The organism is Duganella margarita (genome assembly GCF_009857535.1).
Lineage (GTDB): Bacteria > Pseudomonadota > Gammaproteobacteria > Burkholderiales > Burkholderiaceae_D > Rugamonas > Rugamonas margarita.
This window is the reverse complement of sequence record NZ_WWCS01000001.1, coordinates 57099-280793: the sequence shown is the minus strand read 5'-3', so window position 1 is coordinate 280793 and position 223695 is coordinate 57099. Positions and strand designations below refer to the sequence as shown.

The following is a 223695-nucleotide window of genomic DNA, read 5'->3' as shown; positions in this document are numbered from 1 at the left end:
CAGGTCATCCCGGAAGTGCTGGAATGCCACATGGTTGCCGGCGGCTTCGACTACCTGGTCAAAGCCCGCGTCAAGGACATGGCTGCCTACCGCGAATTCCTGGGTAAAACCCTGCTCCAGAAAGGCGTTCGTGAAACCCACACCTACGCCGTGATGGAAGAAGTCAAGAATACCACCAAGTTACCCATAAAATAGCATCAAAGAAATAAAATTTGGAGCCGACCAAGGCGCCTGTTGAACAACGGGGGACAGATGAAGCTTTTGCAGCAGAAGTTGGTGCAGCGTGGATTGTGGATTTTGGGGGCGACGGCAGGCGGTACCTGCCTCGCTTATTTGTTCAACCTGGCGGGCGCCGGCCCCATCGCCGCGGCCATTCCCGCCGCGCTGGGCGGGGCCGCCGTGGCGTGGTGGGCTTCACGCCAGAATAGCGACGAGGGCGGCGTGCGGCATTTTGCCCACACCGTCGGCGAGGAAATCGACGCCATCATGATCGGCGCGGCGGAAACCTCGTATTTCGTCGACTCGGTCAAGAAGAAGATCGAGCTGGACGTCCGCACCGCAGGCGGCATCGTTCAAAGCTCCAGCCTGAACGCCGACACCACCGAGCGCATCGCCGCCAATGCCGAGCGCGCCGCCAAGATCGCCGCCCAGGTGCGCGGCGAGACCGTGGCCGGACGCGCCGAGGCCGACCATGGCCTGCAACGGATCCGCACTGCCCGCGAAGACGCGCAAACCGCCGCCGCCGTGATGACGGCGCTGCAATCCAATTCCCGCAAGATCTACGGCTTTACCGAGGCCATCAGCGAAATCTCCGCCCGCACCAACCTGCTGGCGCTGAATGCCGCCATCGAGGCCGCGCGCGCCGGCGAACAGGGACGCGGTTTTGCCGTGGTCGCCAGCGAAGTGCGCCAGCTGGCGCTGCGCACCAAGGAAGCCACCGATGAAATCAGCGCCATGGTGCGCGAGATCAACCAGCAGGCAGAAAAAGCCGCCACCGGCATGAATTCGCTGGCCGTCAAGGTCAGCGAGGCGGCCGGTAATGTGGAAACCGTGCACGGGCTGCTGGGCAATATCGAGCAGTCGTCGGGCGTGTCGGAGGATGAGATCGGCCAGATCGCGCGGGCGTCGCGCGAGCACGTGGTCACCACCGAGGAAATCGCTCACGCGATCGCCAGCATCCGCGACAGCCTGTTGTCCACCGAGAAGGAATTGCCGCGCGCGGCCAGCTCGGCCATGGCGCTGGCGGAACGGGCCGAAATCATTACCGGCGCGCTGGGCGAGTCGTCGATTGAAACCTCGCACGATGCGATCCGCGAGGCGGCGCAGCGGGCGGCGCTGGAAGTGGGCCGCCTCTTCGAGCGCGCCATCGCCAGCGGCCAGATCACGCGCGAAGCGCTGTGGGACCGCCACTACACGCCGATCCCGAATACCGATCCGCCCAAGCACAAGACCAGGTTCGACGATTTCACCGACCGCGTGCTGCCGCCGCTACAGGAAGGCTTGCTGCAAGCCATGCCGCAGCTGGCCTACGCCGGCACTGTGGATAACAACGGCTATTTCCCCACGCATAACAAGAAGTTTTCGCAGCCGCTCACCGGCAACTACGATATCGACATCGTCAATAACCGCACCAAGCGCATCTTCAGCGACCGCACGGGCAAGCGCTGCGGCTCGAATACCAAGCCGTTCCTGCTACAGACGTACAAACGCGATACCGGCGAGGTCATGCACGACCTGTCGGCGCCGATCTATGTGGATGGCAAGCACTGGGGCGGTTTCCGCATCGGCTACAGGTCAAGCCACTGAGCAGCCACTGAACGTGGCGTCATTCCGGCGAATGCCGGAATCCATGCTGAGTTGGCTTAGCCGGGGTTCTATGGATTCCGGCTTGCGCCGGAATGACGATGGTGGGGTTAGCGGCTGGAAGCCGGCGCCTGGGTCGGCGTCGGCAGGGTGTTGACCGTGCGCTGGGTCTGGGTATTCATCTTTTCCAGATGGGTGCGCAGCCATTTGTGCGCCGGGCTGCGCGCATCGCGTTCGTGCCACAGCATGTCCAGGTGGACCGCCGGCAGCTGGAACGGCAACTCCTTGTGCGCCAGCGCATCGGTCATGCCGGTGGCGGCGATCAGGTGGCGCGGCAGCACGGTGATCAAATCGGAGTTGGCCACCACGCGGCCGGCGGTAAAGAACTGGTTCACCGTCAGCAGAATGCGGCGTTCGCGCTGAATCTGCGCCAGGGCTTCATCGACCAGGCCGTGCGCGCGGCCGGAGAAACTCACCAGCAAGTGATTGGCGGCGCAATAGTTGTCCAGGTTCAGTTCGACCTTGGCCAGCGGATGGTCGCGCCGCATCACGCACACATATTTGCCCGAATACAGACGCTCGTGACGGATCGGCGAACCGGTTTCGTACGACAGCTGCGCCGCCACGCCGGGGAAGAAGCCGACCGCCAGGTCGATATCGCCGCGCAGCAGCATCGGCCGCGGCTCGCGCGTGGTCAGCGGCACCATGCGCACATTGATGCCGGGCGCTTCGCTCTCGATCGAGCGCATCAACGACGGCAGCCACATGGCGGCGGTCGCATCGGCCATCGCCATGCGGAAGGTGGCGTGGGCGGCCGAGACGTCAAAGGTTTCCGGCGCCACTGCCGCTTCCAGGCTGGCCAGCGCACCGCGCACGGACGGCCACAGCGCTTCGGCGCGCGGGGTCGGCTTGACGCCGTAGGCGGTGCGGATCAGCAATTCATCGCCCAGGCTTTCGCGCAGGCGCTTGATGGCGTTGGAGACCGCCGGCTGGGTCATGGCCAGATGGCCGGCGGCGCGTGTCAGATTTTGCTCTGTCATCACGGCGTCGAAAACACGCAGCAGGTTCAGGTCCAGCGTCAGAAAGCTCATGGCGGCTCAGGGGAGTAGATGTTGGAGAAATAACGATAGCACAGTCCATTCACCAATCGAATAATTGTTATCGCGAAAGGAAATTGGATAACTATGTTGCGGCGCACTATAGTTACATCAGATTCTAAAGCTACCGCCAAACTGTGTCCATCATGATTTCCGCAATACAAGATTTTTCTCTGTTCGCCGCGCTGTTTGCTGTCATGAAGCTGGCGCTGCTGGTCGCCGTCAGTGGCGGCCTGGTGGTGCTGTTCAAGCCGCTGCTGCTGGGTTGCGCGCGCGCCGCCGTGCTGGTGGTCAAGCCGAAGCTGACGCGCGAACAGCGCCTGCAGCGCCGCCAGCTGGCGACGCGTGCCTGATACTGCGTCGCAGCATTACTTTTCGCCGAGCAGCGCCGGTTTCAACGAACTGTCGACTGGCTTATCACCCAGCCAGATACGCAGCACGGCGTTGTAGAACGCCAGGTCCGGCATCAATTCCCCGATTTTCTTGCCATTCAAATAGCACTGGGTGCCCTCGTTCGGGGTCCAGTCCAGCGACAGCTGGTCGCCCTTCTTCAGCACCGGCGTCTGCGCGAACACTTCACCAAACTTCATGATTTGCGGCAGCAGCTTGGTGCGCTCGTCCTTGCCGGTATTGGCGTTGAGGCCGTCCGTGAAGGCCTTGCCGAACTCTTCCGAGCTGACTTCGCGCAGCATGGTGATGGCCACCCGGCGCGGGCCGGGTACCGCCAGCACCTCCGGCACGGTGGATTTCTTGTCCGTCAGGTATAAACCGGCCGCATACACCTTGAAGATGACCTTGGTGCGCAGGCCGGCGCCGTTCAGCTTGAGCGGCTGGCCGGCCACGGTGACGCTATCGTCGAATTTGACGCCTGCCACATCGACGGCGGCAAAGGCGAAGGAAGGCAGCGCCGCAGCGATCGCAACGGCCATCAGGGTATGCAGAATGGTTCTACGGTTCATGAATGTCTCCGTGATAGGTGTGATCGGACTATACCACCACGGAGACGCAGCGGCGTGAGTGGCCGCACGGTCATGCTTTTTTGCCGATGTTTGGCTCGTCAGGCCTTGGCGATCTGCAGCAGCTCGAACTTGGCGAACAGCTGGTCCTTGGTTTCGCGCACGTCCGGATTGAACGGGATGCAGCTGACCGGGCACACTTGCTGGCATTGCGGCTCATCGAAGTGGCCGACGCATTCGGTGCATTTATCCGGATTGATTTCGTAAATTTCCGCGCCCATGTAAATGGCGTCGTTCGGGCACTCGGGCTCGCACACGTCGCAATTAATACAGTCGTCGGTGATCATTAGTGCCATGACAGAACTCGCTTACGTTGCCTGGTCAGTGGGGTGGGCGGCGATTTTCTTCTTCAGCCAACGGTCCACCGATGGGAATACAAACTTGGAGACATCTCCGCCCAGCATGGCGATTTCGCGCACGATGGTGCCGGAGATGAATTGATACTGGTCGGACGGCGTCAGGAACATGGTCTCGACGTCCGGCAGCAGGTAGCGGTTCATGCCCGCCATTTGAAACTCGTACTCAAAGTCGGACACGGCGCGCAGGCCGCGCACGATCACGCGGGCATCGTGGTCGCGCACGAAATCCTTCAGCAGGCCGGAGAAACTCTCCACCCGCACGTTCGGATAATGGCCCAGCACCTCATTGGCAATTTCCAGGCGTTCATCCAGCGAGAAGAACGGCTTCTTGTTCTTGCTGTCGGCCACGCCAACCACCAGCGTGTCGAACAGACCGGATGCGCGACGCACCAGATCTTCGTGACCACGGGTCAGCGGATCGAAAGTTCCTGGATAAACAGCTACTACCATTGCGGCTCCTTGCAGTGCACCAATATAGAACGCGCATTATGCCTGAAATTCGGCTTTTGCTTAAAATTGCCTTAATTTGGGGCGGTTTTAGCAGGAAATACAGCCGCTTAGGATTTGTATTTTAATAAATGATAGAACACCATGCCGGCTTTGTCAGCCCGGATGATTTCCCAGTCCGCCAGCCACGCCGGCGCCTCGCCTTCGGCGAACTCCAGCGCCAGCCCGGACTCGGCGTACACCAGGCCGCCCTCTTTCAACAGTTTGCTGCACAGCGGCAGGGTTTTTTCGAGCAAGCTCTGCTGATACGGCGGATCGAGGAAAATCAGGTCGTAACGCTGGCCGCGTGCGGCGGCCGATTGCGCCACCGACAGCGCGTCGCCGCGCATGATCTGCACATTCTCGGCCTTCAGCTTCAGCTTGATTTCTTCCAGCTGGCGCGTGACTTGCGCGTTGCTGTCGATCATGGTCACCGACTGCGCGCCACGGCTGGCCGCTTCAAAGCCCAAAGCGCCGCTGCCGGCGAACAGGTCCAGCACCTGCGCGCTGGCCCAGTTGGCGTCGCGCTGGTGGTTGATCCAGTTGAACGCGGTTTCGCGCACGCGGTCAGGCGTCGGCCGCAGGCCCAGCGCGCTGAGCACGGGCAGCGGCGTGCGTTTCCACTGGCCAGCGATGATGCGCACCTGGTTGGCGTGTTGCGGACCGTGGACCGGCACCTTGGCTGGTTTGGCGGGCTTGCTGGAGGGCTTCTTTGGCATGTGACGCTGTTCTAAGTCATTGATTCAACAGGCCATGATACCACAGCGGCGTTTATCGCTGATCGGCCGCCAGGGTCCGGAAGTCGTCAATCCAGCCTTGCATGCGACGCTGCGCGTGGGCCTTCTGGGCAGGCGTCGCCAGCTTGATCACCGTCAGCACCAGTTGCAGGTTGGCCGCCTCGTAGCTGTCAAAGAAGGCTTTGCGCTCCGACGTTTCCAGCCGCTGGAAGCCATCCTTGATCAGGCCGCGGATCAGCGTCTCGGTGGCTTCCTGGCTCAGCTTCTCGCTCTGCACCTTGCGCACCGCCGCCAGGATATTGTTCTGGCGGCGCGTGCGTTCGTCCAGCCAGATTTCATTGTTGAGCGGACGCGCATCGGAGGCCTGGCGGATCGCCGCTTCCTGCTCGGAGCTGAAGTTGCCGAACCACAGTTCAAATTGCTCCATCGATTTTTTATAGCGGAAGCGTTGCTGCGCCTCGCGGTCGCCGCGCATGTTTTTCTTGCGGAAGTCGGCGTTGTTGGCGGCGAACTTGCGTTCCAGCGTGGCGATCTGGTCCGGTTGCAGCGAGCGCGCCAGCTCGGCCAGTTGCGGCGTGGCCTTGAGCAGCAGCGCCTCGGTGCGTGTCTTGATGTCGTCGAAATCGGTTTGCAGGTCGGCCTGGGTGGCGCCGGCTGCCAGCTGGCGCTGCGCGGTTTGCAGGATCTGCGCGTAGTCGTTCAGCTGGGTCTTGCGATGCCAGTGGAACAGCTTGTCGATATCTTCCTTGACCACGCTCTTCTGCTCGGACGTCAGGTCGACGTAGCCGTCGATCCACCAGTACAGCAGTGTATCGCCGTTGTTATAGGCCAGCCGCAGCGAACTGCAGGCGGCCAGCGCGGCCATGAGCACGATCAGGAACAGGCTGTAAAGCGTCCGGCGGGCTGGCAGGGGCATGTTAGACTTTTGCATTTGACACTCTCTCGATTTGGCACCTCTATGAACGTCGTTATCCTCGCCGCCGGCATGGGCAAGCGCATGCAATCCGCGCTGCCGAAAGTTTTGCACCCTCTGGCGGGCAAGCCGCTGTTGCAGCACGTGCTGGATACGGCACGCAGCCTGTCCGCCGGCCGATTATGCGTGATCTACGGTCACGGCGGCGCAGCCGTGCAGGCGCTGCTGGCAAAGCAGCCGGAGCCGGTTGCCACCGCGCTGCAGGAGCAACAACTGGGCACCGGCCACGCCGTGATCCAGGCGCTGCCGGAGCTGGACGACCAGGTCCCGACCCTGATCCTGTACGGCGACGTGCCGCTGACCACCACCGCCTCGTTGCAGGCGCTGGTGACCGCCGCCGGTAACGACAAGCTTGGTATTCTGACGGTTGAACAAGCTGATCCTACAGGTTTGGGCAGAATCGTCCGTGTGGATGGACACATAGTGCGCATCGTCGAGCAAAAAGACGCCAACGAAGCCGAACGCGCCATCAAAGAGATCAACAGCGGCATCATGGTCGCGCCCACCCCGCTGCTGAAAAAATGGCTGGGTGCGATCAAGAACGACAACGCCCAGGGCGAGTATTACCTGACCGATATCGTCGCGCTGGCCGTGGCGGACGGCGTGCCGGTGGTGTCGGCCCAGCCGTCGGCGCAGTGGGAAGTTGCCGGCGTCAACAGCAAGCTGCAGCTGGCCGAGCTGGAACGCATCCACCAGCGCAACATCGCCAACCGCCTGCTGGAACAGGGCGTGACGCTGATGGACCCGGCGCGCATCGATGTACGTGGCGAACTGATCTGCGGCCGCGATGTCACCATCGACGTCGGTTGCGTATTCGAAGGCAAGGTTGAGCTGGGCGACGGCGTGCATATCGCCGCCCACAGTGTGCTGGTCAACGCCCGCATCCTGGCCGGCGCGCAGATCAAGCCGTTCTGCCACATCGAGGAAGCGGTGGTCGGCGAAGCCTCGCTGATCGGTCCGTATGCGCGCCTGCGTCCCGGCACCGTGCTGGCCGAGGACGTACATGTGGGTAACTTCGTCGAAATCAAAAACGGCCAGGTGGCCGCGCACAGCAAGGCCAATCACCTGGCCTACATCGGCGACGCCACCATCGGCTCGCGCGTCAACATCGGCGCCGGCGTCATCACCTGCAACTACGACGGCGCCAACAAATTCCGCACCGTCATCGAAGACGACTGCTTCATCGGCAGCGACAGCCAGTTGGTGGCCCCGGTCACCGTCGGCAAAGGCGCGACGCTTGGCGCCGGCACCACGCTGACCAAGGATGCGCCAGCCGGCAAGCTGACCGTCTCGCGTCCGCGCCAGGTCACCATCGAAAACTGGATGCGTCCGGTCAAGATCAAAAAATAAGCGGGCCCAACATAACTGTGCCAAGCGGCGCCTGCGGGCGCCGTTTCTTATTGTGGATAACGTTGTGAGTAAGGCCTGATTAAGCGCGGGAAAACAGGTGAGCAAGTACGCCATTTATTCGCAAGCGAGGTATACCCTGCATGCATATCGCTGCGTGCTGCGCCATCACGGGCAATTTCTGATCAATGTGCATAACTCTGTGTGTAAACCCCTGAGCAAGTGCTGGATAAGACCCGGATAAGTACAGGATAACTCGGCTGGTGTCCAAGCGCCTGTGTATAAAGCTGGGGAAAAGCCATGGAATATCATGCTAACAACCACAGGATAACTTGCGCTTGCCTCGATCCGGCCTCAAGCGTTAAGGGGGCAATTGAAGTGGTTGTGCATAAACCTGTGACTATCCATGTGGATTGTGCATGCATAAGCTGAGGAAAAGCCTTGTATAAGCCTCTGAATAAGCTGTGCCCAGTTCTGGGATAACTCTGTATAACCTTGTTCACAACGCCACGCGCGTCTCGAACTTGCTGCGGAAAGTGGAGAAATACGCCTTCACATTCCGCACATTGGCGTGGCTGGCGAACAGGCGGTGTGCCAGCGCGTGATAGGCCGGCATATCCGCCACTTGCACCACCAGCACAAAATCCGGTCCCGGCGCCACGCGGTAGCATTGCAGCACCGCCGCCTCGCCCGCGACCAGCGCCTCAAACTCCGCCATGCGCTCCGCCGCCTGTATATCTAACGAGATTTCCACAAGCGCCGTCAGGCTGGGGCCGACTTTTTCCGGCGCCACAATCGCCACCTGACGCTGGATCACGCCCGACTCGCGCAATTGCTTGACCCTGCGCAAGCAAGTCGGTGGCGAGACGTGCACGGCCGCCGCCAATTCGGCGTTGGTTTGAGAAGCATCAACTTGCAGCGCATTCAGAATGCGACGATCTATTTCATCTATCATGGTTTATTGAAAGAATATTTCACTCACTGTGGATGATGAAATTTTATGCCAAATATGGCGTTAATTAGAAAGCTTATTTCATCACCGCTGTTCTACGATGGTTTCCTGACTTAATTGAAGAGGTTTCCCATGTGCGGCATCGTCGGCGCGGTAGCGCAACGCAATATCACTCCCATCCTGCTGGAAGGCCTCAAGCGCCTGGAATACCGTGGTTACGATTCTTGCGGCGTCGCCCTGCACGTGGATGGCCAGCTGCAACGTTCGCGCAGCACCTCGCGCGTGACCGACCTCGAACAGCAAATCGAAGAAGCGCACCTGAAGGGCTTCACCGGCATCGCCCACACCCGCTGGGCCACGCACGGCGCGCCGGCGTCGCACAATGCCCACCCGCACTTTTCGCCGTCGGCCGACCTGGCGCGCATCGCCCTGGTCCACAACGGCATTATTGAAAACCACGATGAACTGCGCGCCGAACTGACCGCGCTCGGCTACGTATTCCAGAGCCAGACCGACACCGAAGTCATCGCCCACCTGGTCGACGACATGTACAACGGCGACCTGTTCGACACCGTGCAGCAAGCCGTCAAACGCCTGACCGGCGCCTATGCGATCGCCGTGTTCCACCGCGAAGAACCGCACCGCGTGGTGGCGGCGCGCCAAGGCTCGCCGCTGATCGTCGGCGTCGGCCAGGGCGAGAACTTTGTCGCCTCGGACGCCATGGCGCTGGCCGGCACCACCGACCAGATCATTTACCTCGAAGAAGGCGACGTGGTCGACCTGCAACTGGGCCGCGTGTGGATCGTCGACAGCAACGGCAAGCCGGCGCAGCGCGACGTCAAAACCGTGCAGGCGCACACCGGCGCGGCCGAGCTGGGCCCGTACCGCCACTACATGCAGAAAGAAATCTTCGAGCAGCCACGCGTCATCGGCGACACGCTGGAAGGCGTCACCGGCATCATGCCCGAGCTGTTCGGCGACGGCGCCTACAACGTCTTCAAGCAAATCGACCGCGTGCTGATCCTGGCCTGCGGCACCAGCTATTACTCGGGCCTGACCGCCAAATACTGGATCGAATCGGTGGCCAAGATCCCGGTCAACGTCGAAATCGCCTCGGAATATCGCTACCGTGACAGCGTGCCGCACCCGAATACGCTGGTGGTCACCATCTCGCAAAGCGGCGAAACCGCCGACACCTTGGCCGCACTCAAGCACGCGCGCAGCCTCGGCATGGAACACACGCTGACCATCTGCAACGTCGCCACCAGCGCCATGGTGCGCGAATGCAAACTGGCCTACATCACCCGCGCCGGCGTCGAAGTGGGCGTGGCCTCGACCAAAGCCTTCACCACGCAGCTGGCCGGGCTCTTCCTGCTGACGCTGGCGCTGGCGCAAATCAACCGCCGCCTGACCGACGCCGAAGAAGCCGAACATCTGAAATCGATGCGTCACCTGCCGGTGGCGATCGCCTCGGTACTGGCGCTGGAACCGCAGATCATCGCCTGGGCCGAAGATTTTGCGCGCAAGGAAAACGCCCTGTTCCTCGGCCGCGGCATGCACTACCCGATCGCGCTGGAAGGCGCGCTCAAGCTGAAAGAGATTTCCTACATCCACGCCGAAGCCTATCCGGCGGGCGAACTGAAGCACGGCCCGCTGGCGCTGGTGACGGAAGAAATGCCGGTGGTGACGGTGGCGCCGAACGATGCGCTGATCGAAAAGCTCAAGTCCAACATGCAGGAAGTGCGTGCGCGCGGCGGCCAGCTGTACGTCTTCGCCGACGTCGACTCCCGCATCACCTCGGGCGAAGGCGTCCACGTGATCCGCCTGCCGGAACACTACGGCCTGCTGTCACCGATCCTGCACGTGGTGTCGCTGCAATTGCTGGCTTATCACACTGCCGTTGCCCGTGGCACCGATGTGGATAAGCCGCGTAACCTGGCGAAATCGGTGACGGTGGAGTAATTCTTTAAGACCCCGCTTCTTCGCTGTTCGTTGCCAATAATGTCGGAGACATGACATTAGACTCTGAGACATGACAAAAAAGTTTGAGACACAACGAGGTTAAATAAACTGTCCATCGCTTATTTTTGCGCAAGCAAGAGCTATGTCTTGCTAAGTTAGTAAAGTGATGTGGTAGGAGGGGTCCTCCGACCCGAGGATTGAAAATCCTTGTGTCGGTGCTTCGATTCCGCCCCGGGGCCACCAAAAACATACTTGACGAAACGCCGATCCATGCAGATCGGCGTTTTTGTTTCTGGAACAGGAAGTCCTCGTGTCCGGTTTATTTCCGGATTCGTATACACCGCACAACCGGTCCGATCAAATCGTCCAATCCTCCAATGCTGTCTATTTCTGCAGACGTCAGATAGCTTTGAGGTGGAGCCTATCCTAAAACGTACACCCCTCGTAAATCCTTGCAGTTTAGCAATCACTAAGGCACAATCGCCTAGTCAATTACGCGAACGGTAGCAGTTGGTTATAGCTATCAATGTCGGGCGCTTCGCCAGACTGAGAACAGGTGGGAAACCAATCACGACACGAAAGCGGCTCGCGCCAAATCCGTGTCCGGTAGGTCCCGATTCGGCGCGAGCCGCTTTCGTGTCTATTTTAGGTAATTGAGCACTTTTTCTACACTCCTTGCGGAATTTGTCGGGCAAGTAGACTCTGCTCGCGCGCAGGTCATCAACTTACCGGCCATAGTCTTCGTATTCGGGCGTCACCTCCGTGATGACCCGAGCGAGGAACCATCAGGTATGCGCGACATGTTTGTTTCATGGGCGCATGAAACAAAACACAAAATTGCTCCAAGTCTAAAGCTGCCAGAAGACTATCCAGAATGGAATCAGTTCGATGGCTACGATGATTTAACGGCGTTTGAGTCTGACGTAGGCTGCATTTCTAGAACGGTCCTATTGTTTGTGGAAAGCGAAGGCGCATTCGCGGAGTTAGGCGCATTTTGTACACAAGAGGTACTTGCTGAGCGCTTATATGTTGTCCTATACAGCAAATACTATAGGGTGAACTCATATATCGCACTTGGTCCACTACGCGTCCTCAAACGCGTACAAGGGGATGAACCTTCTATTTGCCCCGTTGATGGCGACACATTAGAAGACTTCAAAAAAGTATTGTCAGAACTGGCTGACGAGGTTCTTAACAAGACTCAACAGGCCCTAAAAGTACATTCATTTAACTCACAACAAGTTCGGGACCAGTTTCTTTTTATCGCCGATGTAGTAGAACTATTTGGCGCATTAAACCTCAAGGAAATTACAGAGCTGCTGAACGCCTTCGGCTTGATTTTAACAAAACAACGAATAGGCCAGATGCTGAACTTGCTTTGCCTGCTTAAGGTAATTCAGCCCTCTGAGCATTTGTCACGCCATTTCTATGTCCCTCCCAAAGGCAAACGCGAAGCATTTATCGGGTACAAACTCCCGGATTCCAATGCTCGGCTGGACCGTGTCCAGATCAAGCTTCGCGCTATAGAAGTCCTAAAGCAGGACTCACCACGCCGTCAAGCCTACGAAAAGGTCCATGGACGCCACTAATTCACAGTTACTTGAGTTGCTGTGCGAAGAGCACCCGTTTACGCGTGCAGAAGCATGGGAGCTTATCCGTAGCGCCCCTAAGCGATATAAGGTTCACTTTATAGAAAAGCGGAATGGGCGTGGCCGACGGCTTATTGCGCAACCTACCGCAGAACTCAAGACTATTCAGCGCTGGATTGTAAATAAATTTATTGCTCCCCTTCCGGTTCATGATGTAGCCATGGCTTACCGCCCAGGAAAGAATATTGCAGACCATGCTCGCTCGCATGCAGGAAATAAATATTTGCTAAAAATTGACTTCAAGGACTTCTTCCCATCAATACGCGCCCGTGATTTTACTCGACATATTGTTAAACATCTTGGAGTGAATACTAGGTTAGCTTCAGAGCTGGCCCTCCTATTATTCAGAAAAGATGAAAACAAAAGGCTTTCCTTATCGATTGGAGCGCCGAGCTCGCCTTCGATCTCAAATACTCTAATGTACGAATTCGATTGCAAATTATCGGAATATTGCAAGGAAAATGAGATCACCTATACAAGATATGCTGATGATTTAGCACTGTCTACGAACAAACCACATCAGTTAGATAAAGCAAATGAATATATTCGCGAATTACTAAATTGCGTCAAGTATCCGCGCATAATGATAAATCCAGAAAAAACTGTTTTCACATCCAAAAAATTCCAACGACAGTTAACCGGTTTAATTTTGTCTAGTGAGGGGAAAGTTTCTCTTGGAAGAGAACGAAAACGATTAATTCGTGTGATGGCGGATCACTATCGAAAAGAAAAACTTGATCCAAACTTGCATACGCAGCTGAAAGGATGGCTGGCGTTCTCACTCTCCGTTGAGCCGGATTTTGTAAGAAATATCAGAGCACTGATGGGTGAAGAGTACTATTCAAAATTAATTTCGATAGACGTAAAGGTGGCAACAGAGCAGTTGATTCCAGCTGACGATGAGACTTAAAGGCCGAGGTTTTATATACTTTAACCCCGTATTATGACCTGCTAAATCGAAAATATATTTAATAATATAATTTTTCCGAATAATCAATCTGTTCGCTAATATGCACCCCTGCTAGTTAACAGCGCCCGGACGACTCGCCGTGGATCTTCCCAGGCAAAGATCCGATGAAACGGCTCAATAACCCAACCAAGGCTTGGCACCGCATCGTCGGCGCAGGTAGCCCGTTGCCGACTCCATGCGGGACGCATTCGCCAGCATGTTGGTCAACGACGGCGCTTGCTTGGATCAGGCGCAGGTACTTTTAGGACCTGCTTCTAGCGTGATGACCCAGCGCTATGCAAATCTAACGGCCAGCGCGCTGCGCAACACTTCGCAGTTGGTGTCGAATCTCGTCAACAAGGCTTAAGAAGCAAGCCACTCAGCGGGCTGTGACATTCTGGTCTCATGGCTCATTTTTTTATCGTAAACTCGCTTCAGATTTTTTGTGCAGCAATCAATGCATAGCAAAATGACGTGGTTTTTCACGTACATTGATGATCTGCAATAAGGTATAGTGGAAAAGATCGTAGACGCCATGACAACTTTTAAATCCACTGCGTTTGCGTCAGGCCTGCGCGCATTGTTAGTAAAAAATTCTGTGCGCCAGCATCCAACGAAACCACCACGAGGGATTTATGGGCTATAGAAACAAGACTTACGTAGCATTTGCAAGCGAAGACATTCGCCACTACCGCATGATGGAGGCATGGAAGGCTAACGAGCATATTGATTTCGACTTCTTCGACGCGCATGACCTCTTCGTCTCTCGGGACACCAGCAAGCCAGAGACGATTAAAAAAAACCTCCGAGAACGGCTCAAAAGTGCAAAACAGGTCGTCTTCTTGGGAAGCAAGGATGGGAAGAAAAAAGGCGGCGACAGCGTATCATTCCTAGCCCATGAAATCGAAGTAATCATTGAGTTCAATTTGCCAGTGGTCGTGGTTAATCTCGATCAAGATCGAACGGTGGAAAAGAAATATATCCCCGATCCGCTGTTGAGTGCGGACTACTACATGGTGTCGGTCTCGTACCAGCCGAAAATCATCATGCACGCGCTGGACAACTACGCCGTCACTTTCGCTTCAAGTGACAAAAAGGGGCCGCACCAGTATCCGGCTAAAGTCTATAGCGACCTCGGGCTCTAAATGGAAATTCTTCAGGACCTTCGGACCTGGCGCTTCTGGCGCCACTTCTTGACTATGTCGTTCGCATGCTTAGGTGGGTTATCGACAGTTTTGCAAACGAGCAGCGTAATAAATCCTGAAGTGAAAATCTTCCAAGGCACGCCCGTCTTAATCGCGGTCATTGTCATTTCACTCGTTTTTGGTCTCAAACTCTCATGGCCACGACCGATTTCACAAGACTACAGCGCACCTAAAACGAAGATAACGATCGTCGAAGGTAACATGCTCGCCGAAACAACGCACCTCGTAATAGGAACGAATGATACCTTCGATACTGAGACGCCAAATATCATTGCGCAGAGCAGTCTCCAGGGACAAGCCCTACAAGTACTCTTCGGTGGTGATTTAAGAGAGCTTGACGCGCAATTGACCAACGCGCTAACGGGCAAGCCGACCGTGGGTACTATTGCAAAAGCAGGGAAGCAGACACGCTTCGGTGTCGGGACCGTCGCTACGGTCAGACATGCGGCTAGGCTGATCTTCTTTCTCGCCTACGCTGAAATGGATGCCCAAAACACCGCCCACTCGACACCAGATAAAGTTTGGACAAGCCTCCGCTTACTGTGGGACGAGATATCAAAAAGAGGAAATGGTGGTACCGTATCGGTACCAGTAATCGGTGGGGGGCAAGCGCGGCTATCGAGCGTACTACCAGCTCAGGATGCAATTCGCCTCACCATTCTCTCGTTCATGTTCGCATCGCGCAATGAGAAGGTTTGTGACGAACTTCGAATCGTCGTGAGGCCGGAAGACTACAAAAAATTAGATCGGCTCGAACTGCAATCTTTCTTGTCATCGCTAAGATCATCATGAGTACCGAATCGAACATCGACCTTCCAGAAAATAATAGTTGTGCGTTTTGCGCCTACCTCAGGGGCGAGCGTCGCTACACGGTCCTATCTCTTACTGAAAACACGGCCACATTCGTCACCCGAGAGCAAAGAGGGCATCCCCACCTACTTGTTTTGCCCCTTCGACATGTCCCAAGCATTCTGGAACTTACAAATGCAGAAGCTGCCGCGCTTGGTGTCGAAGTGAGAAATGCAGCCGAGTTGATTGACCGTGCTTACTCAAAGCCCGGGATTGCCGTGTGGCAGAACAATGGAGTTCCTGCGGGGCAAGCGATCAGCCACGTTCATTTTCATGTCGCTGGCACCCTAGAGGGGGGCGGAACTGAATTCGGGCCGGTGAAAGAAATATCGATCGCTGAAACGGACGAAATTGCAAAACGGCTTCTTGGGAAGCCGTGACAGCTTGTCAAAATGGTGATGGCGTCGGACTGCGCATCCCCCAAAAATCAGACCGACTGTCCCACGCCTGTCACTGGACTAGCACAGCAACGACAGGAAAATCAGTTCCGCACGGTTTCCCGAACGACTTCCGCGACGCGACGGTTCCGCTGTCTCCAGCTTCGCCTGTCTGTGCCCGGTTCGTAGGTCCGAAAATCCTGCTCCAATCACACCGTATAATGGTGGATCATATTGATGTCCAAATCAGTGACGCAACACTAACGTGGTTTAGAAGGATGTCGAATATTTTGATGAAGTATACGTACAGATGGGGGCGATAGCGCTCGGCTGAGTACGCTAACGCTATGATAGGGATCACTGTTAATAGCTAGAGCATAGGGCGACAATAATGGGTGACGAATTCCTTGAAAAAATCAAGGGTTTCAATCGGACGTTGGTAGTCCATTCTAAAAACGGCCCTCATGCGGCTGCGGCTGCGATGGGTATGATGGCAGCGCAAAGTAAAGAGGCCGGCCCCTATTTTCGTGTCTCGGACTTTTTCATTCCAAATGTAGCCAACCTCGCTATTGATGAACACAATATCGATTCTGAACCCATTCAAATCGACGCGGACTTTAAACGTGATTGGTTGACGTACCTTCGATTTACTGCTCTTCCTGCCTGCGGCCTTAAGTACAAGGACTCCTGTACACCGCAAAAAAACACTATACGGTTTCTTAATGCGCACTTCCGTCGTATCCCGGCAACCAGAGCCCGAAATCTTCAAGAGTCTCGGGCACTTTTGATACCCTCGGAATATTGGCAGGATTACGAAAAACTTGTAACTCTCATTAAGACCGGCGGTGATCTTAAGCCTTACCTCAGCCGCGATGTCCTCAAAAAAAAATGCCCAGATAAAAATGATAGATTGCTGAATTCCTGGGGAATACAACATCTGCACTTTCGTCCAGAACGCACTGACCAGCTTTTGTTCTGCGTGATAACTGAATCCGACGTATTCATAATTCAGGCGTTATCTCATAGGGCGGAGCATCTATGGGTGAATGTTGAGCTTTTTCAAATTTTGCATGATAACTGGCCCGCAATCATAGCTCGTGGCAAGCAAATAGGATTACGCCCAGAAGAGTTTTCGGCTGCCAGGCGTTTTTCATTACGCGGCTACAACGCCAACTTCCCGGTCACTGTGAGTGATGGCACCGTCTATCTTCCGCCCACCGGCGGAACGGTTGCGTCGGGAGATGCGCTAGAGGACATGATCAACTGTGACAAGATTTTTTGGGAGCTCCATTATTGGCAAAGCATTATTACTAGGGAGTCTCTGGCGATTCGTACAGCACTTAATATGTCCACTTCGAAAAAATTGGTTGTGCGTATGGCTTACGACAATCGCGATTGTTGCTTCTATGAGGCCACGCGTGCAATCCGGCTGGGCGGATTTGCCTCTTGACGGTCAAGAGCAGGCTCGCGGACAGTGAATTCTTGAAGGACAATGCTGACCGAAACCAAGTCGCAGTGCTGAAAAGCCGGGGCAGTGATGGTATTTTTGAATTTCAACAATCCGCGATGGTGACGGGCATCAGCACTAGTGGGACTGTACTTTTTGGTGCAACTTGGCCCAAGACTGACCGGTGTCAGCAGTGGCAGCAGATTCCGGGCGAGATGATTGACTTAAGCCCATTCCATCGCGATGAGCAGGACTGTGCAAGAGTGCTACGACACGTCCAAGGGGAACTATGAAAATGCACAAGACTTTAATTGGAACCGCACTGGTCGCGCCAGCCTTTTTTTGTGGGTACGTCGCTAGCGGCTTCGTTCACAACCCACCTGTTAGCAGCGCCGACTTGGCCGCCTGGACTGCTGCGGTAGGAGCCTTGGCAGCGTTTGCCGGAACTTTGTGGATCGCCACGAACCAGAATAGGCAGAAGAGGCATGAAGAGCTACAACGAGCGATTCTGACCGGTGCTGGATTGCATCCAAGATTGGTCGATGCGGGCATAGTTGCACGCGAGATAGCCGACAAGCTCGACATTGAAGCGAATGGGGGACCTCAGTTGGCGCAATATGGCTTCCGCGTGGCGAAGCTAGTGGAGCTCTGCAGTTGGACCCGCGAGGAGATACTGCCACTTGCGGTGCTACCGCGAGACGTAGCGTATCACCTGGAGTTCGCGCGCACCCGTGTTCTCTTTGCCGCGACTCTCCTCAAGAGAGAAGGTATGAACGAAAGCAATGTCGCGGGCTTGCCGTCCAGGCGAATGACAGCGGAATTTTCAAGCGTCACCCTGCGGGAGGCTGACGCGGCTATGCGATTGGCTCGCGACGAGTGCGCAAAGATTTTACCCCCACGCATCGAGGCCAGATCAGACTCAACTGGCGTGGATCAGCCGGCTTAATCTCACCAGTCGTTTTGAGTATTAGCCATATCGTGCGCTCGTTGTCAACAGCGATTGAAAACTGATACAGTTTTGGCGCTCGCAGCGATTTAAAACTGATACACCTCCGTCACCAGCACGCGCTGGATTTTTCCTCTTTTCGTAGCCCGGTCAAGCAGCCTGGTCGCCCCTGATACTCTGCACAATTCCCGCCTGTCGCTGATGCTTCAGCCGGTAACTTTCGCCAGCTATGGGCACGATATGGGCGTGGTGCAGCAAGCGGTCCAGCAGCGCCGCCGTCAGCGTTGCGTCCTGCGCAAACGTCGCGTCCATTGCCCGAACGGCAGATTGCTAGTCACGATCAGGCTGCCTTTTTCGTACAGCGCCGCGATCACCTGGAAGAACAGGTTGGCCTGTTCGCGGTTCATCGGCAGGTAGCCGATTTCGTCGATGATGAGCAGCCTGTACGCCTTGATGGCCCGGTGCATTACCGTCTTCAAACTGTTTTGCGCGTGCGCCGTCGTTAGCGTCAGCAGCAAATCGGACGCCGTCATGAAGCGCGTCTTGATGCCGGCCTGCGTGGCCTTGTACCCCAACGCCATCGCCAGGTGGGTCTTGCCAACGCCGCTGGGGCCGACGAGCACCACGTTTTCGTTGCGCTCGATGAAGCCCAACCCGGCCAGTTCCTCGACCTGGCTGCGCTTGACGCCCTTGGCGAAGTCGTAGTTGAACTGCTCCAGCGTTTTGATCGCCGGGAAGCCGGCCAAGCGCGTCATCATGCTCTGCTTGCGCACCGTCCGTCCCGCCACTTCCTCGCGCAGCAGTCCCTCCAGGAAGTCGCTGTAGGCTATTTCATCCTTGGCCGCCTGCTGGGCCGCCGCGCCGTAGCCCTGTGCCACAAAGGGCAGCTTGAGCGCTTCGCACATCTGGGCGATCCGTTCATATTGCAGGTTCATGCCGCCACCCCTTGCTTGACGTTCATCAGCAACTGCTCATAGACCGCCAACGGGTGCTGCGCCGGCGCCGCTTCGGCGATCCGCTCGGCCACGATGGCAGGTCGCGGCAGCGGCGTCTCCGGTTCGGCCAACTGCGGCCGCGCGGCGGCCACGTCGCCGCGCCACGGCGGCGCCAGTTGCTGCAAGTGCGGCACTTCCAACGCCATCCGCACCGCCGGCTGCTCCTGCGTCGTGCCGTGCACCCGCTCGTTGGCCACCTCGCGCAGCCACCGCGCCACCTCGGCGTTCGCCGTCACGACGTCGAGCTGCAAACCGCTCTGGGCAAGGCGGCTCGCCAACGGCACGTAAAACGAACGGCGCAGATAGCCGTTGAAGCGCTCGACCTTGCCCTTGGTTTTGGCCCGGTACGGCTGGCACAGCTTGATGATGAAGCCGCTGTGCTTGGCGAAGTCCAGGAAGCCGGCATGGTAGCGGTGCTGGCCGTCGCCCTACACGTCGCGCTCGATCACCACTGTTTTCATGTTGTCGTACAGGACCTTGCGCGGCACGCCGCCGAACGCGGCGAAGGCGCGCTCGTGGCAACCGATCAGCGTGGCCACCTTCATGTCGCTGACGAATTCGACGTAGCTGGCGCGGCTGTAGCCCATCGTGGCGCAGAACGCGTGCAGCGGCGCGCTGCCTTTGCGGAACTCGACCCAGTCGACCTGCAACTGCTCGCCCATCGCTGTCTCGAAGCGCACCTCGGGCTCGACCGGCAGCGCCGGACGCAATGAGCGCATGAACGCACGCAACTGGCTGAGACCACCTTGGTAGCCACGCTCGACAATCTCGCGGTGCAAGACGCTGGCCGGTATCCAATTCGGCTGCGCCGCCGCCTGCCGCTCGCGCAGATAACTTTCGTGCGCCGCCAGCTTCGTAGGGCGCTTGACCTTGCGTTCGTACTTCGGTACCCCCTCCAGTGCCAAGTGCCGCCGCACCGTGTTCACCGCGCAGCCCACCTCGGCGGCGATGCGCCGCAGACTCAACCCATGCTTGCTCAATAACTGAATTTCCACGTACACCTCGTTGGGTTTCAAGGCCGCTCCGCAAAGCAGCCATCATCTCAAAACGGTGTATCAGTTTTCAATCGCTGCGTGTATCAGTTTACAACCGCTGCTGACACCTTCTTGCCATGCGCGCTGCGCCTCTCGTTGGTTGTCGCGGTAATCGGGATCGGATTGCAGCTTACTCTGCTGCCATCTGCGCTTCCTCATGCGCTGGCATTCCACCGCTGGGCAGTAAGCTTGATTTGGAGCTTGTGGACGCGCACTAAAGGCCTGACCGCAGCCAGCGCAATGCTTGATCGTCATTGAACTCTCCATGTCAACAGATATGAAGACCTTGCTTTACTACGGAATTTTTTTGCGCCACATACGCGTCTGGTCAAATCGACACAGATGACACAAGGAAATTGTGCAAATTTCACTTAAAATATAAGTGATAATTAAGTGTGGAGATCAGCCCATGAAACTTCGAAAAAGCCTCCGCGCGTAAACGTGGATCTGTCACCGCAACAGAACTCTCGGCTGGAGCAGATATGTTGGGCATTCGAAAAGCTATGCTCACGATGAGTAATCTCCACACCACACCAGCTGCTCAGAATTCCTGTTTTTGCTACCAAAGTGCACGTCTTGAGGAGAAAACTTAATGGTGGTTCATCCAGTTGAGTTCCCAAGTCACGTAAAGTCGAGCATAAAGAAGAGTTGCGAGTCGCTGTATTTTTGTTCGCCGTATTAACAGAAGATGCCAACAACTCACAATTAAGCACAAAATTAGTAAAAAAAAAGCCCCCATGAAAAATGGGGGCCAAATATAAACATAACTTAGATTAGGCAATCACACCAAATCCAAGTATACGTTGAGCAGTTAGACGCAAATATAACAAAGGAGAACTATAAATTTAGTTGATTATCTGTTCTTTCTAAGATTGGCTGGGCTACTAGCTTTAACCCAAAAGCATTTAGAACTTTCATTATTGTGTCTAGTCTTGGCTGACTATTTCCACGTAGAGCTTTATATAAAGACTCTCTATTGATTCCCGTTCTATTTGCAATTTCTGTCATTCCTTTAGCTCTAGCTGCAATGCCAAGAGCCTCTGCAATCATTGCAGGATCACCCTCAGCAAAAAAGTCATTAACGAAAGCTAGGAATGTCTCTTCGGTCTTAATATAGTCTGCCGCATCAAACTCCGGCAGAGAATTAATCGCATCAAGATCAAACTCGCTATCCGTTGCGATGATTTCGTTTGCTGTGCTCATGATTACCTCGTTTTTACCTTACATAATTTTATAGCAAGCAAGGTTCTTATAGTTGACCTGTTTTGCTGCTAATGCCCACTTGGGCGTATAAGTAGCCGGGGTTCCCACCCCGGCCACTGCTGTTACTTCTTCTTGAGTGTTCGAACTCGATCTTTGGCAGCGTCAATATCTTTCTGCTGCCCGTTCTTCGATCCGCCGCCGAGAAGGACGATCATCGTTTCCGCAACCTTGATGTAATACACCCGCCATCCTGGTCCAAAATCGATTTTCAGCTCCTGCACACCCTCGCCGACTGATTCGGAATTTCCAAATGCTCCCAACGAAAGTCGTGCAATCCGTGCTGCGATCACACCTTTCGTCTTCTCATCCTTGATTCCTTCGAAGAACTCGATGAACTTGTGATCTTTCACAATTTTCATTGCCATCCTTCAATTGTTATTAAGATTTGCCTCGCGATTCTGCTCAACGCTTACAACGATTGTATTCGATCGAATACATGCTGTCAAGTTTTCGTATTCGATCGAATACAGTCTCGCTAAGCAAAATTTGGCAAAAGAAGCGCTGCTATACCTAGGGCAGCGACGCTAGTAAGTATTTTATTGGCAACAAAATTACTTCTGGGTGTGGCTGTACGCAGCGCCAGGAGAGCGAGGAGGTCTAGCTCAAAAGCGCTGATACATGCTGGCTACACCCGCGTCTCTGAACTAGTTAGCAGCCATTAGTTGCAAAAATATCAGCAAGATGTGTACTCAGGCAAAACAAATTGAGAAGCGTAGACATGCTCATTATCATGACCTCGCCGGCGTTTTTGATGGTTAGCGGCAAACCTGACAAAGACATTGTCGCCATATTAGTGCAGGCAAAAAAAGCAGGGCATCCTGTAGCCTTAGTTTCGAATCATGAACAGCCGACATGATTTGATAACCGCTCCGCCGTTTTCCCCCATCTGAACGTCTTCGTCCTTTGCTGCGAGAACGAGGACGTCATAGGGCGCTAAACCTTGCTTTACTACGGAATTTTGTTGCGCCACATAAGCGTATCTTCGCATTGACATAAATGGGGTAAGCCTATTACATAAATTTCGCTTAGAATATAAGTGATAATTGAGCAAGGAGAGCAACACATGGAAACTTCGAAAAAGCCTCCTCGCGTAAGCGTGGATCTGTCACCGCAACTGAACGCTCGGCTGGAGCAGATATGCGCAAACCATCATTTGGGGAAAGTCGACATCATGCGCAGAGCATTCGCGCTGTTTGAGGTTGCCGTTCGGGCCAATGAGAGGTCTGAGCGTCTCGGCATTTTTGACAAAGATGGCAAGCTAGTGAGGGAAATTGTTGGTCTTTTGTGACTAAGTAAATCTCCGGGCAATCAAGCAGAGTGGGTGCCGAACGGATGGCCGAAACGCATCGAAGCACGGGCGCCGCCGCTGGCCTCTAGGTTCACAACTGTTCCCGGAGTCGCTGCGGCGGTACATGGCAACGGCGGCGTTCTCTGTCATGGCGTGGTGCAATTTGCCCATCGAGAGCGTATGCACCAGCAAATCGATGTCGCTTTGCGCCACCTGCTTGCCACTGGACGACCGGTAACGGCAATCGGATATTCGAGTCCCATCGTTTTCATCACAGCATACTTGGCAGCGACTTCCTTCTTGGTGCTGTTAATCGTAAAGCTTGGCAAGGATGCGGGACTTATTGGTTCCGCTCACGCCTTTCGTCGGAATCATGGTGTTATCCGTGCCTCGTTGACGGCTGAGCAGGGAGCTGCCATCCAGGAGGAAGGGCTGTATTTTCACTGGGCCCTATCCGAGCGCTTCGGCGATTTTGTGCATTATATACGGCTTGGCTCCGAAGAGACTTCAGCGCAAAGTCGGCGCTGGCAGTGTTTAGATACCGTCGCGCTTGGCAGGGTGTCGTCGCACCGTCTCACTCTAAAAAAGTTGCCATTAATCACTTGAGTAACTGGTTATTTGCGTTTTTGTTTTTCCGGGAAATACTAATGGTGCTGACGCGATAGTGCTAAGCAATAAACCTTACAGGAACGACAATGTCACGACCTCCACCCCAATTCGGCAATCCCTATGCCAGTTCGATGGACGCAGCGCTAGACCATTATCACGCGGTTTGCTCACTAAACAAACATGGTGCCATTATGCATACCAGCGCGCTGGCCAAGCAGATCCTCGCGTCAGATAGCAGCTTGGACGAGTTCCAGGCGCTAGACATCGCGCGTGCCCAAGTTCGCGCTGTGCGCCAAGTCGTTGATGGCCAATGTTTGCATCGACAAGCACGCAGCGTGCTGGAGTCAGAACAAGCCGCGCGTCACCCTTCAATGGCGGTGAAAGGAGCTGCTTGATCATGTCGAATATGTCTAACACCCTTCGCAACACGGCGTCATCGATTGAAAAGCTAGCGGACATGGAAGAAAGTCAGCGTATCAATTTGACGCAAACGCTGGCTGATATCCTGACGCTGGAGTTGCACGATGCCGACGTGCTGATCAGCGACTACCCCGAAGACGCCTTGGACCTGTATGTTGCCTTCGCAGAAACAGTTCAGGCGTATGGCGAGCACGCGCGTGAATGGCGCCAGAATACGATGACCTTGCTACCTTTCCAGTACTGGAAGCCGCTTGAGGCTGAATCAGGTCCTTATCTAGTAAGCGAGAATCCCTATACTTCGCTGAAGTACCTGTCGCATCGCGAATTCAGCGACACCAAAGCGCAGCAGCAGTTGAATAATCGCAAGGCCTTGCATACGGCGCTGAGTGAACTACTTCGCGTGAATGTGCATGCAAAATATGCGCCCTTGTTGTCGTGGGATGCTGACGAACTAGTCGATGTTAGCGGCGTGGCACGTTACCCGCATTTGAAGGACATCGTTCTTTGGCAGCTCACCCATGCAGTCGAAGACATGTTCAACCACGAGTATCGCTTGCTTGAGGATGAATACCGCACGCGCCACGGTTCACCCGATACGGATGCTACGCCATCCAGTGCAATCAGAAAATTAGCCAAGGATGCTGTGGAACGCGTTCATCTTCATCTTGCATCCTGGACCATCACTGGACTTTTTTCCTGGGCGCCATTCGACATGGGCGAGTACGTTGTGGGTGAGCCGCTTCCCGAGGTGGCGGATACTGGACAGCGAGGCCATCTGATTCTCCGCGTCATGTGCAACATGGCGGCGAACCGGGTATTGCTGGAGCGCGCCAGGCTCGACGGTCTCGGTGCCATAGGGGCTGAGGCCAATCAAGCATTGCTTCAGGCATTGAACCGAAACGGCATCTTTCAGGCCCCACACTACAACGACTACGACTACGATGAGGACGGTATACGTAAGCTTTTGGATGCCTGGTTCGGGCCTGACGGCATAGTGGCAAAGGACAAAACGTATCCGTGCAGCCTGAGGGGACAAGACCTTGAAGTAGTGCTCGCTCAAGCCCGCCATATCCGGCACCAGTACACACATACTCGTGGTCATTACGCAGGTGGACAGCACGCAACCGAATATAGCTCTTTCCTGTTTGCGCTGGCGGTTGCTGCCTGCCACTTCGGCAAGATAAAGTTGCCGGATGAGTTTTCCCTCGGCCGAACCAAGCCTGTGATACCTGCCCGTAACTTGGGCGAGCGTCGGATGGATCTTGTGGGGCCGGAAGCGATCGAATTATTAAAAGCAATGTACGGCCAGCTTTTTTATGGCAATAGTGGTTACCAGCTGAGCGCGGAAGGAACGCGGCGCTATGCTGATGATTATCGCTGGCGTCATGCATATCTGCAGGACCTACTTTTTAATATGTTCAAGCGCCTGTCGCCATCGCAGCTACTGTACTTTGATGGCGTCATGATGAAGTTGGCTCGGAGGAATGAAAAAGGTCTTGGATCGCTGGACCGCGAAGCCACCGCGAATGCGCATCGCCTCGTCCGATTCGGTCTGGCACTTCAGCATTTTTATCAGGCTTGATGCGCTGCGCATGTCGGCGGTGTCGCTGTCCGTCATGAACGGGAACGGCCGACTGCGCGCCGCGTCCTTTAGGAACCTCGATAGCGACTCGCTGCGCACGTGCGTCGATACGATCGAGCATGCCAGCAGCGCCGACCAGGAATCGTTCCGGTTCGCTTGATCGAGTTTGGCTAGATATGAAAGCCAGTCTCAAACTATTCTGCGAATTGAATTGGAAGTGGCTATTTGAACTGCGATTTGTCTCACACTTTATTCGGTAAGGCGGATTCGTCGTTCTATAGTAGAGCCTGTCTCAAACTCTAATGGCAACGAACATTCGCGGCGGGGTCTTAAAAATAAATAAATATAAACTTAGGTGATTCAGCTAAACCCATGTATATTGATTCCTGTACTTGCATCAAGTCGTAATTTTGTTGGTCTCAAATCCGCATGGCTGTCCTCTAGTCGTTCTGTTTTCTCTCCCACGGTTTTAATTCTTGGTTTCAAGTGCCTTTATGGCGTTCTTGCCTATATTTATCACTAAAGGAAAAATTCATGAGCACTCAACAAACAGGTACGGTCAAATGGTTCAACGATGCCAAGGGCTTCGGCTTCATTACCCCTGATGCAGGCGGCGACGATTTGTTCGCGCACTTCCAGGACATTCAGTCCAACGGCTTCAAAAGCCTGGCTGAAAACCAGCGCGTCTCGTTTGAGCGCAGCACTGGTCCAAAAGGCGAAAAAGCCGGCAATATTCAAGTGATTAGCTAAAAGTTTGTCATGGCCCGATTCCAACCGGCCGTAGACACCTGGCAGATAGCCTTGGTCTAGGGAAGATGGTTTAATCGCCGGCCATTTATTTCAATGAGATCGATAGAATTTTCTGAATAATATAGACATGCTTATTTAAAGCCCGCGATGACGCGGGCTTTTTTTTTGCCTTGACGCCGTGTGAGCCTCCCCCACACAAGCTCAAAATGCCCGACAATATGGCGGTAAATTTGAACTTACCGAGGAAGAAGCGCGATATGTCCAGCAGGGCCACATCCGAACAACGTCACGAATTTGGCAGCTTCCTGTCCAGCCGGCGCGCGCGCTTGCAGCCGGCAGAGTTCGGCCTTCCCGCCCGGCCGCGCCGCACGCCGGGCTTGCGGCGCGAAGAGGTGGCGGTGCTGGCTGGCGTCAGCGTCAGTTGGTACACCTGGCTGGAACAGGGCCGCGATATCCAGCCTTCGGCCGACGCGCTGCGCCGCATCAGCAAGGTGCTCAAGCTGGACCGGGTGGAGTCGGCCCATTTGTATGCGCTGTGCGGTTTGGAAATGCCTGCCGCCGCCCCTGCGGCTGGCATCAGTCCCGGCCTGGAGATGCTGGTGCGCGCCATCAATCCGATTCCGGCCTACGTCCGCAACGCCCAGCTCGACATCCTGGCCTGGAATGATGCGATCGCCGAGTTGTTTGTCGATTACGGTTCCTTGCAGCCGCACGAGCGCAATACGCTGCGGCTGCTGTTTCTCTACATCCCCTACCGCACCCTGATCCTCGACTGGGAGCAGATGGCGCGCGGCATGATCCACACCTTCCGTGCTTCGCGTGCGCAAGCGCAGGACAAGGCGCCGTTCGACCATCTGATCGAAGAGTTGTCGGAGTTGAGTCCGGAATTCCGCGCCTGGTGGCCGGATACCGAGGTCAAGGGCTTCGACGAGGGCAGCAAGCGCCTCAAGCACCCCACCAGCGGCCACATCGATTTCACCTATGTGGCGCTGACGCCAGAGGGCCGGCCCGACCTGTCGCTGGTGACGTACATCCCCCGTCACGCTGCCAGTGACCCGCAGTCATAGGATAACAACACGCCTTCTTGCCGCCGTCGGACCTGCCTACACTGACTGTTATCGCAGCAATTGTGCTGCCCTAACCGTCAGGAGTAGTCACGATGTCCAACCCACAAATCCCCGCCGTCGCCACCTCGCGCAACCCGGCCACCGGCGAACTGATCGCCACCTACGCGTACCAGACCGCCAGCGAGGTCGAGCGCCTGCTGAGCGTCAACGCCGCCGCTTTCCGCCTGTGGCGCGCCACGCCGATGCGCGAGCGCGTCGCCGCTTACCGCCGCCTGGCCACCACGCTGCGCGAGCGCAAGGAAGGGTTGGCCGCCATCATCACCGCCGAAATGGGCAAGACCATCGGCGCCGCGCGCGGTGAAGTGGAGAAATGCGCCGCCACCATTGACTGGATTGCCGATAACGGCCCGGCCATCCTGGCCGACGAACCAGTCGCGGTCGAGGGTGACGATCAGGTGCATGTGTCGTATCTGCCGATCGGCACCGTGCTGGCCGTGATGCCGTGGAATTTCCCTCTGTGGCAGGTGGTGCGCGCCTCCGGCCCGATCATGTTGTCCGGTAACGGCTTCCTGCTCAAGCATGCGCCGAACGTCATGGGCTCGGCTTACGCGCTGCAGCAGGCGTACGACGATGCCGGCTTCCCGCCGGGCCTGTTCGCGAATCTGGTTGCCGACAACGACACGGTGGCGCGCGTGATTGAAGATCCGCGCATCGCCGGCGTCACGCTGACCGGCAGCATGCGCGCCGGTTCCGCTGTCGCCGCCACCGCCGGCAAGGCGCTCAAGCGCAGCCTGCTGGAACTGGGCGGCGCCGACGCCTTTATCGTGCTGGCCGACGCCAATATCGATCTGGCCGTCAAAGCCGGTATCGAGGCGCGCTTCCAGAACGCCGGCCAGGTGTGCCTGGCGGCCAAGCGCTTCATCCTCGAACAGCCGATTGCGGAAGAGTTCACCCGCAAATTCATCGCCGCCGCCAAGCTGATCAAAGCCGGCGATCCGCTCGATCCGGCCAGCACCATCGGTCCGATGGCGCGCAACGATCTGCGCGCCGAGTTGCACCACCAAGTCGAACGCACGATCGCGGCCGGCGCCACGCTGGCGCTGGGCGGCAACATCATTGACGGTCCCGGCAATTTCTACCAGCCGACCGTGCTCACTGACGTACAGCCCGGCATGGCCGCGTTTGACGAGGAAACCTTCGGCCCGGTCGCCGCCATCACCGTCGCCGCCAACGCCGAACACGCGATCGAATTGGCCAACACCAGCGACTACGGCCTCGGCGGCAGTCTGTGGACCGGCGATGTGGCGCGCGCGCAGCGCATCGCCCGTCGTCTGGAAACCGGTGGCGTGTTCATCAACGGCTATCCCGCCACCAACGCCCGCATTCCCGTCGGCGGCGTGAAGAAAAGCGGTTATGGACGCGAGCTGTCGCATTTCGGCCTGCGTGAATTCACCAACGCCCAGGCCGTGTGGGCCAAGATCGTCGACTGAACGGGAGCAGACATCATGAACCCCATCAGCCCTATTCTGCAGCCGGTCACCCTTGGCGGCCTGCGCCTGAAAAACCGCTTCGTCATGGCGCCGATGACGCGCAGCCGCGCCGACGAGGCCGGCGTACCGCCCGACTATGCAGCCGACTACTACGCGCAGCGCGCCGGCGCCGGCTTGATCGTCACCGAGGCCAGCTGGCCGGCGCGCTGCCGGTGGCGCCGTCGGCGATCCGGCCGGATGGCCAGATCCGCGTGCACGACGGCATGAAGGATTTCGTCACGCCACGTGCGCTGGAAACGGCCGAGATCGCCGGCATCGTGGACGATTATCGTCAAGCCGCTCGCAATGCCAGGGCGGCCGGTTTCGACGGCGTTGAGATCCATTCGGCCAACAACTATCTGCTGGAGCAATTCGTTCGCGACAGCACCAACCACCGCACCGATCAATACGGCGGTTCGCTGGAAAACCGCCTGCGCTTGCCGCTGGAGGTAGTCCGCGCCGTGGTTGAGGTGTGGGGGGCGGAGCGGGTCGGCATCCGCATCTCGCCGGTGACCACCACGCCCGGCAACACGCCGCTCGACAGCGACACCATGGCCACATTTGGCGCCTATGTCGATGCGCTGTCCGGGCCAGCATGCAGCCGCACCATCCGCACTGCCATCAACCCGACACCGGCCCGCGCGCGCTGGTTGCCGAGCTGTGGCGTGACTTTACGCCATGGCCTGCGGTGAGCCTGCGCCTGGCCGACGAAATCATCTGTCTGGTGTCGGTGTTGCTGGCGATCTTCTGGTCGCATCTGCTGGGCGTTGGTAATGTCGGCTGGGCCGCGTTCAGCGCCTACATGGTGATCCGGACCTCGTTCGCAGACAGCCTGTGGCGCGGCGGCCTGCGCGTGCTGGGTACGGCGGCCGGCGTGGCGCTGGCCTGGCTGCTGGCGCCGCACCTGATGCGCGCCACCGCCTTGCTCAGCATCGCCCTGGCGCTGGGCGGCGCCATCACGCTGTATCGGGCGCTGCTGGACCGGCGCGGCTATGGCTGGCTGATCGCCGGGCTGTCGTTTGCCATGGTGCTGGTGGACGGCATGCAGCGCCCGGACCAGCCGCTGGGCCAGTTTGCGCAAGCGCGCTTGCTGGAAGTGTGCGTCGGCACCGGTGCGGCGGTGCTGGTCAGCGCATTGGCGGTGCTGGCGCTGCCGCGCGGCATGTTACCGTTGGCGCCGCCGGCGTCGGCCCCTGCCGCACCGGCGTGCCGGCGCGCGGCATGGCGGCATGCGCTGCAAGGCGGTATCGCCCTGGCGCTGATTCCATGGGTGTGGCGGGTTTTTCCCTTGCAAGCACTGAGCCAGAGCAGCATCACCATTATGGCCGTGATGATGGTGCCGATGGCGGATCTGGCTGCGCTGGCACAGCCGGCGGCAACCAGGCTGCGGCATCGCTTGGTGGGCGCCAGTCTCGGTGGCTTGCTGGCCACCGCTGTTTTGCTGCTCAGCCACGCGTCGCCGCTGGTCATGATGCTGGCCGCTTGCATCGGCGTGGTGATTGGCCGCCATATCGAAAACGGCAAGCTGCCGATCACCTACGCCGGCACCCAGTTCGCGCTGGCTTTTCTGGTGGTGTTGGTGCCGGACGGCGGACCCGACGCGGCGCTGGGCATCGAGCGCCTGGCCGGCGTCTTCCTCGGCATGGCGTTGCTGGAACCGGTGCGGCTGTTGTTCCAGCGAGTTGCGCGCTAGCCCCCCTAAACGGGTATGTCGGGTACTCATCCTAAGTGGGTATGACGAGGTCGCGGAACTGGTTAGCATGAATGCTTTCCCTTCTACTTCCCGGAGCAAGCGATGAGCAACAATGAGAGTGCGGCCAAATGCCCGTTCACCCAGGCCAACGGCGCCGGCACCACCAACCGTGACTGGTGGCCCGATCAACTTCGCCTGGACCTGCTGCATCAGCACTCCGACAAATCCGATCCGATGGGAACGGCATTCGATTACGCCAAGGAATTCAACAGCCTCGACCTGGCCGCCGTCAAACGCGACCTGACGGCGTTGATGACCGATTCGCAGGACTGGTGGCCGGCCGATTTCGGCCACTACGGCGGGCTGTTCGTGCGCATGGCGTGGCACAGCGCCGGCACCTACCGCAGCGGTGACGGCCGTGGCGGCGCGCGCCGTGGCCAGCAACGCTTCGCCCCGCTCAACAGTTGGCCCGATAACGTCAACCTCGACAAGGCCCGCCGCCTGATCTGGCCGATCAAGCAAAAATACGGCCGCAAGATCTCGTGGGCCGATCTGATCATTTTGACCGGCACGGTCGCACTGGACAGCATGGGCTTCAAGACGCTGGGTTTCGGCGGCGGCCGCGTCGATACCTGGGAACCGGACCAGGACGTCTACTGGGGCCGTGAGAAAACCTGGCTTGGCGGCGACCTGCGCTATGCCCACGGCAGCCCCGGCGTGGAGAAGGACGGCGCCGTGCTGGTGTCCGATGACAAGGCCGACGGCGATATCCACAGTCGCGTTCTGGAAAATCCACTGGCCGCAGTGCAGATGGGCCTGATCTACGTGAATCCAGAAGGTCCGGACGGCAATCCCGATCCGTTGAAGGCCGCGTACGACATCCGCGACGTCTTCGGCCGCATGGGCATGGACGACGAGGAAACCGTGGCGCTGATCGCCGGCGGTCACAGCTTCGGCAAAACCCACGGCGCCGCGCCGACCGACAACGTCGGCCCGGAGCCGGAAGCGGCGGGCATCGACGGCCTGGGTTTGGGCTGGCACAACAAGTTCGGCAGCGGCCACGGCAACGACACCATCAGCAGCGGGCTGGAAGTGACCTGGACCAAGACGCCGGTGCAGTTCAGCCATGATTTCTTCGAGCATTTGTTTGGCTACGAATGGGAGCTCGGCAAGAGCCCGGCCGGCGCGCACCAGTGGTTCGCCAAGGATGCGGGCGACGTCATCCCGCACGCGCAAGGCACGGGCAAACAGCGGCCGAGCATGCTGACCACCGACCTGGCCTTGCGTGTCGATCCCGTCTACGAAGGCATTTCGCGTGACTTCCTGGCCAATCCGGACAAGTTCACCAAAGCCTTCGCGCGCGCCTGGTTCAAGCTGACCCACCGCGACATGGGACCGAAAACGCGTTATCTGGGACCGGATGTACCGGCCGAAGATTTCATCTGGCAAGACCCGGTGCCGCCGCTAGCCCATCCCGTGATCGACGCAGCGGACGTCGCGGCGCTGAAGGCCAGCATCCAGGCTACCGGCCTGAGTGTGGCGGAACTGGTGTCCACCGCCTGGGCGTCCGCCGCGACCTATCGCGGTTCCGACCTGCGCGGCGGCGCCAACGGCGCGCGCATTCGCCTGGCGCCGCAGAAGGACTGGGCCGCCAATCAGCCGCAGCAGTTGAGCAAGGTGCTGGCCGCGCTGGAGGAAGTGCAAAGCGCCTTCAACCAGGGCGGCAAGCACGTCTCGCTGGCGGACCTGATCGTGCTGGGCGGCGCAGTCGGCATTGAAACGGCGGCCGGCCATACGCTGACGGTGCCGTTCACGCCCGGCCGCACGGACGCCACCCAGGAGCAAACCGACGTGGCGTCGTTTGAGTTCCTGGAGCCGTACGCCGATGGCTTCCGCAACTTCCAGAAAACCCGCTACGCCGTGCCGGCTGAAGCGTTGCTGGTGGAGCGCGCACAACTGTTGACGCTGACCGCGCCGGAAATGACGGTGCTGGTGGGCGGCCTGCGCGTACTCGGCGCCAACGCGCCGGCATCTGCGGCCGGCGTGTTCACCGCCAAGCCCGGCGTGCTGAGCAACGATTTCTTCGTCAACCTGCTCGACATGGGCACGGTCTGGAATGCGACCTCGGCGGCGGCGGACAGCTTTGAAGGCCGCGACCGTAAAACCGGCGCCGTCAAATGGCAAGCGACCCGCGTCGATCTGGTGTTCGGCGCCAACGCCCACCTGCGGGCGCTGGCCGAAGTCTATGCCAGCGCCGATGGCGAGCAGAAGTTCGTCGCCGATTTCGTCGCTGCCTGGGCCAAGGTGATGGAACTGGGCCGTTAAGGCTGCGTTGCCCCGGCGTATGCGGGGTAATCGGTAAAACCCTGCGCGCCGCCGCCGTATAGCGACGCTGCTGCGAGTTCATTCAGCGGCCAGCCGTTGGCGATGCGCGCCGGCAGGTCGGGGTTGGCGATGAACGGGCGGCCGAAGGCAATCAGATCGGCCAGCTGGGCTTCGATCAGGCGCACGCCGCGTTCGGCGGTGTAGCGGCCGGCGTACAGGATGTGTCCGCTAAAAGTGCTGCGCACGGCGCGGCGGAAGGCGTCCGGCAGATCGGGCGCGTTGTCCCAGTCCGCTTCCGCGATCGACAGATAGCCGACGCCGGCCTGCTCGAGGATCTTGATGGCTTCGATGTAGGTCGTGTGCGGATCTTCTTCGACCAGGCCGATGTAGACGCGGTCTTGATCGGTACCGGTGAACAGCGGCGTAAAGCGCACGCCCAGCCGTTCAGGGCCGACCACAGCCGCCACGGCCTGCACGATCTCGCGCAGAAAGCGCAGCCGCTTCTGCAACGAGCCGCCATACTCGTCGGTGCGCTGATTGGCGTGCGCCGAAATAAACTGGTTGACCAGGTAGCCATTGGCGGCATGGATTTCAACACCGTCAAAGCCGGCATCGAGCGCGTTCTGCGCGGCCTGCGCATACAGCGCGACTAGCTGCTGGATATCGTCGCGGCTCAGTTCGCGCGGCATCGATGGTTCGACCAAGGTGCCGGCGCCGTCCGAGGTTTCGATAAAGGCCTTCACTTTTTGCGCCTGGATGGCGGACGGCGCAATCGGCGCCTGGCCATCCGGTTGCAAGGCTGTGTGCGACACGCGGCCCACATGCCACAGTTGCGCGAAGATGATGCCGCCTTCCGAGTGCACGGCGTCGGTGACCTTGCGCCAGCCGGCGATCTGCTCCTGGCTGTAGATGCCCGGCGTCCAGGCGTAGCCTTGGCCGCGCGGTTCGATCTGCGCGCCTTCGCTGACCATGAAGCCGGCGCTGGCCCGTTGCCGGTAGTACAGCGCCATCAGGTCGGTCGGCACATCGCCGGGCTGGGCGGCCCGCTGGCGCGTGAGCGGCGGCAGGACGATGCGATTTTTCAGGATATGCCGTCCCAGGGTGGTCGGCGTCAGCAGTGCTTGATGGTTCATCATTTACCTCAGTAGTAGGCGGGCTTGCCGGCGCGATTGATCACCGCGCCGGCACAGCGGGTCAGGCGATTTGCTTGAGCAGCAGCGCTGCGGCGGCCGACGACGAGGCCGGGTTCTGGCCGGTGATCAGCAAGCCGTCGCTGACCACATACGAGCCCCAGTCCGGACCTTGCGAATACACGCCGCCGTTGGCTTTCAGGACGTCCTCCACCAGGAACGGCACCACGTTGGTCAGGCCGACAGCTTCCTCTTCGGTGTTGGTGAAACCGGTCACTTTCTTGCCTTCGACCAGCGGACGGCCAGCCGGCGTTTGGACGTGGCGCAGTACGCCCGGCGCATGGCAGACCAATGCCACCGGCTTGTTGGCGGCCAGGAAGGACTCGATCAGCTGGATGGAGTGCTTGTCTTCCGCCAGATCCCACAGCGGGCCGTGGCCGCCTGGGTAAAACACGGTGTCGAAATCGGCCTGATTGACCGAGTCCAGGCGCACGGTGGCGGCCAGTTGCGCGGTGGCGGCGGCATCCTGCTCGAAGCGGCGCGTCAGATCGGTCTGGAACGACGGCTCATTGCTTTTCGGGTCCAGCGGCGGCTGGCCGCCGAGTGGCGAAGCCAGCACAACCTCGACGCCGGCGTCCTTGAAGGTGTAGTACGGCGCGGCCAGCTCTTCCAGCCAGAAGCCGGTTTTACGGCCGGTGTTGCCCAATTGATCGTGCGAGGTCAGAACCATCAAAACTTTTTTCATGATATTTCTCCAGAGGTAAGTAAAGCAAATAAACTGCAACTATTAGACCAGTCGTCTATAACTGGGGCAAAAAAAAAGCATTTCGTGTGAAATGCGTGTCATCGTTCCCTTAGTGCTGGGACAGATGAAGAATTTGGTGCGTGGTGTTCATTGCGGTCGTGAATGGCGCAACGTCACGTTCAATCTTGACCATGACGCTGGTGCCCAGCCACAACTGGTACAGGCTGTGCGCGGTGCTGTCGGCATCGGCGTCGATGCTCAGCGAGCCTTCGGCCACACCTGCTTCGATGGCGGCTGCCAGCCGGCGCACAATGCCGCTGGTGCCGCGCTTGATCGACAGGCGCATCGCTTCCGACAAGTCCGCCACTTCGGCCGCCATTTTCACGGCCAGGCATTTGCCCTGGCAATCGAAAAACGACTGCGTCTGGCGCCAGACTTCAAAGTAGCTGATCAGGCGCTGGGCCATGTTCAGGCCCGGCTGTGCCAGCGTCACGTCCAGCTCCGCCAGATAGTCCTCAAAATAGGTGTCGAGCAGCGCTTCGCCGAACGCGTCCTTCGAACCAAAGTAATGGTAGAACGATCCCTTGGGCACACCGGCGCCGGTCAGGATTTCATTCAACCCGACCGCCGAGAAGCCTTTTCCAGCCATCAGGCGTTGGCCCGTGGCGAGAATGGTCGCTCGTACGTCGTTGGTTTCGGAGGTGGCTGTCGTGTTCATGGACTTCACTATAAACACAATTAGACTAGTCGTCTAGTAAAATCTCAGAAATATTTTCAGCAGTTGATTTGACCGTCGATGATGGTGACGGACTGGCCGTAGATCCATGGCTCGTCGTTTTCGTAGACTACGGTGACCCGGCCATCGCGGCCGAGCGCCGTACCCTGCCGCACGCGGTAGCCCTCGCCGGGCTGCAAGCGGGCGATGCAGGCGTTGGCGCTGCCGGTTACGGGGTCTTCCAGCAACAGGCCGTTTTCCAGCAGGAAGGCGCGTACCTCGTAATCGGCGGGGCCACCGGCGGCGTGCGGGGCGTACAGGGCGACGCCGTTGCAGCGGGTTAGCTGCATCAATTCATCCAGCGCCGACGCATCCGGCGCGACCGATAGGCACTCGGCCACCGTTTCCAGGGGAACGATCAGCCAGCAGATGCCCATGTCGGCCGCCACCGGCGCGTGCCCAGGATTGACGCCCAAGGCGCGGTGCAGCAGCGGCAACTGGGCAGCGTTCATCTCCTCAAACGTCGCTGGTGGCGCGCGGAATCCCAACGCGCCGTCGTCGGCAATACGCACCGGCATCAGTCCGACGCCACACTCCTGAATCAGCACGCCTGGGTTCTTCGGTTGCCGCCCTGCCTGCAACAGCGCATAGGCCGTGCCCAAGGTGGGATGGCCGGCAAACGGAAATTCTTCCTGCGTGGTGAAAATGCGCACCCGGTAATCGGCGGCGGGATCGGTGGGCGGCAGCACAAAGGTGGTTTCGGACAGATTGGTCCAGCGTGCAATCGCCTGCATTTGATCGCCGCTGAGTCCGTCGGCATCGAGGATGACGGCCAGCGGATTGCCTTGAAACGGGACGGCGGAGAAAACGTCTACCTGTTTGAAACCACGGGGCATACCAGTTCCTTAAGTCGTTACAACACGCTGAGGTAGCCACGCACGGCGCCACCAATTCGTTCCACCAGCTGTGCCGGTTCAACGTTGCCGCGGCGTCCGGCGGCATCGGTGAGCGCGCTAATCAGCTCCATCAGGTCCTCCGCCGCCAGTTCTGGCGCGGGCGCGTCGCGGCCGAGAAATTCAACCAGCGCCGCGCGCATCGTCATCCGGTTGCCGGACGGCGGCATTATTGCAGACAAACGATGCTGCTCAAAATCGAGCAAGACCGCCAGCGCTGGCCGGCGTAATTGATGGCGCACCGCGACTTCGATCAGCTGCCGCAAGGCCGCCTGCCGGTCAGCGAGCTTGAGCGCCTGCGTCGCCTCATCGACCACCTGCGCCATCTCGCGCTCGATCAGCGCGACCGTCACCGCATCCTTGGTTGGGAAGTATTGGTACAGCGAGCCGATGCTGACGCCGGCCTTGGCAGCGATGGCGTTCGTTGTGTATCCCTCAAGCCCATGGCGCTCCAGAATGTGAGCCGCCCCCGTCAAGATGGCTTCAACGGTTTGCGCGGAACGGGGCTGGGACGGGGCTTTGCGTGGCTGCAAGCGGGCCGGTGTGGAATGCGAGTTGTTCATGTGAGCTAATGCTCATATCATTTTTACTCCCCGTCAAGCGAAATCGAGACCCCAAATGAACCCCTTGAATCATCCGGACTTTGACCTGCTCCAGCAGGTAGTCCAGGCAGTGCAGTCGGCTGGCCAGGCCGTGTTGGCGCGTTTTAGCGTCAACGCCCGTCCGTGCGACAGAAACGACATCGGCAATATGATCGCCGCCAACGACACCATCTCCCGCGATATCTTGCGGCCCGCGTTATCAGCCGCCTGCGCTGACGCGCGATGGGACGACGATGAGGCCGGTGCAGGCGCCTTGCCGCCCGGCACCTGGTGGGTCGCCGACCCGGTCGAGGGCGCCATCAACCACATCCACGGCCTGCCCGACTGGGGCGTCACAGCGACGCTGGTGCGCGACAACCTGCCGGTGCTGACAGCAGTGCATCTGCCCTTGAGCGGCGACACCTATACCGCCCTGCGTGGTGGTGGCGCCTGGTTGAACGGCACACGTCTGCACGTCTCCGGCAAAACCGAACTGAACGCCGCCATGGTGGGCACCGGCCAGGCGGTGCCGGATGAAGGCACCGCTGTCTATCAGCGCATGGGCAGCTCGGTGACCGCCATGCTGGCGGCGGCGCTGGTGGTGCGCGTGTCGGTTCCCGCCACCTTGCAACTGGTGCAGATTGCGGCCGGTCGTCAGGACTTGTTCTGGCAATACAGCCAGGTGCGTTCCGGTCTGGTGGCCGGCGCGCTGCTGGTGGCAGAAGCGGGCGGCAGCGTAACCGATCTGGACGGCACACCGTGGCATTTGGGCAGCAGCGGCTTTCTCGCCGGCGCGCCGGCGTTGGTGGCCCAAGCCGTTGCCATCCTCGCAGGAGAGGATGCACGATGAAGCTTGCTATTTTTGGCGCCTCGGGCGCGACCGGACGGCTGCTGGTCCAACAGGCGTTGGCTGCCGGACACGACGTCACCGTGCTATTGCGCAGCGCCGGCAGCTTGTCGCTGGATAGCGTCCGCCTGCAACGGATCGTTGGCCAGCTGGATCAGCCTGATGCGATAGCCGCCGTGGTGCAAGGCGCCGATGCGGTGATCAGCGTGCTGGGCGTCCGCAAGGGCGGCGCGCAGACGGTTTGCACCGACGGCATCCGCAGTATTTTGCAAGCCATGCAGCACACCGGCACACAACGCCTGATAGCGCTCAGCGCCTACGGTGCATCGGAAACGCAGCACGATTCCTGGTTCATCCGCCTGGTGCGCAAGATCATCCGTGAAAAGATGCGCGACAAGGATGGCATGGAAAACCTGGTACGGGCCAGCACCACCGACTGGACCCTGGTCCGCCCTCCCGCGCTGACCAACGGCGCAGCGATGGACGACTATCGCGCCAGCACCAGCTTGAAGCCGGGCGTTGCCGGCAGACTGTCGAGAGCCGATCTGGCTGGCTTTATGTTGAGCGTGGCGGAAAGCGGCGACTATCTCCACCAGGCCCCTGTGGTTTCCCTTTGAGGCGGCACTGAAGACGCAGCAAATTCACCGAACAGCTCAGTGCCGCGCCTGTTCATCCGGCCGCAGCGTCAGCACTTGCACGCCGGTGCGCGTGACCGCGACTGTGTGCTCAAACTGGGCCGATAGTTTGCCGTCGTCCGTGACCACGGTCCAGCCGTCGTCCTCGGTGTGCACGGCGCGGCCGCCCTGGTTAAGCATCGGCTCGATGGTGAAGGTCATGCCTTCGCGCAGCACCAGTCCGGTCTTCGGTTTGCCCCAGTGCAGTACCTGCGGCGCTTCGTGCATTTCGCGGCCGATGCCGTGACCGCAGTATTCGCGCACCACGCTGTAGCCATTGCGGCTGGCATGGCGGGCGATGGCGTGGCCGATGTCGCCCAGTTGCGCGCCCGGCCGCACGGTGTGTATGCCCATCCACAGCGCTTCATAGGTCACCTGCACCAGCTTGCGGGCGGCCGACGAGACCGCGCCGACCAGGTAGGTTTTGCTGGAATCTGCGATGTAGCCGTTCTTCTCCAGCGTGATGTCGAAGTTGACGATGTCGCCGTCCTGCAAGATCTCGCTGGCCGAGGGCACGCCGTGGCACACCACGCTGTTGCGCGAGGCGTTCAGCGCATAGGCGTAGCCGTACTGGCCCTTGCTGGCCGGCCGCGCCTGCAAATCGTCGATGATGTAGCGGTCGACCAGGTCGTTCACTGCCATGGTCGACATGCCGATCAGGTTCAGCTGGTCGAGACGGCTGAACACACCGGCCAGCAGCCGGCCAGATTCCGCCATCAGCGCGATTTCTTCCGGCCGCTTGGTCATGATGAAACTGCCCTCAGCACTTGCGCATCGACGCCGGCGGCGCGCAGTTCGCGGCCGACGATGTCGTTGAACGACTGCGTCGGATTCATTTCGCACAGCATGCCGATCTTGATCCAGAACGCCGCCTGCGCGTTGATCGAGCGACACGCCACCGCGCTGGCCTTGCGCAGCTGGTCGTGCAGCTCGTCGTCGATGTTCACAATCCCCATAGCTTACCCCGATATATGAAACGTATACGAAGTATATATTCACTCTGATGCGCCACGCAAGCGCCGGGCCGGCGCCTCTCTTTCGGAAGTAGCGGTTGAGACGGTCGAGCAAAAACTCTATCCTCCGGAGCATCGCCAGCAGCGGCGGGCGGCTCGACAATGGTGGCTACTCTGTCACCGGTTGTCCATCATGCAAAACCAATCCACTCCCCTCTCCTACCTGCCGGTTGGCATCTTCGGCGGCGTCATGGGCCTGACCGGGCTGTCGGTCGCCTGGAAGGCGGCGCACCACCACTTTGGCGCACCAGTCTGGATCAGCCAGGCCATCGGGCTGGCGGCCGTCGCCGCCTTTGTCGCGCTGGTGATCGCCTACGGCGTCAAGGCCTGGTCCGGCTGGGATACGGTGCGCGCCGAGTTCAGCCACCCGATCGCTTCCAACCTGTTCGGCACGCCGATGATCAGCCTGCTCCTGCTGCCGTTCGTGCTGGTCGATTACAGCCTGGCGCTGGCGCGCCTGTCGTGGGTGCTGGGTGCGATTGGCATGACGGCGCTGGCCTGGGTCATTGTGATGCGCTGGATGACGCTGCGGCTGGTGGCGTCCCATGTGTCGCCGCCGTGGATCGTGCCGGTGGTCGGCATGCTGGACGTGCCGCTGGCGGTGCCGGTGCTGCAATGGGATGGCCTGCATGGCGTGATGGTGTTCGGGCTGGCGGTTGGTCTGTTCTTCGCGGTGCCGCTGTTTACGCTGATCTTCCAGCGGCTGGTGCTGGAAGAACCGTTGCCGGCGCCGCTGCAACCGTCGCTGCTGGTGCTGGTGGCGCCGTTCGCGGTCGGCTTTACCGCCTACGTCACCACCACCGGCGGCATCGACCTGTTGGCGCAAGTGCTGTACATGCTGACGCTGTTCCTGCTGGCAGTGCTGCTGGGCCGCCTGCGTCACCTGCCGCACTGCTCGCCGTTCCGGGTCTCGTGGTGGGCGGCCAGCTTCCCGTTGGCGGCCTCGGCCGGCGCGGCGATCCGCTATGCCGCGTGGGCCGCCGATCCGGTCACCGACGCCATCGCCATGGTGGTGCTGGCCATCGCCAGCCTGACCATCGTGATCTTCCTGTTCCAGACGCTGGCAAGCGTGTTCAAAGGCCAGTTGAAGTCGCTGGCGTGACTGCTGACAAAAAGTGACAGGAGGGCTGGCTATAGTGGCGTCAGCGATTTTGCTAATGCCACTTAGAAAGCGAGTTACCCATGTCTGTCACTACTGTTCCCCACATCAACCTGCGCGGCCAGGCGCGCGCTGCGCTGGCCTTTTACCAAGCTGTCTTCGGCGGCGAGCTGACGCAGGTGACCTATGCGCAGATGGGCAATGTGCAAGATCCTGCCGATGCCGACCACATCATCTGGGGCCAGGTGGTGGCCGCCAATGGCTTCCGCATCATGGCGTGCGATGTGGCGGCCGCCACGGCGTGGCATCAAGGCGAGAATGCGTTCTTCGTCTCGCTGCGGGGCAACGATGCGGACGAAATCGCCGCGCAGTGGCATCCGCTAAGCGAAGGCGGCGTCATCCAGCAGCCGCTGGCGCCGGCGCCATGGACGCCGCTGTACGGCAGGCTGAAGGACCGCTTCGGCGTGGTGTGGGTGGTCGACGTGGCCAGCGCGGCGGCCTGAATCAGACCTCGCTCCACTGCCGCAGCAGGTTGTGGTAGTGGCCGGTGAGGCCGACCAGTTCCGGGCAGTCGCCCAGGCGCGCGCGCAGGCTCTGGATGTTCTGGTCCAGTTCCAGCAGCAGGCTGCGGCGCATGTCGTCGCGCACCATGCTCTGGGTCCAGAAGAACGAGCAGACGCGGGCGCCGCGCGTGACCGGCTCGACCCGGTGGATGCTGGTCGACGGGTAGACGATGGCGTCGCCGGCCGGCAGTTTGACTTCATGCTCGCCATAGGCGTCGGTAACGATCAGCTCACCGCCGTCATACTCGTCCGGATCGCACAAAAATACCGTGGTCGAGACGTCGGTGCGCACCCAGTCGCCGCTGCCGGGAATGCGGCGCATGGCGCCGTCCACGTGCGCACCGTAGTGCTCGCCGCCGGCGTAGCGGTTGAACAGCGGCGGAATGGTGCGCAGCGGCAGCGCCGCCGAGAAGTACAGCGGCTGCCGGGCCAGCGCCGCCAGGATGGTCTGGCCCAGCTCCAGCGCCAGCGGCGAGGTCTCGGGCAACTGGCGGTTCTGCTTGACCTTGGCGCCCTGCTCGCCGACGGTGGCGCGGCCGTCGATCCAGTCCGAGGCGTCCAGCTGGGCGCGCATGGCGGCGACCTGCTCGCGGGTCAGCACGCCGGGAATATGCAACATCATGATGAAGCTCCTCTCAATGCAAAAACCCCGCCGCTACGGGTAGCGACGGGGCCAGCAACACGGAATCGGGACCGCGTGCTTAGAACTTGAAGTTGGCCGTCAGGCTGGCCGAACGCGGCGCGCCCGGGGTGTAGCGGTAGCCCGACTTGTTGATCGCCTGTACGTAGTCCTTGTCGCCCAGATTGTAGACGTTCAGGCGCAGGTCGATGTTCTTGTTGATCGGGTAAGCCGCCATGGCGTCGAACACCCAGTACGAATCGGCGTAGGCCGGGGTGCCGACGGCACCGTCGGTGCCGCGCAGCAGCTTGTCGCTGAAGCGCGCGCCGCCGCCGATTTGCAGGCCGAACGGCAGCGTGTACGAGGTCCACAGCGTGAACGCCTGCTTCGGCGTGTAGCTCAGCTGGTTTTCGCCGTTGGCGGTCACCACCTTGCCGGATTCAACGCTGGTCGACTGGTGGGTGTAGCCGGCGCTGACCAGCCATTTCGGCAGGATTTCGCCGGTCACGCCCAGCTCGATACCTTGCACGCGTTTTTTACCGTTCTGGTAGTACACGGCCGGATTGGTCGGATCGACTTCGATCTCGTTTTTCACTTCGGTGCGGAAGGCCGCCGCGGTGAACGACAGTTTTTGCTGCAGCAGATCCCACTTGGTGCCGACTTCGTAGTTGGTGGTGGTTTGCGGATCGTAGTTCGGGTTGGCGGCGCTGTTGGCGCTGCTGCTCAGGGTGAAGGTGGTGCCGCCCGGCGGCGATTTCGAACTGGCCACCAGCGCGTAGACGCTGCTGTCGGCGGTCGGCTTGTAGGCCACCGACAGTTTGCCGTTGACCAGGGTGTCGCCGGCGTCGATCGAGCTGCCCAGCAGTGTGCCGACCGGGATCACCTGCTGGGCAGGCGCGGTGACCGCGCCCTGCACGGTGACGGCGTTGTAGGTGGTGTTGTAGTGGTCAACGCGTACGCCGGCGTTGATGATCCAGTCGGCGCCGATCTTGGCGGTGTCGAACAGGTAGACGCTCTCGGTGTTGGTGCTGCCGTTGCCGCGCGCGCCGTTACGGGCGTAGGTCACGTTGACCGCCGCGTCCGGGTTCGGGTTGTAGATGCTGGTCGGCGGCAGGCTGGTGCCGCCGGTGGCCGCCCAGGTGTAGTTGGTCTGCTTCTCGTTGGTGAACTCCAGGCCGCCGACCAGCGTGTGCTTGACGGCGCCGGTGGTGACGTCGGCTGTCAGCGTGGTCTGGTTGGCGATGATTTCGTTGACCTGATCCTTGAAGGTCAGGTTGGTGCGCTTCATGGTCCAGGTGGATGGATCGGCGGCGTTCGGCGTGACCAGATTGGCGGTGGTCGCCATGAACGAAGTCAGCAGGTAGTTCTCGGTGGTCTTGCCGTAGCGCGCGGTGTTGACCAGCTTGGCGCCGTTGGCGAAGTCGTGCTCGATTTTCAGCGTGACCATGTCGGCTTTGACATCGTCATGGTCCAGGCTGGAGCCGTAGAAGTTCTTCGGATCGACCGGGCGGGCGTTGGTCAGGAACGGACGGGTGGCGTCCGGCGAGGTGTAGCCGGGCAGGCCGATGGTCAGCACGCCGCCGTCCGGGATGTTGTTTTGCTTGACGTGCAGCAGGTCCAGGTAGACGCGGGTCGGGCTGTTCAGGCCGTACGCCAGCGATGGCGCGATGGCCCAGCGCTTGTTCTTGACGACGTCGCGCGCCGGATTGCCGCTGTCCTGGTCCAGCACGTTCAGGCGGAAGGCGGTGCCGCTGTCGGCATCGATCACGGTGTTGAGGTCGGCCGTGCCGCGCTTCTGCTTGCCGCTGCCGCCGGTGACCGAGGCCTGGTAGGCGTTTTCCAGCAGCGGCTGCTTGGTGACCAGGTTGATCGAACCGGTTGGCGACGAACGGCCGTTGTCGGTGCCGGCCGGGCCTTTGAGCACGTCGATCTGCTCGATGTTGAAGGTGTCGCGGGCGATCGAGCCGACGTCGCGCACGCCGTCCACGTAGATGCTGCCGGAAGCGTCGAAACCGCGCATGTAGATGGCGTCGCCGGTGTTGGTCGAGCCGTTTTCGCCGAGGAAGAAGGCGCCGACGCCCGGGGTGTTGCGCAGCGCTTCGGTCAGCGTGGTGGCGCCTTGCTGTTCGATCAGCTCTTTCTTGATGACGGTCAGGGTCTGGGCGGTGTCGACCAGTTTTTCGGTGTACTTGGCGGACGAGGCACGTTCGGCCTTGTAGTCGTTTTCACGCGCGGCGTTGACTTGCACTTCCTGCATGGTTTGCGGCTTGGCCTGGGCGTCGGTATCGGACGGGGCGGCGGCTTCGGCGGCGTGGGCGGCCACTGGCAGCAGCATCGCAGCCAGCGCTGCGCTCATGTGTTGATTAAAGCGCGTCTGCGCGTGTTTGCGACTCTTGATCATTGCCATGTGCTTCTTTCGTCAAAAAGAGAGGGCTGGCTGCGCGCTGAAACGGTGTTCATGCGGCGTCTGGCTTGCCGGTTTGGAATAAATTAGTGGGAAAGATTGTAACAATAAAATACCGTAACGTAAATGCGAATTATTATCAATATGATTCATGGAAGCGCCGGGGACGGGGGAAACTGTGGTGTAAACGCCAAACATTGCCCATAAATCAGGCAGCCGGATCGGTCATCCGGCCGACGTTTGCTTACATCTGTGAGGGGATCAGGACTGTTCGCGTTCCAGCCAGGCGCGGGCCTGGGCCAGGGTGTGCGCCAGCTCGGCGCGGACTTGCTGGTAGCGCTCGGCGAGTTCGTCGTCGCGCTGGTTATCAATGGCGTCTTCGGCGGCGATGGTGGCCTGGATCAGGCGCTTGGCGCCCAGGATGCCGACTGCGCCGCGCAGGCTATGGAAGTGCTTGGCAGCATCGCGCAGGCGGCCTTCCTGCAACGCCAGGCCGGCCTGGTCAGCCGGCTCCATGCCAGTGTCGAGGGCGCCGCGCACCATCTTGTACATGGCGGCGCGGCCCTTGGCGTCCTTGCCCATCACGCGCATCAGGCTGTCCATGTTGAAGATGGCGGTTTCGCCGGTTGGCGGCGTGTTGGTCATCAGCTTGGGCGGCGGCGCCAAGGATTGCGTTGCGTTGGCCAGCGGGCCGCCGAGCGGTACCGCCAGCAGCGGCGCGAACACGGGCGCCGGGGCGGTGTCCCGTGCTGCGGTGGCAGCCGGCGGCGCCGATGTTGGCACGCCGGCGGCGGCGGCCATGGAGGCCAGCAGATCGTCTTCGGCCAGCGATGCTGTCGGCATCACGGCGGCGACAGGCGCCGGGTCGGGCGCTGGCGCTGGCGGCGCGGGCATGGGTGGCAGCGGTGGCAACACTGGCGCAGGGGGCGGCGCGGCGCGCTTGGGTAGATGGCGTTGCAGCACCGCCAGCATTTCGTCCACCTCGATCGGCTTGGGAATGAAGTCGGTGATGCCGGCCTCGCGGCTGCGGTCGCGCTCGGACTCCAGCACGCCGGCCGTCATCGCAATGATCGGCAGGTCCAGCTGCAGTTCCTGGCGCAGGATGCGGGTGGCGGTGAAGCCGTCCATCACCGGCATCTGCATGTCCATCAGCACCAGGTCGTACTCGGCGGCATGGCTGCGCATCATTTCCACCGCCTGGCGGCCGTCGCCGGCGATGTCCAGCGTGGCGCCGGCGTGCTCCAGGATGCCGCGCGCCACCGCCTGGTTCAGCAGGTTGTCTTCCACCAGCAGGAAGTGGATGTCGGCCAGCGTGCCGACGATGCCGGTGTCGGGCACGCCCTGCTGCTCGGCTTCGCCCTGCGTGGCCAGCGCCTGGTGCAGCGCGTCGAACAGGTTGGAGCTGGTGATTGGCTTGACCAGCACCACGTCGGCTTCCGGCGCGTGCGAGATTTCCTCGATGCGGTCGCGGGCAAAAGCGTTCAGCATCACCACCATCGGCTGCGGCTTGCCGTGGGCCGATGCGCGGATGCTCTTGGCGGTGGCCAGTCCGTCCATGCCGGGCATGTGCCAGTCGGCCAGCACCACGTCGTACGGCTGCTGGTGGTCGATGCTCTGGCGGTAGCGGCGCAGCGCGGCCTCGCCCGAATCGACCTCGTCCGCCTGCCAGCCCCAGGCGCGGATCAGGCGCGCCACCAGTTCGCGGCTGGTGCGGTTGTCGTCCGCCACCAGCAGGCGCAGCTGGCCAAGCGCCGGCTTGCGCCGCTCGTCGGTCTGGTCGGCCTGGATCTCGAATGGCAGGCTGAACCAGAAGGCCGAGCCCTGCCCCGGCCGGCTGTTGACGGCCACCTGTCCGCCCATCAGCTCGATCAGGCGCTTGGTGATGGCCAGTCCCAGGCCGGTGCCGCCGAAGCGCCGCGTAATGCTCTGGTCGCCCTGCGTGAAGGCGTTGAACAGCTGGCCCAGCTGGGCCTCGGTCATGCCCATGCCGGTGTCGCGCACCTCGAAGCGCAGCAGCGCGCTGTGGTCGTCGCGCGCGCTCAGCTGCACGCTGACCACCACCTCGCCCTGCTCGGTGAACTTGATGGCGTTGCCGGCCAGGTTGACCAGGATCTGCTGCAGGCGCATGGCGTCGCCGCGCAGGCGGTTGGGGATCGCCACGTCGACGCTGATGGCCAGCTCCAGCTCCTTGTCGCCGGCGTTCATGGTCATCATGGTGGCCAGCGCGTTCATGGTCTCGTCGAGCGCAAAATCGACCGGCGACAGGTCCAGCTTGCGCGCCTCGATCTTGGAAAAATCCAGCACGTCGTTGAGGATGCCCAGCAGCGACTGGCCCGAGACCCGCACCATGTTCAGGTACTTGCGCTGCTGCGAGGTCAGCTGCGTATTGCCAAGCAGGTAGACCATGCCCAGCACCGCGTTCATCGGCGTGCGGATCTCGTGGCTCATGTTGGCGACGAAATCGCTCTTGGCGCGGTTGGCCGCCTGCGCGCGGTCGCGTTCGCGTTCCAGTTCCAGCGCGCGGGTTTCCACCTCGTGCTGCAGACGCTGGCGCTCGGTGGTGTCGGAAATCACCGCCAGCACCTTGGTGCCCTGGTCGGTGCGCACCGCGCTCAGGTTGACCTCGACCGGGAATTCGCTGCCGTCGCGGCGGCGGCCGTAGATGACGGCGCCGTTGCCCATGCGCACCGGCTCGGCACTGAGGCGGTCGGCAAAGAAGCGGTTGCGGTGGACCACGTGCTGCTGGCGCAGCCGTTCCGGCACCAGCACCTCCAGCGGCTGGCCCAGTACCTCGTCGCGCGCGTAGCCGAAGCAGCGCTCGCCTTCGCGATTAAAAGTCTCGATGCGGCCGTCGACGCCGACCACGACGATGGTGTTCGGCGCGAACTCCACCAGGCTTTGCAGGCGCGCGTCGGCCGCCAGCCGTTCGTGCATCAGCTCGTTGAAGGCGGTGGTCAGCTGGCCGACCTCGTCGTGCGTGTGCACCGGCAGCGGCGTGAAGCGGGCCGGTTCGGCGCGCAGGCCGACGATGGCGTTGCGCAGCCGCGCCAGCGGCGCCAGCAGCCGCAAGGTCAGCGTGCTGATCAGCAAGGCGGTCAGCACCGCCGCCACGCCGCTCCAGATCAGCACGCGCTTGATGACGCCGTCGAAGGGTTCGAATGCTTCCTCGGCCGGCAGCGAGGTGGCCAGCAGCCAGTCGACCGACTTCAGCTGTTTGTAGCTGTTGAGGGTCGGCAGGCCATCGCCCAGGCCCATGACCGTGCCCTCAAAACCGTCCTGCAGCGCACGCGTGGTGGCCGGGTTGGCGTTCGGATCGCGCGGCTTGAGCAGGCGCGCAATATCGGGATGCAGCACGTACACCGGGTTGTCGTTGCGGGTCAGCGCGAAGTAGTAGCCGCTGTTGCCGACCTTCGCGGTGCGCAGGTGGCCCAGCAGATTGTCCTTGTACAGCCGCAGCACGCCCACCAGCAGGCACACCACTTCGCCTTTATTGTTGAGCACCGGCGCCACCATCTGCACCACCGGCTGCTTGTTGGCGCGGCCGATAATGGGCTCGGTAATCATCGGCTTGCGGGTGCGCATCACGGCCTTGAAGTAGGCGCGGTCGGAGGCGTCGATGCCGACCCGGCCCGGCACCAGCGGCAGGTCGGAGATCACCTTGCCTTGCGGGTTCAGCACCAGCAAATCGTCGAACAGGGCCAGCACGGCGCGGTCCTGGTAATACTCGCGCAACTGGTCGCCGGAGCCGGCCAGCGCCGGCGGCTGGTTGCGGGCCGACAGCGCGATGATATCGAGCAGCATGGTCAGCTTGTCGTCCAGCTCCTGCGCGGTGCGGTTGACCAGCGCCGTCTGCTGGGTGAACAACACCCGGGTATAGTCCTCCTTCATGCGCTGGGTCTGCACCAGCGTGACGAGGCCGATCATCAGGACCGAAGTGATGCTGGTAACGAGCGCGACTTTGGCCTTGATGCCGAGTGGCTTCATATCAACCTTGATGAGTGCAGGGGCTGATTGGATTCTCCTATCAAAGACTGGCGTTGGCAAGAAAGAAAAAGGCGTGCCGTGGCACGCCTGTCGGCTTTCAAACTGCAAGCAGATTAACGCTGGGCGGCGGCGATAATTACTTCAGCGACCTTGGCCGGTTGCGACACCATCGGCACGTGGCTGGTTGGCAGCGTGGTCACGGTGGCGTTGATTTTCCTGGCGAAGGCCTGTTCCAGTTCCGGCGCAATCATGCGGTCCTTGCTGGCCACGATGTAGTAGTTGGCCTTGTTCTTCCAGGCGGCCACGGTGGTGGTGTCGCCGAAGGCTTTGGCGGCGATCGGGCCTTGCGTGGCGGCGATCAGTTTTTTCTCGGCCGGGGTGACGTCCTGCGCGAAGTTCAGCGCCACCGATTCGGTTGGCAGCCACAGGTAGCCGCCGGCGTCGGCTTTCAGCGTGGCGATGCCAGGTGGCACGGCGTAGTCCTTGCCCAGGTTGGCGGTGGCTTCCCCTTCCGACGGCGCGAACGCGGCCACATACACCAGCGCCTTGATCTTGTCGCTGGTGCCGGCCTGGGTGATCACGGTGCCGCCCCACGAGTGGCCGACCAGCACCACGTTGCCGGTTTGCGCATCGACCACGCGCTGGGTGGCGGCGACGTCGTCGGCCAGCGAGCTCAGCGGGTTTTGCACGGCGACCACCTTGTAGCCTTTGGCTTCCAGGATCGGGATGACTTTGCTCCAGCTGGAACCGTCGGCGAAGGCGCCGTGCACCAGCACGATGGTGGTGTCGTTGGCTGGTGCGGCAGCGTGGGCGAAAGCGGTAGCGGCCAGCAGGGCGGAAGCGATGAAGGTACGTTTCATGATATTTCCTTTCAAGTGTATGCGCTAACTGTTAGCGCGCTAAGTATTGTGGTTTTAAAAACGCGCTGCTTGACTAGCGCGTTTCCTTGAGATGAAATATAGCGCACTAAAAAATCGTACGCAAGTTAAATCTTGATTTATTTTCTCAATCGCCGAGATGACGGTTCAATTTGCCCAGGGTGGCCATCAGCGTCGCCACCTCCTCGTGGCTGACCTGGCATTCGGCGGCGAAGTCCTGGCTGACCTTGAGCGCAGCGGCGCGCAGCGCCTGGCCGGCGGCGGTGAGCTTCAGCACGCGATTGCGTTCGTCGCGGGGATCGCGGTCGCGCGTCAGGTAGCCTTCCGCTTCCAGCCGCTTGACCACCGGCGTTACCGAGCCGGAGTCCTGTTGCAGGCGCTCGGCCACGTCCTTGAGGCCGAGTCCGTCTTTTTCCCACAGCACCACCATCACCAGATACTGGGGATAGGTCAGATTGAGGGCAGTCAGCAGCGGCTTGTAGGTCTGGGTCATCTTCAGCGATGTGTTGTAGACTAAAAAACACAAATGCTGGTCGAGGGTGGGCGGCTTGGGCAGGGTCATGCCGCTAGCCTAACAAAATATGGTCCCGCGCGCGAATACCTGATTGGATGACTGCGGTATAGCGGTGCAAATCAAGTGGAATGGGCTACACTAGCTGCATGATACGAGAACTTCCTTCGCTGGTCATTCCCGGCGCGACAATTGAGGTGCTGAAGGCAAGCTGCGCATCGTGCAGCATGCACCAGCTGTGCCTGCCTATGGGGCTGGACAACAACGACATGGAGCGGCTCGACCAGATCATCGGCCGCCGCCGCAAGGTGCCGCGGGGCGGCACGCTGTTCCGCATCGGCGATCCATTCCAGAACCTGTACGCGATCCGGCTCGGCCATTTCAAGACCTACCAGGTCAACCGCGAGGGAGCGGAACAGATCACCGGTTTCCAGATGGCCGGCGAGCTGCTGGGCATGGACGCCATCAGCGCCGACGAGCACCATTGCACCGCCATCGCGCTGGAAGACAGTGAGGTGTGCGAGATTCCATTCGCTACGCTGCAATTGCTGCTGGCGGAAATGCCGACCCTGCTGCGTCATTTCCACCGCATGATGAGCCAGGAAATCACGCGGGAGCAGAGCGTGATGCTGTTGCTGGGGAATATGCAGGCGACCCAGCGCTTTGCCGCATTTCTCGTCAACCTGTCGTCGCGCTATGAGGCGCGCGGGTATTCGCCCAACACCTTCCAGCTGCGCATGTCGCGCGAGGAAATCGGCAATTACCTCGGCCTGACGATCGAGAGCATCTCGCGCCTGCTGTCCAAGTTCAAGAAAGAAGGCCTGCTGCGCGTCAGCAACCGCGAAATCGAACTGCTCGACCAGCGCCTGCTGAAGGCCATTACCGCCGGCACCGCAACCTGCGGCTAGACCGCCTTAGTCCGGCAGCAGCGTGATGCCGTGGTTGGCCGGCCACACCCAGGCGCCGGCCAGGCGCCATTCGCGTTTTCCCCCCTCCACCAGCACCACCCAGCGGCTGCGTTCCAGCATCGGCAGCGCCACGCTGAAGTGGCCGTCGGCGTCCGGCACCAGCATCAGCTTGAGATCTTTCTCCGGCTGCGTGGCGTGCGCCAGGTGCAGCATCAGCGGCCCGGTGTCGTTGCGGTTGATGCGGCCGCTCAGCGCGCCGGTGGCGGCGTCATACCCCAGCGTCATCGACAAGCCCAGCTGCGCGGCCACACGGTCGCGCCGCAGGTCCTGGTTGATGGCCTTGCCCTGCTTGTAGTAGTCGCCCACCACCTCGGCGTCCGGGGTCTTGATCGCCAGCCAGGCGGTGTAGCTGGTGGCCACCATCACCGAGGCCGGGCCCAGCATCAGCAGCCACGGCCAGCGCTGTTTCCACCACGGCGTGACCGGCATATTGAGAATCGCGTTGGACATGTTGTTTCTCCTTAGTGCGGCACAATGAAGACCGCAGATTCTTTCACCTGCAGCGACGGCTGGTCGACTGCGGTCAGGGTGACGTTGATCTTGTTCGAGCCGCTGTGCCCGGCGCCGTGCGCCACCCGCAGGCGTACCGGATAGGCGCGCGTTTCGGTGGCCGCGACCCGCACGGTGTCAGCATCGGCCACGCTCAGCGTGTCGAGGCCGCCCACGGTGATCTTGTACACATGCGCTTGCTCGGAGGTGTTCATGATCTGCAGGCGATAAACGTTTTCGATCATGCCGTCCTCCACCTCGCGGCCCATCGAGCCGCGGTCGCGGATCACGTCCAGCTTGAGCGGCGTGCGCAGGTACAGCGAGGTGCCGGCGGCCAGCACGATCAGGCCCAGCACGGCGGTGTAGATCTGCACCCGCGGGCGCGTGGTGCGGCGGCGGATTTCGGTCGGCGTCAGGTGCTCGTCCATCGCCCGCTCGGTGCTGTAGCGGATCAGGCCGCGCGCCTGGCCGGTCTTGTCCATCACCGTGTTGCAGGCATCGATGCAGGAGGCGCAGCCGATGCACTCATACTGCAGGCCGTTGCGGATGTCGATGCCGGTCGGGCACACCTGCACGCACAGCGAACAGTCGATGCACGAGCCGCCGTCGCCGTTGCCGTTTTTCGACAGCGGGCTGCGCGGCTCGCCGCGCGCGCTGTCGTAGGTGATGATCAGGGTGTCGCGGTCGAACATCGAACTCTGGAAGCGGGCGTACGGGCACATGTATTTGCACACCTGTTCGCGCATCCAGCCGGCGTTGCCGTAGGTGGCGAAGCTGTAGAACACCACCCAGAACCATTCCCACGGGCCAAAGCTCAGCGTCACCACTTCGCCCATCAGCGACTTGATCGGCGTGAAGTAGCCGACAAAGGTAAAGCCGGTCCACAGCGCCACCGCCAGCCAGGCGGCGTGCTTGGCGCTCTTCTTGCCGAACTTGCGCAGCGACGCCGGCTGGCGGTCCAGCGCGATACGGGCGCTGCGCTTGCCTTCAATCTTGCGTTCTATCCACAGGAAGATTTCGGTGTACACCGTTTGCGGGCAGGCGAAGCCGCACCACACCCGCCCTGCGATCGCTGTCGCCAGGAATAGCAGGTAGGCGCAGATGATCAGCAGCAGCGCGAGGTAAATGAAATCCTGCGGCCAAAGGACCAGGCCAAAGATGTAGAACTTGCGCGTGCCCAGGTCAAACAGCAGGGCCTGGCGGCCGTTCCACTGCAGCCATGGGGTGCAGTAGAAGGCCAGCTGCGTCAGCCAGACAAACAGCCAGCGCAGGCGGGCGTAGCGGCCGGCAATCTCGCGCGGATAGATCTCCTCGCGGGCCGCATACATCTTGATGACTTGTTCCTTTGGGGCGTTCATTTTTCAGCTGCTACCGGTGGATCAGCAGGGGCTGCTGCGGGAGCGGCAGCCTCGGCAGGGTTGTTCGACAGGCTCCAGACGTATGCCGCCAGCACATGCACCTTGGCTTCGCCGAGGAAGTCGGCAAACGCCGGCATGGTGGTGGTGCGGCCCTTGTTGATGGTCTCCTTGATGGTTTCCACACTGCCGCCAAACAGCCAGATCTTGTCGGTCAGGTTAGGCGCGCCGAGCGTCTGGTTGCCCTTGGCGTCCGCACCGTGGCAGGCCATGCAGGCGCCGAACTTGTCCTTGCCGAACACCGACTTGATCGGATCGTGGGTCGAGCCGGACAGGCTCAGCACGTAATGCGCGACCGCTTCCACTTCCTTGTCGCCACCGACGGCGGCGCCCATCGGCGGCATGGCGCCAACGCGGCCGTGCAGGATGGTTTCCTGGATGGTTTCCGGCGCGCCGCCGAACAGCCAGTCCTTGTCGGTCAGGTTCGGGAAGCCTTTATTGCCGCGTGCATCCGAGCCGTGGCACTGCGCGCAGTAGGTCAGGAACAGGCGCTCGCCGATGGCGTGCGCTTGCGGATCGGCCGCCACGGTTTTCAGGTCCTGCTGCTGGTACTTGGCGAACAGCGGACCGTATTCGGCGTCGGCCTTGGCCAGCTCGGTCTGGTACTGGCCGCTGGATTTCCAGCCCAGCTTGCCCGCGTAGCTGCCCAGGCCCGGATACAGGAACAAATAGGCCAGCGCGAACACGATGGTGATGTAGAACAGCCACATCCACCAGCGCGGCATCGGCGTGTTCAGCTCGGTCAGGTCTTCGTCCCAGACGTGGCCTGTCGTGTCCACTTTTTCGGTCTGGCCGGCGTCGCTCTTGGCGACCTTGACCTTCGATTGCGAGTACAGCAGGATGCCGCAGCCGATGATGCCCAGCAGGGTCAGCGCGGCGATGTAGATATCCCAGAAGCCGTTGGTGAAATCAGCCATGGTGCACCTCCTCGTCGTCGGCAAACGGCAGGTTGGCGGCCGCCGCGAAGTCGTCCGCCTTGCGGTGCACATACACCCACCACAGGATACCGCCAAAGGTGATGAACGAGATCACCGTCATGATGCTGCTGGCGTGGTCAAACAATGTATCGATAGCCATGCTAGTTCCTCGTTTTGATCAGGGTGCCCAGGCCTTGCAGATAGGCGATCAGGGCGTCTTGTTCCGTCTTGTCCTTGAGCTCTTCCGGCGCGGCGGCGATCTCGGCGTCGGTGTACGGCACACCGGTGCGGCGCAGCGCGCGCATCTTCGGCTGGATCTCGGCCGGCACCAGCGTGTTTTTCGACAACCACGGGTAGTTCGGCATATTCGATTCCGGCACCACGTCGCGCGGATTGTTCAGGTGATCGCGGTGCCATTCGTCGGAGTAGCGGCCCCCCACGCGCGCCAGGTCGGGCCCGGTGCGCTTGGAACCCCACTGGAACGGGTGGTCGTAGACGAACTCGCCGGCCACCGAGTAGTGGCCATAGCGCTCGGTCTCGGCGCGCAGCGGCCGCACCATCTGCGAGTGGCAGTTGTAGCAGCCTTCGCGGATGTAGATGTCGCGGCCGGCCAGGCGCAGCGGCGAGTACGGCTTGAGGCCCGCCACCGGTTCCGTGGTCGACTTCTGGAAGAAAAGCGGCACGATCTCGACGGCGCCGCCGACGCTGATCACCAGCGTCACCAGCGCGATCAGCAGCCAGGGATTTTTCTCGATCCATTCATGGGAAAATTTCATACTGTGCTCCGATATCAGGCGTGGGCTGCGTTGACCGCCGGAATTGGCGCGACCGCAGTCTTGGTGTTACGCAAGGTCATCCACGTGTTGTAGGCCATCACGCACATGCCGCCCAGGTACAGCAGGCCGCCGGTAAAGCGCACCACGTAGTACGGATAGGTGGCCTTGACGCTTTCCGCAAAGGTGTAGGTCAGCGTGCCGTCCGGATTGACCGCGCGCCACATCAGGCCCTGCATCACGCCGGCAATCCACATGGCGGCGATGTACAGCACCACGCCGATGGTGGCGACCCAGAAGTGCAGGTCGATCAGCTTGGTCGAATACATCTTCTGCTCGCCGGCGATGCGCGGGATGATGTAGTAGATCGAACCCATGGTGATGAAGCCGACCCAACCGAGTGCGCCGCCGTGCACGTGGGCGATGGTCCAGTCGGTGTAGTGCGACAGCGAGTTGATGGTCTTGATCGACATCATCGGACCTTCGAAGGTGGCGATGCCGTAGAACGACAGCGAAACGATCATGAACTTCAGGATCGGGTCGGTGCGCAGCTTGTGCCAGGCGCCCGACAAGGTCATCATGCCGTTGATCATGCCGCCCCAGCTTGGCGCCAGCAGCACCAGCGAGAACACCATGCCGACCGATTGCGTCCAGTCCGGCAGCGCGGTGTAGTGCAGGTGGTGCGGACCGGCCCACATGTAGGTGAAGATCAGCGCCCAGAAGTGGACGATCGACAGGCGATACGAGTACACCGGACGCTCGGCCTGCTTCGGAATGAAGTAGTAGACCATGCCCAGGTAGCCGGCGGTGAGGATGAAGCCGACCGCATTGTGGCCGTACCACCACTGGATCATCGCGTCCTGCACGCCGGCGTAGACCGAATACGATTTGAACAGCGAGGCCGGCATCGACATGCCGTTGACCACGTGGAGGATCGTCACGGCGATGATGTAGGCGGCGAAGAACCAGTTGGCCACGTAGATGTGCTTGACCTTGCGCTTGATCAGGGTGCCGAAGAACACCACGGCGTACGACACCCACACCAGCGCGATCAGGATGGAAATCGGCCATTCCAGCTCGGCGTATTCCTTGCCGCGGGTCAGGCCCATCGGCAGCGTCACGACCGCGCTCAGGATCACGGCCTGCCAGCCCCAGAAGGTGAAGGCGGCCAGTTTGTCGGAAAACAGGCGCACCTGGCAGGTGCGTTGTACCACGTAATACGAGGTAGCAAACAGGCCGCAGATACCGAACGCAAAAATCACCGCGTTGGTATGCAGCGGACGCAGACGGCCATAAGTCAGCCATGGAATGTCCAGATTCAGCGCCGGCCAGGCCAGCTGCGCGGCGATGATCACGCCGACCAGCATGCCCACGACGCCCCAGACTACGGTCGCAATCGTGAACTGCTTCACGACCTTGTAGTTATAGTGTTGATCCAATTGATTCTCCCCGGAACACTTTGATGATGTAGGTCAAAGGTTACTTAGGAGAGGCTTAAAAATCCTTGATATAAGTCAAAATTCGCCGGATCACTTGTGATCGATGGGCGGCTTGTCGTCGTCTTGCAGGATGCGCAGCGCCGGGCCGACCAGGTCGTCGAACTGGCCGTCGTCGGAAGCGCGGAAGAAGATCCATAGCGCCACGAACACCAGCACCACGCTGAGCGGAATGAGCAGGTAAAGGGCTTCCATCAGTCGGTCCCTTTCCTCAGGCGCAGCGCATTGAGCACCACCACGGCCGAGCTGAGCGCCATGCCGACGCCCGACAGCCACGGATTGAGCCAGCCCATGGCGGCGGCTGGAATCGCCACCACGTTGTAGACCGTTGCCCAGCCGAGATTCTGGCGGATAATGCACATGGTACGCTCGGCCACGCGGGCGCTGTCGGCCACCGCACCCAGGCGGCCGTTGAGCAGCACCGCATCGGCATGCGCCTGCGCCAGCGCGGCGCCGCTGCCCATGGCGAACGAGACGTCGGCGGCGCCCAGCACGGCGGCGTCGTTGATGCCGTCGCCGATCATGGTCACCACGCAGCCGCGCCGCTGCATCTGCTGCACGAAATTGAGTTTGTCGGCCGGCAGGTAGCCGCCGACCGTGGTTTCGATGCCCAGCTGGTCGCCGACGCGGCGCGCCAGCACGTCATCGTCGCCGCTGACCAGCACCACGGTCTTGCCGCGCCGGCGGAAGTAGTCGACGGTTTCCTGCGCATCGGGTCGCAGGCCGTCATGCAGTTGGAGACAGGCCAGCCACTGGCCCTCGACGCCGAGGTAGACCGGCGTCACGCCATCGGCCACCGCACGTTCCGGCGCCAGACCGGCGATGCCGGCGACGAACTGCGCGCTGCCCAGGCGGTAGCGGCGATTGTGCACCGTGCCTTCCAGGCCGCAGCCGGCGGTTTCGGTCAGCGCCACGGCGCTCCAGTGGTGCCGCCCAGCTTCGTCGGCGGCGCTGATGATGGCGCGCGCCAGCGGATGGGCGCTGCCGGTTTCCAGCGCGGCCGCCACCTGCAGGCAGAAGTCGGCGCGCATCGCGCCCAGTTCCTGTATCCCCTGCAGCACCGGCCGGCCCCAGGTCAGCGTGCCGGTCTTGTCCAGCACCACGTGGGTGGTGCGGTGCAGGGTCTCCAGGGTTTGCGGGCCGGTCACCAGCACGCCTTGCCTCAGCAGGTTGTCGGTGGCGGCGGCCAGCGCGGTGGGCGTGGCCAGCGACAGCGCGCACGGGCAGGACACCACCAGCACCGCGATCGCGATCGGCCAGGCGCGCGCGATGCTGCCGTCGTGCCAGAACCAGAAGCTGAAGGCGGCCAGCGCAAACAAGAGCAGGCCGGCGACGAAATACGCGGCCACGCGGTCGGCCCACAGCGCGATGCGCGGCTTGTCGCCGCCGGCGCGGTTGATCAGTTTCACCAGATCGGACAAGGTGCTGTCCTGCGCCTTGCGCGTGACGCGCGCCAGCACCACGCTGCTGGCGTTGATGGCGCCGCCGGGAATGGCGTCGCCGGTGGATTTCGGCACCGGTACGCTCTCGCCGCTCAGCAGCGACAGGTCGAGCGAGGTGCGGCCTTCGATGATGATGCTGTCGGCGGCCACCGCTTCGCCGGGTTTGATAACAATGATGTTATCCACAGCCAGCGACGCCGCGCGCACGATGGTGGCGGCGCGGCTGGCCGGATAGTTCTCCAGCAGCGAGGCCGATGCCGGCAGCGCGTGCTGCAAGCGCTCCAGTGCGGCGCCGGCCTTGCGGCGCGCGCGCAGTTCCAGGTAGCGGCTGCACAGCAGCAGGAAGATGAACATGGTCACCGAGTCGAACCACACCTCGCCCTTGCCGGTGAAGGTGGCGATGACGCTGGCGCCAAATGCGGCGGCGATGCCCAGTGCGACCGGCACGTCCATGCCCAGCGCCCGCGCACGCAGGCTGGTGATGGCGCCGCGCCAGAACGGCAGCGCCGAGTAGCTGATGGCGGGCAGCGTCAGCAGCAGGCTGGCCCAGCGCATCAGCGAGGCCATGCTGTCGTCCAGCGTGCCGTCGTCGTGCGCCAGGTAGGACGGGGCGACGTACATCATCACCTGCATCATCGACAGCCCGGCGACGAACAGCTGGCGGCCCAGCGTCTTTGCGGCGCGCTGCTGCTGGCCGGCGTGGCGGTCGGCTTCGTACGGATAGGCGGCGTAGCCGATGGTGTGCAGCGCGCCGAGGATGTCGCCTGGCTGGCAGGCATCGCGGCGCCAGCGCACGTAGAGCTTCTCAGTGGCGACGTTGAGCTGCGCGCTGTCGACGCCGGGTAGACGGGCCAGCCGGTTTTCGATCAGCCATACGCAGGCGGCGCAGCGGATGCCCTCCACCGTGAAGGTCGATTCGCGGCTGTCTTCATCGAGCGCGAAGCGCGGGTCGGCGTTGTCGTACAGTTGCAGTTCCGGCGGCAGCTGCTGGGCGCCTTCTGCGCTGGCGGCATAGGCGGTGCGGTCGCGGTAGTAGCTTTCCTGGCCCAGGTCGACGATGGTCTGCGCCACGGCAGCGCAGCCGGGGCAGCACATGGTGTGCGGTTCGCCGGCGATGGTGATGGTCCAGGCGTGATCCACCACATCGGGCAGCGTCTGGCCGCAGTGGTAGCACGGTGCGGGCGCCAGGACGTTCAAGGGTGTGGTGTGAGGCATAGCATTTCCATCCATTCGGGCGTGACGCCTCCCGCTGCGCGGGCAAGCCCGAGGACGCCGAAGGCCAGCACCAGCAGGCCGCAGGCGATGCGGACCTGGCGGCGCTGCATGGCTTGTTGCAGCCGTGCGCCGAGCATGCCAAGGCCGGTCAGCATCGGCAGCGTGCCGAGGCCGAAGGCCAGCATCAGCGCGGCGCCGTCGGCGGCCGAGCCGCTCAGCAGCGCGGTGGTCAGCACGCTGTAGACCATGCCGCACGGGAGCCAGCCCCACAGCGCGCCGAGGGCGTAGGATTTAGGCCCGGTATCGGCCGGCATCAGGGTTTTCATGGCTGGGGCGATGAGCGGTTGCGCGCGTTGCCAAAGTACGCGCCCGCCCTGCTCCAATACGGCCAGGCCGCGCCAGGCGTTCATCAGGTACAGGCCGAGGGCGACAAGCATCAGGTTGGCCAGCCAGTAGAAGCCGAGCTGGATGCCGGCCAGCGCCGCCATGTTGCGGGCGCCGCTGGCCAGGCCGCCAGCCAGGGCGCCAGCCAGCATGTAGCTGCTGATGCGGCCGGCGTTGTAGGACAGTACATGCGCCACGTCGTTCCCGCGCACGCGGGAACCCATGGAACGCCTGAGCGGATACTCAGCATGGATTCCCGCGTGCGCGGGAATGACGGTGCTGCGTGTGGTGGTGGACATCGCGGTGACGATGCCGCCGCACATGCCAACGCAGTGGATGCTGCCGGCCAGGCCGACCACAAACACTGGCAGTAGCTGGGCGGCATTCATGACATCCTCAGATGGTCTTCGAGTAGCGCAGCGGTTGCGGCGCGACATCCTGCGCCACGCCCAGATAACGGTCGAACACCATGCAGATATTGCGGATCAGCAGACGGCCTTTCGGCGTTACCGAAATCCATTCGTCATCGACGGTCAGCAGGCCGTCGTCCTCGAACGCCTTCAGCTTGTCCAGCTCCGCCGCAAAATACTGGCGGAAATTGATCGGGAAGCCCTGCTCGATCGACGACAGCGACAGCTCGAAATTGCACATCAACTTGCTGATCACCATGCGGCGCAGCAGGTCGTCGTTGTCCATCTTGATGCCGCGCGTGATCGGCAGCACGCCGTCATCCAGCCGGGCGTAATACGCGTCCAGCGTTTTCTCATTCTGGCTGTAGGTGGCGCCGACCGCGCTGATGGCCGACACGCCGCAGGCGATCAGCTCCGACTCGGCGCGCGTGGAATAGCCCTGAAAGTTGCGCTGCAAACGCCCCTGGCGCTGGGCCACGGCCAGCTCGTCGTCCGGCTTGGCGAAATGGTCCATGCCGATGTAGATGTAGCCGGCGTCGCACAAACGCTGGATGCACATCGCCAGCAGCTCCAGCTTGACCGCCGGCGTCGGCATGTCGGCATCGGCGATGCGGCGCTGCGGCTTGAAAATATGCGGCAGGTGCGCGTAGTTGTACAGCGCGATGCGGTCGGGCGAGGCGGCGATCACCTTGTCCAGCGTTTGCGTCATGCTGGTCATGGTCTGCTTCGGCAGGCCGTAAATCAGGTCGATGCTGATCGAACGGTAACCGGCGGCGCGGGCGGCATCCATCACGGCGCGGGTCTCGGCTTCCGGCTGGATGCGGTTGACGGCTTTCTGCACGTCCGGGTCAAAATCCTGCACGCCCAGGCTGATGCGGTTGAAACCCTGCGCGCGCAGGCTGTGCACGCGTTCCACGCTGACCGTGCGCGGATCGATCTCGATCGAATACTCGCCATGCGCATCGTCGGCGAAATCGAAGTTGGCGTGCAGGTGCGCCATCAGGTCGCCCATCTGCTTGTCGCTCAAATAGGTCGGCGTGCCGCCGCCGAAGTGCAGCTGTTCGATCTGGCCCATGCCGTCGAACAGGCGGCCCTGCATGTCGATTTCCTGCTTCAGGTAGCCGAGGTAGACGGCCGCCTTGCTGTGATCCTTGGTGACGATCTTGTTGCAGCCGCAGTAGTAGCACACCGTGTCGCAGAACGGAATGTGGACATACAGCGACAAGGGCCGGCGACTGCGGCGCATGCGCAGGCCGGCCACCGCTTCCAGGAACTGGCTGTAGCCAAAGTCGCTGTGGAAGCGGTCCGCGGTCGGATAAGAGGTGTAGCGTGGTCCCGACTGACTGAGCTTGGTGATGATGGCGGCGTCAAATTCAACGGGTGGGAAAGGCGTATTCATGATTTATGCGGCAAGGCGTTTCACGGTGGATGACTGTGACGCGGCTGCGCGGACGCTGCGCGCGCCACGGGCCGGACCAAACTTGAACAGGCTGACCGCTTGCGTCAGGCCGCCCGCTTCCAGCGCCAGGCTGGCGGTGGCGGCGGCTGCCTCTTCGACCAGCGCGGCGTTCTGCTGCGTGACCTGGTCCATGTGGGCGATGGCCGAGTTGACCTGGTCGACGCCGATGCTTTGCTCGTGCGAGGCGACCGAGATTTCGCGCATGATGGCGGTGACCTGCTGCACCGAGGCCACCACTTGCTTCATGGTGGCGCCGGCGCGGTCGACCTGCACCATGCCGGCGCTGACCTTGCCGACCGAGACGTCGATCAGGTTCTTGATGTCCTTGGCGGCGGTGGCGCTGCGCTGGGCCAGGTTGCGCACCTCGCCGGCGACCACCGCGAAGCCGCGGCCTTGTTCGCCGGCGCGGGCCGCTTCCACGGCGGCGTTCAGCGCCAGGATGTTGGTCTGGAAGGCGATGCCTTCGATCAGGCCGATGATGTCGACGATCTTGCGCGACGAGTTGTTGATTTCATCCATGGTGGCGATGACGTCGGCCACGATCACGCCGCCCTGCACCGCCACGTCGGAGGCGTTTTGCGCCAGCTTGTTGGCTTGCTCCGAGTTGTCGGCGTTCTGCTTGACGGTGGACGAGAACTGCTCGACGCTCGATGCGGTTTCTTCCAGGCTGGCGGCCTGCGCTTCGGTGCGGCCGGACAGGTCGGCGTTGCCGGCGGCGATCTGGCGGGTGGCCACGGCCATGGTCTCGACGTTGACGCGGACGTCGCGGATGGTGGCGATCAGGTTGCTGTTCATTTGCTGCAAGGCGCGCAGCAGCTGGCCCACTTCATCGGTGGCTTCGGTGTCGAAGCTGCCGGACAGGTCGCCGGCGGCGATCTGGCGGGCGCCGTGCAGCGCGCGGTCCAGCGGTTGCAGCACCGAGACGCGCAGCGTGTACCACAGGAAGACGTTGATCAGCAGGCCGAGGAAGGTGGCGGCGAAGATGCCGTAGCTGTTGGCGGCGTGGCCGTTCATCAGCGCGGCGGCGCACACCAGCACCTGCAGCACGTTGACTACGCTGGTGGCGGCCCAGATGCGGAAGCCGAGCGACACGTGGCTCAGGCGCGACAGCAGGTTGGCGAAGCCGGGATGGATCACCTGGCCGTTCTTGATGCGGATGTTGTGATTGGCTTCGGTGCGGATCGTACGGTAGGCCTGTTCGGCCTTGGCGATCTGGTGGCGCTCGGCCTTGACGCGCACCGACATGTAGCCGATGGTCTTGCCGCTTTCGCGGATCGGCGTGATGTTGGCGCGCACCCAGTAATGGTCGCCGTTCTTGCAGCGGTTCTTGACGATGCCGGTCCACGGCGTGCCGTCCTTGATCGACGCCCACAGGTCGGCAAAGGCTTCAGCCGGCATGTCGGGATGGCGCACGATGTTTTGCGGAGCGCCCAACAGTTCTTCCTCGTCAAAGCCGCTGATCTGGGTGAAGTAAGGATTCACATAAGTGATGTTGCCGTTCAGGTCCGTTTTCGACACGATGGCCTGGTCGTCCAACACTTCGACTTCGCGATTGGTGACTGGTTGGTTGTTGCGCATAGCTCTCTCCGCCGGTGTTTTATTGCTTTATCGCAATGAATATGATCAGTTTACGTAGTCCACCCGTCGAATTTATTGATTTAGATCAAATTTCCCCGGATTGGAGCGTGTACTGATCCCGCCGGGGAGAGAGCCGGACTGGTCAGCGGTTAGGGATGGACGCCAGGTCGCGCACGTTCTTCTGGACGGTGACCGCCGCGAACAAGCTGATCAAGAAGGCCATGCCGTAAAAACCCTTCTCGCTCAGGGCCAGCTGGGCGTTCCATAGGCCGGCCATATAGGTCAGGGCGCCGGCGATCAGGGCCAGCCACGATGCGCCGATGAAGGCGCTGGAAGGGGTAGTCATGCGTGCTCCTTGTCGATAGGGAAAGCGAGGCCGGCTGGCGCTCGCTTCCGTATCAGAGCAGAAGACTTAGGGGTGCTTTTTGACCGGACGCAGGATCTTGCTGGCGGCCACCGCCGAGGCAGTCCCTCCGTTGACGTGCAGGGCCGCAGCGTCCAGTTTTTGTTTGACGATGTCGCAGACTTGCTCAAAAGTTGGGTGGTAAGAGAGTGTTTCTATCGCGTCGAATTGCAATCGGAGGTGGGTGAGATCGCCAGCGAGCGCTTTCTTGATTGGAGTTATGTAACGGACAAGGAATTTGCTGGCATTTAACAGGTCATCCGGCTCCTTTTCAGCCACCAAGGCAAAATCGAACAGGTCACGAGCGAGTAGACGATTACCACGATGGAAGAATTTTTTTGCAACAATTTCAGCTCCGGTCTCGACATGTACTTTGCGACCGAATATTTCCTCGTCGACGTAAGGGTTCTCGGTCAAATTCGGCGACGCGACGAAATCAATCTCACCCTCGGGCAGGAATAGTTTAATGAAGTCGTTTGCTTCTTCATAGTGAACGGCCATATCCTCTGCGACCTGACTCAGGCGAGGGTTCACATGGTTGAGTGCCTGGGGATCGGGTACGAAAATATCGATGTCTTTGCTAAGACGGTGGTGATATTTGCGCATCAGCGCTGTCCCGCCACCGAAGGTCCAGTAGAGGTGTCTTGTACCGCGAGCTTGGATTTCATCCACCAAGCGCATGGCGTTTTGAAAGAGGCCTTCCCAGGTCTTTTCGTTTGTCATTACCAGACAGTTCTATGTGTGTGAAGAGCCTTCGCAATTGCGGAGACGTGCTTCATGACTGTCTTGGTCGGCGTTTGTGTTTGGATTGAAGCTTCGTGAATAGCACCGACCACTAACTGCACAGGTGTTTCGTCCAATAGCGCTATGACATGGGGTTTGAACTCGTCCGGAACCACACCTGACTGCAAAATATGCTTCAGCACATCGGAAGTGAGAATCTTCTTGTAGCTCGTGCTGGCAGTTTGTGCCGCCATTTTGAGCGCAGGCGACTTCGTCAATCTTTCTTTGGCGTCAAAGCTCAGACCGAGAATGCCTAGTAGCTGGTTTAGCTTTACATACCCTAAATCCTCAAGAACGCCACTTTCCAGTTGATTGACGGTGGTGCGTGATAGCCCAGCCAACTTTGCTAGCTGGGCTTGACTGATCCCGAACTCTTTCCGTTTGCCACGGACGTGCATGCCTACTTCGCGAAGTTGCATGATATCAAGCCCTAAAAATGTTCAATAAACTGAACACATTATCGTTGATACGTCCGAGTTTTCAAGGTTGTCAGGATTCCTTTTTGACTAGACGGATGATTTGACCGACAGCCGACACCACGACCAGGGCAATGCCACCGGCGATCAGGCCGGCGACGGCGTCCAGCAGGCTCGGGACGATCACGGCCAGCAGCCCGCCGACCGCCGGGGTGGTGGCCACGGCTTCGGTGGCGTGGTGGATGAGGTCGTGGGCGAACGGCAGGCCGTGGGTCAGGATGCCGCCGCCGACCATGAACATGGCCACGGTGCCGACGATGCCCAGCAATTTCATCAGCACCGGCGCCGCCGACAGCAGTACGCGGCCCAGCGCGCGCACCGCCGCGCCGCCGCTCTGGCTCAGGTACAGGCCGGCGTCGTCCATCTTGACGATGGCGGCCACTAGGCCGTACACGCCGACTGTCATCACCAGCGCGATGCCGACCACCACCGTCACCTGTTGCAGGAACGGCGCCGTCGCCACCGTGCCCAGCGCGATGACGATGATTTCCGCCGACAGGATGAAGTCAGTGCGCACCGCGCCTTTGATCTTTTCCTTTTCCAGCGCCACCAGATCCACATCGGGATTGGCCAGCGCCTCGCGCAGCTCGGCCTTGTGTTCGTCGTCGCCGCTGTGGAACAGGCTGTGGGCGATTTTCTCGAAGCCTTCAAAGCACAGGTACAGGCCGCCCACCATCAGCAGCGGCGTGATGGCCCACGGCGCAAACGCGCTGATCGCCAGCGCCGCCGGCACCAGGATGGCCTTGTTCTTCAGCGAGCCGACGCCGACTGCCCACACCACCGGCAATTCGCGCTCGGCGCGCACGCCGGACACCTGCTGGGCGTTCAGCGCCAGGTCGTCGCCCAGCACGCCGGCGGTTTTTTTGGCCGCCACCTTGCTCATCAGGGCGACGTCGTCGAGGATGGAGGCGATATCGTCGATCAGGGCTAACAGGCTGGAACCGGCCATCGGGGGTACTCCTTGTATGGTTTGACAGGCAATATTAACCCAAGCAAGCCGCGCCACGATACCGCTACAATGATGATTGCTTAAGTTAAATAATTAAACGGAATCGCCATGAGCTTCGCCACCTGGATTACCTTCTTTGTTGCCGCCTGCATTATTGCCGTGTCGCCGGGCTCGGGCGCGGTGTTGTCGATGTCGCACGGCCTGTCGTATGGCGTGCGGCGTGCCAGCGCCACCATCCTCGGCTTGCAGACCGGCTTGCTGCTGGTGTTCTTCATCGCCGGCGCCGGCGTCGGTTCGCTGCTGATGGCGTCGGAAGTGGCGTTCAACATCGTCAAGACGGTGGGGGCGCTGTACCTGATCTACCTCGGCCTGAGCCAGTGGCGCGCCAAGGTCCACATCAGCGAACAGCAGCAGGCGGCGGTGGTGGTGCCAACCGTCAAAAAGCGCTTCCTGACCGGTTTCCTGACCAACGCCACCAATCCGAAAGGCATCATCTTCATGGTGGCGGTGCTGCCGCAGTTCATTACCGACAAGGCGCCGCTGCTGCCGCAACTGCTGATCCTGGCTGTGACCATGTGCTGCATCGACCTGGTGGTGATGCACAGCTACGCTTTCCTGGCTTCTTCGATGCAGCGCTTTTTCCGCGACGCCCGTGCCGTCAAGAAGCAGAACCGGGTATTCGGCGGCCTGTTGATGGCGGTCGGCGCGGCACTGTTCTTCGTCAAGCGTGGCAGCGCCGCAACTTAGAAATTTTGCAAGTATTTGTAACCGCTGTCGTCGGATCGGACCGTGCGGCGTTATTCAGGCATTACCCACAGGAGACGCTGCCATGAGCCGCAAGATTATCCACACCGTCGTGCTGGCCGCAATGGCCGGCTTTTCCGCGTTGGCCCAGGCCGAAGACCCGCCCGCGATCGTCGGCCGCATCTCCAGCGTCGAAGGGCAAGTGACGCTGGTGGGGGATGGCGATCCGGTCGGCGCCGCGCTGAATTGGCCGGTGACGGCAGCCAACCACATCAACACGGCCAACGGTGCCCGCACCGAATTCCGCGTCGGCTCGACCGCCGTGCGGGTGGATGGCGATTCCGACCTGGAAATCACGGCCATGGACGACGACCTGCTGCGCCTGCGCCTGAACTACGGCAGCGTCAGCATCCGCGTGCGCAATCCGGATCTGCTGCGCGACTTTGAACTGACCACACCGCAAGCCCGCATCACCCTGCTGGAGCAGGGCATTCTGCGGGTCGACGTCGACCGCCAGCCAGATACCAGCCAGGTCAGCCTGCTGGCCGGCAGCGCGCGCGTGGACGGCGCCGGTTCGTCGGTGGTGGTCAGCAACGGCCGTCATGTGGACGTGACCGGCGAAGACGTGCGCACCAGCGTGGCGCGGCGCGACGGTTTCGACATCTGGGCCGAGGACCGCGACCGCTACGACAACAGTACCACTACCCGTTTCGTTTCCAGCGGCATGACCGGCTACGAAGAGCTGGACCGCAACGGCACCTGGATCGACAATCCCGAATACGGCCCGTTGTGGACGCCGCGCAATGTGGCGCTGGACTGGGCGCCGTACCGCGACGGTCGCTGGATCTGGCTGGCGCCGTGGGGCTGGACCTGGGTCGACAACGCGCCGTGGGGCTATGCGCCGTCGCACTATGGGCGCTGGGTGATGGTGGGGCGCCGCTGGTCGTGGGCGCCGGGCCGTCCTGCCGGGCGGCCGGTGTGGGCGCCGGCGCTGGTCGGCTGGGTTGGCGGCAATGGTGGCGGACCGCGTCCGGGGCCGGGACTGGGCTGGTATCCGCTGTCGCCGCGCGACCGGTTTGTGCCGGGCTACCGGGTGTCGGCGGATTACGACCGCCGCGTGACGTGGACGCACAACGGCAAGCCGTTCACGCCGCGCAATGACTGGAATGGCCGTCGCGATGGCCTGACGGTGCTGCCGCGCGATCAGTTTGAAGGCCGCCGCAATGTGGTGGTGAACCGGGGCGCGCAGGTGATTCCGCCAGCGAGTTTCGTCAACAATGTGTCGCCAGTGGCGCCGCCGCAGCCGCCGGGGCGCACGCTGACCACCAACCGTGGCGGCGGTGACCGCGATCATGATGGCATACCGGACCGGTTTGACCGCAATGACGGACGTAACGACGGCCGCAATGACCGGCCGGGACGGGTGCTGACGGCGCCATCGCAGCCGGTACCGGTGCCGCCGCAACAGCCGCGCGGGCAGCTCAGCACGCTGGCGCCGAATCAGTTCGGTCATCCGGATGCGCCGGCGCAGACGATTAATCCGAATGATGTGCGGATTGAATTGCGGCCCAGGTTTAATCAGCCTGTGCAGCCAGGTCAACCTGGTCAGCAGCCGGGACAGCCGCCGCGCTGGCAGGCGCCGACGATGCCGCAGCCGGCGCAGGTGTCGCCGCAACAGCCACAACAACCTCAGCAGCCGCAACAGCCGCAACAGCCGCAGTGGCAACAGCCGCGCGACCGCACGGACCGGGGGGGCGATGACAATGGACGCCGTTTCCGTCCGCGTGATGAGCAGCAGCGTCCGCCTCAGCAGGCGCAGCCGGTGCAGCAACCGCAAGTGCAACCGCAGCAGCCACAACCGGCGCAGCAGCCGCCACGCCAGTTCACGCCGCCGCCACAGCAGCAGCAACCGCAACAACAACCTCAGCGCGCCGAACCACGCCGCGAAGCCGAAAAACCGCGCGACGAGAAAAAAGACCCAAACCGCGACCGCCGCGACAACCGCCAGTAAACTACGGTAAACTACGGGGTCAGGTCTCACATTTCTACACGGCCCCAACCGTAGCAACCGCTACGGTTGGGGCCGTGTAGAAATGTGAGACCTGACCCCGGATTATTGTTGGGCTTTGAGGCGCAGGCGGGCGCGCCACTCGCCCAGCGCCGACAGCGCGCCCTGAAACTCGCGCTCGATCAAATCCGCTTCCGCCGCCGTGACCTTGCCATCCAGCAGCGCGGTGGAGACGGCTTCCGCCACCGCTCCCACCTGGCTCATCACCTTGCACACCGTCTGCGACAGGTCGTCTTCGCCGATGGCTTCCGGCATCGGCACCACAAACGCTGCCATGCCGTGCCGCACCAGCAGCGCGTGCAGCGGCAGATGCGCGTCCGCCACGCCCGCCTTGTGGCACAGGTCCACCACCGTCGACACCTCCTCAAACGACGGATAGTGCGACGCAATCGTCGGCGCCAGCTTGTTGCGCAAGACGTTGACCGAGATCCCCATCGCCTGCGCCAGGGCGTCGATGCCGCCGGGATACGCGCGCGCCACCTTGTAGAGCGCGTCGTGCTGATTCATGTCCAGGTATTTACGTGTCATGGTGAAGCGTGCCTTTTATTACCGATGCACCCGCCGACGCGCGGCGCTATGCTGTTTTTCATTCAACTCTTTGTGAAAACACATCATGAAGTCATTTCGCTCTGCGCTGCTGTTGACGGTTTGCCTGGCCGTGGCCGGCAATGTGCCCGTGTATGCCGGCGCAACTTCTCATTCTGGCACATCGTCCTCGTTTAAAAGTGGATTTTCTTCACAAAAGAGCAACGCCGCCAGGCATAGCAGACCGTCAGCGCCGCCCGCCAGCCGCCAGAGCGGTCCGGGTGCCTTCGGCCAGCAGGCCGGTTCGCCGGCCCAGCCGCAACGCAATACCTCGGCCATGTCGCGCGATGTCGACCAGAGCGCGTCGCGCGCCAATGCGCTGAGGACGCTGGATGAACGGCGCGCCGCCGCCAATAACCAGCCGCCGCCGCTGAACGATACCTTGCGCCAGCCGCAGCAACCGTCACCCGTGTACCGCGCGCCGGCCTACCCGGCGCCGGGGCCGGGTTATCAACAGCAGCCGTCCGGCAGTGGTAATGGCCTGATGGCCGGCGTGATGGGCTTCATGCTGGGGCGGGCGATGAGCCAGAGCCATCAACCGGTGGCCTACCCGACCACCAGCAGCAACCCGCCGGCAACGCAGTCCACCGCGACGACGGCGGGCACCGATAGCGACGGCAGGGTGACCGGCATGCCGGGTCTGGGCGCCCCGGCGCCGGCAGCCGCGCCGCAGCCGTCGTTCTTCATGAGCGTGCTGCGCTGGTTTGCCTGGTTGTCCGTGTTGAGTTTGCTGATGTGGGCGGCGGTGTATTCGGTACGCAAGTTCCGCCGCCTGCGCGCCGCGCCGAATTATTCGTTTGAAAGGAATTGATGATGGGCTGGACCGATGCATACAACTATCTGCGCAATGGCGCGGCCAGGCTGGCCGGCAACCAGGCGCCGCGCACCGATGGCGATCTCCCGCTCGGCGCGCGCATCGGCAGCGTGGTCGGCATCCAGCAGTCGCCGCTGCTGCGCGCGGTCGCCAATGGTTCGCTGATCACGCTGCCGGACGCGGACGACACCCGCATCCTGGCCGTGTCGCAGATCCGCCTCCAGCAGTCTGGCGGGCTGTACCGCTATTACCTGGAAACCGGCGACCGCGACGACAAGGAGAAGTTCCTGCAGGTCTACCAGAACGCCAGCGGCGAGGTCAGCGAGATCATGTACTGCACCCAGCTGGCGCGCGTGATTCCGGAGACGGCGGCCGATCAGGACGCCTACACGGGCCAGGCCGGCGCCGGCCTCGGCGACCGCAGCTACACGCTGTGGCGCCAGCAGCTGGACGATCTGGGCCTGGATCTGGAACTGGTGTTCGGCAGCAGCGAAGGCCTCGACTACTGGCGCGACGCCGGCGATCCGGAAACGCCGTACATGCCGCCGTTCACCGGCACCGAGGTGCGGCTGGACGACGCCAGCGGCCGCACCGGCCTGCGCCAGGAAATGTATTTCATGCCGTATGTGCGCACCTTGCGCGGCGGCGGCAACGAGTATTTGCTGATCACGACGGAAATTATCCGCAGCGTGAACGGCGATTCATCCCAACGCGGGATCCATGTCGACTTTGTGATTGGCATCCCGGTGGAGCAGCAACGCATCGTTATCCAATGATGCGCAACTTTGACAACGAAGGAAGACTGACATGAGCAACTTGAATGGCTGGGGTTTGACCGCGCGCCTGATCACCAAGCATTTCGGCGCACTGGGCAATCGCGTTTCCGAAGCGATCGCCAATTTTGATCCGGAAACCGCCACCGAGGCTGACCGCGACCGTCTGGCGGACAGTCTGCGCGGCGCAGCCCAGAAGCTGGCCGCCGCCCGCGCCGCGTTCAACAAGGAGGCCGATGACGTCGTCAAGCTGCGCCAGCTGATCGCCACCGACGAGCAGGCGGCCGGCACGCTGGCCGAGCGTCTGGCCAGCGGCAAGATTTCGGAATCGACGATTACGCTGTTCTGCGACGAGCTGGAGTCGAACAAGGCGCGCATGCCGCAGGAACTGCAGGAGGAAGCCGACGCCCGCCAGTACATGGACGAGCTGCAAACCATCGTTGACGCGCTGTCGAAACATCTGGCCGAGTTCGATTCGCAGGCGAAGAAGGCGATGCAGGCGCTGGCGTCGGCCCGGGCCCAGCAGGATCTGCAGCAGCTGCGCGCCGAGCGCCAGGCCCAGCTGACGGGGTTGCAGGGTATGCAAGGCCAGTCGAGCGCGCTGAGCGCCCTGACTCGTCGCGCCGAGACCATCCGTACCAATGCCGAAGGCTTGCGCATCGTTACCGATATCGGCCAGAAGCCGCTGGACCAGGCCGCCGAACTGGAGGCGATCCGCAAATCGGTCAGCCAGCCGGCGCTGGGCAATGAGTCGGCGCTGGCGCGCTTGCAGCGCCTGTCGGGCCAGCCCGCTGCCGAGCCGTTGGCGCTTGCAAAGTCCTGATCCGGCTACAATATAGGCCTGAGACGCCGTTCGGTGTCTCAGGTTTTATATTTTTAGATTGGAATGAATATGCAAGCGATCCCCCCATCAGAGTCCCTCATCGAGTATCCGAGCGACTTCCCGATCAAGGTCATGGGTCCGACTCATATCGATTTCGCCCCGACCATTACCGTGGTTGTGCAAAAGCACGATCAGGATTTCCACGAAGGCAAGATGGAAGTTCGCCCTTCGGCCAAAGGCAATTACACCGGCCTGACCTGCACCGTGCGCGCTACCAGCCGCGAGCAGCTGGATGCGCTGTACACTGAACTGTCGGCGCATCCGATGGTCAAAATCGTCATGTAAAAGCGTCATTCCCGCGAAAGTGGGAATCCTACGCCGTCACCAGGCACGCTCGGCATGGATTCCCGCCTGCGCGGGAATGACGGCTAGGCATGCTGGCGCTGGAAGACGGCAATCTCTTCCAGCAGCCAGTCACGAAACGCCTGCACCTGCGGCTTGCTCGCCGCACCGGGCGGCGTGACGAAGTAGTATTCATCCGGGCTCGGCGTGGCGACGTTGAACAGCCGCAGCAACTGCCCGGAGGCGATTTCCTGCATCGCCACCACGTGCCGCACCAGCGCCACGCCGTTGCCATCGGCGGCAGAACGCACCAGCATCGATAAATCCTCAAACAGCAGCCCGCCGGACGGTTCCGGCAGGTCGACTCCGGCTGCGTGCAACCACGGCGTCCAGCGCTCCACCGAGCGCAGCAGCGTATGCCGCGCCAGGTCGGCCGGCGCCAGCGGCAGCTGCCCACCGCGATAGTGTGGACTCACTACCGGGTAATACACATCCCCCATCAGCCGCAATACCACCATGCCCGGATAGTTGCCGCGCCCGAAGCGGATGCCGACATCGACGCCCTCGCGCGCCAGATCCTGCATGTGGCCGCTCGATTGCAGCACCACTTCGATATCTGGATGCAGCTCGATGAATTTGCCGAGACGCGGCGCCAGCCAGCGCGCCGCAAACGACGGAATCGAGGTGATGGTCAGCCGCTGGTTGATGCTGGCGGCGCGCATGGCGTCGGTGGCGGCCGCGATGTCGGCGAAGGCCTTGCCGAGGAACTGGGCGAATTTCAGGCCGTCGTTAGTTATTTTCACCTGGCGGCCGTTGCGCACGAACAGTTGCCGTCCCAACTCCTCTTCCAACGCCCGTACCTGGTGGCTGATGGCGCCGTGCGTCAGGTGCAGCTCTTCCGCCGCGCGCGAGAAATTCTCGTGGCGGGCCGCCGCCTCGAAGGCGCGCAATGCGGAAAAATTGGGCAGCCTGCGGGCCATGCTGTGGATAACTTTGTGAATAAAACTAACAAGAATTGCGAAAATATACCGTTATACAGGCACTTACACAAGGTTTACTATGTGAATAAATCTACCTAAGCCGGAGCCGCCATGTCGTTTGAACTGTACGCCGATAGCCTTTTCACCAGCCCGTATGCCTTGTCCGTGTTCGTGGCGCTGACCGAGAAGGGCCTGCCTTTCAGCCTCAAGACGGTGGATCTGGGCAGCGGCGAGCAGAAGCAGCCGGCGTTTGCCGACCGCGCACTCACCGCCCGCGTGCCGGCGCTGGTGGAAGGTGAAGGTCATGAGCAATTCGTGCTGACCGAGTCGAGCGCCATCACGGAGTACCTGGACGAGAGCTTCCCGCCGCCGGAATACATCGCGCTGTATCCGCAGGAGCGCCGCCAGCGCGCACTGGCGCGGCAAATCCAGGCCTGGGTGCGCAGCGACCTGGTGCCGGTGCGCGTCGAGCGCGATACCGAAACCGTGTTTTTCAAGAAGCCGTGCGCGCCGCTGAGCGAGACCGCGCAGGCGGCCGCCGCCAAGCTGGTGCACGTGGCCGAACGCGTCGTGCAAGGGCCGCAGCACCTGTTCGGCGACTGGTCGATTGCCGATACCGACCTGGCCATCATGCTAAGCCGGCTGGTGCGCAATGGCGATGAAGTGCCCGCCAAGCTGCGCGAATACGTCGATTTCCAGTGGCAGCGGCCGTCGGTGCAGGCCTGGCTGGCCCGCCACCAGCCGGGATGAAAGTTACGCACAGGCGTATAATGCCGGGATGACGTCTCCTACCTTCCCTGAGATCAAGCATCTCGGCCAAGCCGATTACGACAGCACCTTCGCCGCCATGCGGGCCTTTACCGACGCCCGCACGCCGGATTCGCGCGACGAACTGTGGATCGTCGAGCATGCGCCGGTCTACACGCTGGGGCTGGGCGCCGACCGCGGCCACCTGCTGGCCGGGGCGACGCAGATCCCGGTGGTGCAGACCGACCGCGGCGGCGAAGTCACCTATCACGGCCCCGGCCAGGTGGTGATTTACCTGCTGATGGACCTGCGCCGCAACAAGCCGGGCGGCAAGCTGTATGCCCGCCAATTCGTGCATAAAATCGAGCAGGCGATCATCAATGTCTTGCAGGCGTATAATCTGGTCGGTGAGCGCGTGGAAGGCGCGCCGGGCATCTATATGGCCGGCGGCGATCACAAAGGCGCGAAGATTGCCGCGCTGGGCTTGAAGGTACGCGGCAATGGCTGCACCTACCACGGGCTGTCGCTGAATGTGGCGATGGATCTGGCCCCGTTTTCCTGGATTAATCCTTGCGGCTATGCCGGACTGGAAACAGTCGATATGCGCACCGTTGGCGCGCAGGCAAAACTGTCGGATGTGCAACAGCAGCTGGCCGAGGAATTAGTCCGCGTCCTGGCGACCAACGAATGAACTGATTATGACCACTGAAACCATCGTAGCGTACAACCCGAGCGAAAAGCAAAAAGGCGCCAGCAAGACTTCGCGCATTCCGATCAAGATCGTGCCGATCGAGCAGGTCGAGCGCCTGAAGAAGCCGGACTGGATCCGTGTCAAGGCCGGGTCGCCGAACACCCGTTTCTACGAAATCAAGGAAACGCTGCGCGAAAACAAGCTGGTGACCGTATGCGAAGAAGCCAGCTGCCCGAACATCGGCGAATGCTTCGGCAAGGGCACGGCGACCTTCATGATCATGGGCGACAAGTGCACCCGCCGCTGCCCGTTCTGCGACGTCGGCCATGGCCGCCCGGACCCGTTGGACAAGGATGAGCCGACCAACCTGTCGCACACCATCGCCAAGCTGCGCCTGAGCTACGTCGTGATCACCTCGGTGGACCGTGACGACCTGCGCGACGGCGGCGCCCAGCACTTCGTCGAGTGCATCCAGAACACCCGCGCGCTGTCGCCGAAAACCCAGATCGAAGTGCTGGTGCCGGACTTCCGCGGCCGCCTGGAAAAAGCGCTGGCGATCTTCGCCGACGGTCTGCCGGACGTGATGAACCACAACCTGGAAACCGCGCCGCGCCTGTACAAGGAAGCGCGTCCGGGTTCGGATTACATGCACTCGCTGAAGCTGCTGAAGGATTTCAAGGCGCTGTACCCGAGCGTGAAGACCAAGTCGGGCATCATGGTCGGCCTGGGCGAGACCGACGAGGAAGTGCTGCAGGTGATGCGCGACATGCGCGAGCACGACATCGACATGCTGACCATCGGCCAGTACCTGGCGCCGTCCAACAGCCACCTGCCGGTGCGCCGCTACGTGCACCCGGACGTGTTCAAGATGTACGAAGAAGAAGCCTACAAAATGGGCTTCAAACATGCCGCCGTCGGCGCCATGGTGCGCAGCTCGTACCATGCGGACGAGCAAGCACACAACGTGCTGGCAGCAGGCTAAAAACAAAGGCTCCTCACGGAGCCTTTTTTGATTTGTCTTAAATGGCAGGGCTTGCGCTGTGGGTCTGGACGGCTAGACTGAACTGGCGGAGGTCACATGCCTATCATCGATATCGCAGTAGCACAAAATCAGCTCCCTGGCTTGCTGGAAGCCGTCAGGCGCGGCGAGGAAGTGGTCATTTCACAGGGCGGAGAACCTGTCGCCCAACTGGTTGCCCTTCGTCCTCCAAAGGTTGTTCGCCGGCTCGGCACCATGAAAGGCAAGATCTGGATCGCAGATGACTTCGACGCACCGCTGCCTGACGACATACAGGCTGCGTTCGAGGGGAAATAGTGCATTTGCTGCTGGACACTCACATACTGCTCTAGTGTCTACAAGGTAGTAGGAGCTGATCGTTTGCTGGCCAGCTACTCCCCGTTCGTTGAGCTGATTTGAACGCTTAGGCGTCCAGGCCTTTGGCCAGCACTTCGGCGACGGTCTGGTTCAGATCCTGGCCGCGCTCGGTGGCGAGGGCGTGCAGGCGTTTTACCAGTTCATCATTCAGTTTGACGGCGAATGGCACCAGGCCCAGCGCCTGGTCGCGTTTGCGCTGCTCGCGCTTGTCGATGACGGTGTTATCGGCATTGCCGAAGCCGGCGGCGCCCGGCGCTACCATCTTGCCCATCAGCTTTTTGGCGTCGGCCTTGGCCAGTCCTGTTTTTTTCATGTTGAGTTCCTCTTTAAAGACGCCATTCTACGCGCTTGTTGCCGTCGTGCCGTGCCTTGCTATAGCCAGTGCCCGGGCAGCATGGTCTCGCACAGCTCCACCCAGGCGCGGGCCGCATGCGACAGGTAGCGGCCGTTCCAGATGTGGGCCAGCCGCCAGTTGATTTCCGGTTCGACCACGCGCACCGCCGCCACCTCGACGCCGTTCAGGCGATGGATGAACGGCTCCGGCAGCAAGGCCACGCCGACGCCGGCCGATGCCATCGACACCAGCCAATCCCACTGGCCGCTTTGCGCCGCGATCACCGGCTCCAGTCCATGCTGCTGGAAAACCTGGCGCAAGGCCCGCGTCAACGCAAATTCATCCTTCAGCAGCACCAGCGGCATCGACGCCAGATTGGACAGCTTGATGGTGGCCGCATTGCGGCGGAAAGTATCCGGCTTGGCCACGGCCCAGATGGGAAACTTGGCCACTTCCTTCGATTGCAGGTCCAGCGACGGGTCGACCGGCGACACGGTCATGCCGAGTTCCAGTTCGCCGGTCGCCACCAGCCGCTCGATGACCTGACCGGTATCTTCGCGCAGCGTCAGCGCGATGTCCGGATGCCGTTCGCGGAACGCCTTCAGCACCGGCGTGAACAGCAGGTTGATCATCGGCGGAATGCCGACCGTCAGGTGGCCGCGCTGCAAGGCCTTGGTGTCTTGCAGTTCCGTGTTCAGCAGCCGCATGGAATTGAGCATCTCCTGGCCGCGCTCAAACACGATGCGGCCGGCGTCGGTCAATACCAGCTTGCGGCCTTGCCGTATCAGCAGCGCCTCGCCGACTTCCTCCTCCAGTTGCCGCACCATCTTGCTGATGGTGGACTGGGTGACGTACATCGATTCAGCGGCTTGGGTAAAGCTGTTCAGCTGTACGGTGGTGACGAAATAACGGAGCGAGCGGATGTCCAAAATGATCCCGTAGCGTTCGGTGATGAATCATGGATTTTACGCCAAGGCGCTATACTCGGCCGGAGTGAATCTAAAACGTTGGCATCGTCCGGGAACGCAAATGAGTGTACGTATCGAGGAGTCGTGGAAGCTGCGGTTGCAGGGAGAGTTTGAGCAGCCGTATTGGGAAGCGCTGACGTCTTTCGTGCGCGCCGAGTATGCGGCGACGCAGTGCTGCCCGGCTGGCAAGGATATCTTCCGCGCTTTCGACTTGACGCCGTTTGATGACGTCAAAGTCGTGATCCTCGGACAGGACCCGTATCATACGCCCGGTGCGGCGATGGGCTTTTGTTTCTCGGTGCCGGAAGGGAATCGGCCGCAGCCGAGTTTGCAGAACATCTTTAAGGAGCTGCACAACGATCTGGGTGTCGATCGTCGCCAGACGGATCTCAGCGACTGGGCGCAGCAGGGGGTGTTCTTGCTGAATAGCGTGCTGACCGTGCGCGCGCGTGAAGCCGGTTCGCACGCCAATCATGGCTGGGAGACGTTCACTGACAGCGCCATCCGCGCATTGTCGCAGCAGCGTGAGCGCATTGTGTTCATCCTGTGGGGCAGCTACGCCATCGCCAAGCGCGCGTTGATCGACAGCGGCAAGCATCTGGTGATTACGTCGCCGCATCCATCGCCGTTCTCCGCGCATAAAGGCTTCTTTGGCAGCAAGCCGTTTTCGCGGGCGAACGATTATCTGGCCGCCAATGGTCAGACGCCGATCCACTGGGCTTGAACATCAAACGCACGCTCGATGAACCACACCAGCGCCACCAGGGCGATGACGGCGGAACCGCCGGTCAGCAAGTGGTGGTAGAACCGGGTCCGGCGCAACGAGAACGCCAGCGGCAGGAACACCGCGACGATGCACAGCTGGCCAATCTCCACGCCCAGATTAAAGCCGAACAAACTCGCCAGCAGCGCGCCTTTTGGCAAACCGAGGTCGATCAATACGCTGGCAAAGCCGAAGCCGTGTATCAGGCCGAAGCCGAATGCCGCCCACGGGCGACGTCCGCGAAACAGCGGATAGACGTTGTTCACCGCCGCCAGAATCACTGAGGCGGCAATGGCCGATTCCACCAGGCGCGAAGGCAGCGATATCAGCGACAGGCTGGCCAGCGTCAACGTCAGCGAGTGCGCCAGTGTGAACGCTGTCACCACTTTCAGCACGTCAATGAAGGCGCCGCGCAGATTGTCGGCCGGCGCCGCCAGCAGTACCGCCGGTAGCAGCAGCGACAGCAGGAACAGGATGTGATCGTAGCCGATCCAGATATGCCAGACACCGTCCTTGACGTAGGCGCTGAACTGGCGCCACTGGTCGGGCGCCGCCAGTGACAGACTTTGTTGCGCATGCGCCGGCTCGAAAATTGCGGTGGAGGTGACGCCCGCATGCGTCAGCCGCAGCAAGCCCTTGTGCTGTGGATCGAGATCGGCGAACAGGCGGTAGCCGATGATCAGCGTGGACGGTGACGACGGGCAGGTGGCGGTGAAGCGCAGCACGCTGTAGGCGCCGTCGGTGTGATCATCGATCAGTTGCTGGCCGGCTTGCACGCGGCAGGCGCCGGCATCGGTCGCCAGCTTGAGGCGCTCCAGCGCATAGGCGGCAATCGCGGCGTGGCGGGTGCGGATTTCGTCCCACGTCAGCTTGCCATCGCCATTCTGGTCAAGGCCGATGGCGTAGTCCAGGTCGCGCAGCGCGATGTCCCATTGACCGCTGACCTGTTCGCCCTGCACGTCGAGCGACAAATAGCTGTCGCTGGGTTTGTGCGCAGCCGCTGGCAGCATGGCGCAGCACAGCAGCAAACCAAGTAGCCATCGTTTCATCATGTCCCCGCTTGCAGTTGGTGGATCAGCCGCGTGGCGGCGGCATCTTCGGTGTGATGGGTGGCGACCCAGTCGATGACCTGTTTGGCGGCGGCGGCATCGCGTGCCTGCACGGCGGCTTGCAGATAGATGCGGATGTCGGCGGGTTCTTTTTGCACGTCCCAGTTCTTGCGCGCCAGGGTCAGCGCAGTTTTGGCGTCGTGACGCAGCACCAGCTCAAAGCGCGCTTGTTCTCGTTGGTGGACGGTGTCGCCGCGTTGGGCGGCGGCGTCGAAGCGCGCGGCCAGTTCGCGGATATCGGCTTGCATCGCGCTTTGCTTGCCGGCCTGTTGCAGGGCGAGTGCACGGCGTAGCAGCAACGCGTCGATGCGCTCCTGATCACGCAGAAGTTCCAGTACGTCGGCGGCGCGGTTTTGTTCCAGCAGCAGGTCGGCGTAGGCGCCCAGCAGATAGCTGTCGCGTGGGCTCAGCGTCAGTGCGCGGCGGAAGCGGGTTTCGGACGTTGCCGCGTCGCCGCGTCGTTGCGCCATTTCCGCCAGCAGCGTCAGTGCCCAGACGCGCAAGTCCTGTGGTGCGTTGGCGCTGCGGGATAGCGTCAGGTCCAGCAGCTGTTCGCTGGCGGCGGCCTTGCCGGTGACCGCGCCGATGTTGGCGATGCAGGTAATGGCCACCAGTTCGATCGACAGGCCGGACACCCGCGCGCAACTGGTGGTGGCGCCGGTGTAGTCGCCTTGCACGGTCTGCACGGTGGCTTGCGTCAGCCAGGCCTGGACATTTTGCGGCTCGGACGCCAGCACGGCTTTCAGGTCGGCCAGCGCCGGCATGAATTGGTGGGTGCTTTGCAGGAGTGTGGCGCGCAGCAGGCGGACGTCGGTCGGTGGCGCGGCTTGTTGCCACCACGGGGCGAGTGCGGATTCCGCGTAGCCCAGGTAGCGTGGATCGGTTTCGCTGCGGGCCAGCGCGATGTAGCGGCGCGCGATGGTGGCGGCCAGGGTGATGTCGTTCGGGCTGGCGTTCAGTTGGCTGCGCAAGCGGCGCAGTTCCTGTTGTGCAGGGTCGCCCCGGCGCGGCACGGTTTCCACCACCAACTGGCCGCTGGCGGGAATGTAAGGGGCTGCCTGAATGGCAGCGGCGCTGCAACATGCCAGCGCCAGGATGAGTTTGTGCATGATGGGCCCTCGGCACTTGTTACCCCGCAGACTGCGGAGGCCAGGGTCTGACCCCGTACGGGGTCAGACCCTTTCGGTTGCGGGTTACTTCAATACGACTGGCTCGGTATCTTCCGGTGCCGTGGCGACGATGCTGTCGATCGCTTGCGGTTCGGTGGTGGTTTCGCTGCCGTCACCGATGATTGCCAGTACGGCCGTGAAGAACGCATCCACCATCGAGACCGGCGGTGGCGGCGTGGTCACGGGCGGCGTCGGCGATTCATAGTGGCTGCTGCTGCCACCGCAGGCGCTGAGCACCAGCAGCGCACCCAGGCCCAGCGTCAGGATGCGGATCTTCATGGCGCCCCCCGTGCGGCTTGCACCACGGCGCCGGTTTGCGGCGAACCTGGCAGCGGCGTTTTCAGATACGGGAAGCCGGTGTTAAAGAAGCTGGCGTCCAGGAAGGCGCCGTCGGTGAAGTGCAGGCCGCCGGCAGGTGCATCGGCTGGTGCGCAGCCGAGGTTCAGCGTGCACAGCTTGCCCATCACCACGCGCAGCGCGATATCGACCACGTCATCGCCGGGACGGCGGCCGTTCGGGAAGCCGGCATTGTCGCCGCCGATCACGCCCAGGCGGTTCTGGCTGCCCACGGCGACCGCTGGCGTGCTGGTATTGAGGCGCAGCATTTCGGACGGCGTGACGGTGGCCGGCTGGTTCAGGCCTTTAACGCCGGTCAGGAACGCCGCCACCAGATCGTTGCGCGGGAAGTTGGTCGGCGCCTTGGCGCCGGCGCTGCCGTACAGGATTTCAATCAGCGCCGGCAGCGTTGGATTGGTCACGTAGGTGGCAAACTGCGTATCGCCGGATGGCTTGCTGGCGTTGAAGGTGTCCTTATCCTTCAGCCCGATCACCACTTCGTTCACCAGCGGCATGCCGAGGCGCGAGACTTGCGTCCAGGCGCCGCCTTCTTTCGACGGCGTGCCGGTGTTCGGCGTTGGATTCAGCAAGCGGCCCTGGCGCACACTGGCGGTAGTCCAGCCGCCGATCACCGGATCGCTGCTGCCGGCGGCGGTCAGGCAGGAGGCTGCCACTTCCATCTCGATGGCCGTGACGTTCTTGCCGGCCAGGTCATCCTTGGCGGCGCTTTCCGCATTGGCGGCAAATTCGGTGGCCGGCGCCTTGATGTTGACCAGGTCGAAGGTCTCGCCCAGGTTGACCACGAACGGGTCTTTGCGCTGGCCGACGAACACCCGCGCCGGCGTGCTGCAACCAGGGATGTTGACGTTGTAGACGTGCGCCGCCGCATAGGCTGCGTAGTTTGGAATCGACTTGTTGCCGATGTTGTCGAGCGGCTTGTCGAAGGTGGTGCCGCCATCGGCGGCATTGGTGACGGCGGCCTTGGTGCCGGTCCGGCGGTCACCGCGCACCACGTTGATGGTGTAGGTTTCGCGGATGTTGGCGCCGGCCGCGTTGGGCGCGGCGATGGCGCCGCCATTGATCACCAGTGGAATCGAGACCTGCTTGCCGCCCACGGTCAGCTTGGTGTCCTTGTTGGTGTTATTGAAGCGGAACTGGAACGTCAGGTCTTCCTTGGCGTCGCCGTTGTTGTCGATGTGGATCTCGTACAGCGCGTTCGGGTCCATGGCGAAGTAGTTGGGACCGGCGCCGGGGTCTTGCAGCGGAACGTAGTCGGCGATCAGGGTGACGAAGTTGGCGCGGCCGGTTTCGTAGCTGCGGAACATATAGAAGTCGGTGCCGTCGACCTTGGGGCTTTGCGTAATGAACGGTGCTTCGCGATGGCTGGACGCCATTGCCGCCGGCAGATACGCGCCGGCCAGTGTGCCAATGACCGCCAGGCGCACGGCTTGATTGATGATAGTTTGCATCTCGCTTCCTCCGAATGAGTAGACCTTCTGTGGGTACTGCAGGCTGATATACGCGGCGCACCGCGCGTCAGATTCAGATTTCATAAGATTATTTTTTAGAAACTATGGCTGAGGGTCAGCCGCAGCGTGCGCGGCTCGACCGGGTGGAAGTGCACATCGCTCACGCCCTCGGCCGGCTCGCCCGCCAGGCGCGAGGTGTAGTAGTAGTCGATGTCGCTGGCGCGCCGGTTGAACAGGTTGAAACCGTCCAGCGTCAGTTTGGTGCGTTGATTCAGTTGATAGCCGATGCGGCCGTAGGCCAGCGTGGTGGCGGCCGAGCGCACGCTGTTGTCTTCGATCAGCGGCCGCTGGCCGAAGTAGCGCAGCTCAAAGCCGCCGAACCAGCGGCCGATGTCCTTGACGGTGACGCCGAACGACGCCACTTTGTCGAGCGCCTCCGGCACGTAGTTGCCCACCGGGTCGCTCTGGCGGTAGCGCGCGTGCGACACCGCCAGGTCGAGGTCGAACAGCAGCCACGGCGCGGCGAGGTAGTGGTTGCTCCATTCGACGCCGGTGCGGCGGCTGGCCCGGCTGGCTTCGGTCTGGCCGCTGTCGCCGGCGTAGACCAGTTCCGAATCGATATCCAGCGCCCACAGTGACAAGGAGCTTTGCAGGCCCGGCAGCCATTCGCTGCGCACGCCCAGTTCGGCGCCGCGCGTGCCGACCAGTGGCGGCGCCGGATCGGGACCGGTGACGCCGCGCGCGTCGTTGCTGTGGAAGCCGGCGCCGTAGTTGATGAAATATTCGGTCCTGGCCCACGGGCCGAAGATCAGCGACAGCTTGGGCGAGAACTTGTGCGCGTTGGCGCCGTCGTCGTTGACCTTGAAGCGATAGGCGTCATAGCGCAGGCCGGTGATGGTGCGGAAAGTCGGCGTCCAGTAGCTGGTGTTGTCCGCATACAGGCCGACGCTGGCCTCGTTGACGCGGTCCTCGCGCACGGTAGACAGCCGCTGGCGTCCCTCGGTGGCGTACAGGCCGATGGGGGCGATGTGGTCGTAGCGCGCCTGCACGCCGAGCTGGTTGCGCATGTCGATGCCGCCAATGTTGCTCAGCCAGGCCTGGCTGACGCTGCCGCCGCCGATGGTGCGGCGTTCGCTTTGCTGGAACTGGTCGCCGTGGACCGGGTCGTTCAGCAGGTAGGTGAAGTTGCTGTACAGGTCCAGGCTGGAATGCACCAGGTAGGCCGAGGCCTGCGTCACATGGTCGCTGTCGCGGCGGTGCATATTCCAGGCCAGGCTGGTGCGCGAAGTGTCGCCGCCGTCGGAGGGATCAAGGCTGCCGAAGCGGTCGATCAGGCCTTCCTGCACGGCCCGCAGCGGCACCTGGTCGGTGGCGTTCCAGCGGTTGCGGTAGGCCATGGCGGTGATGCTGTAGCCGTCCTGCGCGTCGCCGTGGCTGTAGCGCAGCGTGCCGCTGTATTTGCGCACCTGCTCCGGGGTTTGCCAGGGACCGTTGTTGCGGCTGATCTCCAGTCCGTACAGCAGCGTGCCGCCGGCGGCGGCAATGGAGTCGGCCAGCACGCCGCGCTGGTAGCCGTAGCTGCCGGCAGTCAGGCTGGCGATGCCCTGCTTCAATTGGTCGCTGAGGCCGATGTGGGCGGCGCCAGCCGATGAGAAGTCGCCTTCGTCGGCGAAGTAACTGCCTTTCTTGTAGTCGATGCGCTGCACCAATTCGGGAATCAGGAAATTAAGGTCGGAATAGCCCTGGCCGTGCGCGTTGCTGCGCATATTGACCGGCACGCCGTCGACCCAGGTGGCGAAGTCGGTGCCGTGGTCTAGGTTGAAGCCGCGCAGGAAGTACTGGTTGGCCTTGCCGTCGCCGCTGTGCTGGGTGACGATCATGCCGGGCACGAACTCCAGCAGCTCGCCGGTGCGCAGCGCCGGACGGTTGGCGATCAGGTTGGCGGTCACCGTGCCCTGGCTGGCGGCGTCGGAGGTGCCGACGGCATTGTCGTAATGGCCCAACACTGTCACGCTGGCCAGCGCACCGGTGCTGTCCTCGGTAGCCAGCGCGGTCCCATGCAGGGTAATAGCCAGTAACGTCGTCGATACTACCGTCATCGTGCCGCTGATTGTCATTTGGTCCCCTTACCCGCATTATTGGATGCTACATGTTGTAATGCTTATACGAAGGCAAGTTCCAATCGGATTCATGATTTTGTTTGTACTGCGTTGGGAATATGGTAATTTTCTTCATCCTCCGATTAAGGCAAGCCGTGTCCGACACTCACACTCTCGATCCCCAACAACTGCGTACCTGGCTGAATGGCGCTGCGCTGCACGACGCCGCAGCTTTCCGCTCGTTATATGACGCTACTTCAGCGAAACTGTTTGGCTTTGCGCTGCGTATATTAGGCAAGCGCGAACTTGCTGAAGAAGTGTTGCAAGAGAGTTTCGTCGCGATCTGGCACAACGCCGGCACTTATCAAAGCCACCTGGCCGCACCGATGACATGGATGACCACCATCGTGCGCAACAAGGCTTTCGATTTGCTACGCCGTAGCGATGTCGCCGCCGAAATCGATGGAGACCCGTTTGACGCCGCTATCATGAATGCACTGCACGACCCTGCCGCCACGCCGATTGAGGCGCTGGAACTCAGCCGCGACGCCAGCGCGCTGGCCTATTGCATGTCGGCGCTGGAAGGCCTGCACCGCCAGGTGGTGGGACTGGCGTTCTTTCATGATTTGTCGCACAGCGAAGTGGCGCAGCAGATGGCGCTGCCGATCGGGACCGTCAAGACCTGGATACGCCGCAGCCTGGAAAAGCTGAAGACGTGCCTGGCCAAGGGAGAGCGTCCATGAACATTCGCGACAATGCGCCATTGCGCGAAAAGCTGGCGGCAGAATATGTACTCGGCACGCTGAAAGGCGGCGCGCGTCGCCGCTTCGAAGGGTATCTGCACAACGATGCGGCGCTGCGCCGCCTGACGGTGGAGTGGCAGGACCGCCTGACGCCGATGGCCGAATTTGCCACGGCGGTGCAGCCGCGCAAACAGGTGTGGGCCGGCATCGAACGGCGCCTGAATCTGCGGCCGGCGCCAGCCGGCTGGCTGGTGTCGCTGACCTTCTGGCGTTCGCTCGGCCTGGCCTCGACCGCGATGGCGGCCTTGCTGGTGGTGGTCATCGGCACGCGCGTGCTGGATCAGCCGCAGCTCGATTACGTCGCCACGCTGACCGATGCGAAATCGCAGACCGCGCTGGTGCTGACCGGCGATACGCATCGCAAGGCGCTGACCGTGCGTCTGGTCGGCAACGCGCCGGTGGCCAGCGACAAGACGCTGCAGCTGTGGGCGGTGCCCAAGCAAGGCAATCCGCGTTCGCTCGGCCTGCTGGCTGACAAAGGTGAAGTCAAGCTGGCGCTGGGCAGCAATGCGGTCGGCGACGACGTCGCGCTGCTGGCGGTATCGCTGGAGCCGAAAGGCGGCTCGCCCGATCCGAATGGTCCGACTGGCCCTATACTCTACAAAGGCGCGTGGGTACGCGTAATGTAAATAGGGAGCAGCATGGACGCGGAAAAATTCAATACCGGGTACTTCAACCAGTTCGGCAAAGGCACCCTGCCGGACCATCTGGGCATCGTCATCACATCCGTCAAGGAAGGCGAGATTGTGGCGGAATTTGCCGTCAGCGGCTATCATCTCGCGCCGAACGGTTTCCTGCATGCGGGCAGCGTGGTCACGCTGGCCGATACGGCCTGCGGCTATGCCTGCTTCTCGCATCTGCCGGAAGGCGCGCAGAACTTCACCACCGTCGAGTTGAAATCCAATCATCTCGGCACCGCGCGCGAAGGCACGGTGGTGGCAACCGCCACGGCGGTGCATCTGGGCCGCACCACGCAGGTGTGGGACGCCACGGTCATCAACAAAGATACTGGCAAGACAATAGCGTTGTTCAGATGCACGCAAATGATCTTGTACCCCAAATAATCTGATAAATTGCAGTAGAAGCCGAGCCCCCGCTGAATTCTCTTTATCGCTTTAATCAGGACTGATATGAAAAAATTCATCAAACGGCTCGGCTGCGGCATGCTGCTGGCTTCTTCGCTGGCCATGGCGCAAACGCCCTACACCGAGGACTCCACTTACCAGGGGCTGGGCGGCAAGGAAGGCATCAAGAAGATCGTCGATACCTTCATCACGCTGGTGCTGGCCGACCCGCGCATCAAGGAAAGCTTCACCGACTTCGACATTCCGCAGCTGAACGTGCGCCTGCAGGAGCAGTTTTGCGAGTTCGCCGGCGGTCCGTGCAAGTACACCGGCAAATACCATGACAAGGCAATGGAAGGCGTGGGGCCGGTACGCGACATGAAGAGCGTGCACCAGGATCTGCAGATCACCAACGCCATGTTCAATGCGCTGACCGAGGATTTGCAGATCGCGATGGAACAGCACAATGTGCCGAGCCGCGTCGCGCTCAAGCTGGTCGCCAAGCTGGCGCCGATGCAGCGCGATATCGTCACCAAGTAAGCCATCGGGAGCATCACAATGAAAAAAATTATTCCAGCCTTGATGGCTGCGCTGGCGGTATTCCCGTCTGCCGGCGCATACGCGCAATCGTCGCCCGACATGGGCAAGCTGCTGGCCACCGGCGGCGTGATTCAGGTGGAAGGTGCGGGCGGCGGCGGCATTACGCCTTGGGCGCTGATCAGCGGCTACGGCTCGCGTGACAGCTGGGGCGCGAATGCGCACTACACCTACATCAACACGCAGGACTACAAGTTGGGCAGCTACGGCGTGGCAATCGGCATCGCCGACCGTCTGGAAGTATCTTTCGCCAACCAGGAATTCAAGGGCAGCCTGGCGCCGCTGGATAAGCTCAACATCAAGCAGGATATCGTCGGCCTCAAGCTGAAGGTGCTGGGCGATGCCGTGTATGAGCAGGACAGCTGGGTGCCGCAGGTGGCGATCGGCTTGATGTACAAGAAGAACAAGGGCGTGCGCGGACTGGAAGCGCTGGGCGTCACCAACGTCAGGCAGCTCGGCGCCAAGGACGATCACGGCTACGACTACTACGTCTCGGCCACCAAGATCTACCTGGAGCAAAGCCTGCTGCTGAACGCTACGCTGCGCGCCACCCGCGCCAACCAGATGGGCATCCTCGGTTTCGGCGGCGACCGCAATGACGACACGCGCCTGATGCCGGAGTTCTCGGCCGCCTACCTGATCACCCGCAAGGTGGCGCTCGGCGCCGAGTACCGCCGCAAGCCGCACAATCTGGGCGTGGACAACGAGAAGGCGTATTACGACGCCTTCGTCGCCTGGTTCCCGACCCGGAATGTGTCAGTGACGGCCGCGTATGCGGAGCTGGGTGACATCACCATCTTCAACCCGAAGAAGCAGCACGGCCTGTACCTGTCGCTGCAGGCCGGCTTCTAGCCGGCTTAGTAGGATTTGTAGGGCGGATCGGTCGGCACGGCGGTCGGCAGCGAGCCTTTGTACGGCACAATCTGCAGCCAGGCGTAGTTGAGGAGAGCTTTATGCCACGCAAGCCGTGTGCCAGTTAGCTCTTCAGCGATTCATCCAGCAGCTTGTGCAGCGCCGGGAAATCCGGCTCGCCCAGGTAGCGCTTGAGGATTTTGCCGTCCTTGCCGATGACGAAGGTGGTCGGCGTCATCGAGACGTTGCCGTAGGCCTTGGCGGCCGAGCCGTCGGCGTCCAGCGCCACCTTGAACGGCAGCTGGCGCGTTTCGGCGTAGTTGGCGACGTAGTTGGCCGGGTCGTAGCTCATCGCGACCGCAACGAATTCGAGGCCCTGGCCCTTGAACTTGTTGTAGGTCTCGACCATCTTCGGCATCTCGCCCACGCAGGTGGTGCACGAGGTGGCCCAGAAGTTGACCATCACGACTTTGCCCTTCAGGCTTTCCGGCGTGATTTTCTCGCCTTTGAGGCTGATGAAGGTGAGCTGCGGCGCCACCTCGCGCTTGGCCAGCGCGGTGTAGCCGCCAAAGCCGATGGCGGCGATCACCACGGCGGCGATCACCGGCTTGATCCAGCCGCGGGAAGTGGTGGCTGATGCGGTGCTCATTGTGTGCTCTGCGAATTGCTGGTGGCGGTGTTGGCAGGCTGAGGCTGGTACTGCTTCAGCTCGTCCTCGCTGATGTATTCAAACACCTTGACCACCTTCATCACGCCGCTGACGCCGCGGGCGATGTCGGCGCCGATCTGGCCTTCGCGCTGGGTCACGCGACCCTGCAGGTAGACCACGCCGCGCTCGGTCACCACCTGGTAGGAGTTGGCCGAAATGTCCTTGGCGTCGACCAGGCTGGCCTTGACCTTGCCGGTGATGATGGTGTCGCTGGAACGGGAGGTGTAGCTGGCCAGGCCGGCCACTTCCAGTTCGTTGATGACGTCGATCACGCCTTCGATGCCGCGCACTTCGCGTTCCACCGCCGCCTTCATGGCGTCGTCGCGCACTTCGCCGGTCAGCAGCGCGCGGCGGTTGAAGCTGTTGATGTTGACATGGCCGGCATCGCCGGTCACGTTGTTGATCTTGATCGCGCCCTTGACTTCGATCGCGCGGTCTTCGGTTTGCGCGCCAAAGGTGCGGCGGTCGGAGGCCGCCAGCGTACCGGAAATCGCGCCGCCCGCCACCAGTGCGACGCAGCCCGACAGCGATGCCAGCATGGCGCCGCACAGCACGCTCATGACCAGCGGACGTTGTACTTGTTTCCAGATAGCGCTGGACTTACTCATTCGCGTCTCCTCCGAACAGCGCGACGTCGATACCGTCGCAAATTGCATGAATGGTGACCAGGTGAACTTCCTGGATGCGGGCAGTACGGTCGGCCGGCACGCAGATGTGGACGTCGGCGTCGGTCAGCATCTTGCCGATGGCGCCGCCGCCTTTGCCGGTCATGGCGACCACGCGCATTTCGCGCTCCAGCGCCGCTTCAATCGCCGCCACCACGTTGCCTGAGTTGCCGGAGGTGGAGAACGCCAGCAGGATGTCGCCTTCCTGGCCGAACGCCTGCACCTGCTTGGAGAAAATCTCGCGGTAGCTGTAGTCGTTGGCGACCGCCGTCAGGATCGAGGTGTCGGTGGTCAGCGCGATGGCCGGCAGCGGGAAGCGTTCGCGTTCGAAGCGCCCCACCAGTTCGGCCGCAAAGTGCTGCGAATCGGCGGCCGAACCGCCGTTGCCGCAGACCAGAATCTTGTTGCCGTTGGACAGCGCCGAGAACATCATCTCGATCGCCTGCGCAATGTGTGGGGCCAGCACGGTCGCGGACTGGATTTTAATTTCGGCACTTTCGTGGAAGTGCGCCAGGATGCGTTGATTAGTCATAGTTGCTGATTATAGTGCAGTCGTCCGGCAGACCGGACAAGCGCTGTTAAAAATGCTTACATCTCGAGCATATTTTGTATCCATGACAACTTTTCATCGTCGATGGCGACCAGGTCGAAACGGCACGGCGGCGGGATTTTATGACGGAACAGATAATATTGCGCAGCGCGCAGCAGGCGCTGCTGCTTGGCCGGGGTGACGCTGTAGACGGCGCCGCCGAAGCGGCTGGCGGCGCGCTGGCGCACTTCCACGAAGACCAGCGTCGGCCCTTCTTGCATGATCAGGTCGATTTCGCCCGATTTACACAGAAAATTGCGCTCCAGCAGCGTCATGCCCTGGGCCTGGAGGTGGGCCAGCGCCCGGTCCTCGCCCAGCCGGCCGAGCCGCTGCTGTGGGGTGCGCGGCATGGCATCCTCATGGACTGACCGGCTGCGGCGCGCCGTTCTGGTAGACGGCCGATTGCTCGATGCGCTCGAAACGGGCCGGGCCCTGGCCGAAATCGACCGTCAGACGGCCGGTGACGCCGTCCAGCTGGAAGCGGCCGACCGGGTGGCGGCCGATTTCGCGCGCCACGCGGAAGGCGTCGATGCCGAGCGCGTACAGGCGCGTCATGTCGGCGCTGCCGACGCCGGTTTGCACCGGGCGCGGATAGACCATCACCGCCGGATGGTCGCGCTGCACTTGCCACGGCAGGTCCAGCAGGCGCACGCCGTCCAGGTCCTGGGTCGGGAAGCCGGCGCCGCTGCCGGGATTGAGCGCCGAGGTGCCGTAGATCGGCAGGTTGCTGAATTGCTCGGTGGGCGCCGCCGCCGGTGGCGGCGGCAGCGCGTCGGCGGTGCTGAAGATCGGATTGGTCGGCTCGGTGCTGACGGTGCTGCCGAGCGCCTGGCGCAACTGGCGCGTCTGGTCGGCGCCCATGGCCGAGAACAGCAGCGCCGGCAGGTTCTGGCGCAGGGTGGCGCGCAGCTGCACCAGTTCCGGATCGCTCAGGTAGCCGTCCGGCGAACTCAGCTCAATGGTGCGCACCGGGCGGCCCAGCTTTTGCCACTGGCCGGCGAAGGCGGCCGCCACCCGGCGTTGCCAGGCCGAACCGGTGGTCAGCACCAGGGCGGCGCCGTCCGGCTGTTCATTGGCGGCCCATTGGGCGGCCTGGCGCGCTTCTTCCTCGATCGACAAGCCGATCGCCACCATGTTCTGCGGCAGCGGCGCGGCGCCCGGCTGGCCGTAGCCTTCGGGGTAATTCAGGGCGATGGTCGGTTTGCTCAGCAGCGGGCTGGCTGCCACCGTGGCCACGGCGGCGCGCGACAGCGGGCCGACCACGATATCCTGGTCCTGCAGCGCGCGGGCGTAGGCCGACAGGATATCCTGCGGCACGTCGCCGGTTTCCAGCACGCTGACGGTGATGTTGGCGCGGTCGCGCTCCCAGGCGGCCATGAAGCCGGCGCGCACCGAATCGGCGGCGGCGCCCAGGGTTTCCGAGCGCAATGGCAGCAGCAGGCCGATGCGGATTGGGGTATCGGACGGCAAGGCGTTATAGTCGACGTCGCGCACGGCGGCCGGCGGCTCGGCGCGCGGCGGCAGCTGGCTGCGGTCCTCGTCTGCCGAGGCGGTGGCACCCGGCAAGGTGATGGCGAACACCTCGGCCGGCGGCGGGGTCGGCTCCGGCGGCGGCTTGGGCAGCGGCGCCGGTTGCATCACCACTGGCGGCGGCGGACTTGTTTTTGCGGGCTGGGGCGCGCACAATCCACCCGGCGCGTCGCAAAACGGCGTGCTGCATGCACTCAGCACTGCGGCAGCCATGCACAGCAGCGTCAACCTCACACTATTCATCCTACCTACCCCCCAATGAGCGACCTCGTATCCAGTTCCATCGCCAACCTGCCCGTCATGGGCGAAATGGCGCACCAGACCTATCCTAGCGCAACCTTGTACGTTGTGGCGACCCCCATAGGCAATGTGACGGATATTAGCCTGCGCGCGCTGCATGTTTTGAGCCTGGTCAATGCTGTGGCATGCGAGGACACGCGCAACACCGCCCAGCTGATGGGCCGCTTCGGCCTGCACAAGCCGTTGATTGCCGCGCATCAGCACAACGAGCGCGAGGCGGCCGAAGTGCTGATCGCCCGTTTGCAGGCCGGCGAGCGCATCGCGCTGGTGTCGGACGCCGGTACGCCGGCCGTGTCCGATCCGGGTGCGCGGATTGTCGATGCGGTGCGGGCGGCGGGGTTGCGGGTGCTGCCGCTGCCGGGCGCGTCGGCGGCGGTGACGGCCCTGTCGGCCAGCGGGCTGGTGAATGACCAGTTTTACTTTGTCGGCTTTCTGCCGGCCAAGGCCAAGCAGCGCGAGAATTTCCTCGGCACGCTGCGGGCGGTGACGGCGACCATGGTGTTTTATGAGGCGCCGCACCGCATCCTGGACTGCGCCAGCGCGCTGGCCTCGGTGTTCGAGCCGACCCGCCAGGTGGTGTTTGCGCGCGAGTTGACCAAGATGTTTGAAGAAATCCACCGCTGCCCGCTGTCCGAGGCGGAAGCGTGGATCAAGGCCGACGGCCATCGGGAAAAGGGCGAATTCGTGGTGCTGCTGGAAGGCGCGCCGCCGGCGGAGGACGAAAACGACGCCGAGGCCGACCGCATCCTGCAAATCCTGCTGGCGGAACTGCCTGTCAAACAGGCAGCCGGATTGGCCGCGCAAATCACCGGCCGCAAGAAAAACGCGCTGTACGACCGCGCGCTGGAGCTGAAAAGCGCCGATTAGATGAAATAACCGCCACCGTCATTCCCGCGCGGGAATCCATGCGGAGGTTGGTTGGCCTGTGTTCTATGGGTTCCCACCTGCGCGGGAACGACGGCGGTTAAAACTTGCAGTGCTTGTCGAAGGCCCACACCAGCGGGGCCAGCAGGCCGAGGCCGGCGCCTTTTTGCAGGCAATCGCCCTTCTTGGCGCTGGCTACGCCTTTTTGCAGCTGCGTCTCATGGTTTTCCGGATACAGCGGATGGTCGTCCAGCTGCGCCACCGGCAAGCCGGCGCGGGCCGGATCTTTTTCGGTGGCCACCTTGCGGGCGGTTTTCAGCGCCGCGTTCATATCAAACTGTTTTGGCTGCTGCTCCGGATGCAGCGGATCGGGCGCGGGCGGCAGCGTAATGGCTTGCGACTCGGCTGGCTGAACCTGCGTCTGCGCGGCCACGGCCGGCTGCGGCTCGGCCGCTTGCGGCGTCGTGGAGGCGGTCGGCGCATTGCGCACGCGCGGCGCGGCCTTGGCGACTTCCGGTTTGTCGCGCTTTGGTTGCCGCCGTGGCGGCGGTTCGATCCTGGCGACCATTTGCGGCGGCTTGAGCGGTTGCAGCCATACCGTCATGCTCCGCTGCGGCTGTTCATGCGCCGGCGCATGGGATAAGCGATAGCCGAACAGCAGCACCAAATGCAGCGCCAGCGACACGGCAATGCCGGCCACCAGGCCGGGACGGCGGCGCAAGCTGGGCTGATCGAATGAAAAAGTGGCGCTCATGATTTTTCGATCATAGCATCAATTTTAGTAGGCACTTGACGACCTTCCTGCCAGGCTGTATTATCTTGCTTCTTCGGAGTGTAGCGCAGCCCGGTAGCGCACCTGGTTTGGGACCAGGGGGTCCAAGGTTCGAATCCTTGTACTCCGACCAGAATCTAAAAACCCTGTTTGACGGCAACGTCAGACAGGGTTTTTTCCTATTCGCTCCTGATTTTGGCTCCTTCGTCGCACGCGCCGTTGCGCCGCCGCGCCGCCGGTAGAATGGGCTGCATGAATACGACGCCCTCCTACCTCAAACCCTCCTTCGAGCACGATCGCAAGCTGGTGCGGCGCTACTACTGGCAATCGCTGCTGCGCCTGTGGGCCGGCATCGGCATCCTGGTCGGCTGCTTCATCGTGTTGCTGGTGACACTGCTCTCCTCCCTGGCCGCGCGCGCCGGCATGCATTCCGGCTGGAACTGGGGCATGGTCATGGCCATCCTGTGGCCGGCCTTGATACCTTCGGTGGGCGTGATCAGCACGGTGCGCAGCTACCTCAACGACCTGACCGAAGCCGGCACGCCGCTGACCGCCGAGATGTTCAGTTCGCGTCCCCAGCGCGTGCTGCTGTCGCCGCTCGATCCGCTCAGCACCTACGACTTGTGCGCCGAAACGCTGTCCGGCCTGGCGCTGGGCATGGCGCTGGGCTATCACGGACCGGCGGTGTTCCGTCATTCGCCCTTTATTGGCAAGATCGTGCTGGGGCCGTGGCGGCCGCTGTGGCTGGGCCGCAGCACCGAAGTGGTGGTAGCGACGGAAGTGGACGGGCCGGTGGAAATCCGCATCCGCCGCCGTTTCGGCATTAACTTCTTCTGCGTGCAGCGTGGCGAAGCATTGCACGCCGTGCAAACCATCGCCACCCATTTGCAGGACCAGCTGGCCCAGCGCGATCGTGCGCTGCGCGCCGTCAAGCGCGAGCAGGAACTGGAACGCGCAGCGCTGCAGGCGCGGCTGACGGCATTGCAGGCGCAGGTCGAACCGCACTTCCTGTTCAATACCCTGGCCAACCTCAAATACCTGATCCGTACCGACGCCGACACCGCGCAGCAGATGCTGGATCACCTGGTCGGCTACCTGCAAAACGCGCTGCCCGATATGCGCTCGGCATCGTCGACGCTGGAACGCGAGCTGGCGCTGGCGCGCAACTACCTGTCCATCATGCAGATCCGCATGGGCCAGCGGCTGCGCTTCCGCATCGAGGCCGAAGATGCCGCGCTGTCCCGCGCCGTGCCGCCGGCGATGTTGATCTCGCTGGTGGAAAACGCCGTCAAGCATGGACTGGAACGCGCCAGCAGGCCGGGCGAAATCATCATCAGCGCCACGCTGCGCGGCAGCGAACTGCGGGTGCAGGTATGCGATGATGGCGTCGGCCTCACCGAGCAGATGGGACAGGGCTTTGGGCTGGCCAACATTCATGAACGCTTGCAGCTGCTGTATGGCGAGCGCGCGTCGCTGTCGGTGGCGGCGTCGGAACAGGGCGGCGTGCGGGCCACGCTGATCATCAAGGAGTAAGCATGCCGGTAGCACTGATAGTGGAAGACGAACCGTTGCTGATGGCCGAATTGCGCGACCAGTTGGCGGCCCTATGGCCGGAGCTGAGCATCGCCGGCCATGCGGAAAATGGCGTCGAAGCGGTGTCGATGCTGGAGGCGCTAAAGCCGGACGTGGTCTTCCTCGACATCCAGATCCCCGGCCTGACCGGCATTGAAGTGGCGCGGCACGTGGGCGAGCATGCGCAGATCGTGTTCGTCACCGCCTATGCCGAACATGCGGTGCAGGCGTTTGAAGCCGGCGCGGTCGATTACATCGTCAAACCGGTGACGGCGGCGCGCCTGCTGCAAACGGTGAAGCGGTTGAAGACCCGCAGCACGGCGCCGGTGCCGGCGGGCGTGTGGCAGCAACTGGCGCCGGCGCCGGTGCAGCATCTCAAGTGGATCAAGGCCTCTGCTGGCAACACGGTGCGGCTGGTGATGGTGCGCGACGTGCAGTTCTTCCAGTCGGACGGCAAATACACGCGGGTTGTCACATCAGAGGGCGAGGCGCTGATACGCCTGCCGCTGAAAAGCCTGATCGAGCAACTGGACCCGGCGCAGTTCACCCAAGTCCACCGTGGCGCCATCGTCAATCTGGAAGCGATCGACCGCATCGAGCGCGATGGCACCTCAATGGAAATCCGCCTCAAAGGCCGCGCCGACAAACTGGCCGTCAGCGACGCCTACACGCGCCAGTTCCGGCAAATGTAAAACCCTTAATCAGCCTGCGCGCTTGGCGGCGATGGCGTTGCCGGCGCGGCTGGCGCCTTTGCGGTTGAGGAATTGCGAGATGAACTGGCCGGCGTCCACCACGATATCGAGATCGATGCCGGTGTCGATGCCCAGCCCCTGCATCATGTACAGCACATCTTCGGTGGCGACGTTGCCGGTCGCGCCTTTTGCGTACGGGCAGCCGCCCAGGCCGGAGACCGACGAGTGATAGATGGCGATGCCCAGTTCCAGGCTGGCGTAGATATTGGCCAGCGCCTGTCCATAGGTATCGTGGAAGTGGCCCGACAGGCCGTCCACGCGGAATTGGCCGATGGCGCGCTCCATCACCGCCTGCGTCTTGCGCGGCGTGGCGACGCCGATGGTGTCGGCGATGTCGATTTCGTCGCAGCCAAGGTCGCGCATGCGGCCCACCACGTCGGCCACTGCATCCAGCGGCACCTCGCCCTGGTACGGACAGCCGAAAGCGCAGCTGATGCTGCCGCGCAGACGGATGCCCTGCTCTTTCGCCGCCTTGGCCACGCCTTCAAAGCGCGCAATCGATTCGGCGATGGAGCAGTTGATGTTCTTTTGCGAGAAGGCTTCCGACGCCGAACCGAAGATCACCACTTCGTCCGCGCGCGCGGCCAGTGCCGCTTCAAAGCCCTGCATGTTGGGCGTCAGCGCGGAGTAGATCACGCCCGGCGTGCGCGTAATCGCCGCCATCACTTCGGCGCTGGTGGCCATCTGCGGCACCCATTTCGGCGACACGAAGGCCGCCGCTTCGATGTTCTGGAAGCCGGCGCTGGTGAGACGGTTCACCAGCTCGATCTTGATTTCGGCCGGGACGTTTTCCTTTTCATTTTGCAGGCCGTCGCGCGGGCCGACTTCAACGATTTTGACTTGCTTCGGTAAGCTGCTCATTTCAATACCCCAGTGTGCGGTCAACCACGCCGGCGACTGGCTCGCCGGCTTCGGTCTTGCGGATGTTGTCGGCGATCTGCTGCACGCTCTCGCGGCGCAAGGTCAGCGCGGAGATGTGCGGCGTGATGGTGATGCGTGGCTCCTGCCAGAACGGATGCTGCGTCGGCAGGGGCTCGTTGCGGAACACGTCGAGCGTGGCGGCGGCGATGTGGCCGGACTTGATCAGCGTGATCAGGTCCGGTTCCGCGATGTGCGCGCCGCGCGCGACGTTGATGATGTACGCGCCTTGCGGCAGCTTGCCCATGTTGGTGCGGTCCATGATGTTGCTGGTCTCCGGCGTCAACGGCAGCATGCAGACCAGCACGCGGGTGCCGCGCAGGAAGGTGTCCAGGCCATCGGCGCCGTGGAAAGTCTGCACGCCGGGCACAGTCTTTTCAGTGCGGCTCCAGCCGCGCAGCGGAAAGCCGAACGGCGCCAGCGCCTCCAGCACGCGCGCACCCAGCACGCCCATGCCCAGCACGCCGATGGAGAAGTCTTCCTTGCGATGCTGCGGCAGCGGCGCCCACTGGCCGGCGCGCGCCTGCGTTTCGTATTCGTCGAAACGGCGGAAGTAGCGCAGCGCGGCGTGCGTGACGTATTCGGCCATCTGGATCGCCATGCCGGCATCTTCCAGGCGGATGATGGGGATCTGCTGCGGCAGCGCATCGCCGAACTTCAGCAGCGCGTCGACGCCGGCGCCGGTGATGAAGATGGCCTTGACGGTGGCCAGTTCGGCCAGCATCGCTTCCGGCGGCGACCACACCACGGCGTAGTCGCAGGCCTGGCATTTTTCGCCGGCGTGCCAGATTTCGATTTCGGCATCCGGCAGGTATTTGGCGAAGTCCTTGATCCACGGCTCGGTCTTGCCGTCGGCACGGTGTAGCAGGATGCGCATGGTGGTTCTCCTTTATGCCGCCTTGAAGGCCAGCAGCGGTGCGCCGTCTGCGACCTGGTCGCCGACGTTGTAGAGGATGTCGTCGATCACGCCGTCGTGCGGCGCGGCGATGGTGTGCTCCATTTTCATGGCTTCCATGATGACCAGGGCGGCGCCTTTTTTCACTTCCTGTCCCTTGGCGGCGAGGACGGCGACCACTTTGCCGGGCATCGGCGCGGTGAGGCGGCCGCCTTCGGCTTCGGTTTCGCCGGCGTGGGCCATCGGATCGTTCCAGGTCAGCTGGTAGTGGGCGCCGTTGCTGAAGACGTGGAAGGTGTCGCCCTCGCGCAGCACTGTGCCGCGCGCGGCTTGATCGCCGGTGCTGAACTGCCGGCCGTCAGGTCCGTAGGTGACGCTGATGTCGTAGCTCGCATGCTCGTCGGCGAAGGACAGCTTGCGGCTGTAGGTCTGGTTCATGCGCCAGCCGTTGGCCTGGGCCCATGGCTCGGTGCTGCGCGCTTGTTCGGCATCGAGCAGTGCTTCCGCCGCCAGCGTGAGGGCGCTGTCCGGCGTAGGTTGCGCGGCCGGGAACAGCGTGTCGTGATTGCGTTCAATCAGGCCGGTATCCAGATCGGCGCTGGAGAAAGCCTGCCCTTCCACGAGGCGCTTGAGGAAGGCGATATTGCTGGCCAGGCCGACGATCTGGTACTGCGCCAGCGCTTGCGCCATGCGGGCCAGCGCCTGCTTGCGGTCCGCGCCCCAGACGATCAGTTTGGCGATCATCGGGTCGTAGAACGGCGAGATGGCGTCGCCCTCGCGCACGCCGGAGTCGATGCGCACAGCGGCAGGAGTAGCTGTCACGCCGCCAAGATCGAACGAGACGGCGTCCGGCGTGCCGAGATGGCGCAGCGTGCCGATCGACGGCAGGAAGCCCTTCTCCGGATTTTCGGCGTAGATGCGCGCTTCGATGGCGTGGCCGTTGATGACCAGTTCATGCTGCTGTTTCGGCAGCGGCTCGCCGGCGGCGACGCGCAGCTGCCATTCCACCAGATCGGTCCCGGTAATCATCTCGGTTACCGGATGTTCCACCTGCAGGCGGGTGTTCATCTCCATGAAATAGAAGCTGCCGTCCTGGTTGGCGATGAATTCCACCGTGCCGGCGCCGACGTAGCCCACGGCGCGCGCCGCAGCCACCGCCGCTTCGCCCATCGCCGCGCGGCGTTCGGCCGGCATGCCGGGCGCCGGCGCTTCTTCCAGCACTTTCTGGTGACGGCGCTGCACCGAGCAATCGCGCTCGAACAGGTAGATGCAATTGCCGAGCGTATCGGCAAACACCTGGATTTCAATGTGACGCGGGCGCTGGAGGTATTTCTCCGCCAGCACCTTGTCGTCACCAAAAGAACTGATCGCCTCGCGCTTGCAGGACGCCAGCGCATCCTTGAACTGCGCCGAGTTCTCCACCACGCGCATGCCCTTGCCGCCGCCGCCGGCCGACGCCTTCAGCAGCACCGGGTAGCCGATGCTGTCGGCCTGCGTGTGCAGGAAGTCGGCGTCCTGCTGCTCGCCGTGATAGCCGGGCACCAGCGGCACCTTGGCCTTCTCCATCAGCTGCTTGGCAGCGGACTTGGAGCCCATCGCGCGCATGGCCGATGCCGGCGGCCCAATGAACACCAGGCCCGCTTCGGCGCAGGCGTCCGCAAACTCGGCGTTCTCGGACAGGAAGCCGTAGCCGGGATGGATGGCTTGCGCGCCGGTGGCCTTGGCGGCGGCGATGATCTTGTCGCCGCGCAGATAGCTTTCCTTGGCGGCGGCAGGGCCGATCAGCACCGCTTCGTCGCACACGGCGACGTGCTTGGCGTTGGCGTCCGCTTCCGAATACACGGCGACGGTTTTAATGCCCATGCGGCGCGCGGTAGCGGCCACACGGCAGGCAATTTCACCACGATTGGCGATCAGAATTTTTGTAAACATCGTCTCTCTCTTTACGGCTTATGGCCGGAAGTTTTTTATAATCGCGATGCGTCATTCCCGCGCAGGCGGGAATCCATGCTGAGTATGGACTCCTGCTTGCGCAGGAGTGACGGTTAGCAGCCGCAACTCTCCTTTTGTACCGAATCCAATACGGCGCCGCGGGTTTTCAGGCCCAGTTTTTCCAGCAGCGCGCGGTCGTCGTTGGCTTCCGGGTTATCGGTGGTCAGCAGCTTGTCGCCGTAGAAGATCGAATTGGCGCCGGCCATGAAGCACATGGCTTGCACGGCTTCGCCCAGTTCGCGGCGGCCAGCCGACAGACGCACGCGCGCTTTCGGCATGGTGATGCGCGCTACGGCGATGGTGCGGACGAATTCCAGCGGGTCCAGCTTGTCCTGGCCGAACAGCGGCGTGCCTTCCACCTGCACCAGATGGTTGATCGGCACCGATTCCGGATACGGATTCAGGTTCGCTAGTTGGGCGATCAGGCCGGCGCGCTGGTCGCGCGATTCGCCCATGCCGACGATGCCGCCGCAGCAGACCTTCAGGCCCGCTTCGCGCACGTGGCCCAGCGTGTCCAGGCGGTCCTGGTATTCGCGGGTGGAGATCACGTTGTCATAGAACTCAGGCGCGGTGTCCAGATTGTGGTTGTAGTAATCGAGGCCGGCGTCTTTCAGGCGCTGCGCCTGGTGTTCTTCCAGCATGCCCAGCGTAGCGCAGGTTTCCAGGCCCAGGGCTTTCACCGAGCGCACCATCTCTTCAACCTTGTCCATGTCGCGGTCTTTCGGGCTGCGCCAGGCGGCGCCCATGCAGAAGCGGGTGGCGCCGTTGTCCTTGGCCTGTTGGGCCGCATCCAGCACGGTGTCGATGTCGAGGATCTTCTTGGCTTCGACGCCGGTGTCGTAGCGCGCCGCCTGCGGGCAGTAGCCGCAGTCTTCTTCGCAGCCGCCGGTTTTGATCGACAGCAGCGTGGCCAGTTCGACGTCGCCGTCCGGGAAGTTGGCGCGCTGCGTTTGCTGCGCGCGGAACATCAGCTCATTGAACGGCAATTCGTACAGCGCCAGTACTTCTTCGCGCGGCCAAGTGGTGGCGGCGGGCACGATGGGCGCCGTCGGGCGGTGCAGGGAAACGACTTTCGGTTCCTGGAGGGTAGTTTCAGACATCGGTTTTCCTTCTTCGTTCAAATTGCAGTTTGCAGCGGCCAGTGCGGCAGCTGCGTAAAATCGATATGGGCGGCGGCCGCTTCGGCGGTTGGCTGGTCCAGGCGTGGCACGCGGCCCAGCAGCGGCGCCGGAATGCGCTGCGCCAGTGCGGCCACGTTTTCGTCGGCGAAGGCCATGTCGGCCTGGGTTTCATTGGCCACCCAGCCAGCCAGCTTCAGGCCGCGCGACAGGATGGCTTCCACCGTCAGCAGCGCGTGGCTGATGCAGCCGAGGCGCAGGCCCACCACCAGCACCACCGGCAGTTCCAGCTGCTCGGCCAGGTCGGCGGTGTCGAATTCGTCGTTCAGCGGCACGATGAAGCCCCCTACGCCTTCCACCACCACCGCATCCGAGGCGGCGTTGATTTCCACGTAGGCCGCCAGGATCGGCACCGGCGAAATGGTCACGCCCTCCAGCGCGGCGGCGATATGCGGCGCGGCCGGTTCCTTCAACAGGAAAGGCGTGGTGATCGACGGCAGCAGATGGACATTACCGGCGGCGGCCAGCTGGTCGCAATCGTCGTTGTGCCATTTGCCGTCCGCACCGAGTTCCGCGCCGGCCGCCACCGGCTTCATGCCGCATGCGCGCACGCCGGCTTGCACCAGCGCGTGCAGCATGGCGGAGGAAACCAGCGTCTTGCCGATTTCAGTATCGGTGCCGGTGACGAAGCAGTTGAAGCGCGGCGGCAGGCCGCTGGCAGCTGCCGCCGGTTGCGTTTGAGGAGCGACTGCCAACACAGGATCGTCCAAGCTCATCTCAGGTCCTTTCCAATGCCAACGCATTAAGCGCGGTGATTAAGGTTGCCACTTCCTGGCGGGTATGCCCGGCCGAGAGGGTGACGCGCAAGCGCGCGGTGCCCGGGGCCACCGTCGGCGGACGGATCGCCCCCACCCACAGTCCCTGTTCGTACAGGGCGGCGCCGGCGCGCATGGTTTCAGCATTATCGCCGATCAGGATAGGCTGGATCGCAGTCTTTGAGGGCAGGCGCTGCCAGCGCTCCAAGCGCAGGCCATCGTCCAATTGTGCCACCAATGCCTGCAGGTTGGCGCGCCGTGTGATGCCTTCGTCGCCTTCCAGCAGATCGAGGCTGGTCAGCAGCGCGTGCGCCAGCGCCGGCGGCGTGGCGGTGGTGAAGATATAAGGGCGGGCCTTCTGGATCAGCGTTTCGATCACCGTTTCATGCGCGGCGACGAAAGCGCCGCCGACGCCGGCCGCCTTGCCCAGGGTGCCCATGTAGACCAGATTGGGCGACCGCAGGTTGAAGTGTTCCAGCACGCCGTGGCCTTGCGCACCGAGCGCGCCGAAGCCGTGGGCGTCGTCCACCACCAGCCAGGCACCGTACTGTTCGCACAGGGCCAGTAGCTGCGGCAGCGGCGCCAGGTTGCCGTCCATGCTGAACACACTGTCCGTCACGACGACCTTGGTAGCGGCCTTGCTGGCCTTGAGCAGTACTTCCAGCGCCGCCAGGTCGGCGTGCGGGTAGACCTGCGTTTTGGCGCGGGACAGCCGGGCGCCGTCGATCAGCGAGGCGTGATTCAGCTCTTCCGAGAAGATCTCGGCCTGCCTGTCGCCGGCGGTGAGGCCGGTGATGACAGCCAGGTTGGCCATGTAGCCCGTGCAGAAACTGATGGCGCGCGGTGCTTCCAGATGGTCGCCGACGAATTGCGCCAGACGTTCTTCCAGCATGGCGTGGGCGCGGATATGGCCGCTGATCAGGTGCGAGGCGCCGCTGCCAACGCCGTAGATCGCCGCGCCTTCCTGCAGCGCGAGCTTGATCTTGCGGTGGTTGGCCAGGCCAAGGTAGTCGTTGCTGCAGAAGGCCAGCAGTTCGCGGCCCTCCACGCGCACGCGCGGGCCGCAGGGCGAGTCGACCGTGCGGCGCTTGCGGATCAGCTGCTGCTCGTCCAGCGTTTGCAGCTGCTGCCTGAGTTGATTCAGCAGTTCCATCGTCAGCCCGCCATGACCTGGTTGAATACGGCCAGCGTGTTGGCGGCCAGGCCGTCGATTTCCTCGTCGCTGAGGATATACGGCGGCATCATGTAGACAGTGGAACCGATGGGACGCATCAGCAGTTCGTGTTCGGTGGCGCTGGCGAAGAAGCGGCGCGAGAAGTCTGCCGGCGCGTCGATGGCGTCGAACGCCCAGATCATGCCGCGCTGGCGGAAGTTGCGCACCTGTTCGTGCTGCGCCAGCGGTTGCAGTGCGGCGGTCAGGCGCGCCGCCTTGATCTTGTTGGTGTTCAGTACATCGTCTTCTTCAAAGATGTGCAGCGTCGCCAGCGCGGCGCGGCAGGCCAGCGGGTTGCCGGTGTACGAGTGCGAGTGCAGGAAGCCGCGCGTGACGTCGTTGCTGTAGAAGGCCTGGTAGATTTTATCGCGCGTCATTACCAGCGACAACGGCAGGTAGCCGCCGCTGATGCCCTTCGACAGGCACAGGAAGTCCGGCCATACGGCGGCCTGTTCGCAGGCGAAGAATGTGCCGGTGCGGCCGCAGCCGACGGCGATTTCGTCGAGGATCAGGTGGACGTTGTGCTTGTCGCACAGTGCGCGCACCAGTTGCAGGTAGAGCGGATCGTGCATCGCCATGCCGGTGGCGCATTGCACCAGCGGCTCGATGATGATGGCGGCGATTTTGTCGGCGCGTTCGGTGAACAGGCGCTCGACATCGGCGGCGGCGCGGCGGGCGACGTCCTGCGCCGTCTCGCCGTCGGCGGCCTGGCGCGCGTCCGGCGACATCACGGTCTGCGAGGCGCGCAGCAGCGGTCCGTAGGCGTCCTTGAACAGCGCGACGTCGGTGACGGCCAGCGCGCCGATGGTCTCGCCGTGATAGCTGCCTTTGAGGCAGACGAATTCCTGCTTGTCCGCGTGACCGTTGTTGCGCCACGAGTGGAAGCTCATTTTGAGCGCGATTTCCACGGCGGAGGCGCCGTCGCTGGCGTAGAAGCTGTGGCCCAGCACATGGCCGGTCAGCGCCGACAGTTTTTCCGACAGCTCGATCACCGGTTCGTGCGTGAAGCCGGCCAGCATGGCGTGTTCCAGCGTATCCAGCTGGTCCTTCAGCGCGGCGTTGATGCGGGGGTTGGCGTGGCCGAACAGGTTCACCCACCAGGAGCTGATCGCATCCAGGTAGCGGCGGCCTTCATGGTCGTACAGCCACGCGCCCTTGCCGCGGCTGACCGGGATCAAGGGAATGGTTTCGTGATGCTGCATCTGGGTGCACGGATGCCATACGCTGCGCAAGCTGCGTGCTACCCAGTCGCTTTGTTTATTCAATTCCAAAACTGCTCCTATCGCGTCATTCCCGCGCAGGCGGGAATCCATGCTGAGGACGCGCTCACACTCAGCATGGATCCCCGCCTGCGCGCGTACGACGAAGTTAACTAATCAACCAGGCGGGCTTGCGCTTCTCCAGAAACGACGCCACGCCTTCGCGCCCCTGGTCGGAGGCGCGGATTTGTGCGATGCGCTCGGCGGTATCGGCCAGCAGCGCATCGTTGACGGGTTGCCCGGCCACGTCGCGCACCAGCACTTTGGCTTGCCGCACGGCGTTCGGGCTGTTATTGACCAACGCCTTGACGATCTCCGTCACCCTGGCGTCGAGCGTCTCCGTACTCACTACTTCGTGGGCGAAGCCGATGCGCAGCGCTTCCCGCGCGCCGAAACGTTCGGCGGTCAGGAAGTAGCGGCGCGAGGCATTCTCGCCCATGGCCTTGATCACATACGGCGAAATCGTCGCCGGGATCAGGCCCAGTTTTACTTCGCTCAGGCAGAAATTCGCCTCTTCCACCGCGACGATGATGTCACATGCGGCCACCAGGCCCATGCCGCCGGCGTAGCAGTCACCCTGCACCTTGGCCACCACCGGTTTCGGGCAGAGGTAAATGGTGCGCAGCATTTCCGCCAGTTGCAGCGCGTCGGCGTGGTTTTCGGCGTGCGTGTAGCCCGCCATTTTCTTCATCCAGTTCAGGTCCGCGCCGGCGCAGAAGGCCGGGCCATTCGCCGCCAGCACGATCGCGCGCAGCGCGTCATCTTCACCGAGTTCGCTGAAGGCCTGCTTAATTTCGGCGATGGTGGTTTCGTTGAAGGCGTTGCGCACGTCCGGACGGTTCAGGGTTACCGTGGCGACGCGGTCTTCGCGCGTGATGGTCAAGGTTTCAAAGGCCATGCTCAATCCTTGGTTTTAACTTCGGTCGGCATGCCGACGGATTTCAGGAAGCGTTCCGTGTCCGGCCACCAGATCGGTACGCCGTCCGGGCTGGCGCTCATGCCATGCGCGTCTTTTTTGAACGGGCCATACGCCACCAGCTGCGCTTTGCCGCCGGCGCCGGTGTAGGCCTGGTACATCTCCGACGCCAGCTGCGGGCCGAAGTGGGTATCGTTGGCGCCGTAGAACCAGATGCTCGGCACCTTGGTGGTCGCCCCCCATTGCCTGAAGGCGTCCACCAGCGCGCCTTGCCAGTCGCAGTGCGAACGGCTGTTGACGCCACCGGCGAAGTTGATGATGCCGCGCACGCCATGGATCTCATGGCTGCCGGCGGCGATGGCGGTCAGTCCGCCGTGCGACTGGCCGGCGAGGATCACGTGATCCTGGTCCGCCCATGGCTGCTTCATCACATACTGCATGGCGAAGAACAGCGAGTTGGCTTGCTGCTCGCCGTTTTCCTTGGCTTCGCAGTGCGAGTTGACATAGGTGCCGCCCGATCCCGCAAAGCCCATGCGCATCGGGATCACCACCGCGTAGCCGCGCTTGACGAATTCCTGGCTGACGACCGGGAAGGTGGCGCGCTTCTGCAAATGCGCGTCGCCGCCGTCCTTACCGTGATTCATGAACAGCACCGGGAACGGGCCGGCTCCCGGCGGCTTGTAGATGGTGGTTTGCAGCGTGATCTGCGCGCCGCCGATGTTGGCGGGAACCGCCACGACCTGTTCAGGCAACATCATCATGATCACATCCGGAAGACACCGAATTTGGTGTCTTCAATTTCCGCGTTCATTGCGGCGGACAGGCCGAGGCCCAGCACCATGCGCGTATCGGCGGGATCGATCACGCCATCGTCCCACAGGCGCGCGGTGGCGTAGTAAGGGTGGCCCTGATGTTCGTATTGTTCCTTGATCGGCTGCTTGAAAGCGGCTTCCTCTTCCGCCGACCATATGCCGCCCTTGCCCTCGATGCCGTCGCGTTTCACGGTGGCCAGCACCGATGCCGCCTGGTCGCCGCCCATCACCGAAATGCGGGCATTAGGCCACATCCACATGAAGCGCGGCGAGAAGGCGCGGCCGCACATGCCGTAGTTGCCGGCGCCGAAGCTGCCGCCGATGATGACGGTGAACTTGGGCACTGCGGCTGTTGCCACCGCCGTCACCATCTTGGCGCCGTTGCGGGCGATGCCTTCGTTTTCGTATTTGCGGCCGACCATGAAGCCGGTGATATTTTGCAGGAACACCAGCGGGATCTTGCGCTGCGCGCACAGCTCGATGAAGTGCGCGCCTTTCAGCGCCGATTCCGAGAACAGGATGCCGTTGTTGGCGATGATGCCGACCTTCATGCCGAAGATGTGGGCGAAGCCGCACACCAGCGTGGTGCCGTAGCGCGCCTTGAATTCATCGAACTCGCTGCCGTCGACGATGCGGGCGATGACTTCGCGCACGTCGAACGGCTTGCGGGTATCGACCGGGATCACGCCATACAGCTCGGAAGCGGCGTACGTGGGTTCCACCGCCTCGCGCAAGGCGCCCTGCTGCGGCTTGGTTCGGTTCAGATTGGAGACGATGGTGCGCGCCAGCGACAGCGCATGCAAATCGTTCTGCGCCAGATGGTCGGCCACGCCGGACAGGCGCGTGTGCACATCGCCGCCGCCCAGGTCTTCCGCCGTTACCACTTCGCCGGTGGCGGCCTTCACCAGCGGCGGGCCGCCGAGGAAGATGGTGCCCTGTTCCTTGACGATGATGGATTCGTCGCTCATCGCCGGCACGTAGGCGCCGCCGGCAGTGCAGGAACCCATCACCACGGCGATTTGCGGGATGCCCTTGGCCGACAGGTTGGCCTGGTTGTAGAAGATGCGGCCGAAGTGGTCGCGGTCCGGGAAGACGTCATCCTGGTTGGGCAGATTGGCACCGCCGGAGTCCACCAGGTAGATGCACGGCAGGTTGTTCTGGTCGGCGATTTCCTGTGCGCGCAGGTGCTTCTTGACCGTCATCGGGTAGTAGGTGCCGCCTTTGACGGTGGCGTCGTTACAGACGATCACGCACTCCTGGCCGGCCACGCGGCCGATGCCGGTGATGATGCCGGCCGACGGTGCGGCGTCGTCGTACATGGCGTATGCCGCCATCTGCGACAGTTCGAGGAAGGGCGTACCGGGATCGAGCAGCATCTGCACGCGGTCGCGCGGCAGCAGCTTGCCACGGGCGACGTGCTTGGCCGAAGCCGCTTCGCCGCCGCCGACCGCGATTTTGGCGACCTTGTCGCGCAAATCGTCGACGACGGCCTGCATGGCGGCGGCGTTGGCCTTGAAATCCTCGCTACGAGGGTTGAGCTTGCTTTCGATGTGCGGCATGGCTTTTCCTTTGTCTGTCTATTCTGGAAAACTACCGTCAACGTAAAACCAGCGCAGGTCTCCTCCTTCTGCCGGTTCGCGTACAAAGTTGCTGATCTCGTGCAGGCGCTGGGCCCGGCCGTTGATCTTGAACCGGGCGACGAATTCCACCGTATCCTGGGTGAGGTCGGCTTCATTTGCTTTACGTTGACGTAAACGTAAAGCAGATTTTACCTCAAGTCCCAGCCATTGCACCTTTTCCTCGTCGCTCATGATGGGCTCGATTGGACGGGTGCTGGCGTGCCAGGTGGCCAGCAGGTAGGGCTCGTTGCGCTGGCCGTAGGCGGTATAGCGCGAGCGCATCAGGGCCTCGGCGCTGGGTGCGATGGCGGTCCCGGCGATGTACGGGCCGCAGCAGGTGGCAAGCGACGGGCCGCCGCAGGGGCAGCCGGCAGGCGCGATGGACTTCTTGGACATGGTCGGAAACAGTCTGGGCTGGTGGTGCGAACCCCGCATTATCCGCCAAATAGGCGCATTCCGCCGGGTCCGCCGTTACGCTACTTGTAGAAATATTGTTGCTTCACACCGCACGCGGCGCACACCGTTTTCCGCATCGCTATTACACTAGTGCAGTGAGGAGAATTGAATGAGCCAGACCAGTTTTGAATTCAAGGCGGATGCCAACGACAGTTCGCCGTTGTACATGCAAATTGCGCGCAAGTTGAGCGACGATGTCCTCAATGGCCGCTACCAGGTCGATCAGGCGCTGCCGTCGGAACGCACTTTGTCGGAGCTGTTGAACGTGTCGCGGGTGACCGCCCGCAAGGCCATCGACCAGCTGGTGGACCAGGGACTGGTGGTGCGCCGTCGCGGTTCCGGCAATTATATTGCGCCGCGCATCGAGCAGCCGCTGTCCAACCTCACCAGTTTTTCGGAACAGTTGCAGCAGCGCGGCCATATTCCCGGTTCGCGCTGGCTCAAGCGCGCCATCGTCGCGCCGACGCCGGAAGAACAGCTGAGCCTGGGGCTGTCGCCGTATTCCAAGGTGGCGCGGCTGGAACGGCTGCGCTTGGCCGATGACGTGGTCATGGCGTACGAGGTGTCGGTGTTGCCGCAGACGGTGCTGAACGACCCGAATGCAGTCGGCAACTCGCTGTATCAGTATCTGGACAGCATCAACAAATCGCCGGCGCGGGCCTTGCAGCACATTCGCGCGATGAATGCGTCGGCCGACTTGGCGGCGCAGCTGGGCGTGCCGGAAGGTCAGGCGCTGCTGTACATCACCCGGATTGCCTATCTGGAAACCGGCGAAGCGATGGAACTGACCCATTCATATTGTCATAGCGATCACTACGATTTCGTCGCGGAGATGCGCCGCGCTACTTAAATCCATGCTCAAGACCGAGACGCCGAGTACGCAGCATCCCCAGTTGGACCTCTACCCGGTGGAGGCCCTGGTCGATGCCTTGGTCGACGACCAGGCGCTGGCGGCGCAGGCCGTGAAGGCGGTGTCGGCCAGCATCTGCAAGGCGGTGACGGCGATGACGCCACGCGTGGCGGCCGGCGGACGGCTGGTGTATGTGGGCGCCGGCACCTCGGGCCGGCTGGGCATTCTGGACAGCGTGGAGCTGTCACCGACGTTTTCCTGGCCGCCGGAGCGGGCCATGGCGCTGCTGGCCGGCGGCCTGGGCGCGATGTTCCAGGCGGTCGAAGGGGCGGAAGATGACCGCAACAAGGGAGCGTCCGACCTGCGGCTGCTCTATCCCAATTACAACGATGTGATTCTGCTGGTGGCGGCGTCCGGCACCACGCCGTACGTGCTGGGCGCGTTGCAGGCGGCGCGCACGGTGGGCGCGCTGACGGTCGGCATCGCCAACAATCCCGGCACGCCGCTGCTCGGCGGTGCCGACATCGGCATCTGCCTGGATACCGGTGCGGAAGTCATCTCCGGCAGCACCCGGCTCAAGGCCGGCACGGCGCAAAAGATCCTGCTCAACACGCTGTCGAGCGCGCTGATGGTGCGGCTGCACAAAGTCTACGGCAACCTGATGGTCGACCTGCATCCGACCAACATCAAGCTGGTGGAGCGCGCCGTTCACCTGACCATGCACGCCACCGGCGCCACCGAAGCCGCCGCGCGCGCTGCGTTGGAGCAAAGCCACTTCCACGTCAAAACCGCCATCGTCGTCCTGCTAAAGCACCTCCCCGCCGACCAGGCGCAAGCCCTGCTGGACGCCACCGACGGCAACCTCCGCACCGCGCTAGACTAAAACCTCCGGATTAGACGCGATACTGGGTGTTGATGAGGTAGATCTGGAAAACCATCGAGGCGGTGGCGATCAGCATGGCGTTGGCCGCCCAGAGCTTGCCGAGGCCGCTGGCGCCGGGCTGGGTGCGCAGCTTGTTGCGCCAGGCGCGGAAGCCGAGGTAGATGGTCACGGGGCCCAGGATGAACGGCGTGATCATCAGAAAAATCAGCGGGTAGGACAGCAGAATCAGCAAATACGTCAGCAGGTACATGATTTGGTTGCGTTCTGTGGAAGGTAACCGTATCGTACCTGCGATGAAAATAACCAGTCGCAACGCAAATCCCTGGACCTGGGTGCCCAGCGTGTCCTTCAGCCAGGGCGTGCCGTACGTCGCCGTGATGCTGCTGTCGACCGTGATGTACAAGAACCTCGGCATCTCGAACGCCGATCTGGCGTTTTACACCGCCTGGCTGTACCTGCCGTGGGTGGTCAAGCCGCTGTGGTCGCCCATCGTGGAGATGTTCGGCACCAAGCGCCGCTGGACAGTGCTGATGCAATTGGTCGGCGGCGCCGGGCTGGCGGCGGTGGCGCTCACGCTGCACGCGCCCGATTTCTTTCGCTGGACGCTGGTGATCTTCTGGCTGATGGCATTCTCGTCCGCCACGCACGATATCGCTTCCGATGGTTTCTACATGCTCGGCTTGCCGACCCAGCGTCAGCAAGCCGCTTTCGTCGGCGTGCGCAGCGCGTTCTACAAGCTGGCGATGATCAGCGGGCAAGGCGGTCTGGTGTATCTCGCCGGCCAGCTGATGAAAGCCACCGGCGATCCGGTCCACGCCTGGTCGGTGGTGTTTGCGCTGATGGCGGTGCTGTTCCTGGCCTTGTGCGGCTATCACCAGCTGATGTTGCCGCGTCCAGGTGACGATCGTCGCCACACGGCCGGCGGCGCGCTGTGGCGGGATTTTGTCCATACTTTCCGCAGCTTTTTCCAGAAGCAGGAGATCGGCGTCACGCTCGGCTTCCTCTTGCTGTACCGCCTGGGTGAGGCGCAGTTGCTGAAGATGGCCGCGCCGTTCCTGCTCGATCCGCGCGCCAAGGGCGGTCTCGGCCTCAGCACCTCGGAATTCGGCCTGGTCTACGGCACCATCGGCGTGTGTGCGCTGGTGCTGGGCGGGCTGGCCGGCGGCGTGGTGGTGTCGCGTTTCGGCCTCAAGCGCGCGCTGATGCCAATGGTGGTCGTCATGCACGTGCCGGACCTGGTGTTTGTGTATCTGGCCACGGCCTTGCCGGATAATCTGGCGCTGGTGTCGCTGTGCCTGGCGGTGGAACAGTTCGGCTACGGTTTCGGCTTTGCCGCCTTTATGCTGTACATGGTGCTGGTGGCCGACGGCGAGCATAAAACCGCCCACTATGCGCTGTGCACCGGCTTCATGGCCCTCGGCATGATGTTGCCGGGCATGGTCAGCGGCTGGATCCAGCAACAGCTGGGCTATCAACAGTTCTTCATCTGGGCCTGTATTTCGACGTTGCCGGCGTTTGTGCTGGCCGCACGGGTGCGCATCCCGGCCGAATTTGGGCGGCAATAGCCATTACAATACGGTCTCAACTGATGCGGAGAGTGGTTTTGGTTTTTAATGCGAAGAAGCGGCTGACTTTGTCGGCTGGCGTGGCGGCTGGTCTGGCGGCGCTGCTTGATGGATGTTCCAGTACGCCGACTGCGCCCGTGCCGGACGCTGGCGTGACGACGCCTGCCCGCCCCGCAGTTCCGGCCCCGGCCGGATCGTTGCCGGCGCCGGGACCGGCGGTGGCTTTCGATCCCACTATGCCGCCGGCGGCGCCGCGTGAATTCCGCGCCGCCTGGGTGTCCACCGTCGCCAATATCGACTGGCCCAGCCGCAGCAACCTGAGCATGGCCAAGCAGCAAACCGAAGCCCTGGCCATTCTGGACCGCGCGCGGGCGCTGAATCTGAACGCCATCGTGCTGCAGGTGCGGCCAAGCGCCGATGCGATTTATCCGTCCGCGCTGGAGCCGTGGTCGGAATTCCTCACCGGCCAGCAGGGACGCGCGCCGGCGCAGCCGTGGGACCCGCTGCAATTCTGGATCGAACAGGCGCACGCGCGCGGGCTGGAACTGCATGCTTGGTTCAATCCCTACCGCGCGCGCCATGCCACCGCCAAGTCGCCACTGGCCGCCAACCATATCGGCCGCCGGCTGCCGGAGGTGATCAAGCCTTACGGCCGCTATCTGTGGATGGACCCGGGCGAAACGGCCGCCTCGCAGCACACGCTGGATGTGGTGCTGGACGTGGTGCGCCGCTACGATATCGACGGCGTGCATATCGACGATTACTTCTATCCGTATCCGATCGATACCCCGAATGCGGCCGGGCCGGAAGGCGTGGCGCTGGACGCCAGCACCAGCAGCGGCGGCAAGCAGGAACTGGAGTTCCCGGACCAGCTGTCATGGCAGCGTTACCTGCTGTCGGGCGGCACGCTGGACCGCGCGCACTGGCGCCGCCAGAACGTCAACGCGCTGATCGAAGCGATGTACCTCGGCATCCGCAAGGAGAAGTCGTGGGTGCGCTTCGGCATCAGCCCCTTCGGCATCGGCCGCCCGGACCGCCGGCCGGCCGGCATCGTCGGCTTCAGCCAGTACGACAAGCTGTACGCGGATGCGGAACTGTGGCTGGCCAACGGCTGGCTGGATTATCTGGCGCCGCAGCTGTATTGGCCGGTGGCGCAGGCGCCGCAGGCGTTCGATGTGCTGCTCGATTACTGGCTGGCGCAGAACACGCATGCGCGCCATGTGTGGCCTGGCCTGTACACCAGCCGCATCGACAACAGCGCCAAGGCGTTCGCGCCGGAGGAAATCGTCAAGCAGATTGGCGTCACGCGCAGCCGCAGCGGCGTGCGTGGCCACCTGCACTTTTCGATTGCGGCGCTGATGGAGAACCGCAAGGGCATCAGCGATCAACTGAAAACGCAGGCGTATCAAACCGCCGCGCTGACGCCGCCCACGCCGTGGCTGGGCAGCGATGCGCCGGCCGCACCGCAAGCGGCCGCGCGGCGCGATAGCAATGGCGTGGCGGTCAAGTTGTCCGCCGGCGCCGGCAAGCCGGTGGCGCATTATGCGATCTGGTCGCGCTACGGCAATGAGTGGCGCTTTGCAGTGGCGCCGGCATCGCGTCCGGTGCTGTTGCTGGCCGATGACGCGGCGGGTGCGGCGGCGCAGTCGGTGGTGGTCAGCGCGGTCGACCGCCTGGGCAACGAAAGCGAACGGGTACAGGTCTACACACGGAGCTGATGATGAGCGATCTCGGTCTGGGCATCGATGCCGGTGGCACGCAAACCCGTTGGGCCCTGGCCGATGCGGCGGGCGTGATTGTGGCCGAGGGCAGCGTGGGCGGCATGTCGGCCACGCAGATGAACAGCACCGCCGGCCGCGATGCGGTGCGCGGCATCTTCGCCATGCTGGCAACGCAGGTGCGGGCCGCCGGCCAGCCGCTGCGCGCCTGCGCCGGCCTGACCGGCTTTGACGGCGCCAGCACGCAGGTGACGCAATTGCTGGCGCAGGCGCTGAAGATCGCGCCGGCCGCCATCAGCATGCGCAACGACGTGGAGATCGCGTATCTGGACAGCTTTGCGCCGGGCGAGGGCTATCTGGTGTACGCCGGCACAGGCTCCATCGCCGCGTGGATCGACGCCGACGGCCAGTTTCACCGCGCCGGCGGCCGCGGCGTGACGCTGGATGACGGCGGCGGCGGATTCTGGATCGCGCGCGAAGCCATGCGGCATATCTGGCGGCTGGAGGATGAGCAGCCGGGCGCGTGGCAACAGTCGGCCATGGCGCGCGCGGTGTTTGATCAGATCGGCGGCAGCGACTGGGCCATGTCGCGCCAGTTCATCTACGGCCAGGATCGCGGCGCCATCGGCAGCCTGGCGCTGGCCGTCGCCGCCAGCGCGGATGCCGATCCGGTGGCGCGGTCGATTCTGGACAACGCTGGCCGCGAGCTGGCGCGCATTGCGCTGGCGCTGGTGGGCCGCTACGGCGCGCGTCCGATCACGCTGGGCGGAAGGGCGGCGCAGCTGCATCCGCTGATCGCGCAAAGCATGCGCGCCGCGCTGCCTGCGGCCTTGTCGCTGACGCAGCGCCATACGCTGGCGCACCACGCAGCGGCGCGGATTGCTCTACACTCCCCTGATTGAATCGATAGCCGAGAGACGCCATGAAGATAGTTCCCCTGCTTGCCCTGACTGCGCTGGTCGCCGGTTGCGCCACTGTGCCGCCACCGGGTCCTCGCCTGGACCATACGCTGACAGCGCGCGCGCAGAGCGACCGTATCAAGTACATCATCGTCCACTACACGGTGAGCGACACGCCGCGTTCGATCAAGACGCTGACCACGGCCGACGTCAGCGCGCACTATCTGCTGACCGATACCGATCCGCCGTTCTTCTACACCTTGGTGGATGAATCGCGCCAGGCCAACCACGCGGGCTACAGCAGCTGGAAGATCTACAACCAGCTCAACTCCGCCTCGATCGGCATCGAGATTGTGAATCCGGGCTTCAAGGAGACGCCGGAGGGCCGCGTTTACGCGCCGTTCAAGCAGTCCCAGATCGATCAGCTGATTTTGCTGTTGAAGGACATCGTCAAACGCCACAACATCGCGCCGGGGAATATCCTCGGCCACAACGATATCGCGCCGCAGCGCAAGCAGGACCCGGGGCCGCTGTTCCCGTGGAAGCAGCTGGCCGATGCCGGCCTGATTCCGTGGCCGGAAGCCAGCCGCGTGGCGGCGCGCCTGCCGGGCTTCCAGGAGCAGTTGCCGGAAGTAGCCTGGTTCCAGCGCAAGCTGGCCGACCATGGCTACGCCGTGCCGCAGACCGGTGAACTGGATCAGGCCACACGCAATGTCATTTCGGTATTCCAGACCAAATACCGCCCGGCGCTGTATGACGGCACGCCCGACGCGGAAACCGCCGCCATTCTCGATGTGGTGACCAGCCCTGTGCCGGCGTTACCGGTCCCCGCGCTCACTCAGGAAATATCTGTAGAGCCGCATTAACGCGCGGCCACTGTCATAGTAATCAGCCGATGTGCTTAACTGATTCGATAATTTGCGCATACAGCCGAGCGGTGTCGGCTTGCGTGGTAGCGGCCCTGATGTGAGACAGGTCGTAGATCACGGCGGAAGGCTTATGCACCTTGTGGTCAGGCGCTATGACAGGATTAAAATTAAAACTGAGCTGTTCCGGGGGCAGGTGGTGATCCGTCATTTTGTGGCCCCCTTTCCGGGAGTAGATGCTTTTCGAGCAAGGATTTTACGACAAGTCCCTCCAACGCAGGAAGTGCTTCCATGCTTTTTTCAAGCCGTGGAGAGGACTCCTTTAATGACATTGTAATCAGTTTTCCATTTTTTTTGCGCGAATTTTGAGGCACCCGGAACAGTGATAAATATTGAGATGGCGCAACGCCGTCGTATGCGAGAATACGAACTTTATCCTTATCAATTTCGTGTTCGGAAATGGCGTCGCCATGGAGTTTGATGGCGAGGCTTTTGCGATATGGCTCTATGTAATAGACCTCGCTTATCCCGGCTGCGACAATGTGCCGGGCGCAAGAGTGACAGGGATAGGTCGTCACAAACAGCTTGCCGCCGTCAATCCGCATGCCGGAAGTTTTACCCGCGTTTAAGATGGCGTGCATTTCCGCATGGATCGCTCGGGAAAATTCAATCAAGCCCTTGAGTTTGCTGGCGCCGCGTAAGATTTCTTTTGCGCGTGGCAGATTCTGGGGCTCAATCACCTCGGCCAAAGCCTCTACCATTTCCTGTGCCAGCTTGTCTTTTTCGGCATCGTTGAAGCACTTTCCTCCGCTGATATTCCAGCAACGATGATCATGTTCTCCACGCCCGTACAGGCCACCTCCTGTGGCGGGAACATCGTTCCAGCCGATGCTCAAAATATCGCCGTCTCGGTCCGTGACAGCGGCGCCGACCTGCCGTGACAAGCATGCCGAGTTGGCGCTGGCCATTGCGGCTGAGTACATTGCGGTTTCCGCAAAGGTCGGGGTGATGACTTTGGTGCCGAGTACAAGATGCAGAAACCTCTCGACGCGCCGTTTTAATTCTGAATCAGTGCCATCGCCAGTGCGCAGAAAAAAGTCGCAGTTAGGGAAGGTTTCGCTGACCGTTTGTCCCGCCTCAGACTCCTCGCCCGAGTCACGATCTACCAATGAATAAATCTGGGCAGTAGTTAGTCCTAAATCCTTTAAGTTGGCCTCTCTGGTCTGCAAGGGAGCGAAGACACCAACAACGTACAGCATGTCTCGGTACACCAGCCGAAGTAGTTCAAGTTCTTCTTCATTCTTGATGGAGTCGATAATGTGTACTACGCGGCGTGGTGCGTATCTGGCACTTTGCGAGACTGTTTTATGCTGCTCGCGATCTAGTCGGATTCTGTGTATGGCCAATTCTGCCAGGACGCCGTTACCGTACTTTTCCCGGAGTTTGTTGCCCGCTTCTATGAGTGCGTTAATTCTTGCAAAGTTGTGCTGTAATGGGATCGCTGTATCTATAGCGGACGCGTGTTCTACGATGAAATCGCTCAGTCGCAAATAAGTACAGTCGGTATAGCCGAATGAATCCAGCAGCATCGTTCGGATCGCATCGCCGACACTATGCAAAGGCGATCCGATTGGCCCACATAAGGCGATGACCAGCTCCTCCGTATGGGTGGAGCTAATCATGTCGGTCGTGCTGGCATTGCTTGCCAATGCTGCGGTGCCTGCTTTTATACTTTTTAGCGCAGAGGTTGCCATTCGAATCCTTTGTTGAAAGTATCCGGATGCTTCAGAACATTGAAGATTATTGTCTTAGAGATTTTTTCAATGCAACTACCTTGGTTCGAAAAAGCATGTCTGGTTGATAAATATCACCGCTGCTGTTGTATCAGCGCCCAGATTCCAGCTGCGACAGGATCGCGTAAGCGGCCTTGACGCGCTCGGCGATCGGATAATTCTTGTTCGCCAAAATGACGATGCCGATCTTCTTCGACGGCACAAAGGCGACGTAGGCGCCGAAGCCGTTGGTGGCGCCGGTCTTGTTGTACCAGGCATTGTCGGATGGTGGCTTGGGTGGCGTCAGCAGCGTGGCCGGATTGGCTTCGCGGCTCATCTTGCTGGAGTTGCCGTCCTGTAGCGTGTCCAGCGACACCGGCATCGCATAGCGCTCCCACCCCAGTCCCTGCACCATGCCGCCGATGCGGTAGTAGCCCACATGCGTGCCTTCGATGGCGCTGCGCAGCGTGGCGTCGAGGTGACTCGGATCGATATTCGCCTGCACGTAGCGGATCAGGTCCGAGGTGCTGGAGCGCACGCCGTAGGTGTGGGCCGAAAACAGCTCCTGCCCCATGCGTATCGGCTTGTTGTCCTGGTTGTAGCCCCAGGCGTAATTGGTCATCGCGCTGTGTGGTATGCGGATGAAGGTGTTATCCATGCCCAGTTTGGGCAGGATTTGCTTTTCCAGAACGTCGGCCGGATCGGCTTTCAGCGACAGGCCGGCCAGGTGGCCGAACATGCCGAGGCTGGGATTTGAATAAACGCGCACCTGGCCCGGCGCGGCGCTCGGCTTGAAGTGGCCGAAGTAAGCCAGCATGCCTTGCTCGTCGTCGCTCACGTCATCCGGAAACTGCTGCGGCAGGCCGCCGGCGGTGTACGTGCCGAAGTTGAGCACCGTGGCTTTGTCGAGCGGCGCGCCTTTCAGCTTGGGCACGTAGTGGCTTGGATGATCGCCCAGCGACAGCTTGCCCTGCACCAGCGCATACGACGCCATGGTGGCGGTGAAGGTCTTGCTGACCGAGCCCAGTTCGAACAACGTGTGTTCGCTGACCGGTGCGCCGCTCTCCTTGGACGCCACGCCGTAGCTGAAGAACGCCGGCTTGCCGTCGACGGTGACAGCGACGGCGATGCCCGGCACGTCATACGTTTTCATGATCGGTTTGATGGCCTGATCGACCACGGTTTGCAGGTCGGCAGCGCCGGCGACGGGTATGCAGCAGCCTGCTGCGATGGCAAATGCCATGCGGCTCAGTGTAGACAAGATGTCTCCTTGGATGGGTGGTGGGTTAAAGCGTGTCGAGCTGGGTGGCGACGTTGCGCAGGAAGGCGTCGCGGATGCGCGGGCCGGCGAAGACGTCCTGTCGGTGGTCCAGCGTCATGTTGGCGAAGACGATGGTGCGGCTACCCTTGGTGGCCCAGCCGACGTACCAGCCGTACTGGCGGTCGTCGTCGCTGTTGATCAGAGGCGGCGAGCCGGTGCCGGTTTTGCCGTAGATGGTCCAGCCGTTGGCCAGCGTTTGCGGGTGCAGGATGCGGGATGTCATGTCGTAGGCTTTGGCGGAAATCGGCAACTGGCGGTTGACGATTTTGCGCAGGAAGGCGACCTGCTCGTCGGGCGAAATCGCCAGCGAGGATTCCACCCACGACTGGGTCAGGCCATTGTGCTTGCCGGCGTCGCCGGAGACGTCCTGGTTGCCGTAGCCGAAGGCGCTGATATAGCGTTGCAGCTTGTCTTCGCCCAGCCGCGTGGTGACCTGCTGCGCGTACCACAGGTTGGAGTATTTGATCCAGCTGGAAGGATCGGTGTCGATGCGCCAGTCGGTGTGGTCCCAGGTAGGGTAACTTGGCTGGTACTTGATGACCGGTGTGTGTTCGTCGGTCAGGATGCCGCTGTCGTAGCCCATCAGCGCGACCACGATGTTGAAGGTGGAGGCGGGCGTGGCGCGTTCACCGCACTGGCCGTCGCGGCGCAGTTGCTGGCCGGTGGCGGCGTCCACCAGCGCGGTGCAGGACAGCAGGCTGGCGCTTTGCGATGCCAGCGATGGTTGCAGCGCCAGGCTGGTCGCCAGCACGGCGGCCAGTGCGGCCAGCGTGGCGATGCGGGTCCATGGTCCTCGCAGCGCTTTGGCGGGTGTGCGTATCAGGGCGATGCGGTCGGCCAGCGTGTCCGGCGTGACGTGGCCGAAGGCGAGTGCGGTGGCGATGGGTGTTTGCTGGAGTTTCAGTTGCGCGATCAGCGCGGCGGCGTAGGCTTTGCGTTGCGCTTGCGGACGGCCTTGCAGCACGTCGCGGTCGCAGCCCAGTTCCTGTGCCCACGACAGCTGGTTGCGCAGCAGGCGCATGAAGGGATTAAACCAGAGCAGTGTTTGCAGCAGGATGCCAGCGCTGGCCCATTGCAGGTCGTGGCGGCGCCAGTGCGTCAGTTCGTGTTCGACGATCATCTGGCGCTGGTCTTCATCAAAGCCGCGCAGGTGCAGCGGCAGTAGCAGGCGTGGACGCAGCAGGCCGAATAGCATCGGCGAGATCGGCGCGTCGATTTCGATGGTGTGGACCGGCGCGGCGTTGGTGCGGTTGCCGGCGGCTGCCAGCGCGTCCAGCGTGCGGCGGGTGCGCAGCAACTGGATCAGCGTGTAGCTCAAGCCTAGTGCGTACAGCAGCAGCCAGCCCTGGGCTGTGCAGGCGAGGATGGTTTGCGGCGTGATGGCGGCATGCGCGTCTTCAATGGCGGCGGTTGCAGCGGCGGGGCTGGCGTCGGCGTGCGCGGTTGGTGCTGGCGTGGCGTAGTTTTCGATATCGATCGGCGGCAGCATGCGCAGGCGTTCGCTTTGCGGCAACAGGATCAGCAGGAAGGCCGCAGCGACGGTGCATTGGCCCAGCAGCCACACGGAACGCTGCGCGGCGATGGCGGGCAGCCAGCGGCGGCACAAGGTCGTCACCGCCCACACGCCCAGACCGGCGGCCACGCAGCCGGCGCTGGCCAGCGCAAAGCGCAGGGCTAGCGGCTCAAGGCCGGTAAAGATAGCGAAGATAGACACGAACGACTCCATGTGCGACTGTTGCCATCATTATGCGACAGTTGTCGCAATGAGGTCAAGCTGCATCGCCAACTGCGCCCTGCCGCCCGCCGCGCCGCTCGCCCGCGCGGCGGCAGAAGGGGCGGCGGGTGGTCTGGTGTTTTAGCGGTCGACGGTGGCCATGCGCTCATCGTTATAGCGCAGGCCGGCGATGTGTTCCAGCGCGCTTTCCAGCGTGGCGATTTCGGCGGCGCTGAGCACCACCTCGGCAGCGGCGGCGTTCTGCTCCAGGTTGGCGCGCCGGCGCGTGCCCGGAATCGGCACGATATCGTCCCCCTGTTGCAGCACCCAGGCCAGCGCCACCTGTCCCGGCGCCAGACCGCGCGCGGCGGCCAGTTCGCGCACCGTCTGCGCCGCCTGCATATTGGCGTCAAAGTTGGCGCCCTGCATGCGCGGGTCCTGATGGCGGAAATCGGTCGGCGGATATTCCTCCGCCCGCTTGGCGGTGCCGGCCAGGAAGCCGCGTCCCAGCGGGCTGAACGGCACCAGGCCGATGCCCAGCTCACGCAGCACCGGAATGATGTCCGCCTCCAGATTGCGCTCCCACAGCGAATACTCGCTTTGCAGCGCGCTGATCGGATGCACCGCATGGGCGCGGCGGATATTCGCCACGCCGGCTTCGGACAGGCCCAGATAGCGCACCTTGCCCTCCTTTACCAGTTCACCCATGACGCCGACCACGTCCTCAATCGGCACCTTGGGATCGATGCGGTGCTGGTACAGCAGATCGATGTAATCGGTGCCCAGCCGGCGCAGCGAGCCTTCAACCGCCACGCGGATATGCGCCGGCTCGCTGGTGACGGCATTGCGCACGCCGTCACGGATATCGAAGCCGAACTTGGTCGCCAGGATCACCTCGCTGCGCCGGCCCTGGAACGCGCGGCCCAGCAACTCTTCATTGTGATACGGTCCGTACACCTCGGCGGTATCGAAGAAATTAATCCCCAGCTCAATCGCCCGGTGCAGCGTGGCGATCGACTCGCCCTCATCCGCCGCTCCATACACATTGCTCATGCCCATGCAGCCCAGCCCCTCGGCCGAGACGGTTAATCCTTGCTTGCCTAACTGACGTTGTTTCATGCAGTGCTCCTGATTAGTTGCCGGAACGGGCGACCCAGTCGACCAGTTCGTCCAGCACGGCGCGGCCGGCGCCGTTGGCGACGTGGGCGTCGTTGAGGATGGCGACCACGATGCAGGGCTGGTTGTTAGCGTCCTGCACGTAGCCGGCGATGGCGATCATGCCGGTCAGGCTACCAGTTTTCAGGCGCGCGCGCTGCGCAGCCGGGCTTTCCTTCAGGCGGCGGCGCATGGTGCCGTCGGTTCCGGCGACCGGCAGGCTGGCGAGGAATTCCGGCATCCACAGGCTTTTCAGGCCCGCTTGCAGCAGGGCCGCCAGTTGCGCCGGGGTGGCGCGTTCGCTGCGCGACAGGCCGGAGCCGTTGTCGAGGATCAGGCCGTTGCCGTCGATGTTGTGCTGCTGCAGCCAGGCGCGGATCGCGGTTTCGGCGCGCATCGGCGTGCTGGCGCCGCCGGCGTCCGGTGGCAGCGGTTTGCTGCCCAGTTGCGGATCGGCTTCCAGGCTGCCCAGGCTGAGGAAGATGGTGCGGGCCAGTGTGTTGTCGGATTGCTTGTTGGTGTCGCGGACGATTTCCGGCAACGCGCGGGAGACGTGTTCGGCCAGCAGACGGGTAGTGGTCGCCGGCGCGGGTGCAGCATCGGCCGGTGCAGCCGGGATGGCCGCTTCGCGCACTTCGCCGCTCAATGAGCCGCCCAGCTTGCTCCATTCGGCCAGCAGCAGCCGCGCCAGGAAGTCCTGGCTGTCCAGCACGTTGATGCTGGTGGATTTGGTGCAGTCTTTCGGGAAGCTGCCGTGCAGCACGACTTCGATGCGGTCGCCCTTGCGCGAATAGTCCGGCGTGCGCCAGCCGTTTTCCCAGCTTCCGCAAGCGGTGTCGGTCAGTTTCATTTCCGAGCGGATGCTGACTTTGTCCATTTCCGGCAGCATCACCAGCGACAGTTTGTTCCCGGTGGAACGCATTTCCACTTTCAGCAGGTTGGTGTTGATCAGCGCCGCGTTGGGGATGACGTTGTAGTAGGCCCACGGATATTCGTCAAACGGCGGCTGCCCCACATCCGGCCGCGACGGCGTGAAGAGCAGGCGGTCGACGATGATGTCACCCTTGATGCGGCGGATGCCCTGGTTGCGCAGCGCTTGCAGCATGTGGCCCAGCACGTCCTCGTTGAAGTCGGCATCGGCGCCGCCGCGCAGGATCAGGTCGCCTTGCAGGACGCCGTTGACGACGTCGGCGCTACTGCGGAATTCGGTGCGGCCGCGAAATACCGGTCCCAGCTGCTCCAGCGCCGTCAGCGTGGTGAACAGCTTCATGGTCGAGCCGGGTTGCATGCTTTGCTGCGGATTGTGCGACACCAGCACGGTATCACCGCGCAGGACGATGATGCCGGCCGCTTCGGGCGGAATATTCGACGACTGCATCAGCCGCGCCACCGGCTCCGGCAGATCGGCAGCGTGGGCAGCGCCGGCGGCGATCAGCGCGGCAGCAACGAGACGACGTAACAATTTAGTGGAAGAAGACATAGGAAATCGCAATCGCAGCAAGCACGCCGGCGAAGTCGGCGATCAGGCCGCAGGAGATCGCGTAGCGCGTCTTGCGGATGCCGACCGAGCCGAAATACAGCGCGACGATGTAGAAAGTGGTGTCGGCCGAGCCCTGGAACACGCAGGCCAGCCGGCCGACAAAGGAATCGACGCCATAGGTTTGCATGGTGTCGATCATCATGGCCTTGGCGGCGCTGCCGCTCAGCGGCTTCATCAGCGCAGTCGGCAGTGCCGAGACGAAATCGGTGTTGACGCCAAGATGACTGAACAGCCAGCTGAAGCCCTGCACCACAAAGCCCAGCAGGCCGGCGTTGCGGATCACGCTGATCGCCACCAGCATGCCGACCAGATACGGAATCACGGTCAGCGAAGTCTGGATGCCGCCCTTGGCGCCTTCGATAAACGCCTCGTACACGTTGACCTTCTTGCGCAGCGCGCCGATGATGAAGCCGCCGATCACGGCCATCAGCACGAAGTTGCTGAAAACTTTGGAGAAGGTTTCAATCTCCGGCTTGGTCAAATAGTTGGTGAAGTACCAGACCAGCCCGACGATGAAGGCGGTGATCCCGCCCAGCCAGCCCACCACCACGCGGTTGAACAGATTAATGCGCTGGCGGATGGACACGGCGATGATGCCGGTCATGGTCGCCACATAGGTCGCCACCATGCACGGAATGAAGATGTCGGACGGATCGGCCGCGCCGAGGATGGAGCGCTGCGCCATGATGGCCAGCGGAATCAGGGTCAGGCCCGAGGTGTGCAGCACCAGGAACATGATTTGCGCATCGGTCGGCTCGTCCTTGTTGGGATTGAGCGTTTGCAGGCTTTCCATCGCCTTCAGGCCGAACGGGGTGGCGGCGTTGTCCAGGCCCAGCAGATTGGCCGAGAAATTCATCACCATGTGGCCGGTGGCCGGGTGGTTGGACGGCACGCCGGGGAAGATGCGCGAGAAGAACGGCGCGATCAGTTTGGCCAGCAGGTCGATGGCGCCGGCTTTTTCGCCGATGTTCATGATGCCCAGCCACAGCGTCATCACGCCAGCCAGCGGCAGGGCGATGTCCATTACGCCGGTGCGGGCCGAGTCGAAGGTGCCGTCGATGATGCGCTTGAAGATTTCCGTGTCGCCCAGGAACAGGAACTGCGCCAACGCGGCCAGAAATCCCACCAGGAAGAAGCCAGACCAGATGTAGTTGAGCGACATTTTTCGTGTATGCAGTGGGCAATTTGCAAAGTATAGCGGGTAAGCAAGCCCAAAAAGTTATAAGCTGCCGCTTTACCGTGCGAGGAATCATGGGAAGGATGCTGAAAACTTGGGCAGCCGCTGTGCTGGCGCTGGCCGTCGCCGCCGTCACCGCCGTCGCTCCGGCGAACGCCGGAGCCCATGCTGGGCAAAAAGTCCTGCACGCTTTCCTCAGCACCGGCGAAACCGCGCTCGACCCGGCGGTCGCCTCCGACGTCGCCAGCCTCAGCCTGCTGGAAAACCTGTTCGACCCGCTGCTGCGCTACGATTACCTGGCCCGCCCGGTCAAGCTGATCCCCAATACGGCCGCCGCCATGCCGGAGCTGAGCGACGGCGGCAAGACCTACACTTTCCATCTGCGCCAGGACGTGTATTTCACGCCGGACGCTGCTTTTCACGGCGTGCACCGGCAGGCCACCGCCGACGACTACGTCTACAGCCTCAAGCGCCTGCACGATCCGGCGCTGAAATCGCCGTGGCTGTATCTGTTCGACGGCGTGGCTGGCATCGAGGCGGTGGACAAGTTCACGCTGCGCATCCGCCTGAAAGCGCCCGATCCCAATTTCCTGTTCTACCTGGCGATGCCGGCCACGTCGGTGGTGGCGCGCGAAGTGGTGCAGGCTTACGGCGCGCAAGCCGGCAACCATCCGATCGGCACCGGCCCGTTCAAGATCGGCAGCTGGCAGCGCAGCGACCAGATCGTGCTGCTGGCCAACCGCGATTTCCGGCCGACCGAATTCCAGGGCCAGCGCCTGCCCATCCTCGACCGCATCGAGATCAAGATCGTCGAGGAATACCAGTCGCGCGTGCTGGGCTTCCTGAATGGCGAATTCGATTTCCTGGAGCAGGTGCCGGAGTCGATGAAGGAAATGGTGCTGACCGCCGACAACCACTTGCAGCCCGAGCTGGCGCGCAAGGGCATCGTGCTGGCGCCGTTTCCAGTGCTGCAGACGTATTACATGTGGATGAACATGGACGATCCGTTGATCGGCGGCTACAGCAAAAAGAAACTGGCGCTGCGGCGCGCCATCGCGCTCGGCTACAACAGCGCTGAGGACATTGCGCAGATGAAAAAAGGCCTGGCGCTGCCGGCCGTCACGCCGCTGCCGCCCAACGTACTCGGCAACGATCCCAACTACCGTAGCCCGGTCGCCTACGATCCCGCGCTGGCCAACGCGCTGCTGGACCGCTACGGCTACCGCAAGGGCAAGAATGGCTACCGCGCGCAGCCGGACGGCAAACCACTGACGCTGGTGATGCACAGCGAAGCCTCCACCGTCGGCCGCCTGCGCGACGAGCTGTGGCGCAAGAACCTCAACGCCATCGGCCTCAACGTCACCTTCAAGAGCGACAAGAAAACCGAAATCATCAAGGCTTCGCGCCTTGGTTCGGTGATGATGTTTGAGACCAACTGGGTAGCCGACTTCCCCGATGGCGATAATTTCTATCAGCTGCTGTACGGCCCCAACGCAGGCCGCGCCAACTACGCGCGCTTCAACCTGCCTGCCTACAATCAACGTTACGAGCAAGCCCGCTTGCTGGGAGAATCGCCGCAACGCACCGCGCTGTATGATGAACTGGCGCAACTCATCCATGCCTACACGCCGTGGGTGCTGCTGACCCATCCCATCTCTGCCGACCTGCAACAGCCGTGGCTGAAAAATTACCGGCGCCACCCGGTGGAGTTCACCAACTGGCGCTATCTGGACGTCGCCGCACATACCGCGCACTGAACCGTGCCTACAATGACAAGATGAACTTACTCAACCGCCGGGCGCTGGCCTATGTGGCCGGTCATCCCATGGATTTCACGCTGCAATGCCTGAAGGGCTTCCGCGCCAACCAAGGCCTGCTGCTGGCGGGTGCGGTCGCGTATTACTCGCTGCTGTCGATCCTGCCGCTGCTGATGCTGGCGGTGGTGGCGCTGTCGCACATTATTGCGCAGGATGAGCTGCTGGCGGCCGTCGGCCGCTATCTGAACTGGCTGGTGCCGGGGCAGTCGCAACCCATTGTGGCCGAGGTGGCGCATTTCCTCGAACATCGCGACCTGGTCGGCGGTGTGCTGGTGATCACCATGCTGTTCTTCAGTTCGCTGGCTTTCACGGTGCTGGAAAACGCCATGTGCGTGATCTTCAAGCACCGGGTGGAAATCCGGCGGCGGCATTTCCTGATTTCGGCGGTCATGCCTTACTGCTACATCCTGTCGCTGGGCGTCGGCATGCTGCTGGTGACGCTGGTGGCCGGCAGCTTGCAGGTGATGGGCGAGGAAAGCGTGCAGCTGTTCGGCTACAGCTGGTCGCTGAATGGCGTGTCGGGCGTGCTGCTGTATCTGCTAGGACTGGCTGGCGAAGTGCTGGTGCTGTCGTCGATCTACCTGGTGATGCCGGTGGGCAGGCTGTCGCTGTCGCATGCGCTGATCGGCGGCGTGACGGCGGCGCTGCTGTGGGAAATCGCCCGGCGCATCCTGGTGTGGTATTTCTCCACGCTGTCGCAGGTGAATGTGGTGTACGGCTCGATGACCACTGCCATCATTGTCATGTTCAGCCTGGAGATCGGCGCCACCCTCCTGCTGTTCGGCGCGCAGGTGATTTCCGAGTTTGAACGTGCTGGCCGCGAAGCGCCGCAGCCGGCGCCCAAGCCGCTGGTCACCGAAACGATTTCAAAATAAATTTGTGCGTCGCACAAAAACTGTGGTACACTTTGTTTGTGGTTGAGGTTTGCCCTGCAAACAGTCCCACATCCGGCCGATGCGCCGCGCCCAGAGTTGTGTAAGTTCGATGGCGCAGGTGACGCAGACGCTGGAGTTGTAATCCCGAAGACATTAGTCGATTTACACGTTGGGGGCACCACGCAGATAGCATGGGCGCCCGAGACGCCGACTCACTTGGCAGATAGCCCTGGAGCCCGGTACGATTGAAGCATAGGTAATACATTGGAACGAAGCCTGCAGCGATGTGGGCTTTTTTTTCGTCCGCATTTTCGTGCCCTTTGCGATGCCCCAAACGCGGCTGACGGTGTCGGCCTATTCTGGAGTGCTGATGGGAGGAGCACGATGGAATTCGCTTTTACGCTCAGATACCGGCTGGCCAACCACGGCTATGACTACGACCAGCTGTCGGCGCAACTGGCCGCCGGCGGCTGCGAGGATGCGCTGGTGAGCTTCAACCGCGCCGGCAACCTGGTGCTGGACTTCCGCCGTCCCGCCGACAGCGCCGCCGCCGCCCTCGCCACTGCGATTGCCGACGTGCAGCGCGCACTGCCCGCCTCCGAACTGATCGATATCCGCTCCGGCTTCGTGTCCAATTAATTTTGCGATTCATTTCGATATTATTTGAAATGTGGAATTATATGCGCTAGCATAGGCCGCATGGATACCAAACAAACCCTGGCCGCGCTGGCGGCCCTGGCGCAAGAGAGCCGCCTGGCCGTGTTTCGCCTGCTGGTGCAGACCGGGCCGGCTGGCCTGGCCGCCAGCAAAATCGGCGAGCAACTGGCGATTGCGCCATCTTCCCTGTCGTTTCACCTGAAAGAGCTGGCGCATGCCGGCCTGATCTCATCGCGCCAGGACGGGCGCTTTGTGATCTACGCGGCCGATACCGGCGCCATGAATGAACTGATCGGATTTTTAACTGAAAACTGCTGCGGTGGCAGCTCCTGCTAACGATGAATATACTTTTCCTGTGTACCGGTAACTCCTGCCGCTCCTTGTTGAGCGAGGCGATCTTCAACCATCTGGCGCCCGAGGGCTGGCGAGCGCTCAGCGCCGGCAGCCAGCCGACCGGCCAGCTGAATCCGCGCGCGGTGGCGCTGTTGCAGCGCAAAGGCATCTCCACCGAAGGCTATTACAGCAAATCGTGGGATGCGCTGCCGGTGACGCCGGATGCGGTGCTCACGGTGTGCGGCAGCGCGGCCGGCGAGACTTGTCCGGCGTATCTGGGACCGGTGCTGCGCGCGCATTGGGGCGTGGACGATCCGAGCCATCTGGTGGGCAGCGATGAAGAAATCGAGGCGGCCTTCGAGCAGACCTACCGCATCATCCGCGCGCGCATTGAGGCGTTTCTGGCTGCGCCGACGTTGTCGCAAGCGGCGCTGGACCGCATCGGCACGCTCGGTGCGGCATGCTGACCGCGATCCTGATTTTCGTCGCCACGCTGGTGCTGGTGATCTGGCAGCCGCGCGGGCTGGGTATCGGCTGGAGCGCTTCGCTGGGGGCATTGGTGGCGCTGCTGGCGGGCGTGATCCACGTCAGCGACATTCCGGTGGTGTGGCACATCATCTGGAACGCCACCGCCACCTTTGTGGCCATCATCATCACCAGCCTGTTGCTGGACAAGGCCGGCTTCTTCGAGTGGGCGGCGCTGCACGTGGCGCGCTGGGGCGGCGGCAGTGGCAAGCGGCTGTTCGTCATGCTGGTGCTGCTGGGCGCCGCCGTCTCCGGGCTGTTTGCCAATGACGGCGCGGCGCTGATCCTGACGCCGATCGTGATCGCCATCCTGCTGGAGCTGCGCTTTTCGGCCAAGGCCACGCTGGCGTTTGTGATGGCGGCCGGCTTCATCGCCGACACGGCCAGCCTGCCGCTGGTGGTGTCGAACCTGGTCAACATCGTCTCCGCCGATTATTTCCACATCAGCTTCGCGCGCTACGCGGCCGTGATGGTGCCGGTGAACTTCGTCGCGGTGGCGGCCACGCTGGCGGCGCTGATGTGGTTCTTCCGCCGCGATATCCCGGTCGATTACGATGTGAAGCAGATCAAGGACCCGGCGCTGGCAATTCACGACCGCGCCACCTTCATCGCCGGCTGGTGGGTATTGGGCCTGTTGCTGATTGGTTTCTTCGTCATCGAGCCGATGGGCGTGCCGATCAGCGTGGTGGCGGCGGTGGGATCGGCGGTGCTGCTGGTGGTGGCGTCGCGCGGCCATCGCATCTCCACGCGCGAGGTGCTGCTGCATGCGCCGTGGCAGATCGTGATCTTCTCGCTGGGGATGTACCTGGTGGTGTACGGCTTGCGCAATGCCGGGCTGACGGCCTATCTGACAACGGCGCTGGACTGGTGCGGCCGGCATGGCGTGTGGGGCGCGGCGCTGGGCACCGGCTTCCTGACGGCCATTTTGTCATCTATTATGAACAACCTGCCGACGGTGCTGATCGGCGCCTTGTCGGTGGATGCGTCGTCGGCGCAGGGCGTGGTGCGCGAGGCGATGATTTATGCGAACGTGATCGGCAGCGATCTCGGTCCGAAGATTACGCCGATCGGCAGCCTGGCCACGCTGCTTTGGCTGCATGTGCTGGCCAACAAGGGCACGCGCATCACGTGGGGCTACTACTTCCGCGTCGGCGCGTGTCTGACCTTGCCGGTGTTGTTTGTCACCCTGGCGGCATTGGCCGTCCGTCTGGAGATGTTTTGAAACCTAAAAAGTGGATTGCCGTTGTCCTGAGTATCCTGGCCGCGCCGCTGGCGTTCCTGTATGTCGGCGCACCGCGCTGGGCGTTGCTCAGTTTTGTGGCGGGGCTGGTGGTGGGCACCGCCGGCTTCCTGGTGCCCGGTCATCAGTCGCCGCTGTTGTTTGGCCTGATTTCGGTGGCGTTGACGGTGCTGTGGATCTGGCGCGCCTACCGCTTTGCTGGCGAGCGCACATTTGATGAACAGCGGTCATGGCATTCGCGCTGGTATGGGCTGGTTGGCGTGGCGGTGGCGGCATCCATCGTCATGGTGTCGCTGCGCGTATTTTTGTATGAGCCGTTCAAGATCCCTTCCTCGGCGATGATTCCGGCGCTGCCGGTCGGCGCCAATGTGATGGTGCAGAAGTGGGGCTTCGGCTATTACGGCAGCATGGGACACCGGCTCGGTCATGGCGCGATTTCGGCGCAGCTGGAGCGTGGCGATATCCTTGTATTCGATTTTCCGGTCGATCCGAGCCAGTCCTACATCAAGCGCGTGGTCGGTCTGCCCGGCGACAAAATCGTCTACCGCGACAAGCATGTGCTGGTGAATGGCGTGGATGGCCGCGGCCAGGAACTGAAGGACTATCTGGACGACGAGCGGCTAATGTATCTGAAGCGCTATCGCGAGAAATTCGGCCGGCAAGAGCATGACATTCTTTTGCGCGAACAGGCGCCGGCGCGGATGCCGCGCGGCGACCTGGCGCTGCCGAAAGAATGCACGGACGATGGCGAGACGCTGAGCTGCACGGTGCCGGCAGCGAGCTATTTCGTCATGGGCGATAATCGGGATAACAGTATGGACAGCCGTTTCTGGGGCTTTGTGCCTGCCAGTGCGGTGATTGGCAAGGTGGTGTTCGTCGCTATGCCGCGCAATTAAGGAGCAGGGATTGGATCAGCATATCAAGCCAGTGGAGCTGGCGAAGGCATATCGTTTATTGAACCACGGGCCGACGGTGCTGGTGTCGGCCAGTCATGGCGGGGTGGAGAATGTGATGTCGGCGGCGTGGTCGTGCGCGCTGGATTTTGCGCCGCCGAAGGTGACCGTGGTGCTGGACAAGGCCACTGCTACGCGTCCGCTGGTGGAGCAGAGCGGCTACTTCGTGCTGCAGGTGCCGAACATGGCGCAGCTGCAGCTGACCTACGATGTCGGCCACACCAGCGCCGTCGATATGCCGGACAAGCTGGCCAAGGCCGGCGTGCAGCTGTTCAAGGTTGAAGGTTACGATGTGCCGCTGGTGGTGGGTTCGTCGGCGTGGCTGATCTGCAAAGTGCTGCCGGAGCCGCGCAATGAACAGGTCTACGATCTGTTCATCGGCGAAGTGGTGGCTGCGTATGCGGACGATCGCGTCTTCCAGAACGGCCACTGGGCTTTCGAAAACGCCGATCCGCAGTGGCGCAGCCTGCACTACATCGCCGGCGGCAATTTCTACGCCATCGGCGAAGCGGTGGTGGCAGATGCCACAGGAGCAAAATAGCCACCGTCATTCCCGCGTACGCGGGAATCCATAGAACATATGCGCTAAGTCAAAGCTAGCTACACCCAACAGCACAACCATTTTTCTCACTGAATCGAAGGACGAGAGAAAAATGGACAAGATCAGCTATGTTTATATGATGGCCAGCGGCATGTATGGCACGCTATACCTCGGGGTAACATCAAACCTCGTTCGCCGCGTCTGGCAGCATCGTGGGGGCGTGGTCGATGGTTTCACCAAACAATATCACGTCAAGCAGTTGGTTTGGTTCGAACAGCACACAGATATCTACGCTGCCATTACTCGAGAAAAGCAGATCAAGAAATGGCGGCGTGATTGGAAGATTGAGCTGATACAGAAAACAAATCCCTTATGGCGGGATTTGTTTTTGGATATCTGTGTTTGAAGCGGGTTATGGATTCCCGCCTACGCGGGAATGACGAGGGTTAGAGCGCGCGGGCGATCAGGATTTTCTGGATGTCGCTGGTGCCTTCGTAGATCTGGCATACGCGGGCGTCGCGGTAGATGCGTTCCACCGGGAAGTCGCTGACGTAGCCGTAGCCGCCATGGATCTGGATCGCATCGGAGCACACCTTCTCCGCCATTTCGGAGGCGAACAGCTTGGCCATGGCGGCTTCTTTCAGGCACGGCAAGCCGGCGTCTTTCATCGACGCGGCGTGCAGGATCAGCTGGCGCGCGGCTTCGATCTGCATCGCCATTTCCGCCAGTTTGAATTGCACCGATTGATGCTCGAAAATCGGCTTGCCGAAGCTTTCTCGTTCGCGCGCGTAGCGTAACGCGGCTTCGTAGGCGGAACGCGCCATGCCGACCGATTGCGAGGCGATGCCGATGCGGCCTCCCTCCAGTCCGGACAAGGCGATCTTGTAGCCCTGGCCTTCTTCGCCAATCAGATTCTCGGCCGGGATGCGGCAGTTTTCAAACACGATTTGCGCGGTGTCGGACGAGTGCTGGCCCATCTTCTGCTCGATGCCCGCGACGATGTAGCCCGGCGTCGACGTCGGCACCCAGAAGGCGCTGATGCCTTTCTTGCCGGCGTTCTTGTCGGTGACGGCCATGACGATCGCCACGTCGGCGTGCTTGCCGCTGGTGATGAATTGTTTGACGCCGTTCAGCACATAGTGGTCGCCATCGCGGGTGGCGGTGGTGCGCAGGGCGGCGGCGTCGCTACCGGTGTGCGGTTCGGTGAGGCAGAAGGCGCCGAGCATGTCGCCTTGCGCCAGGGGCCGCAGCCATTGTTCTTTTTGCCGCGCGTTGGCGTACATCATGCCGATGCTGCATACCGGGCAGTTGTTGACCGAGATGATGGTGGAGGTGCCGCCGTCACCGGCCGCGATTTCTTCCAGCACCAGGGCCAGCGAGACGTAATCCATGCCCGCGCCGCCCAGTGGTTCCGGCACCGCGACACCGAATGCGCCCAGCGCCGCCAGCTCCTTCAGTTCTTCCCTGGGAAAGTGGTGTTCCTTGTCCCAGCGGGCGGCGTTGGGGGCGAGACGGTCCTGCGCGAAAGCGCGCAGGGCGTCGCGAATCATTTCGTGTTCCTGGCTCAGTATCATTGTGTGTCTCGGTTTTTATAGTTGACCCGCAAACCGTTGCAGGGGTCTGACCCCGTATGGGGTCAGACCCCGCCTGGCTGTGCGGGGTTTACCAGCCGATTTCCGTACCGTCGTAGCTGCGGTAGACGGCGACTTCGGAGGCTGCCAATCCGGCCAGCGTAGCGCGGATGCCGCTGGCGCTTTGCTCCACCGTGATGTCGGCGCCGGCGCCGCCCATGTCGGTCTGTACCCAGCCTGGATGGAAGGCCACGCAGGTGGCGCCCTGTTTGCCGAACACCAGCGCGGTGTCGATCAGTACGGAATTCAGCGCAGCCTTGCTGGCGCGGTACAGCGATCCCGAAGGCGAGGTGCGCTCGCTCAGCGATCCCATACGCGAGGACAGTACCGCCAGCTTGCCATCGCCACGCGACGCGCACACCAGCGGCGCCAGCACCGGCAGCAAACGCATCGCCGCCAGCACATTGGTATGCATCACCGCGTCAAAGTCGGCCTGCGCCGGAAAGCCGTCGTGGCGCGGGCCGTACACGCCCGCGTTCAGGATGGCGACATCCAGTTCTTCGCCATCCAGCTTCCAGCCGATGCCGGCCACCGCTTCCAGGTTGGTCACATCCAGCTTGTGCGGCTCGGCGCCCAGCGCCGCCAGCGCGTCGCAGTCTTCCTGCTTGCGCGCGGTGGCGATCACGCGCCAGCCGTCGTTGCGGTATTGCTTGACCAGCTCCAGCCCAATGCCGCGCGAGGCGCCGATAATCAGTGCCGTCGCCATTTACAGCAGCTCCACTGCCATCGCGGTCGCTTCGCCGCCGCCGATGCACAGCGCCGCCACGCCCTTCTTGCCGCCGGTGCGTTTCAAGGCGCCCAGCAGCGTGACGATGATGCGCGCGCCGGAAGCGCCGATCGGGTGGCCCAGCGCGCAGGCGCCGCCGTGGATGTTGACCTTGTCGTGCGGGATGTCCAGATCGTGCATCGCCGCCATCGGCACGGCGGCGAAGGCTTCGTTAATCTCGAACAGGTCGACGTCCTTGGTGCCCCAGCCGGTTTTCTTGTACAGCTTTTCGATGGCGCCGATCGGTGCGGTGGTGAACAGGTTCGGTTCCTGCGCAAAGGTAGCGTGGCCGTGGATACGGGCGATCGGCGTCAGGCCCAGTTCTTTCGCTTTCGATTCGCGCATCATCACCAGCGCGGCGGCGCCGTCGTTGATCGACGACGACGAGGCAGCGGTAATGGTGCCGTCCTTCTTGAAGGCGGCGCGCAGCGTCGGGATCTTTTCCACCTTGGCTTTCAGCGGGCCTTCGTCCTTGTCGATGACGGTATCACCGGCGCGCGAGGTCACGGTAACCGGCGCGATTTCCCACTTGAAGTAGCCTTCGCTGGTGGCGACCTGCGCGCGCTTCACCGATTCGATGGCGAAGTTGTCCTGCGCCTCACGCGTGAACGCGTACTTGGCCGAGCACTCTTCGGCGAAAGTGCCCATCGAGCGGCCTTCGCCGGTTTTCTCGTTGCGCGAGTAGGCGTCTTCCAGGCCGTCGTACATCATGTGATCGAACAGCATGCCGTGGCCGATGCGGTAGCCGCCGCGCGCCTTCGGCACCAGGTATGGCGCGTTGGTCATCGACTCCATGCCGCCGGCGATCACCACGTCGGCGCTGCCGGCGATCAGCTGGTCGTGCGCGAAGATCGCGGCCTGCATGGCCGAACCGCACATCTTGGACAGCGTGACGGCGCCGGTGGACGTCGGCAGGCCGGCTTTCAACAGCGCCTGGCGTGCCGGCGCCTGGCCCTGGCCCGCCATCAGGCAGTTGCCGAAGTAGACGTGTTCCACCAGCTTGCCGTCGATGCCGGAGCGCTCGACGGCGGCCTGGATGGCGACGGCGCCCAGGTCGTGCGCGGCCTTGGCGGAAAAGTCGCCCTGGAAGGCGCCCATGGGGGTGCGGGCAGCGCCCACGATAACGACAGGATCATGCATGTTCAAATCTCCATTAACGGGTTTCGGCGAACAGCTCGCGGCCGATCAGCATGCGGCGGATTTCGCTGGTGCCGGCGCCGATTTCATACAGCTTGGCGTCGCGCCACAGGCGGCCGACGGGATATTCATTGATGTAGCCATTGCCGCCCAGCGTCTGGATCGCCTCGCCGGCCATCCAGGTGGCCTTCTCGGCGCTGTACAGGATGGCGCCAGCGGCGTCCTTGCGCAGGTTGCGGATCTGCTCCGGCGAGGTGGCGCGGTCGCAGGCCTGGCCGACCGCGTACACATACGCCTTGGACGCCATCATGGTCGAGTACATGTCGGCGATTTTGCCTTGCATCAGCTGGAACTCGCCGATCGGCTGGCCGAACTGTTTGCGGTCGTGGGTGTAGGGCACCACCACGTCCATGCACGCCTGCATGATGCCCAGCGGGCCGCCGGACAGCACGGTGCGTTCGAAGTCGAGGCCGGACATCAGCACGTTGACGCCCTTGCCCAGGCCGCCCAGCACGTTCTCGGCCGGCACTTCGCAATCCTCAAACACCAGCTCGCCGGTGTGCGAACCGCGCATGCCCAGCTTGTCGAGCTTCTGCGCGATCGAGAAGCCCTTGTAGCCTTTTTCGATCAGGAAGGCGGTCATGCCTTTCGGACCGGCTTCCAGATCGTTCTTGGCGTAGACCACCAGCACGTCGGCGTCGGGGCCGTTGGTGATCCACATCTTGGTGCCGTTCAGCACCCAGCGGTCGCCCTTGAACTCGGCGCGCAGCTTCATGCTGACCACGTCGGAACCGGCGTTCGGCTCGGACATGGCCAGCGCGCCGATGTACTCGCCGGAAATCAGCTTGGGCAGGTATTTTTGTTTTTGTTCTTCGGTGCCGTTGCGCTTGATCTGGTTGACGCACAGGTTCGAGTGGGCGCCATACGACAGGCCGACCGAGGCCGAGGCGCGCGAGATTTCCTCCATCGCCACGATGTGGGCCAGGTAGCCCATGTTGGCGCCGCCGTACTCTTCCGGCACGGTGATGCCGAGCACGCCCAGTTCGCCCATCTTGCGCCACAGGTCCATCGGGAACTGGTCGCTGCGGTCGATTTCGGCCGCGCGCGGGGCGATCTCGGCGGCGGCGAATTGCTGCACGGCCTCGCGCAGCGCGGCGATATCCTCGCCATGGTCAAAGGTCAGGCCTGGGAGATGGAGCATGTCTTCCTCTATTCTGTTTTGGGTCCGGAGCGGCCATGATACGCCGATGTGACGTTAACGTAAACGTCAAGCAGTGCTCACGTCACGGCGTGGGCTTCCAGCATGCGTTTGCATTCGTCTTCGTGGGCCTGGATCTCGGCCAGCGACATTTCGATGTCTTCGCGCTGTTGTTCCAGCGTTTCGCGGTGCTGCGCCAGCACGGTCAGGAAGCGGTGCATCTGTGCCGCCGAATCCTTGGGCGTCTCGTACATGTCGACCAGGCTCTTGATTTCGGCCAGCGACAGGCCGAGGCGCTTGCCGCGCAGGGTCAGCTTGAGCCGGGTGCGGTCGCGCGGCGTGTAGACGCGGTTGCGGCCGCCGGCGCCTTCACGCGACGGGCTCAGCAGGCCCTGGTCTTCGTAAAAGCGGATTGCGCGCGCGGTGATGTCGAATTCGCGCGCCAGTTCGGTAATGGTGTAGGTGGACATGGGTGGTCTAAGTAGTTTCCGTTTACGTTAACGGCAAAGTCATTGTAGCGCGAAACACACCGTTGCCGCATCTGCCAGCGGCCTCAGCGTGACCGCAGGCATGCGCAATGGTATCGTGCGACGTGAAAGGCAGCGCGGCAGGATGATATTCATCCGCGCTTCTGGACCGAATAAAATTCGCCTGGTTATTCCACTGACGGTGGTACTGGCAGAGGATAAATGTTAATTATAAAATCCCATAAAGTCACAGTTGAGGCGATTCCCGCAGAGACTGACTTTCATGAAGCAACGTGAAATAGTGTCAATATGAATTCCTCTAATGAACGCGAAAGCTTTAGCCAGCGACTCCAACAGGCTCTCAAGAACGCCCATTATTCGCCCGACAGCCCGACCCGGCTAGCGCGCGAATTCAATATTCGGTTCGATGGTCGCCCCATTACCGTGCACGCCGCCCGCAAATGGCTGGTTGGCGAGGCGATCCCCACGCAGGAGAAGCTGCGCATGATCGCCCAATGGCTGGGCGTGCCGGCCGAGTGGTTGCGCTTTGGCGGCCCGGAAGAAGGCGCGCCGAACGGCGACAACGGCGCCAACCTGTCGCGCTTTGAATCGGCCGACGTCAAACTGATCGCCGATTTGCAGCGGCTGGACGAGCATCATCGCCAGATTGCGCGGGAATTTATCCGGATGCTGGTGCGTGTCAACTACCAAAAGTAGTTATTTTTACGTATTACTACGGAAATAGGGGAACCAGGTTTAGCGCTGGCGGACCTTTACATGCATGAAACTAGTTTCACGGTCTGCCGGTTTTTGTTCGGACGAGGCCAAACGCTTTTTATTTTCGCTACGTTTGCGAATTGTCATGGTTGCGACACGGATTTAAGGCACAATAGGGCAGTACCTATTTTTTGGGGAGTCATGCTTTGAGCCGTCTTATGAAAAGCAACTACAGCAATGTCGCACAGCTGAAAGATTTAATGACCGCCCCACCGATGACCGCCGAACAGCATGCCGAAGTGATGCGCAAACGCATCGCCCATCGTCGCATGGTGGAAGAAGCGCGGGAATTGAAGCGTGCCAGCAGTTCGAACTACGATATTCGCTGAACCAGCGCGGAAGCGCTAACGCTCTGAGATGTCGCCGGCGGCCTGTCCCTTGAGACCGGCCCAGCGCGGCGCCAACGCATGTTCAATGCCGAATAAATCGATCACGCGGGCCACCGTGTGGTCGACCATCTCCTCAATGCTCTGCGGGTTGTGATAAAAACTCGGCAGCGGCGGGAAGATGATGCCGCCCATTTCCGTGACCGCCGTCATGTTGCGCAAGTGCGCCAGATTGAACGGGGTCTCCCTCACCATCAACACCAGCCGGCGGCGCTCCTTGAGCACCACGTCGGCCGCGCGCGCGATCAGGTTGTCGGACAGGCCATGGGCCACCGACGCCAGGGTTTTCATCGAGCAGGGAGCGATGATCATGCCGTCGCTCTGGAACGAGCCGCTGGCAATCGAGGCGCCGACGTCGCGCACCTTGTGCACCACATGGGCCAGGGATTCGACCTCGCGCCGCTGCAAGCCAGTTTCCTGGTGCAGCGTGAGGACGGCGGCTTCGGAGACGATCAGATGCGTCTCGACGCCATCAAGGTGTTGCAAATGCTGCAGCAGACGCACGCCATACACCGCGCCGGTGGCGCCGGTGATGGCGATAACAATCCGCTTGGGCCGATCAGGCATCCAGCAGGGCCTTCAGCTCGCCCGACTCAAACATCTCGTTCATGATGTCCGAACCGCCGACGAACTCACCCTTCACGTACAGCTGAGGGATGGTTGGCCAGTTCGAGTAGTCCTTGATGCCCTGACGGACTTCCGGATCTTCCAGCACGTTGACGGTAGCAATGTTCTCGACGCCGCAGGCTTTCAGGATCTGGATGGCGCGGCCGGAGAAGCCGCATTGCGGGAACTGGGCGGTGCCCTTCATGAACAGCACCACCGGGGTGTTGGTCACGGTTTCTTTGATCCAGGTTTGTACGTCGCTCATAGCTGCCTCGGTGAATTAAATATCGGATGCCGACATTTTATAAGAAATGTGCCTCTGGCGTGTTGACGTCCAAAAAAATCCATGTATTATGTATATCGAGACTCGATATAGCGAAAGGCGATACAGAGATGGATATTAACTACAGTAAATACCTGCCCGTCTCGGAAGCGACGTTTTACGTGATGCTGGCGCTGACCCAGCCGATGCACGGCTACGCTCTGATGCAGAAGGTGGACAGCATGAGCGCCGGCAGCGTCACGCTCGGGCCGGGCACCCTGTACGGGGTGTTCGGCACGCTGGAAAAGCAGGCGCTGATCGTCAAGGTGGCGGAGCAGGAACGGCGCAAGGTTTATGCGCTGACGGAACTGGGCAAGGCGGTGCTGGCGGAGCAGGTGCGCCGGCTGGAAATCATGCTGGACAATGCGCGCGCGTTGCAGCACGCAGCTTAATTTTAAGGAGCAGTCATGGGCAAGCTGGTACGGAAATTCAAGGTGTGGTACGTGTGGCAGGATGAGGAACATCAGCAGTGGCTGCAGGAAATGGCGGCGCAAGGCCTGCATCTGCGCAGCACCAATATGTGCTGCGTGCACACGTTCGAGCGCGGCGCGCCGGCCGATATGGCGTATCGCTGGGATGTGCGCTACTTCGGCCCGAATGCTGAATACCGGCAGCTGTTCCAGGATGCCGGCTGGGAGCTGGTGACGTCGACGGTGGGCTGGCATTGCTGGCGCAAGGCGCGCACGGCCGGCGCCAGCACCGAGATTTTCACCCAGCGCGCCGATAACGCCGCCAAATACCTGCGCGTAATCCGTTTGTTTGCGCTGATTGTGGCGGCCGAGGCGTTGGCGTACTGGCTGATTCCGGCCCGGCACGAATACGCCGAAGGGCTGGCCTGGGGCATGTTCGTCGGCACCGCCGTGGTCGGCCTGGTCGCGCTGGCCAAACTGTCGAAGCGCATGAAAGAGGTCCAGGGCGCCTGAGCGGCGCCCCGGATTCAGCCTAGCCGCGCAGCTTGGCGAAGGCGGCGGCCATGCTGCCGCTGGCTGCCGGTTCGCGGGTCTGCTGCTTCTGTTGCTGGCCCATGGCGCGGCGGTCGTTGCGGTCGCCGCGCTGCTGTGGCTGGGAACCGGCTTGCGGCGCGCTGTCGGACAGGCGCATGGTCAGGGCGATTCGCTTGCGCTTCTCGTCCACTTCCAGCACCTTGACCTTGACCACCTGGCCGGCTTTGACCACCGCGTGCGGGTCCTTGACGAAGGTGTTGGACAGCGCCGAGATGTGCACCAGCCCGTCCTGGTGGACGCCGATGTCGACAAACGCGCCAAACGCGGCGACGTTGGTCACCACCCCTTCCAGAATCATGTCCGGACGCAGGTCGCGGATTTCCTCCACGCCTTCCTTGAAGGTGGCGGTGGTGAATTCCGGACGCGGATCGCGGCCCGGCTTTTCCAGCTCCTTCAGGATGTCGGTAATGGTCGGCACGCCGAATTTCTCGTCGGCATATTTGGCCGGCTGCAAGCGCTTGATCAGCGCGCTGTCGCCGATCACCGCCTTGATGTCCTTCTGTATATCGCCGAGGATTTTTTCCACCAGCGGATACGATTCCGGGTGCACCGCCGAGGCGTCCAGCGGATTGTCGCCGCCCATCACGCGCAGGAAGCCGGCCGCCTGTTCAAAGGTCTTGTCGCCCAGGCGCGGCACCGATTTCAGCGCCGCGCGCGAGGTGAACGCGCCCTTGACGTCGCGGTAGCTGACAATCGCCGTCGCCACCGACGACGACAGGCCCGACACGCGCGCCAGCAGCGGCGCCGAAGCGGTGTTGACATCCACGCCGACCGCATTCACGCAATCCTCGACCACCGCGTCCAGCGTGCGCGCCAGCTGGGTCTGCGACACATCGTGCTGGTACTGGCCGACGCCGATCGATTTCGGATCGATCTTGACCAGTTCGGCCAGCGGATCTTGCAGGCGGCGCGCGATCGACACCGCGCCACGCAGTGACACATCCATGTCGGGCAGTTCCTTCGATGCGTATTCCGACGCCGAATACACCGACGCGCCCGCTTCGGAGACGACGATCTTGTTCATTTTCTGCTCGGGGAAGCGCTTGAGCAGGTCTTGCGCCAGTTTGTCGGTTTCGCGCGAGGCGGTGCCGTTGCCGATCGAAATCAGCGACACATTGTGCTTGGCGGCCAGCTTGCCCAGCGTGTGCAGCGAGCCTTCCCAGTCGTTCTTCGGCTGGTGCGGGTAAATGACGGTGGTGTCGACCACCTTGCCAGTGGCGTCCACCACAGCAACTTTAACCCCGGTGCGCAGGCCCGGGTCCAGGCCCATGGTGGCGCGCTGGCCGGCCGGAGCCGCCAGCAGCAAGGCTTTCAAGTTGGTAGCGAAGACGGTGATGGCGTCCAGCTCGGATTTCTCGCGCAGCGCGCCCATCAGTTCGGTTTCGAGATGCATGAAGCTTTTCACGCGCCAGGTCCAGCGGGCGGTGTCGGCCAGCCATTTGTCGGCCGGGCGGCCGCTGCTCTTGATGCCGAAACGGGCGCCGATGCGGCTTTCGCACGGATTGTGCGGCGCGTCCCACTTTGGTTTTTCCGGTTCGGAGTCGAGCCGTAGGGTGACGTCCAGCACGCCCTCGCGGCGGCCGCGCATCAGCGCCAGCGCCCGGTGCGACGGCACCGACGACAGGTTTTCGCTGTAATCGAAATAGTCGGCGAACTTTTCACCTTCTTCTTGCTTACCTTCAATAACCTTCGATTCGACGATGCCATGCTCTTGGACATATTCCCGCAGCGACTGAAGCAGGGTAGCATCTTCGGCAAAACGTTCCATCAGGATCTGGCGGGCGCCGTCCAGCGCGGCCTTGGTGTCGGCCACGCCCGGATTGTTGCCGTCGGTGGTGGTGAAGGCGTCGCGCAGGAATTTGGCCGCTTCGGTCTCCGGATTCAGGTCCGGGTTGGCCAGCAGGCCGTCGGCCAGCGGCGCCAGGCCGGCTTCGATGGCGATCTGGGCCTTGGTGCGGCGTTTTTGCTTGTAGGGAAGATATAAGTCTTCCAGGCGGGTCTTGTCTTCTGCGTGCATGACAGCATCTAATAAGACCGGTGTCATTTTGTTTTGCTCGGTGATGGAGGCGATGATGCTGGCGCGGCGGTCTTCCAGCTCGCGCAGGTAGCGCAGGCGCTCTTCGAGCAGGCGCAATTGGACGTCATCCAGGCCGCCAGTGACTTCCTTGCGGTAACGGGCGATGAAGGGTACGGTGGCCCCTTCGTCCAACAGGGCGACGGCGGCAACTACCTGGGCCGGTTTGGCAGACAGTTCGAGGGCGAGACGTTGTTCAATGGAAGGCAACATGGTGAGAAATCCTAGACAGACAAGCCCGGAATAATACGACATCGGCACCCGGTTTCCATGCTTTTGCCATGGGAACGTGGGCAAGCCCACTTTGATCGACAGGTTTTTAGCAAGAATACGTAAACACGAACGCGTCAATGGCGGATAATATTGCCTGTTGCCGTTTTTGAACCATCTTTGAACAACAATGCGACCTATGGATTTTACCCGCGACGACGCCCCTGCCGCCCCTGCTGCTCCAGCACCGGCCCCAACGCGCCCTGCGCCGCCCGCGAATCAATTGTCGTACGCTGTCGCCACCTGGCTGCAGCGTGTGGATGCGGCAGCGCACCCGAAAGCCAAGCTCACTCCGCCGCCGGTCGATAACGACCCCAAGCAGACCCAATACAAGCTGATTTATGTGCTGGCCCCGACCAGCGGTGGCCGCCATGTGGCGCTGTGCCTGTACAAGGCGCGGCTGCGGCCGAACGGCGACGTGGCGGCGGCCAGCCCGGTCAGCGAAGTGTTCTCGCTGCTGTCGACTCCGCCCACCTTCATGACGCCGAACGACGAAGACCTGATCCGCTTCTTCGTCGCCATGCGCAGCGGGCAGAATTCCCAGACCGGCTCGGCTACCGAGCCGCGCGGCAAGATCGGCGCGGCGCTGCTGAATATGCTGGCCGAGCAGGACAAATTGCTGTGGGCGAACTCGTGGGCTGACGTCGGCAACGGCCTGGTGTATCCGCTCAAGGGCGGCGTGTTGCGCGAGGCCAACCTGGCCTGGCGCGAGGAAGGCAAGGGCCTGCGGCTGGGCTGGCAAGTGGCGCCGCCGCCGGGCGCCAAGCATGTCGGCGCCGACCAGGTCGACTATATGCTGCCGACCGATCCGCCGTGGTATATCGATAACCTGTCATGCGGCGTGCTGCAATTGAACCAGGGCGGCGCCACGATTCCGCTGGCCGACCTGCAGGCGCTGGTGGCGCAGGCGCCGTTGCTGACCAACAACGACAAGATGCGGGTGTCGCAACTGCTGCTGGCGCACGGCCTGCAAGGGCTGATGCCGCTGCCGCAACCGCTGCCGCAGCGCATGCGCGACGACGTCAAGCCGCGCCCGGTGCTGACGCTGGAAGCGGCGATGCTGGCCGACGGTTCGCTGCAACGCTGGCATGATTTCGCCGTGCTGTCCTACGATTACGACGGCGAGCGGGTATCGTTCGATCCGTCGCAGCGCGTGGTCCGCCAAAAGGGAGAAGTCACCGAGATCATCCAGCGCGATAGCGCGGCCGAGCAGGCCGCGCTATCGCTGCTGACCGAGCGTCATTTCATCGCGCCGACCACGCTGCCGCTGAGCAGCCTGAAGGGCGCGGTGTTGCTGCCGAGCCAGGCGGAATGGATACGCTTCGCCCGCGACGGCATCGCCGCGCTGAAGGAAGCGGGCTGGAAAATCGAGAAAACCGCCAAATACCGCTATGACACGGTGGAAGTCGGCGACTGGTACGCCGAGGTGGTGGAGGATCCGGCCGACGGCGGCCATGCCTGGTTCGATCTGGAGCTGGGCATCATGGTCAACCAGGAGCGGGTGCCGCTGCTGCCGGTGCTGGTGCAGCTGATCCGCAACGCCCCCAACGATTTCAACCCGAAAGTCATCGCCCAGCACGGCGCCGAAGACCAGATGCTGGCCACGCTGGCGGACGGTTCGCGCGTCGCGCTGCCGTGGGGCCGGGTGCGGCCGATCCTGAATACGCTGGGCGAGTTGTATTTCAGCGACAAAATCAAGAACTCGGTGCACATGGCCACGCTGGACGCGGCCCGGCTGGACGAGCTGGCCCGCAATGTCGAGTTGCAATGGACCGGCGGCGAGGCATTGCGCGACATGGGCGCCCGCCTCAACCAGTTCGGTTCGGTGACGCGGGTCGCGACCCCGGCCGGCCTGCAAGCCACGCTGCGTGACTATCAAACCGATGGCCTGTCGTGGATGCAGTTCCTGCGCGAATACGGCTTTGCCGGCATTCTGGCCGATGACATGGGCCTGGGCAAGACGGTGCAAACGCTGGCCCACATCCTGGTCGAGAAGGAAGCCGGCCGCTTGACGGCGCCGGCGCTGGTCATCGCCCCTACCAGCCTGATGGGCAACTGGCAGGAGGAAGCGGCGCGTTTCGCGCCCGGCCTGAAGGTGCTGCTGCTGCAAGGCAAGGACCGCATGGGGCAGTTCGACCAGATCGAAGAAGCCGACCTGGTGCTGACCACCTACGCGCTGCTGCCGCGCGACGAGGAAAAGCTGCGCGAGCACGATTTCCACCTGGTGATCCTGGACGAGTCGCACTACATCAAGAACACCCGCTCCAAGGCGGCTCAGAGCGCCGGCCTGCTGCGCGCCCGTCACCGGTTGTGCCTGTCGGGCACGCCGCTGGAGAATCACCTGGGCGAGCTGTGGTCGCAATTCCACTTCCTGCTGCCCGGCCTGCTGGGCGATGAGAAGGGCTTCAACACGGTGTTTCGCCATCCGATCGAGCGCGCCGACGATCCGTTGCGGCGCGCGCTGCTGAACCGCCGCATCAAGCCGTTCCTGCTGCGCCGGACCAAGGACAACGTGGCCAAGGAACTGCCGCCGAAGACCGAGATGGTGCGCAAGGTCGAACTGACCGGCGCCCAGCGCGACCTGTACGAGACCGTGCGCCTGGCCATGGATCAGAAAGTGCGCGACGAAATCGACCGCAAGGGCGTGGCGCGCAGCCAGATCGTGATCCTGGAAGCGCTGCTCAAACTGCGCCAGGTCTGCTGCGATCCGCGCCTGGTCAAGTCCACCACCAAGAAACAGCAGGCGGCCGGCTCGGCCAAGCTGATCGATCTGATGCAGATGATCGAAGATTTGCTGGAAGAAAAGCGCAAGATCCTGGTGTTCTCGCAATTCACCAGCATGCTCGAGCTGATCCAGGAAGAGCTGGAAGCGCGCGACATTCCGTACGCGCTGCTGACCGGCGAGACCAAGGACCGCAGCGCGCAAGTGGCGGCCTTCCAGCAGGGCGCGGTGCCGATTTTCCTGATTTCGCTGAAAGCCGGCGGCGTTGGCCTCAACCTGACGGCGGCCGATACGGTTATCCACTATGATCCGTGGTGGAACCCGGCGGCGGAAAATCAGGCCACCGATCGCGCCTGGCGTATCGGCCAGGACAAGCCGGTGTTCGTGTACAAGCTGATCGCCAAGGGCACGCTGGAAGAGAAGATCCAGGTCTTGCAACAGAAGAAATCGGACCTGGCGCAATCGATCCTGGCCGAAGGCGAATCGCAGAAGATGGCCTTGACCCAGGAAGACCTGCAACAGATCTTCGCACCCTTGGTGGAGTAAATCATGACGCAGACGATAGCGGCACTCCAGGCGGCACTGCAGCAGTCGCAAGCCAACGAGGCCCGCTACCGGCTGCTGCTGGAACACAGCAGCGAGATCAGCTGGATGGCCGACTGCGCCACGCTCCAGCTGACCTGGCTGAGCCCGGCGGCCGAACGGCAGTTCGGCTACACGTTGGAAACCGCGCGAACGCTGGCCCACGGCCTGCTCAAGGACTTGCAGGCGCGGCTGGCGCGCTACGCCGATGGCGATCTGAGCCGTCGTCGCTTGCTGCGTGAAACCGAGTTGGCGCACGCCGACGGCCGCACGGTGCCGGTCGAAATCGAATCGACGCTGATCCTCGACGGCAACGGCGTGCCGACCACCGTGGTCGGCGTGGTGCGCGATTTGAGCGCCCGGCGCGAGCTGGCGGCGCAGCAGAAAAAGTTTGCCTCCATGCTGTCGCACGAATTCCGCACGCCGCTGTCGACCATCGACGGCGCCGTGCAGCGGCTGGAAATGACCGGCGCCCACCACGACGAAGGCACGCGCAAGCGCTACCGCAAGATCCAGACCGCAGTCGACCGCATGCTGGCGATGCTGGACGAATACCTGTCGCCGGACCGCATGGCCAGCATCGGCCGCGAGCGCCAGCCCAACGAAGTCAATCCCGCCACGCTGTTGCAAACCGCCGCCGAACAGGCCCAGCGGCGCCGAAAACAGGTCACCGTGCGCACCGAAGGCTTGCCGCAATGGATGCGTTGCGACCCCTCCGGCATGCGTTTATGTCTGGAAATGTTGTTGGACAATGCAATAAAGTACACAGACGATAATATTCCGATAGAATTGGTGGGGAGAATTGCAACGGAAGGTGGCGTCGAGCTGCTGGTGCGCGATCATGGCGCCGGCATACCGGAGGCGGATTTGCCCAAGGTGTTCGACAAAGCGTTCAGGGGTAGCAATGCCGCCAGTGTGGCGGGATCGGGCCTGGGCCTGTATATGGCGCGTTCCATTGTTGATGTGCACGGTGGCACTGTTTCTGCGAGAAATGTTTCTGAAAGCGGCACGGAATTTCGGATTTGGCTGCCCATCGCGGCCAATGCCGGGAAAAGCCTTGCGCGGGCCGGGGCCAGCAGTGATAATTCCCCAGACGCAAGCTGATTGTCCCAAGTCTTGGGCACAATTGCTCAACAATTGAACGAAGTGGCGCATCAATGACGCAAATACTCATCGTGGAAGACAATCTGGACTACGCCGAGGAGATGGCGGAGTTCCTGACTGAGCTTGAACACGAAGTGCACATCACCAACAACGCCAGCGACATGTGGTCGGCTTTGAGCCAGGGCAACGTTGGCGTGGTCGTGCTGGACCTGGGCCTGCCGGACGAGGATGGCTTCAACGTCATCCCACGCATGCGCCAGCTGTATCCGCAGATCGGCTTGCTGGTGCTGACCGGCCGGGTGGCGTTCGACAACCGCATCCTGGGCCTGCGCCTGGGCGCGGACCACTACCTGACCAAGCCTATCAAATTCCCGGAACTGGCGGCGCACATTGAGGCGCTCGACCGTCGCGTCGGCCCGCAGGAGACCATCCCGCTGCCGAGCAAGTGGACGCTGAAAGTAAGCGCTCGCCAACTTGAGCTGCAAGGCATGGCGATCACGCTGACCGAGAAGGAATGCAATTTCCTGCACCTGCTGACCATCAATACCCGGCCGGTGCCGCGCCAGGTCATCGTGGCCGGCATTGGCGGCGACGATCCGGATGCCGGCCGCCGCGTCGATATGCTGGTGTATCGCCTGCGCAAGAAAGCCCGTACCGGCCTTGGCCAGGACTTGCCGCTGCGCAGCGCCTACGGCGAAGGCTACAGCCTGTCGGCCAGTTTCAACCTGTCTTAATAGGGACAGAGTCAAGCAACAAGGGTAGAATCGTATTTCGATCTACCCTTTTTTGTTATCTGTATGGCTCGCCTGCCCCGCTTAATCGTCCCGAATCAGCCCCACCACGTCATCCAGACCGGCCTCAACAACCAGGATGTGTTCCTCGACGCCGAAGACTATCAAACCTTTCTCGGCTGGCTGCGCACCGCCGCCAAGACTTACAAAGTCGCTATCCACGCCTATTGTTTGATGCCGAATCACCTGCATTTGCTGCTGACGCCGTCCGACGACAACGGTTTGGGCCAGATGATGCAGTGGGTCGGCCGCTATTACGTGCCCTATTTCAATCAAAAGTATGTCCGCAGTGGAACTTTGTGGAACGGAAGATACAAAACTTCGCTGATCGATGCCGACGCCTACTTTATGTTGTGCAGCCGTTATATCGAGTTCAATCCGGTGCGCAACGGCCTGGTCGCGCGCGCCGAGGATTATCCTTGGTCCAGCTATTGCCACCACGCCGGCATCCGCCCGGACGGACTGGTCACTGACCACGCCAAGGTCTGGGAACTGGGCAACACGCCATTCCAGCGCGAGGCGGCCTACAGCGCGCTGTCAGAGCCAGCCCTGAGCGCCGATGAAATCACTTTAATCAGCAATGCGCTGCTCAAAGGCTGGCCGCTGGGCTCGCAGCAGTTCCAGACCGCCCTGCAAAAGAAGATGAAACGCCAGGTATTGCCGGCAAAACGCGGCCGGCCATTCAAAATAAAGCCTTCCGCCGAATAGGACTTCACTCCGTCCCCATTTAAATAAATAAGCTTCTGAGGAAAATTTAATCCGACTCCGACCCTAATTGTTATGCTTGAGGTTTACGCTGCGTTGCACTAATCTTGTCTCTCAAGCCAATCAGTTTTGGAGTTTAGCCATGGAAGCACAAGGTCTGTACGATCCGTCCAACGAACATGACGCCTGCGGCGTCGGTTTCGTCGCCCACATCAAGGGCAATAAGAGTCACTCGATTGTGGAACAGGGTCTGCTGATCTTGAAGAACCTCGATCACCGGGGCGCGGTGGGTGCGGACCCGCTGATGGGCGACGGCGCCGGCATCCTGATCCAGATTCCGGACCAGTACTACCGTGACGAAATGGCCAAGCAAGGCGTGGAACTGCCGCCACCAGGCGAATACGGCGTCGGCATGGTGTTCCTGCCGAAGGAAAACGCCTCGCGCATCGCCTGCGAACAGGAAATCGAACGCGCCGTGCGCGCCGAAGGCCAGGTCGTGCTGGGCTGGCGCAACGTGCCGGTCGATACCGACATGCCGATGTCGCCGACCGTGCGCGCCAAAGAGCCGGTGATCCGCCAGATCTTCATCGGCCGCGGCGCCGACATCATGGTGACCGACGCGCTGGAACGCAAACTGTACGTGATCCGCAAATCGTCCGGCCACGCCATCCAGGCGCTGAAACTGATCCACGGCAAAGAATTCTTCGTGGCCTCGCTGTCGGCCCGCACCATCGTCTACAAGGGCCTGCTGCTGGCCGACCAGGTCGGCGTCTACTATAAAGACCTGCAGGACGCGCGCTGCATCTCGGCGCTGGCGCTGGTGCACCAGCGTTTCTCGACCAACACCTTCCCGGAATGGCCGCTGGCCCACCCGTACCGCCTGATCGCCCACAACGGCGAGATCAACACCGTTAAAGGCAACTTCAACTGGATGCGCGCGCGCGAAGGCGTGATGAAATCGGCCGTGCTGGGCGACGATCTGCAAAAGCTGTTCCCGCTGATCTACGAAGGCCAGTCGGACACCGCCTGCTTCGACAACGCGCTGGAGCTGCTGCTGATGGCGGGCTACCCGCTGGCCCAGGCGATGATGATGATGATTCCGGAAGCCTGGGAAAATCACGGCACGATGGACGACAATCGCCGCGCGTTCTACGAATATCACGCCGCCATGATGGAACCATGGGACGGCCCGGCCGCCATGGCGTTCACCGACGGCCGTTACATCGGCGGCACGCTGGACCGCAACGGTTTGCGTCCGGCCCGCTACATCGTTACCGACGACGACCTGGTGGTGATGGCCTCGGAATCCGGCGTGCTACCGATTCCGGAATCGAAAATCATCCAGAAATGGCGTCTGCAACCCGGCAAGATGTTCCTGATCGACCTGGAAGCCGGCCGCATCGTCGACGATAAAGAGCTGAAAGACACCTACGCCAACGCCAAGCCGTACAAGGCCTGGATCAACGCGGTGCGCATCAAGCTCAACGAAATCAAGCTGAGCGAAAGCCAGCTGGCGCACAACCGCGCCAAGGACAAGCAGGCGCCGGGCGAAAAAGCCGCGCCGTCGCTGCTGGACCGCCAGCAAGCCTTCGGCTACACCCAGGAAGACCTGAAATTCCTGATGGCGCCGATGGCCGCCGCCGGCGAAGAAGCCACCGGCTCGATGGGCAACGACTCGCCGCTGGCCGTCATGTCCAACAAGCTCAAGCCGCTGTACTCGTACTTCAAGCAGCTTTTCGCCCAGGTGACCAACCCGCCGATCGATCCGATCCGCGAAGCGATGGTGATGTCGCTGGTGTCGTTCATCGGCCCCAAGCCTAACCTGCTGGACACCAACAACGTCAACCCGCCGATGCGCCTCGAAGTGTCGCAGCCTATCCTGGGCTTCGACGACATGGAGCGCCTGCGCAATATCACCCTGCATACCGGCGGCAAGTTCAAGGCTTACGAGCTGAACATCTGCTACCCGCTGGCCTGGGGCAAGGAAGGCGTGGAAGCCTGCCTGGCGTCGCTGTGCGCGGAAGCGGTGGATGCGGTCAAGTCCGGCCACAACATCCTGATCGTGTCGGACCGCTCGATCGGCCCGGACCGCGTGGCGATTCCTGCACTGCTGGCCACCTCGACCATTCACCAGCACCTGGTGTCGAAAGGCCTGCGCGCCTCGACCGGCCTGGTGGTGGAAACCGGCTCGGCCCGCGAGACCCACCACTTCGCTCTGCTGGCCGGCTACGGCGCGGAAGCGATCCACCCTTACCTGGCGATGGAAACCCTGGCCGAAATGGCAGCCGGCATGCCGGGCGATATGTCGGCGGAGAAGGCCGTCTACAACTTCACCAAGGCGGTCGGCAAAGGCCTGATGAAGGTCATGTCCAAGATGGGCATCTCGACCTATATGTCGTACTGCGGCGCGCAGATCTTCGAAGCGGTCGGCCTGAACAAGTCGCTGGTCGACAAATACTTCAAGGGCACCTCGTCCAACGTGGAAGGCATCGGCGTGTTTGAAGTGGCGGAAGAAGCGCTGCGCCTGCACAACCTGGCCTTCGGCGACGACCCGGTGCTGGCCAACCACCTGGACGCCGGCGGCGAGTACGCCTTCCGCGTGCGTGGCGAGGACCACCTGTGGACGCCGGACGCGATCGCCAAGCTGCAACACTCGACCCGCGCCAACAATTTCTCCAGCTATAAAGAGTACGCGCAGATCATCAACGACCAGAGCAAGCGCCACCTGACGCTGCGCGGGCTGTTCGAGTTCAAGATCGATCCGAGCAAGGCGATTCCACTGGACGAAGTGGAGCCAGCCAAGGAGATCGTCAAACGGTTCGCCACCGGCGCCATGTCGATGGGTTCGATTTCGACCGAAGCCCACGCCACGCTGGCCGTCGCCATGAACCGCATCGGCGGCAAGTCCAACACCGGTGAAGGCGGCGAAGATCCATCGCGCTACACCATGGAGCTGAAAGGCATCAAGATCAAGCAGGGCGAGACCATGGCTTCGGTCATGGGCAAAGAGCAGATGGTGGTCGATATTCCTCTGCAAGAGGGCGACTCGCTGCGTTCGCGCATCAAGCAGGTGGCATCGGGCCGTTTCGGCGTGACCGCCGCCTACCTGAACTCGGCCGACCAGATCCAGATCAAGATGGCGCAGGGCGCCAAACCGGGCGAAGGCGGCCAGCTGCCGGGCCACAAGGTGTCCGAATACATCGCTACCTTGCGCTTCTCGGTGCCGGGCGTGGGCCTGATTTCGCCGCCGCCGCACCACGATATTTACTCGATTGAAGATCTGGCGCAGCTGATCCACGATCTGAAGAACGCCAATCCGCGCGCCTCGATCTCGGTCAAGCTGGTGTCGGAAGTGGGGATCGGCACCGTCGCTGCGGGCGTCACCAAGGCCAAGGCCGATCACGTGGTGGTGGCCGGCCATGATGGCGGTACCGGCGCCTCGCCGCTGTCGTCGGTCAAGCACGCCGGCACGCCGTGGGAGCTGGGCCTGGCGGAAACCCAGCAGACGCTGGTGCTGAATGGCCTGCGCAGCCGGATTCGTGTGCAAGCAGATGGCCAGATGCGTACCGGCCGCGACGTGGTTATCGCCGCCATGCTGGGCGCCGATGAAATCGGCTTCGCCACCGCACCGCTGGTGGTCGAGGGCTGCATCATGATGCGCAAATGCCACTTGAACACCTGCCCGGTCGGCGTTGCTACGCAAGATCCGGTGCTGCGCGCCAAGTTCTCGGGCAAGCCTGAGTATGTCGTGAACTACTTCTTCTTTGTTGCCGAAGAAGCGCGTCAGCTGATGGCCCAGCTGGGTATCCGCACTTATGACGAGCTGATCGGCCGCGTCGATTTGCTGGACAAGTCGAAAGCCATCTCGCACTGGAAAGCGCAAGGCCTGGATTTCAGCAACATCTTCTACCAGCCGCCAGTGCAGGACGGTCATTCGATCTACCACACCATGGAGCAGGATCACGGCCTGGACAAGGCGCTCGATCACAAGCTGATCGCGCAAGCCAAGGCGGCGCTGGAAAAAGGCGAACGCGTGTCCTTCATCTCGCCGGTGAAGAACCTGAACCGCACGGTCGGCACCATGCTGTCGGGCGAAGTGGCCAAGCGCTACGGTCACGCCGGCCTGCCGGACGACACCATCCACATCCAGTTGCAAGGCACGGCGGGGCAGTCGGCCTGCGCCTTCCTGGCGCACGGCATCACCATCGACCTGGTCGGCGAGGGTAACGATTACGTCGGCAAGGGCTTGTCGGGCGGCCGCATCATCGTGCGTCCGAATACCGAGTTCCGTGGCTGGGCGGTGAACAACATCATCATCGGCAATACGGTGCTGTACGGCGCGATTGCCGGGGAAGCCTTCTTCAACGGCGTGGCCGGCGAGCGTTTCGCCGTGCGTAACTCGGGCGCCACCACCATCGTCGAAGGCACCGGTGACCACGGTTGCGAATACATGACCGGCGGCACCGTCGTGGTGCTGGGCCATACCGGCCGTAACTTCGCGGCCGGCATGTCGGGCGGTATCGCTTACGTCTACGATCCGGACGGCGATTTCGAATCGCGCTGCAACACCTCGATGGTAACGCTGGAGCGCGTGCTGAGCACCAAGGAGCAGTCGATCGACAGCGCCACCTTCCACGTGCAGCACAAAGACCACGGTCGCGAGGCCGACGAAGTGATCCTGAAGCGTTTGATCGAGCGTCACTTCAAGCACACCGGCAGCACGCGCGCGCGCCTGTTGCTGGACAACTGGGCCGATAGCCGCGGCAAGTTCGTCAAGGTATTCCCGAGCGAATACAAACGCGCCCTGGCCGAAATGGCCGAGGATGTGGCGAATGAAGCCGCAGTCGTGCAACCCGTTGCTGCTTAATTAAACGCTACGTCATTCCGGCGAAAGCCGGAATCCATACACAGTCAGCATGGATCCCGGCTTTCGCCGGGACGACGGCTCAAAAGATTACGAAGGAAAAATATCGTGGGTAAAATCACCGGCTTCATGGAATTCCAGCGTCAGGAAGAAAGCTATCTGCCGCCAGCAACGCGCCTGAAAAACTACGCGGAGTTCGTTATTCCGCTGACCAATGAGCAAGCCAAGATCCAGGGCGCGCGCTGCATGGACTGCGGCATTCCGTTCTGCAACAACGGCTGCCCGGTCAATAACATCATCCCGGACTGGAACGACCTGGTGTATCGCGGCAACTACCGCGAGGCGCTGGACACGCTGCACTCGACCAACAACTTCCCGGAATTCACCGGCCGCATCTGCCCGGCGCCGTGCGAATCGGCCTGTACCCTGGGCATCAGCGAAGATCCGGTTGGCATCAAGTCGATCGAGCACAAGATCATCGACGAAGGCTGGGAACACGGCTGGGTCGTGCCCCAGCCGCCCAGCAAGCAGACCGGCAAGAAAGTCGCCGTGGTCGGTTCCGGTCCTGCCGGCCTGGCCGCTGCCCAGCAGCTGGCGCGCGCCGGCCACGCCGTCACCGTGTTTGAAAAAGCCGACCGCGTCGGCGGCCTGCTGCGCTACGGTATTCCAGACTTCAAGATGGAAAAGTCGCACATCGACCGCCGCGTCAAGCAGATGGAAGCCGAAGGCGTGACTTTCCGCACCAGCGTGCTGATCGGCAAGGACTTCCCGGCCAACGTCAACAACTGGGCCAAGGAAACCATCTTCCCGGAAGACCTGCAAAAAGACTTTGACGCCGTGGTGCTGGCCGGCGGTTCGGAATCGCCGCGCGACCTGCCGGTGCCGGGCCGCGAGCTGAAAGGCGTGCATTTCGCCATGGACTTCCTGCCGCAGCAAAACAAGGTCAACGCCGGCGACAAGGTGAAAGATCAGATCAAGGCCACCGGCAAGCACGTGGTGGTGATCGGCGGCGGCGATACCGGTTCCGACTGCGTCGGCACCTCCAACCGCCACGGCGCCGCCTCGGTGACCCAGTTCGAACTGATGCCGATGCCGCCGGAGCACGAGAACAAGCCGCTGGTGTGGCCGTACTGGCCGACCAAGCTGCGCACCTCGTCGTCGCACGAAGAAGGTTGCGAGCGTGACTGGGCGGTGGCCACCAAGCGCCTGGAAGGCAAGGGCGGCAAGGTCGAGAAGCTGATCGCCTGCCGCGTCGAGTGGAAAGACGGCAAGATGGCGGAAGTGCCGAACTCGGAATTCGAAATGAAGGCCGACCTGGTGTTCCTGGCCATGGGCTTCGTGTCGCCGGTCGCCACGATCCTGGATGCCTTCGCGGTAGACAAAGATGCCCGCGGCAACGCCAAGGCCAGCACCGATGGTGATGGCTGCTACAAAACTTCCGCAGCCAAAGTCTTTGCCGCCGGCGACATGCGCCGCGGCCAGTCGCTGGTGGTGTGGGCGATCCGCGAAGGCCGCCAGTGCGCGCGCGCGGTCGACGAGTTCCTGATGGGCAGTTCCGAGTTGCCGCGGTAATCCCTGACGCGGTAATCAGGTTCGGCCTGATTCTGTGCCGGATACGGACGGGCGATCCCCGACTGTATCCGGTTTTTTTATGCGGCCCTGTACTGAATGTAACATTTCGTTCCCGGTGTAAATTGCTGACTTTGGGTTCAGTAGTGTTGTATTATCTGTATTGTTAACCGACTTTTTGCCCCGCTCCGGAGGGGCCCTCAGCAGAGATTGACGTTTCTGCACTACAATACGGCCATTCCAAAAAATGAGTTCAGTCGTGCCAAATCTAGTCGAAATCCGTGATTTACACTTTTCCTATGGCAAGCGCGCGATCCTGACGGGCTTGAACATGGACTTCCCGCGCGGGAAGGTGGTTGCGATCATGGGCGGCTCCGGCAGTGGCAAGACCACCGTGTTGCGCCTGATCGGCGGCCAGTTGCGCCCGCAGCGCGGCCAGGTCAAGGTGCAGGGCCAGGTGGTGCACAAGCTCAATACCGCCGGCCTGTATCTGTTGCGCCGCAAGATGGGCATGCTGTTCCAGCACGGCGCGCTGTTTACCGACCTGACGGTGTTCGAGAACGTCGCTTTCCCGCTGCGCGAACATACCGACCTGCCGGAAGAGCTGATCCGCAATCTGGTGTTGATGAAATTGCAAGCCGTGGGCCTGCGCAACGCCGCCAAGCTGAAACCGGGCGAAATCTCCGGCGGCATGGCGCGCCGGGTGGCGCTGGCGCGCTCGATCGCGCTGGACCCGGAACTGATTATGTATGACGAGCCGTTCGCCGGCCTGGATCCGATCTCGATGGGCGTCACCGCCAACCTGATCCGCAATCTGAACACGGCGCTGGGCTCGACCACCATCCTGGTGTCGCACGACGTCAAGGAAAGCTTTGCCATTGCCGACTATGTTTACTTCCTGTCGCAGGGCAAAATTGTTGCGCATGGCACGCCGGCCGAAATGAGCGTGTCCACCGATCCGTATGTGAAGCAGTTCGTCAACGCAGAAGCCGACGGCCCGGTGCCGTTCCACTATCCAGGCAAGTCCCTGGCCGACGATCTGGGCCTGGGAGTGCATGTATGAGTGTCAAGAACTGGTTGTCCCGCCTGGGCGCGCCGCTGCGCGACTATGTGGAAAGCATCGGCTATGGTTTCCGTACCTTCGCCAATATGCTGGGCGTGTCGCCCGGCCTGCTGCGCCGGCCGGGGCTGGTGATCGAGCAGCTGCATTTCATCGGCAATTACTCGGTGCTGATCATTACCCTGTCCGGCCTGTTCGTCGGCATGGTGCTGGGTCTGCAGGGCTATTACACGCTGAACAAATACGGCGCCGAGCAATCGCTGGGCCTGCTGGTGGCGCTGGGCCTGACCCGCGAACTGGGTCCGGTCATCACCGCGCTGCTGTTCGCCGGCCGCGCCGGCACCTCGCTGACCGCCGAAATCGGCCTGATGAAGGCCGGCGAGCAGCTGTCCGCGATGGAAATGATGGCCGTCAACCCGATCCAGCGCGTGCTGGCGCCGCGCTTCTGGGCCGGCGCGCTGTCGGTGCCGCTGCTGGCGTCGATGTTCAGCGCCGTGGGCGTACTGGGCGGCTGGCTGGTCGGCGTGCAGCTGATCGGCGTCGACGACGGCGCCTTCTGGTCGCAGATGCAGGGCGGGGTCGACTTCTGGAAAGATATTATTAACGGCTTTGCCAAGAGCGTGGTGTTTGGCGTGGCGATCACCTTTATCGCCCTGTACCAGGGCTACGAAGCGCAGCCGACGCCGGAAGACGTGGCGCGCGCCACCACCCGCACCGTGGTGATCTCGTCGCTGATGATCTGGTGGCTGGACTTCATGATGACGGCGCTGATGTTTAGCAAATAAAAAGATTAGAACTGAGGAATAATTATGCAACGTAAATCTCTGGATGTCTGGGTCGGTCTGTTCATCGTCATCGGCGTGGCCGCACTGATGTTCCTGGCGCTCAAGGCCGGTAATACCAGTTCGCTGTCCTGGGGCAAAACTTACGCCATCAGCGCCAAATTCGACAATATCGGCAGCCTGCGTCCGCAGGCAGCGGTCAAGGCCGCCGGCGTGGTAGTCGGCCGTGTGGGAGAGATCAAGTTTGATGACAAGAGCTATCAGGCGCTGGTAACCTTGAATATGGAAGAGAATTACAAGTTCCCAAAGGATAGCTCGGCCAAGATTCTGACGGCCGGTCTGCTGGGTGAACAATACGTCGGCATTGATGCTGGTGGCGATACTAACAATCTGGTGGCGGGCGATAAAATCGCCCGCACCCAATCGGCGACCGTGCTGGAAGACCTGATTAATCAGTTTATCTATAGCAAAGCCGCCGAAGGAAAGGACAGCAAATAATGAGCCGTACCGTAAAACAATTCCGCCAGGCTGCGCTGGCGCTGGGCGTCACCGCGCTGCTGGCTGGCTGCGCCGGCCCGAATCCGCGCGATCCGTACGAGAGCTACAACCGCGCCATGTTCAATTTCAACGATAAAGTTGACGAATATGCGCTGAAACCGGTGGCCACCGGCTATAAAAACATCACCCCGAGCTTTGTGCAGACCGGCGTGGGCAACTTCTTCGGCAATCTGGGCGATGCCTGGACCGCCGTCAATCAGTTCCTGCAAGGTAACGGCGAAGCCGGCATGACCGACGTCACCCGCTTCGCGCTGAACTCGACGCTGGGTATCCTCGGCCTGTTCGACATCGCCTCGGAAGCCGGCCTGCCGAAGCACAAGGAAGACTTCGGCCAGACGCTGGGCGTGTGGGGCGTGAGTTCCGGTCCGTACCTGGTGCTGCCGCTGCTGGGCCCGTCCACTGTGCGTGACACGGTGGCGCTGCCGGCCGATTTCGCCGGCGACATCTGGCGCTACAAGGATCCGACCAATGTGCGCAACATGGGCGCCGTGCTGCGCGTGGTCGATACCCGCGCCGGCCTGCTGGACGCCTCGACCCTGCTGGAAGCCGCGTCGCTGGACCGCTACGAGTTCCTGCGCGACGGTTATCTGCAGCGCCGCGAGAGCCAGATTCACCCGGATGCCGACTATGCGCCACGTAAAGTGGAAAAAGATGATACTGCTGAAACTTCTGCCCCCGTGTCATCCGAACCGGCGGCAAAAGAGTTAAACTCCGGCACACCGGCTGCAAAACCTGACAGCCAGTGATCTGAAGAACCACTCATAAGGCATAAACAATGAAATTTATTAAACAATTTATCGCTTTGGCCACTGTTGCACTGGCGTTCAACGCTGCCCACGCCGCCGACGAAGCGCCGGACGCGCTGGTCAAGCGCATCAGCTCGGACGTGCTCAACACCGCCAAGAGCGACAAGGCGATCCAGGCCGGCGACACCAAAAAAGTCATCGACCTGGTGGAAACCAAGATCCTGCCGTACGTCGACTTCCAGCGCATGACCTCGCTGGCCTCGGGCCGCTTCTGGCGCGACGCCACCCCGGACCAGCAGAAAGCGCTGACCGAGCAGTTCCGCCAGCTGCTGGTGTACACCTACTCCGGCGCGCTGTCGCAGGTGAAGGACCAGACCGTCGAGTTCAAGCCGCTGCGCGCTGACCCGACCGATACCGATGTCGAAGTGCGCTCGCAGGTCAACCAGGCCCGTGGCGAACCGATTCCGCTCAACTACCGCGTCGCCAAGGGCCCGAACGGCTGGAAGATCTACGACATCAACGTGCTGGGCGCGTGGCTGGTCGAGACCTACAAAGGCACTTTCGCTTCGGAAATCTCGAAAGGCGGCATAGACGGCCTGATCAAGGCGCTGACCGAGAAGAACAAGTCGCTGGCCGCCAAGCCCCTCAACACTGCTGCACCGAAAAAATAAGCTGACGCCATGAACGCCGTTACCGATCCCATCGACAACCTGCAATCGCTCACGTCCCTGACCGTGCTCAACGCCACCGCGGCGTTGCAGCGTGGCTATGCCGCCATCAAGGCCGGCCAGACCGTGTTCGACCTGCGCCATGTGTTGACGGTGGATTCGGTCTCGGTGTCGGTGATGCTGGCCTGGCAGCGCGCCGCGCACGACGCCGGCATCAAGCTGGAACTGAAAAACCTGCCGCCGGCGCTGCAAAGCCTGACCAAGCTGTACGGCGTGTGCTCGCTGCTGTTCCCGCCGGACGTCCCGCTGGAGCAGGATCCGACACTGGCGCGCAACCCGGCGCACGATGAATTTGCGCCCGTGAAGGCGCCGGAGACGGTCTTCGCCAAGAAGACCGCCGTGGCCGCCGACTCGGCCAACCACCATCCCCATTGACCTCCGCCCCACCCCGCCGTCCGCAGTAAGAACTGCGTAAATCCCCGGTCCGGCTCGGACCGATTGAATTTCCCCTATAATTGAACGTTGCCACAGTCGCAGCGCTGTGGCGTCCGCAGCATCTTCGCGCGCGCCGCATCGGCCGCCGCAACCTTATTGATAAGTCAAGCATGACAGCGATCCAAATTAGCAATGTCGAGAAGCGCTACAAGGCGCTCCAGGCACTGGGCGGCGTGTCCCTCAGCATTGAAGAGGGCGAATTCTTTGGCCTGCTGGGGCCGAATGGCGCCGGCAAGACCACCCTGATTTCCATCATCGCCGGCCTGATCCGGCCGGACGCCGGCTCGGTCAAGATCCACGGCCACGACGTGGTCAGCGATTTCCGCGAGGCGCGCAAGAAGCTGGGCGTGGTGCCGCAGGAACTGGTGTTCGACCCGTTCTTCACCGTGCGCGAGACGCTGCGTTTGCAATCGGGCTACTTCGGCCTGAAAAACAACGACGCCTGGATCGACGAGGTGATGCACAACCTCAACCTGACCAACAAGGCCGACACGAATATGCGCGCGCTGTCCGGTGGCATGAAGCGGCGCGTGCTGGTGGCGCAGGCGCTGGTGCACAAGCCGCCGGTGATCGTGCTCGATGAGCCGACCGCCGGCGTCGACGTCGAGCTGCGCCAGACGCTGTGGAAGTTCATCTCGCGCCTGAACCGCGAAGGCCATACCGTGGTGCTGACCACCCACTACCTGGAAGAGGCGCAGGCCATGTGCAAGCGCGTCGCCATGCTCAAGCTGGGGCAGGTGGTGGCGCTGGACAGCATGGCGTCGCTGATCCGCCGCATCTCCGGCTCGCAGCTGATCGTCAACATGAAGCACGGCGACCTGCCGGACGATCTGCGCCACCTGATCACGCATCCGGAAGCCTCCGAGCACGGCAAGAAGTACAGCCTGCGCATCAATGAATATGCGGAAGTCGAGCAAATCCTGGCGCGCCTGCGCGAATCGGGCGCCATCATCGACGACATGCAACTGCAACAAGCGGATCTGGAAGACATCTTCTTGCAGATCATGGACAAAGGTACCGTATGAATTTCCTCTCCGCCGGATTCCGTACGCTGGTCTTCAAGGAGATCCTGCGTTTCTGGAAAGTCGCCACGCAAACCATCGCCGCGCCGATCCTGACCGCCATGCTGTACCTGATGATCTTCGGCCATGTGCTCGAAGGCCGCGTCACGGTGTACCAGGACGTCAACTACACCTCGTTCCTGATTCCGGGCCTGGTGATGATGAGCGTGCTGCAGAACGCCTTCGCCAACGCCTCGTCGTCGCTGATCCAGTCCAAGATCACCGGCAACCTGGTGTTCGTGCTGCTGACGCCGTTGTCGCACTGGGAGATCTTCTCGGCCTACGTGATCGCCGCCATGGTGCGCGGCATCATGGTGGGCCTGGGCGTATTCGTGGTGACCGCCTGGTTTGCCCACCTGTCGTTCGCGGCGCCGCTGTGGATCCTGGTGTTTGCGCTGCTGGGCGCCGCCATCCTCGGCACCATGGGGCTGATCGCCGGCGTCTGGGCGGAAAAGTTCGACCAGCTGGCGGCGTTCCAGAACTTCCTGATCGTGCCGCTGACCTTCCTGGCCGGCGTGTTCTACTCGATCCACTCGCTGCCGCCGGTATGGCAGGCGGTGTCGCATCTGAATCCGTTCTTCTACATGATCGACGGCTTCCGTTACGGTTTCTTCGGCCAGTCCGACGTCAGCCCGCTGGTGAGCCTGGCCATTGTTTCGGCCTTCCTGGTGGTGCTGTCGTTCCTGGCGATTCGTTTGCTGCGCAGCGGTTACCGCCTGCGTCACTAATATTCAAGGACTCATCATGCCTACTACTCCAGAACTCATCCACGGCTACATCTCGGCCGGTCTCGACTGCACGCACCTCGAAGTGGAAGGCGACGGCCAGCACTTCCAGGCGGTGATCGTGTCGCCGGCGTTTGCCGGCAAGCGCCCGATCCAGCGCCACCAGCTGGTGTACGCCGCGCTGGGCGACCGCATGCGCGAAGAAATCCACGCGCTGTCGATGAAAACCCTCACCCCTGAAGAATATCAAGGATAAGCATGGACAAGCTTCTGATTCAAGGCGGTAACCGCCTGCAAGGCGACATCACGATCTCCGGCGCCAAGAACGCCGCCCTGCCGATCCTGTGCGCGGGCCTGCTCACCGCCGGCGATCTGGAACTGTCCAATGTGCCGCACCTGCACGACGTTGCCACCATCCTCAAGCTGCTGGGTGAAACCGGCCTCAAAGTCACGCAGGACAACGACAAGGTCACGCTCAACGGCAGCGCCATCACCAAGCTGGAAGCGCCGTACGACCTGGTGAAGACCATGCGCGCCTCGATCCTGGTGCTGGGTCCCCTGCTGGCGCGCTTCGGCGAAGCCAAGGTGTCGCTGCCAGGCGGCTGCGCCATCGGCTCGCGTCCGGTCGACCAGCACATCAAGGGCCTGCAGGCGCTGGGCGCCGACATCACCGTCGAAGGCGGCTACATCTACGCCAAGTGCGCCAAGCTGAAAGGCGCGCGCATCGTCACCGACATGATCACCGTCACCGGCACCGAGAACCTGCTGATGGCTGCCACGCTGGCCGAAGGCGAGACCGTGCTGGAAAACGCCGCCTGCGAACCGGAAGTGACCGACCTGGCGCACCTGCTGGTGGCCATGGGCGCGAAGATCGACGGCATCGGCACCAACCGCCTGGTGATCCAGGGCGTGAGCGAACTGCATGGCGCGAAGCACGCCGTGATTTCGGACCGCATCGAAGCGGCGACCTTCCTGTGCGCGGTGGCCGCCACCGGTGGCGACATCACCATCCGCAACACCCGCACCGACATCATGGATGCGGCGCTGGACAAGCTGCGCGAGATCGGCCTGCAGCTGACCATCGGCGACAACTGGATCCGCGCGCAGATGGACAAGCGTCCGCACGCCGTCACCTTCCGCACCACCGAATATCCTGGCTTCCCGACCGACATGCAGGCGCAGTTCATGGCGGTGAACACCATCGCCGAAGGCGCCAGCCGCGTGACGGAAACCATTTTTGAAAACCGCTTCATGCACGTCCAGGAGATGAACCGCCTGGGCGCGCAGATTGAAACCGATGGCAACACCGCCTTTATCAAAGGCGTGGAACAGCTGGTTGGCGCGCCCGTGATGGCGACCGACCTGCGTGCCTCCGCTTCGCTGGTGATCGCCGGCCTGGCCGCACGCGGTGAAACGCTGATCGACCGCATCTATCACCTGGACCGCGGCTACGATCAGATGGAAGTCAAACTCTCCGCCGTAGGCGCCAACATCAAGCGGATCAAATAACGTAACCGTCGTTCCCGCGCAGGCGGGGACCCATGCTGAGCTTCCGAAGTATGGATTCCCGCCTGCGCGGGAATGACGCAACTGGACGAAAACATTATGAACACCTTCCAAGCCGACTCCCAGCAGCTGATCCTGGCGCTGTCGAAGGGCCGTATTTTCGAGGACACCCTGCCGCTGCTGGAAGCAGCCGGCATCACCGTCAGCGAGAATCCGGAGACTTCGCGCAAGCTGATCCTGCCGACCAATGACCCCAACGTGCGCGTGCTGATCGTGCGCGCCACCGATGTGCCGACCTATGTGCAGCATGGCGCAGCGGACTTCGGCGTGGCCGGCAAGGACGTGCTGCTGGAGCACGGCGGCGAAGGCCTGTACCAGCCGATCGACCTGCATATCGCCGAGTGCCGCATGTCGGTCGCGGTACGCAACGGTTTCGATTACGAGACCGCGGTGCGCCAGGGTGCGCGCCTGCGCGTAGCCACCAAGTTCGTCGAAACGGCGCGCGCGCACTTCGCCAAGAAGGGCGTGCACGTCGACCTGATCAAGCTGTATGGCTCGATGGAGCTGGCGCCGCTGGTCGGCCTGTCGGACGCCATCGTCGACGTGGTCAGCACGGGCAACACGCTGCGCGCCAACGACCTGAAAGAGGTCGAGGCCATCATGGATATTTCGTCGCGCCTGATCGTCAACCAGGCCGCGCTGAAGATGAAACGCGAGCGTCTGCAACCCATCCTCGAAGCGTTTGAACGCGCTTCCAAAAAGTGAACGCCATGATTACCAAGCTCGATTCCAGCCAGGCCGATTTCAAGCAGCGTCTGGACACGCTGCTGGCGTTTGAAGCCAGTACCGACGACGCCATCGAAAGCGCCGTCACCGGCATTCTGGCCGACGTCAAACAGCGCGGCGATGCCGCCGTCCTCGAATACACCAACCGCTTCGACCGCATTCCGAACGGCGGCGCCACCAGCATGGCGGCGCTGGAAATCTCGCAGCAAGAAATGCAGGCCGCGCTGGCCGCGATTCCGGATGCGCAGCGCAAGGCGCTGGAAGTGGCGGCGCACCGCGTGCGCGTGTTCCACGAACGCCAGAAGCAGGAACTGAACGGCTTCACCTACACCGAGCCGGATGGCACGGTGCTGGGCCAGCGCGTCACGCCGCTGGACCGCGTCGGCATCTACGTCCCGGGCGGCAAGGCCGCCTATCCGTCGTCGGTGCTGATGAACGCGATCCCGGCGCACGTCGCCGGCGTCGAAGAAATCATCATGGTGGTGCCAACGCCGGACGGCGTGAAGAACCAGATGGTGCTGGCCGCCGCCGCGATTGCCGGTGTCACCCGCGTGATCACCATCGGCGGCGCGCAAGCCGTCGCCGCGTTGGCGCATGGCACTGAAACCATCCAGGCCGTCGACAAGATCGTTGGCCCGGGCAATGCCTACGTGGCGTCGGCCAAGCGCCGCGTGTTCGGCGTGGTCGGCATCGACATGATTGCCGGCCCGTCGGAAATCCTGATCGTTGCCGACGGCACCACCGATCCGGACTGGGTCGCGATGGACCTGTTCTCGCAGGCGGAGCACGACGAGCTGGCGCAAGCCATTCTGCTGTGCCCAGACGCCGACTACCTCGCCAAGGTGGAAGCCAGCATAGAAACGCTGCTGCCGACCATGCCGCGCCAGGAAGTGATCCGCACCTCGCTGGGCGACCGCGGCGCGCTGATCAAGGTGCGCGACATGGACGAAGCCTGCGCCATCGCCAACAGCATCGCCGCCGAGCACCTGGAAATCTCCGCCGTCGAGCCGCAACAATGGGCCGACAAGATCCGTCACGCCGGCGCCATGTTCCTCGGCCGCTTCTCGTCCGAATCGCTGGGCGACTACTGCTGCGGTCCGAATCACGTGCTGCCGACCTCGCGCACCGCGCGCTTCTCGTCGCCGCTGGGCGTATACGATTTCCAGAAACGCTCGTCGATCATTTACGTGAGCGAAGCCGGCGCGCAAACGCTGGGCAAGGTCGCGGCCGAACTGGCGTACGGCGAAGGCCTGCAGGCGCACGCCCGCAGCGCGGAACTGCGTATCAAGTAATGACCGATACGTGGATCAATCAGGTTTTCTGTGAGGATGCGCTGGCCGGCTTGGCGCGCATCCCGGATGGTGCCATCGATCTGATACTGACCGACCCGCCGTATAACCTCGGCAAGGACTACGGCAATGCCTCCGACCAGCAAACGGTGGACGAATACCTGCGCTGGACCGAACAGTGGATCGACGCCGCCCTGCCCAAGCTCAAGCCCAACGGCAGCTTGTACATCTTCCTGACCTGGCGTTTTTCGCCGGAGATTTTCGTCATGCTGAAAAAGCGCATGACGATGATGAACGAAATTATCTGGGACCGCCGCGTGCCGTCGATGGGCGGCAGCGTGCGCAGCTTCTCGTCGGTACATGACACCATCGGTTTCTTCGTCGGCCGCAAGGACTACTACTTCGACCTGGACGCGGTGCGCATTCCGTACGACGCCGCCACCAAGAAGGCCCGCTCGCGCTCCATCTTCATCGGCGCCAAGTGGCTGGAAGTGGGCTACAACCCGAAGGATTTGTGGAGCGTGTCGCGCCTGCACCGCGAGCATCCGGAGCGCGCCGACCATCCGACCCAGAAGCCGCTGGAGATCATCGAGCGCATGGTCAAGGCGTCGTGCCCGCCGGACGGCGTGGTGCTGGACCTGTTCATGGGCAGCGGCACCACGGCGATAGCCGCCAAGCGCACCGGCCGCCATTTCGTCGGCTTCGAGCTCAATCCGGACTACTGCGCGATTATCGCCGAGCGCCTGGCGATGCCCGAAGTGCCGGTGCCGCCGCCGAAGAAACCCAAGAAACCCCGCAGTACCGTCAACTCATAGGAGCCCAAGCAAGATGTCCGCCATCGACACCCTGATTAACAGCACCATCCGCTCAGACGTGCGCGCCGCAGCCGGCTACCACGTTGCCGATGCGAGTGGCTTTATCAAGCTGGATGCGATGGAGAACCCTTACCAGCTGCCCCATCATCTGCGCAACGACCTGGCCCAGCGGCTGGCCGACGTGGCGCTGAACCGCTACCCGGTGGCTTCCTACAGCACGGTCAAGCAGCGCATCAATGACAAGCTGGGCGTGCCGGCCGGCTATGACGTCATCCTCGGCAACGGCTCGGATGAGCTGATCTCGATCCTGTGCATGGCCTGCGCCACGCAGCACCGCCGCAGCACCGTGCTGGCGCCGACGCCGTCGTTCGTGATGTACCAGCGCTCGGCGCAATTCGCCGGCATGGATTACGTCGGCGTGCCGCTCAAGGCCGACCTGACGCTGGACCTGCCGGCGATGCTGGCGGCGATTGCCCAGCACAAGCCGTCGCTGGTGTTCCTGTCCTACCCGAACAACCCGACCGGCAACCTGTTCGCCGAAGACGACATGGTCGCCATCATCCAGGCATTGGACGGTTTCGGCCTGGCCGTGGTGGACGAAGCCTACGAGCCGTTCGCCCAGCAGACTTTCATGCACCGCCTGCCGGAATTTGACAACCTGGTGGTGATGCGCACCGTATCGAAGCTCGGCCTGGCCGGCATCCGCCTCGGCTATCTGTCGGCGGCGCCGCAATTGCTGGCGGAATTGGACAAAGTGCGGCCTCCTTACAACATCAACGTGCTGACCCAGGTTGCGGCCGAATTCGCGCTCGACCACGTGGCGGTGCTGAACCGGCAGGCCGCCAATTTGCGCGCCGCACGCGCCGATCTGACGGCTGCATTGGCCCGTATCCCCGGCGTCGAAGTTTTTCCGTCGGCGGCGAATTTTATCTTGATTCGCGTGCCCGATTCCGACGATGCCTACGCGAAACTGCTGTCCCGCAAGGTATTAGTCAAAAATGTGAGTAAAATGCACAGTGTGCTGACCAATTGTTTACGGATCACCGTGAGCACCCCGGAAGAAAATTCCACCTTCCTCGATGCCTTCGCCGCATCGCAGGCAGCCTGACACCATCGCGAGCTTTTCATGAACCGCACCGCAGAAATCATCCGCAATACCAACGAGACGCAAGTCCGCGTTTCCATCAACCTGGACGGCACCGGCAAGCAGAAGCTGAATACCGGCGTGCCCTTCCTCGACCACATGCTGGACCAGATCGCCCGCCACGGCCTGTTCGACCTGGAGGTGGAAGCCACCGGCGACATCCATATCGACAACCACCACACGGTGGAAGACGTCGGCATCACGCTGGGCATGGCGGTGGCCAAGGCCATCGGCGACCGCAAGGGCATCGTCCGCTATGGCCATTCGTATGTGCCGCTGGACGAGGCGCTGTCGCGCGTGGTGCTGGACTATTCCGGCCGCCCAGGCATCGAATACCACATCCCGTTCACGCGGGCGATGATCGGCACCTTTGACGTCGACCTGACGCTGGAATTCTTCCGCGGCTTCGTCAATCACGCCCTGGTCACGCTGCACATCGACAACCTGCGCGGCACCAACGCCCACCACCAGTGCGAGACGGTCTTCAAGGCATTTGGCCGCGCGCTGCGCATGGCGTCGGAACTCGATCCACGCGCCGCCGGCACCATCCCGTCGACCAAAGGCACTCTGTAAGAAGACACCATGAAAAAAATCGTAGTAGTTGATTACGGCATGGGTAATCTGCGCTCGGTCGCGCAGGCGCTGCGCGCCGTGGCGCCGGAAGCCAATGTGCTGATTTCCGGCGCAGTGGCCGATATCCAGAGCGCCGACCGCATCGTGCTGCCCGGCCAGGGCGCCATGCCGGACTGCATGCGCAGCCTGCGCGAGTCCGGCGTGCAGGAAGCCTTGCTGCAGGCATCGAAGAATATCCCCCTGATGGGAGTGTGCATCGGCGAGCAAATGCTGTTTGATGGCAGCGAGGAAGGCGATGCCGCCGGCCTCGGCCTGTTGCCCGGCAAGGTGGTGCGCTTCCAGCTCGACGGCCAGACCCAGGAAGACGGCTCGCGCTTCAAGGTGCCGCAAATGGGCTGGAACCAAGTGGCGCAAACGGCGTCTCATCCGATGTGGCAGGATATTGCGGACAACGCGTACTTCTACTTCGTGCACAGCTATTTCGCGCAGCCGGAGCAGGCCGCGCACACCGTCGGCCAAACTGTCTACGGTGCGCCGTTCAGTTGTGCCGTCGCCCGTGATAATATTTTTGCGACCCAGTTCCACCCGGAGAAAAGCGCCGCGGCCGGACTGCAGCTGTACAAGAACTTTGTTCACTGGAACCCTTGATTTCTACTCTCTCATCTAACTGACACCATCATGCTGCTTATTCCTGCCATCGACCTCAAAGACGGTCACTGCGTTCGCCTGAAACAAGGTGATATGGAACTTGCCACCGTATTTTCCGAAGATCCGGCCGAGATGGCCCTGCATTGGCTGAAGCAAGGCGCGCGCCGCCTGCACCTGGTCGACCTGAACGGCGCCTTCGCCGGCAAGCCGAAGAACGAGGCCGCCATCAAGTCCATCCTGAAGGCGGTGCAGGACTTCGCGGAAGAAAATGATCTGGATGAAATTCCGGTGCAGCTGGGCGGCGGCATCCGCGACCTCGATACCATCGAGCGCTACCTCGACGCCGGCATTACCTACGTCATCATCGGCACCGCCGCGGTGAAAGAGCCGGGCTTCCTGCACGACGCCTGCGGCGCCTTCCCGGGCCACATCATCGTCGGTCTGGACGCCAAGGACGGCAAGGTCGCCACCGACGGCTGGAGCAAGATGTCCGGCCACGAAGTGATTGACCTGGCCAAGAAGTTCGAAGCCTACGGCGTGGAATCGATCATCTACACCGACATCGGCCGCGACGGCATGATGGGTGGCGTCAACATCGAAGCCACCGTCAAGCTGGCGCAAGCCGTCAAGATTCCGGTGATCGCCTCGGGCGGCCTGCACAATCTGGCCGACGTCGAAGCGCTGTGTGCGGTGCAGGACGAAGGCATCGAAGGCGTGATCTGCGGCCGCTCGATTTACGAAGGCACCATCGACCTCGAATCGGCCCAGCTGCGCGCCGACGAGTTGAGCGGTGACTTGATTGAAGAAGACACGGAAGAATAATGCTCGCTAAACGCATCATCCCCTGCCTCGACGTGACCGACGGCCGCGTCGTCAAAGGCGTCAATTTCACCGAGCTGCGCGACGCCGGCGACCCGGTGGAAATCGCCCGCCGCTACGACGAGCAGGGCGCCGATGAACTGACCTTCCTCGACATCACCGCCACCAGCGACAACCGTGGCCTGATCCTCGACATCATCGAGGCGGTGGCGTCGCAGGTGTTCATTCCGCTGACCGTCGGCGGCGGCGTGCGCGAGGTGGCCGATGTGCGCCGCCTGCTCAACGCCGGCGCCGACAAGGTCAGCATGAACTCGTCGGCGGTGTCGAATCCGCAGCTGGTGTTCGACGCCTCGCAGAAGCACGGTTCGCAGTGCATCGTGGTGGCGATCGACGCCAAGCAGACCGCGCCCGGCAAGTGGGAAGTGTTTACCCATGGCGGCCGCAAGGCCACCGGCATCGACGCCATCGAGTGGGCCAAGAAAATGGAACAGCTGGGCGCCGGCGAAATCCTGCTGACCAGCATGGACAAGGACGGCACCAAGTCCGGCTTCGATCTCGGCCTGACGCGCGGCGTGTCCGACGCGGTCGGCATTCCGGTGATCGCCTCGGGCGGTGTCGGCGGCCTGCAGGACCTGGCCGACGGCATCAAGCTGGGCAAGGCCGATGCGGTGCTGGCCGCCAGCATCTTCCACTTCGGCCAGTATTCGGTGCAGGAAGCCAAGCGCTTCATGGCGCAGCAGGGCATTCCGATGCGTCTGGATGGTGCGGCATGATGAATGCACCGGTCCAGCCAAAGGCAGCCTGGCTGAAGAAAGTGAAGTGGGACGAACACGGCCTGGTGCCGGTGATCGCCCAGGAAGCGGGCAGCAATGACGTGCTGATGTTCGCCTGGATGAACCGCGAGGCGCTGGCCAAGACGGTCGAACTGGGCGAAGCCGTGTACTGGAGCCGCTCGCGCAAGAAGCTGTGGCACAAGGGCGAAGAGTCCGGCCACGTGCAGAAAGTGCTGGAAGTGCGCCTGGACTGCGACGAAGACGTGGTCCTGCTGAAGATCGAGCAGGCCGGCGGCATCGCCTGCCATACCGGCCGCCACTCGTGCTTCTTCCAGAAGTTCGCCGGCGACGCCCAGGAAGGCGACTGGCAGAACACCGAGCCAGTGCTGAAAGATCCATCCGATATTTACAAGGCAGGCAAATGAGCACCATTCTTGACCGCCTGGCCGACGTGATCGAATCGCGCAAGCCGGCCAACGGCGGCGACCCCGCCACCTCCTACACCTCCAAGCTGTTCGCCAAGGGCGACGACGCCATCCTGAAGAAGATCGGCGAGGAAGCCACCGAAACCGTGATGGCGGCCAAGGACGCCCGCGCCGGCGCCGACAGCGGCAAGGTCTTGTACGAAGTGGCCGACTTGTGGTTCCATACGCTGGTGCTGCTGGCCCAGTTCGATCTGAAGCCGCAGCAGGTCCTCGACGAACTGGCGCGCCGCGAAGGCGTCTCGGGCATCGAGGAAAAAGCAGCCCGTAAAGAATAACCGGAGTCCCCGCGTGGAAAACTGCATTTTTTGCAAAATAGCTGAAAAGAAAATTCCTTCGACCACCGTGTATGAAGATGACGATTTGCTGGCCTTCAAGGATATCAACCCGGCCGCCCCGGTGCACCTGCTGGTGATCCCGAAACAGCACTACGCCACGCTGCAGGACGCGGCCGGCGAACCGGCGCTGCTGGGCAAAATGCTGGCGCTGGCCCCCCGACTGGCAGAGGAATTTGGCTGCGCAGTCGGCTATGATGCGGACGGCGCACCCTCGGCCGGCTACAAGACGCTGATCAACAGTGGGCCGGATGGTGGTCAAGAGGTGTACCATCTACATCTGCATGTGATCGGCGGCGCGCATCCATGGCGCGGTCAGCGTTGATTTAGCGCTAAACGGCCACATTTACCTCAGAGACTGACGCTTGGCGTATACTGTCGCAGCAGTTCTGGGAATCAACGAATAAATCTGGAGCGCATGCGCTTCGCAAGGGGAATATGATGGGTTCATTTAGCATTTGGCACTGGCTGATCGTTCTGGTTATCGTGATGCTGGTGTTCGGCACCAAGAAACTGGGCAATATGGGTTCGGATATCGGCAAGGCCGTTAAAGGCTTCAAGGATGGCGTCAAGGGCGACGAAGAGAAGCCGACCACGCCGGCCGCTCCGGGCACCATCGATGTCGATGCGAAAGAGAAGAAGTAAGTAGCGCCTTCTTATGATCGATCTCGGTCTTACCAAACTTGCTGTCATCGGCGTCATAGCGCTGGTCGTTATCGGTCCTGAAAAGCTGCCCAAGGTGGCGCGCATGGCCGGGACGCTGTACGGTCGCGCGCAGCGTTACCTGAACGACGTCAAGTCCGAAGTCACGCGCGAAATCGAGCTGGAAGAATTGCGCAACCTGCAAAAGGAAGTGCAGGACGCCGCCCAGGCCGTCAAGACGGATGTGGAAAACTCGATTGCGCAGAATATGACAGAGGTCGAGAATGCCTTCCGCGATACGCAGGCGCTGGAGTCCACCTCGTTTGCCGACAATAACGCGGCGTATGGCGCCAACGCTTTCGGTAGCGTGACCACGGACGACCTGGCACGCAAGGCGCGCGAGTTTCGCCGCAAGAAGCTGGTGCGCAACTCGGCCATTCCCAACTGGTACAAGCAGCGCAATGGCAGCAAGATGCACGTGACCTCGGGCGCGGCGCGGGTGGCCCGCTTCCGTCCGCGTGGTCCTACCAACAGCTCCTTCTATTAAATGACTACACCTACCCAGGGCGAAGAGACCTTTATCTCTCACCTGATCGAACTGCGGGATCGTTTGGTCAAGGCCTCGATCGGCATTGCGCTGGTCTGCATCGGGCTGATGATCTGGCCGGGTCCTTCGCACATCTACGACATCATCGCCGAGCCGATGATCCGCTCGCTGCCGGTGGGATCGAAGATGATTGCGACCGGCGTGATTTCGCCGTTCCTGGTGCCGATGAAGGTGACGCTGGTGATTTCCATCATCCTGTCGCTGCCGTGGGTGCTGTATCAGCTGTGGGCGTTTGTGGCGCCGGGCCTGTATGCACATGAGAAGCGCCTGATTGCGCCGCTGGTGATTTCGTCGTCGGTGCTGTTCATGTCCGGCGTGGCGTTCTGCTACTTCCTGGTGTTTGGCCGGGTGTTCCAGTTCATTGCCGAGTTTTCGCCGCAGTCGATCGCGGTCACCCCGGATATCGAGAACTACCTGGATTTCGTGATGTCGATGTGCCTGGCGTTTGGCGCGACCTTCGAGGTGCCGGTGGTGGTGGTGATCCTGGTGCGCATGGGCCTGGTGACGGTGGCCAAGCTGAAGGAGATTCGTCCGTATGCGATTGTCGGCGCGTTTGTGATCGCGGCGATTGTGACGCCGCCGGATGCGGTGTCGATGTTCTCGCTGGCGATTCCGATGTGCCTGCTGTTTGAGCTGGGCCTGCTGGTAGCGCCGCTGTTCGTCCGCATGTCGACGGCGCCGGAAGAGAAAGCCTGATCTAAGGCAGTCGGTCCAGTATCTTCACGAGTATGCCGATCGTGACGACATGCAACGTCAGTGAAATACCCACCATCCAATAAACTGTAGTCAGCTTGGCTCGGATGCGCTGTTCCAGCGCTTCCAGCTTGTCATTGAAGCGCTGCTCCATCGCTTCCAGCTTGGCATTGAAGCGCTGCTCCATCGCTTCCAGCTTAGCGTTAAAGCGTTCTTCCAGCGCTTCAAGCTTCGCGTTGAATTCTTTCCCCAGCGCCTCAAGTCGGGCATAGATATCGGTGCGTAACATTTCTATACGCGCGATCATGTCAGTCCGCAGCAGCACCATCTCGCTGGGCGAGACGGTCGCTTCCGCCATTGCCTGACTGAGCGCCAGGGCTTGAGCTTCGGCCTGCGCCGCCGGGATGCCGGCTTCAATCAGACTTCTGGTGTATTCAAGGGTGTCGAATTTGATGGGCATATTCATGGTACCTCCCCGATTTGATCGTAGCAGAAAACGGCTGGCGCACAGCCGTTCCCCATCGTATCGAATCACCTGCCCATCTATTTGAGCGAACGCAGGACTACTGCGTCATCAAGCCCTTGATCACCCGCACCGGCGCGCTGCCGTAGCTGAGGAATTGCTCGTGGAACTGCTTCAGGTTGAAGCTGGCGCCCTGCTGCTGCTTGCGCTGCTCGCGCAACTCCATGATCTCGCTGTAGCCGCTGAAATAGCTGGTCAGCTGCACCGACGACACCTGCACGCGATGCCATTTCTCCACCGCCTCGCTGCGCGTCTGGAACGCCTGGCGCGTCAGCAGATCGATGGCCTGCTCTTCCGTCATGCCCAGCACATGCACGCTGTAATCGAGAATGGTATTGGTCACGCTGCGCAGATTCCACTTCGACCACATCAGCCACATCTCCGGTGCATTGTCGCCGTAGCCGGACTCCAGCATCATGCGCTCGCCGTACACCGCCCAGCCTTCCACCATCGCGCCATTGCCGAAGATCGACTTCACAATCGACGGTGAACGGTTGGCATATACCAGCTGCGCGTAATGGCCCGGAATCGCCTCGTGGATATTCAGGATCTGCAGGATCCAGTAGTTGTACTCGCGCAGGCTGCTCTCGGCCGCTTCCGGCGTCGCGCCATCCAGCGGCGTGACATTGTAGAAGGTGCGGTCCTGCGGACGATACGGGCCCGGCGCATCAATGCTGGCGCCGGCGACACCGGCTGCATAGGCCGGCGTGGCGCGCACTTCCAGCTGCTTGTTCGGATCCAGCGTCAGCAGGTTATGGCTGATCACGTATTCCTGCAACGCCGGAATCTGGCGCTTGATCTCGTTGACGAAATCCTCGCGCGCCACGTGGCGGGCCGACAGCTTGTCGATCACCATGCCGATCTTGGCAAAGCGGTCGGCCGGCTTGGCGGTGCCGCCCATGGTCTTGTCCCACAGCTCATCGGACAGCTTGTCCATATTCGCCAGCAGCTCTTCGCGCGCCGCCAGCGCTTTCTGATAGGTCTGCTCGGCGGTGCTGCCGGACTGGATGTCATAGGCAAACTTCTGCTCGTACAGTTCCTTGCCGAGGCGGAAGGTGCGACGGCCCTTGGTGTCCATCAGCTTGTCCTTCTCTTGCAGGAAGGCCACATAGTTGTCGACCGCCGTCAGCGCGGCGTCGATCCGCTGCGCATACTGTTGCTTCTCTACCGGCGTCAGGATCGACGCCTGCGCCACCTTGTTCACCTCGGTCAGCAGCGCTTGCACGCCGGGCGCCTGCGCGATTGCCAGGCGCGTATGTTCACGGGTCGGATTGACGATGTTGGCGCGCGCCGCATCGTAGTAGGCAGGAATGCTGGCGATGCGCTTGAGCAGCGTGCGCAGGCGCTGCGGCTGGGCCGCGTATTCGGTGTTGAGCACCAGGTCGATCGGACCGGCAACGTTGTAGCTGGCCGGATTCCACTCCCACTCGCGCAGCGTGGTCAGGCGCCAGCGGTCGCCCTCCAGCTTGTTGACCAGCAGCGCCAGGTCGGTACGCTGCTTGGGCGACAGCTGCGCCACCTTGATGGCGCCGAAGCGTTGCAGCCAGTCGCCGATGAAGGCCAGCTCCTTGGCTTGCTCGTCCTTGGTCGGCACGGTCAGCACGGCGGCGGTATCGTACTTGCCGGCGTAGATCGCGCTTTCCGAATCGATGCGCCACAGCGCGTTGAGGAACTGGTTGCTCAGGTTGTCGAACTGGCGGTCGGCCCAGCGTTCCGACGATACCTTCAGCGCCGGCACGGCGGCGGCAACGGCTGCGCCGGCACGGGCCTTGCCGGACGACTTGGCCGCAGTCTTGCCTTTGGTGGATTTGCTGGTACTCTTGGCCTTGCTCGAACTGTTGCCGGCCTTGGTGCTGCTCTTCTTGGCCGGGGTGGCTTTGTGGTGGGTAGCGGCACCGGCTGGCGCGGCGGCCAGGGCCGCCATCAGCGCAGCCAGTGCGAATCTTGTCTTAATCATCATATGCAGCCTTGTATCTGAAGCGGAGGAGATTATCACTAATCTGGCCGCTTGAGAGCGTACGATACAAGTCGATTACTTTTTCAAGCCCTCTTGCAGCATCGCCAACATCTCGGACGACGACATGCGGCCGCTGACATCGCTGCCCTCCAGCAGGCTGTCGGCCAGGTCGCGCTTGTGCTGGTGCAGGTCGACGATGCCTTCCTCGATGGTATGGCGCGCCACCAGGCGGTAGATGGTCACCGGCCGCAGCTGGCCCATGCGGTGCGCGCGGTCCGAGGCCTGGTCTTCCACCGCCGGATTCCACCACGGGTCCATGTGGATCACGTAGTCGGCCGCCGTCAGGTTGATGCCGACCCCGCCCGCCTTCAGCGAAATCAGGAACACATCGCCGACGCCGGCCTGGAAGGCATCCACGCGCTTCTTGCGGTCGGCCATCGAGGTCGAACCATCGAGGTATTGATAGCTGACGCCCTGTTCATCCAGATGCGCGCGGATCAGCGCCAGATGGTCGACGAACTGGCTGAACACCAGCACCTTGTGCTTGTTCTCCAACAGGCCTTCCAGCAGGTGTGCGAAGGCGGCCAGCTTGCTGCTGGCCAGTCCCAGTTCCGGCGCGATCAGATTCGGATTGCAGCAGGCGCGGCGCAGCTTCATGATCTCGGCCAGGATCTGGATCGATTTCTTCTCGGCCGGTCCTTCGACCTTTTCCAGGTTCTCCAGCGCGGCGCGGCGCAACGATTCGTACAGCGCCGTTTCGTCGGCCGACAGGTCGACTTCCAGCGTGATCTCGGTGCGCGACGGCAGCTCGGTCAGTACCTGCGACTTGGTGCGGCGCAGGATGAACGGCTGGATCAAACGGCGTAAGCGCTTGCGCGCACCCAGTTCGGCGCGGTGATCCTGCGGCTTTTCGATCGGCGCGGCGAAGCGCAGGTTGAATTGTTCGATGCTGCCCAACAGCCCCGGATTGATGAAGCGGAACAGATTCCACAACTCGCCCAGATGGTTCTCCAGCGGCGTGCCGGTGACGGCGATGCGGAACTCGGCCTTCAGCGCCATCACGGCAGCGGAGCGCTTGGTGGCGGCGTTCTTGATGGCCTGCGCTTCATCCAGCACAATGGTGTTCCACTGCACGCCCGCGAACAGCGCCGACTCCAGTTGCAGCAGGCCGTAGCTGGTCACCACCACGTCGTAGGCATGGAGGTTGTTCAACTGCTCGGCGCGGTCGCCGGCGCCGAACAGCTGCACGTTCAGCGTCGGCGCGAAGCGCGCCGCCTCGCTCATCCAGTTCATGCAGACCGAGGTTGGCGCGATCACCAGCGTCGGGCCTTGCGGCGCGCGCGACAGCATCAGCGCCAGCGCCTGCAGCGTTTTGCCAAGCCCCATATCGTCGGCCAGGCAGGCGCCGACGCCCCAATGCGCAAGGCGCGACAGCCAGTTGTAGCCTTCCAGCTGATAGTCGCGCAACTCCGCCTGCAGAGTGCTTGGCAGCTGCGGCTCGAACGTGGTCTGCTCCTGCATGCGCGACAAATGCGCTTTCCACAGCTTGTCGGATTTGAGGCCGCCGACATCGTCGGCCAGTTCTTCCAGCGCGAACGACGCCAGCGGATGCAGGCGCACGCCGTCGGCGGTGAGCTCACCGTAGGCCGATACTTCCTGCAGGCGGCGATGCAGTTCCTCGGTCAGCGCCAGGTAGCGGTTTTCGCCCAGTTCAACGAAGCGGCCGTGACTCTTCTCCATCATCTCCAGCAGCGTGCGCAGGTCGATGACCTTGCCCTCGTCCACTTGCAGTTCGCCGCTGGCGGCAAACCAGTCCTTGTTGCTCTTGATCGCCAGGCGCAGCTGCTTGGTCTCGACCTTGTTGGTGACGCGGAAGCTCTCGCCTTCCGGCCAGGCGATGACGATGCTGGTTGGGTCCAGCGCCTGCAATTCCACCAGCAGTTGCAGGCACAGGGCCGGTTGGCCGAGCAGCCACTCGCCGTGTTCCTGCTCGGCCGACTCCAGCACCGGGCATCTGGCGATCAGGTCTCGCTCCGCATCGCGTTCGTCGATCAGCTGGCGGCGCGCCTGCACCGGCTTGCCGCCGATATCGGCGATCACGCTGTCGGCGCCGTCGCCCGGCTTGTAGTAGGCGCCATTGACCAGCGGCCGCACCAGGATCTGCATCTTCAGGCCATGCTGGTAGGGCAGTAGGTGCAGATGCAGGCGCATGTCGGCCTCCATCTGCTCCATGTCCGGCGCGGCGCCGCCGATGTCCGACTGCACCGTCACCAGCGACGAGATGGCGCTGATGGCCGACAGCACCTGCTGCTCCGCATGCGATGGTACGTTGAGCGCATCGCCGACGATGGAGGCGATCTTGCGGTGTTCATCGAGGATGCTGACCACGCGCAGTCGCGTTGGCGTCTCGCGGGTAATGACCACCGAGGAGTTATCGTCCGGGATCGGCGGCTGCAAGCGCAGTTCCAGGTTGCCAGGACTGCGCTTGACGAGCAGTTCCGGTTCGCCGGACAGCATCTCCACCCGCATGTCCGGCAAATCGGACCAGTACAACAGCGGGTGATTGACCAGCATTGGCGCGGCGCGCTGCGGGTCGATCTCGTAAGTCAGGCCGGTTGACTGGTAGCCGCGATGCGCCACCGTGATCGCCTCGGCCGCGCGGATATCCTGCGGCGTCAGGAAGTCGAACTGCTCGGACTCGAAGCGCAGGCGCTTCAGGCCCACGGCGCGGCCCTTGCTCCACAGGCCGCGCGCATCGCGCTTCTGCTCCACCGGTGCAATGTCGGTCAGGCCGTGGCGCGGATCGTAGGTCAGCAGCCAGACCAGGCGCGAACTGCCCGCCGCATCCGGCGCGGTGGGCTGGTGCAGGTTGATCAGCGCGGTGAGTTGGCGCTGCCAGCCTTCCTGCCGCTCGAACCAGGTGCTCAGGTCCGGGAAGCCGAAGCGCGAACGCAAGGCTTGCGCGTGCGTCTGCATCGCGGCGTCGCCCATCTGGCCCAGCAGCGCGGCGCCCTGGCCGGCGATGAACATGTAGCCGGCGCGTTCGGCGTTCTTCACCATTTCCTGCAACTGCTCCTTGCGCTCCTGCAGTTGCGGCAGCGAGAGCCAGAAGTACAGCAGGTACTGGAACATCTGCGTTTGCAGCGACGGCTCCCACGGCAGCGCCGACACCGCATCCGCCTGCATGATGCCGGCGCGGATCTGGCGCAGCATGTCGATCTGCTGGTGCACCGCGCTGTCGTGATTTCTCGGCAGCTTGACGGCGATTTCCAGGTAGGCTTCCGCCGCCTTCAGGTGCTTGGCGTCGGTGCTGCGTAGCGCCGACAGCAGATACAACTGCGCACCCATGCCAGTGAACAGCTGCTTGCGTTTGCCGGTATCGCGGCGCAGGGTTTTCAGCGCGGCGTCAAAGCCGATGATGGCGGCGCTGGCGGCACCGCGCAGCAGCACCACCACGCTGGCGAGGTACTGGCTTTGCGGGCCCACCGTGCGTTCGAGGTAGCGTTTGGCGTCGTCCAGGCGGCCGCACAGCAGCGCGTCTTCCGCCATCGCCATGCGCAGTTCGGCATTGACGTCGCCGTGACGGCGCTGCATGTGCATCTCGCAGAATTCGCGGATGGCCGGCGCGGTGGCCGGTTCGTGCTGGGCGTTTTGCAGCAGCACCGCCAGCACATCGTCCTGCAGCAGCGGGTGGACCAGCGCGAGCATGCCCGGCTCGAACGGACGGCCGAAGATGTCGACGATCGGATGCAGCTGCGCCGCCTCGTAGCTGCCCAGGCAGAACGCCAGCACCTGCTGGATCTGTTGCGGACCGTGGCCGCGCAAAAGGCCCATGCGCAGGCGCGCCATGCCGGCGCGGTAGCTGCGCGGCTCCATGCTGTTCCAGGTCTGGCGCATCGGCACCAGTTCCGCATAGGCTGCGCACAGGTCTTCCAGCGCGTGGGTGCCGATGGCGGAGCGGATCGCCGGCCAGCGCAGCTTGGGATTGCAGATAAAGCCGCGTCCCGTCACCACGCTGATGAAGGCCAGCCGTTCCAGCCGCGACATGGAGTCGTCCAGCGTGGCGACGGTGTACAGATTGCCGTCGTTATCCTGCTCGATGCGCGCATGGTTCAGGTGATCGAGGATGGCGGTGCGTCCCGTCGGCTCGCCGATCAGGGCGAGCAGGGCGAGGATGGCTTTTTCGTTAAATGGCAGCGCGTCGAATTCGACGAGCAGCTTGGGATCGGTCATGCGTGATTCAGCTTAAAGATGTTTTGATAGAAGTCCAGCTCCGCTTCCAGCGTGCGGATGATGTTTTCGGCTTTGCGGAAGCCATGGCCTTCGCCTTCCAGCGCCACGTATTCGACCGGGATGCCGCGCTTTTTCAGCGCGTCGACCATCATTTCCGATTGCTGCGGCGGCACCACCTTGTCGTCCAGGCCCTGGAAGAAAATCATTGGGCGTGACAGCTTGTCGGTGTGATTGATCGGCGAGCGTTGGGCGTAGATGGCGTCGGCCTGCGCCTTGGGGGCGATCAGGTATTCATTGTAATTCGACTCGAACTTGTGCGAATCCTGGTCCAGGCCTTTCAGGTCGGAGACGCCGTAGTAGCTGGCGCCGGCCTTGAACACGTCATGGAAGGTCAGCGCGCACAGCGTGGTCAGGCCGCCGGCGCTGCCGCCGCGGATGATCAGGCGTTCGCCGTCGGCCAGGCCGCGCTCCACCAGCGCCTGGGCGCCGGCCACGCAGTCTTCGACATCGACGATGCCCCACTGGCCCTTGAGCAAATCGCGGTAGGCGCGGCCAAAGCCGGTGCTGCCGCCGTAGTTCACGTCCAGCACGCCGAAACCGCGGCTGGTCCAGAACTGGGTCTTCAGGTTGAGCGTATTGACGGTCATGCCGGTCGGGCCGCCGTGGCTGATGACGATCACCGGCGGCTTGCTGCCTGCCGGCGCCTGCACGTCCTGGTTGCGCGGCGGGTAGTAGAAGGCGTGCGCGGTGCGGCCGTTGGCGCTCGGGTAGCTGATATTGACCGGGACGGACAGGTTGGCTTCCTCCGGCAGGTCGTCGATCGACTGTGCCAGGATTTCGACGCCTTCCTCGGTGAAGTCGATGCGCGCCAGTTCCATCGGGATGGTCGGACCGCCGGCCAGCATGGCGATGTAGCCGGGACCGACGCGCAGTTCGCGGATTTCCTCGTACGGATTGGCGATGGCTTCCAGCTTGCCGCTGCCCGGCAGCAGGCGCGCCAGGCGGCTCACGCCCTTGTCGATGTAGGTGCAAATGATTTCGCTGGCCGAGCGGAAGCCGTACATGCTGTTACCGAAGGTCCAGTGCGGGGAGGCGAATTCGGCTTCCATCGGGCACAGGCCTTCGATGCGCACGCGGTCGGCGCACAGGCGGTACAGGTTCCACCATCCGCTGCGGTCGGAGACGAAATGCAGCAGGTTGTCGGGCGCCCATTCGGGCTGGCAGATTGATTCCTCTTCGCCGCCGGCGATGCGTTTGGGCGCGGCCAGCGTGCCGTCTGGGTTGATATCGGCCAGCCACAGCGTGGTGCCTTGCCACGGCATGCGGGGATGGTCCCAGCTTAGCCAGACCAGCGACCGGCCGTCCGGCGACAGGCGTGGCGACGAATAAAAGTCCGCGCCGTGCACCAGCACCGTCTCGGCGCCGCTGGCGATGTCGATCGCGCAGATGGTGTTGGTGGGCTGCGCATGTTCGTCGTCGCCATGCAGCTCGCGCACGCCGATCAGCCGATTGCGCGCGCGGTCGACCACGAAATCGGCGAAGCGCTGCCTGCCGGCCTGCGTTACCGCCACCGGTGCATCGCCCGGCGCCACGCGATAGACGCAGTTATCCTTAAAGTGCGAGAAGTACACCGTCTCGCCCTCCACCGCATACGCCCCGCCGCCATATTCATGCACCCGCGAGCGCACATTGAACGGCGCCGGCGTCAATTCCTCGGTGGCGGCGCCGTGATAGCGCAGCAGCGTATTGCGGCCCGCCTCCGCCGCGCGGCCGGCCAGCCAGAAGATATCGCTGCCGTCGGCCCCGCCCAGCATCAGCGACGACAGCGGCGTCGCCCCCGCCGCCACGCGCGCCGCGCTGATGGTCGAAGGCCAGGCGCCAAAGGCGGCAATGTTCGGGGAAGCAGGCGTTGTCATAAAAGCTCCAAAAAGGTCGATGCGCGGTGCTCCGCATGATAGAGCAAAATCCGGGGTCAGTTCTGCCAAATGCACACGGGCCCATGTACATTTGGCAGAACTGACCCCGGGTTAAAGTCGCAAAATGGCAGGGGATGCGATAATAGCGGCTTGATTGTTCTCTATTGCCTTCCATGCCACAATTTGCTCCGCTCAAGAATGACACCTTCCTGCGCGCGTTGCTGCGCCAGCCCACCGCCTACACCCCTGTGTGGCTGATGCGCCAGGCCGGAAGGTATCTGCCTGAATACCGCGCCACCCGCGCCAAAGCCGGTTCCTTTATGGGCCTGGCCACCAATCCCGATTACGCCACCGAGGTGACGATTCAGCCGCTTGACCGCTTCCCGCTGGACGCCGCCATTCTGTTCTCCGACATCCTGACGGTGCCGGACGCGATGGGCCTGGGCCTGCACTTCGTCGAGGGCGAAGGCCCGAAATTCGAGCGTCCGCTGAAGACCGAGGCCGATGTGCTGGCCCTGCGCCAGCCGGAACCGGGGTCGCTGGACTACGTGTTCAAGGCCGTGACCCAGATCCGCACCGAGCTCAATGGCCGCGTGCCGCTGATCGGCTTCTCCGGCAGCCCGTGGACGCTGGCCTGCTATATGGTCGAAGGTGAGGGCTCGCGCGAGTTCCACAATATCAAGAAGATGCTGTACAACCGCCCGGACCTGATGCGCTTCATCCTCGACACCAACGCCAAGGCGGTGGCCGAGTACCTGAACGCCCAGATCGACGCCGGCGCACAGGCGGTGATGATTTTCGACTCGTGGGGCGGCGCGCTGGCCGATGGCGCCTACCAGGAGTTCTCGCTCAAATACATGCGCCAGGTGCTGGCGCTGCTGAAACGTGAAAAGGATGGCGTCAAGATCCCGGCCATCGTGTTCACCAAGGGCGGCGGCCACTGGATCGAGGAAATCGCCGACATTGGCGCCGACGCGCTGGGCCTGGACTGGACCGCCAACCTGACCCAGGCACGCCACAAGGTCGGCCACAAGGTCGCCCTGCAAGGCAATCTGGACCCGGCCATCCTGTTCGCCAGCCCGGACCAGATCACTGCCGAAGTTCACAAGGTGCTGGACGCGTTCGGCCCGCCGGGCGTCAGCGGCAGCGGCCACGTCTTCAACCTGGGCCACGGCATTTCGCAGTTCACGCCGCCGGAAAGCGTGGCGGCCATGGTGGAAGCGGTGCACACCTACAGCAAGGCCCAGCGCGCAATCTGATTCAAGAAGAACAAACCCCCATCAGCCTGAACGCGCTCAAGATCGCGCTCAGTGCGGATGGGGGTTTTTTTCATCGTGCAAATCAGCTCATCAGACCGACTTATGCACAATTTTTTTTGCTGCGGAAATAATAGGCAGTGCTTTTTGGCTAGCCCTTGATGATGAGTTAACTCATTGATTTAAAGCGATAAAATTTGTGGTCCAAGGGGCAATGTTTAGCAAGCCGTAAACACTATAGCCAAGCTTCAAGTAGTTTATTTCTTCATTTTCCACAAAGTTATCCACAAAAACTGTGGACAAGAAATAAAATGACTTAGTAAACCGTGACTTAGCCGTAATATTGCCATTTGGCCTGAGATGTATGTTGCGTTGCACGATTTTTAGGCAAAAATAACACGGTTACAAAGCTTGTTATCAAGCCGCAAAGCTTGGTGTGAGCATAAGGATAAAATTTGGCGGATTGGTGCGCTGCAAAGCGCCGAAACGGTGCAAAAAAGTGCTTGATTTCCCCGAAAAAAGCCTCCTAAATACTTCACTTATGCACAGCTGGACGATTCCGACGGCAAATTTCCGCTCCCTAGGAAGCATTTTCCAAGTCATTGATTTTAAAGAGATAAAATTTTGATTTTTTACCCGGTTTTGGAAGATGCCAACTTGAACGTCATTGCTTTCCGGGGGTTAAGATTCCATTGTCCACAAAGTTATCCACAGAAACTGTGGATACATACAGCATCGATATTTTTGCAAGGTGCAGCATGAATAATCCACGCCCTTGCTACCTGCAAATCGCCATTGATACGCCGCTCAACGCGGTGTTTGACTACCGCTGGCAGTGCGATCCGGCCGAGCGGCCCCAAGTCGGTCAGCTGGCGCTGGTGTCCTTTGCGCGGCGCGAGGTGGTCGGCCTGATCGTCGGCGTGGTCGATGAGACCGATGTGCCTGTGGAAAAGTTGAAGGACGCGCTAGCCGTGCGCAGCCAGCTGGCGCCGTTGTCCGCCCAATGGCTGGCGCTGGCTGGCTTTGCCGCCGATTACTACCAGCGCCCGCTGGGCGAGGTGGCGCTGCCCGGCTTGCCCAAGAATCTGCGCGTGCTGACCACCGTGGCGCTGGACCGGGCGCTGAAGAAGCTGACCAAGCTGGACGCGCCGCACGATCCCACGCCGTCCAATATGCCGGTGCTCAATCCGCAGCAGCAGATCGCCGCCGACGCCATCGGTGGCGCCCAGGGCTTCACGCCGACTCTGCTGTACGGCGTGACCGGCAGCGGCAAGACCGAAGTCTACCTGCAGGCCTGCGCGCAAGTGCTGGCACGCGAGCCGGACGGCCAGATCCTGATCCTGGTGCCCGAAATTAACCTGACGCCCCAACTGGAAGGCAATATCCGCGCGCGCTTCCCCGGCGTGATGCTGGCCACGCTGCACAGCAGCCTGTCCGAGGGCGAACGCATGCTGCACTGGCTGGCGGCGCATCAGGGCAAGGCGCGCATCGTGCTGGGCACGCGGCTGGCGATTTTGTCGTCGCTGCCGCACCTGAAGCTGATCGTTATCGACGAGGAACACGACCCGTCGTACAAGCAGCAGGAAGGCCTGCGCTACTCGGCGCGCGACCTGGCCGTGTGGCGCGCGTGGCAGTTGCAGATCCCGATTGTGCTGGGCTCGGCCACGCCGTCGCTGGAAAGCTGGCATCACGCGCAATCCGGCCGCTATCGCAAGCTGGAGCTGCGCGAGCGGGCGGTGCAGAACGCTGTGCTGCCGACCGTCAAGCTGATCGATATGGAGCGCGACAAGCCGAACGATGGCCTGACTTCGCACCTGGTGGCGGCCATCAGGCAGCGGCTGGAGCGCGGCGAGCAGTCGCTGCTGTTCCTAAATCGCCGCGGCTATGCGCCGGTGATCTGCTGCGAATCCTGCGGCTGGATCAGCGAATGCACGCGCTGCACCTCGTTCATGGTGCTGCATCGTCCCGAGCATCGCCTGCGCTGCCACCATTGCAGCCTGGAGATGCGCATTCCGCGCCATTGCCCGACTTGCGGCAATGTCGACATCCAGCCGCTGGGGCGCGGCACGCAGCGCGTGGAGGAGGGCTTGCAGGCTTTGTTCCCGGAGGCACGCATCCTGCGCATCGACGCCGACTCCACCCGCAAGAAGGGCAGCGCGCAGGAGGCGTTCGATACCGTGCACCGCGGCGAGGTGGATATCCTGGTCGGCACGCAGATGGTCGCCAAGGGCCACGACTTCAAGCGGCTGACGCTGGTGGGCATCATGAATCCGGATACGGCGCTGTTTTCGCAGGATTACCGCGCCAGCGAGCGGCTGTTTGCGCAGCTGATGCAGGTCTCCGGCCGCGCCGGACGGGCCGGCATTCCGAGCGAGGTGCTGATTCAGACGCGTTATCCGCAGCATCCGCTGTACGGCGCGGTGGTGCACCACGATTACGATCACTTTGCGTCGGCCTTGCTGGAGGAGCGCGAGCAGGCCGCGCTGCCGCCGTATCTGTTCCAGGCGCTGCTGCGGGCCGAGGCGCGCGAACTGGCCACGGCGATTGAGTTCCTGACCCTGGCGCGCGATTGCATGCAGCATCCGGGCATTACCATCAACGATCCGATTCCGATGAGCATGACGCGGGTGCACAATGTGGACCGCGCGCAGTTGCTGGTGGAGTCGCCGTCACGGCCGGCGCTGCAAGCCTTTCTCAAGGAGTGGATGCTGACGCTGCGCCAGATGAAAAGCCGCGTGAAGTGGTCGCTGGAAGTCGATCCGCTGGATATTTGACGTCGCACCCGCGGACGCCGGTGTCCATGGAACGCACGCTCAGTATGGGCGCCGGCTTTCGCCGGCGCGACGCTAGAGCAGGTAGCGCCGGGCGGTCGCCACGATCTGTTCGGACAGCGCGCGGGTGAACGGCGTGTCGAGGTTCCAGGCGTGCCAGTGCAGCGGCACGTCGACCACCTGGCCGGGCGCCAGATCGACCAGGCGCTCGTCGGCCAGCGCCGCCGATACCTGTTGCAGCGGCAGCAGGCCATACGCCAGGCCGCCGAAGACGCATTCGGTGCTGGCCGCCGACAGCGGCAGCGTGTGATGCGGATAGGCGCCGCGCCACTCCAGCACCTGGTGCAGAAAACCGTTCATCATGTCGCGGTCGCACACCACGGCCGGCGCCAGCTGCACCGCATCGGTGATAAAGCCGTCGCCGAACCAGTGATTGGCAAACGCCCTGGTGGCCACGCAGACGTAGCGCATGTTGCCCAGCGGCGTCACCTGCGGGCCGTTGGCCTGTTGCTCGGCCGCGCCGGTCGCCACGCAGCCGAATACACTGCCTTCGCGCACCAGGTGCAGCGCCAGCTCGGGCGCCGCCACCTGCACATTCAACTGGCAGCGCGGCGGCGATAGCAGCGGCTGCAAACTCAGCGGGAACCAGGTCGCCAGGCTGGCGGCATCCACCGCCAGCGCGATTTCCGGCATGCTGATCTGGTTGCCCAGGTCGATATCCAGCGACGCTTCCATCAGCTTGACGTTGCGGTGATGGGACACCAGCCGCTGGCCCAGTCCGGTCGGCACGGCCGGCTGGCCGCGCACGATCAGCAGGCGGCCGGCCGCATCCTCCAGCGCCTTGATGCGCTGGGATACGGCCGATTGGCTGATGCCGAGCGCCAGTGCGGCCTTTTCAAAGCTGCCCTGGCTGACCACCGCATCCAGCACGGCCAGCGCCCGATAGTCCAGATTGTCCATAAGTCAAGCTTATAAAATTTGAAAACGATAAGCCATACTAATACTGTTTTGCTTTGAAGTAAAACACGATTGGCAGTTGGGAGTAGACTTGTGGCATATGAGAACCTTACGCACTGAAGTCGCCGTCATCGGCGCAGGCACGGCCGGCATGACCGGCTATCGCGCCGCCAAGGCCGGCGGCAAGCAGGCGCTGCTGATCGAAAGCAACGTCTATGGCACCACCTGTGCGCGCGTCGGCTGCATGCCCAGCAAGCTGCTGATTTCGGCCGCTGACGCCGCCCACATGCTGCACGCGGCCGCCGATTTCGGCGTGCATGCGGGTGACGTCCGCATCGACGGCAAGGCGGTGATGGCGCGCGTCGGTAGCGAACGCGACCGTTTTGTCGGCTTCGTGGTCGAGAGTGTGGACGCCTACCCCGCCGAAGACAAGCTGCACGGCCATGCCCGCTTTCTCAGCCCGACCCGGCTGCAAATCGACGACCACACGCTGGTGGAGGCGGAACGCTTCGTCATCGCCACCGGGTCCACCCCGATTGTGCCGGACGAGTGGCGCGCGGCCGGTTCGCGCGTGATCCATAGCGATGCCGTGTTCGACTGGGAAGACCTGCCGCAATCGGTAGCGGTGGCCGGCACCGGCGTGATCGGGCTGGAGCTGGGGCAGTCGCTGCATCGCCTCGGCGTGCGCGTGACCATCTTCGGTCGTGGCGGCAGCGTCGCCCAGTTGAGCGACCCGGCGGTGCTGGATGTCGCCCGTAGCGCCATGCTCGATGAGCTGGACGTGCGCTTCAAGACCCGTGTGGTCAAGGTGGAGCCGCATGGCGACGGCCTGGCCATCACCAGCGAGGACACCAACGGCGACCAGCAGGCCGAGCATTTCGACTACCTGCTGTCGGCAGTCGGCCGGCGGCCGAACGTGCATCAGCTGGGGCTGGAAAACACCGGCCTGCAGCGCGATCACCACGGCATTCCGCTATTTGATCCGCAAACGATGCAGTGTGGCGACAGCGCCATCTTCATCGCCGGCGACGCCAACAACGACCGTCCGCAGCTGCCGGAAGCGGCCGACCATGGCCGCATCGCCGGCGAAAACGCGGCGCGCTATCCAGACGTCCAGCCCGGCCTTCGCCGCACGCCGCTGGCGATTTCGTTCACCGAGCCGCAGATCGCCACCATGGGCGCCAGCTACAGCGAGTTGTGCGTTACGCATCCGGGCCGCTTTGCCGTCGGCAAAGTATCGTTCGAAAACCAGGGCCGCAGCCGCGTGATGTTGCAAAACAAGGGCCTGCTGCGGGTGTACGCGGAATACCAGAGCGGCCGCTTCCTCGGCGCCGAGATGATCGGTCCGCGCGCGGAAAACATCGGCCACCTGCTGGCGTGGGCGGTGCAGGCCGGGCTGACGGTGGACGCCATGCTGGACATGCCGTTCTACCACCCGGTGGTGGAAGAGGGCGTGCGCACCGCCTTGCGCGACCTGGCGCACCACCTGAAAAATGCTCCAGTGCATGATTGTCCTTGCGTCGACTGCACACCAGGGCCGTGATTGTTATTGTTAAATCAAAGATACAAAAATTTTACACACTTGGTCCTGAAAAGCCGTATGCTGTTGCGTCGATAGCATCTTTATCATGCAATGAACATACGCAAAGTCACAGCGGCCGATTTGAAACTGGGCATGCTGCTGCCGTGGGACGTCTACGGTGAAAATGGCGCTTTGCTGGTTCGCAAAGGACATATGATCGCCAGCGCCAACCAGATCGCGTATCTGGTGGAGCGCGGCGTATTTGAAGACGGCGTGCCGGCGGAAGCCGCGTCCGAGCCGCCTTCGGTGCTGCGCAAGCTCAACGCTGCCTGTCTCGAATTGCACACGCTGCTGCAAGCCGTGTCGCAAGGCCGGCCGCCGGTCGATTTCCGCCGCAAACTGGACGATATCGCCCTGCTGGTGCATGGCGCCGTCGATCTGAACGTCGACATCGCCACCGCTGCCGTGCTGCACAACCAGCAGGCGGCGCCCTACGCGGCGCGCCACAGCGTCAACACGGCGGTGATTGCGATGCTGCTGGCGCGCGCCCGCCAACGCTCGCGCAACGACGTCATGACGGTGACGCTGGCCGCGCTGACCATGAATACAGGCATGCTGGCGCATCACCAGCGCTGGCATGACAGCAGCGCCGTGCTGGATCAGGCTGACCGTGCGCGTATGCTGGCCCATCCGGCGCTGAGCGTGCAATTGCTGCGCGCCGCCGGCGTCAACGATGAAGCCTGGCTGGACTGCGTGCTGCACCATCACGAAAACGAAGACGGCACCGGCTACCCGCACGGCAAGGTTGGCGCGCAGATTCCGCTGTTGTCCAAGCTGGTGGCGCTGGCCGACCGCTACTGCGCCCGCGTCTCCGAGCGCAGCTACCGGCCGGTGATGACGGCCAACGGCGCATTGCGCGACATGCTGCTGGAAGCGCGCACCACGCTGGACACGAACCTGGTGTCGCTGGTGATCCGCGAACTGGGCATTTATCCGATCGGCACTTACGTGCGTCTGATCAACGGCGAGACTGGCGTGGTGGCGCGGCGCGGCTTGCAGTCGACCACGCCGCATGTGGAGTCGGTGCTGGGGCCGCGCGGCGCGCCGCTGGAGGTGTTTCTCCAGCGCGACACCCGCAACGCACTGCATACCATCCGCGAAGTGCTGACCAACGCCCAGGTGGCGGCGCTGGACGCCCCGCCGCTGCGCATGGCGCAGGTGTGGGGGCGGGCCGCGCTGGACTAAGCCGGGCGCTTAATTCAGCGTCGCGTCCAGCCGGCCTTCCTGTGCCAGCTCGCGCATCATGCCGATGGTGTCGATGTCCGACTCGACATAAGCCGAGCGGCGGAATTCATCGTACATGGCGTTGGCCTGGTCGGTCGCCTCGTCGTGGCTGTCCTCGTACTGGAAGCGCACGAACAGCGCGTTTTCGCTCGGCGTCTCGATCGTCATGATCAGGCTGGACTCGGCGATATCCTGCTGCGCCGCCACGCGGTAGCGCACCTGGCGCATCGGTTCCAGCTCGACGCGGTCTTCCACCACCAGTTCGCCGTAGCGCAGGCGGCGGCGGAAGCCGGAGTCGGTACGCTGGTCGATGATGGCTTCGTCCAGATGCGGTACAAACAGTTTCGGCGACTCGGCGCGCAGCACCAGGCCGGCCCAGACTTGCTTGACGGTCAGCGCATCGATCAGCGGATTGAGTGGGTCGTTGACTTCGATTAAGTGTTCAAATTTCATGATTGCAACCAATATAAGGTGAGGCGGCGGCCCGATTCCCGCATGGTAGCGTATTGTCAGCCACGCTACCTGCGGCATATCAGTGGCAGCCGCTTGGACTGTTACAATGTGGGGTTGCTTTTCCGTTTTCCTAGCCCTGGTCCCGATGTCCACCCAAGTCCCCGTTTTCGGCCTCAATTTGCCCCAGAGCCAGGCTGTCACCTATCTGGACGGTCCCTGCCTGGTGCTGGCGGGCGCCGGCTCGGGCAAGACGCGCGTGATCACGCAAAAGATCGCCCACCTGATCGAGGACCGCGGCTACGATCCGCGCACCATCGCCGCGCTGACCTTCACCAACAAGGCGGCGCTGGAGATGCAGGAACGGATCGCCAAGCTGCTCAAGCAGCCCAAGCAGGCCAAGCAGCTGACGGTGTCGACCTTCCACTCGCTGGGCGTGAAGATCTTGCGCCAGGAAGCCAACGGCGTCGGCCTCAAGGACCGTTTTTCGATCATGGACGCCGACGATTGCGGTTCGCTGATCCAGGATCTGGCCATCACCACCGACAAGCAGGTGGTGCGGCGCATCCAGACCGACATTTCTCTGTGGAAGAACGGCCTGGTCGATCCCATCATCGCGCTGAACCAGGCCAAGGACGAGGACGAGGCGCAGTCGGCGCGCGTCTACGCCAGCTATGTGGCGACGCTGTCGGCCTACCAGGCGGTGGATTTCGACGACCTGATCCGCCTGCCGGTGGAACTGTTCCGCAACAACGACCCGGTGCGCGACAAGTGGCAGCGCCGCCTGCGCTACCTGCTGATGGACGAGTACCAGGACACCAATACCTGCCAGTACGAGCTGGTCAAGCTGTTGGTGACCGGCGTCGGCAAGAAGCCGATGTTCACCGCCGTGGGCGACGACGACCAGGCCATCTACGCCTGGCGCGGCGCGTCGGTGGAAAACCTGAAGACGCTGCAGACCGACTTCCCCGACCTGCAAGTGATCAAGCTGGAGCAAAACTACCGCTCCACCACCCGCATCCTGCAGGCGGCCAACGCGGTGATCGGCAACAATCCCAAGCTGTTCGAGAAATCGCTGTGGTCCGAGCACGGCCTGGGCGAGCCGATCCAGGTGATGGCGATGCCGAACGACGACACCGAAGCCGAGCAGGTGGCGATCATGATTTCGGCCGACCATTTCCAGCGCAAGAATAAATGGACCGATTACGCCATCCTGTATCGCGGCAACCACCAGGCGCGCATCATCGAGCAGGCGCTGCGCAAGGAGCGGATTCCGTACACGATTTCCGGCGGCCAGTCGTTCTTCGACAAGGCCGAGATCAAGGACATCATCAGCTACCTGCGGCTGCTGGCCAATACTGACGACGATCCGGCCTTCATCCGCGCCGTGACCACGCCGCGCCGCGGCGTCGGCCAGTCGACCATGGAAACGCTGGGCACTTTCTCGGGCCAGTGGCAGTGTTCGCTGTTCGAGGCGGTGTTCAAGGGCGGCATCGAAGGCTTGCTGAACGACCGCCAGCTCAATCCGCTGCGCGACTTCTGCAACTTCATCAACAACCTGGAGGCGCGCGCCAGCCGTCCCGGCCCGTCGGGCAGCGGCGACAACGCAGCCCAGGTGCTGGATGACCTGCTGGAGGCGATAAATTATGAAAACTATTTATACGATATGTTCGACGAGCGCGCGGCCCAGAGCAAGTGGCAGAACGTGCTGGAATTCGTCAACTGGCTGAAGGACCGCGGGCGCGGCGGCAAGGACCGCGACGGCGAAGAGAAGAACGTGCTGGAACTGACGCAGATGGTGGCGCTGATGTCGATGCTGGAAGGCCAGGACGAAGATCCGGATGCGGTGCGCATGTCGACGCTGCACGCGTCGAAAGGGCTGGAGTATCCGCACGTGTTTTTGGTCGGCGTGGAGGAAGGCATCCTGCCGCACAAGGGCGACCCCGACGCCCCGGCCGAGTCGATCGCCGCGCGGGTGCAGGAAGAACGGCGCCTGATGTATGTGGGGATCACGCGCGCGCAGCGCACGCTGAAAGTCACGTGGTGCAAAAAGCGCAAACGCGCGGGCGAGCAGGTGCACTGCGACCCGTCGCGCTTTATCAAGGAAATGAAGCTGGACGAGGGCACCGCCGTGCCGCTGGAGTCCGAAGTGATCACGCCCAAGGAACGCCTGGCGCGCATGAAGGAACTGCTGGCCACGCCCAAGCCGGCGCCGTCCGATTCCTAGCAAGCTGCTAGCGTTGCGAAAAGGCCGCGCTGGCCAGCATATGTTGCCGCCGGTGCGCACTGCGGCCGCCCTCGCGCTACCATAAGCCCATCGTCGGCCGCGCCGGCTTACCGAAGAGAGAGCGATCATGATCCAGCCCCGCATGCTGCTAGCCGCCTGTTGCATGGCATTGATGTCGTCGCTGCACGCGGCCGACGGCGGCGCCTCCCGCGCCGATGCCGAAGCGATGGTCAAGAAGGCGGTGGCCCACATCAAGAGCGGCGGCGACGCCAAGGCCTACGCCGATTTCACCGCCAAGGCGCCGCAGTTCATCGACCGCGACCTGTACATCGTGGTGTACCGCAACGATGGCACGGTGCTGGCGCACGGCAGCAATCCCAAAATGGTCGGCAAGAACCTGATGGAGCTCAAGGACATCGACGGCAAGGCCTTCGTCAAGGAGCGCCTCGATATGGCCAAGTCCAAGAACAGCTTCTGGCAAGACTACAAGTTCACCAATCCGGAAACCAAGAAGATCGAACCCAAGCAGATGTACTGCGAAAAACTCAGCGACACCGTCGTCTGCGGCGGCATCTACCTGTAGCCCCGATGCGGCGGTCGCCGCCTACCCCGCTGGCCTGGAGGGATCGTGAAGATCGCCCATAAATTGCTGATTGTCCCGGCCGCCGCGCTGACTGCGCTGCTGTGCGTGGGCATCCTGTCTTACCTGTCGATGCAGGAAAACGAACGCCGCATGCAAAGCCTGAAGGACGTCACCTTCAACGCGCTGCAACAGGCCAGCCAGCAGAGCATCGCGCTGGGGCAGCTGCATGCCGCCACCTACGCCAGGATCGCCATCGCCGGCAGTCTCAGCGAAGACGAGCTTAAACGGTACGGCGAGCAGACCAGCACCGGCCTGGTCGCGATCAGCAAGGAGCTGACCGAACTGAAGGCGCTGCCTGGTGCGACCGAGGCCGCGCAGGCGCTGCCGCTGGTGGAGCAATACCGTGCCAGCGTGGTGCAGGCGCTCGACCTGGCGTCGATGGATCCCAATACCGGGGTGGCGGCGATGCAGCAGGCCGACGGCCACTATCAGCAGGTGCGCACGCTGCTGGCCAAGGTGGTGGCCAATCTGGGGCGCGAGACCGACCAGGCGCTGCAGGAGGGCAAGGACGCCGACCGCCAGGCCAACTGGATCACGCTGCTGACCACGCTGGCCGCGTTCGCCGCACTGCTGGCGCTGACCAGCTGGGTGACGCGCACGGTGCTGCGACCGATCGCCGCCGCCTGCGCCGCCGCCGAGCGCCTGGCGGCCGGCGATCTGGCCACCGACATCCCGGTGCAATACGACGATGAGCTCGGCGCGCTGGCGCGCGCGCTGGCGACCGTGGTGGCCAACTGGCGGCGGCTGCTGGGGGAGATCCGCGCGGCCGGCAGCACCATCACCCAGGAAGCCGGCGAAATCGCCCAGGGCAACGCCGATCTGTCGGCGCGCACCGAATCGCAGGCCAGTTCGCTGCAGCAGACCGCCGCCTCGATGCATGAGCTGACCGGCGCGGTGCGCGCCAATGCCGACCATGCGCGCCAGGCCAACCAGCTGGTGGTGTCGGCTTCGGACGTGGCGCTGCAGGGCGGTCAGGTGGTGGGCCAAGTGGTCGAGACGATGGCCTCGATCAAGGCCAGTTCCAGCCGCGTCGGCGATATCATCGGCGTGATCGACGCGATTGCCTTCCAGACCAATATCCTGGCGCTCAACGCGGCGGTGGAGGCGGCGCGCGCCGGCGAGCAGGGCCGCGGCTTTGCGGTGGTGGCCACCGAGGTGCGGGCGCTGGCGCAGCGCTCGGCGCAGGCGGCGCGCGAGATCAAGGGCCTGATCGAGGAGTCGATGGCCCAGGTGGCCGACGGCAGCGCGCTGGCCGACACGGCGGGCCAGACCATGAACAACATCGTGGCCTCGGTGCGGCAGGTGACCGAGATCATGAACGAGATCACGGTGGCCAGCCAGCGCCAGACCACCGGCATCGAGGAGGTCAACAGCGCCATTGGCGAGATGGACGACCTGACCCAGCGCAACGCCGCGCTGGTCGAGCAGGCCGCGGCCGCCGCCCAGAACATGCGCGACCAGGCGCTCGACCTGCTGCGGGTGGTCGGCATGTTCCAGCTGCCGGGTGCGGTGGTTGCGGCGGCGCCGCTGCTGTCGGCGGCCGGCGGCCAGCGTCCGCTGGGCGCGTACGCGGCGCTGGGGCCGGCCTAGCGTTACAATGCCTGCTTTCCAGCAGGGAGTATGCCGTGAGCCACACCGAAGACCGCTTCATCAACATCGAAATCAAGCTGGCGTACGCCGAAGACATGGTGGACTCGCTCAACGACCGCATCCACCAGCAGCAGAAGCAGATCGACCAGCTCGAGCAGCTGTGCGCGTCGCTGGCGCAGCATGTGCGCAATGCCTCCCAAAGCAGCGGCGGCCAGCTGCCGCACGAGCGCCCGCCGCACTATTGATCAGGCCAGCACGGCGCGCAGCGCTTCGATCACCAGCGCGTGGTCTTCGGCCTGGCGCAGGCCGGACACGGTGACGGTGCCGATGATGCCGGTGTCCTTGATGGTGATCGGGAAGGCGCCGCCGTTGGCCGCGTGGTCTTCCGGATTGAGGTACTTGATGTCTTCGAACACCACGCCACGGTGCTTGTGGTCGATGCCGATGTAGAACGAGCAGCGGCCGAAGCGCGCCACCACATTGTTCTTGCGCCGTATCCAGTCGGCCTGGTCGGCCGAGGCGCCCTGCATCGCATGGTGGAACAGCACCTTGCCGTTGACGGTGATGTTGACCGTGATGCTCTTCTCGCGCGCCCTGGCCAGTTCCACAATCTTCAAGCCCAGCGTCAGCGCGGTATCGCTGCTGAAGGCGGTAAATTGCAATTCCTTTTCCTGCTGCGTCAGCGTTTCCAGCAGTTCCGCGTAGTTTTCCATTCGTCCTTCCTGTTGTTAAGCGATGTAAGTCCCTCAGTGTAGCCCAGGCGGGCTTGATATACTCCTTCCTTACGCCCTCACTTTTGCTCACCATGCACATCGATGTTGCCTCTTTGCTCATAGCCATGACGCTCAGCTTGCTGACGATGGCAGCGGCATTGCTGGCCGTGATGGGCAAGGTCAACCTGGCCGCGCGCCGGGCCCAACTCGGCGTCGGTCTGCAAGCGCTGGGTTGGGTATTGCTGCTGTCGTCCGGGCTGGTGGCGGCGGGCGGCTGGGTCGACCGGTTGCTGTCGACGCTGGCAATGGCCGGCATCGCCGTCGGCCTGGCCTGCAGCGCCATCGCCTTCGACCTGTGGTGCGGCCGCGAAGCGGTAGCGCGGGCGCCGATGGTGACGGCGCTGGTCATGACGCTGGGCTACGGCATCGGCTTCGACCACTACGCCTTTCGCGTGGGCTGGGCCAACGGTCTGCTGACGCTGCAACTGGCGATGGTGGCGGCGGCGCTGTGCCGCAAGCCGCAGGTGCCGGTTGGCCGCTGGCGCTGGTTGCTGCTGGTCTCGCTGCTGGTGCAAATGGCGGCGACCGCCGCGCGCGGCGTGCTGGGCACGTTCTACACCGATCAATTTCCCAACTTCTTCGCGCCGCATCCGGCCAACCTGCTGTTTGCGCTGGCCGCCAATGTGACGGTGGTGATGTCGATGGTGGGCATCCTGCTGGCGCACCGCGACGAAGCTGCGCGCGAACTGGAGTCGCTGGCGAACACCGATGGCGTCACCGGCGCATTCAACCGCCGCGCCTGGATGCAGCAGGGTCACGTCATCCTGGCCGATAGCCACGCCCGGCAGCAGCCCTTGTGCCTGATGCTGGTGGACCTGGACTTTTTCAAGGCTATCAACGACACCTATGGCCACGAAGCCGGCGACCGCGCACTCAAGCTGTTCGTGCAGGGCATGCACGCCGTGGGCGGCGAGCGCAACCTGATCTGCCGCTACGGCGGCGAGGAATTCGCCGTGCTCAAGCGCGGCGCCGACCTGGCTGCCATCCGCGCCTACGACCAGCGCCTGCGTATTTGGTTGGCAGAAGCGGGACCGCGCGAACTGGGCGTGGCGCTGTGCTACAGCGCCGGCATCGCCGAAGTGCTGGACGCGCGCGACACGGTGGACGCCATGCTGCGCCGCGCCGATGCGCTGCTGTACAGCGCCAAACTGCTGGGCCGCAACCGCACGCTGGATGAGCAGACGCTGGGCATGTGACGGCGCTCAGCCGTCCTTGTCGATGCGAGCCTGGATGTGCTGCGCGCGATCGGGCGAGGATGGGTGGGAGCTGAACATGCTGTGTCCGGAATTGTCCAGCGTGGCCAGTTTCTGGAATAGCGTTACCAGCCCTTTGCGCGACAGCTTTTCTTTATACAGAATGCCGTAGGACTGGTCATCGGCGGCGGTTTCCTGTGTCTGCGAAAACTGCGCCTGGATAAATTTCTGCCCCAGGTCGCCGAGATCGGACTGGCTCAATGTCGCCGCCGTGGTGCTGGCCGCGCCGGCTGCGGTGCGCGCCGCTTGCAGGCTGTAGGCCGTCTGCATCGATTTCTTGGAGTGGCCCAGCAGCACGTGGCCGATTTCGTGGCCGACCACGGCGCGGATTTCATCGTCGTTCATCATGTCCATCAATCCCGCAAATACCCGGATGCAACCGTTATCCATCGCAAACGCGTTGACGTCGGTCACCAGATAGACCTTGGCGTCCAATTGCTTGCCATTGAATTTGCTCATATTCAGCGGCTTTAGCGCCGCCGCCAGACGCTTGGCATATTTGCTGCCCGGTGCGGCGATGTTGTTTTGATTGTCGAGCTCGGCGCAGGACTTGTTGGCCAAGTCCACCACCTCGGCATCAGTCAAAGTGGCCGCCTTGATCGCCAGGCTGGCTGAATTGGCGAACCCGCCCAGGTCGATGGGCTGTACGGCGTGGCAGGCCAGCGTGGAACACATCAGCAACGCGGCGACAGAATGTTTGGTTCCCATGAATTTGCTCCTCAAGAAGTCACTTCATCACCCGTAAGGGGTACGATATTTCCATGAGGAATCATAGGGATTTTGCTTGGCAGTCACTTTACGGAAAATCAATCAGTCCATCTTGCCTGCCGATGTCGATTTCCTGTACCTTGGTTCGTCGTGCAGGCAGACACACTTTTTGAGGGAATCGATCATGACCACCAATACCGTACAACTGCAACGTGTTTTGAAAGCCAGCGCCGAGCGCGTCTACCGCGCCTTCCTCGATCCGGATGCGCTGGCCAAGTGGCTGCCGCCGCATGGCTTTATCGGCAAGGTGCATCAGCTGGACGCCAGGGTAGGCGGCGCCTATCGTATGTCGTTCACCAATTTCACTACCGGCGGCAGCCATGCGTTCGGCGGCGAATACCTGGAACTAGTGCCGGGCGAAAAGCTGCGCTACACCGTCGTGTTCGACGATCCCAACCTGCCAGGCCAGATGCAAACCACCGTCACGCTGCGCGAAGTCTTTTGCGGCGTTGAAATGAAGGTCATACAGGAAGGCATCCCGGCCGTCATCCCGACCGAAGCCTGCTACCTCGGCTGGCAAGAGTCGCTGGTACTGCTGGCGCAACTGACGGAGCCGGAAATCCGCCAGTAAGCTAATGCGGTTGTCGCGAACGGCGATTTGGACCACAATGCGTGGCGATCGCGTCCGTGACGTTGCAAGTTTCTTACTTTGGGGAGATGTGGGTGGGTAAAGGCAGGTTGGAAGCATTCAGCGATGGCGTCATCGCGATCATTATTACGATTATGGTGCTGGAGCTGAAGGTGCCGCATGGGTCGGACTGGGCGGCGCTGGAGCCGCTGTGGCCGGTGTTTCTCAGTTATGTGTTGAGCTTTATCTACGTCGGCATTTACTGGAATAACCATCATCACATGATCCACGCGGTGACCAGGACCACCGGCGGCGTGCTGTGGGCTAACCTGCACCTGCTGTTCTGGCTGTCGCTGGTGCCGTTTGTGACCAGCTGGATCGGCGAGCACCATTTTACGGCGGTGCCGCTGGCCTGCTACGGCTTTGTGCTGTTCATGTCCAGCACGGCTTATCTGATGCTGGCGCGCTGCCTTGAGACCCATAACGAAGTCCTGAAGGCGGCGATCGGCAGCGATTGGAAGGGCAAGATCTCGATGCTGATGTATTTAGTCGGCATCGGCGCGTCGTTCGTCTATCCGCTGGCGGGCTTCGCGGTGTACGTGCTGGTCGCCGGCATCTGGTTCCTGCCGGACCGCCGCATTGAGGCGCGCCTCAAGTCTTGACAGCCTGCTCGCCCCCGGCGGTTGCATCGTTCTGGTGTGGCCCGAGGGGGGCCGGCCGCTCGAGGTTTCGCGGCAGCGGCCAGCACCTGCCTGGCCTTGTTGCGTTATTTCGCCAGCTCCCGCTTTGGTATCATTTTCCACGGAAATTTCCTGCCAAGCTGATCATTCTTCGGCAAACAGCGCCGCTTTCCAATCAAGTGCAGTGCAGCATCATTTGCAGTGACGAGGCCTGCGTCGCGCTGCTATGATTTGTTGCTTAACGTGCTGCTGTTTGGTCCAGTCAGCATTTTTACTGGTGTTTTTTTGAAAGCTCATTTATGTCCCGTCCTCAAATGCTCGTAGTCGCGGCCGCTCTTGGCCTGGCTTTCTCCCAGACTGTGCTGGCAGCCCCGGCCACCTTGGCTGGCAATCCGCTGGCCACCGCCAGCACCTTGCCGTTCCACTACCCGCAGTTTGACAAGATCAAGGACGAGCACTTTATCCCAGCCTTCAACGAAGGCATGCGCCAGCAACTGAAGGAAGTCGACGCCATCGCCAACAACAAGGCCGCGCCGAGCTTCGACAACACCATCGTGGCGATGGAAAAATCCGGCGCGCTGCTGACCCGCGTACAAACCATCTTCGGTAATCTGCAAGGCGCCAACACCAACGACAAGCTGGATGCCATCGACAGCGAAATGTCGCCGAAACTGGCCGCGCATGCCGACGCCATTTACCTCAACGCCAAGCTGTATGCACGCGTGAAATCGCTGTACGACAAGCGCACCACGCTCAAGCTGGACCCCGAATCCGAGCACCTGCTGGAACGCTACCACACCGACTTCGTGCGCGCCGGCGCCAACCTGTCGGCCGCCGACAAGGAAAAACTGAAGGCCATCAACGGCACCATCGCCAAGCTGCAAACCACCTTCACCCAGAACGTGCTGAAGGAAACCAACGCCTCCGGCCTGCTGGTCGACACGCGCGAAGAGCTGGCCGGCATGAGCCCTGCCGCCATCGATGCCGCCGCCGCTGCCGCCAAGGCCAAAGGCCAGGACGGCAAATTCCTGGTCGCCGTGGTCAACACCTCGGGCCAGCCGCCGCTGGCGGAACTGACCAACCGCGCCGTGCGCGAAAAGCTGATGGCGCTGTCGCTGGCACGCGGTAGCCATGGCGGTGAATTCGATAATCGCGACGTTGTGCTGAAGATCGCCAAGGCGCGCGCCGAAAAAGCCACGCTGCTGGGCTACGAAAACTTCGCCGCCTACTCGCTGGAAGACCAGACCGCGCACGACACCGCGTCGGTCAACAAGCTGCTGAGCGAACTGGCCAAGCCGGCCGTCAACAACGCGAAGAAAGAAGCGGCCGACCTGCAAGCCGTGGTCGATGCCGACAAGGGCGGCTTCAAGATCGACGCCTCCGACTGGGCCTTCTACACCGACAAGGTGCGCGCGCAGCGCTTCGCCTTCGACGAGAACCAGCTTAAGCCCTACTTTGAACTGAACAACGTACTGACCAACGGCGTGTTTTATGCCGCGAACAAGCTGTATGGCCTGTCGTTCAAGGAGCGCAAGGATCTGCCGGTGTACAACCCGGACGTGCGCGTGTTCGACGTGTTCGACGCCGATGGCAAGCAGTTGGCCATCTTCATCGCCGATATGTACGCCCGCTCCAACAAGCAAGGCGGCGCATGGATGAACGAGTACATCTCGCAATCGTCGCTGCTGGGCACCCACTCGGTGGTGGCCAATCACCTGAATATTCCGAAGCCGCCGGCCGGCGAGCCGACGCTGCTGACCTACGATGAGGTGAAGACCGCCTTCCACGAATTCGGCCACGCGCTGCACGGCATGTTCTCCAACGTGAAGTACCCACGCTTCTCCGGCACCAGCGTGCCGCGCGACTTCGTCGAGTATCCGTCGCAGGTCAACGAGATGTGGGCCGTGTGGCCAGAGGTGCTGTCCAACTACGCCAAGCATTACAAGACCGGCGAGCCGATGCCGAAAGAGCTGCTGGACAAGGTGCTGGCGTCGAAGAAGTTCAACCAGGGCTTCCTGACCACCGAATATCTGTCGGCATCGCTGCTGGACCAGCGCTGGCACCAGCTGACCCCTGCGCAGATTCCGACCGACGTGCTGGCGTTTGAAGCGCAGTCGCTGAAGGACATGGGCGTTGACTTCGCGCCGGTGCCGCCACGCTACCGCACTACCTACTTCTCGCACAGCTTCTCCGGCGGCTATTCGGCCGGCTACTACGCCTACCTGTGGTCCGAAAAGCTGGATGCCGACACCGTCGAATGGTTCAAGGAAAACGGCGGCCTGCAACGCAAGAACGGCGACTGGTTCCGCGCCAAGCTGCTGTCGCGCGGCGGCACCGACGATGCGATGAATTTGTTCCGCAACTTCCGTGGCCGCGATCCGGTGATCGAGCCGCTGCTGGAACGTCGTGGCCTGACCGGTAAATAATTTTAGAGAGATTTCAATGAATCGTACCAACCTCATTATCGCCGCCAGCATCGCGGCAGTATTCAGCGTCGCGCAGGCGGAACCCGCGTCGCTGCTGCCGGCATCGAATCCGTTCGCCAAGCCGAGCACCCTGCCGTTCGGCTATCCGGCCTTCGACAAGATCAAGAACGAAGACTACGCGCCGGCGTTTGAAGAAGGCATGCGCCAGAACGCCATCGAGATCGAAGCGATCGCCAACAATAAAGCCGCGCCGACTTTCGACAACACCATCGTAGCGATGGAAAAATCCGGCCAGCTGCTGTCGCGCGTATCGAGCGTGTTCGGCAACCTGTCGGGCGCCAACACCAACGACACCTTCAAGGCGCTGGAGCGCGAGCTGTCGCCGAAACTGGCCGCCCACAGCGACGCGATTCGCCTGAACAGCAAACTGTATGCGCGCGTCAAGGCGCTGTTCGACAAGCGCGACAAGCTGCACCTGGATGCGGAGTCAAAATATCTGCTGGAGCGCTACAACACCGACTTCGTGCGCGCCGGTGCGCAGCTGTCGGATGCCGACAAGGCCAAGCTGAAATCGATGAACGCTGAACTGGCCAAGCTGCAAACCACCTTCGCGCAGAACGTGCTGGAAGAAGCCAACGCCTCGGCGCTGGTGGTGGACACGCGTGAAGAACTGGCTGGGATGTCGGACAAGGCGATCGACGCCGCCGCTGCCGCCGCCAAGGCCAAGGGGCAGGACGGCAAGTTCCTGATTCCGGTGGTGAACACCACCGGCCAGGCCAGCCTGGCGGTGCTGACCAACCGCGCGGTGCGCGAGAAGCTGATGGCGCTGTCGCTGGCGCGCGGCAGCCATGGCGGCCAGTTCGATAACACGCAAGTGGTGCTGTCGCTGGCCAAGCTGCGCGCCGAGAAGGCAGCGCTGCTGGGTTATCCAAGCTTCGCCGCCTACTCGCTGGAAGACCAGACTGCGCATGATCCGGAGGCCGTCAACAAGATGCTGTCGGAATTCGCCCGCCCTGCCGTCGCCAACGCGAAGAAGGAAGGCGCCGAAATCCAGCAAGTGATCGACAAGGAAAAAGGCGGCTTTCAGCTGGCTGCGCAGGACTGGTCGTTCTACAGCGACAAGGTGCGTGCCGAGCGCTTCAACTTCGACCAGAACCAGTTGCGTCCTTATTTTGAGCTGAATAACGTCATCACCAACGGCGTGTTCTACGCGGCCAACAAGGTGTACGGCCTGACCTTCAAGGAGCGCAAGGATCTGCCGGTGTACGATTCGGACGTGCGCGTGTGGGACGTGTTTGACGCCGACGGCAAGCAGCTGGCGATCTTCATCGGCGACTACTACGCGCGTTCCAACAAGCGCGGTGGCGCCTGGATGAACGCCTACGTGTCGCAATCGTCGCTGATGGGCACCCATCCGGTGGTGGCGAATCACCTCAACATTCCAAAGCCGAATCCGGGCGAGCCGACGCTGCTCACCTACGACGAGCTGCGTACCGCATTCCATGAATTCGGTCACGCGCTGCACGGCATGTTCTCGAACGTGAAGTACCCGCGCTTCTCCGGCACCCGCGTGCCGCGCGACTTCGTCGAGTTCCCGTCGCAGGTCAATGAAATGTGGTCGGTCGATCCGGCGGTGCTGGCCAACTACGCCAAGCATTACCAGACCGGCGCGCCGATGCCGCAGGAACTGCTGGACAAGGTAATCGCGTCGAAAAAATTCAACGAAGGCTTCCGCACCACCGAGTACTTGGCGGCGTCGATCCTGGACCAGAAATGGCACCAGCTGGGCGTGTCGCAGATCCCGATGGATGTCCTGAGCTTCGAGGCGAAATCGCTGAAGGACGCCGGCGTTGACTACGCGCCGGTGCCGCCGCGCTACCGCACCACCTACTTCTCGCACGTGTTCGCGGGCGGCTACTCGGCCGGCTACTACGGCTACCTGTGGTCGGAGAAGCTGGACGCCGACACCGTCGACTGGTTCACCGAAAACGGCGGCATGCAGCGCAAGAACGGCGACTATTTCCGCAAGATGTTGCTGTCGAAAGGCGGCACCATGGACGCGATGCAAATGTACCGCAACTTCCGCGGCCGCGATGCCAAGATCGAACCGCTGCTGGAACGTCGTGGTTTGACCGAGAAGTAATCTTCTAGACGAGTAGCCTGGCCCATGGTCAGCCTATTCGCATACGATATCGCGATAGTAGTTTTTATCAGGGTATTCAGGCTGATGGCGAGGGCGTTCAGGCATGGTATAACCATGTCTGCTTGTCCAGGCCTCAATATCCGGGATGACCCCCGGCGGCTCATTGGCAGGGCATTCGTGCAGGCACAGCCAAGTATTGCCATTCATCCCGATCACGGGCTTAGGTGCATCCTTTAGTCGAGCCCACCCGATAAGCTGGCCGATGAAGTTGCCGCGCTTTGTGTACGTGGTCACATCAATATAAGGCCGCTCGTTATCGAACAGCTGCGCTGTCCATTCCCTGCAACCGACGTCACCAAGATGGCTGCCGCTTTTCCACCCTTCCTCGTATCGCTCCTGATCCAGGAAAGTACATGGGCTGGGGCCAAAGGTGAAGTTTCCCGGAATTCCTGTGACCACCTCAGATACGGAAGCGCATAGGGCTTGGTCGCCGGGTAGTCGGGCGGGACGAGCATAATAAGATCATTGAATGACAGCCGCCCGGTAAATCCGCGTAGATCGTTGTCGCCCCCGGTTACATTGCCTTCAGCATCGAAAGAAATGAGTATCGTTGCAATGGCCGGACGTTTGGGCGTCGGAAAAGTCGTCGCGTTCCGCATCAGTACGCCGCCATGCAGGCGGGGATAAGTAGAGCCCTTCCTGGCAAATCTCGCATTCATTCGCCGCGCTTCCCGATAGTCTTGTGCACGGTCCTTTTCGGGCCCGACAAATAGCAAATAGCGAACCTCCCAGTCGCGTTCGAGCCAGTCGTGTTGGTTCCTCTCAGTGAGGTCCTCTGCATGTAACGCTGTCATCAAACACATCAACAAGCCGACTAGCAAGGTTTTGATTATATGCACGGCGTCCTCCTTTTATCATGTGCGTTCAATCGTGGTTAAGCTCGTTGATATCGTCCCGGTAGTTTTTGTCTGGATACTCAGGTTGATACAGTGGTGGAACAGGCACGGGATAGTTGTGTTTGCGGGCCCATGCCTGGATGTCGTTGATAGAACCTGGCTGTTCTCCCGCTGGGCATTCGTGCAGACAGAACCAGGTCTTGCCATTCATGCCGATGATCGGTTTGGGGGCATCTTTAAAACGTGACCAGCCGACGAATTCGCCAATGAAATTGCCGCGTTTGGTGTAGGTGGTAACGTCGATATAGGGGCGTTCATCATTGAACAGCTGCGCTGTCCATTCACGGCAGCCGAAGTCGCCTGGATAACGGCCGCGTCTCCAGTCATCTTCATAACGTAGGATGTCCAGCATCGTGCATGGCCCAGGGCCGAACGTCATGTTGCCCGGAATACCCTGAGACCAGTGAAGAAGACTGTACGGTTTTTCTGCTGGCGCGCTATCACGCATCAGGACAAGATAATCCAGCACAGTTCGTTTTCCGGTGAAGCCAGATAATGCAACGTCGCTGGTCACTCTACCTTGATGGTCAAAGGTGATCAGCGCGGTAGCAATGTTTGAAGACTGTGGTGTCGCAAAGACAGCGTTTTTTTTAACCAGCGCCATCGCATCAAGATAAACGTGGTGTTTTTCCTCTTTGCCGTCATTGGCATTTTTCTCTTTCGCCAACAGCTGCCATTCCTTCTGCCGTGTTTCTGTGGTGACGTATAGAAGATAACGTATGTCCCATTGCACGTTCAGCCAGACCCGCGAATGGTCTTCATTGTTTTGTGCGTTAGCTGAGGCTTGATATATCGTGCATGCAGCAGCTAAAATGATCATTGGGTGCAGATGACTCATATTATTCCGGGTTCCCGAATCGTGATATGCAGATGGTGGGCGTGGCCCTTTTCCACCTTGCTTTGCTGGTCATTTATGTTCGCCGCACCGGTTCCATGAGTGTTGGAATTCATGTACCAAGGATCCAGTAGCTGACTCACCGCGCAGTGACGTATGAGGCCAGCACGAAGGTCGCGCAATATTTTTGGCTCACTCTTCTCCATCTCTGACACCTGTTCGCTTCTTTTTTCTGCTGCGGCATCGATAGTCTTTACATCCTTTTCACGCGTTGCCCGAGCTTTCAATTCCTGCCACTCTGCGCGCAGCGTCTTTTCTTTATCCGAGACGTATGGATTGTTGGAATGGCCTTTTAGCAGCAAGCCTATACGATTGATTTTGACTTTTTCAGTTGGTGTGGCGATGTAGCAGACGTCCAACCCAAGGCCGCGCGATGTGCAATGGAGCCATAGCAGGGGCGCCAGCATGAAGTCACTAGCATGTCGGTAATTCCCAGCTTATAGGCCTCGGTAAACAAGGATTCGAAGGCAACTGGATGGGTGCGTGTCAGGACATCTGTGGTCGTGGAAATGCCGGCAATGTTTTCTTGAGCATTACCGCCTTCTTCAAACGCAATGTTCAGCTTTTGTGCGCCGGGAAGTGCTATCTGGAGTCTGGCTGACCTGAGGCCGCGATAAATATTGCAGATGGCCTGCCTGACTTCAGCTGGCGTGTCGGTCGCCAACAATTTTTGGGCTTCGGCTTCTGAATAGCGATGAGAGATGGCCATCCAGATGTTGCCGGTCAATGGGGCTTGATAACAGTCCAAACCCGGTGAGCAACTCGTTGAAGGTTGGCCAATGACTGGTCGAAGATCGGCGTGCAGGCCTGTTTTTTCAGTGATCCTTATCAGTACGTTATTGTTGCCTACCTCTACCGCATAGACTGGTGTGCTGCGATGATCTGGATGGACGTCGCTGTTGAGATAAAGGGCAACCTTGCTCCCGATATCGACGATGCGCTTGATCTTCCTGGTGCCGTCGAGCTTGCCTAGCTTGCTCTGTATTTTTCCGTTGATAGAAACAAGATAGGGAATGGTGACGCCAGCATCGGTGGCCTTTGTGTCGAATTCGTAGCAGACCTCGCGCTTGGCGCTGACGGGGACTGCCTTGACGGTGGCGTTGGCGTCGAGACTGGCGGCGGCATCACTCATCGCTGGCCTCCGTTTCCAAGTCCGCAGGCGGTCTTCATGCCGTCGACTGCAGTGCCGATGCAGGCGTAGGTATGGAAGTCCAGCCCTTCAGGAAAGGTTCCCTTGCATTGCGGGCAGAAGGTGTTGTACCCCAGCTGCGCCACCGCGCGGCCGTTGGTGGTGACCAGTTCGTTGCCTTCGAAAACTTCGCCGCGATGGGAGGTCGGGTCGCGTTTGCAAATAACGGCGCGCATCATGAGCTTCTCCAGGGAAAAGAAATCACTGTAGAGCAGCGGCGCGCCGCCGATACTGATTTGGCACAAAGGCTCGGGTGAAGCCTCGCACTGGAATAGACGCCGATACCTTCGACTGGTTCAACGAAAACGGTGGCATGCTGCTCAAGAACGGCGACTAGTTCAGCAAGATGCTACTGTCCAAAGACGGCCGTATGGACGCGATGCGAAGCTCGAGCTGTTGGTGGAGCGCCGGATTGATCGAGAAGGGGACGTCACGACGGGACCGATGGGCTTCGGTCCCGTCGTCAGATTTTGGAATACTCAGTCTTCATCCATCTCGTGCAGATCGTCGTAGTAGTTCTTGTTTGGATATTCAGGCTGATATGGCGGTGGAACAGGCATCGGGTAGCGGTGCTTCCGGGTCCATGCCTTTATGTCGCCAATCACGCCGGGCGTTTCTCCGGCTGGACATTCATGCAAGCAAAGCCAGGTTTTGCCATTCATGCCGATGACCGGTTTGGGGGCATCTTTGAAACGGGACCAGCCGACGAATTCGCCAATGAAGTTGCCGCGTTTGGTATAGGTGGTAACGTCGATGTAGGGACGTGCGTCATTGAACAGCTGCGCAGTCCATTCACGGCAGCCGAAGTCACCTCGTTTGTCGCCGCTCCTCCACTCATCCTCGTAACGCAGGGTATCGAGCATCGTGCATGGCCCCGGTGCAAAAGCCAGGTTGCCCGGAATACCTTGCGCCCAGAACAGCAATTCATAGGATTTTGCCATCGGCGCTGTGCGTTGTACCAGTACGAGATTTTCTAGCGCCGATAGTTTCCCCGAGAATTTACGCAATTCGCCGTCAGGAGTCGTGACGTCGCCTTGCTGGTCGAAGGTGATGATGCCGGTGGTGATGGTTCGCGCGCCAGGGGTGACAAAATTGGCTGTCGGTTTGATCAGTTCCAATGCGTCGAGATAGACGTAGCTTTTGCCTTTTTTCCCATCCAGCGTATTCTGTAATTTTGCCAATCTATAGCCTTCGGCATAGCGTTGCTGGGTATTGGTGAACAAAAGATAACGCACTTCCCAGGGAACATTGAGCCACCGCCGTGAAGGTGAGTCATCTTGCAATCCTGCGGCCTGAATACTGTCTTGTAGGAGTAACAGGCTGAAAACAACCATGCCAGTTTGCTTATTCATATATCTTGGGCTCTCTGATGGTGATATGTAAATGATGGGCATGCCCCTGTTCGGTTTTGCTCTGCTGTTCATTGATGGACCGGCTGGTATTGCTGTGGGTGTTTAAATCGATGTACCAAGGATCTAATAGATGCCCAACAACTGGCTGGATGCGTAGGCCTTCTCGTAGGGCACTCATCACCTTGGGCTGGGTTTTGTCCATCTCCTCGACGCGCTCATTGCGCTTGTTGCGCGCGGCTTGCGTGGCCTCCTGATCGGATTTATTGTTAGCGTGTGCTTGCAATGCCAGGGATTCGTTGCGTAATTTTTTTTCTGCATCCGAAACATATGGATTGTTAGAGTGTCCTTTAAAAAGCAAGCCGATACGATTGATTTCACTTTTTGAGTGGGCGTGGCGATGTAGCAAACGTCGAGTCCGAGGCCGGCGCGGTGCGCGATGGAGCCGTAGCATGGGCGCCAGCAAGAGGTGATCAACATGTCAGTAATACCCAGCTTGCTGGCCTCCTTGAACAGGGCCTCAAATGCCCATGGATGCGTGCGTGTCAGGACATCTGCTGTTGTGGAGATGCCAGCAATGTTTTTCTGTGGATTGCCGCCCTTTTATTCGGGCCGCGTGTCGACGGTGTGCCGATGACTGGCCGAAGATCGGCATGCTGGCCGGTTTTCTCTGTGATCCTGATCAGCACATGTTTGTTGCCCACCTCTACCGCATATACCGGTGTCTGCGATGATCCGGATGGACGTCGCTGTTGAGATAGAGGGCAACCGTGCTTCCCACATTGACCGTGCGCATGATCTTCCTTGAGCGGTCAAGCTTGTTCAACTTGCCGTCGATTTTTCCGTTGATCACAACCAGATAGGGTATTGCCACGCCAGCATCCGTAGCCTTTGTGTCGAATTCGTAGCACACCATGCGCTTGGCACAGACAGGGACTGTCTTGACGGCAGCGCTGGCGTCGAGCTTGCAGGCGGCGTCAGTCATCGTGGATCTCCGTTTCCCAGTAGAGATGGACAGTGTCAGGAGTATGACTGCTGACATGCTGGGTGTAGCCATCTTGATCCGTGACGCCGCGTACGATGCTTCCGTCGGGGAGTTCGATACGGTATGGCAGGCCGGCGACCGGCTGACCGGTGATTTCGTCGACGGCGCGGAAGGCGCCGCTGTATTGCGCGCGATCCTTGGTGACGGGGGCGGCGCTGCTGGCCGGCACCGCTCCGCCGCCGCCATCGTCAATCACCATCTGCTGCTGGGTGGCGATCAGCTTGGCGCCGCAGGCGGTCTTCATGCCGTCGACGGCGGTGCCGATGCCGGCATAGGTGTGGAAGTGCAGACCTTCGATGATGGGAAAGGTGCCCTTGCATTGCGGGCAGAAGGTTTTGTGACCAAGCTGCGCCACCGCGCGGCCGTTGGTGGTGACCAACTCGTTGCCTTCGAGGACTTTGCCGCCGTGGGAGGTCGGGTCGCCCTTGCAGATGACGGCGCGCATCATGAGCTTCTCCAGGGAAAAGGAGTCACTGTAGAGCAGCGCTGCGCCGCCGATACTGATCTGGCACAAAAGCTCGGGTGAAGCTTCGAACTCAAATAGACGCCAGCACCGTCGACTGGTTCATCGAAAACGGCGGACATGCTGCGCAAGAACGACGACTACTACGCAGGATGCTGCTGTCCAAAGGCGGCACCATGGACGCGATGCAAATGTACCGCAAGGGGATAAGTAGAGCCCTTCCTCGCAGCTCTCGCGTTCATTTGCTCCGCTTCCCGGTAGTCTTTTGCCCGGTCCTTTTCCGGGCCGACAAATAGCAAATAGCGAATCTCCCAGTCGCGTTCGATCCAGGCGTGTTGTTCCGCTTTGGTGAGATCCTCTGCGTGTGACGATGCCATCAAACACATCAACAGACCTGCCAGCTGAATTTTGATTCTATGCATGATGTGCTCCAAGTGTGTGTCAATCGTGGTTGAGCTCTTGAATATCGTCCTTGTAGTTTTTGTTTGGATATTCAGGTTGATACAGCGGTGGAACAGGTAGGGGATAGTTGTGCTTGCGGCCCCATGCTTGTATGTCGTTGATGATACCTGGCTGTTCCCCTGCCGGGCACTCATGCAGACATAGCCAGGTTTTGCCATTCATGCCGATGATCGGTTTTGGCGCGTCTTTAAAGCGCGACCAGCCGACGAATTCACCGATGAAATTGCCGCGTTTGGTGTAAGTGGTAACGTCGATGTAGGGGCGTTCGTCATTGAACAGCTGCGCAGTCCATTCACGGCAGCCGAAGTCTCCAGGATAATCACCAGTTTTCCAATCGTCCTCGTAGCGAATTTTATCCAGGAAGATGCATGGACTTGGTCCGAAACTTGAATTTCCGGGGATCCCCTGCGCCCAATACACCAAGTCGTATGGCTTGGTATGATTCACATTTGGTCGAACCAATACTACATGTCCTAACTCTGACAGCTTGCCAGCGAACCCGCGTAATCTTTTATCATTGGTAATCAGCCTTCCGGCTTCATCAAAACTCAGCAATGCAGTAGTAATTGTTTCAGCATTTGGCGCGGCAACAAGGTTGGTCGTGGGCAGTAGTTCTTGGCTGTTGAGATAAATAAACTGTTTTTTCTTTGTCGCATCAAGCAGGTTGTTGCGTTTAGCTAAGCGAATGGACTCGGCTTTGCCGGCTACTGTGTCTACGAATAATAAGTATCGAATTGACCAGCGCACATCAATCCAAGTGATAGAGGGATCTTCATCAGACGCACTGGCGCTATTTGTAAAGATTGCTTGTACCAGAACGGCCGAAATGGCGGTACACAGAAATAGATCTTTAGTCATAAATTTTGGCGTCCTTAATAGTGATATGCAGATGGTCTTTATGAATTCTTTCGTTATCGCTTGATTGCGCGTTAGTTTTTTGGCTCTTAGAATCTTTCGTATTTAATTCGATATACCAAGGATCTAGAATTTGTTCGACTACTTCCAATGCTTGCAGTTTCCGACGAATGCTTCGAATAAGTTGAGGTTCATTTTTCTCCACTTCGTTTTCCCAACTGTCGCAGTTGGCCTTGGCGGCTTCCCTGGTTTCCTTATCGCGATGAAGTTTTTCTTGGAGCCGAGCATTGGTACACGCAGCTAACAGTTCTTTTTCATGAGTTGTTATATTCGGATTGTCAGAAGTGTTGGGCACCGTTAAGCCGACACGATTGATATTTATTCGTTTGTTTGAAGTGGCGACGACGTCTATGTCGATGCCGAGTCCGGCCCGGTGTGCAATGGAGCCTAAAGAAGGTCGCCAACATGATGTAATGTGCAATTGAGAAAGCTGTGTGTGACGCGCCATATCAAACAAAGCCATAAATGCCCAAGGATGCGTCCTGGGAAGTACGTCATTTAAGAGGGAGCAACGAGAGATATTGGCTTGGGGGTTGCCTTGATTGATGAAGCTGACGTGTAAAACTCCGTTTTCCACGCAGAGCGGTATGTCTAGCTTTCCTACCCCTAATCCTCGGTAAATGCTGCAAACTGCTTTCCGGACAACAGGGTCGGTATTGGCAGGCAATAATGCATTAGCCTCCGCCTCGGTGTACTTGTGCGATATAGTCATCCATACGTTGCCCGTTAGCTTAGCTGTATAGAACTCAGTATCCGGACTGAGTGAAAGCGTAGCAGGAACCGGCTTGAGTGTTGGTGGATCAGGATCGTCATTGCCGGTTTTTTCTGTGATCTTCACAGAAACGTTTTTGTCGTTGACGGTTACTTCATATACAGGATTGCGACGGTGGTTGGGGTGAACGTCGCTGTTGAGGTAAAGCGCTACCTTGCTACCGGCTTCTACGGTGACAGCGATCTTACGGTTTTCGCGGCTGAGTCTTCTCGGTTTGTCCGGCCCCCGGACTTTGCCGTTGACGATAACTACGTAAGGTATAGCTAGGTCGGCTCTGGTTGCTTTAGTGTCGAACTCGTAGCTTACTCTGCGCTGGGCGTGAACCGGAACCGTAGTGACGCTTGCATTGGTGTCAAGTGTACTGCTGGTAGCATCATTCATCGCTGGACTCCGTTTCCCAGTAGAGCTTGACGGTGTCCGGATTGTCGCTGCTGACATGCTGGGTGTGGCCGTCTTCATCGGTCACGCCGCGCACGGTGCGGCCGTCGGGCAGTTCGATGCGGTAGGGCAGGCCGGCGACCGGTTGGCCGGTGGTGTCGTCGACGGCGCGGAAGGCGCCGCTGTATGGCGCCTGTTGCTTGGTGGGTGCTGCGCTGTTGGCCGGTGCGGGCGCGCTGTCCGTCGCGCCACCGCTGCTGCCGCCATCGTCGATCATCATCTGCTGCTGGGTGGCGATCAGCTTGGCGCCGCAGGCGGTCTTCATGCCGTCGACTGCGGTGCCGATGCCGGCGTAGGTGTGAAAGTCCAACCCTTCGATAATGGGAAATGTTCCCTTACATTGCGGACAGAAAGTCTTGTGCCCCAGCTGCGCCACCGCGCGGCCGTTGGTGGTGACCAACTCGTTGCCTTCGAGGACTTTGCCGCCGTGGGAGGTCGGGTCGCCCTTGCAGATGACGGCGCGCATCATGAGCTTCTCCAGGGAAAAAGAAGTCACTCTAAAGCGCCGCGCTGCCGGCTATACTGATCTGGCACAAAAGCTTGCGTTAAGCATCACACTGGAATGTCGGCCACTTTGTGTACAATCGTCCCAGCCTTTGATTTTTGAGTACGATATGAACAACCAACTACACGGCGTAACGCTGGAAGCGATAGTGACCCGTCTGCAGGAACACTACGGCTGGGAACAACTGGCGCAGCGGATCGAGATCAACTGTTTCATCAGCGATCCCAGCATCAAATCCAGCCTGAAATTCTTGCGCAAGACGCCGTGGGCCAGGACGCAGGTCGAAGACCTGTATCTGGCCACCACATTCTAAACAGGGAACGATTATGGACAGCAATCTGAAAACCTCGCTCAAGAGCCTGCACGCCAATCTGGCCAATGCCGGTCCGGTCGATGAGGAATTGCAGGAACTGCTGCGACAGCTCAACGGCGATATCCAGGCGCTGCTCGAGCGCGGCACCGAGCCGGCCCCCGGCGAGTCCACCACGTACGGCCTGGCGGAGCGCTCGCAGGAGCTGTCGGCCAAGTTCGCCGCCAAGCATCCGACGCTGGAGTCGGGCCTGCGCGAGCTGGGCACGATCCTGTCAAACATGGGCATTTGATATCGTTTTCGCACAAGTGTTTGAAAAGTAAAAGGAAATTCACGACCGCGTGAGCGGAACGGGGCTAACTCCGGTACAATACGGCCCCATATGAACCCCCCTACCAATTTATTTGCGGCCGTCCCGAAGCGGTCTGCCCGCGCTGCTGTAGCGCCTTTCCTGCCGATGACCCGTCAAGAGATGGACGTGCTCGGCTGGGACCAGTGCGATGTCATCCTGGTGACCGGCGACGCCTATATCGACCATCCGAGTTTCGGCATGGCCCTCGTCGGCCGCCTGCTGGAAGCCAACGGCTACCGGGTCGGCATCATCGCCCAGCCGGACTGGCTGTCGGTGGACGCCTTCCGCGCGCTGGGCAAGCCGCGTCTGTATTACGGCGTCACCGCCGGCAATATGGACTCGATGGTCAACCGCTACACCGCCGACCGCAAGCCGCGTTCGGATGACGCCTACACCCCGAACGGCGAGCCGAACAAGCGTCCGGACCGCGCCGTCACGGTCTACGCCCAGCGCTGCCGTGAAGCCTTCCCCGGCATTCCGGTGGTGATCGGCTCGATCGAAGCGTCGCTGCGCCGCATCGCCCACTACGATTACTGGTCGGACAAGGTGCGCCGTTCGGTGCTGTTCGAGTCCAAGGCCGACATGCTGATTTTCGGTAACGCCGAACGCGCGCTGGTCGACCTGACCAAGCGCATGGCCGATGGCGAGCCGATCAAGAGTATCCGCGACCTGCGCGGCACCTCGTTCCTGGTGCCGGCCGGCTGGATGCCGAATGAAGAGTGGGGCGTGCACAACAGTACCCGGGTGGATACGCCGGGCAAGGTCGACAAGCATATCGATCCGTACCTGATGGTCGAGCCGAATTCGTCGACCTGCGCCACCAGCAACGATCCCAACGCCAAGCCGGGCGAGGAAACCAATCCGGCCATGGTCGAGCCGACCAAGGCTGCCGCCGAACCGGCGCCGCCGCCGCCGGCGCCGTCCGAATACAAGCCGATCCGCATCATGAGCCGCGAAGAACGCCGTGCCATGGAGCTGGAAAAACACCACAAGACCGTGGTGCGCCTGCCGTCGTTCGAAACCGTGGCCAGCGATCCGGTGATGTATGCGCACGCCTCGCGCGTGTTCCACCTGGAGTCGAATCCGGGCAATGCGCGCGCGCTGGTGCAGGGGCACGGCGACCGCGACGTGTGGATGAACCCGCCGCCGCTGCCGCTGCAGATGGACGAGATGGACAACGTCTACGACATGAACTACGCCCGCGCGCCGCACCCGAGCTACGGCGGCGCCAACATCCCGGCGTGGGAAATGATCCGCTTCTCGGTCAACATCATGCGCGGCTGCTTCGGCGGCTGCACCTTCTGCTCGATTACCGAGCACGAAGGCCGCATCATCCAGAGCCGTTCCGAGCCGTCGATCCTGCGCGAAATCGAGCACATCCGCGACAAGACCAAGGGCTTCACCGGCATCATTTCCGATCTCGGCGGCCCGACCGCGAATATGTATCGCCTGGCCTGCAAGGACAAGGAAATCGAGACCACCTGCCGCCGCCTGTCGTGCGTCTACCCGTCAATCTGCGTCAACCTGGGCACCAACCACAATCCGCTGATCAAGCTGTACCGTCGCGCGCGCGCCATCCCGGGCATCAAGAAGATCCTGATCCAGTCCGGCCTGCGCTACGACCTGGCGGTGCGTTCGCCCGAGTACGTCAAGGAACTGGTGACCCACCACGTCGGCGGCCTGCTGAAGATCGCGCCCGAGCACACCGAGAGCAATGTGCTGAGCAAGATGATGAAGCCGGGTATCGGCGCTTACGACGAGTTCAAGGCGCTGTTCGAGAAGTATTCGCTGGAAGCCGGCAAGAAGCAGTACCTGATTCCGTACTTCATCGCCGCCCACCCGGGCGCCACCGATGAGGACATGCTGAATCTGGCGCTGTGGCTGAAGAAGAACAACTTCCGCCTGGACCAGGTGCAGACTTTCATGCCGACGCCGATGGCCATGGCCAGCGCCATGTACCATTCGCGCCGCAATCCGCTGCACAAGGTCACCGAGGATTCGGAAGAGGTGTTCACGCCGCGCAGCCTCAAGCAGCGCCAGGCACACAAGGCTTTCCTGCGTTATTACGATCCGAAGAACTGGCCGATCTTGCGTGACGCCCTGCGCAATATGGGCCGTGGCGATCTGATCGGCACCGGCGAGCGCCATCTGATTCCGCCGTACACGGTGGGCGAAGAGAACTTCAAGGCGTCGCAAGGCAAGCGCGCGATGCCGATGCTGGCGCCGGGCGAAGGCCGTCGCGAGCGTGGTGCGCCGGTTGGCAGCCGCGGCAAGCCGAATGCCCTCACCGGTTCGCTGACGGCGCGCGCCACGATCGAGACCAAGGCCAAGCCGTCAATTCTGGATACCATCAAGGTCAAGAAGGCGCCGCCGGCCGCCGCGCCGGCCAAGGGCGGACGCGGCGCACCACCACCGCGTGGCCGCAAGTAAGCTTACGCAAGTAAGCGACGCAAATCAGCAAAAGCACCCCCCGGGGTGCTTTTTTTTACATAAATTCTCAAAAGAAATGTTGTTGGATGACCGTATCGGCTTAATAACGTGGATAATTCAGTTCTGCTCGTGCGATCGTCGCCATACTGACGGGCTACACTGTCGGCACCGCAGACCTTCTCTGTGAACTGGAAGACCATGAAAAACTTTAAATTCTCCTCCCTCCTGCTGGTGCCGCTGTTTGCCGTGCTGGCCGCATGCGGCGGCGGTGGCGGCGGCGGTAGCAGCACGCCTGCCACCGTGACGCTGAAAAGCATCGCCGTTACGCTGAATTCGACCACCATCCCGGTCACCACCTTCCAGGATGCAACCGCCACCGGCACCTATTCGGACGGCACCACCAAGGCGCTGACCGTGGCCGGCGGCCTGGCCTGGGCCACCAAGAGCGGCAACGCCGCGATCGCGTCGGTGGCCACCGCCACCGGCCGCGTCACCGGCGTGACTGTCGGCACCGAAACCATCAACGCCACCCAGGACGGCGTGACCGGCTCGGTCACCGTCACCGTCACTGCGCCGTGGAAAGAAGTCTCGGCCGGTGGCTTCCAGACCATCGCCCGCCGCGCCGACGGCAAGCTGTACGCCTGGGGCCAGAATATTTGGGGCCAGCTGGGCGACAGCAGCACCGGCGACCGCACCGCACCGGTGGTGGTCAGCAATGGCGCCGCCACCACCGCCTGGACCAAGATCGCGGTCGGCGAACAGTTCGCCATCGGCCTGCGCGCCGGTACCGGCACCACCGCCGGCGGCACGCTGTGGGCATGGGGCCTGAACAGCAATGGCCAGCTGGGGCTGGGCGACCAGGTCAACCGCTCGGTGCCGACCCTGATCGGCAAGGATACCAACTGGGTCGGGGTCTGGGCCGGCAAATATCACGTGGTGGCGCTGAAGACGGATGGCACGCTGTGGGCCTGGGGCCGCAACACCGAAGGTCAGCTTGGCGACACCAGCGTGCTGGTTCGCACTTCGCCAGTCAAGGTTGGCGGCCCGGATAAAAGCAATACCGCGACCTACACCGCAGCCAGCGCTGGCGGCACCCATACGATTGCAATCCAAAAAGACGGTTCGCTCTGGACGTGGGGTGATAACACTAGCGGCCAGTTGGGCAATGCATCGACTGGTGGCACTGTGCTGAGTCCGGCGCATATCGGTAGCCTGACCTATAACTCAATATCGGCCGGCGCCAACCACTCGATGGCAATCGACACCACGGGCAAGCTGTGGGCCTGGGGGGCCAACAGCGCGGGCCAGCTGGGCAACAACGCCAGCGCCGGCGGCACCCTCAATGTGCCGACCCAGATCACCACCGACAGCGACTGGACCATTGTCTCGGCCGGCGGCGCGCACACGCTGGCGGTGCGCACCAACGGCACGCTGTGGGCCTGGGGTGCCAACAGCGACGGCCAACTGGGCGACGGCAGTGGCATCGACCAGATTGCGCCGACCCAGGTTGGCACCGACCGCACCTGGATCAGCATCAGCGCCGGCGGCGCGCATAGCGCCGGCCTGAAAGCTGATAACTCGCTGTGGACCTGGGGCCGTAACGCCAGTGGCCAGCTGGGCAACGGCAAGATGGTGACCTCGACGGTGCCAGTCAGCATCGCCAACCCGAACTAAGCAGTTTCGCTCTACGCAACGGACGGCAGGCGCCAGCCTGGCCGTCCGTTGCTTTTTGTGCTGTCGGCTTGGTATAAAGCAGCGTTGGTCCGGGGGAAGCGGCTACACTAGAGCCACTGCTATTGTCCCGGGAACTCTGTGACTGTGCGTTTTTCCGCCCTTGCCGCGCTGTGCGCCGCTGCCGCCTTGCTGCTGGCTGCGGTGCCGGCCTTGGCGCTGGAACAAGTTACCCTGCAACTCAAGCACGTCCACCAGTTCCAGTTTGCCGGCTACTATGCCGCGCAGGAGCTGGGCTATTACCGCGACGCCGGGCTGGACGTGCGGATTCTCGAAGGGACGGACGGCAACGCGCCTGAGCGTGACGTGATCGCCGGCAAGGCCGAATACGGCACCGGCAGCAGCAGCCTGCTGCTGGCGCGCATGGCCGGCAAGCCGGTGGTGGTGCTGGGCGTGATCTTCCAGCATTCGCCGTATGCGCTGGCGATGCGCCAGAGCGGCGCCGAGCCCGACATCCGTCGTCTGATCGGCAAGCGCGCCATGATCGGCTCCCTCACCGACGACCTCGGCAACGCCGACGAGCTGCTGGCCTACCTGACCAAGGAAGGCGTGCCGTCCACCAGCTTCCAGCGCGTCGAGCACAGCTTTAATCCGGATGACCTGATCAGCGGCAAGGTCGACGCCATGGCGATCTACACCACCAACGAGCCGGACACGTTCGACCGCCTCGGCTTTCCGTATGATATCTACAGCCCGCGCGCGGTCGGCATCGACTTTTATGGCGACAACCTGTTCACCAGCGAGCAGGAGCTGGCCAATCACCCGGCGCGGGTGAGCGCCTTCCGCGCCGCCAGCATGCGCGGCTGGCAGTGGGCCATGAGCCATCAGGAAGAAGCGGCGGATATGATACTGAGCAAGTATTCCCGCCGCAGCGACCGTCAGCACCTGTTGTACGAAGCGCGCCAGATGGTGCCGCTGGTGCAGCCGGTGCTGGTGGAAATCGGCTACATGAATCCGGACCGCTGGCAGCATATCGCCGACGTCTACGCCGGGCTGGGCATGATGCAGCGCCAGGCTCGCTTCGACGGTTTTATGTACCGGGTCGACACCAGCCGGACCAGCCTGGCCTGGCTGTACCGGCTGCTGGTGGGCGTGGTGTTGCTGCTGGTGCTGGGCGCCGCCATCCACTTCAGCTTGCTGGCGCGTGAACGCAAGCGTGCGCTGGAAACCATCCGCCACGGCGAGCAGCGCTTCCGCACCATGTTCGAGGCGTCGCCGCTGGGCATCGCGCTGATCGATTCGATCACGTATGAATACCGCGATATCAATGCGCGTTATCAGGAGATACTGGGCCGTTCGCAGCACGAACTGCGGACCCTGCGCTGGCTGGAAGTGGGCCATCCGGACGACGTGGTGCAGATCAAGGCGCAGATGGCGCTGCTGACCACGCAGCAGATCAGCAGCTTCAAGGCGCTCAGCCGGTTGTTCCGGCCGGACGGCACGGTGACCTGGATTGATGTCTCGGTCAACGCCATCGAGCCCGAGGCCGGCAGCCATCCGCACCACCTGTGCATGATCGAGGACGTCACCGCCAAGAAGCAGAGCGAGACGCTGATCTGGCAGCAGGCCAATTTCGACACGCTGACCCAGTTGCCCAACCGCCGCATGTTCCTCGACCGGCTGGCGCACGACATGCTCAAGAGCCAGCGCGACCGCTCGCGCATCGCCGTGCTGTTCATCGACCTCGACCACTTCAAGGAGGTCAACGACACGCTCGGCCACCAGCAGGGCGACGTGCTGCTGATCGACGCCGCGCGCCGCATCAGCGCCTGCGTGCGCAAGTCGGATACGGTGGCGCGCCTCGGCGGCGACGAATTCACGGTGATCCTCACCGAGCTGGAGGCGGCCGACCAGGTCGAGCGCATCGCCCAGGCCATCCTCGACCGGCTGCGCCAGCCCTTCGACCTGGGCCCGGAGCAGGCGTTTGTCTCGGCCAGCATCGGCATCACGCTGTATCCGGACGACGCGCTCGATATCGACGACCTGCTCAAGCACGCCGACCAGGCCATGTATGCGGCCAAGGGCGCCGGCCGCAACCGCTACAGCTATTTCACCCCGACCCTGCAGGTGGCGGCGCTGAACCGCATGCGTCTGACCAGCGATCTGCGCGGCGCGCTCAAGAGCCAGCAGTTCGCGCTGTATTTCCAGCCGATCGTGCACCTGGGCAGCGGCGCCATCCACAAGGCCGAGGCACTGATCCGCTGGAACCATCCGCAGCGCGGACTGGTCAGTCCGCTGGAATTCATCCCGCTGGCCGAAGCGAGCGGGCTGATCGTCGACATCGGCGAATGGGTGTTCCACGAATCGGCGCGCTGGGTGCAGCGCTGGCGGCAGCAGGTGCATAGCGAGTTCCAGGTCAGCCTGAACCAGTCGCCGCTGGAATTCCAGCGCGAAGGCAGTTCCTACCAGGGCTGGCTGGCGCATTTGCAATCGCTGGCGCTGCCCGGCCAGTCGCTGGTGGTGGAGATTACCGAAGGGCTGCTGCTGGACGCCAGCAGCGCGGTCAGCAACCGCCTGCTGCAACTGCGCGACGCCGGCATCCAGGTCGCGCTGGACGACTTCGGCACCGGCTACTCGTCGCTGTCCTATCTGAAGAAGTTCGATATCGACTACCTGAAGATCGACCGTTCCTTCACGCGCAACCTGGCGCCCGACTCGAGCGACATGGCCTTGTCGGAGGCCATTATTGTCATGGCCCACAAGCTAGGCCTGAAAGTCATCGCCGAGGGCGTGGAGACGCCCGAACAGCGCGACCTGCTGGCCGCCGCCGGCTGCGACTATGGCCAGGGTTATCTGTTTGCCAAGCCGATGCCGGCCGACCAGTTCGACGCCTTCCTGCGCGATAATGCTATGCCGCGTGCAGCTTCGATAGTCAAAGCCAATTGAAACTATTGGAACAATCAATTTTGCAAATGGTGGGAAAAGCCTTACACTGGCGTCTCAATGATTCACAACCCAACGAGGAAACCACAATGTCCCTGATCAATACTCAAATCAAGCCATTTAATGCCACCGCTTACGTAGACGGCAAATTCATCGACCTGACCGAAGAGTCGCTGAAAGGCAAGTGGTCCGTTCTGATGTTCTACCCAGCCGACTTCACCTTCGTGTGCCCAACCGAACTGGAAGATCTGGCCGATTTCCAACCTGAATTCGCCAAACTGGGCGTGGACGTCTACGGCGTGTCGACCGACACCCACTTCGCGCACAAAGCATGGCACGACACCTCGGACGCGATCAAGAAAGTGAACTACCCACTGATCGGCGACCCAACCGGCAAACTGTCGCGTAATTTCGAAGTGATGATCGAAGAAGAAGGCCTGGCACTGCGCGGCACCTTCGTCATCAATCCAGAAGGCTTCATCAAAGTGATGGAAGTGCACGACAACGGCATCGGCCGCGACGCTTCGGAACTGCTGCGCAAAGTCAAAGCAGCGAAATACGTGGCCGAGCACCCAGGCCAGGTTTGCCCAGCTAAATGGACCGAAGGCGCAGCCACCCTGACCCCATCGCTGGACCTGGTCGGCAAGATCTAAGTCTTGAGCAAGACTGCAGCACACAAGTAGTTACCGCGATGCCGGACCGGGCGTCCGGCCCGGCATACGCCTAAATATTTGTAAAGGAAGAAAATCATGTTGGACGCTACCCTCAAAACCCAGTTGAAAGCTTACCTGGAGAAAGTGGTTTACCCACTGGAGCTGGTCGCCTCTCTCGATGACAGCGCCAAGGCCCGCGAGATGAAAGAACTGCTCCTCGAAATTGCCGAGTTGAGCGACAAAATCACGCTGGTCGAGCGCACCGAAGCGGGCGTGCGCGCGCCGTCGTTCAGCATCAACCGTGCTGGCACCGAGATCGCCGTGCGTTTCGCCGCGATTCCGATGGGCCACGAATTCACCTCGCTGGTGCTGGCGCTGCTGCAGGTCGGCGGCCACACCATCAAATTTGACGACGCCGTGATCGAGCAAATCCGCAACCTGGATGGCGATTACGAATTCGAAACCTTCATGTCGCTGACCTGCCATAACTGCCCGGACGTGGTGCAGGCGCTCAACGCCATGGCGGTGATTAACCCCCGCATCAAGGTCACCACCATCGACGGCGGCCTGTTCGCCAAGGAAGTGGAAGAGCGCCAGATCCTGGCCGTGCCGATGATGTTCCTGAACGGCCAGCATTTCGGCCAGGGCCGCACCTCGGTCGAGGAAATCCTCGCCAAGCTGGACACCAACGCCGGCGTCCGCCAGGCCGCTGAGCTGAGCAAGAAAGACGTGTTCGACGTGCTGATCGTCGGCGGTGGCCCAGCCGGCGCGGCCGCGGCAGTCTACGCCGCCCGCAAAGGCATCCGCACCGGCGTATTGGCCGAGCGTTTCGGCGGCCAGGTGCTGGACACGCTGGCGATCGAGAACTTTATCTCGGTCAAGGAAACCGACGGCCCGAAATTTGCCGTGGCGCTGGAACAGCACGTCCGCGAATACGAAGTCGATATCATGAACACCCAGCGCGCCAGCAAGCTGGTACAGGTGGGCAAACTGACCGAAGTGCACACCGCCTCCGGCGCCGTGCTCAAATCCAAGTCGGTGATCCTGGCCACCGGCGCCCGCTGGCGCGAGATCAACGTGCCGGGCGAGAAGGAATACCGCAACCATGGTGTGGCCTACTGCCCGCATTGCGATGGCCCGCTGTTCAAGGGCAAGCGCGTGTCGGTGATCGGCGGCGGTAACTCCGGCGTGGAAGCGGCGATCGACCTGGCCGGCCTGGTCAAGCATGTGACGCTGATCGAGTTTGGCGCCGAACTGCGCGCCGACGCGGTGCTGCAACGCAAGCTGCGCAGCCTGCCGAATGTCACCGTGATCACCTCGGCGCAAACCACCGAGATCCACGGCGACGGCAAGATCGTCAACGGCCTGAGCTACACCGACCGCAACACCAATGTGTCGCACAAGGTTGAGCTGGAAGGGGTGTTTGTGCAGATCGGCCTGGTGCCGAATACCGAGTGGCTGAAAGGCACGGTAGCGCTGTCGCGTCATGGCGAGATCGAAGTCGATGCGCGTGGCCAGACCTCGCTGCCGGGTGTGTTTGCCGCCGGCGACGTCACCACCGTGCCGTACAAGCAGATCATCATCGCCACCGGCGAAGGCGCGAAAGCGGCCCTGTCCGCCTTCGACCACCTGATCCGCTCGGACGACGAGGAAGTCGTCGAAGAGTCGGCCGACAAGCACGCGATGACCGCGTAATTTACGCCGGCATTAAACAAAAGCGGGAGCCTCGGCTCCCGTTTTTTTATACCGTCAGGTCATGGCTGGCCTGCCGGGTGCGCAGGGCGATGGCGTTGCGGTGGCGCGCGCGCAGGCGCGGGTCGGTGATCAGGCGGCCCAGCGTTTCGCCGATCACCATCACCACGCCCAGCAAGGGCAGCACCAGCATCAGTCCGGCCACGCCGGCCACCGAGCCGCCGATGAAAATCATCAGCACGGTTATCAGCGGATGGATGTGCAGGCTGCGGCCCAGCGTCAACGGCATGAAGACGAAGTCGTCCAGCAGGCGCACCAGGATGAAGACGCCAATCGCCAGATACGCCACCGATGGCTGCGACGGCGCGTCGGTCGACGCCACCATCACCACCAGCATGCAGCCGACGATCGAGCCGACGTAGGGCACCCACGCCAGCAGCGCCGCAATCAGCCCCAGCACCAGCGGCGACGACACGCCGATTGCCCACAGGCCCAGCGCCAGCACCGCCGTGTCGAGGATGGTCAGCCGGATCAGCCCTTTGAAGTAGCGGTGCGCGGTCTGGTCGACTTCGTGCAGCAGGCATAGCGTGCGTTCGAAGAAGGCGTTCGGCACCGCCCGCGCCAGGAACTTTTTAAAGCGCAGGCCATCGCGCAAAAAGAAGAAGGTCAAAAACGGCGCCAGCAGCAGCGACGGCAGCCAGGCCACCACCGTGACCAGAATGTCGGTCAGGTGCGACTGGATGAAGTCGCCCGTGAATTCGCTCATGCGCTGGTTGACGGTGTCGGCCAGCGCCACTTGTTTCAGCAGCGGGAACTGCTGCTCCAGCGCCACCATCGTATGGCGCACGAACTCCAGCCCGCCTGCCAGGTAGGTGCCCATCAATTGCTGCCAGGAAGTGGTCGGCGCGGACTTCCAGTACACCGCCGCCAGCACGGCCAGCGCCAGCAGCAGCAGCGACCCCGTGCCAACGATGAAGGTGGCGGCGTTCTGGCTGAAGCCCGCACGGATCAGGCGCTGCGTCGGCGGTTGCAGGATGTAGTACAGCACGATGCCGAGCAGGAAGGGCACGGCCAGGAACAGCATCTGCTGCAACAGGAACAGCAGCCCGCAGGTGGCGGCGATGATGCCGCTCCACACCACCGGCCCGCCGCGCTGTTGCGTCGGCAGCAGGTTCATAGCGCCTCCAGCTGCGGCTTGCCGGTCATCCAGTCGCGCAGGCGGCGGCCGATGTGGCGCGCCAGGGCCAGCGAGATCTTGTAGCCGATCACCGGATCGGTTTCCATCAACCCCATGAAGTCGGCGCGAAAGAATACCGCCAGCTCGCAATTTTCCAGCGCACGCGTCTGGGCGTTGCGCGGTGCGTTGTCCAGCAGCGCCAGGTCGCCGAAGAAGGAGCCGGGCGACAGCTCCGCCACCACTTCGCGTCCCGTTCCCAGCTGGCGGCTGATGATCACGCGGCCCGACGTCACCAGGTACAGCGCCTGGCCTTCCTCGCCCTCGTCGAAGATGATTTCGTCGGCCAGGTAGCGGCGTTCGTGCATCAGGCCGTCGATGATTTTCAGTTCGAGCGGCGTCAGCGAGTCGAACAGCGCCGAGTCTTTCAGGCGCAGCAAACGGGGCGACAGGGCGGGGGACTTGAACAGGCCAAACATGAGGCAAAACTCCTGCGGAAATAACGGGGCGGTATCCATTGTCGCCGGTTTTACGGCTGCGGCAGCCACCCAAAGGGAATTGTTGCTAATTAATCACATGGTTACCACTGCCTGGTCACTTGCAAGGTCATACCCTTGACATACTCGGCCGCTAAGCTGGCGCCCGCAATCCCACCACCACAACCAGCAGAGCAGAGATGAATATCAAACGTAGCCAAATTGCGAGCGCCGCCGCGCTGTGCGCCTGCCAGGCCATGATGGTCGCCCACGCCGACACCAGCGCCGACGCCGCCATCACCGCCGCAGATAGCCAGCAGTCCATCATCGTCACCGGCACCCGCGCCAGCAACCGTACCCAGTTCGACACCCTGGCGCCAGTCGACGTGTTCAGCCGCGAGGACATCGCCGCCGTCGCCTCGTCCGACCTCAACGACGTGCTGGCGCAGCTGGTGCCGTCGTACGTGGTGCAGCGCCTGCCGATGGCCGATGGCCAGGTCTTCGTCCGCCCGGCCACCTTGCGCGGCCTGTCGCCGGACCAGACGCTGGTGCTGGTCAACGGCCGCCGCTTTCACCGCAGCGCGCTGCTGGGTGCGCGCGGCGCCCAGGCGCCCGACCTGGCGCAGATTCCAACCAGCGCCATCAAGCGCATCGAAGTGTTGCGCGACGGCGCCTCGGCGCAATACGGTTCGGACGCGATTGCCGGCGTCATCAACATCATCCTGGACGACAGCCTCGGCGGCGAACTGACCGCCCAGCATTCGCAATACAGCGAAGGCGACGGCAAGGCCAACGAGCTGCACGCCAAGTACGGTTTCATGCTGGGCGAGCATGCGCGCATCGCGCTGTTTGCCGAAGCGGCGCAATCCGACCCGACCTCGCGCACCCGCCAGCGTCCGGACGCGATCGCATTCCAGGCGGCGCATCCAGCGCTGAGCGTGCCGAACCCGGTGCAGCGCTGGGGCCAGCCGGAACTGGAAAGCCAGCACCTCGGCTACAACGCCACGCTGGACCTGGGCAACGAGCTGGAGGCCTACAGCTACGGCCTGTTCGCGCACAGCGACGGCACCTCGGACTTCAACTGGCGCAATCCGGACACCGGCACCTCGGTCTACAAGCTGACCACCATCTTCCCCGGCTGGGATGTGCGCAGCATTTATCCGGTCGGCTTCAGCCCGCAGTACACCAACAAGCAGAACGACATGCAGCTGCTGGCTGGCCTGCGCGGTCGTTTGAGCGAAGCGCTGGGCTGGGACGTCAGCGCCTCGTATGGCCGCAACGCCATCGACTATGGCCTGCACAACTCGATCAACGCCTCGCTCGGCCCGGCCAGTCCGACCTCGTTCTACCTCGGCCGCCTGACGCAGGAAGAGAAGCTGGTCAACGCCAGCTTCAACTACGAATGGCGCGTGGCCGGTTTGTCGCAGCCGGTCAACCTCGCCTTCGGCGCCGAGTATCGCAACGAAAGCTATGCGGTCAAGGCCGGCGATCCGGCCTCCTACGCGGTGGGACCGGGCGCGGCGGCTGGCCTCGACGCCAACTCGAACGGCGCACCGGGCTTTAGCGCCATCCAGTCCGGCAAATGGGATCAGGACAGCTACGCCGCCTATGCCGACGTCGAAGTCCCGCTGAGCAAGCAGGCCACCATCGGCGCCGCCGTGCGTTATGAAGATTTCTCGGAGTTCGGCAACACCGTCAACGGCAAGCTGTCGGCGCGCTTCGAGATGACGCCGGACTTCGCGCTGCGCGGCTCCTGGTCGACCGGCTTCCGCGCGCCGACCCCGGGCCAGCTCAACACCAACAGTACCAGCCAGGGCCTGGACACCAAGACGCTGCTGGTGTTCACCAGCGGCCGCCTGGCCAACAGCGACCCGCTGGCGGTGGCACTGGGCGCCAGGCCGCTGCAACCGGAAAAATCCAAAAACCTGTCGCTGGGTCTGACGTGGAAAGACGCCAGCGGCCTGTCCGGTTCGGTGGACCTGTACAACATCAAGCTGCGCGACCGCTTCAGCACCTCGGCCTCGTTCGTGGTGCCGGCCGGCGTGCCCAATCCGCTGCGCTACACCTCGGTCAGCTACTTCACCAATGACTTTGACACCACCACCAAAGGCGTCGATGTGGTGGGCAGCTATCTGCGCCGCCTCGGCGTCGGCAAGCTGAACCTGACTGCGGCCTGGAACTACAACCAGACCAGGATTGATGGCGGCAAGTCCAGCATCGCCACCAACGAGAGCCAGCGCGTGGTGTTCGAAGAGCGCCTGCCGCGCCAGAAGGCCACCTTCAGCGCCTCGTATGACCAGGGCGGCTGGAGCACGCTGGTGCGCGCGCGCTACTACGGCAGCTGGACCGACAGCACCGGCAACGCCACCGGTGACATCTTCCAGCGCTTCGGCGCGATGCGTTTCCTCGATCTGGCCGCCACCTACAAGCTGACCGCCAAACAGTCGCTGCGCTTCGGTGTCGACAATGTGCTGAACAAGTATCCGGACGAAGCCGTATTCCAGGCCAGCCGCGGCCTGATCTACTCGCGCAACGCGCCATACGATACCGATGGCCGCAACCTGTACCTCGATTACACGGTGAAGTTTTGAGCCTGCGTAATCCCATGCGCCGCCGGTGGCTGAAGGCCGGCGCGCTGCTGACGCCAACGGCGGCGCTGGCGGCGGCAGCCGAATCGGCGATGCCGGCGCGGCCGCCGGTGTCGCCGCAGGAGCTGGCTGCCGACGAAGGCTACTGGCAGTCGGTCGCCGCGCAGTACGACATCAAGCAGGATGTGGCGATGATGGACAACGCCTACTGGGGCTCGATGGCGCGCCCGGTGATGGAGGCTTACCAGCGCCATGTGGCCGACGCCAATCGCGGCAATTCGTACTATGGCCGCTTGCAGTTTCCGGCCGAGTTTGAATCGGCGCGGCAGCGGGCGGCGCTGGCGCTGGGCGTCTCGGCCGACGAGATCGCCTTTACGCGCGGCGCGACGGAAGCATTGCAGGTCCTCATCAGCGGCTACAACCGCCTGCAGCCAGGCGATGTGGTGCTGTGCGCCGACATCGACTACGACAACATGATCACCACCATGCACTGGCTCAAGCAGCGGCGCGGCGTGGAGGTGGTGTCGATTGCGATGCCGGAACCGGCCACCTACGAGGCGGTGGTCGACAGTTACGCGCAGGCGATGGCGCGCTACCCGGGCCTGAAGCTGATGCTGCTCACGCACGTCAACCACCGCAACGGCATGGTGCTGCCGGTGGCCGAGATCAGCCGCATGGCGCGCGAACGCGGCATCGACGCCATCGTCGACACGGCGCATGGCTTCGGCCAGCTGGACATGCGGATTCCCGATCTGCAAGCGGACTTCGCCGGCATCAACCTGCATAAATGGATCGGTGCGCCGGTCGGCGTCGGCGCGATCTATATTCGCCGTGGCCGGGTGCGCGCCATCGATCCGTATATGGGCGAGGACGATCGTGGCGATGTGCGCACCCGCGTGCATACCGGCACGCTCAACTTTGCGGCGTATGTGACCCTGCCGCTGGCACTCGACCTGCATGAACAGGTCGGCGTTGCGTATAAACAGGCTCGGCTGGCACGGCTGCGCAACCGCTGGCTCGATGCGGTGCGTGATGTGAGCGGCCTGGAGCTGCTGGCGTCGTCCGATCCGCGCCTGAGCAGTGCGATAGCCTCGTTCCGTTTGCGTGGCCGTACCTCGATGGCGGACAACAATGCCTTGGCGCGCCGTTTGCTGAAGGAGCATGGCGTGTTTACCGTGCCGCGTGATGGTCTGGCGGCCGGCGCCTGCGTGCGCGCCACGCCGTCGATCTTTACCTCGGAAGCGCAGGTGGACAAGCTCAGCGAAGCATTGCGCCAGGTTGCCGCCTGAGCCGTCTTTCCCGCGCAAGCGGGAAACCGTGCGTCGTGTCTGGACCTGCGGGATATGGATTCCCGCCTGCGCGGGAATGACGGGTTATAGCTGCACGGTCTGCACCAGCGGCAGTTGCGGTTCCAGGTGGCTGGTCAGCAGGATGCACTGGCGCGTCAGCCGTTCCGGCGTGGCCAGCTGCTGGCGCAGGTAGGCGACCGCATCGACATCGAGACCATTGAAGGGTTCGTCAATCAGCAGCAGCCGCACCGGCAGCGACAAGGCCAGCGACAGCTGCATCTTCTTGTGCTGGCCCAGCGACAGCGTGGTGACCGGCTGGTCCAGCGTCGGCAGCAGGTGGAAGGCAGCCAGCTCGGCGTTGAGCAACCCGGCGTCGGCGCCGGCATACAGCGAGACGTGCATATCCAGCACCTCGCGCACGGTCAGCCACGGCAATTGCGGCGTGTCGCCGCCGCAGTAATAGCACTGCAGGCGATACGCCAGCGGCTGCGCCTGCAATTCGAGATCGTCCAGCCAGATATGGCCACCATGCGGCGTCAGCGCGCCGCCGGCCAGTTTCATCAGCGTGGTCTTGCCGGCGCCGTTTTCACCGCGCAGCCAGGTGATGCCATTGCCGAGGGTGAGATTGAACTGGCTGAACAGCGGATGGCTGGCGTATTCAAAGCTGAGCTGTTCGATTCTTAATTCCATAATTCACTTCCGATTGCGGTCAGGATGAGGATGGCGCTGATCACCAGGCCGACGCGGCCGCG

At 62.1% G+C, this 223695-nt stretch carries 220 protein-coding genes, 1 tRNA gene and 5 pseudogenes (2 of these 226 running past the window's edge); 119 read left to right on the top strand and 107 right to left on the bottom strand.

Annotated elements, in window-relative coordinates; translation table 11 throughout:
* Both GTP55_RS01360 and GTP55_RS01355 read left to right on the top strand, forming a co-directional pair.
* Positions 1-195: the 3' portion of an Lrp/AsnC ligand binding domain-containing protein gene (locus GTP55_RS01360; RefSeq protein ID WP_008443393.1), read on the top strand. It extends 261 nt beyond the left edge of the window; only the last 195 of its 456 coding nucleotides appear in the window; its start codon lies off the left edge, out of view; the stop codon is at positions 193-195.
* Between the two features lie 57 nt (positions 196-252).
* Positions 253-1806 carry a methyl-accepting chemotaxis protein gene (locus tag GTP55_RS01355; protein ID WP_161043199.1) on the top strand — a complete coding sequence of 518 codons (1554 nt, stop codon included), beginning with the start codon at positions 253-255 and terminating at the stop codon, positions 1804-1806.
* Between the two features lie 107 nt (positions 1807-1913).
* On the opposite strand, the gene GTP55_RS01350 is transcribed toward GTP55_RS01355, so the two are convergent.
* Positions 1914-2894: a LysR family transcriptional regulator gene (locus tag GTP55_RS01350; protein ID WP_161043198.1), complete on the bottom strand. Its 981-nt coding sequence runs from the start codon at positions 2892-2894 to the stop codon at positions 1914-1916.
* Between the two features lie 152 nt (positions 2895-3046).
* On the opposite strand from GTP55_RS01350, the gene GTP55_RS29500 reads away from it, so the two are divergent.
* The gene (locus tag GTP55_RS29500) at positions 3047-3253 is read left to right on the top strand and encodes a hypothetical protein (RefSeq protein WP_202423441.1); all 207 of its coding nucleotides are present in this window, start codon (positions 3047-3049) and stop codon (positions 3251-3253) included.
* 15 nt (positions 3254-3268) lie between these two features.
* On the opposite strand, the gene GTP55_RS01345 is transcribed toward GTP55_RS29500, so the two are convergent.
* The 5 genes from GTP55_RS01345 to GTP55_RS01325 form a co-directional block, all read right to left on the bottom strand.
* A complete protein-coding gene (locus GTP55_RS01345) occupies positions 3269-3859 on the bottom strand; it encodes a chalcone isomerase family protein (RefSeq protein WP_161043197.1) in 591 nt (196 codons plus the stop codon).
* Positions 3860-3957: 98 nt separating this feature from the next.
* On the bottom strand, positions 3958-4212 hold the full coding sequence (locus GTP55_RS01340; protein ID WP_110846032.1) for a YfhL family 4Fe-4S dicluster ferredoxin: 255 nt from the start codon (positions 4210-4212) through the stop codon (positions 3958-3960).
* A 12-nt stretch (positions 4213-4224) separates the two neighbouring features.
* Positions 4225-4725 (bottom strand): pantetheine-phosphate adenylyltransferase, encoded by a 501-nt coding sequence (gene coaD, locus GTP55_RS01335; protein WP_161043196.1) that lies wholly within the window; start codon positions 4723-4725, stop codon positions 4225-4227.
* Between the two features lie 107 nt (positions 4726-4832).
* Complete coding sequence (rsmD, locus tag GTP55_RS01330; protein ID WP_161043195.1) at positions 4833-5480, bottom strand: 16S rRNA (guanine(966)-N(2))-methyltransferase RsmD; 648 nt, start codon at positions 5478-5480, stop codon at positions 4833-4835.
* A 52-nt stretch (positions 5481-5532) separates the two neighbouring features.
* Positions 5533-6414 carry a DUF6279 family lipoprotein gene (locus tag GTP55_RS01325; protein WP_161043194.1) on the bottom strand — a complete coding sequence of 294 codons (882 nt, stop codon included), beginning with the start codon at positions 6412-6414 and terminating at the stop codon, positions 5533-5535.
* 42 nt (positions 6415-6456) lie between these two features.
* On the opposite strand from GTP55_RS01325, the gene glmU reads away from it, so the two are divergent.
* Positions 6457-7821, top strand: a complete 1365-nt coding sequence (gene glmU / locus GTP55_RS01320; protein ID WP_161043193.1) for a bifunctional UDP-N-acetylglucosamine diphosphorylase/glucosamine-1-phosphate N-acetyltransferase GlmU — start codon at positions 6457-6459, stop codon at positions 7819-7821.
* Between the two features lie 496 nt (positions 7822-8317).
* Here the strand turns inward: glmU and GTP55_RS01315 are convergent, their stop codons facing one another.
* Positions 8318-8773: an Lrp/AsnC family transcriptional regulator gene (locus GTP55_RS01315; protein ID WP_161043192.1), complete on the bottom strand. Its 456-nt coding sequence runs from the start codon at positions 8771-8773 to the stop codon at positions 8318-8320.
* A 129-nt stretch (positions 8774-8902) separates the two neighbouring features.
* Here GTP55_RS01315 and glmS point away from each other — a divergent pair, with 129 nt between their 5' ends.
* From glmS to GTP55_RS01275, 8 genes are all read left to right on the top strand, one after another.
* Positions 8903-10732 (top strand): glutamine--fructose-6-phosphate transaminase (isomerizing), encoded by a 1830-nt coding sequence (gene glmS, locus GTP55_RS01310; protein WP_161043191.1) that lies wholly within the window; start codon positions 8903-8905, stop codon positions 10730-10732.
* Between the two features lie 653 nt (positions 10733-11385).
* Entirely contained in the window at positions 11386-12321 is a 936-nt protein-coding gene (locus GTP55_RS01305) for a retron St85 family effector protein (protein WP_202423439.1), read from the top strand.
* Positions 12308-13291 (top strand): retron St85 family RNA-directed DNA polymerase, encoded by a 984-nt coding sequence (locus tag GTP55_RS01300; RefSeq protein ID WP_161043189.1) that lies wholly within the window; start codon positions 12308-12310, stop codon positions 13289-13291. Before GTP55_RS01305 ends, GTP55_RS01300 begins: the two co-directional genes overlap by 14 nt.
* A gap of 674 nt (positions 13292-13965) precedes the next feature.
* The gene (locus GTP55_RS01295; protein ID WP_161043188.1) at positions 13966-14475 is read left to right on the top strand and encodes a TIR domain-containing protein; all 510 of its coding nucleotides are present in this window, start codon (positions 13966-13968) and stop codon (positions 14473-14475) included.
* A complete protein-coding gene (locus GTP55_RS01290) occupies positions 14476-15327 on the top strand; it encodes a macro domain-containing protein (RefSeq protein ID WP_161043187.1) in 852 nt (283 codons plus the stop codon).
* On the top strand, positions 15324-15764 hold the full coding sequence (locus tag GTP55_RS01285; protein WP_161043186.1) for an HIT family protein: 441 nt from the start codon (positions 15324-15326) through the stop codon (positions 15762-15764). Before GTP55_RS01290 ends, GTP55_RS01285 begins: the two co-directional genes overlap by 4 nt.
* A 388-nt stretch (positions 15765-16152) precedes the next feature.
* A complete protein-coding gene (locus GTP55_RS01280) occupies positions 16153-17211 on the top strand; it encodes a hypothetical protein (RefSeq protein WP_161043185.1) in 1059 nt (352 codons plus the stop codon).
* A 286-nt stretch (positions 17212-17497) separates the two neighbouring features.
* Positions 17498-18154, top strand: coding sequence for a hypothetical protein (locus GTP55_RS01275; protein WP_161043184.1), 657 nt, complete (start codon positions 17498-17500; stop codon positions 18152-18154).
* A 150-nt stretch (positions 18155-18304) separates the two neighbouring features.
* Here GTP55_RS01275 and istB read toward each other — a convergent pair.
* The 5 genes and pseudogenes from istB to GTP55_RS01250 all read right to left on the bottom strand — a co-directional run bounded on the left by istB (position 18305) and on the right by GTP55_RS01250 (position 21805).
* A pseudogene (istB, locus tag GTP55_RS01270) lies at positions 18305-19089 on the bottom strand (IS21-like element helper ATPase IstB).
* Positions 19086-20165, bottom strand: a pseudogene (gene istA / locus GTP55_RS01265) (IS21 family transposase). Before istA ends, istB begins: the two co-directional pseudogenes overlap by 4 nt.
* A gap of 39 nt (positions 20166-20204) precedes the next feature.
* Positions 20205-20438 (bottom strand): hypothetical protein, encoded by a 234-nt coding sequence (locus tag GTP55_RS01260; RefSeq protein WP_202423427.1) that lies wholly within the window; start codon positions 20436-20438, stop codon positions 20205-20207.
* Positions 20439-21020: 582 nt separating this feature from the next.
* A complete protein-coding gene (locus GTP55_RS01255) occupies positions 21021-21386 on the bottom strand; it encodes an addiction module antidote protein (RefSeq protein ID WP_161043183.1) in 366 nt (121 codons plus the stop codon).
* Positions 21387-21508: 122 nt separating this feature from the next.
* Positions 21509-21805, bottom strand: a complete 297-nt coding sequence (locus tag GTP55_RS01250) for a type II toxin-antitoxin system RelE/ParE family toxin (protein ID WP_161043182.1) — start codon at positions 21803-21805, stop codon at positions 21509-21511.
* Positions 21806-22164: 359 nt separating this feature from the next.
* On the opposite strand from GTP55_RS01250, the gene GTP55_RS01245 reads away from it, so the two are divergent.
* Positions 22165-22302: a hypothetical protein gene (locus GTP55_RS01245; protein WP_161043181.1), complete on the top strand. Its 138-nt coding sequence runs from the start codon at positions 22165-22167 to the stop codon at positions 22300-22302.
* Positions 22303-22509: 207 nt separating this feature from the next.
* The gene (locus GTP55_RS01240) at positions 22510-22734 is read left to right on the top strand and encodes a DNA-binding protein (RefSeq protein WP_161043180.1); all 225 of its coding nucleotides are present in this window, start codon (positions 22510-22512) and stop codon (positions 22732-22734) included.
* A gap of 32 nt (positions 22735-22766) precedes the next feature.
* Here the strand turns inward: GTP55_RS01240 and GTP55_RS01235 are convergent.
* Positions 22767-22971: pseudogene (locus GTP55_RS01235) on the bottom strand (PrpF domain-containing protein); the annotation flags it as partial.
* Here GTP55_RS01235 and GTP55_RS01230 point away from each other — a divergent pair.
* The 9 genes and pseudogenes from GTP55_RS01230 (at position 22915) to katG (ending at position 32709) form a co-directional block, all read left to right on the top strand.
* The gene (locus tag GTP55_RS01230; protein WP_161043179.1) at positions 22915-23340 is read left to right on the top strand and encodes a hypothetical protein; all 426 of its coding nucleotides are present in this window, start codon (positions 22915-22917) and stop codon (positions 23338-23340) included. The pseudogene GTP55_RS01235 and the gene GTP55_RS01230 sit on opposite strands and share 57 nt — an antisense overlap.
* Before the next feature lie 400 nt (positions 23341-23740).
* Positions 23741-25345, top strand: coding sequence for a hypothetical protein (locus GTP55_RS01225; protein ID WP_161043178.1), 1605 nt, complete (start codon positions 23741-23743; stop codon positions 25343-25345).
* The gene (locus GTP55_RS01220) at positions 25290-25505 is read left to right on the top strand and encodes a hypothetical protein (RefSeq protein ID WP_161043177.1); all 216 of its coding nucleotides are present in this window, start codon (positions 25290-25292) and stop codon (positions 25503-25505) included. The genes GTP55_RS01225 and GTP55_RS01220 overlap by 56 nt, the downstream gene beginning before the upstream one ends.
* Before the next feature lie 374 nt (positions 25506-25879).
* Complete coding sequence (locus GTP55_RS01215; RefSeq protein WP_110846023.1) at positions 25880-26095, top strand: cold-shock protein; 216 nt, start codon at positions 25880-25882, stop codon at positions 26093-26095.
* A 257-nt stretch (positions 26096-26352) separates the two neighbouring features.
* A complete protein-coding gene (locus tag GTP55_RS01210; RefSeq protein ID WP_161043176.1) occupies positions 26353-27162 on the top strand; it encodes a helix-turn-helix transcriptional regulator in 810 nt (269 codons plus the stop codon).
* Between the two features lie 92 nt (positions 27163-27254).
* The gene (locus GTP55_RS01205) at positions 27255-28652 is read left to right on the top strand and encodes an NAD-dependent succinate-semialdehyde dehydrogenase (RefSeq protein WP_161043175.1); all 1398 of its coding nucleotides are present in this window, start codon (positions 27255-27257) and stop codon (positions 28650-28652) included.
* Between the two features lie 15 nt (positions 28653-28667).
* A pseudogene (locus GTP55_RS01200) lies at positions 28668-29278 on the top strand (oxidoreductase); the annotation flags it as partial.
* An 8-nt stretch (positions 29279-29286) separates the two neighbouring features.
* On the top strand, positions 29287-30384 hold the full coding sequence (locus GTP55_RS01195; protein ID WP_161043174.1) for an FUSC family protein: 1098 nt from the start codon (positions 29287-29289) through the stop codon (positions 30382-30384).
* 102 nt (positions 30385-30486) lie between these two features.
* Positions 30487-32709: a catalase/peroxidase HPI gene (gene katG, locus GTP55_RS01190; RefSeq protein ID WP_161043173.1), complete on the top strand. Its 2223-nt coding sequence runs from the start codon at positions 30487-30489 to the stop codon at positions 32707-32709.
* Here the strand turns inward: katG and GTP55_RS01185 are convergent.
* From GTP55_RS01185 to GTP55_RS01165, 5 genes are all read right to left on the bottom strand, one after another.
* A complete protein-coding gene (locus tag GTP55_RS01185) occupies positions 32706-33842 on the bottom strand; it encodes an alkene reductase (RefSeq protein ID WP_161043172.1) in 1137 nt (378 codons plus the stop codon). The genes katG and GTP55_RS01185 overlap by 4 nt on opposite strands.
* Before the next feature lie 61 nt (positions 33843-33903).
* Entirely contained in the window at positions 33904-34584 is a 681-nt protein-coding gene (locus GTP55_RS01180) for a type 1 glutamine amidotransferase domain-containing protein (protein WP_161043171.1), read from the bottom strand.
* Positions 34585-34693: 109 nt separating this feature from the next.
* Positions 34694-35302 carry a TetR/AcrR family transcriptional regulator gene (locus GTP55_RS01175; protein ID WP_161043170.1) on the bottom strand — a complete coding sequence of 203 codons (609 nt, stop codon included), beginning with the start codon at positions 35300-35302 and terminating at the stop codon, positions 34694-34696.
* A 56-nt stretch (positions 35303-35358) separates the two neighbouring features.
* Positions 35359-36195, bottom strand: coding sequence for a PhzF family phenazine biosynthesis protein (locus GTP55_RS01170; RefSeq protein WP_161043169.1), 837 nt, complete (start codon positions 36193-36195; stop codon positions 35359-35361).
* A 17-nt stretch (positions 36196-36212) separates the two neighbouring features.
* Complete coding sequence (locus tag GTP55_RS01165) at positions 36213-36815, bottom strand: TetR/AcrR family transcriptional regulator (protein ID WP_161043168.1); 603 nt, start codon at positions 36813-36815, stop codon at positions 36213-36215.
* Positions 36816-36870: 55 nt separating this feature from the next.
* Here GTP55_RS01165 and GTP55_RS01160 point away from each other — a divergent pair, with 55 nt between their 5' ends.
* The gene (locus GTP55_RS01160) at positions 36871-37683 is read left to right on the top strand and encodes an inositol monophosphatase family protein (protein ID WP_161043167.1); all 813 of its coding nucleotides are present in this window, start codon (positions 36871-36873) and stop codon (positions 37681-37683) included.
* Positions 37680-38297 (top strand): NAD(P)-dependent oxidoreductase, encoded by a 618-nt coding sequence (locus GTP55_RS01155; RefSeq protein WP_161043166.1) that lies wholly within the window; start codon positions 37680-37682, stop codon positions 38295-38297. Before GTP55_RS01160 ends, GTP55_RS01155 begins: the two co-directional genes overlap by 4 nt.
* Before the next feature lie 36 nt (positions 38298-38333).
* Here the strand turns inward: GTP55_RS01155 and map are convergent, their stop codons facing one another.
* Both map and GTP55_RS01145 read right to left on the bottom strand, forming a co-directional pair.
* Positions 38334-39101, bottom strand: coding sequence for a type I methionyl aminopeptidase (map, locus tag GTP55_RS01150; protein ID WP_161043165.1), 768 nt, complete (start codon positions 39099-39101; stop codon positions 38334-38336).
* Positions 39098-39310, bottom strand: a complete 213-nt coding sequence (locus GTP55_RS01145) for a ParD-like family protein (RefSeq protein ID WP_161043164.1) — start codon at positions 39308-39310, stop codon at positions 39098-39100. The genes map and GTP55_RS01145 overlap by 4 nt, the downstream gene beginning before the upstream one ends.
* Positions 39311-39500: 190 nt before the next feature.
* Between GTP55_RS01145 and GTP55_RS01140 the strand changes: the two genes are divergently transcribed.
* Both GTP55_RS01140 and GTP55_RS01135 read left to right on the top strand, forming a co-directional pair.
* The gene (locus GTP55_RS01140; protein WP_161043163.1) at positions 39501-40469 is read left to right on the top strand and encodes an SLAC1 anion channel family protein; all 969 of its coding nucleotides are present in this window, start codon (positions 39501-39503) and stop codon (positions 40467-40469) included.
* A gap of 80 nt (positions 40470-40549) precedes the next feature.
* Positions 40550-40969, top strand: a complete 420-nt coding sequence (locus tag GTP55_RS01135; protein ID WP_161043162.1) for a VOC family protein — start codon at positions 40550-40552, stop codon at positions 40967-40969.
* A 1-nt stretch (position 40970) separates the two neighbouring features.
* Here the strand turns inward: GTP55_RS01135 and GTP55_RS01130 are convergent, their stop codons facing one another.
* From GTP55_RS01130 to GTP55_RS01110, 5 genes are all read right to left on the bottom strand, one after another.
* A complete protein-coding gene (locus GTP55_RS01130) occupies positions 40971-41651 on the bottom strand; it encodes a Fe2+-dependent dioxygenase (RefSeq protein ID WP_161043161.1) in 681 nt (226 codons plus the stop codon).
* 79 nt (positions 41652-41730) lie between these two features.
* Entirely contained in the window at positions 41731-44055 is a 2325-nt protein-coding gene (locus tag GTP55_RS01125) for a catecholate siderophore receptor Fiu (RefSeq protein ID WP_161043160.1), read from the bottom strand.
* Between the two features lie 258 nt (positions 44056-44313).
* Entirely contained in the window at positions 44314-48036 is a 3723-nt protein-coding gene (locus GTP55_RS01120) for a response regulator (RefSeq protein WP_161043159.1), read from the bottom strand.
* Between the two features lie 113 nt (positions 48037-48149).
* Entirely contained in the window at positions 48150-48896 is a 747-nt protein-coding gene (locus GTP55_RS01115) for an alpha/beta fold hydrolase (protein WP_161043158.1), read from the bottom strand.
* A 145-nt stretch (positions 48897-49041) separates the two neighbouring features.
* Positions 49042-49476, bottom strand: coding sequence for a MarR family winged helix-turn-helix transcriptional regulator (locus GTP55_RS01110; protein WP_161043157.1), 435 nt, complete (start codon positions 49474-49476; stop codon positions 49042-49044).
* Between the two features lie 98 nt (positions 49477-49574).
* Between GTP55_RS01110 and fnr the strand changes: the two genes are divergently transcribed.
* A complete protein-coding gene (gene fnr, locus GTP55_RS01105) occupies positions 49575-50333 on the top strand; it encodes a fumarate/nitrate reduction transcriptional regulator Fnr (RefSeq protein ID WP_161043156.1) in 759 nt (252 codons plus the stop codon).
* Between the two features lie 6 nt (positions 50334-50339).
* Here the strand turns inward: fnr and GTP55_RS01100 are convergent, their stop codons facing one another.
* From GTP55_RS01100 to GTP55_RS01030, 15 genes are all read right to left on the bottom strand, one after another.
* Positions 50340-50843 (bottom strand): FixH family protein, encoded by a 504-nt coding sequence (locus tag GTP55_RS01100; protein WP_161043155.1) that lies wholly within the window; start codon positions 50841-50843, stop codon positions 50340-50342.
* 11 nt (positions 50844-50854) lie between these two features.
* Positions 50855-52240, bottom strand: a complete 1386-nt coding sequence (gene ccoG / locus GTP55_RS01095) for a cytochrome c oxidase accessory protein CcoG (RefSeq protein WP_161043154.1) — start codon at positions 52238-52240, stop codon at positions 50855-50857.
* Positions 52237-53214 (bottom strand): cytochrome-c oxidase, cbb3-type subunit III, encoded by a 978-nt coding sequence (ccoP, locus tag GTP55_RS01090; RefSeq protein ID WP_161043153.1) that lies wholly within the window; start codon positions 53212-53214, stop codon positions 52237-52239. The genes ccoG and ccoP overlap by 4 nt, the downstream gene beginning before the upstream one ends.
* A complete protein-coding gene (locus tag GTP55_RS01085) occupies positions 53207-53374 on the bottom strand; it encodes a cbb3-type cytochrome oxidase subunit 3 (RefSeq protein WP_161043152.1) in 168 nt (55 codons plus the stop codon). The genes ccoP and GTP55_RS01085 overlap by 8 nt, the downstream gene beginning before the upstream one ends.
* A gap of 1 nt (position 53375) precedes the next feature.
* Complete coding sequence (gene ccoO / locus GTP55_RS01080) at positions 53376-53990, bottom strand: cytochrome-c oxidase, cbb3-type subunit II (protein ID WP_110845990.1); 615 nt, start codon at positions 53988-53990, stop codon at positions 53376-53378.
* A gap of 14 nt (positions 53991-54004) precedes the next feature.
* Positions 54005-55426 (bottom strand): cytochrome-c oxidase, cbb3-type subunit I, encoded by a 1422-nt coding sequence (ccoN, locus tag GTP55_RS01075; RefSeq protein ID WP_161043151.1) that lies wholly within the window; start codon positions 55424-55426, stop codon positions 54005-54007.
* A 90-nt stretch (positions 55427-55516) separates the two neighbouring features.
* Positions 55517-55678: a cbb3-type cytochrome oxidase assembly protein CcoS gene (gene ccoS, locus GTP55_RS01070; RefSeq protein ID WP_110845988.1), complete on the bottom strand. Its 162-nt coding sequence runs from the start codon at positions 55676-55678 to the stop codon at positions 55517-55519.
* The gene (locus GTP55_RS01065; RefSeq protein ID WP_161043150.1) at positions 55678-58140 is read right to left on the bottom strand and encodes a heavy metal translocating P-type ATPase; all 2463 of its coding nucleotides are present in this window, start codon (positions 58138-58140) and stop codon (positions 55678-55680) included. The genes ccoS and GTP55_RS01065 overlap by 1 nt, the downstream gene beginning before the upstream one ends.
* Complete coding sequence (locus GTP55_RS01060; protein WP_161043149.1) at positions 58119-58913, bottom strand: sulfite exporter TauE/SafE family protein; 795 nt, start codon at positions 58911-58913, stop codon at positions 58119-58121. The genes GTP55_RS01065 and GTP55_RS01060 overlap by 22 nt, the downstream gene beginning before the upstream one ends.
* A gap of 7 nt (positions 58914-58920) precedes the next feature.
* Positions 58921-60333: an oxygen-independent coproporphyrinogen III oxidase gene (gene hemN, locus GTP55_RS01055; protein ID WP_161043148.1), complete on the bottom strand. Its 1413-nt coding sequence runs from the start codon at positions 60331-60333 to the stop codon at positions 58921-58923.
* 3 nt (positions 60334-60336) lie between these two features.
* Positions 60337-61971, bottom strand: a complete 1635-nt coding sequence (locus GTP55_RS01050; RefSeq protein ID WP_161043147.1) for a methyl-accepting chemotaxis protein — start codon at positions 61969-61971, stop codon at positions 60337-60339.
* A gap of 142 nt (positions 61972-62113) precedes the next feature.
* The gene (locus tag GTP55_RS01045) at positions 62114-62317 is read right to left on the bottom strand and encodes a YiaA/YiaB family inner membrane protein (protein ID WP_161043146.1); all 204 of its coding nucleotides are present in this window, start codon (positions 62315-62317) and stop codon (positions 62114-62116) included.
* A gap of 66 nt (positions 62318-62383) precedes the next feature.
* The gene (locus GTP55_RS01040) at positions 62384-63097 is read right to left on the bottom strand and encodes a nucleotidyl transferase AbiEii/AbiGii toxin family protein (protein WP_161043145.1); all 714 of its coding nucleotides are present in this window, start codon (positions 63095-63097) and stop codon (positions 62384-62386) included.
* On the bottom strand, positions 63097-63576 hold the full coding sequence (locus tag GTP55_RS01035) for a helix-turn-helix domain-containing protein (RefSeq protein ID WP_161043144.1): 480 nt from the start codon (positions 63574-63576) through the stop codon (positions 63097-63099). The genes GTP55_RS01040 and GTP55_RS01035 overlap by 1 nt, the downstream gene beginning before the upstream one ends.
* Before the next feature lie 70 nt (positions 63577-63646).
* Positions 63647-64582, bottom strand: coding sequence for a DUF808 domain-containing protein (locus GTP55_RS01030; RefSeq protein ID WP_161043143.1), 936 nt, complete (start codon positions 64580-64582; stop codon positions 63647-63649).
* Between the two features lie 108 nt (positions 64583-64690).
* Between GTP55_RS01030 and GTP55_RS01025 the strand changes: the two genes are divergently transcribed.
* Both GTP55_RS01025 and GTP55_RS01020 read left to right on the top strand, forming a co-directional pair.
* Positions 64691-65329: a LysE family transporter gene (locus GTP55_RS01025; RefSeq protein ID WP_161043142.1), complete on the top strand. Its 639-nt coding sequence runs from the start codon at positions 64691-64693 to the stop codon at positions 65327-65329.
* Positions 65330-65411: 82 nt separating this feature from the next.
* The gene (locus GTP55_RS01020; RefSeq protein ID WP_161043141.1) at positions 65412-67337 is read left to right on the top strand and encodes a DUF6600 domain-containing protein; all 1926 of its coding nucleotides are present in this window, start codon (positions 65412-65414) and stop codon (positions 67335-67337) included.
* A 102-nt stretch (positions 67338-67439) separates the two neighbouring features.
* Here GTP55_RS01020 and GTP55_RS01015 read toward each other — a convergent pair whose 3' ends face one another.
* Positions 67440-67922 (bottom strand): phage regulatory CII family protein, encoded by a 483-nt coding sequence (locus GTP55_RS01015; protein WP_110845979.1) that lies wholly within the window; start codon positions 67920-67922, stop codon positions 67440-67442.
* Between the two features lie 85 nt (positions 67923-68007).
* Between GTP55_RS01015 and GTP55_RS01010 the strand changes: the two genes are divergently transcribed.
* The 4 genes from GTP55_RS01010 to GTP55_RS00995 all read left to right on the top strand — a co-directional run bounded on the left by GTP55_RS01010 (position 68008) and on the right by GTP55_RS00995 (position 70734).
* Positions 68008-68790, top strand: coding sequence for a hypothetical protein (locus GTP55_RS01010; RefSeq protein ID WP_161043140.1), 783 nt, complete (start codon positions 68008-68010; stop codon positions 68788-68790).
* Positions 68790-69569, top strand: a complete 780-nt coding sequence (locus tag GTP55_RS01005; RefSeq protein ID WP_229257689.1) for a DUF2491 family protein — start codon at positions 68790-68792, stop codon at positions 69567-69569. The genes GTP55_RS01010 and GTP55_RS01005 overlap by 1 nt, the downstream gene beginning before the upstream one ends.
* A 31-nt stretch (positions 69570-69600) precedes the next feature.
* The gene (locus GTP55_RS01000; protein ID WP_161043139.1) at positions 69601-70389 is read left to right on the top strand and encodes a hypothetical protein; all 789 of its coding nucleotides are present in this window, start codon (positions 69601-69603) and stop codon (positions 70387-70389) included.
* 69 nt (positions 70390-70458) lie between these two features.
* On the top strand, positions 70459-70734 hold the full coding sequence (locus GTP55_RS00995; RefSeq protein ID WP_154357370.1) for a DUF493 family protein: 276 nt from the start codon (positions 70459-70461) through the stop codon (positions 70732-70734).
* 83 nt (positions 70735-70817) lie between these two features.
* Here GTP55_RS00995 and gcvA read toward each other — a convergent pair whose 3' ends face one another.
* A complete protein-coding gene (gene gcvA / locus GTP55_RS00990) occupies positions 70818-71711 on the bottom strand; it encodes a transcriptional regulator GcvA (protein ID WP_161043138.1) in 894 nt (297 codons plus the stop codon).
* Positions 71712-71822: 111 nt separating this feature from the next.
* Between gcvA and yfcF the strand changes: the two genes are divergently transcribed.
* From yfcF to GTP55_RS00970, 4 genes are all read left to right on the top strand, one after another.
* The gene (gene yfcF, locus GTP55_RS00985) at positions 71823-72461 is read left to right on the top strand and encodes a glutathione transferase (RefSeq protein ID WP_161043137.1); all 639 of its coding nucleotides are present in this window, start codon (positions 71823-71825) and stop codon (positions 72459-72461) included.
* 28 nt (positions 72462-72489) lie between these two features.
* Entirely contained in the window at positions 72490-73149 is a 660-nt protein-coding gene (gene lipB, locus GTP55_RS00980) for a lipoyl(octanoyl) transferase LipB (protein WP_161043136.1), read from the top strand.
* Positions 73150-73156: 7 nt separating this feature from the next.
* Complete coding sequence (gene lipA / locus GTP55_RS00975; protein ID WP_110845971.1) at positions 73157-74131, top strand: lipoyl synthase; 975 nt, start codon at positions 73157-73159, stop codon at positions 74129-74131.
* A 96-nt stretch (positions 74132-74227) separates the two neighbouring features.
* The gene (locus tag GTP55_RS00970; protein WP_161043135.1) at positions 74228-74464 is read left to right on the top strand and encodes a type II toxin-antitoxin system Phd/YefM family antitoxin; all 237 of its coding nucleotides are present in this window, start codon (positions 74228-74230) and stop codon (positions 74462-74464) included.
* A 106-nt stretch (positions 74465-74570) separates the two neighbouring features.
* Here GTP55_RS00970 and GTP55_RS00965 read toward each other — a convergent pair whose 3' ends face one another.
* On the bottom strand, positions 74571-74837 hold the full coding sequence (locus GTP55_RS00965) for a hypothetical protein (protein WP_161043134.1): 267 nt from the start codon (positions 74835-74837) through the stop codon (positions 74571-74573).
* Between the two features lie 59 nt (positions 74838-74896).
* A complete protein-coding gene (locus tag GTP55_RS00960; protein WP_161043133.1) occupies positions 74897-75787 on the bottom strand; it encodes a LysR substrate-binding domain-containing protein in 891 nt (296 codons plus the stop codon).
* 100 nt (positions 75788-75887) lie between these two features.
* On the opposite strand from GTP55_RS00960, the gene GTP55_RS00955 reads away from it, so the two are divergent.
* Positions 75888-76550: a uracil-DNA glycosylase gene (locus GTP55_RS00955; RefSeq protein WP_161043132.1), complete on the top strand. Its 663-nt coding sequence runs from the start codon at positions 75888-75890 to the stop codon at positions 76548-76550.
* On the opposite strand, the gene GTP55_RS00950 is transcribed toward GTP55_RS00955, so the two are convergent.
* The 5 genes from GTP55_RS00950 to GTP55_RS00930 form a co-directional block, all read right to left on the bottom strand.
* On the bottom strand, positions 76526-77641 hold the full coding sequence (locus GTP55_RS00950; RefSeq protein WP_161043131.1) for a HupE/UreJ family protein: 1116 nt from the start codon (positions 77639-77641) through the stop codon (positions 76526-76528). The two genes, GTP55_RS00955 and GTP55_RS00950, sit on opposite strands and share 25 nt — an antisense overlap.
* A complete protein-coding gene (locus tag GTP55_RS00945; RefSeq protein WP_161043130.1) occupies positions 77638-78807 on the bottom strand; it encodes a tetratricopeptide repeat protein in 1170 nt (389 codons plus the stop codon). Before GTP55_RS00945 ends, GTP55_RS00950 begins: the two co-directional genes overlap by 4 nt.
* A gap of 84 nt (positions 78808-78891) precedes the next feature.
* Positions 78892-79146 carry a hypothetical protein gene (locus GTP55_RS00940; protein ID WP_202423425.1) on the bottom strand — a complete coding sequence of 85 codons (255 nt, stop codon included), beginning with the start codon at positions 79144-79146 and terminating at the stop codon, positions 78892-78894.
* The gene (locus tag GTP55_RS00935) at positions 79143-80672 is read right to left on the bottom strand and encodes a DUF4331 domain-containing protein (RefSeq protein WP_161043129.1); all 1530 of its coding nucleotides are present in this window, start codon (positions 80670-80672) and stop codon (positions 79143-79145) included. The genes GTP55_RS00940 and GTP55_RS00935 overlap by 4 nt, the downstream gene beginning before the upstream one ends.
* Before the next feature lie 95 nt (positions 80673-80767).
* Positions 80768-82789, bottom strand: a complete 2022-nt coding sequence (locus GTP55_RS00930) for a TonB-dependent receptor (protein WP_229257688.1) — start codon at positions 82787-82789, stop codon at positions 80768-80770.
* 137 nt (positions 82790-82926) lie between these two features.
* Between GTP55_RS00930 and GTP55_RS00925 the strand changes: the two genes are divergently transcribed.
* The 5 genes from GTP55_RS00925 (at position 82927) to GTP55_RS00905 (ending at position 86087) form a co-directional block, all read left to right on the top strand.
* Positions 82927-83514 (top strand): sigma-70 family RNA polymerase sigma factor, encoded by a 588-nt coding sequence (locus GTP55_RS00925; protein ID WP_161043128.1) that lies wholly within the window; start codon positions 82927-82929, stop codon positions 83512-83514.
* Complete coding sequence (locus tag GTP55_RS00920; protein ID WP_161043127.1) at positions 83511-84203, top strand: anti-sigma factor; 693 nt, start codon at positions 83511-83513, stop codon at positions 84201-84203. Before GTP55_RS00925 ends, GTP55_RS00920 begins: the two co-directional genes overlap by 4 nt.
* A gap of 12 nt (positions 84204-84215) precedes the next feature.
* Positions 84216-84638, top strand: coding sequence for a PaaI family thioesterase (locus GTP55_RS00915; protein ID WP_161043126.1), 423 nt, complete (start codon positions 84216-84218; stop codon positions 84636-84638).
* A gap of 66 nt (positions 84639-84704) precedes the next feature.
* Positions 84705-85178, top strand: a complete 474-nt coding sequence (locus GTP55_RS00910) for a group I truncated hemoglobin (protein ID WP_161043125.1) — start codon at positions 84705-84707, stop codon at positions 85176-85178.
* Between the two features lie 18 nt (positions 85179-85196).
* Complete coding sequence (locus GTP55_RS00905; protein ID WP_161043124.1) at positions 85197-86087, top strand: DUF3034 family protein; 891 nt, start codon at positions 85197-85199, stop codon at positions 86085-86087.
* Between the two features lie 124 nt (positions 86088-86211).
* Here the strand turns inward: GTP55_RS00905 and GTP55_RS00895 are convergent, their stop codons facing one another.
* The 5 genes from GTP55_RS00895 to GTP55_RS00875 are packed head-to-tail and all read right to left on the bottom strand — an operon-like array spanning position 86212 to position 89688.
* Positions 86212-86736 carry a peroxiredoxin family protein gene (locus GTP55_RS00895; protein ID WP_161043123.1) on the bottom strand — a complete coding sequence of 175 codons (525 nt, stop codon included), beginning with the start codon at positions 86734-86736 and terminating at the stop codon, positions 86212-86214.
* Entirely contained in the window at positions 86733-87404 is a 672-nt protein-coding gene (locus tag GTP55_RS00890; protein ID WP_202423421.1) for a BON domain-containing protein, read from the bottom strand. Before GTP55_RS00890 ends, GTP55_RS00895 begins: the two co-directional genes overlap by 4 nt.
* The gene (locus tag GTP55_RS00885) at positions 87397-87993 is read right to left on the bottom strand and encodes a phosphoheptose isomerase (RefSeq protein ID WP_110845954.1); all 597 of its coding nucleotides are present in this window, start codon (positions 87991-87993) and stop codon (positions 87397-87399) included. Before GTP55_RS00885 ends, GTP55_RS00890 begins: the two co-directional genes overlap by 8 nt.
* A gap of 56 nt (positions 87994-88049) precedes the next feature.
* Positions 88050-88400 carry a YraN family protein gene (locus GTP55_RS00880; protein WP_161043122.1) on the bottom strand — a complete coding sequence of 117 codons (351 nt, stop codon included), beginning with the start codon at positions 88398-88400 and terminating at the stop codon, positions 88050-88052.
* A gap of 7 nt (positions 88401-88407) precedes the next feature.
* Complete coding sequence (locus GTP55_RS00875; RefSeq protein ID WP_229257687.1) at positions 88408-89688, bottom strand: penicillin-binding protein activator; 1281 nt, start codon at positions 89686-89688, stop codon at positions 88408-88410.
* A gap of 150 nt (positions 89689-89838) precedes the next feature.
* On the opposite strand from GTP55_RS00875, the gene rsmI reads away from it, so the two are divergent.
* A complete protein-coding gene (rsmI, locus tag GTP55_RS00870; protein WP_161043120.1) occupies positions 89839-90747 on the top strand; it encodes a 16S rRNA (cytidine(1402)-2'-O)-methyltransferase in 909 nt (302 codons plus the stop codon).
* A 97-nt stretch (positions 90748-90844) separates the two neighbouring features.
* Here the strand turns inward: rsmI and GTP55_RS00865 are convergent, their stop codons facing one another.
* Entirely contained in the window at positions 90845-91498 is a 654-nt protein-coding gene (locus GTP55_RS00865) for a hypothetical protein (protein ID WP_161043119.1), read from the bottom strand.
* A 74-nt stretch (positions 91499-91572) separates the two neighbouring features.
* Between GTP55_RS00865 and GTP55_RS00860 the strand changes: the two genes are divergently transcribed.
* The 3 genes from GTP55_RS00860 to GTP55_RS00850 all read left to right on the top strand — a co-directional run bounded on the left by GTP55_RS00860 (position 91573) and on the right by GTP55_RS00850 (position 93780).
* A tRNA-Pro gene (locus GTP55_RS00860) sits at positions 91573-91649 on the top strand.
* 119 nt (positions 91650-91768) lie between these two features.
* Positions 91769-93049, top strand: coding sequence for a sensor histidine kinase (locus tag GTP55_RS00855; protein WP_161043118.1), 1281 nt, complete (start codon positions 91769-91771; stop codon positions 93047-93049).
* A 2-nt stretch (positions 93050-93051) separates the two neighbouring features.
* Entirely contained in the window at positions 93052-93780 is a 729-nt protein-coding gene (locus GTP55_RS00850) for a LytR/AlgR family response regulator transcription factor (RefSeq protein ID WP_161043117.1), read from the top strand.
* A 9-nt stretch (positions 93781-93789) separates the two neighbouring features.
* Here GTP55_RS00850 and GTP55_RS00845 read toward each other — a convergent pair whose 3' ends face one another.
* The 11 genes from GTP55_RS00845 to GTP55_RS00795 all read right to left on the bottom strand — a co-directional run bounded on the left by GTP55_RS00845 (position 93790) and on the right by GTP55_RS00795 (position 105793).
* Entirely contained in the window at positions 93790-94701 is a 912-nt protein-coding gene (locus GTP55_RS00845) for a hydroxymethylglutaryl-CoA lyase (protein WP_161043116.1), read from the bottom strand.
* 1 nt (position 94702) lies between these two features.
* Positions 94703-95635: a 2-hydroxyacid dehydrogenase gene (locus tag GTP55_RS00840; protein WP_161043115.1), complete on the bottom strand. Its 933-nt coding sequence runs from the start codon at positions 95633-95635 to the stop codon at positions 94703-94705.
* A gap of 12 nt (positions 95636-95647) precedes the next feature.
* The gene (locus GTP55_RS00835) at positions 95648-97585 is read right to left on the bottom strand and encodes an acetyl/propionyl/methylcrotonyl-CoA carboxylase subunit alpha (RefSeq protein WP_161043114.1); all 1938 of its coding nucleotides are present in this window, start codon (positions 97583-97585) and stop codon (positions 95648-95650) included.
* 113 nt (positions 97586-97698) lie between these two features.
* Positions 97699-98745 (bottom strand): biotin synthase BioB, encoded by a 1047-nt coding sequence (gene bioB, locus GTP55_RS00830; protein ID WP_161043113.1) that lies wholly within the window; start codon positions 98743-98745, stop codon positions 97699-97701.
* Between the two features lie 17 nt (positions 98746-98762).
* On the bottom strand, positions 98763-99539 hold the full coding sequence (gene bioD / locus GTP55_RS00825; protein ID WP_161043112.1) for a dethiobiotin synthase: 777 nt from the start codon (positions 99537-99539) through the stop codon (positions 98763-98765).
* A gap of 1 nt (position 99540) precedes the next feature.
* Complete coding sequence (bioF, locus tag GTP55_RS00820; protein ID WP_161043111.1) at positions 99541-100731, bottom strand: 8-amino-7-oxononanoate synthase; 1191 nt, start codon at positions 100729-100731, stop codon at positions 99541-99543.
* A 2-nt stretch (positions 100732-100733) separates the two neighbouring features.
* Positions 100734-102062: an adenosylmethionine--8-amino-7-oxononanoate transaminase gene (gene bioA / locus GTP55_RS00815; RefSeq protein WP_161043110.1), complete on the bottom strand. Its 1329-nt coding sequence runs from the start codon at positions 102060-102062 to the stop codon at positions 100734-100736.
* Between the two features lie 97 nt (positions 102063-102159).
* On the bottom strand, positions 102160-102948 hold the full coding sequence (locus tag GTP55_RS00810; protein ID WP_161043109.1) for an enoyl-CoA hydratase/isomerase family protein: 789 nt from the start codon (positions 102946-102948) through the stop codon (positions 102160-102162).
* A gap of 2 nt (positions 102949-102950) precedes the next feature.
* Positions 102951-103727, bottom strand: coding sequence for a dienelactone hydrolase family protein (locus GTP55_RS00805; protein WP_161043108.1), 777 nt, complete (start codon positions 103725-103727; stop codon positions 102951-102953).
* 2 nt (positions 103728-103729) lie between these two features.
* Positions 103730-105337, bottom strand: coding sequence for a carboxyl transferase domain-containing protein (locus GTP55_RS00800; RefSeq protein ID WP_161043107.1), 1608 nt, complete (start codon positions 105335-105337; stop codon positions 103730-103732).
* An 18-nt stretch (positions 105338-105355) separates the two neighbouring features.
* Entirely contained in the window at positions 105356-105793 is a 438-nt protein-coding gene (locus tag GTP55_RS00795; RefSeq protein ID WP_161043106.1) for a YchJ family protein, read from the bottom strand.
* 169 nt (positions 105794-105962) lie between these two features.
* Here GTP55_RS00795 and GTP55_RS00790 point away from each other — a divergent pair, with 169 nt between their 5' ends.
* Together GTP55_RS00790 and GTP55_RS00785 are read left to right on the top strand one after the other, a co-directional pair.
* Positions 105963-106703: a GntR family transcriptional regulator gene (locus GTP55_RS00790; RefSeq protein ID WP_110845935.1), complete on the top strand. Its 741-nt coding sequence runs from the start codon at positions 105963-105965 to the stop codon at positions 106701-106703.
* A 4-nt stretch (positions 106704-106707) separates the two neighbouring features.
* Positions 106708-107586: an N-acetylmuramic acid 6-phosphate etherase gene (locus tag GTP55_RS00785; RefSeq protein ID WP_161043105.1), complete on the top strand. Its 879-nt coding sequence runs from the start codon at positions 106708-106710 to the stop codon at positions 107584-107586.
* A gap of 10 nt (positions 107587-107596) precedes the next feature.
* Here the strand turns inward: GTP55_RS00785 and GTP55_RS00780 are convergent, their stop codons facing one another.
* Positions 107597-107836 (bottom strand): hypothetical protein, encoded by a 240-nt coding sequence (locus tag GTP55_RS00780; RefSeq protein WP_161043104.1) that lies wholly within the window; start codon positions 107834-107836, stop codon positions 107597-107599.
* Between the two features lie 43 nt (positions 107837-107879).
* Here GTP55_RS00780 and GTP55_RS00775 point away from each other — a divergent pair, with 43 nt between their 5' ends.
* From GTP55_RS00775 to GTP55_RS00760, 4 genes are read left to right on the top strand one after another with little or no spacing between them, the layout of a single operon-like run.
* On the top strand, positions 107880-109151 hold the full coding sequence (locus GTP55_RS00775; RefSeq protein WP_161043103.1) for an MFS transporter: 1272 nt from the start codon (positions 107880-107882) through the stop codon (positions 109149-109151).
* A 23-nt stretch (positions 109152-109174) separates the two neighbouring features.
* Entirely contained in the window at positions 109175-110869 is a 1695-nt protein-coding gene (locus tag GTP55_RS00770; protein ID WP_202423419.1) for a glycoside hydrolase family 10-like protein, read from the top strand.
* A gap of 2 nt (positions 110870-110871) precedes the next feature.
* Entirely contained in the window at positions 110872-111771 is a 900-nt protein-coding gene (locus GTP55_RS00765) for an N-acetylglucosamine kinase (RefSeq protein WP_161043101.1), read from the top strand.
* A 20-nt stretch (positions 111772-111791) separates the two neighbouring features.
* Complete coding sequence (locus GTP55_RS00760) at positions 111792-112634, top strand: N-acetylmuramoyl-L-alanine amidase (RefSeq protein ID WP_161043100.1); 843 nt, start codon at positions 111792-111794, stop codon at positions 112632-112634.
* A gap of 170 nt (positions 112635-112804) precedes the next feature.
* Here the strand turns inward: GTP55_RS00760 and GTP55_RS00755 are convergent, their stop codons facing one another.
* From GTP55_RS00755 to GTP55_RS00730, 7 genes and pseudogenes are all read right to left on the bottom strand, one after another.
* A complete protein-coding gene (locus GTP55_RS00755) occupies positions 112805-114388 on the bottom strand; it encodes an anti-phage dCTP deaminase (RefSeq protein ID WP_229257686.1) in 1584 nt (527 codons plus the stop codon).
* A 130-nt stretch (positions 114389-114518) separates the two neighbouring features.
* Positions 114519-115649, bottom strand: a complete 1131-nt coding sequence (gene ampC, locus GTP55_RS00750) for a class C beta-lactamase (protein ID WP_161043394.1) — start codon at positions 115647-115649, stop codon at positions 114519-114521.
* Positions 115650-115692: 43 nt separating this feature from the next.
* Positions 115693-116487: a class D beta-lactamase gene (gene blaOXA, locus GTP55_RS30310; protein WP_371868276.1), complete on the bottom strand. Its 795-nt coding sequence runs from the start codon at positions 116485-116487 to the stop codon at positions 115693-115695.
* A 69-nt stretch (positions 116488-116556) separates the two neighbouring features.
* Positions 116557-117453, bottom strand: a pseudogene (locus GTP55_RS30305) (M56 family metallopeptidase); the annotation flags it as partial.
* 129 nt (positions 117454-117582) lie between these two features.
* On the bottom strand, positions 117583-118560 hold the full coding sequence (locus GTP55_RS00740; protein WP_161043098.1) for an aldo/keto reductase: 978 nt from the start codon (positions 118558-118560) through the stop codon (positions 117583-117585).
* 13 nt (positions 118561-118573) lie between these two features.
* Positions 118574-120076 carry a D-alanyl-D-alanine carboxypeptidase/D-alanyl-D-alanine endopeptidase gene (dacB, locus tag GTP55_RS00735; RefSeq protein ID WP_229257684.1) on the bottom strand — a complete coding sequence of 501 codons (1503 nt, stop codon included), beginning with the start codon at positions 120074-120076 and terminating at the stop codon, positions 118574-118576.
* On the bottom strand, positions 120060-121298 hold the full coding sequence (locus GTP55_RS00730; protein ID WP_110845924.1) for a spore maturation protein: 1239 nt from the start codon (positions 121296-121298) through the stop codon (positions 120060-120062). Before GTP55_RS00730 ends, dacB begins: the two co-directional genes overlap by 17 nt.
* 98 nt (positions 121299-121396) lie before the next feature.
* Here GTP55_RS00730 and GTP55_RS00725 point away from each other — a divergent pair, with 98 nt between their 5' ends.
* The 9 genes from GTP55_RS00725 (at position 121397) to GTP55_RS00685 (ending at position 128660) form a co-directional block, all read left to right on the top strand.
* The gene (locus tag GTP55_RS00725; protein WP_161043097.1) at positions 121397-123070 is read left to right on the top strand and encodes an ABC transporter substrate-binding protein; all 1674 of its coding nucleotides are present in this window, start codon (positions 121397-121399) and stop codon (positions 123068-123070) included.
* Between the two features lie 20 nt (positions 123071-123090).
* On the top strand, positions 123091-124005 hold the full coding sequence (locus tag GTP55_RS00720; protein ID WP_161043096.1) for a YihY/virulence factor BrkB family protein: 915 nt from the start codon (positions 123091-123093) through the stop codon (positions 124003-124005).
* A 384-nt stretch (positions 124006-124389) separates the two neighbouring features.
* Entirely contained in the window at positions 124390-124644 is a 255-nt protein-coding gene (locus GTP55_RS00715) for a hypothetical protein (RefSeq protein WP_161043095.1), read from the top strand.
* Between the two features lie 60 nt (positions 124645-124704).
* Positions 124705-124998, top strand: a complete 294-nt coding sequence (locus GTP55_RS00710; RefSeq protein ID WP_161043094.1) for an ArsR/SmtB family transcription factor — start codon at positions 124705-124707, stop codon at positions 124996-124998.
* 2 nt (positions 124999-125000) lie between these two features.
* Positions 125001-125462 carry an arsenate reductase ArsC gene (locus GTP55_RS00705; protein ID WP_161043093.1) on the top strand — a complete coding sequence of 154 codons (462 nt, stop codon included), beginning with the start codon at positions 125001-125003 and terminating at the stop codon, positions 125460-125462.
* Complete coding sequence (locus GTP55_RS00700) at positions 125456-126742, top strand: arsenic transporter (protein WP_161043092.1); 1287 nt, start codon at positions 125456-125458, stop codon at positions 126740-126742. The genes GTP55_RS00705 and GTP55_RS00700 overlap by 7 nt, the downstream gene beginning before the upstream one ends.
* Positions 126739-127656: a signal peptidase I gene (lepB, locus tag GTP55_RS00695; protein WP_161043091.1), complete on the top strand. Its 918-nt coding sequence runs from the start codon at positions 126739-126741 to the stop codon at positions 127654-127656. The genes GTP55_RS00700 and lepB overlap by 4 nt, the downstream gene beginning before the upstream one ends.
* 10 nt (positions 127657-127666) lie before the next feature.
* Entirely contained in the window at positions 127667-128254 is a 588-nt protein-coding gene (locus GTP55_RS00690) for a flavin reductase family protein (RefSeq protein ID WP_161043090.1), read from the top strand.
* 112 nt (positions 128255-128366) lie between these two features.
* Positions 128367-128660 carry a GIY-YIG nuclease family protein gene (locus GTP55_RS00685; protein WP_161043089.1) on the top strand — a complete coding sequence of 98 codons (294 nt, stop codon included), beginning with the start codon at positions 128367-128369 and terminating at the stop codon, positions 128658-128660.
* A gap of 40 nt (positions 128661-128700) precedes the next feature.
* Here GTP55_RS00685 and GTP55_RS00680 read toward each other — a convergent pair whose 3' ends face one another.
* The 5 genes from GTP55_RS00680 to GTP55_RS00660 all read right to left on the bottom strand — a co-directional run bounded on the left by GTP55_RS00680 (position 128701) and on the right by GTP55_RS00660 (position 133456).
* Positions 128701-129828, bottom strand: coding sequence for an acyl-CoA dehydrogenase family protein (locus tag GTP55_RS00680; protein ID WP_161043088.1), 1128 nt, complete (start codon positions 129826-129828; stop codon positions 128701-128703).
* Positions 129829-129916: 88 nt separating this feature from the next.
* Positions 129917-130591, bottom strand: coding sequence for an SDR family oxidoreductase (locus GTP55_RS00675; protein WP_161043087.1), 675 nt, complete (start codon positions 130589-130591; stop codon positions 129917-129919).
* Positions 130592-131791 carry an acetyl-CoA C-acyltransferase gene (locus tag GTP55_RS00670; protein WP_161043086.1) on the bottom strand — a complete coding sequence of 400 codons (1200 nt, stop codon included), beginning with the start codon at positions 131789-131791 and terminating at the stop codon, positions 130592-130594.
* A 13-nt stretch (positions 131792-131804) separates the two neighbouring features.
* Positions 131805-132989: an isovaleryl-CoA dehydrogenase gene (locus GTP55_RS00665; RefSeq protein WP_161043085.1), complete on the bottom strand. Its 1185-nt coding sequence runs from the start codon at positions 132987-132989 to the stop codon at positions 131805-131807.
* Between the two features lie 77 nt (positions 132990-133066).
* Positions 133067-133456, bottom strand: coding sequence for a MerR family transcriptional regulator (locus tag GTP55_RS00660; RefSeq protein ID WP_110845911.1), 390 nt, complete (start codon positions 133454-133456; stop codon positions 133067-133069).
* 306 nt (positions 133457-133762) lie between these two features.
* On the opposite strand from GTP55_RS00660, the gene GTP55_RS00655 reads away from it, so the two are divergent.
* Positions 133763-134170: a hypothetical protein gene (locus tag GTP55_RS00655; protein ID WP_110845910.1), complete on the top strand. Its 408-nt coding sequence runs from the start codon at positions 133763-133765 to the stop codon at positions 134168-134170.
* A 218-nt stretch (positions 134171-134388) separates the two neighbouring features.
* The gene (locus tag GTP55_RS29495) at positions 134389-134559 is read left to right on the top strand and encodes a hypothetical protein (RefSeq protein WP_169112204.1); all 171 of its coding nucleotides are present in this window, start codon (positions 134389-134391) and stop codon (positions 134557-134559) included.
* Between the two features lie 15 nt (positions 134560-134574).
* Here GTP55_RS29495 and GTP55_RS00650 read toward each other — a convergent pair whose 3' ends face one another.
* Positions 134575-135183 (bottom strand): UbiX family flavin prenyltransferase, encoded by a 609-nt coding sequence (locus GTP55_RS00650; protein WP_161043084.1) that lies wholly within the window; start codon positions 135181-135183, stop codon positions 134575-134577.
* Positions 135176-135487: a Grx4 family monothiol glutaredoxin gene (gene grxD, locus GTP55_RS00645; protein ID WP_110845908.1), complete on the bottom strand. Its 312-nt coding sequence runs from the start codon at positions 135485-135487 to the stop codon at positions 135176-135178. Before grxD ends, GTP55_RS00650 begins: the two co-directional genes overlap by 8 nt.
* 128 nt (positions 135488-135615) lie before the next feature.
* On the opposite strand from grxD, the gene GTP55_RS00640 reads away from it, so the two are divergent.
* Both GTP55_RS00640 and GTP55_RS00635 read left to right on the top strand, forming a co-directional pair.
* Positions 135616-135936: a PadR family transcriptional regulator gene (locus tag GTP55_RS00640; RefSeq protein ID WP_161043083.1), complete on the top strand. Its 321-nt coding sequence runs from the start codon at positions 135616-135618 to the stop codon at positions 135934-135936.
* A 15-nt stretch (positions 135937-135951) separates the two neighbouring features.
* On the top strand, positions 135952-136467 hold the full coding sequence (locus GTP55_RS00635) for a DUF2812 domain-containing protein (RefSeq protein WP_161043082.1): 516 nt from the start codon (positions 135952-135954) through the stop codon (positions 136465-136467).
* Between the two features lie 19 nt (positions 136468-136486).
* On the opposite strand, the gene GTP55_RS00630 is transcribed toward GTP55_RS00635, so the two are convergent.
* The gene (locus tag GTP55_RS00630) at positions 136487-138835 is read right to left on the bottom strand and encodes a Tex family protein (RefSeq protein ID WP_161043081.1); all 2349 of its coding nucleotides are present in this window, start codon (positions 138833-138835) and stop codon (positions 136487-136489) included.
* 196 nt (positions 138836-139031) lie between these two features.
* Between GTP55_RS00630 and GTP55_RS00625 the strand changes: the two genes are divergently transcribed.
* The 30 genes from GTP55_RS00625 to tatC all read left to right on the top strand — a co-directional run bounded on the left by GTP55_RS00625 (position 139032) and on the right by tatC (position 168439).
* On the top strand, positions 139032-142160 hold the full coding sequence (locus tag GTP55_RS00625; RefSeq protein ID WP_161043080.1) for a DEAD/DEAH box helicase: 3129 nt from the start codon (positions 139032-139034) through the stop codon (positions 142158-142160).
* Between the two features lie 3 nt (positions 142161-142163).
* On the top strand, positions 142164-143300 hold the full coding sequence (locus GTP55_RS00620) for a PAS domain-containing sensor histidine kinase (protein ID WP_161043079.1): 1137 nt from the start codon (positions 142164-142166) through the stop codon (positions 143298-143300).
* 53 nt (positions 143301-143353) lie between these two features.
* Positions 143354-144034 carry a response regulator transcription factor gene (locus GTP55_RS00615; RefSeq protein WP_110845902.1) on the top strand — a complete coding sequence of 227 codons (681 nt, stop codon included), beginning with the start codon at positions 143354-143356 and terminating at the stop codon, positions 144032-144034.
* 63 nt (positions 144035-144097) lie between these two features.
* Positions 144098-144799 carry a transposase gene (locus GTP55_RS00610; protein WP_110845901.1) on the top strand — a complete coding sequence of 234 codons (702 nt, stop codon included), beginning with the start codon at positions 144098-144100 and terminating at the stop codon, positions 144797-144799.
* Positions 144800-144938: 139 nt separating this feature from the next.
* Positions 144939-149663 carry a glutamate synthase-related protein gene (locus GTP55_RS00605; protein WP_161043078.1) on the top strand — a complete coding sequence of 1575 codons (4725 nt, stop codon included), beginning with the start codon at positions 144939-144941 and terminating at the stop codon, positions 149661-149663.
* A gap of 105 nt (positions 149664-149768) precedes the next feature.
* Positions 149769-151232 (top strand): glutamate synthase subunit beta, encoded by a 1464-nt coding sequence (locus GTP55_RS00600; protein WP_161043077.1) that lies wholly within the window; start codon positions 149769-149771, stop codon positions 151230-151232.
* 256 nt (positions 151233-151488) lie between these two features.
* Positions 151489-152292 (top strand): ABC transporter ATP-binding protein, encoded by an 804-nt coding sequence (locus GTP55_RS00595; protein ID WP_110845898.1) that lies wholly within the window; start codon positions 151489-151491, stop codon positions 152290-152292.
* Complete coding sequence (gene mlaE, locus GTP55_RS00590; RefSeq protein WP_110845897.1) at positions 152289-153074, top strand: lipid asymmetry maintenance ABC transporter permease subunit MlaE; 786 nt, start codon at positions 152289-152291, stop codon at positions 153072-153074. The genes GTP55_RS00595 and mlaE overlap by 4 nt, the downstream gene beginning before the upstream one ends.
* A gap of 24 nt (positions 153075-153098) precedes the next feature.
* Positions 153099-153569 (top strand): outer membrane lipid asymmetry maintenance protein MlaD, encoded by a 471-nt coding sequence (gene mlaD / locus GTP55_RS00585; RefSeq protein WP_161043076.1) that lies wholly within the window; start codon positions 153099-153101, stop codon positions 153567-153569.
* Entirely contained in the window at positions 153569-154375 is an 807-nt protein-coding gene (locus tag GTP55_RS00580; protein WP_161043075.1) for an MlaA family lipoprotein, read from the top strand. The genes mlaD and GTP55_RS00580 overlap by 1 nt, the downstream gene beginning before the upstream one ends.
* A gap of 29 nt (positions 154376-154404) precedes the next feature.
* The gene (locus tag GTP55_RS00575; protein ID WP_161043074.1) at positions 154405-155046 is read left to right on the top strand and encodes an MlaC/ttg2D family ABC transporter substrate-binding protein; all 642 of its coding nucleotides are present in this window, start codon (positions 154405-154407) and stop codon (positions 155044-155046) included.
* A gap of 9 nt (positions 155047-155055) precedes the next feature.
* A complete protein-coding gene (locus GTP55_RS00570) occupies positions 155056-155478 on the top strand; it encodes an STAS domain-containing protein (RefSeq protein ID WP_161043073.1) in 423 nt (140 codons plus the stop codon).
* A gap of 170 nt (positions 155479-155648) precedes the next feature.
* Positions 155649-156563, top strand: a complete 915-nt coding sequence (locus tag GTP55_RS00565; protein WP_161043072.1) for an ABC transporter ATP-binding protein — start codon at positions 155649-155651, stop codon at positions 156561-156563.
* Positions 156560-157327, top strand: coding sequence for an ABC transporter permease (locus tag GTP55_RS00560; protein WP_161043071.1), 768 nt, complete (start codon positions 156560-156562; stop codon positions 157325-157327). Before GTP55_RS00565 ends, GTP55_RS00560 begins: the two co-directional genes overlap by 4 nt.
* A 16-nt stretch (positions 157328-157343) precedes the next feature.
* Entirely contained in the window at positions 157344-157580 is a 237-nt protein-coding gene (locus tag GTP55_RS00555; protein WP_161043070.1) for a BolA family protein, read from the top strand.
* 2 nt (positions 157581-157582) lie between these two features.
* Positions 157583-158833: a UDP-N-acetylglucosamine 1-carboxyvinyltransferase gene (gene murA, locus GTP55_RS00550; RefSeq protein ID WP_161043069.1), complete on the top strand. Its 1251-nt coding sequence runs from the start codon at positions 157583-157585 to the stop codon at positions 158831-158833.
* A 96-nt stretch (positions 158834-158929) separates the two neighbouring features.
* Positions 158930-159595, top strand: a complete 666-nt coding sequence (gene hisG / locus GTP55_RS00545; RefSeq protein ID WP_161043068.1) for an ATP phosphoribosyltransferase — start codon at positions 158930-158932, stop codon at positions 159593-159595.
* 5 nt (positions 159596-159600) lie between these two features.
* Positions 159601-160908: a histidinol dehydrogenase gene (hisD, locus tag GTP55_RS00540; protein ID WP_202423413.1), complete on the top strand. Its 1308-nt coding sequence runs from the start codon at positions 159601-159603 to the stop codon at positions 160906-160908.
* The gene (locus GTP55_RS00535) at positions 160908-161720 is read left to right on the top strand and encodes a DNA-methyltransferase (protein ID WP_161043066.1); all 813 of its coding nucleotides are present in this window, start codon (positions 160908-160910) and stop codon (positions 161718-161720) included. The genes hisD and GTP55_RS00535 overlap by 1 nt, the downstream gene beginning before the upstream one ends.
* 13 nt (positions 161721-161733) lie before the next feature.
* Entirely contained in the window at positions 161734-162828 is a 1095-nt protein-coding gene (hisC, locus tag GTP55_RS00530) for a histidinol-phosphate transaminase (RefSeq protein WP_161043065.1), read from the top strand.
* An 18-nt stretch (positions 162829-162846) separates the two neighbouring features.
* Positions 162847-163437, top strand: coding sequence for an imidazoleglycerol-phosphate dehydratase HisB (hisB, locus tag GTP55_RS00525; protein ID WP_090190670.1), 591 nt, complete (start codon positions 162847-162849; stop codon positions 163435-163437).
* A 9-nt stretch (positions 163438-163446) separates the two neighbouring features.
* Entirely contained in the window at positions 163447-164085 is a 639-nt protein-coding gene (gene hisH, locus GTP55_RS00520) for an imidazole glycerol phosphate synthase subunit HisH (RefSeq protein WP_161043064.1), read from the top strand.
* 30 nt (positions 164086-164115) lie between these two features.
* The gene (gene hisA, locus GTP55_RS00515) at positions 164116-164907 is read left to right on the top strand and encodes a 1-(5-phosphoribosyl)-5-[(5-phosphoribosylamino)methylideneamino]imidazole-4-carboxamide isomerase (RefSeq protein ID WP_161043063.1); all 792 of its coding nucleotides are present in this window, start codon (positions 164116-164118) and stop codon (positions 164905-164907) included.
* Positions 164907-165677 (top strand): imidazole glycerol phosphate synthase subunit HisF, encoded by a 771-nt coding sequence (gene hisF, locus GTP55_RS00510; RefSeq protein WP_161043062.1) that lies wholly within the window; start codon positions 164907-164909, stop codon positions 165675-165677. Before hisA ends, hisF begins: the two co-directional genes overlap by 1 nt.
* Positions 165677-166102 carry a phosphoribosyl-AMP cyclohydrolase gene (hisI, locus tag GTP55_RS00505; RefSeq protein ID WP_161043392.1) on the top strand — a complete coding sequence of 142 codons (426 nt, stop codon included), beginning with the start codon at positions 165677-165679 and terminating at the stop codon, positions 166100-166102. Before hisF ends, hisI begins: the two co-directional genes overlap by 1 nt.
* Positions 166099-166437, top strand: coding sequence for a phosphoribosyl-ATP diphosphatase (locus tag GTP55_RS00500; RefSeq protein WP_161043061.1), 339 nt, complete (start codon positions 166099-166101; stop codon positions 166435-166437). The genes hisI and GTP55_RS00500 overlap by 4 nt, the downstream gene beginning before the upstream one ends.
* A gap of 13 nt (positions 166438-166450) precedes the next feature.
* A complete protein-coding gene (locus GTP55_RS00495) occupies positions 166451-166819 on the top strand; it encodes a histidine triad nucleotide-binding protein (protein WP_161043060.1) in 369 nt (122 codons plus the stop codon).
* 116 nt (positions 166820-166935) lie between these two features.
* Complete coding sequence (tatA, locus tag GTP55_RS00490; protein ID WP_110846655.1) at positions 166936-167139, top strand: Sec-independent protein translocase subunit TatA; 204 nt, start codon at positions 166936-166938, stop codon at positions 167137-167139.
* A gap of 13 nt (positions 167140-167152) precedes the next feature.
* Positions 167153-167683 (top strand): Sec-independent protein translocase protein TatB, encoded by a 531-nt coding sequence (gene tatB, locus GTP55_RS00485; RefSeq protein WP_161043059.1) that lies wholly within the window; start codon positions 167153-167155, stop codon positions 167681-167683.
* Positions 167684-168439: a twin-arginine translocase subunit TatC gene (gene tatC / locus GTP55_RS00480; protein WP_161043058.1), complete on the top strand. Its 756-nt coding sequence runs from the start codon at positions 167684-167686 to the stop codon at positions 168437-168439.
* A 1-nt stretch (position 168440) separates the two neighbouring features.
* On the opposite strand, the gene GTP55_RS00475 is transcribed toward tatC, so the two are convergent.
* The 4 genes from GTP55_RS00475 to GTP55_RS00460 form a co-directional block, all read right to left on the bottom strand.
* Positions 168441-168902, bottom strand: a complete 462-nt coding sequence (locus tag GTP55_RS00475; protein ID WP_161043057.1) for a DUF1640 domain-containing protein — start codon at positions 168900-168902, stop codon at positions 168441-168443.
* Between the two features lie 97 nt (positions 168903-168999).
* Entirely contained in the window at positions 169000-170916 is a 1917-nt protein-coding gene (locus tag GTP55_RS00470; protein WP_161043056.1) for a DUF885 domain-containing protein, read from the bottom strand.
* A gap of 75 nt (positions 170917-170991) precedes the next feature.
* Positions 170992-175149: a DEAD/DEAH box helicase gene (locus GTP55_RS00465; RefSeq protein WP_161043055.1), complete on the bottom strand. Its 4158-nt coding sequence runs from the start codon at positions 175147-175149 to the stop codon at positions 170992-170994.
* Positions 175146-177065, bottom strand: coding sequence for a S9 family peptidase (locus tag GTP55_RS00460; protein WP_161043054.1), 1920 nt, complete (start codon positions 177063-177065; stop codon positions 175146-175148). Before GTP55_RS00460 ends, GTP55_RS00465 begins: the two co-directional genes overlap by 4 nt.
* Positions 177066-177238: 173 nt before the next feature.
* Here GTP55_RS00460 and hemE point away from each other — a divergent pair, with 173 nt between their 5' ends.
* Together hemE and GTP55_RS00450 are read left to right on the top strand one after the other, a co-directional pair.
* A complete protein-coding gene (gene hemE / locus GTP55_RS00455; RefSeq protein WP_161043053.1) occupies positions 177239-178324 on the top strand; it encodes a uroporphyrinogen decarboxylase in 1086 nt (361 codons plus the stop codon).
* 755 nt (positions 178325-179079) lie between these two features.
* Positions 179080-181095: a primosomal protein N' gene (locus GTP55_RS00450; protein WP_161043052.1), complete on the top strand. Its 2016-nt coding sequence runs from the start codon at positions 179080-179082 to the stop codon at positions 181093-181095.
* 72 nt (positions 181096-181167) lie between these two features.
* Here GTP55_RS00450 and GTP55_RS00445 read toward each other — a convergent pair whose 3' ends face one another.
* A complete protein-coding gene (locus tag GTP55_RS00445; protein WP_161043051.1) occupies positions 181168-182052 on the bottom strand; it encodes an ArgP/LysG family DNA-binding transcriptional regulator in 885 nt (294 codons plus the stop codon).
* Between the two features lie 97 nt (positions 182053-182149).
* On the opposite strand from GTP55_RS00445, the gene GTP55_RS00440 reads away from it, so the two are divergent.
* Together GTP55_RS00440 and GTP55_RS00435 are read left to right on the top strand one after the other, a co-directional pair.
* Entirely contained in the window at positions 182150-183592 is a 1443-nt protein-coding gene (locus tag GTP55_RS00440; protein ID WP_161043050.1) for a dihydrolipoyl dehydrogenase, read from the top strand.
* A 90-nt stretch (positions 183593-183682) separates the two neighbouring features.
* Entirely contained in the window at positions 183683-184816 is a 1134-nt protein-coding gene (locus tag GTP55_RS00435; protein WP_161043049.1) for an HD-GYP domain-containing protein, read from the top strand.
* A 9-nt stretch (positions 184817-184825) separates the two neighbouring features.
* Here the strand turns inward: GTP55_RS00435 and GTP55_RS00430 are convergent, their stop codons facing one another.
* On the bottom strand, positions 184826-185308 hold the full coding sequence (locus GTP55_RS00430; protein WP_161043048.1) for an SRPBCC family protein: 483 nt from the start codon (positions 185306-185308) through the stop codon (positions 184826-184828).
* A gap of 145 nt (positions 185309-185453) precedes the next feature.
* Between GTP55_RS00430 and GTP55_RS00425 the strand changes: the two genes are divergently transcribed.
* From GTP55_RS00425 to GTP55_RS29705, 4 genes are all read left to right on the top strand, one after another.
* Positions 185454-187532 (top strand): UvrD-helicase domain-containing protein, encoded by a 2079-nt coding sequence (locus GTP55_RS00425; RefSeq protein WP_161043047.1) that lies wholly within the window; start codon positions 185454-185456, stop codon positions 187530-187532.
* Between the two features lie 127 nt (positions 187533-187659).
* The gene (locus GTP55_RS00420; protein ID WP_229257683.1) at positions 187660-188115 is read left to right on the top strand and encodes a cache domain-containing protein; all 456 of its coding nucleotides are present in this window, start codon (positions 187660-187662) and stop codon (positions 188113-188115) included.
* Between the two features lie 45 nt (positions 188116-188160).
* Entirely contained in the window at positions 188161-189765 is a 1605-nt protein-coding gene (locus tag GTP55_RS00415) for a methyl-accepting chemotaxis protein (RefSeq protein ID WP_161043046.1), read from the top strand.
* Positions 189766-189800: 35 nt separating this feature from the next.
* Positions 189801-190010 carry a SlyX family protein gene (locus GTP55_RS29705; RefSeq protein ID WP_161043045.1) on the top strand — a complete coding sequence of 70 codons (210 nt, stop codon included), beginning with the start codon at positions 189801-189803 and terminating at the stop codon, positions 190008-190010.
* Here the strand turns inward: GTP55_RS29705 and GTP55_RS00405 are convergent, their stop codons facing one another.
* Positions 190011-190478, bottom strand: coding sequence for a heme-degrading domain-containing protein (locus GTP55_RS00405; protein WP_161043044.1), 468 nt, complete (start codon positions 190476-190478; stop codon positions 190011-190013).
* 125 nt (positions 190479-190603) lie between these two features.
* On the opposite strand from GTP55_RS00405, the gene GTP55_RS00400 reads away from it, so the two are divergent.
* Entirely contained in the window at positions 190604-191734 is a 1131-nt protein-coding gene (locus GTP55_RS00400) for a GGDEF domain-containing protein (RefSeq protein WP_229257682.1), read from the top strand.
* 6 nt (positions 191735-191740) lie between these two features.
* Here the strand turns inward: GTP55_RS00400 and GTP55_RS00395 are convergent, their stop codons facing one another.
* Positions 191741-192499, bottom strand: a complete 759-nt coding sequence (locus GTP55_RS00395) for a M48 family metalloprotease (protein ID WP_161043042.1) — start codon at positions 192497-192499, stop codon at positions 191741-191743.
* Between the two features lie 184 nt (positions 192500-192683).
* On the opposite strand from GTP55_RS00395, the gene GTP55_RS00390 reads away from it, so the two are divergent.
* The 4 genes from GTP55_RS00390 to GTP55_RS00375 all read left to right on the top strand — a co-directional run bounded on the left by GTP55_RS00390 (position 192684) and on the right by GTP55_RS00375 (position 198376).
* Positions 192684-193130 (top strand): SRPBCC family protein, encoded by a 447-nt coding sequence (locus GTP55_RS00390; protein WP_161043041.1) that lies wholly within the window; start codon positions 192684-192686, stop codon positions 193128-193130.
* Between the two features lie 92 nt (positions 193131-193222).
* The gene (locus GTP55_RS00385; RefSeq protein WP_161043040.1) at positions 193223-193789 is read left to right on the top strand and encodes a TMEM175 family protein; all 567 of its coding nucleotides are present in this window, start codon (positions 193223-193225) and stop codon (positions 193787-193789) included.
* Positions 193790-194106: 317 nt separating this feature from the next.
* Positions 194107-196233 (top strand): M3 family metallopeptidase, encoded by a 2127-nt coding sequence (locus GTP55_RS00380; RefSeq protein WP_229257681.1) that lies wholly within the window; start codon positions 194107-194109, stop codon positions 196231-196233.
* A 16-nt stretch (positions 196234-196249) separates the two neighbouring features.
* Positions 196250-198376 (top strand): M3 family metallopeptidase, encoded by a 2127-nt coding sequence (locus tag GTP55_RS00375; RefSeq protein ID WP_161043039.1) that lies wholly within the window; start codon positions 196250-196252, stop codon positions 198374-198376.
* A 290-nt stretch (positions 198377-198666) separates the two neighbouring features.
* Here the strand turns inward: GTP55_RS00375 and GTP55_RS00370 are convergent, their stop codons facing one another.
* From GTP55_RS00370 to GTP55_RS00315, 13 genes are all read right to left on the bottom strand, one after another.
* The gene (locus tag GTP55_RS00370) at positions 198667-199275 is read right to left on the bottom strand and encodes a hypothetical protein (RefSeq protein ID WP_161043038.1); all 609 of its coding nucleotides are present in this window, start codon (positions 199273-199275) and stop codon (positions 198667-198669) included.
* A gap of 25 nt (positions 199276-199300) precedes the next feature.
* Positions 199301-200170 (bottom strand): hypothetical protein, encoded by an 870-nt coding sequence (locus GTP55_RS00365; RefSeq protein WP_161043037.1) that lies wholly within the window; start codon positions 200168-200170, stop codon positions 199301-199303.
* Positions 200167-200586: a hypothetical protein gene (locus GTP55_RS00360; RefSeq protein ID WP_161043036.1), complete on the bottom strand. Its 420-nt coding sequence runs from the start codon at positions 200584-200586 to the stop codon at positions 200167-200169. Before GTP55_RS00360 ends, GTP55_RS00365 begins: the two co-directional genes overlap by 4 nt.
* On the bottom strand, positions 200532-201359 hold the full coding sequence (locus GTP55_RS00355; RefSeq protein WP_161043035.1) for a hypothetical protein: 828 nt from the start codon (positions 201357-201359) through the stop codon (positions 200532-200534). Before GTP55_RS00355 ends, GTP55_RS00360 begins: the two co-directional genes overlap by 55 nt.
* Positions 201356-201595: a PAAR domain-containing protein gene (locus GTP55_RS00350; protein WP_161043034.1), complete on the bottom strand. Its 240-nt coding sequence runs from the start codon at positions 201593-201595 to the stop codon at positions 201356-201358. Before GTP55_RS00350 ends, GTP55_RS00355 begins: the two co-directional genes overlap by 4 nt.
* 300 nt (positions 201596-201895) lie before the next feature.
* On the bottom strand, positions 201896-202768 hold the full coding sequence (locus GTP55_RS00345; RefSeq protein ID WP_161043033.1) for a hypothetical protein: 873 nt from the start codon (positions 202766-202768) through the stop codon (positions 201896-201898).
* On the bottom strand, positions 202761-203174 hold the full coding sequence (locus GTP55_RS00340; RefSeq protein ID WP_161043032.1) for a hypothetical protein: 414 nt from the start codon (positions 203172-203174) through the stop codon (positions 202761-202763). The genes GTP55_RS00345 and GTP55_RS00340 overlap by 8 nt, the downstream gene beginning before the upstream one ends.
* Positions 203175-203471: 297 nt before the next feature.
* On the bottom strand, positions 203472-203750 hold the full coding sequence (locus GTP55_RS29700) for a hypothetical protein (RefSeq protein WP_229257680.1): 279 nt from the start codon (positions 203748-203750) through the stop codon (positions 203472-203474).
* On the bottom strand, positions 203743-204258 hold the full coding sequence (locus GTP55_RS00335; protein WP_229257679.1) for a PAAR domain-containing protein: 516 nt from the start codon (positions 204256-204258) through the stop codon (positions 203743-203745). Before GTP55_RS00335 ends, GTP55_RS29700 begins: the two co-directional genes overlap by 8 nt.
* Before the next feature lie 158 nt (positions 204259-204416).
* The gene (locus tag GTP55_RS00330) at positions 204417-204695 is read right to left on the bottom strand and encodes a hypothetical protein (protein WP_161043031.1); all 279 of its coding nucleotides are present in this window, start codon (positions 204693-204695) and stop codon (positions 204417-204419) included.
* 19 nt (positions 204696-204714) lie between these two features.
* Positions 204715-205593 carry a hypothetical protein gene (locus GTP55_RS00325; RefSeq protein WP_161043030.1) on the bottom strand — a complete coding sequence of 293 codons (879 nt, stop codon included), beginning with the start codon at positions 205591-205593 and terminating at the stop codon, positions 204715-204717.
* Positions 205586-206803 (bottom strand): hypothetical protein, encoded by a 1218-nt coding sequence (locus GTP55_RS00320; RefSeq protein WP_161043029.1) that lies wholly within the window; start codon positions 206801-206803, stop codon positions 205586-205588. Before GTP55_RS00320 ends, GTP55_RS00325 begins: the two co-directional genes overlap by 8 nt.
* Positions 206796-207329 carry a PAAR domain-containing protein gene (locus tag GTP55_RS00315; protein WP_161043028.1) on the bottom strand — a complete coding sequence of 178 codons (534 nt, stop codon included), beginning with the start codon at positions 207327-207329 and terminating at the stop codon, positions 206796-206798. Before GTP55_RS00315 ends, GTP55_RS00320 begins: the two co-directional genes overlap by 8 nt.
* Positions 207330-207474: 145 nt before the next feature.
* Between GTP55_RS00315 and GTP55_RS00310 the strand changes: the two genes are divergently transcribed.
* The 7 genes from GTP55_RS00310 to ahpF all read left to right on the top strand — a co-directional run bounded on the left by GTP55_RS00310 (position 207475) and on the right by ahpF (position 217419).
* On the top strand, positions 207475-207678 hold the full coding sequence (locus GTP55_RS00310) for a VF530 family protein (protein ID WP_161043027.1): 204 nt from the start codon (positions 207475-207477) through the stop codon (positions 207676-207678).
* 13 nt (positions 207679-207691) lie between these two features.
* Positions 207692-207967 carry a DUF4404 family protein gene (locus tag GTP55_RS00305; RefSeq protein WP_161043026.1) on the top strand — a complete coding sequence of 92 codons (276 nt, stop codon included), beginning with the start codon at positions 207692-207694 and terminating at the stop codon, positions 207965-207967.
* A 90-nt stretch (positions 207968-208057) separates the two neighbouring features.
* Complete coding sequence (locus GTP55_RS00300; RefSeq protein ID WP_161043025.1) at positions 208058-210457, top strand: YgiQ family radical SAM protein; 2400 nt, start codon at positions 208058-208060, stop codon at positions 210455-210457.
* A gap of 198 nt (positions 210458-210655) precedes the next feature.
* Positions 210656-212131, top strand: coding sequence for an RCC1 domain-containing protein (locus tag GTP55_RS00295; protein WP_161043024.1), 1476 nt, complete (start codon positions 210656-210658; stop codon positions 212129-212131).
* A gap of 138 nt (positions 212132-212269) precedes the next feature.
* Positions 212270-215074, top strand: coding sequence for an EAL domain-containing protein (locus GTP55_RS00290; protein ID WP_161043023.1), 2805 nt, complete (start codon positions 212270-212272; stop codon positions 215072-215074).
* 86 nt (positions 215075-215160) lie between these two features.
* A complete protein-coding gene (ahpC, locus tag GTP55_RS00285) occupies positions 215161-215724 on the top strand; it encodes an alkyl hydroperoxide reductase subunit C (protein WP_161043022.1) in 564 nt (187 codons plus the stop codon).
* A gap of 96 nt (positions 215725-215820) precedes the next feature.
* Positions 215821-217419: an alkyl hydroperoxide reductase subunit F gene (gene ahpF / locus GTP55_RS00280; protein WP_161043021.1), complete on the top strand. Its 1599-nt coding sequence runs from the start codon at positions 215821-215823 to the stop codon at positions 217417-217419.
* Between the two features lie 46 nt (positions 217420-217465).
* Here ahpF and GTP55_RS00275 read toward each other — a convergent pair whose 3' ends face one another.
* Together GTP55_RS00275 and GTP55_RS00270 are read right to left on the bottom strand one after the other, a co-directional pair.
* Positions 217466-218593: an AI-2E family transporter gene (locus GTP55_RS00275; protein WP_161043020.1), complete on the bottom strand. Its 1128-nt coding sequence runs from the start codon at positions 218591-218593 to the stop codon at positions 217466-217468.
* Positions 218590-219069 (bottom strand): cyclic nucleotide-binding domain-containing protein, encoded by a 480-nt coding sequence (locus tag GTP55_RS00270; protein WP_202423411.1) that lies wholly within the window; start codon positions 219067-219069, stop codon positions 218590-218592. Before GTP55_RS00270 ends, GTP55_RS00275 begins: the two co-directional genes overlap by 4 nt.
* Positions 219070-219266: 197 nt before the next feature.
* Here GTP55_RS00270 and GTP55_RS00265 point away from each other — a divergent pair, with 197 nt between their 5' ends.
* A complete protein-coding gene (locus GTP55_RS00265; RefSeq protein WP_161043018.1) occupies positions 219267-221657 on the top strand; it encodes a TonB-dependent receptor plug domain-containing protein in 2391 nt (796 codons plus the stop codon).
* Between the two features lie 14 nt (positions 221658-221671).
* A complete protein-coding gene (locus GTP55_RS00260) occupies positions 221672-222943 on the top strand; it encodes an aminotransferase class V-fold PLP-dependent enzyme (protein ID WP_161043017.1) in 1272 nt (423 codons plus the stop codon).
* 84 nt (positions 222944-223027) lie between these two features.
* On the opposite strand, the gene GTP55_RS00255 is transcribed toward GTP55_RS00260, so the two are convergent.
* Entirely contained in the window at positions 223028-223633 is a 606-nt protein-coding gene (locus tag GTP55_RS00255; protein WP_161043016.1) for an ABC transporter ATP-binding protein, read from the bottom strand.
* On the bottom strand, positions 223624-223695 hold the 3' portion of the coding sequence (locus GTP55_RS00250) for a hypothetical protein (protein WP_161043015.1). The gene runs 1014 nt beyond the window's last position; the window shows 72 of its 1086 coding nt (coding positions 1015-1086); the start codon falls outside the window, past its right edge; its stop codon occupies positions 223624-223626. The genes GTP55_RS00255 and GTP55_RS00250 overlap by 10 nt, the downstream gene beginning before the upstream one ends.

What these genes read in the sequence shown, in the direction of transcription:
- GTP55_RS01355 (WP_161043199.1), top strand. Translation starts at nt 253, where the DNA reads ATGAAGCTTTTGCAGCAGAAGTTGGTGCAGCGTGGATTGTGGATTTTG.
- GTP55_RS01350 (WP_161043198.1), bottom strand. Translation starts at nt 2,894, where the DNA reads ATGAGCTTTCTGACGCTGGACCTGAACCTGCTGCGTGTTTTCGACGCC.
- GTP55_RS29500 (WP_202423441.1), top strand. Translation starts at nt 3,047, where the DNA reads ATGATTTCCGCAATACAAGATTTTTCTCTGTTCGCCGCGCTGTTTGCT.
- GTP55_RS01345 (WP_161043197.1), bottom strand. Translation starts at nt 3,859, where the DNA reads ATGAACCGTAGAACCATTCTGCATACCCTGATGGCCGTTGCGATCGCT.
- GTP55_RS01340 (WP_110846032.1), bottom strand. Translation starts at nt 4,212, where the DNA reads ATGGCACTAATGATCACCGACGACTGTATTAATTGCGACGTGTGCGAG.
- coaD (WP_161043196.1), bottom strand. Translation starts at nt 4,725, where the DNA reads ATGGTAGTAGCTGTTTATCCAGGAACTTTCGATCCGCTGACCCGTGGT.
- rsmD (WP_161043195.1), bottom strand. Translation starts at nt 5,480, where the DNA reads ATGCCAAAGAAGCCCTCCAGCAAGCCCGCCAAACCAGCCAAGGTGCCG.
- GTP55_RS01325 (WP_161043194.1), bottom strand. Translation starts at nt 6,414, where the DNA reads ATGCCCCTGCCAGCCCGCCGGACGCTTTACAGCCTGTTCCTGATCGTG.
- glmU (WP_161043193.1), top strand. Translation starts at nt 6,457, where the DNA reads ATGAACGTCGTTATCCTCGCCGCCGGCATGGGCAAGCGCATGCAATCC.
- GTP55_RS01315 (WP_161043192.1), bottom strand. Translation starts at nt 8,773, where the DNA reads ATGATAGATGAAATAGATCGTCGCATTCTGAATGCGCTGCAAGTTGAT.
- glmS (WP_161043191.1), top strand. Translation starts at nt 8,903, where the DNA reads ATGTGCGGCATCGTCGGCGCGGTAGCGCAACGCAATATCACTCCCATC.
- GTP55_RS01300 (WP_161043189.1), top strand. Translation starts at nt 12,308, where the DNA reads ATGGACGCCACTAATTCACAGTTACTTGAGTTGCTGTGCGAAGAGCAC.
- GTP55_RS01295 (WP_161043188.1), top strand. Translation starts at nt 13,966, where the DNA reads ATGGGCTATAGAAACAAGACTTACGTAGCATTTGCAAGCGAAGACATT.
- GTP55_RS01290 (WP_161043187.1), top strand. Translation starts at nt 14,476, where the DNA reads ATGGAAATTCTTCAGGACCTTCGGACCTGGCGCTTCTGGCGCCACTTC.
- GTP55_RS01285 (WP_161043186.1), top strand. Translation starts at nt 15,324, where the DNA reads ATGAGTACCGAATCGAACATCGACCTTCCAGAAAATAATAGTTGTGCG.
- GTP55_RS01280 (WP_161043185.1), top strand. Translation starts at nt 16,153, where the DNA reads ATGGGTGACGAATTCCTTGAAAAAATCAAGGGTTTCAATCGGACGTTG.
- GTP55_RS01275 (WP_161043184.1), top strand. Translation starts at nt 17,498, where the DNA reads ATGAAAATGCACAAGACTTTAATTGGAACCGCACTGGTCGCGCCAGCC.
- GTP55_RS01260 (WP_202423427.1), bottom strand. Translation starts at nt 20,438, where the DNA reads ATGACGATCAAGCATTGCGCTGGCTGCGGTCAGGCCTTTAGTGCGCGT.
- GTP55_RS01255 (WP_161043183.1), bottom strand. Translation starts at nt 21,386, where the DNA reads ATGAGCACAGCAAACGAAATCATCGCAACGGATAGCGAGTTTGATCTT.
- GTP55_RS01250 (WP_161043182.1), bottom strand. Translation starts at nt 21,805, where the DNA reads ATGAAAATTGTGAAAGATCACAAGTTCATCGAGTTCTTCGAAGGAATC.
- GTP55_RS01245 (WP_161043181.1), top strand. Translation starts at nt 22,165, where the DNA reads ATGCTCATTATCATGACCTCGCCGGCGTTTTTGATGGTTAGCGGCAAA.
- GTP55_RS01240 (WP_161043180.1), top strand. Translation starts at nt 22,510, where the DNA reads ATGGAAACTTCGAAAAAGCCTCCTCGCGTAAGCGTGGATCTGTCACCG.
- GTP55_RS01230 (WP_161043179.1), top strand. Translation starts at nt 22,915, where the DNA reads ATGCACCAGCAAATCGATGTCGCTTTGCGCCACCTGCTTGCCACTGGA.
- GTP55_RS01225 (WP_161043178.1), top strand. Translation starts at nt 23,741, where the DNA reads ATGTCGAATATGTCTAACACCCTTCGCAACACGGCGTCATCGATTGAA.
- GTP55_RS01220 (WP_161043177.1), top strand. Translation starts at nt 25,290, where the DNA reads ATGCGCATCGCCTCGTCCGATTCGGTCTGGCACTTCAGCATTTTTATC.
- GTP55_RS01215 (WP_110846023.1), top strand. Translation starts at nt 25,880, where the DNA reads ATGAGCACTCAACAAACAGGTACGGTCAAATGGTTCAACGATGCCAAG.
- GTP55_RS01210 (WP_161043176.1), top strand. Translation starts at nt 26,353, where the DNA reads ATGTCCAGCAGGGCCACATCCGAACAACGTCACGAATTTGGCAGCTTC.
- GTP55_RS01205 (WP_161043175.1), top strand. Translation starts at nt 27,255, where the DNA reads ATGTCCAACCCACAAATCCCCGCCGTCGCCACCTCGCGCAACCCGGCC.
- GTP55_RS01195 (WP_161043174.1), top strand. Translation starts at nt 29,287, where the DNA reads ATGCAGCCGCACCATCCGCACTGCCATCAACCCGACACCGGCCCGCGC.
- katG (WP_161043173.1), top strand. Translation starts at nt 30,487, where the DNA reads ATGAGCAACAATGAGAGTGCGGCCAAATGCCCGTTCACCCAGGCCAAC.
- GTP55_RS01185 (WP_161043172.1), bottom strand. Translation starts at nt 33,842, where the DNA reads ATGAACCATCAAGCACTGCTGACGCCGACCACCCTGGGACGGCATATC.
- GTP55_RS01180 (WP_161043171.1), bottom strand. Translation starts at nt 34,584, where the DNA reads ATGAAAAAAGTTTTGATGGTTCTGACCTCGCACGATCAATTGGGCAAC.
- GTP55_RS01175 (WP_161043170.1), bottom strand. Translation starts at nt 35,302, where the DNA reads ATGAACACGACAGCCACCTCCGAAACCAACGACGTACGAGCGACCATT.
- GTP55_RS01170 (WP_161043169.1), bottom strand. Translation starts at nt 36,195, where the DNA reads ATGCCCCGTGGTTTCAAACAGGTAGACGTTTTCTCCGCCGTCCCGTTT.
- GTP55_RS01165 (WP_161043168.1), bottom strand. Translation starts at nt 36,815, where the DNA reads ATGAACAACTCGCATTCCACACCGGCCCGCTTGCAGCCACGCAAAGCC.
- GTP55_RS01160 (WP_161043167.1), top strand. Translation starts at nt 36,871, where the DNA reads ATGAACCCCTTGAATCATCCGGACTTTGACCTGCTCCAGCAGGTAGTC.
- GTP55_RS01155 (WP_161043166.1), top strand. Translation starts at nt 37,680, where the DNA reads ATGAAGCTTGCTATTTTTGGCGCCTCGGGCGCGACCGGACGGCTGCTG.
- map (WP_161043165.1), bottom strand. Translation starts at nt 39,101, where the DNA reads ATGACCAAGCGGCCGGAAGAAATCGCGCTGATGGCGGAATCTGGCCGG.
- GTP55_RS01145 (WP_161043164.1), bottom strand. Translation starts at nt 39,310, where the DNA reads ATGGGGATTGTGAACATCGACGACGAGCTGCACGACCAGCTGCGCAAG.
- GTP55_RS01140 (WP_161043163.1), top strand. Translation starts at nt 39,501, where the DNA reads ATGCAAAACCAATCCACTCCCCTCTCCTACCTGCCGGTTGGCATCTTC.
- GTP55_RS01135 (WP_161043162.1), top strand. Translation starts at nt 40,550, where the DNA reads ATGTCTGTCACTACTGTTCCCCACATCAACCTGCGCGGCCAGGCGCGC.
- GTP55_RS01130 (WP_161043161.1), bottom strand. Translation starts at nt 41,651, where the DNA reads ATGATGTTGCATATTCCCGGCGTGCTGACCCGCGAGCAGGTCGCCGCC.
- GTP55_RS01125 (WP_161043160.1), bottom strand. Translation starts at nt 44,055, where the DNA reads ATGGCAATGATCAAGAGTCGCAAACACGCGCAGACGCGCTTTAATCAA.
- GTP55_RS01120 (WP_161043159.1), bottom strand. Translation starts at nt 48,036, where the DNA reads ATGAAGCCACTCGGCATCAAGGCCAAAGTCGCGCTCGTTACCAGCATC.
- GTP55_RS01115 (WP_161043158.1), bottom strand. Translation starts at nt 48,896, where the DNA reads ATGAAACGTACCTTCATCGCTTCCGCCCTGCTGGCCGCTACCGCTTTC.
- GTP55_RS01110 (WP_161043157.1), bottom strand. Translation starts at nt 49,476, where the DNA reads ATGACCCTGCCCAAGCCGCCCACCCTCGACCAGCATTTGTGTTTTTTA.
- fnr (WP_161043156.1), top strand. Translation starts at nt 49,575, where the DNA reads ATGATACGAGAACTTCCTTCGCTGGTCATTCCCGGCGCGACAATTGAG.
- GTP55_RS01100 (WP_161043155.1), bottom strand. Translation starts at nt 50,843, where the DNA reads ATGTCCAACGCGATTCTCAATATGCCGGTCACGCCGTGGTGGAAACAG.
- ccoG (WP_161043154.1), bottom strand. Translation starts at nt 52,240, where the DNA reads ATGAACGCCCCAAAGGAACAAGTCATCAAGATGTATGCGGCCCGCGAG.
- ccoP (WP_161043153.1), bottom strand. Translation starts at nt 53,214, where the DNA reads ATGGCTGATTTCACCAACGGCTTCTGGGATATCTACATCGCCGCGCTG.
- GTP55_RS01085 (WP_161043152.1), bottom strand. Translation starts at nt 53,374, where the DNA reads ATGGCTATCGATACATTGTTTGACCACGCCAGCAGCATCATGACGGTG.
- ccoO (WP_110845990.1), bottom strand. Translation starts at nt 53,990, where the DNA reads ATGAAATTTTCCCATGAATGGATCGAGAAAAATCCCTGGCTGCTGATC.
- ccoS (WP_110845988.1), bottom strand. Translation starts at nt 55,678, where the DNA reads ATGGAAGCCCTTTACCTGCTCATTCCGCTCAGCGTGGTGCTGGTGTTC.
- GTP55_RS01065 (WP_161043150.1), bottom strand. Translation starts at nt 58,140, where the DNA reads ATGCCTCACACCACACCCTTGAACGTCCTGGCGCCCGCACCGTGCTAC.
- GTP55_RS01060 (WP_161043149.1), bottom strand. Translation starts at nt 58,913, where the DNA reads ATGAATGCCGCCCAGCTACTGCCAGTGTTTGTGGTCGGCCTGGCCGGC.
- hemN (WP_161043148.1), bottom strand. Translation starts at nt 60,333, where the DNA reads ATGAATACGCCTTTCCCACCCGTTGAATTTGACGCCGCCATCATCACC.
- GTP55_RS01050 (WP_161043147.1), bottom strand. Translation starts at nt 61,971, where the DNA reads ATGCGCAACAACCAACCAGTCACCAATCGCGAAGTCGAAGTGTTGGAC.
- GTP55_RS01045 (WP_161043146.1), bottom strand. Translation starts at nt 62,317, where the DNA reads ATGACTACCCCTTCCAGCGCCTTCATCGGCGCATCGTGGCTGGCCCTG.
- GTP55_RS01040 (WP_161043145.1), bottom strand. Translation starts at nt 63,097, where the DNA reads ATGACAAACGAAAAGACCTGGGAAGGCCTCTTTCAAAACGCCATGCGC.
- GTP55_RS01035 (WP_161043144.1), bottom strand. Translation starts at nt 63,576, where the DNA reads ATGCAACTTCGCGAAGTAGGCATGCACGTCCGTGGCAAACGGAAAGAG.
- GTP55_RS01030 (WP_161043143.1), bottom strand. Translation starts at nt 64,582, where the DNA reads ATGGCCGGTTCCAGCCTGTTAGCCCTGATCGACGATATCGCCTCCATC.
- GTP55_RS01025 (WP_161043142.1), top strand. Translation starts at nt 64,691, where the DNA reads ATGAGCTTCGCCACCTGGATTACCTTCTTTGTTGCCGCCTGCATTATT.
- GTP55_RS01020 (WP_161043141.1), top strand. Translation starts at nt 65,412, where the DNA reads ATGAGCCGCAAGATTATCCACACCGTCGTGCTGGCCGCAATGGCCGGC.
- GTP55_RS01015 (WP_110845979.1), bottom strand. Translation starts at nt 67,922, where the DNA reads ATGACACGTAAATACCTGGACATGAATCAGCACGACGCGCTCTACAAG.
- GTP55_RS01010 (WP_161043140.1), top strand. Translation starts at nt 68,008, where the DNA reads ATGAAGTCATTTCGCTCTGCGCTGCTGTTGACGGTTTGCCTGGCCGTG.
- GTP55_RS01005 (WP_229257689.1), top strand. Translation starts at nt 68,790, where the DNA reads ATGATGGGCTGGACCGATGCATACAACTATCTGCGCAATGGCGCGGCC.
- GTP55_RS01000 (WP_161043139.1), top strand. Translation starts at nt 69,601, where the DNA reads ATGAGCAACTTGAATGGCTGGGGTTTGACCGCGCGCCTGATCACCAAG.
- GTP55_RS00995 (WP_154357370.1), top strand. Translation starts at nt 70,459, where the DNA reads ATGCAAGCGATCCCCCCATCAGAGTCCCTCATCGAGTATCCGAGCGAC.
- gcvA (WP_161043138.1), bottom strand. Translation starts at nt 71,711, where the DNA reads ATGGCCCGCAGGCTGCCCAATTTTTCCGCATTGCGCGCCTTCGAGGCG.
- yfcF (WP_161043137.1), top strand. Translation starts at nt 71,823, where the DNA reads ATGTCGTTTGAACTGTACGCCGATAGCCTTTTCACCAGCCCGTATGCC.
- lipB (WP_161043136.1), top strand. Translation starts at nt 72,490, where the DNA reads ATGACGTCTCCTACCTTCCCTGAGATCAAGCATCTCGGCCAAGCCGAT.
- lipA (WP_110845971.1), top strand. Translation starts at nt 73,157, where the DNA reads ATGACCACTGAAACCATCGTAGCGTACAACCCGAGCGAAAAGCAAAAA.
- GTP55_RS00970 (WP_161043135.1), top strand. Translation starts at nt 74,228, where the DNA reads ATGCCTATCATCGATATCGCAGTAGCACAAAATCAGCTCCCTGGCTTG.
- GTP55_RS00965 (WP_161043134.1), bottom strand. Translation starts at nt 74,837, where the DNA reads ATGAAAAAAACAGGACTGGCCAAGGCCGACGCCAAAAAGCTGATGGGC.
- GTP55_RS00955 (WP_161043132.1), top strand. Translation starts at nt 75,888, where the DNA reads ATGAGTGTACGTATCGAGGAGTCGTGGAAGCTGCGGTTGCAGGGAGAG.
- GTP55_RS00950 (WP_161043131.1), bottom strand. Translation starts at nt 77,641, where the DNA reads ATGATGAAACGATGGCTACTTGGTTTGCTGCTGTGCTGCGCCATGCTG.
- GTP55_RS00945 (WP_161043130.1), bottom strand. Translation starts at nt 78,807, where the DNA reads ATGCACAAACTCATCCTGGCGCTGGCATGTTGCAGCGCCGCTGCCATT.
- GTP55_RS00940 (WP_202423425.1), bottom strand. Translation starts at nt 79,146, where the DNA reads ATGAAGATCCGCATCCTGACGCTGGGCCTGGGTGCGCTGCTGGTGCTC.
- GTP55_RS00935 (WP_161043129.1), bottom strand. Translation starts at nt 80,672, where the DNA reads ATGCAAACTATCATCAATCAAGCCGTGCGCCTGGCGGTCATTGGCACA.
- GTP55_RS00930 (WP_229257688.1), bottom strand. Translation starts at nt 82,789, where the DNA reads ATGACAATCAGCGGCACGATGACGGTAGTATCGACGACGTTACTGGCT.
- GTP55_RS00920 (WP_161043127.1), top strand. Translation starts at nt 83,511, where the DNA reads ATGAACATTCGCGACAATGCGCCATTGCGCGAAAAGCTGGCGGCAGAA.
- GTP55_RS00915 (WP_161043126.1), top strand. Translation starts at nt 84,216, where the DNA reads ATGGACGCGGAAAAATTCAATACCGGGTACTTCAACCAGTTCGGCAAA.
- GTP55_RS00910 (WP_161043125.1), top strand. Translation starts at nt 84,705, where the DNA reads ATGAAAAAATTCATCAAACGGCTCGGCTGCGGCATGCTGCTGGCTTCT.
- GTP55_RS00905 (WP_161043124.1), top strand. Translation starts at nt 85,197, where the DNA reads ATGAAAAAAATTATTCCAGCCTTGATGGCTGCGCTGGCGGTATTCCCG.
- GTP55_RS00895 (WP_161043123.1), bottom strand. Translation starts at nt 86,736, where the DNA reads ATGAGCACCGCATCAGCCACCACTTCCCGCGGCTGGATCAAGCCGGTG.
- GTP55_RS00890 (WP_202423421.1), bottom strand. Translation starts at nt 87,404, where the DNA reads ATGAGTAAGTCCAGCGCTATCTGGAAACAAGTACAACGTCCGCTGGTC.
- GTP55_RS00885 (WP_110845954.1), bottom strand. Translation starts at nt 87,993, where the DNA reads ATGACTAATCAACGCATCCTGGCGCACTTCCACGAAAGTGCCGAAATT.
- GTP55_RS00880 (WP_161043122.1), bottom strand. Translation starts at nt 88,400, where the DNA reads ATGCCGCGCACCCCACAGCAGCGGCTCGGCCGGCTGGGCGAGGACCGG.
- GTP55_RS00875 (WP_229257687.1), bottom strand. Translation starts at nt 89,688, where the DNA reads ATGCAACCGGCGCCGCTGCCCAAGCCGCCGCCGGAGCCGACCCCGCCG.
- rsmI (WP_161043120.1), top strand. Translation starts at nt 89,839, where the DNA reads ATGAGCGACCTCGTATCCAGTTCCATCGCCAACCTGCCCGTCATGGGC.
- GTP55_RS00865 (WP_161043119.1), bottom strand. Translation starts at nt 91,498, where the DNA reads ATGAGCGCCACTTTTTCATTCGATCAGCCCAGCTTGCGCCGCCGTCCC.
- GTP55_RS00855 (WP_161043118.1), top strand. Translation starts at nt 91,769, where the DNA reads ATGAATACGACGCCCTCCTACCTCAAACCCTCCTTCGAGCACGATCGC.
- GTP55_RS00850 (WP_161043117.1), top strand. Translation starts at nt 93,052, where the DNA reads ATGCCGGTAGCACTGATAGTGGAAGACGAACCGTTGCTGATGGCCGAA.
- GTP55_RS00845 (WP_161043116.1), bottom strand. Translation starts at nt 94,701, where the DNA reads ATGAGCAGCTTACCGAAGCAAGTCAAAATCGTTGAAGTCGGCCCGCGC.
- GTP55_RS00840 (WP_161043115.1), bottom strand. Translation starts at nt 95,635, where the DNA reads ATGCGCATCCTGCTACACCGTGCCGACGGCAAGACCGAGCCGTGGATC.
- GTP55_RS00835 (WP_161043114.1), bottom strand. Translation starts at nt 97,585, where the DNA reads ATGTTTACAAAAATTCTGATCGCCAATCGTGGTGAAATTGCCTGCCGT.
- bioB (WP_161043113.1), bottom strand. Translation starts at nt 98,745, where the DNA reads ATGTCTGAAACTACCCTCCAGGAACCGAAAGTCGTTTCCCTGCACCGC.
- bioD (WP_161043112.1), bottom strand. Translation starts at nt 99,539, where the DNA reads ATGAGCTTGGACGATCCTGTGTTGGCAGTCGCTCCTCAAACGCAACCG.
- bioF (WP_161043111.1), bottom strand. Translation starts at nt 100,731, where the DNA reads ATGGAACTGCTGAATCAACTCAGGCAGCAGCTGCAAACGCTGGACGAG.
- GTP55_RS00810 (WP_161043109.1), bottom strand. Translation starts at nt 102,948, where the DNA reads ATGGCCTTTGAAACCTTGACCATCACGCGCGAAGACCGCGTCGCCACG.
- GTP55_RS00805 (WP_161043108.1), bottom strand. Translation starts at nt 103,727, where the DNA reads ATGATGATGTTGCCTGAACAGGTCGTGGCGGTTCCCGCCAACATCGGC.
- GTP55_RS00800 (WP_161043107.1), bottom strand. Translation starts at nt 105,337, where the DNA reads ATGCCGCACATCGAAAGCAAGCTCAACCCTCGTAGCGAGGATTTCAAG.
- GTP55_RS00795 (WP_161043106.1), bottom strand. Translation starts at nt 105,793, where the DNA reads ATGTCCAAGAAGTCCATCGCGCCTGCCGGCTGCCCCTGCGGCGGCCCG.
- GTP55_RS00790 (WP_110845935.1), top strand. Translation starts at nt 105,963, where the DNA reads ATGAGCCAGACCAGTTTTGAATTCAAGGCGGATGCCAACGACAGTTCG.
- GTP55_RS00785 (WP_161043105.1), top strand. Translation starts at nt 106,708, where the DNA reads ATGCTCAAGACCGAGACGCCGAGTACGCAGCATCCCCAGTTGGACCTC.
- GTP55_RS00780 (WP_161043104.1), bottom strand. Translation starts at nt 107,836, where the DNA reads ATGTACCTGCTGACGTATTTGCTGATTCTGCTGTCCTACCCGCTGATT.
- GTP55_RS00775 (WP_161043103.1), top strand. Translation starts at nt 107,880, where the DNA reads ATGAAAATAACCAGTCGCAACGCAAATCCCTGGACCTGGGTGCCCAGC.
- GTP55_RS00770 (WP_202423419.1), top strand. Translation starts at nt 109,175, where the DNA reads ATGCGGAGAGTGGTTTTGGTTTTTAATGCGAAGAAGCGGCTGACTTTG.
- GTP55_RS00765 (WP_161043101.1), top strand. Translation starts at nt 110,872, where the DNA reads ATGAGCGATCTCGGTCTGGGCATCGATGCCGGTGGCACGCAAACCCGT.
- GTP55_RS00760 (WP_161043100.1), top strand. Translation starts at nt 111,792, where the DNA reads ATGAAGATAGTTCCCCTGCTTGCCCTGACTGCGCTGGTCGCCGGTTGC.
- GTP55_RS00755 (WP_229257686.1), bottom strand. Translation starts at nt 114,388, where the DNA reads ATGGCAACCTCTGCGCTAAAAAGTATAAAAGCAGGCACCGCAGCATTG.
- ampC (WP_161043394.1), bottom strand. Translation starts at nt 115,649, where the DNA reads ATGGCATTTGCCATCGCAGCAGGCTGCTGCATACCCGTCGCCGGCGCT.
- GTP55_RS00740 (WP_161043098.1), bottom strand. Translation starts at nt 118,560, where the DNA reads ATGAAACAACGTCAGTTAGGCAAGCAAGGATTAACCGTCTCGGCCGAG.
- dacB (WP_229257684.1), bottom strand. Translation starts at nt 120,076, where the DNA reads ATGTCTTCTTCCACTAAATTGTTACGTCGTCTCGTTGCTGCCGCGCTG.
- GTP55_RS00730 (WP_110845924.1), bottom strand. Translation starts at nt 121,298, where the DNA reads ATGTCGCTCAACTACATCTGGTCTGGCTTCTTCCTGGTGGGATTTCTG.
- GTP55_RS00725 (WP_161043097.1), top strand. Translation starts at nt 121,397, where the DNA reads ATGCTGAAAACTTGGGCAGCCGCTGTGCTGGCGCTGGCCGTCGCCGCC.
- GTP55_RS00720 (WP_161043096.1), top strand. Translation starts at nt 123,091, where the DNA reads ATGAACTTACTCAACCGCCGGGCGCTGGCCTATGTGGCCGGTCATCCC.
- GTP55_RS00715 (WP_161043095.1), top strand. Translation starts at nt 124,390, where the DNA reads ATGGAATTCGCTTTTACGCTCAGATACCGGCTGGCCAACCACGGCTAT.
- GTP55_RS00710 (WP_161043094.1), top strand. Translation starts at nt 124,705, where the DNA reads ATGGATACCAAACAAACCCTGGCCGCGCTGGCGGCCCTGGCGCAAGAG.
- GTP55_RS00705 (WP_161043093.1), top strand. Translation starts at nt 125,001, where the DNA reads ATGAATATACTTTTCCTGTGTACCGGTAACTCCTGCCGCTCCTTGTTG.
- GTP55_RS00700 (WP_161043092.1), top strand. Translation starts at nt 125,456, where the DNA reads ATGCTGACCGCGATCCTGATTTTCGTCGCCACGCTGGTGCTGGTGATC.
- GTP55_RS00685 (WP_161043089.1), top strand. Translation starts at nt 128,367, where the DNA reads ATGGACAAGATCAGCTATGTTTATATGATGGCCAGCGGCATGTATGGC.
- GTP55_RS00680 (WP_161043088.1), bottom strand. Translation starts at nt 129,828, where the DNA reads ATGATACTGAGCCAGGAACACGAAATGATTCGCGACGCCCTGCGCGCT.
- GTP55_RS00675 (WP_161043087.1), bottom strand. Translation starts at nt 130,591, where the DNA reads ATGGCGACGGCACTGATTATCGGCGCCTCGCGCGGCATTGGGCTGGAG.
- GTP55_RS00670 (WP_161043086.1), bottom strand. Translation starts at nt 131,791, where the DNA reads ATGCATGATCCTGTCGTTATCGTGGGCGCTGCCCGCACCCCCATGGGC.
- GTP55_RS00665 (WP_161043085.1), bottom strand. Translation starts at nt 132,989, where the DNA reads ATGCTCCATCTCCCAGGCCTGACCTTTGACCATGGCGAGGATATCGCC.
- GTP55_RS00660 (WP_110845911.1), bottom strand. Translation starts at nt 133,456, where the DNA reads ATGTCCACCTACACCATTACCGAACTGGCGCGCGAATTCGACATCACC.
- GTP55_RS00655 (WP_110845910.1), top strand. Translation starts at nt 133,763, where the DNA reads ATGAATTCCTCTAATGAACGCGAAAGCTTTAGCCAGCGACTCCAACAG.
- GTP55_RS29495 (WP_169112204.1), top strand. Translation starts at nt 134,389, where the DNA reads ATGAAAAGCAACTACAGCAATGTCGCACAGCTGAAAGATTTAATGACC.
- GTP55_RS00650 (WP_161043084.1), bottom strand. Translation starts at nt 135,183, where the DNA reads ATGCCTGATCGGCCCAAGCGGATTGTTATCGCCATCACCGGCGCCACC.
- grxD (WP_110845908.1), bottom strand. Translation starts at nt 135,487, where the DNA reads ATGAGCGACGTACAAACCTGGATCAAAGAAACCGTGACCAACACCCCG.
- GTP55_RS00640 (WP_161043083.1), top strand. Translation starts at nt 135,616, where the DNA reads ATGGATATTAACTACAGTAAATACCTGCCCGTCTCGGAAGCGACGTTT.
- GTP55_RS00635 (WP_161043082.1), top strand. Translation starts at nt 135,952, where the DNA reads ATGGGCAAGCTGGTACGGAAATTCAAGGTGTGGTACGTGTGGCAGGAT.
- GTP55_RS00630 (WP_161043081.1), bottom strand. Translation starts at nt 138,835, where the DNA reads ATGTTGCCTTCCATTGAACAACGTCTCGCCCTCGAACTGTCTGCCAAA.
- GTP55_RS00625 (WP_161043080.1), top strand. Translation starts at nt 139,032, where the DNA reads ATGGATTTTACCCGCGACGACGCCCCTGCCGCCCCTGCTGCTCCAGCA.
- GTP55_RS00620 (WP_161043079.1), top strand. Translation starts at nt 142,164, where the DNA reads ATGACGCAGACGATAGCGGCACTCCAGGCGGCACTGCAGCAGTCGCAA.
- GTP55_RS00615 (WP_110845902.1), top strand. Translation starts at nt 143,354, where the DNA reads ATGACGCAAATACTCATCGTGGAAGACAATCTGGACTACGCCGAGGAG.
- GTP55_RS00610 (WP_110845901.1), top strand. Translation starts at nt 144,098, where the DNA reads ATGGCTCGCCTGCCCCGCTTAATCGTCCCGAATCAGCCCCACCACGTC.
- GTP55_RS00605 (WP_161043078.1), top strand. Translation starts at nt 144,939, where the DNA reads ATGGAAGCACAAGGTCTGTACGATCCGTCCAACGAACATGACGCCTGC.
- mlaE (WP_110845897.1), top strand. Translation starts at nt 152,289, where the DNA reads ATGAGTGTCAAGAACTGGTTGTCCCGCCTGGGCGCGCCGCTGCGCGAC.
- mlaD (WP_161043076.1), top strand. Translation starts at nt 153,099, where the DNA reads ATGCAACGTAAATCTCTGGATGTCTGGGTCGGTCTGTTCATCGTCATC.
- GTP55_RS00580 (WP_161043075.1), top strand. Translation starts at nt 153,569, where the DNA reads ATGAGCCGTACCGTAAAACAATTCCGCCAGGCTGCGCTGGCGCTGGGC.
- GTP55_RS00575 (WP_161043074.1), top strand. Translation starts at nt 154,405, where the DNA reads ATGAAATTTATTAAACAATTTATCGCTTTGGCCACTGTTGCACTGGCG.
- GTP55_RS00570 (WP_161043073.1), top strand. Translation starts at nt 155,056, where the DNA reads ATGAACGCCGTTACCGATCCCATCGACAACCTGCAATCGCTCACGTCC.
- GTP55_RS00565 (WP_161043072.1), top strand. Translation starts at nt 155,649, where the DNA reads ATGACAGCGATCCAAATTAGCAATGTCGAGAAGCGCTACAAGGCGCTC.
- GTP55_RS00560 (WP_161043071.1), top strand. Translation starts at nt 156,560, where the DNA reads ATGAATTTCCTCTCCGCCGGATTCCGTACGCTGGTCTTCAAGGAGATC.
- GTP55_RS00555 (WP_161043070.1), top strand. Translation starts at nt 157,344, where the DNA reads ATGCCTACTACTCCAGAACTCATCCACGGCTACATCTCGGCCGGTCTC.
- murA (WP_161043069.1), top strand. Translation starts at nt 157,583, where the DNA reads ATGGACAAGCTTCTGATTCAAGGCGGTAACCGCCTGCAAGGCGACATC.
- hisG (WP_161043068.1), top strand. Translation starts at nt 158,930, where the DNA reads ATGAACACCTTCCAAGCCGACTCCCAGCAGCTGATCCTGGCGCTGTCG.
- hisD (WP_202423413.1), top strand. Translation starts at nt 159,601, where the DNA reads ATGATTACCAAGCTCGATTCCAGCCAGGCCGATTTCAAGCAGCGTCTG.
- GTP55_RS00535 (WP_161043066.1), top strand. Translation starts at nt 160,908, where the DNA reads ATGACCGATACGTGGATCAATCAGGTTTTCTGTGAGGATGCGCTGGCC.
- hisC (WP_161043065.1), top strand. Translation starts at nt 161,734, where the DNA reads ATGTCCGCCATCGACACCCTGATTAACAGCACCATCCGCTCAGACGTG.
- hisB (WP_090190670.1), top strand. Translation starts at nt 162,847, where the DNA reads ATGAACCGCACCGCAGAAATCATCCGCAATACCAACGAGACGCAAGTC.
- hisH (WP_161043064.1), top strand. Translation starts at nt 163,447, where the DNA reads ATGAAAAAAATCGTAGTAGTTGATTACGGCATGGGTAATCTGCGCTCG.
- hisA (WP_161043063.1), top strand. Translation starts at nt 164,116, where the DNA reads ATGCTGCTTATTCCTGCCATCGACCTCAAAGACGGTCACTGCGTTCGC.
- hisF (WP_161043062.1), top strand. Translation starts at nt 164,907, where the DNA reads ATGCTCGCTAAACGCATCATCCCCTGCCTCGACGTGACCGACGGCCGC.
- hisI (WP_161043392.1), top strand. Translation starts at nt 165,677, where the DNA reads ATGAATGCACCGGTCCAGCCAAAGGCAGCCTGGCTGAAGAAAGTGAAG.
- GTP55_RS00500 (WP_161043061.1), top strand. Translation starts at nt 166,099, where the DNA reads ATGAGCACCATTCTTGACCGCCTGGCCGACGTGATCGAATCGCGCAAG.
- tatA (WP_110846655.1), top strand. Translation starts at nt 166,936, where the DNA reads ATGGGTTCATTTAGCATTTGGCACTGGCTGATCGTTCTGGTTATCGTG.
- tatB (WP_161043059.1), top strand. Translation starts at nt 167,153, where the DNA reads ATGATCGATCTCGGTCTTACCAAACTTGCTGTCATCGGCGTCATAGCG.
- tatC (WP_161043058.1), top strand. Translation starts at nt 167,684, where the DNA reads ATGACTACACCTACCCAGGGCGAAGAGACCTTTATCTCTCACCTGATC.
- GTP55_RS00475 (WP_161043057.1), bottom strand. Translation starts at nt 168,902, where the DNA reads ATGAATATGCCCATCAAATTCGACACCCTTGAATACACCAGAAGTCTG.
- GTP55_RS00470 (WP_161043056.1), bottom strand. Translation starts at nt 170,916, where the DNA reads ATGATTAAGACAAGATTCGCACTGGCTGCGCTGATGGCGGCCCTGGCC.
- GTP55_RS00465 (WP_161043055.1), bottom strand. Translation starts at nt 175,149, where the DNA reads ATGACCGATCCCAAGCTGCTCGTCGAATTCGACGCGCTGCCATTTAAC.
- GTP55_RS00460 (WP_161043054.1), bottom strand. Translation starts at nt 177,065, where the DNA reads ATGACAACGCCTGCTTCCCCGAACATTGCCGCCTTTGGCGCCTGGCCT.
- hemE (WP_161043053.1), top strand. Translation starts at nt 177,239, where the DNA reads ATGCCACAATTTGCTCCGCTCAAGAATGACACCTTCCTGCGCGCGTTG.
- GTP55_RS00450 (WP_161043052.1), top strand. Translation starts at nt 179,080, where the DNA reads ATGAATAATCCACGCCCTTGCTACCTGCAAATCGCCATTGATACGCCG.
- GTP55_RS00445 (WP_161043051.1), bottom strand. Translation starts at nt 182,052, where the DNA reads ATGGACAATCTGGACTATCGGGCGCTGGCCGTGCTGGATGCGGTGGTC.
- GTP55_RS00440 (WP_161043050.1), top strand. Translation starts at nt 182,150, where the DNA reads ATGAGAACCTTACGCACTGAAGTCGCCGTCATCGGCGCAGGCACGGCC.
- GTP55_RS00435 (WP_161043049.1), top strand. Translation starts at nt 183,683, where the DNA reads ATGAACATACGCAAAGTCACAGCGGCCGATTTGAAACTGGGCATGCTG.
- GTP55_RS00430 (WP_161043048.1), bottom strand. Translation starts at nt 185,308, where the DNA reads ATGAAATTTGAACACTTAATCGAAGTCAACGACCCACTCAATCCGCTG.
- GTP55_RS00425 (WP_161043047.1), top strand. Translation starts at nt 185,454, where the DNA reads ATGTCCACCCAAGTCCCCGTTTTCGGCCTCAATTTGCCCCAGAGCCAG.
- GTP55_RS00420 (WP_229257683.1), top strand. Translation starts at nt 187,660, where the DNA reads ATGATCCAGCCCCGCATGCTGCTAGCCGCCTGTTGCATGGCATTGATG.
- GTP55_RS00405 (WP_161043044.1), bottom strand. Translation starts at nt 190,478, where the DNA reads ATGGAAAACTACGCGGAACTGCTGGAAACGCTGACGCAGCAGGAAAAG.
- GTP55_RS00400 (WP_229257682.1), top strand. Translation starts at nt 190,604, where the DNA reads ATGACGCTCAGCTTGCTGACGATGGCAGCGGCATTGCTGGCCGTGATG.
- GTP55_RS00395 (WP_161043042.1), bottom strand. Translation starts at nt 192,499, where the DNA reads ATGGGAACCAAACATTCTGTCGCCGCGTTGCTGATGTGTTCCACGCTG.
- GTP55_RS00390 (WP_161043041.1), top strand. Translation starts at nt 192,684, where the DNA reads ATGACCACCAATACCGTACAACTGCAACGTGTTTTGAAAGCCAGCGCC.
- GTP55_RS00380 (WP_229257681.1), top strand. Translation starts at nt 194,107, where the DNA reads ATGTCCCGTCCTCAAATGCTCGTAGTCGCGGCCGCTCTTGGCCTGGCT.
- GTP55_RS00375 (WP_161043039.1), top strand. Translation starts at nt 196,250, where the DNA reads ATGAATCGTACCAACCTCATTATCGCCGCCAGCATCGCGGCAGTATTC.
- GTP55_RS00365 (WP_161043037.1), bottom strand. Translation starts at nt 200,170, where the DNA reads ATGAGTCATCTGCACCCAATGATCATTTTAGCTGCTGCATGCACGATA.
- GTP55_RS00355 (WP_161043035.1), bottom strand. Translation starts at nt 201,359, where the DNA reads ATGAGTGATGCCGCCGCCAGTCTCGACGCCAACGCCACCGTCAAGGCA.
- GTP55_RS00350 (WP_161043034.1), bottom strand. Translation starts at nt 201,595, where the DNA reads ATGATGCGCGCCGTTATTTGCAAACGCGACCCGACCTCCCATCGCGGC.
- GTP55_RS00345 (WP_161043033.1), bottom strand. Translation starts at nt 202,768, where the DNA reads ATGAATAAGCAAACTGGCATGGTTGTTTTCAGCCTGTTACTCCTACAA.
- GTP55_RS29700 (WP_229257680.1), bottom strand. Translation starts at nt 203,750, where the DNA reads ATGACTGACGCCGCCTGCAAGCTCGACGCCAGCGCTGCCGTCAAGACA.
- GTP55_RS00335 (WP_229257679.1), bottom strand. Translation starts at nt 204,258, where the DNA reads ATGATGCGCGCCGTCATCTGCAAGGGCGACCCGACCTCCCACGGCGGC.
- GTP55_RS00330 (WP_161043031.1), bottom strand. Translation starts at nt 204,695, where the DNA reads ATGCATAGAATCAAAATTCAGCTGGCAGGTCTGTTGATGTGTTTGATG.
- GTP55_RS00325 (WP_161043030.1), bottom strand. Translation starts at nt 205,593, where the DNA reads ATGACTAAAGATCTATTTCTGTGTACCGCCATTTCGGCCGTTCTGGTA.
- GTP55_RS00320 (WP_161043029.1), bottom strand. Translation starts at nt 206,803, where the DNA reads ATGAATGATGCTACCAGCAGTACACTTGACACCAATGCAAGCGTCACT.
- GTP55_RS00315 (WP_161043028.1), bottom strand. Translation starts at nt 207,329, where the DNA reads ATGATGCGCGCCGTCATCTGCAAGGGCGACCCGACCTCCCACGGCGGC.
- GTP55_RS00310 (WP_161043027.1), top strand. Translation starts at nt 207,475, where the DNA reads ATGAACAACCAACTACACGGCGTAACGCTGGAAGCGATAGTGACCCGT.
- GTP55_RS00305 (WP_161043026.1), top strand. Translation starts at nt 207,692, where the DNA reads ATGGACAGCAATCTGAAAACCTCGCTCAAGAGCCTGCACGCCAATCTG.
- GTP55_RS00300 (WP_161043025.1), top strand. Translation starts at nt 208,058, where the DNA reads ATGAACCCCCCTACCAATTTATTTGCGGCCGTCCCGAAGCGGTCTGCC.
- GTP55_RS00295 (WP_161043024.1), top strand. Translation starts at nt 210,656, where the DNA reads ATGAAAAACTTTAAATTCTCCTCCCTCCTGCTGGTGCCGCTGTTTGCC.
- ahpC (WP_161043022.1), top strand. Translation starts at nt 215,161, where the DNA reads ATGTCCCTGATCAATACTCAAATCAAGCCATTTAATGCCACCGCTTAC.
- ahpF (WP_161043021.1), top strand. Translation starts at nt 215,821, where the DNA reads ATGTTGGACGCTACCCTCAAAACCCAGTTGAAAGCTTACCTGGAGAAA.
- GTP55_RS00275 (WP_161043020.1), bottom strand. Translation starts at nt 218,593, where the DNA reads ATGAACCTGCTGCCGACGCAACAGCGCGGCGGGCCGGTGGTGTGGAGC.
- GTP55_RS00270 (WP_202423411.1), bottom strand. Translation starts at nt 219,069, where the DNA reads ATGTTTGGCCTGTTCAAGTCCCCCGCCCTGTCGCCCCGTTTGCTGCGC.
- GTP55_RS00265 (WP_161043018.1), top strand. Translation starts at nt 219,267, where the DNA reads ATGAATATCAAACGTAGCCAAATTGCGAGCGCCGCCGCGCTGTGCGCC.
- GTP55_RS00260 (WP_161043017.1), top strand. Translation starts at nt 221,672, where the DNA reads ATGCGCCGCCGGTGGCTGAAGGCCGGCGCGCTGCTGACGCCAACGGCG.
- GTP55_RS00255 (WP_161043016.1), bottom strand. Translation starts at nt 223,633, where the DNA reads ATGGAATTAAGAATCGAACAGCTCAGCTTTGAATACGCCAGCCATCCG.